The 230,686-nt window shown below is 43.0% G+C and carries 200 protein-coding genes and 1 tRNA gene (1 of these 201 running past the window's edge); 121 read left to right on the top strand and 80 right to left on the bottom strand.

Translation table 11 applies throughout. The annotated features are described in order from the left end of the window. Positions 1-49: 49 nt before the first annotated feature. The gene (locus tag FSB76_RS01235) at positions 50-1,540 is read right to left on the bottom strand and encodes an alpha/beta hydrolase (RefSeq protein WP_147051793.1); all 1,491 of its coding nucleotides are present in this window, start codon (positions 1,538-1,540) and stop codon (positions 50-52) included. Between the two features lie 147 nt (positions 1,541-1,687). Between FSB76_RS01235 and FSB76_RS01230 the strand changes: the two genes are divergently transcribed. Both FSB76_RS01230 and FSB76_RS01225 read left to right on the top strand, forming a co-directional pair. Then, positions 1,688-1,978, top strand: a complete 291-nt coding sequence (locus tag FSB76_RS01230) for a helix-turn-helix domain-containing protein (RefSeq protein ID WP_147051792.1) — start codon at positions 1,688-1,690, stop codon at positions 1,976-1,978. Positions 1,979-2,058: 80 nt separating this feature from the next. Beyond that, complete coding sequence (locus FSB76_RS01225) at positions 2,059-2,613, top strand: phage integrase SAM-like domain-containing protein (RefSeq protein ID WP_158642801.1); 555 nt, start codon at positions 2,059-2,061, stop codon at positions 2,611-2,613. A 947-nt stretch (positions 2,614-3,560) separates the two neighbouring features. Here FSB76_RS01225 and FSB76_RS31980 read toward each other — a convergent pair. Next, positions 3,561-3,737, bottom strand: coding sequence for a hypothetical protein (locus tag FSB76_RS31980; protein ID WP_158642800.1), 177 nt, complete (start codon positions 3,735-3,737; stop codon positions 3,561-3,563). Between the two features lie 93 nt (positions 3,738-3,830). Between FSB76_RS31980 and FSB76_RS01220 the strand changes: the two genes are divergently transcribed. Then, complete coding sequence (locus FSB76_RS01220; protein WP_147051790.1) at positions 3,831-4,940, top strand: S1/P1 nuclease; 1,110 nt, start codon at positions 3,831-3,833, stop codon at positions 4,938-4,940. Between the two features lie 126 nt (positions 4,941-5,066). Here the strand turns inward: FSB76_RS01220 and FSB76_RS01215 are convergent, their stop codons facing one another. From FSB76_RS01215 to FSB76_RS01195, 5 genes are all read right to left on the bottom strand, one after another. Next, entirely contained in the window at positions 5,067-6,071 is a 1,005-nt protein-coding gene (locus tag FSB76_RS01215; protein WP_147051789.1) for a DUF4407 domain-containing protein, read from the bottom strand. A 2-nt stretch (positions 6,072-6,073) separates the two neighbouring features. After that, positions 6,074-6,643 carry a hypothetical protein gene (locus FSB76_RS01210; protein WP_192910116.1) on the bottom strand — a complete coding sequence of 190 codons (570 nt, stop codon included), beginning with the start codon at positions 6,641-6,643 and terminating at the stop codon, positions 6,074-6,076. Between the two features lie 4 nt (positions 6,644-6,647). Further along, positions 6,648-7,028 (bottom strand): HNH endonuclease, encoded by a 381-nt coding sequence (locus tag FSB76_RS01205; RefSeq protein WP_225976383.1) that lies wholly within the window; start codon positions 7,026-7,028, stop codon positions 6,648-6,650. Positions 7,029-7,060: 32 nt separating this feature from the next. Beyond that, complete coding sequence (locus FSB76_RS01200) at positions 7,061-7,351, bottom strand: DUF3892 domain-containing protein (RefSeq protein WP_147051788.1); 291 nt, start codon at positions 7,349-7,351, stop codon at positions 7,061-7,063. A gap of 67 nt (positions 7,352-7,418) precedes the next feature. Further along, positions 7,419-8,309 (bottom strand): hypothetical protein, encoded by an 891-nt coding sequence (locus FSB76_RS01195; RefSeq protein WP_147051787.1) that lies wholly within the window; start codon positions 8,307-8,309, stop codon positions 7,419-7,421. Between the two features lie 316 nt (positions 8,310-8,625). Here FSB76_RS01195 and FSB76_RS31975 point away from each other — a divergent pair, with 316 nt between their 5' ends. From FSB76_RS31975 to FSB76_RS01165, 7 genes are all read left to right on the top strand, one after another. Further along, entirely contained in the window at positions 8,626-8,787 is a 162-nt protein-coding gene (locus tag FSB76_RS31975; protein WP_158642799.1) for a hypothetical protein, read from the top strand. A gap of 68 nt (positions 8,788-8,855) precedes the next feature. Further along, on the top strand, positions 8,856-10,502 hold the full coding sequence (locus tag FSB76_RS01190; protein WP_147051786.1) for a tetratricopeptide repeat-containing sensor histidine kinase: 1,647 nt from the start codon (positions 8,856-8,858) through the stop codon (positions 10,500-10,502). Position 10,503: 1 nt separating this feature from the next. Continuing rightward, a complete protein-coding gene (locus FSB76_RS01185; RefSeq protein WP_147051785.1) occupies positions 10,504-11,172 on the top strand; it encodes a response regulator in 669 nt (222 codons plus the stop codon). A 370-nt stretch (positions 11,173-11,542) separates the two neighbouring features. Continuing rightward, on the top strand, positions 11,543-11,770 hold the full coding sequence (locus FSB76_RS01180) for a hypothetical protein (protein WP_147051784.1): 228 nt from the start codon (positions 11,543-11,545) through the stop codon (positions 11,768-11,770). A 214-nt stretch (positions 11,771-11,984) separates the two neighbouring features. Further along, positions 11,985-13,646, top strand: coding sequence for an ATP-dependent nuclease (locus FSB76_RS01175; protein WP_147051783.1), 1,662 nt, complete (start codon positions 11,985-11,987; stop codon positions 13,644-13,646). A gap of 75 nt (positions 13,647-13,721) precedes the next feature. Further along, positions 13,722-14,363 carry a hypothetical protein gene (locus FSB76_RS01170; RefSeq protein WP_147051782.1) on the top strand — a complete coding sequence of 214 codons (642 nt, stop codon included), beginning with the start codon at positions 13,722-13,724 and terminating at the stop codon, positions 14,361-14,363. Positions 14,364-14,429: 66 nt separating this feature from the next. Next, positions 14,430-15,497: a DNA recombination protein RmuC gene (locus FSB76_RS01165; RefSeq protein ID WP_147051781.1), complete on the top strand. Its 1,068-nt coding sequence runs from the start codon at positions 14,430-14,432 to the stop codon at positions 15,495-15,497. A 22-nt stretch (positions 15,498-15,519) separates the two neighbouring features. On the opposite strand, the gene FSB76_RS01160 is transcribed toward FSB76_RS01165, so the two are convergent. Continuing rightward, a complete protein-coding gene (locus FSB76_RS01160; protein WP_147051780.1) occupies positions 15,520-18,051 on the bottom strand; it encodes a UvrD-helicase domain-containing protein in 2,532 nt (843 codons plus the stop codon). 796 nt (positions 18,052-18,847) lie between these two features. Between FSB76_RS01160 and FSB76_RS01155 the strand changes: the two genes are divergently transcribed. The 34 genes from FSB76_RS01155 (at position 18,848) to FSB76_RS00995 (ending at position 48,455) form a co-directional block, all read left to right on the top strand. Continuing rightward, positions 18,848-19,090 (top strand): hypothetical protein, encoded by a 243-nt coding sequence (locus FSB76_RS01155; RefSeq protein WP_147051779.1) that lies wholly within the window; start codon positions 18,848-18,850, stop codon positions 19,088-19,090. A 273-nt stretch (positions 19,091-19,363) separates the two neighbouring features. Then, complete coding sequence (locus FSB76_RS01150) at positions 19,364-20,308, top strand: toprim domain-containing protein (protein WP_147051778.1); 945 nt, start codon at positions 19,364-19,366, stop codon at positions 20,306-20,308. A 185-nt stretch (positions 20,309-20,493) separates the two neighbouring features. Next, complete coding sequence (locus FSB76_RS01145; protein WP_147051777.1) at positions 20,494-20,904, top strand: plasmid mobilization protein; 411 nt, start codon at positions 20,494-20,496, stop codon at positions 20,902-20,904. Between the two features lie 461 nt (positions 20,905-21,365). Beyond that, complete coding sequence (locus tag FSB76_RS01140) at positions 21,366-22,361, top strand: relaxase/mobilization nuclease domain-containing protein (RefSeq protein ID WP_147051776.1); 996 nt, start codon at positions 21,366-21,368, stop codon at positions 22,359-22,361. Between the two features lie 21 nt (positions 22,362-22,382). After that, on the top strand, positions 22,383-23,009 hold the full coding sequence (locus tag FSB76_RS01135; protein WP_147051775.1) for a ParA family protein: 627 nt from the start codon (positions 22,383-22,385) through the stop codon (positions 23,007-23,009). Next, the gene (locus FSB76_RS01130) at positions 22,997-23,344 is read left to right on the top strand and encodes a hypothetical protein (RefSeq protein ID WP_147051774.1); all 348 of its coding nucleotides are present in this window, start codon (positions 22,997-22,999) and stop codon (positions 23,342-23,344) included. Before FSB76_RS01135 ends, FSB76_RS01130 begins: the two co-directional genes overlap by 13 nt. Further along, a complete protein-coding gene (locus tag FSB76_RS01125; protein ID WP_147051773.1) occupies positions 23,341-23,625 on the top strand; it encodes a hypothetical protein in 285 nt (94 codons plus the stop codon). Before FSB76_RS01130 ends, FSB76_RS01125 begins: the two co-directional genes overlap by 4 nt. Before the next feature lie 3 nt (positions 23,626-23,628). Continuing rightward, positions 23,629-23,925 carry a DUF4134 family protein gene (locus FSB76_RS01120; protein WP_147051772.1) on the top strand — a complete coding sequence of 99 codons (297 nt, stop codon included), beginning with the start codon at positions 23,629-23,631 and terminating at the stop codon, positions 23,923-23,925. A gap of 168 nt (positions 23,926-24,093) precedes the next feature. Beyond that, positions 24,094-24,456 (top strand): DUF4134 domain-containing protein, encoded by a 363-nt coding sequence (locus FSB76_RS01115; RefSeq protein ID WP_449406757.1) that lies wholly within the window; start codon positions 24,094-24,096, stop codon positions 24,454-24,456. After that, positions 24,456-24,743 carry a plasmid transfer protein gene (locus tag FSB76_RS01110; protein ID WP_147051771.1) on the top strand — a complete coding sequence of 96 codons (288 nt, stop codon included), beginning with the start codon at positions 24,456-24,458 and terminating at the stop codon, positions 24,741-24,743. The genes FSB76_RS01115 and FSB76_RS01110 overlap by 1 nt, the downstream gene beginning before the upstream one ends. Continuing rightward, on the top strand, positions 24,721-27,144 hold the full coding sequence (locus FSB76_RS01105; protein ID WP_147051770.1) for a TraG family conjugative transposon ATPase: 2,424 nt from the start codon (positions 24,721-24,723) through the stop codon (positions 27,142-27,144). Before FSB76_RS01110 ends, FSB76_RS01105 begins: the two co-directional genes overlap by 23 nt. Beyond that, the gene (locus FSB76_RS01100; RefSeq protein WP_225976382.1) at positions 27,141-27,821 is read left to right on the top strand and encodes a hypothetical protein; all 681 of its coding nucleotides are present in this window, start codon (positions 27,141-27,143) and stop codon (positions 27,819-27,821) included. Before FSB76_RS01105 ends, FSB76_RS01100 begins: the two co-directional genes overlap by 4 nt. Next, complete coding sequence (locus tag FSB76_RS01095) at positions 27,818-28,342, top strand: MT-A70 family methyltransferase (RefSeq protein WP_158642797.1); 525 nt, start codon at positions 27,818-27,820, stop codon at positions 28,340-28,342. Before FSB76_RS01100 ends, FSB76_RS01095 begins: the two co-directional genes overlap by 4 nt. A 7-nt stretch (positions 28,343-28,349) precedes the next feature. Then, a complete protein-coding gene (locus FSB76_RS01090; protein ID WP_147051768.1) occupies positions 28,350-29,018 on the top strand; it encodes a hypothetical protein in 669 nt (222 codons plus the stop codon). Continuing rightward, entirely contained in the window at positions 29,015-29,689 is a 675-nt protein-coding gene (locus FSB76_RS01085) for a hypothetical protein (RefSeq protein ID WP_147051767.1), read from the top strand. Before FSB76_RS01090 ends, FSB76_RS01085 begins: the two co-directional genes overlap by 4 nt. Positions 29,690-29,747: 58 nt before the next feature. Then, entirely contained in the window at positions 29,748-30,530 is a 783-nt protein-coding gene (locus FSB76_RS01080) for a hypothetical protein (protein ID WP_147051766.1), read from the top strand. Then, positions 30,527-31,684, top strand: a complete 1,158-nt coding sequence (locus tag FSB76_RS01075; RefSeq protein ID WP_147051765.1) for a plasmid transfer protein — start codon at positions 30,527-30,529, stop codon at positions 31,682-31,684. Before FSB76_RS01080 ends, FSB76_RS01075 begins: the two co-directional genes overlap by 4 nt. Positions 31,685-31,762: 78 nt before the next feature. Further along, complete coding sequence (gene traK / locus FSB76_RS01070) at positions 31,763-32,377, top strand: conjugative transposon protein TraK (protein WP_147051764.1); 615 nt, start codon at positions 31,763-31,765, stop codon at positions 32,375-32,377. After that, entirely contained in the window at positions 32,355-32,768 is a 414-nt protein-coding gene (locus FSB76_RS01065; protein WP_147051763.1) for a hypothetical protein, read from the top strand. The genes traK and FSB76_RS01065 overlap by 23 nt, the downstream gene beginning before the upstream one ends. 6 nt (positions 32,769-32,774) lie before the next feature. Beyond that, positions 32,775-33,953, top strand: coding sequence for a conjugative transposon protein TraM (gene traM / locus FSB76_RS01060; protein ID WP_147051762.1), 1,179 nt, complete (start codon positions 32,775-32,777; stop codon positions 33,951-33,953). A 47-nt stretch (positions 33,954-34,000) separates the two neighbouring features. Further along, positions 34,001-34,798 (top strand): DUF4138 domain-containing protein, encoded by a 798-nt coding sequence (locus FSB76_RS01055; RefSeq protein ID WP_147051761.1) that lies wholly within the window; start codon positions 34,001-34,003, stop codon positions 34,796-34,798. 15 nt (positions 34,799-34,813) lie between these two features. Continuing rightward, on the top strand, positions 34,814-35,029 hold the full coding sequence (locus tag FSB76_RS01050; protein WP_147051760.1) for a hypothetical protein: 216 nt from the start codon (positions 34,814-34,816) through the stop codon (positions 35,027-35,029). Between the two features lies 1 nt (position 35,030). After that, a complete protein-coding gene (locus FSB76_RS32425) occupies positions 35,031-36,185 on the top strand; it encodes an N-6 DNA methylase (RefSeq protein ID WP_225976381.1) in 1,155 nt (384 codons plus the stop codon). Beyond that, positions 36,182-36,889, top strand: coding sequence for a hypothetical protein (locus FSB76_RS32420; RefSeq protein ID WP_225976380.1), 708 nt, complete (start codon positions 36,182-36,184; stop codon positions 36,887-36,889). Before FSB76_RS32425 ends, FSB76_RS32420 begins: the two co-directional genes overlap by 4 nt. Beyond that, a complete protein-coding gene (locus FSB76_RS01045; RefSeq protein ID WP_225976379.1) occupies positions 36,808-40,488 on the top strand; it encodes a helicase-related protein in 3,681 nt (1,226 codons plus the stop codon). The genes FSB76_RS32420 and FSB76_RS01045 overlap by 82 nt, the downstream gene beginning before the upstream one ends. Before the next feature lie 12 nt (positions 40,489-40,500). Beyond that, a complete protein-coding gene (locus FSB76_RS01040) occupies positions 40,501-41,172 on the top strand; it encodes a hypothetical protein (protein ID WP_147051759.1) in 672 nt (223 codons plus the stop codon). 68 nt (positions 41,173-41,240) lie between these two features. Further along, the gene (locus tag FSB76_RS01035) at positions 41,241-41,957 is read left to right on the top strand and encodes a YWFCY domain-containing protein (RefSeq protein WP_192910115.1); all 717 of its coding nucleotides are present in this window, start codon (positions 41,241-41,243) and stop codon (positions 41,955-41,957) included. A gap of 599 nt (positions 41,958-42,556) precedes the next feature. Then, positions 42,557-44,227 (top strand): group II intron reverse transcriptase/maturase, encoded by a 1,671-nt coding sequence (ltrA, locus tag FSB76_RS01025; RefSeq protein ID WP_147051758.1) that lies wholly within the window; start codon positions 42,557-42,559, stop codon positions 44,225-44,227. Between the two features lie 163 nt (positions 44,228-44,390). Continuing rightward, complete coding sequence (locus FSB76_RS01020; RefSeq protein WP_225976378.1) at positions 44,391-45,629, top strand: type IV secretory system conjugative DNA transfer family protein; 1,239 nt, start codon at positions 44,391-44,393, stop codon at positions 45,627-45,629. Then, entirely contained in the window at positions 45,619-46,035 is a 417-nt protein-coding gene (locus FSB76_RS01015; RefSeq protein WP_147051756.1) for a hypothetical protein, read from the top strand. Before FSB76_RS01020 ends, FSB76_RS01015 begins: the two co-directional genes overlap by 11 nt. A 69-nt stretch (positions 46,036-46,104) precedes the next feature. Further along, positions 46,105-46,938: a hypothetical protein gene (locus FSB76_RS01010; RefSeq protein WP_147051755.1), complete on the top strand. Its 834-nt coding sequence runs from the start codon at positions 46,105-46,107 to the stop codon at positions 46,936-46,938. After that, entirely contained in the window at positions 46,935-47,273 is a 339-nt protein-coding gene (locus tag FSB76_RS01005) for a M23 family metallopeptidase (protein WP_147051754.1), read from the top strand. The genes FSB76_RS01010 and FSB76_RS01005 overlap by 4 nt, the downstream gene beginning before the upstream one ends. A 141-nt stretch (positions 47,274-47,414) precedes the next feature. Then, on the top strand, positions 47,415-48,035 hold the full coding sequence (locus FSB76_RS01000; RefSeq protein WP_147051753.1) for an ankyrin repeat domain-containing protein: 621 nt from the start codon (positions 47,415-47,417) through the stop codon (positions 48,033-48,035). A 9-nt stretch (positions 48,036-48,044) separates the two neighbouring features. After that, positions 48,045-48,455 carry a bleomycin resistance protein gene (locus tag FSB76_RS00995; RefSeq protein ID WP_147060806.1) on the top strand — a complete coding sequence of 137 codons (411 nt, stop codon included), beginning with the start codon at positions 48,045-48,047 and terminating at the stop codon, positions 48,453-48,455. 1 nt (position 48,456) lies between these two features. On the opposite strand, the gene FSB76_RS32795 is transcribed toward FSB76_RS00995, so the two are convergent. The 6 genes from FSB76_RS32795 to FSB76_RS00965 all read right to left on the bottom strand — a co-directional run bounded on the left by FSB76_RS32795 (position 48,457) and on the right by FSB76_RS00965 (position 53,115). Next, complete coding sequence (locus FSB76_RS32795; protein ID WP_147051752.1) at positions 48,457-48,672, bottom strand: GDCCVxC domain-containing (seleno)protein; 216 nt, start codon at positions 48,670-48,672, stop codon at positions 48,457-48,459. 1 nt (position 48,673) lies between these two features. Then, positions 48,674-49,276 (bottom strand): mercuric transport protein MerTP, encoded by a 603-nt coding sequence (merTP, locus tag FSB76_RS00985; protein ID WP_147051751.1) that lies wholly within the window; start codon positions 49,274-49,276, stop codon positions 48,674-48,676. Beyond that, positions 49,273-49,659 (bottom strand): ArsR/SmtB family transcription factor, encoded by a 387-nt coding sequence (locus tag FSB76_RS00980; RefSeq protein ID WP_225976300.1) that lies wholly within the window; start codon positions 49,657-49,659, stop codon positions 49,273-49,275. Before FSB76_RS00980 ends, merTP begins: the two co-directional genes overlap by 4 nt. 202 nt (positions 49,660-49,861) lie before the next feature. Beyond that, complete coding sequence (locus FSB76_RS00975) at positions 49,862-50,875, bottom strand: site-specific integrase (RefSeq protein ID WP_147051750.1); 1,014 nt, start codon at positions 50,873-50,875, stop codon at positions 49,862-49,864. After that, positions 50,862-51,791: a tyrosine-type recombinase/integrase gene (locus FSB76_RS00970; protein ID WP_225976299.1), complete on the bottom strand. Its 930-nt coding sequence runs from the start codon at positions 51,789-51,791 to the stop codon at positions 50,862-50,864. Before FSB76_RS00970 ends, FSB76_RS00975 begins: the two co-directional genes overlap by 14 nt. A 46-nt stretch (positions 51,792-51,837) precedes the next feature. Then, positions 51,838-53,115 carry a site-specific integrase gene (locus tag FSB76_RS00965; RefSeq protein WP_147051748.1) on the bottom strand — a complete coding sequence of 426 codons (1,278 nt, stop codon included), beginning with the start codon at positions 53,113-53,115 and terminating at the stop codon, positions 51,838-51,840. Between the two features lie 267 nt (positions 53,116-53,382). On the opposite strand from FSB76_RS00965, the gene FSB76_RS00960 reads away from it, so the two are divergent. The 7 genes from FSB76_RS00960 (at position 53,383) to FSB76_RS00930 (ending at position 57,766) form a co-directional block, all read left to right on the top strand. Next, on the top strand, positions 53,383-54,558 hold the full coding sequence (locus FSB76_RS00960; RefSeq protein WP_147051747.1) for a zincin-like metallopeptidase domain-containing protein: 1,176 nt from the start codon (positions 53,383-53,385) through the stop codon (positions 54,556-54,558). After that, positions 54,559-55,335 (top strand): DUF4099 domain-containing protein, encoded by a 777-nt coding sequence (locus FSB76_RS00955; RefSeq protein ID WP_147051746.1) that lies wholly within the window; start codon positions 54,559-54,561, stop codon positions 55,333-55,335. It begins immediately after the preceding gene. Beyond that, positions 55,335-55,937, top strand: coding sequence for a hypothetical protein (locus FSB76_RS00950; RefSeq protein WP_147051745.1), 603 nt, complete (start codon positions 55,335-55,337; stop codon positions 55,935-55,937). Before FSB76_RS00955 ends, FSB76_RS00950 begins: the two co-directional genes overlap by 1 nt. Beyond that, positions 55,921-56,370, top strand: coding sequence for a PH domain-containing protein (locus FSB76_RS00945; protein WP_147051744.1), 450 nt, complete (start codon positions 55,921-55,923; stop codon positions 56,368-56,370). Before FSB76_RS00950 ends, FSB76_RS00945 begins: the two co-directional genes overlap by 17 nt. Before the next feature lie 59 nt (positions 56,371-56,429). After that, positions 56,430-56,732 (top strand): hypothetical protein, encoded by a 303-nt coding sequence (locus FSB76_RS00940; protein ID WP_147051743.1) that lies wholly within the window; start codon positions 56,430-56,432, stop codon positions 56,730-56,732. A 464-nt stretch (positions 56,733-57,196) separates the two neighbouring features. Beyond that, on the top strand, positions 57,197-57,460 hold the full coding sequence (locus FSB76_RS00935; protein WP_147051741.1) for a helix-turn-helix domain-containing protein: 264 nt from the start codon (positions 57,197-57,199) through the stop codon (positions 57,458-57,460). Further along, on the top strand, positions 57,461-57,766 hold the full coding sequence (locus tag FSB76_RS00930) for a hypothetical protein (RefSeq protein ID WP_147051740.1): 306 nt from the start codon (positions 57,461-57,463) through the stop codon (positions 57,764-57,766). It abuts the gene before it with no gap. A gap of 19 nt (positions 57,767-57,785) precedes the next feature. On the opposite strand, the gene FSB76_RS00925 is transcribed toward FSB76_RS00930, so the two are convergent. The 9 genes from FSB76_RS00925 to FSB76_RS00890 all read right to left on the bottom strand — a co-directional run bounded on the left by FSB76_RS00925 (position 57,786) and on the right by FSB76_RS00890 (position 64,107). Beyond that, on the bottom strand, positions 57,786-58,163 hold the full coding sequence (locus FSB76_RS00925; RefSeq protein ID WP_147051739.1) for a helix-turn-helix domain-containing protein: 378 nt from the start codon (positions 58,161-58,163) through the stop codon (positions 57,786-57,788). Between the two features lie 18 nt (positions 58,164-58,181). Continuing rightward, positions 58,182-58,475: a type II toxin-antitoxin system HigB family toxin gene (locus FSB76_RS00920; RefSeq protein ID WP_147051738.1), complete on the bottom strand. Its 294-nt coding sequence runs from the start codon at positions 58,473-58,475 to the stop codon at positions 58,182-58,184. 236 nt (positions 58,476-58,711) lie between these two features. After that, the gene (locus tag FSB76_RS00915) at positions 58,712-59,947 is read right to left on the bottom strand and encodes a site-specific integrase (RefSeq protein WP_147051737.1); all 1,236 of its coding nucleotides are present in this window, start codon (positions 59,945-59,947) and stop codon (positions 58,712-58,714) included. A 257-nt stretch (positions 59,948-60,204) separates the two neighbouring features. Beyond that, positions 60,205-60,291, bottom strand: a tRNA-Ser gene (locus FSB76_RS31955). A gap of 98 nt (positions 60,292-60,389) precedes the next feature. Continuing rightward, complete coding sequence (locus tag FSB76_RS00910) at positions 60,390-61,370, bottom strand: YihY/virulence factor BrkB family protein (protein WP_147051736.1); 981 nt, start codon at positions 61,368-61,370, stop codon at positions 60,390-60,392. 10 nt (positions 61,371-61,380) lie between these two features. Next, the gene (locus tag FSB76_RS00905; RefSeq protein WP_147051735.1) at positions 61,381-61,788 is read right to left on the bottom strand and encodes an acyl-CoA thioesterase; all 408 of its coding nucleotides are present in this window, start codon (positions 61,786-61,788) and stop codon (positions 61,381-61,383) included. Continuing rightward, a complete protein-coding gene (gene mltG / locus FSB76_RS00900) occupies positions 61,788-62,840 on the bottom strand; it encodes an endolytic transglycosylase MltG (protein WP_147051734.1) in 1,053 nt (350 codons plus the stop codon). The genes FSB76_RS00905 and mltG overlap by 1 nt, the downstream gene beginning before the upstream one ends. 186 nt (positions 62,841-63,026) lie before the next feature. Continuing rightward, positions 63,027-63,335: a rhodanese-like domain-containing protein gene (locus FSB76_RS00895; RefSeq protein ID WP_147051733.1), complete on the bottom strand. Its 309-nt coding sequence runs from the start codon at positions 63,333-63,335 to the stop codon at positions 63,027-63,029. Beyond that, on the bottom strand, positions 63,316-64,107 hold the full coding sequence (locus tag FSB76_RS00890; protein WP_147051731.1) for a PASTA domain-containing protein: 792 nt from the start codon (positions 64,105-64,107) through the stop codon (positions 63,316-63,318). Before FSB76_RS00890 ends, FSB76_RS00895 begins: the two co-directional genes overlap by 20 nt. A gap of 221 nt (positions 64,108-64,328) precedes the next feature. Here FSB76_RS00890 and FSB76_RS00885 point away from each other — a divergent pair, with 221 nt between their 5' ends. The 4 genes from FSB76_RS00885 to FSB76_RS00870 all read left to right on the top strand — a co-directional run bounded on the left by FSB76_RS00885 (position 64,329) and on the right by FSB76_RS00870 (position 67,638). Next, entirely contained in the window at positions 64,329-65,306 is a 978-nt protein-coding gene (locus FSB76_RS00885) for a D-alanine--D-alanine ligase (RefSeq protein ID WP_147051730.1), read from the top strand. A 161-nt stretch (positions 65,307-65,467) separates the two neighbouring features. Then, on the top strand, positions 65,468-65,767 hold the full coding sequence (locus tag FSB76_RS00880; protein WP_147051729.1) for a hypothetical protein: 300 nt from the start codon (positions 65,468-65,470) through the stop codon (positions 65,765-65,767). A 123-nt stretch (positions 65,768-65,890) separates the two neighbouring features. Beyond that, the gene (locus FSB76_RS00875) at positions 65,891-66,526 is read left to right on the top strand and encodes an ABC transporter ATP-binding protein (protein WP_147051728.1); all 636 of its coding nucleotides are present in this window, start codon (positions 65,891-65,893) and stop codon (positions 66,524-66,526) included. Continuing rightward, a complete protein-coding gene (locus FSB76_RS00870) occupies positions 66,526-67,638 on the top strand; it encodes a hypothetical protein (RefSeq protein ID WP_147051727.1) in 1,113 nt (370 codons plus the stop codon). The genes FSB76_RS00875 and FSB76_RS00870 overlap by 1 nt, the downstream gene beginning before the upstream one ends. Here FSB76_RS00870 and prmC read toward each other — a convergent pair. Further along, positions 67,625-68,560: a peptide chain release factor N(5)-glutamine methyltransferase gene (gene prmC / locus FSB76_RS00865; RefSeq protein ID WP_147051726.1), complete on the bottom strand. Its 936-nt coding sequence runs from the start codon at positions 68,558-68,560 to the stop codon at positions 67,625-67,627. The two genes, FSB76_RS00870 and prmC, sit on opposite strands and share 14 nt — an antisense overlap. A gap of 33 nt (positions 68,561-68,593) precedes the next feature. Between prmC and ribD the strand changes: the two genes are divergently transcribed. Both ribD and FSB76_RS00855 read left to right on the top strand, forming a co-directional pair. Continuing rightward, positions 68,594-69,640 (top strand): bifunctional diaminohydroxyphosphoribosylaminopyrimidine deaminase/5-amino-6-(5-phosphoribosylamino)uracil reductase RibD, encoded by a 1,047-nt coding sequence (gene ribD / locus FSB76_RS00860; protein ID WP_147051725.1) that lies wholly within the window; start codon positions 68,594-68,596, stop codon positions 69,638-69,640. Positions 69,641-69,788: 148 nt separating this feature from the next. Continuing rightward, the gene (locus FSB76_RS00855; protein WP_147051724.1) at positions 69,789-70,682 is read left to right on the top strand and encodes an EamA family transporter; all 894 of its coding nucleotides are present in this window, start codon (positions 69,789-69,791) and stop codon (positions 70,680-70,682) included. A gap of 13 nt (positions 70,683-70,695) precedes the next feature. Here FSB76_RS00855 and FSB76_RS00850 read toward each other — a convergent pair whose 3' ends face one another. Then, on the bottom strand, positions 70,696-71,250 hold the full coding sequence (locus tag FSB76_RS00850; RefSeq protein ID WP_147051723.1) for an energy transducer TonB: 555 nt from the start codon (positions 71,248-71,250) through the stop codon (positions 70,696-70,698). Between the two features lie 44 nt (positions 71,251-71,294). On the opposite strand from FSB76_RS00850, the gene FSB76_RS00845 reads away from it, so the two are divergent. From FSB76_RS00845 to bioB, 3 genes are all read left to right on the top strand, one after another. After that, positions 71,295-71,909 (top strand): IMPACT family protein, encoded by a 615-nt coding sequence (locus FSB76_RS00845; RefSeq protein WP_147051722.1) that lies wholly within the window; start codon positions 71,295-71,297, stop codon positions 71,907-71,909. A gap of 97 nt (positions 71,910-72,006) precedes the next feature. Continuing rightward, on the top strand, positions 72,007-73,362 hold the full coding sequence (mgtE, locus tag FSB76_RS00840) for a magnesium transporter (RefSeq protein WP_147051721.1): 1,356 nt from the start codon (positions 72,007-72,009) through the stop codon (positions 73,360-73,362). A gap of 57 nt (positions 73,363-73,419) precedes the next feature. Next, entirely contained in the window at positions 73,420-74,421 is a 1,002-nt protein-coding gene (bioB, locus tag FSB76_RS00835; RefSeq protein ID WP_147051720.1) for a biotin synthase BioB, read from the top strand. A gap of 242 nt (positions 74,422-74,663) precedes the next feature. Here bioB and FSB76_RS00830 read toward each other — a convergent pair whose 3' ends face one another. Continuing rightward, positions 74,664-75,155 carry a YajQ family cyclic di-GMP-binding protein gene (locus FSB76_RS00830; protein WP_147051719.1) on the bottom strand — a complete coding sequence of 164 codons (492 nt, stop codon included), beginning with the start codon at positions 75,153-75,155 and terminating at the stop codon, positions 74,664-74,666. A gap of 187 nt (positions 75,156-75,342) precedes the next feature. Here FSB76_RS00830 and ppk1 point away from each other — a divergent pair, with 187 nt between their 5' ends. From ppk1 to FSB76_RS00790, 8 genes are all read left to right on the top strand, one after another. Next, positions 75,343-77,394, top strand: a complete 2,052-nt coding sequence (gene ppk1, locus FSB76_RS00825; RefSeq protein ID WP_147051718.1) for a polyphosphate kinase 1 — start codon at positions 75,343-75,345, stop codon at positions 77,392-77,394. Continuing rightward, the gene (locus FSB76_RS00820) at positions 77,391-78,269 is read left to right on the top strand and encodes a Ppx/GppA phosphatase family protein (RefSeq protein ID WP_147051717.1); all 879 of its coding nucleotides are present in this window, start codon (positions 77,391-77,393) and stop codon (positions 78,267-78,269) included. The genes ppk1 and FSB76_RS00820 overlap by 4 nt, the downstream gene beginning before the upstream one ends. Before the next feature lie 169 nt (positions 78,270-78,438). Continuing rightward, positions 78,439-79,002: a UbiX family flavin prenyltransferase gene (locus FSB76_RS00815; RefSeq protein WP_147051716.1), complete on the top strand. Its 564-nt coding sequence runs from the start codon at positions 78,439-78,441 to the stop codon at positions 79,000-79,002. Between the two features lie 175 nt (positions 79,003-79,177). Continuing rightward, complete coding sequence (locus tag FSB76_RS00810) at positions 79,178-79,528, top strand: NINE protein (RefSeq protein WP_147051715.1); 351 nt, start codon at positions 79,178-79,180, stop codon at positions 79,526-79,528. Between the two features lie 129 nt (positions 79,529-79,657). Continuing rightward, positions 79,658-80,977, top strand: coding sequence for a tRNA (N(6)-L-threonylcarbamoyladenosine(37)-C(2))-methylthiotransferase MtaB (gene mtaB, locus FSB76_RS00805; protein WP_147051714.1), 1,320 nt, complete (start codon positions 79,658-79,660; stop codon positions 80,975-80,977). A 29-nt stretch (positions 80,978-81,006) separates the two neighbouring features. Beyond that, positions 81,007-82,173, top strand: a complete 1,167-nt coding sequence (locus tag FSB76_RS00800; RefSeq protein ID WP_147051713.1) for a prolipoprotein diacylglyceryl transferase — start codon at positions 81,007-81,009, stop codon at positions 82,171-82,173. After that, positions 82,166-82,651, top strand: a complete 486-nt coding sequence (locus FSB76_RS00795; RefSeq protein ID WP_147051712.1) for a GtrA family protein — start codon at positions 82,166-82,168, stop codon at positions 82,649-82,651. The genes FSB76_RS00800 and FSB76_RS00795 overlap by 8 nt, the downstream gene beginning before the upstream one ends. Beyond that, a complete protein-coding gene (locus FSB76_RS00790; protein WP_147051711.1) occupies positions 82,617-83,408 on the top strand; it encodes an inositol monophosphatase family protein in 792 nt (263 codons plus the stop codon). The genes FSB76_RS00795 and FSB76_RS00790 overlap by 35 nt, the downstream gene beginning before the upstream one ends. A gap of 217 nt (positions 83,409-83,625) precedes the next feature. Here FSB76_RS00790 and FSB76_RS00785 read toward each other — a convergent pair whose 3' ends face one another. Continuing rightward, positions 83,626-84,177 (bottom strand): NifU family protein, encoded by a 552-nt coding sequence (locus FSB76_RS00785; protein ID WP_147051710.1) that lies wholly within the window; start codon positions 84,175-84,177, stop codon positions 83,626-83,628. A gap of 189 nt (positions 84,178-84,366) precedes the next feature. Then, entirely contained in the window at positions 84,367-85,713 is a 1,347-nt protein-coding gene (gene purB, locus FSB76_RS00780; protein ID WP_147051709.1) for an adenylosuccinate lyase, read from the bottom strand. Positions 85,714-85,988: 275 nt separating this feature from the next. On the opposite strand from purB, the gene FSB76_RS00775 reads away from it, so the two are divergent. The 4 genes from FSB76_RS00775 to FSB76_RS00760 all read left to right on the top strand — a co-directional run bounded on the left by FSB76_RS00775 (position 85,989) and on the right by FSB76_RS00760 (position 92,646). Beyond that, complete coding sequence (locus FSB76_RS00775) at positions 85,989-86,600, top strand: TetR/AcrR family transcriptional regulator (RefSeq protein ID WP_147051708.1); 612 nt, start codon at positions 85,989-85,991, stop codon at positions 86,598-86,600. An 87-nt stretch (positions 86,601-86,687) separates the two neighbouring features. Next, positions 86,688-88,037 carry a TolC family protein gene (locus FSB76_RS00770; protein ID WP_147051707.1) on the top strand — a complete coding sequence of 450 codons (1,350 nt, stop codon included), beginning with the start codon at positions 86,688-86,690 and terminating at the stop codon, positions 88,035-88,037. Between the two features lie 32 nt (positions 88,038-88,069). After that, positions 88,070-89,185 (top strand): efflux RND transporter periplasmic adaptor subunit, encoded by a 1,116-nt coding sequence (locus FSB76_RS00765; RefSeq protein ID WP_147051706.1) that lies wholly within the window; start codon positions 88,070-88,072, stop codon positions 89,183-89,185. A gap of 26 nt (positions 89,186-89,211) precedes the next feature. Continuing rightward, positions 89,212-92,646 carry an efflux RND transporter permease subunit gene (locus FSB76_RS00760; protein WP_147051705.1) on the top strand — a complete coding sequence of 1,145 codons (3,435 nt, stop codon included), beginning with the start codon at positions 89,212-89,214 and terminating at the stop codon, positions 92,644-92,646. A 65-nt stretch (positions 92,647-92,711) separates the two neighbouring features. Here the strand turns inward: FSB76_RS00760 and FSB76_RS00755 are convergent, their stop codons facing one another. Both FSB76_RS00755 and mgtA read right to left on the bottom strand, forming a co-directional pair. Then, a complete protein-coding gene (locus tag FSB76_RS00755) occupies positions 92,712-93,713 on the bottom strand; it encodes a zinc-dependent alcohol dehydrogenase family protein (RefSeq protein WP_225976376.1) in 1,002 nt (333 codons plus the stop codon). 143 nt (positions 93,714-93,856) lie between these two features. Continuing rightward, positions 93,857-96,412, bottom strand: coding sequence for a magnesium-translocating P-type ATPase (gene mgtA / locus FSB76_RS00750; RefSeq protein WP_147051704.1), 2,556 nt, complete (start codon positions 96,410-96,412; stop codon positions 93,857-93,859). 399 nt (positions 96,413-96,811) lie between these two features. Between mgtA and queD the strand changes: the two genes are divergently transcribed. Further along, a complete protein-coding gene (queD, locus tag FSB76_RS00745) occupies positions 96,812-97,168 on the top strand; it encodes a 6-carboxytetrahydropterin synthase QueD (RefSeq protein ID WP_147051703.1) in 357 nt (118 codons plus the stop codon). A 105-nt stretch (positions 97,169-97,273) separates the two neighbouring features. Here queD and FSB76_RS00740 read toward each other — a convergent pair whose 3' ends face one another. The 3 genes from FSB76_RS00740 to FSB76_RS00730 all read right to left on the bottom strand — a co-directional run bounded on the left by FSB76_RS00740 (position 97,274) and on the right by FSB76_RS00730 (position 99,415). Beyond that, positions 97,274-98,704 carry an MBL fold metallo-hydrolase RNA specificity domain-containing protein gene (locus FSB76_RS00740; RefSeq protein ID WP_225976375.1) on the bottom strand — a complete coding sequence of 477 codons (1,431 nt, stop codon included), beginning with the start codon at positions 98,702-98,704 and terminating at the stop codon, positions 97,274-97,276. Positions 98,705-98,728: 24 nt separating this feature from the next. Further along, on the bottom strand, positions 98,729-98,914 hold the full coding sequence (locus FSB76_RS00735; RefSeq protein ID WP_147051702.1) for a hypothetical protein: 186 nt from the start codon (positions 98,912-98,914) through the stop codon (positions 98,729-98,731). A gap of 120 nt (positions 98,915-99,034) precedes the next feature. Further along, entirely contained in the window at positions 99,035-99,415 is a 381-nt protein-coding gene (locus FSB76_RS00730) for a hypothetical protein (protein WP_147051701.1), read from the bottom strand. Between the two features lie 188 nt (positions 99,416-99,603). Between FSB76_RS00730 and FSB76_RS00725 the strand changes: the two genes are divergently transcribed. From FSB76_RS00725 to FSB76_RS00705, 5 genes are all read left to right on the top strand, one after another. Beyond that, complete coding sequence (locus FSB76_RS00725; protein ID WP_147060797.1) at positions 99,604-100,596, top strand: SPFH domain-containing protein; 993 nt, start codon at positions 99,604-99,606, stop codon at positions 100,594-100,596. Positions 100,597-100,608: 12 nt separating this feature from the next. Beyond that, a complete protein-coding gene (locus FSB76_RS00720; RefSeq protein WP_147051700.1) occupies positions 100,609-101,064 on the top strand; it encodes a tetratricopeptide repeat protein in 456 nt (151 codons plus the stop codon). Then, positions 101,065-102,189, top strand: a complete 1,125-nt coding sequence (locus FSB76_RS00715; protein ID WP_147051699.1) for a hypothetical protein — start codon at positions 101,065-101,067, stop codon at positions 102,187-102,189. Positions 102,190-102,561: 372 nt separating this feature from the next. Further along, on the top strand, positions 102,562-103,062 hold the full coding sequence (locus FSB76_RS00710; protein ID WP_147051698.1) for a hypothetical protein: 501 nt from the start codon (positions 102,562-102,564) through the stop codon (positions 103,060-103,062). A 14-nt stretch (positions 103,063-103,076) separates the two neighbouring features. Then, positions 103,077-103,994, top strand: coding sequence for a zinc ribbon domain-containing protein (locus FSB76_RS00705; protein WP_147051697.1), 918 nt, complete (start codon positions 103,077-103,079; stop codon positions 103,992-103,994). Here FSB76_RS00705 and FSB76_RS00700 read toward each other — a convergent pair. Beyond that, positions 103,965-104,357, bottom strand: coding sequence for a VOC family protein (locus FSB76_RS00700; protein WP_147051696.1), 393 nt, complete (start codon positions 104,355-104,357; stop codon positions 103,965-103,967). The two genes, FSB76_RS00705 and FSB76_RS00700, sit on opposite strands and share 30 nt — an antisense overlap. 152 nt (positions 104,358-104,509) lie before the next feature. After that, the gene (locus tag FSB76_RS00695) at positions 104,510-105,100 is read right to left on the bottom strand and encodes a DUF4202 domain-containing protein (RefSeq protein WP_147051695.1); all 591 of its coding nucleotides are present in this window, start codon (positions 105,098-105,100) and stop codon (positions 104,510-104,512) included. A 161-nt stretch (positions 105,101-105,261) separates the two neighbouring features. Between FSB76_RS00695 and FSB76_RS00690 the strand changes: the two genes are divergently transcribed. Further along, the gene (locus tag FSB76_RS00690; RefSeq protein ID WP_147051694.1) at positions 105,262-106,107 is read left to right on the top strand and encodes an isocitrate lyase/PEP mutase family protein; all 846 of its coding nucleotides are present in this window, start codon (positions 105,262-105,264) and stop codon (positions 106,105-106,107) included. A gap of 85 nt (positions 106,108-106,192) precedes the next feature. On the opposite strand, the gene FSB76_RS00685 is transcribed toward FSB76_RS00690, so the two are convergent. Then, complete coding sequence (locus FSB76_RS00685) at positions 106,193-107,419, bottom strand: pyridoxal phosphate-dependent aminotransferase (RefSeq protein ID WP_147051693.1); 1,227 nt, start codon at positions 107,417-107,419, stop codon at positions 106,193-106,195. 160 nt (positions 107,420-107,579) lie between these two features. Beyond that, positions 107,580-107,978, bottom strand: coding sequence for a DUF1573 domain-containing protein (locus FSB76_RS00680; RefSeq protein WP_090650036.1), 399 nt, complete (start codon positions 107,976-107,978; stop codon positions 107,580-107,582). 136 nt (positions 107,979-108,114) lie between these two features. Between FSB76_RS00680 and FSB76_RS00675 the strand changes: the two genes are divergently transcribed. From FSB76_RS00675 to FSB76_RS00665, 3 genes are all read left to right on the top strand, one after another. Then, positions 108,115-110,547, top strand: coding sequence for an alpha-ketoacid dehydrogenase subunit alpha/beta (locus FSB76_RS00675; RefSeq protein ID WP_147051692.1), 2,433 nt, complete (start codon positions 108,115-108,117; stop codon positions 110,545-110,547). Between the two features lie 143 nt (positions 110,548-110,690). Beyond that, a complete protein-coding gene (locus FSB76_RS00670; RefSeq protein WP_147051691.1) occupies positions 110,691-111,272 on the top strand; it encodes a nitroreductase family protein in 582 nt (193 codons plus the stop codon). 220 nt (positions 111,273-111,492) lie between these two features. Continuing rightward, complete coding sequence (locus FSB76_RS00665) at positions 111,493-112,278, top strand: murein L,D-transpeptidase catalytic domain family protein (RefSeq protein WP_147051690.1); 786 nt, start codon at positions 111,493-111,495, stop codon at positions 112,276-112,278. A 55-nt stretch (positions 112,279-112,333) separates the two neighbouring features. On the opposite strand, the gene FSB76_RS00660 is transcribed toward FSB76_RS00665, so the two are convergent. Then, positions 112,334-113,875, bottom strand: a complete 1,542-nt coding sequence (locus FSB76_RS00660; protein ID WP_225976374.1) for a L,D-transpeptidase scaffold domain-containing protein — start codon at positions 113,873-113,875, stop codon at positions 112,334-112,336. A 174-nt stretch (positions 113,876-114,049) separates the two neighbouring features. Between FSB76_RS00660 and FSB76_RS00655 the strand changes: the two genes are divergently transcribed. Both FSB76_RS00655 and FSB76_RS00650 read left to right on the top strand, forming a co-directional pair. After that, a complete protein-coding gene (locus FSB76_RS00655) occupies positions 114,050-115,012 on the top strand; it encodes a glycosyl hydrolase (RefSeq protein WP_225976373.1) in 963 nt (320 codons plus the stop codon). Between the two features lie 2 nt (positions 115,013-115,014). Continuing rightward, positions 115,015-115,530 carry a DinB family protein gene (locus FSB76_RS00650; protein WP_147051688.1) on the top strand — a complete coding sequence of 172 codons (516 nt, stop codon included), beginning with the start codon at positions 115,015-115,017 and terminating at the stop codon, positions 115,528-115,530. Positions 115,531-115,554: 24 nt separating this feature from the next. Here FSB76_RS00650 and FSB76_RS00645 read toward each other — a convergent pair whose 3' ends face one another. The 9 genes from FSB76_RS00645 to pbpC form a co-directional block, all read right to left on the bottom strand. Continuing rightward, entirely contained in the window at positions 115,555-117,147 is a 1,593-nt protein-coding gene (locus FSB76_RS00645; protein WP_147051687.1) for a M1 family metallopeptidase, read from the bottom strand. A gap of 23 nt (positions 117,148-117,170) precedes the next feature. Further along, complete coding sequence (locus FSB76_RS00640; RefSeq protein WP_147051686.1) at positions 117,171-117,596, bottom strand: energy transducer TonB; 426 nt, start codon at positions 117,594-117,596, stop codon at positions 117,171-117,173. 13 nt (positions 117,597-117,609) lie between these two features. Beyond that, positions 117,610-118,584, bottom strand: a complete 975-nt coding sequence (locus FSB76_RS00635) for a polyprenyl synthetase family protein (RefSeq protein ID WP_147051685.1) — start codon at positions 118,582-118,584, stop codon at positions 117,610-117,612. A gap of 104 nt (positions 118,585-118,688) precedes the next feature. Continuing rightward, positions 118,689-120,827: a ribonuclease R gene (gene rnr / locus FSB76_RS00630; protein ID WP_147051684.1), complete on the bottom strand. Its 2,139-nt coding sequence runs from the start codon at positions 120,825-120,827 to the stop codon at positions 118,689-118,691. A gap of 159 nt (positions 120,828-120,986) precedes the next feature. Beyond that, the gene (locus tag FSB76_RS00625; protein WP_147051683.1) at positions 120,987-121,367 is read right to left on the bottom strand and encodes a type II toxin-antitoxin system VapC family toxin; all 381 of its coding nucleotides are present in this window, start codon (positions 121,365-121,367) and stop codon (positions 120,987-120,989) included. Continuing rightward, positions 121,349-121,588 carry a hypothetical protein gene (locus tag FSB76_RS00620; protein ID WP_147051682.1) on the bottom strand — a complete coding sequence of 80 codons (240 nt, stop codon included), beginning with the start codon at positions 121,586-121,588 and terminating at the stop codon, positions 121,349-121,351. Before FSB76_RS00620 ends, FSB76_RS00625 begins: the two co-directional genes overlap by 19 nt. A gap of 413 nt (positions 121,589-122,001) precedes the next feature. After that, positions 122,002-123,714: an ABC transporter ATP-binding protein gene (locus FSB76_RS00615; protein ID WP_147051681.1), complete on the bottom strand. Its 1,713-nt coding sequence runs from the start codon at positions 123,712-123,714 to the stop codon at positions 122,002-122,004. Beyond that, entirely contained in the window at positions 123,714-124,427 is a 714-nt protein-coding gene (locus tag FSB76_RS00610; RefSeq protein ID WP_147051680.1) for a 3'-5' exonuclease, read from the bottom strand. Before FSB76_RS00610 ends, FSB76_RS00615 begins: the two co-directional genes overlap by 1 nt. Before the next feature lie 225 nt (positions 124,428-124,652). After that, on the bottom strand, positions 124,653-127,043 hold the full coding sequence (gene pbpC / locus FSB76_RS00605; RefSeq protein ID WP_147051679.1) for a penicillin-binding protein 1C: 2,391 nt from the start codon (positions 127,041-127,043) through the stop codon (positions 124,653-124,655). 81 nt (positions 127,044-127,124) lie between these two features. On the opposite strand from pbpC, the gene FSB76_RS00600 reads away from it, so the two are divergent. Further along, entirely contained in the window at positions 127,125-127,850 is a 726-nt protein-coding gene (locus FSB76_RS00600) for a glycosyltransferase family 2 protein (RefSeq protein ID WP_147051678.1), read from the top strand. 31 nt (positions 127,851-127,881) lie between these two features. Here the strand turns inward: FSB76_RS00600 and FSB76_RS00595 are convergent, their stop codons facing one another. The 16 genes from FSB76_RS00595 to FSB76_RS00520 form a co-directional block, all read right to left on the bottom strand. Next, on the bottom strand, positions 127,882-128,622 hold the full coding sequence (locus FSB76_RS00595; protein ID WP_158642796.1) for a 4'-phosphopantetheinyl transferase family protein: 741 nt from the start codon (positions 128,620-128,622) through the stop codon (positions 127,882-127,884). Between the two features lie 6 nt (positions 128,623-128,628). Then, positions 128,629-132,657 carry a non-ribosomal peptide synthetase gene (locus FSB76_RS00590; protein ID WP_147051676.1) on the bottom strand — a complete coding sequence of 1,343 codons (4,029 nt, stop codon included), beginning with the start codon at positions 132,655-132,657 and terminating at the stop codon, positions 128,629-128,631. A gap of 1 nt (position 132,658) precedes the next feature. Then, positions 132,659-139,288 carry a polyketide synthase gene (locus tag FSB76_RS00585; protein ID WP_147051675.1) on the bottom strand — a complete coding sequence of 2,210 codons (6,630 nt, stop codon included), beginning with the start codon at positions 139,286-139,288 and terminating at the stop codon, positions 132,659-132,661. 240 nt (positions 139,289-139,528) lie between these two features. Further along, entirely contained in the window at positions 139,529-140,704 is a 1,176-nt protein-coding gene (locus tag FSB76_RS00580; RefSeq protein ID WP_147051674.1) for a glycosyltransferase family 2 protein, read from the bottom strand. Beyond that, positions 140,701-141,624, bottom strand: coding sequence for a glycosyltransferase family 2 protein (locus tag FSB76_RS00575; RefSeq protein ID WP_147051673.1), 924 nt, complete (start codon positions 141,622-141,624; stop codon positions 140,701-140,703). The genes FSB76_RS00580 and FSB76_RS00575 overlap by 4 nt, the downstream gene beginning before the upstream one ends. A gap of 88 nt (positions 141,625-141,712) precedes the next feature. Continuing rightward, positions 141,713-142,849: an acyltransferase family protein gene (locus tag FSB76_RS00570; protein WP_147051672.1), complete on the bottom strand. Its 1,137-nt coding sequence runs from the start codon at positions 142,847-142,849 to the stop codon at positions 141,713-141,715. 65 nt (positions 142,850-142,914) lie between these two features. Beyond that, positions 142,915-145,572 (bottom strand): non-ribosomal peptide synthetase, encoded by a 2,658-nt coding sequence (locus tag FSB76_RS00565; protein ID WP_147051671.1) that lies wholly within the window; start codon positions 145,570-145,572, stop codon positions 142,915-142,917. An 85-nt stretch (positions 145,573-145,657) separates the two neighbouring features. Beyond that, complete coding sequence (locus FSB76_RS00560; protein ID WP_147051670.1) at positions 145,658-146,857, bottom strand: glycosyltransferase; 1,200 nt, start codon at positions 146,855-146,857, stop codon at positions 145,658-145,660. Positions 146,858-146,908: 51 nt separating this feature from the next. Then, positions 146,909-148,132, bottom strand: coding sequence for a glycosyltransferase (locus FSB76_RS00555; RefSeq protein WP_147051669.1), 1,224 nt, complete (start codon positions 148,130-148,132; stop codon positions 146,909-146,911). A gap of 3 nt (positions 148,133-148,135) precedes the next feature. Further along, positions 148,136-149,485 (bottom strand): oligosaccharide flippase family protein, encoded by a 1,350-nt coding sequence (locus tag FSB76_RS00550; RefSeq protein WP_147051668.1) that lies wholly within the window; start codon positions 149,483-149,485, stop codon positions 148,136-148,138. Between the two features lie 11 nt (positions 149,486-149,496). Beyond that, positions 149,497-150,111: an acyltransferase gene (locus tag FSB76_RS00545; protein WP_147051667.1), complete on the bottom strand. Its 615-nt coding sequence runs from the start codon at positions 150,109-150,111 to the stop codon at positions 149,497-149,499. Positions 150,112-150,114: 3 nt separating this feature from the next. Further along, on the bottom strand, positions 150,115-151,626 hold the full coding sequence (locus FSB76_RS00540) for an O-antigen ligase family protein (protein ID WP_147051666.1): 1,512 nt from the start codon (positions 151,624-151,626) through the stop codon (positions 150,115-150,117). 214 nt (positions 151,627-151,840) lie between these two features. Further along, positions 151,841-154,000: an AAA family ATPase gene (locus FSB76_RS00535; RefSeq protein ID WP_147051665.1), complete on the bottom strand. Its 2,160-nt coding sequence runs from the start codon at positions 153,998-154,000 to the stop codon at positions 151,841-151,843. A gap of 3 nt (positions 154,001-154,003) precedes the next feature. After that, positions 154,004-154,684, bottom strand: a complete 681-nt coding sequence (locus FSB76_RS00530; RefSeq protein ID WP_147051664.1) for a TolC family protein — start codon at positions 154,682-154,684, stop codon at positions 154,004-154,006. Positions 154,685-154,688: 4 nt separating this feature from the next. After that, positions 154,689-155,774 (bottom strand): sugar transferase, encoded by a 1,086-nt coding sequence (locus FSB76_RS00525; RefSeq protein WP_147051663.1) that lies wholly within the window; start codon positions 155,772-155,774, stop codon positions 154,689-154,691. Next, entirely contained in the window at positions 155,755-156,141 is a 387-nt protein-coding gene (locus tag FSB76_RS00520; RefSeq protein WP_147051662.1) for a response regulator, read from the bottom strand. The genes FSB76_RS00525 and FSB76_RS00520 overlap by 20 nt, the downstream gene beginning before the upstream one ends. 487 nt (positions 156,142-156,628) lie before the next feature. On the opposite strand from FSB76_RS00520, the gene FSB76_RS32790 reads away from it, so the two are divergent. After that, positions 156,629-157,117: a response regulator transcription factor gene (locus FSB76_RS32790; protein WP_317131363.1), complete on the top strand. Its 489-nt coding sequence runs from the start codon at positions 156,629-156,631 to the stop codon at positions 157,115-157,117. Positions 157,118-157,213: 96 nt separating this feature from the next. Then, complete coding sequence (locus tag FSB76_RS00510; RefSeq protein WP_147051661.1) at positions 157,214-157,753, top strand: DUF4199 domain-containing protein; 540 nt, start codon at positions 157,214-157,216, stop codon at positions 157,751-157,753. A 79-nt stretch (positions 157,754-157,832) separates the two neighbouring features. Here FSB76_RS00510 and FSB76_RS00505 read toward each other — a convergent pair whose 3' ends face one another. The 6 genes from FSB76_RS00505 to FSB76_RS00480 form a co-directional block, all read right to left on the bottom strand. Next, positions 157,833-158,225: a VOC family protein gene (locus tag FSB76_RS00505; RefSeq protein ID WP_147051660.1), complete on the bottom strand. Its 393-nt coding sequence runs from the start codon at positions 158,223-158,225 to the stop codon at positions 157,833-157,835. 55 nt (positions 158,226-158,280) lie between these two features. Next, positions 158,281-158,502: a hypothetical protein gene (locus FSB76_RS00500; RefSeq protein WP_147051659.1), complete on the bottom strand. Its 222-nt coding sequence runs from the start codon at positions 158,500-158,502 to the stop codon at positions 158,281-158,283. 32 nt (positions 158,503-158,534) lie between these two features. Next, positions 158,535-158,924 carry a DoxX family protein gene (locus FSB76_RS00495; RefSeq protein WP_147051658.1) on the bottom strand — a complete coding sequence of 130 codons (390 nt, stop codon included), beginning with the start codon at positions 158,922-158,924 and terminating at the stop codon, positions 158,535-158,537. Positions 158,925-158,952: 28 nt separating this feature from the next. Next, positions 158,953-159,336, bottom strand: coding sequence for a DoxX family protein (locus FSB76_RS00490; RefSeq protein WP_147051657.1), 384 nt, complete (start codon positions 159,334-159,336; stop codon positions 158,953-158,955). Between the two features lie 11 nt (positions 159,337-159,347). Further along, a complete protein-coding gene (locus tag FSB76_RS00485; protein ID WP_147051656.1) occupies positions 159,348-159,779 on the bottom strand; it encodes a VOC family protein in 432 nt (143 codons plus the stop codon). A gap of 119 nt (positions 159,780-159,898) precedes the next feature. Next, complete coding sequence (locus FSB76_RS00480) at positions 159,899-160,639, bottom strand: NUDIX hydrolase (protein WP_147051655.1); 741 nt, start codon at positions 160,637-160,639, stop codon at positions 159,899-159,901. Positions 160,640-160,760: 121 nt separating this feature from the next. On the opposite strand from FSB76_RS00480, the gene FSB76_RS00475 reads away from it, so the two are divergent. Next, complete coding sequence (locus tag FSB76_RS00475; protein ID WP_147051654.1) at positions 160,761-162,392, top strand: carboxylesterase/lipase family protein; 1,632 nt, start codon at positions 160,761-160,763, stop codon at positions 162,390-162,392. A 60-nt stretch (positions 162,393-162,452) separates the two neighbouring features. On the opposite strand, the gene FSB76_RS00470 is transcribed toward FSB76_RS00475, so the two are convergent. Beyond that, positions 162,453-163,079 carry a LysE family translocator gene (locus FSB76_RS00470; RefSeq protein ID WP_147051653.1) on the bottom strand — a complete coding sequence of 209 codons (627 nt, stop codon included), beginning with the start codon at positions 163,077-163,079 and terminating at the stop codon, positions 162,453-162,455. A gap of 71 nt (positions 163,080-163,150) precedes the next feature. On the opposite strand from FSB76_RS00470, the gene FSB76_RS00465 reads away from it, so the two are divergent. Continuing rightward, a complete protein-coding gene (locus FSB76_RS00465; RefSeq protein ID WP_147051652.1) occupies positions 163,151-163,852 on the top strand; it encodes a uracil-DNA glycosylase family protein in 702 nt (233 codons plus the stop codon). Positions 163,853-163,854: 2 nt separating this feature from the next. Here FSB76_RS00465 and FSB76_RS00460 read toward each other — a convergent pair whose 3' ends face one another. Further along, positions 163,855-164,178 (bottom strand): hypothetical protein, encoded by a 324-nt coding sequence (locus FSB76_RS00460; protein ID WP_147051651.1) that lies wholly within the window; start codon positions 164,176-164,178, stop codon positions 163,855-163,857. A gap of 542 nt (positions 164,179-164,720) precedes the next feature. Between FSB76_RS00460 and FSB76_RS00455 the strand changes: the two genes are divergently transcribed. From FSB76_RS00455 to FSB76_RS00445, 3 genes are all read left to right on the top strand, one after another. After that, a complete protein-coding gene (locus tag FSB76_RS00455; protein ID WP_147051650.1) occupies positions 164,721-167,018 on the top strand; it encodes a family 20 glycosylhydrolase in 2,298 nt (765 codons plus the stop codon). 9 nt (positions 167,019-167,027) lie between these two features. After that, positions 167,028-169,145 carry an alpha-L-fucosidase gene (locus FSB76_RS00450; protein ID WP_147051649.1) on the top strand — a complete coding sequence of 706 codons (2,118 nt, stop codon included), beginning with the start codon at positions 167,028-167,030 and terminating at the stop codon, positions 169,143-169,145. 61 nt (positions 169,146-169,206) lie between these two features. Then, positions 169,207-171,489, top strand: coding sequence for a GH92 family glycosyl hydrolase (locus tag FSB76_RS00445; protein WP_147051648.1), 2,283 nt, complete (start codon positions 169,207-169,209; stop codon positions 171,487-171,489). Between the two features lie 458 nt (positions 171,490-171,947). On the opposite strand, the gene FSB76_RS00440 is transcribed toward FSB76_RS00445, so the two are convergent. Continuing rightward, on the bottom strand, positions 171,948-173,600 hold the full coding sequence (locus tag FSB76_RS00440) for a L,D-transpeptidase family protein (RefSeq protein ID WP_147051647.1): 1,653 nt from the start codon (positions 173,598-173,600) through the stop codon (positions 171,948-171,950). Between the two features lie 421 nt (positions 173,601-174,021). Here FSB76_RS00440 and FSB76_RS00435 point away from each other — a divergent pair, with 421 nt between their 5' ends. The 3 genes from FSB76_RS00435 to FSB76_RS00425 all read left to right on the top strand — a co-directional run bounded on the left by FSB76_RS00435 (position 174,022) and on the right by FSB76_RS00425 (position 176,839). Further along, positions 174,022-174,663 (top strand): peroxiredoxin family protein, encoded by a 642-nt coding sequence (locus FSB76_RS00435; protein WP_147051646.1) that lies wholly within the window; start codon positions 174,022-174,024, stop codon positions 174,661-174,663. 38 nt (positions 174,664-174,701) lie between these two features. After that, positions 174,702-175,319, top strand: a complete 618-nt coding sequence (locus FSB76_RS00430) for a beta-class carbonic anhydrase (protein WP_147051645.1) — start codon at positions 174,702-174,704, stop codon at positions 175,317-175,319. A gap of 65 nt (positions 175,320-175,384) precedes the next feature. Next, positions 175,385-176,839 (top strand): phytoene desaturase family protein, encoded by a 1,455-nt coding sequence (locus FSB76_RS00425; protein WP_147051644.1) that lies wholly within the window; start codon positions 175,385-175,387, stop codon positions 176,837-176,839. Positions 176,840-176,910: 71 nt separating this feature from the next. Here the strand turns inward: FSB76_RS00425 and FSB76_RS00420 are convergent, their stop codons facing one another. Further along, the gene (locus tag FSB76_RS00420) at positions 176,911-178,467 is read right to left on the bottom strand and encodes an alpha-N-arabinofuranosidase (protein ID WP_147051643.1); all 1,557 of its coding nucleotides are present in this window, start codon (positions 178,465-178,467) and stop codon (positions 176,911-176,913) included. A gap of 208 nt (positions 178,468-178,675) precedes the next feature. Next, entirely contained in the window at positions 178,676-179,263 is a 588-nt protein-coding gene (locus tag FSB76_RS00415) for a TlpA family protein disulfide reductase (RefSeq protein ID WP_147051642.1), read from the bottom strand. A gap of 258 nt (positions 179,264-179,521) precedes the next feature. Here FSB76_RS00415 and FSB76_RS00410 point away from each other — a divergent pair, with 258 nt between their 5' ends. The 13 genes from FSB76_RS00410 (at position 179,522) to eutC (ending at position 195,513) form a co-directional block, all read left to right on the top strand. Then, positions 179,522-180,070 carry a hypothetical protein gene (locus FSB76_RS00410; protein WP_147051641.1) on the top strand — a complete coding sequence of 183 codons (549 nt, stop codon included), beginning with the start codon at positions 179,522-179,524 and terminating at the stop codon, positions 180,068-180,070. 245 nt (positions 180,071-180,315) lie between these two features. After that, entirely contained in the window at positions 180,316-181,248 is a 933-nt protein-coding gene (locus FSB76_RS00405) for a hypothetical protein (RefSeq protein WP_147051640.1), read from the top strand. Positions 181,249-181,273: 25 nt separating this feature from the next. Next, positions 181,274-182,827, top strand: coding sequence for a phosphatase PAP2 family protein (locus FSB76_RS00400; RefSeq protein WP_147051639.1), 1,554 nt, complete (start codon positions 181,274-181,276; stop codon positions 182,825-182,827). Positions 182,828-182,857: 30 nt separating this feature from the next. Then, positions 182,858-183,673 carry a hypothetical protein gene (locus FSB76_RS00395; RefSeq protein WP_147051638.1) on the top strand — a complete coding sequence of 272 codons (816 nt, stop codon included), beginning with the start codon at positions 182,858-182,860 and terminating at the stop codon, positions 183,671-183,673. A gap of 97 nt (positions 183,674-183,770) precedes the next feature. After that, positions 183,771-184,877: a hypothetical protein gene (locus tag FSB76_RS00390; RefSeq protein ID WP_225976372.1), complete on the top strand. Its 1,107-nt coding sequence runs from the start codon at positions 183,771-183,773 to the stop codon at positions 184,875-184,877. Positions 184,878-185,081: 204 nt separating this feature from the next. After that, positions 185,082-185,546 (top strand): RidA family protein, encoded by a 465-nt coding sequence (locus tag FSB76_RS00385; protein ID WP_147051637.1) that lies wholly within the window; start codon positions 185,082-185,084, stop codon positions 185,544-185,546. 90 nt (positions 185,547-185,636) lie between these two features. Beyond that, entirely contained in the window at positions 185,637-186,749 is a 1,113-nt protein-coding gene (locus FSB76_RS00380) for a D-TA family PLP-dependent enzyme (protein WP_147051636.1), read from the top strand. 12 nt (positions 186,750-186,761) lie between these two features. Then, positions 186,762-187,832, top strand: a complete 1,071-nt coding sequence (locus FSB76_RS00375; RefSeq protein WP_147051635.1) for a dipeptidase — start codon at positions 186,762-186,764, stop codon at positions 187,830-187,832. 176 nt (positions 187,833-188,008) lie between these two features. Next, on the top strand, positions 188,009-190,606 hold the full coding sequence (locus tag FSB76_RS00370; protein ID WP_147051634.1) for an MGH1-like glycoside hydrolase domain-containing protein: 2,598 nt from the start codon (positions 188,009-188,011) through the stop codon (positions 190,604-190,606). Between the two features lie 160 nt (positions 190,607-190,766). Further along, entirely contained in the window at positions 190,767-191,699 is a 933-nt protein-coding gene (locus FSB76_RS00365; protein ID WP_147051633.1) for a sugar phosphate isomerase/epimerase family protein, read from the top strand. 157 nt (positions 191,700-191,856) lie between these two features. Next, the gene (gene eat, locus FSB76_RS00360; protein WP_147051632.1) at positions 191,857-193,206 is read left to right on the top strand and encodes an ethanolamine permease; all 1,350 of its coding nucleotides are present in this window, start codon (positions 191,857-191,859) and stop codon (positions 193,204-193,206) included. A 60-nt stretch (positions 193,207-193,266) separates the two neighbouring features. Further along, positions 193,267-194,643 (top strand): ethanolamine ammonia-lyase subunit EutB, encoded by a 1,377-nt coding sequence (locus tag FSB76_RS00355; protein ID WP_147051631.1) that lies wholly within the window; start codon positions 193,267-193,269, stop codon positions 194,641-194,643. A 114-nt stretch (positions 194,644-194,757) separates the two neighbouring features. Further along, positions 194,758-195,513 carry an ethanolamine ammonia-lyase subunit EutC gene (eutC, locus tag FSB76_RS00350; protein ID WP_147051630.1) on the top strand — a complete coding sequence of 252 codons (756 nt, stop codon included), beginning with the start codon at positions 194,758-194,760 and terminating at the stop codon, positions 195,511-195,513. Between the two features lie 59 nt (positions 195,514-195,572). Here eutC and FSB76_RS00345 read toward each other — a convergent pair whose 3' ends face one another. The 5 genes from FSB76_RS00345 to FSB76_RS00325 form a co-directional block, all read right to left on the bottom strand. Continuing rightward, the gene (locus FSB76_RS00345) at positions 195,573-196,097 is read right to left on the bottom strand and encodes a DUF4251 domain-containing protein (RefSeq protein ID WP_147051629.1); all 525 of its coding nucleotides are present in this window, start codon (positions 196,095-196,097) and stop codon (positions 195,573-195,575) included. Positions 196,098-196,223: 126 nt separating this feature from the next. After that, positions 196,224-198,107, bottom strand: coding sequence for a molecular chaperone HtpG (gene htpG / locus FSB76_RS00340; RefSeq protein WP_147051628.1), 1,884 nt, complete (start codon positions 198,105-198,107; stop codon positions 196,224-196,226). Between the two features lie 418 nt (positions 198,108-198,525). After that, positions 198,526-199,053, bottom strand: a complete 528-nt coding sequence (locus tag FSB76_RS00335; protein ID WP_147051627.1) for an NADPH-dependent FMN reductase — start codon at positions 199,051-199,053, stop codon at positions 198,526-198,528. Between the two features lie 586 nt (positions 199,054-199,639). Further along, a complete protein-coding gene (locus FSB76_RS00330) occupies positions 199,640-200,989 on the bottom strand; it encodes a sensor histidine kinase (protein WP_147051626.1) in 1,350 nt (449 codons plus the stop codon). Then, the gene (locus FSB76_RS00325) at positions 200,979-202,337 is read right to left on the bottom strand and encodes a sigma-54-dependent transcriptional regulator (RefSeq protein WP_147051625.1); all 1,359 of its coding nucleotides are present in this window, start codon (positions 202,335-202,337) and stop codon (positions 200,979-200,981) included. Before FSB76_RS00325 ends, FSB76_RS00330 begins: the two co-directional genes overlap by 11 nt. A 478-nt stretch (positions 202,338-202,815) precedes the next feature. Between FSB76_RS00325 and FSB76_RS00320 the strand changes: the two genes are divergently transcribed. From FSB76_RS00320 to FSB76_RS00260, 13 genes are all read left to right on the top strand, one after another. Beyond that, positions 202,816-204,069 (top strand): efflux RND transporter periplasmic adaptor subunit, encoded by a 1,254-nt coding sequence (locus tag FSB76_RS00320; protein ID WP_147051624.1) that lies wholly within the window; start codon positions 202,816-202,818, stop codon positions 204,067-204,069. A gap of 234 nt (positions 204,070-204,303) precedes the next feature. Next, positions 204,304-204,981 carry an ABC transporter ATP-binding protein gene (locus FSB76_RS00315; protein WP_090652755.1) on the top strand — a complete coding sequence of 226 codons (678 nt, stop codon included), beginning with the start codon at positions 204,304-204,306 and terminating at the stop codon, positions 204,979-204,981. 285 nt (positions 204,982-205,266) lie between these two features. Further along, positions 205,267-207,621 (top strand): ABC transporter permease, encoded by a 2,355-nt coding sequence (locus FSB76_RS00310; protein ID WP_147051623.1) that lies wholly within the window; start codon positions 205,267-205,269, stop codon positions 207,619-207,621. Between the two features lie 192 nt (positions 207,622-207,813). Continuing rightward, positions 207,814-210,186, top strand: coding sequence for an ABC transporter permease (locus FSB76_RS00305; protein ID WP_147051622.1), 2,373 nt, complete (start codon positions 207,814-207,816; stop codon positions 210,184-210,186). 215 nt (positions 210,187-210,401) lie between these two features. After that, positions 210,402-212,756: an ABC transporter permease gene (locus FSB76_RS00300; RefSeq protein WP_147051621.1), complete on the top strand. Its 2,355-nt coding sequence runs from the start codon at positions 210,402-210,404 to the stop codon at positions 212,754-212,756. Between the two features lie 309 nt (positions 212,757-213,065). Further along, positions 213,066-215,492 carry an ABC transporter permease gene (locus FSB76_RS00295; RefSeq protein WP_147051620.1) on the top strand — a complete coding sequence of 809 codons (2,427 nt, stop codon included), beginning with the start codon at positions 213,066-213,068 and terminating at the stop codon, positions 215,490-215,492. A 215-nt stretch (positions 215,493-215,707) separates the two neighbouring features. Then, positions 215,708-218,143 (top strand): ABC transporter permease, encoded by a 2,436-nt coding sequence (locus FSB76_RS00290; protein WP_147051619.1) that lies wholly within the window; start codon positions 215,708-215,710, stop codon positions 218,141-218,143. Positions 218,144-218,234: 91 nt separating this feature from the next. Then, a complete protein-coding gene (locus FSB76_RS00285) occupies positions 218,235-220,703 on the top strand; it encodes an ABC transporter permease (protein ID WP_147051618.1) in 2,469 nt (822 codons plus the stop codon). 102 nt (positions 220,704-220,805) lie between these two features. Next, a complete protein-coding gene (locus tag FSB76_RS00280) occupies positions 220,806-223,268 on the top strand; it encodes an ABC transporter permease (protein WP_147051617.1) in 2,463 nt (820 codons plus the stop codon). 185 nt (positions 223,269-223,453) lie between these two features. Continuing rightward, the gene (locus FSB76_RS00275; RefSeq protein WP_147051616.1) at positions 223,454-225,853 is read left to right on the top strand and encodes an ABC transporter permease; all 2,400 of its coding nucleotides are present in this window, start codon (positions 223,454-223,456) and stop codon (positions 225,851-225,853) included. 95 nt (positions 225,854-225,948) lie between these two features. Next, positions 225,949-226,464, top strand: coding sequence for a hypothetical protein (locus FSB76_RS00270; RefSeq protein ID WP_147051615.1), 516 nt, complete (start codon positions 225,949-225,951; stop codon positions 226,462-226,464). Further along, on the top strand, positions 226,461-227,285 hold the full coding sequence (locus FSB76_RS00265; RefSeq protein WP_147051614.1) for a tetratricopeptide repeat protein: 825 nt from the start codon (positions 226,461-226,463) through the stop codon (positions 227,283-227,285). The genes FSB76_RS00270 and FSB76_RS00265 overlap by 4 nt, the downstream gene beginning before the upstream one ends. A gap of 211 nt (positions 227,286-227,496) precedes the next feature. After that, positions 227,497-229,854 (top strand): ABC transporter permease, encoded by a 2,358-nt coding sequence (locus FSB76_RS00260; RefSeq protein ID WP_147051613.1) that lies wholly within the window; start codon positions 227,497-227,499, stop codon positions 229,852-229,854. A gap of 179 nt (positions 229,855-230,033) precedes the next feature. Here the strand turns inward: FSB76_RS00260 and FSB76_RS00255 are convergent, their stop codons facing one another. Beyond that, on the bottom strand, positions 230,034-230,686 hold the 3' portion of the coding sequence (locus FSB76_RS00255) for an AI-2E family transporter (RefSeq protein ID WP_147051612.1). 427 nt of this gene lie beyond the right edge of the window; the window shows 653 of its 1,080 coding nt (coding positions 428-1,080); its start codon lies off the right edge, out of view; the stop codon is at positions 230,034-230,036.

Raw genomic sequence — 230,686 nt, 5'->3', positions numbered from 1 at the left:
ATGCCGTTCATGCGTTCCACGGGGGGCGGCAAGGGCTGTCTTTTGCCGGTCAGTAACCCAGTTTTTTTAGGAAAGCATTCTGCAGACTGTCCACTTGACCGGAATAGCGGCGGTCCAGCCAGATAAAGTGGCTGGCACCGCCCAGCGCATGGAACTCCAGCGGGTTACCGGCTTCTTTCATGGCGGCTTCAAAGGCCAGGGCCGAAGGAAAAGGTACGTTGCCGTCATTGGTACCATGTAAAGCCAGTACCGGCGGCATCCCTTTGCGGACGAGGAAGGCCGGGGAGATCGCTTTGACCTCCTCTTTATTTTTCAGCGTGCGCCTGATCCAGGCCGTATTCTGATCGGTCAGGTCGTAAACCCCGGAAGTGACCAGCAGGATATTGGGTATCGGGCTGTAATGCAAGTCGTCGGTTGCCTCATTGATCGTACCCGCCAGGGCGCTGGTCAGTACCAGGTGCCCGCCGGCGGAATTACCGGCCGCGACGATACGGGAAGTATCGATCTGGTACTCATCGGCATGCTGCCTAAGCCAGCGGATCGCGGAGCGGGCATCTTTCACGGCTTCAAAGGGCAGGGTCCGCTGCCGTCCATAGATGCGGTATTCGACCGCGCAGGACACCCAGCCATTTTTGGCATCGATTTTACAGGCTTCGAAGAACCAATCGGGTTTGCCTTCCGACCAGCTGCCCCCATGAAAATAAACCATTACCGGGTGTTTTTTGCCGTCATCGGCGGGCAGGAACAGGTGCAGGTCGAGCGGGTAAGCCCCGGCCGTTTTATAGGTTTTGATGAGGTGGCCTTGCCGGCCGCTGTAATCAGTATTGAATGCCACCCTGACCTTACGCAAATAAGCGGTATCCCGGCAACTGACCATAAAATGGTGGTAAATCCCGCCTATATTCTTAATGCCTTTATTATCGATATGGTTCAGCAGGTAATCTTGCTGCCAGAACTCCAGGCATTGGCGGTTATTCACAAAACGCGGAATGATCTTAAAGATCGCCTGCAGTTCCTGGTTGTCCGTATTCCGGTAAACCGGCTTTTCCAGTTCACGGTTGACCTGGTAGGCGAAGAAAGCCCGGGCGTAATCCGTAAAATCGGAACTGGCGGTGAGTCCTGGTTTATTGAAGTCCGGCAGGTTATGTTTGAGCCGCTGCAAAATGAGCGGGCAGATCTTAAAGTCCGAGCCGGTGTAGACGGCGTTCAGGTCCGGATAATCGATCAGGAACTTATCCAGGTAATAATTCAGTTCGAGTTCCTGTTGTTTCAAAAAGGGTGCATCCAGCCGGTTCCGGTAACGGTCGAGTACACCAGTTAGTAAAGCGCGGGCCGAATCGATCTTGGCGGCGAATGCGGCTTCAGGTAAAGAATAATTTTGCTGGTATTGCGCGCGGAAGGGGCGGCTGAACGTCCGGCCGGTCGTTTGCAGTTCGGCTAGGTATTGTTTTTCAGCGAGGGTATCGCGACGAAAGGCGGCGGCCTTCAGGCTGATCAGGGTCAGCACAAGGAAAAAGATCGTTGAGTAGCGGCTGTTCATGGGATTCAAATTGAACTAAAGATACTAACAATCCGGATTTCGCCATCGCAGAGAGGCCCGGATCGCTGGTAAAATGCGGTTTTGACACCCGGATGATCGTTTCAAAAACCGGGTGGTAGAAATTTGTGGGTACCCAACCCATAGCCTATGACCGCAGATGAACTGCTGACCAAAAAAGACCTGGATAATTTCAAGAAAGAATTAATATATATGCTTTCGCCTTTATTAGGTGGAAAGTTGCCTTCCCAGCAAAAATGGCTGAAGAACAAGGATGTGCGGGCTTTGCTGGGCGTTTCCAGTAATACCATCGTGAGCCTGCGGGAGAGCGGGAAGTTGCCCTATCATAAAGTCAACAGCACCTATCTCTACAGGCAGGTGGATATTGACGAGATGATGAAGGGGTTGGAAAAAAAAAGCCCGAAAACGAAAAAAGGCTGAGGGCGCAGCAGCAGACCTTCGCGCTGCTGTTCATCCTGAAAAAGCCCAAAGGCAAGAAAGATCCGCGCTCGCATATTTACGTGCAGTTGCGGGGCAACGGGCAAAAGGAATTGTGGTCGACGCAGCGGAAATGTCTGCGGGAGCATTGGGATGTGCGGGCCAAAAGGGTTTGCGGCGGGCCTAAGGGCGAGGTCCGCGATATCAATGCTTGGCTGGAGGTGCTGCACAGCCCGGTATTCCAGTGCCGTCAGGAACTTTACGGCACGGGTAAGCCATTCACCGCTACCGATATCCGGCGGCTGATGCAGGGCGAAGAACTGTTCCCGGCCCGGACGCTGAGCGAGGTCTGGCATTACCACTATGACCAGGTCGCCCGTTTGCTGGGCAAGGATTATACCTACAGCACCATCCATAAATACAACACTTCCTGGAAAGCGCTCAAGCGTTTTATGAAGCTGCGTTCAGGCGAGGAGGATATCCGGCTGGATGCGTTGGACCTGCACTTCGTGCGGGAGTACGAGGTCTGGCTGAAGACCGACTATGGGGTGATTAATAATACGGCGGTGGGGACTAACAACACTACCAATGTTGCCAAACCAAATGACGATACTCAAATGTTGTTGTTCCAAATTTGAAGCAAATGCAACATCTTTTACAAAACGCCATTGAAAGTAGCCTATAAATAATAGGGTTATAGCTAATCCCCACAAAACCTTTGATGATGGTTGACGAGCATTAAACCATTTGGAAAGCCGCCACCGGCCTTTGACAAGATCTTGTAGTTCCCTTCGTGTTTCGCGGACTAAATAGAAATTGGGCTCCTTTAAAAGAAGAGAGTCAAGTACAGCAGCAAAAAGCTGGAGAACCAATTCAATACGGGATAGATTACTTTTAGAACCTTCGTGTTTTTGGGTTTTGATTGGGTTAAGTAGGTTAATGAGTTTGCCGACTTCCATCTGAGCCCTTTCTGATCGTGATGCCCCATAAAACGTTGAGATTTGAAGGTCAATCTTATTCCACAATGCTTTTGTCAAATCAGATTGAGGTTGTTCGTCGGGGACGATTGTTCTTTTATTAAACATGGTAAAAGAATTAAATAAAAGAAACAGTTTTTACTTCTTACAGACGCCACAGGTTAAACCATCTTTAGCACAATGCTTACAGTATTTGCAGTTCTTGCAGGCATTACAAGGCTTGTCGCCTTTACAGGTTGCGTAGGTTTTATTTGACAGGGTTACACTGCTTGCGCTAACTAATGATCCGCAGCGACAATTAAAATGAGAATGTATTTCTTCATGACTGGTTTGGTGGGTTGAGTAAATATAACTGATTTACAACAACATTCACTGCCAGTCATTTATTTTTCTTGATAACGATTCCATCTTCTTAGGGTCAGTGTGTTCACCAACATAGCAGGTATGCCAATAGCTTACTTCCGACACTTTGTTACGAACGACAGTCGTTATACTGATTTCTTCCTTGCAACGAGTTTGAGGGTCGCACACATGACGGCATTCGCTTTCCTTACAAAGTCTGTAATCAATTCCTGTTTATTTTCAGGTGGATAAAATGTCGCCAAGTATTACTCCTTATAAAAGCGAGTTAGGTCAACCGATAAGCCATTGCGTTTATGAAGCTCAATCAGGTGATTGAGATTATGGCTGGTGATTTTACTCTTTACTTTGGGATTAACAGCAATCCATGATACCAGGTCTTGTTTTAATAATTCATAAAGTCTTGTTACAGAATAAACATTCATCGCCGTATCCTCTGGAATGCAAAGTTGCTAATTAATTTAGTAAAAATCTCAAATTAAGATTTCAACTTCCAATGTGTTTCATACTTTTGCATTATGAGAAAACAGTTGGCAATTGTGGCCGTGATCGGTCTTTCATTAGGTTTAATTTCATGGGGGTTCAAAGGGCATAGAGCCGTTGCAACCATCGCCGAGAAACATTTAACATCCAATACTGCAAATGTTGTAAAAGCCTATCTAAAGGGGGAAACTATTACAAATGTGAGTACCTGGGCCGACGAAAACAGGGATAAAGCTACGTCGTCATGGCATTACCTTAATTTACCTTTAGGGTTAAATCATGACCAGTTTTTGGATGCGGTAAGTAAGCAAGGGAATGACAACGTTTATTCTGCGATACTTAAAGTTGAAGCTATGTTAAAAGATAACACATCAACGCCAGTTCAAAAGAATGAAGCTTTAAAATACCTTATTCACCTGGTCGGTGATGCTCATCAGCCTATGCATGTTAGCCGTAAAGAAGATAAAGGCGGCAATACCATTCAGCTTCAATTTGATGGAAAAGGAACCAATTTGCATGCCCTTTGGGATAGCCGGCTCATCGAACATGAGGGCTTAAGCGAGGCTGATATCGTGAAACAATACGATTGGGCCAATGATGCTCAAATTAAGAAGTGGCAGGCTGATAGTCCCATGGAATGGCTTTGGGAAAGTTACCAGATAAGTACTGAACTTTATGCAGATGTTAAGTCCGGTCAAACCATTGATGAAGCCTATTACAAGAAGTACATCAAAACGATTCACTTACGGATTGATCAGGCTGGTGTTCGGTTAGCCGGTGAGTTAAATAAACTGTTTAATGAAGTTACTGCGCCTAAGATAGATGTGACTGCAATGTTCGTAAACAAAGCCACAAAAGATATTGTGTCTGTGACACCTCTTAACGCTATTGGTAAAGCCGTGGGGAATGTTGTTAGTACCACAGGTAAAGTATTCAGTGTTAAGGATATTGGTAGTATGGTATTGGTTAACTTAGGTGCTGCGTATCCGAATCAATTGCTGACTGTAGTATTAAAAGGTGACGCTAAACAAATGGCTTCCCAAATTGAGGGTAAGACCATATCCGTTGAGGGAACTGTTATTGATTATAAAGGCAAGCCTGAGATTGTAATTACTGAAGCAAACAAAATTTCAATAAAAGAGTAGTCTTTAGCACTCACTAAGTTGATTAAGCCTGGTGGGTGCGACGTTAAATCATTAATGCTCAACAGTAGTTAAACTACGCAGGCGGCAGTCATAACATAACCGCTGCAATATATCCATCTGCCATATTCATTTTACTGGCCCTGGCACCTGCATCGCCAGCAATTTTAATTTGCGTTTTTGTAATTCCATGTGATGCTGGATAGTCGCGTCATAATCCGTTTCTCCATGAGTCATTTTGTTGATCATGATGAAAATCTCGATGCCCAGCAAAAGCAGGGCCCAGAACGCCCAAACAAATAAAGCCGGCCCGGAATCCCGCAGGATATGGTACATCAGTTGTAGTTCAAACAGAAACCCGCTGTTAGCTTTCGCCTCTTGTGTTACCTCGTCTCTTAGCTTTAATATGCGATTTTCCTGGTCTACCTTTATTGCCCGAATTTCTTTAATTTGTGCGTCAATTGGTGCGAGCATCGACATTTTCGGATTGGGTATGGAATTGATGGTTATTGCGGTTTTTCTGACAAGGTTTGTTTTAGTTGTTGTCGTTTTATTGGTATCAGTAGTAACCGTAGGCACGGCAATAACGTCATTTACCTTACCAACCATTTTAATAGTTGGGTTTTTGGTCAGTTCATCTACCAGTGCTTTGCGTTCCGCCTCCTTTTTATTGATGGTAAGATCCGTTTCAGCAGCCTGGGCTTTCAGTTCTCTTTCTCTCGCTGGCAATAGCGAATCTACTTGTGCATTTAGCTCAAACGATTCTTTGTGTTTGATATCCTCGCGAAAAATGATCTGGTCAATGATGATCGAACCGATGACTGCCATTATCAGGGCGATAAATGCCCGGACGCCATATTTCCATTTGCTTTGTGAATCAGAAAGAATAATTTGTCGTTCTACCTGCAAAATGATCAGTACAAATAATACCCCTCCAAGAATACTGTAGTACCATTCTGCCGCCAGGTATTTGCTGACAAAGGAATAGCCTATAAATGCCCATAGGATACAAATGATCATGAGCGCAGCAGTGTAACGCTTAACTGCACGGTGCGCAATTTCACTGCAACCTTGCAGCACTGCATATTTATAGCCTGTAAGAAAACACCCGAACTTGATCCACCGGTCTTTCATCGTTAAAATCTCCTTGATAAAATATGGTGATGGGAAATGGCTGCCAGTCCGTTTTTGAAACCCCGTGTATAACTGATCAGTATCCCTTTGCAATCGCCTTCCTCACGTGCCGTGTCACCCTCGATAGCTTTTACCTTGTCAATATGGCCCTGTGCGATCTTTTTTTTCATCTCCAACTCCTCGACCATATCTACCATTCCGCTCCGGGACCTGGTTGTAATATGAAATTCAGTTTCCTGGACAAAGTCTTCGTAGAATGTTCTTACTTTATTGAGTGTCCGGATCAGTTCGCTTTTAAGCGCCTCCAGGTTTTGGTTCAGGTTGCTGACATCAGGGTTTACCAAAGCATCGTCATAACCTTTTACTTCATGATTTTTATCCATAAAGGCATATAACACACCAATATGATGATCAACCGGCATTTGTGCCTGGACCTGTTCCTTCGGAGCACTCGTTTCGACAAAAACGCGTTCCTCTACCTCTGGCAGGGCTGGTGTGGGGTTCGGAAAATGCCCATTGAGGGGCGGGGTCTGTGCACCATTATTATCGGCGCGTTTAAAAAAACTAAACATAGGTTCAAATTATTAAGACCGGTACTTTGAATTTACTGTGGCCTCGTTGGTGACAGCTTTTGCATAACGTGATCATCAGGTAATCTGGATAATCCCAGGGGACTTTAAATCCTTTCATTGCCTTGACATATTGATACTGGCGGTGATGCACCTGTATCTCGTCTGTCCCTTTGCAAATTACGCAACACCCTTTATCGCGGCTGATGATCTCATTTCGCTTAGCCTTCCAGCGAGGGTCAAATAGCAAATTGCCATAGGAGCCGTGCGCTGGCGGATCAATAGGCTGCGCAACGGGATCGGCCCCGGCCGGTTCGTCGTCGCGCCGGTAGCGTCCAACCTGCTTTTGGTTCGCAATCCACGGGCTGCTGTAATGATTGATTTGCATACTAAGTGATAAGGTTTAGGATAGCATTCCGGTTAGCTGCATTCTTTAAAATTTAGCAGGTTATCAGATTTGACATCATCTGCTACAGTCTTTACATACTTTGTACCCTTATCGGTTGTCTTTGCGACAAGTTTTGCTTTGTTACCGGCTGAATCCTTTACATAGTCTTCGCCGCCATCTTTTACAAAATCGTACATTTCCACTCGGTTGGCGCTTCCGGTTTTTTGATCGGCTTCATTTAACCAGTTCATACTCTTGAAAGCGACATATGGATTTTCATGATTGCCGTTATCTTTTTTTATACAATTGATTATAACTGACATAATCTTCTTTATTATGCCTCAAAAATACTTCGCGTTAATGGGGGAATTTTACGGGAAACCGTAAACGCTAATTTTTGATGTGCAGCACGTATTTCTCAAAAATATGGGTAGTCATTGGTAGCACCCTTAAATTGGTATCCAAGGGATTTGGGCCGCTGTCGGTGTAAAATTGAACACTGCCTTTATAATTGCTGTACCAAACTTTCCCTACAGATTGATACGTAAGCGTTTTTTTCGGTTCGCTGATGCGTTTAAAATGATCGACCAGTTCCTGGTTGATTGGATAATGCGGCGCATCGGAGGACCGGTCCTTGCATTCGATGGGTTCATAGTGGTCATCGTCCCAGATCATACAGCCCTCTTTACCAGTATAGTGTTTTTCCATCTTTTTAGAAATCAGGTACCAGCTCATTCCTGCAATGATGACAGCTGCAATAATCCACAAAAATTTATAGCTCTTGCCTTTTGTCGGTTCCTCGCCGGGTTCTACAGGATTCTCACTCGGGTCTGGGTTTCCGGGAGGCTCGTCGGTCACTATTTCGGGTGGCGCAGGCTTGATGGGCGGATCAAAAGTGATTGTGGCTGGCAAACTCGGATGATAGGGGCGGGGTTTAAAGCCTATAAGCAAAGCCAATAAATCGATGTTTCTAATATTGGTCTTTATCGACCGGTCGTCAAACAGGTTTACTAATGGCCGGAACGGATCTGCTTTGCCGGTTGAGAAAGCCTTTCGGTAGCCAGCAGCATTATCCTTCTTGCCGACAAAAGACTCTAATATCTTTTCGTCACCTGTACTTAATTTAGAGCCTTGCTCGCAAATCATTATGACCAACGACTTGATTTTGGCCGGTGTTGGGACCAACAACGCCGAAAGCGACGGCTCGTTTTTCATTTGCCTGTCATACTCCGCCAGGACCAATTCTTTATACTCAGACTCAGACATTTTTAAATTTTTCAAGGATAAATCTAAAACATTTTTTGGAATTCCATTCGCATTTCCGGAATCGCGCCGGAAATAATGGAAATACCGGAACCGGTTGATAGTAAGTTCATTATGTCGCCGCATATTTGTTCCGGCAATCGATTCGAACTATTGCTGCGAGCAAAGGCGGCGGCGGCAGCCACCCGGCTTGGGAAGCGGTTAACTGCTTCCGCCGTCTATGCTCACACTTCCCAAAAATGTAAGAGGCGCCTCTTACGCGGTTTGCAGCTATGTCCCGGGACAGTCCCGGGGCGGGCCTGCAGGATTTATTAACCCTTTAAATTTTTTGAAAATGCTAAATATTTTTTTGGCGTTATGGCTGGCTTTTGCCTGCCCTGCGCAACATCATTCCGGCTGTAATAACGACAATACCATTACGGTAACCGCCAATAGCGAAACAGGCGGCGATAACGGGCACCCGCCTCCGCCACCTCCGCCGCCTCCCGGCAGCTAAACTTAAAATAAGGCAAGTGCAAGCTTGCCTTATTTTTTGTAATTAGTTGTATTTTAGCGGCAGGAACCTTGAAAAATTTATCACCAATATGGATTTTGACGCTGCTGATTTTTACGGCTTGCCATAGGTCAGCCCCCACCAAAGCTCCCGACCTGTGGGCAGATTACCGAAATGCCTATGGGCTTTTAAGTAAGAATAAAGATTCCGCCTTTTATTATTTTAACCGTTCGGCTACGAATTCAGCTAACAAGGAACAGGTTGCGATGGCTTACCAGAATATGGCGTTGATCCAGTCGGATGCCGGTGATCATTACGGCGCGCAGGAAAGCTTGACCCTGGCGTTAAAATCATTAGACGAACACGATCCCAAAAATCGCGGGCACCTGGCGGAGGATTACAACCAGATGGGGATGACCTTCGCCAATTTGGATGACAGTAAGCAGGCGCTTACTTATTACGCGCTGGCGCTACGGTATGCCGATAGTCCGCAGTTAAGGGCATATTTCCTGAATAATCAGGGTAATGCCTACAAAAAGCAGAAAGCATTTGGCAAAGCCTTATCAAGTTATGATGAGGTGCTCCGGATAGTTGACCCTAAAGGTACAGACTATGCGCGGACACTGACGAACGTGGCGACGACGAAGTGGTTACGGAACGCGAGCTACAATGCGGCGCCGGAGCTTTTGCGGTCCCTTGCGATCCGGCTACGCGAAAAAGATATTTGGGGTGAAAACTCAAGCTATACGCACCTTGCAGAGTTTTACATGGACCGCAAGCCGGATTCGGCATTATGGTACGCGCGAAAAATGTTTGCTGCGGCTAACAAATTAAATAGCCCGGACGACCAATTAGCTGCCTTGCGAAAACTCATCGTACTCATTCCTGACCAGTCAAAAATCTATTTTCAACAGTACCAGCGCCTGGAGGATAGCCTGCAATCTGCGCGCAGTGCGGAAAAAAGTCAATTCGCAGTGATCAGGTATAATGTCGAGAAGGCAAAAATCGAGAATTTGCAGTTGCAAGAGAAGAATACGGAAAGGAATTACCAGTTGCTGGTGGTGACACTTGTTGCACTGGCCGGCGCCTTTCTTGGGTTTTGGCTCTATAAACGGCGCAAAAGACGAATGCAGATGGAGGCTGACCGCAGGCTTCAGGAAAGTAAGCTGCGCCTGTCGCAAAAGGTCCATGATAAGGTCGCCAACGGGATTTACCAGATTATGAGCGGGATTGAACACCTCCCGGAAATCGATCGTACGGTTTTGCTCGACCAGTTGGAAAACATGTATAACATATCCCGGAACGTTGCGCACGATGAGGCTGAATCTGTAGTTGATTTCAAGGAAAGGATCAGCACGATGCTCAATGCTTTTAAAAATCCATCACTGCGGCTTGCAGTTGAAGGCAATGAAACAGAACTGTGGCAGGTGGTCAATTTAGAAGTAAGAGAACAATTGCTATTGGTTTTACAGGAACTGATGGTAAATATGAGCAAGCATAGTAAGGCGACGCAAGCGTATGTAGGTTTCAAGGCAAAAGATGACCGGCTTATTCTAGAATACCGCGACGATGGAATCGGACTGAACGGGAAGGAGACAACCGGAAAAGGAATGCAGAATACGGTTTCCCGTATTGAAGTATTGAACGGTGCGATTAATTTTGAAGGTGCGGAGGCAAATGGCCTCCGGATTCTAATTCAATTACCGATTTCTGATTGATATGCAGTTTAACCATATTCTTATTGTTGAAGACCAGGACATGGCCAACTTGTCGCTGAGGATAACGCTGGAGGGCCTGGAGTTGCCGCGCCCGATGCATATTTATCATACCAGCCACGCCATTTCGCTTTTGAAGAAAGCGGTTTCGGAAAAGCATCCGTTTGACTTGCTGATTACGGACCTGTATTTTGAGGAGGAAGGCACGGCAAAACAGCTGCCGGACGGTATGGAACTCATCCGGGAAGCAAAACTATTACAACCGGAACTCAAGGTGCTGGTGTTTTCTACGGAAAGTAAAATCGCGATGATCCGCCGCCTGTATGAGGAGTTGGGCGTAGACGGTTTTGTGCGCAAGGCGCGGGGGGATGCGGGGGAGCTGAAAAACGCGCTGGAACAGCTTTCCGAAAACCGCCGCTACTATCCCCGCGATTACCGTGCACTTGCCGCGAAGGGGAACCAGCATGACTTCACGGACCGGGATAAAGCAATTGTCCGCTTGCTTAACGAGGGGTATTCCCAACAGCAAATCGCAGACTGGCTGGAACTGAACGGGATGCCTCCTTTTGGATTAAGCAGTGTGGAGAAGCGTTTGAAACTGATGCGAACGGCGATGAATTTTAGTAAGAACCAGCAACTGATCGGCTTTTGTAAGGAATTGGGTATGATTTGACCATCGTTACGGTTTCCCGTAAAAGCGGCTGCCATGAGCCTTTTATTTTTGACATAAATCTTTAATCATAATTTATGAAGACGCTATTATTATTCGTGGTTTGGTCACTTTCCACTGTGCAGACCTCTTCGACTACCGTTTACATTTGCAGCGGCGCCAAAGGAAAGAAATATCATTTGCGGTCTGATTGCCGGGGATTGAGCCATTGTACGCACCAGGTCGTGAAAATGAAACTGGCTGATGCAGAGAAGGAGGGAAGAACGCTTTGCGGCTTTGAGAAGTAGTGCTTTTTATTTTCTCTTTACGGAAAACCGGAAAAAACAGGGTTTGTGAACTGTGATATTTGAGCTCACATTTTAAATTCAATTTTATGTCAGCAGCTTATGTAGAACACAGGCCTATTTCTTCAGACAAGAATGCGGCTACCGACCACCATGTAGTCATTGTTAACGGTGCGTCCGTTGGAGGTAAATTTGATACCCAACGCGAGGCAAAGGACTATGCGTGTAAAGAGGGTTACCATCCGGTACATGTTGCGCGGGAACGCCACCTGCAAAACAGGGATATTCCTGATCATTGGAGGAAAGATCCATGCTAATCTAAAGTGTTGTTCACGGAAGCCGGCGTATACTTATCCGTCGGCTTTTTTCTGTCAGGAAATTAAAAAAAAGCGATTAAGAGTAGATCAAATGACCTGTGGAGAGAGTAAACCAGCCAAAGCAGCTGAATCTGCGGATTTGAAACCACAAGTACCGCCTAAACCAAAGAATTGATAAAAAAGCTCGAAACATTCACGGGCATAACTTTATTACATGAAACTTCAAAAACTCATCATTAAAAATTTCAGGGGCTTAAAAGGCGAAAAAAATATAATCGATTTTTCGAAGTCCAATATTATTTTTTTGATCGGCCAGAACAACGCCGGCAAATCTTCGTTCCTGCGGGGGTATGAATTTTTTGTTAACTCTTCTCAAAAGGCCGCACTTTCCGACTTTTTCAATTACGATATAAATGAGCCAATTGTTATCGAAGGGGTATTTCTTAAGGAACAAGCCGATGAAACTGATGATGAACTGAAGGGAAAAGGCAAATCGGAAGAACCGGACTGGGTTAACAAATGGGTTGATGCCGATAACCTGGTGCGAATAAGGAAAGTATGGAAAATGCACGATGAGGCTTTTGAAAAGTACACTTTTTCGCCTCAAACCGACTCCTGGATAATGAATGGGTTTGGCGGCATGCAATCGCTCTTTACCAAATATTCACCTACCGCGATCAGCATCAGCGCCATGGAAAGCGAATCCTCGCTTGAAGATAAAGTTAATAAGTTGATCCAGGATGACGTTTTAAAAAAATTAAGGGAGGATTACCCTGATGATTTTAGTAAACTGGTGACCGGCGTTAAAGACTTGCAGAAAAAAGTACTGGGATCAGATATTGTTTCGAAGTACAACGACGAGATCAACGAGCAGTTCAAAAAAGTTTTTGCTGACCTGACTTTGAAAATCGACCCAAAAAACGATGAATATATCAAACTCGAAGATGCGTTCAAAAAGAACCATTCGGTAAATATCCGTAAAGATGGAATCGACCGTGATGAAGTGTTCACCCAGTATGGGCATGGCGTGATCAGGCAGGCTTTATATAATTTTATTTCGTTTTTGAAGAAAACAAGCTCAGGCACCCGTAAAAGTTATATCATTCTGTTTGAAGAGCCTGAACTTTTTCTTCACCCTGAAGCGGCGTTCCGATTGCGGAAAAGTCTGTATGATCTCGCCGAAAATAGTCCGTTCCAAATATTGATCGCCACACATTCGCCCTTAATGATCGATATTTCCAAACCACATACTTCACTGGTTCGTATAGTAAAGCACGCTGACGAGTCCACCGAAGCATACCAGGTTGACGATGATGTCTTTCGTGGCGATGAGGAGAAAAAAGACCGCATCCAGATGATCAACCGGTTCAATCCCCACATCTGCGAATCGTTCTATGCAAAAAACGTGATCATCGTGGAGGGCGATACTGAGGCGATCGTATTCAGAGACCTGATCGGCCGTTTTTATAACCAATACGAAGTGTATGTGCTGAATTCGGGCACGAAAAATAATATCCCGTTTTTCCAGGAGATCTTTACGGCTTTTCATATTCAGCATTGTGTCATCCATGATAGCGATTCCCGGACTATTCCTAACGGAAATGCCAACAGCGCCTGGTCGCTGAACGAATCTATCTGGAGAAATATTGAACTTTCGAATGCAAAAAAAAACGGGCTTGCAAGAAGATATGTTCACATCGGCAACTTTGAAGTTGCGCATGATGTGCAATTAACGGGTAAAGATAAACCGTTGAAAGCTTATGAGTACGTTGTTACTCTTGATCAGGATTCTGATGTTCCCTGTTTGAAAATATTAAAAGATTTGTTCGGGGACCAAGTAATCCTTCATGATAAGGACTTTGTAGACGGGCTGTAGCTTGAAAAAAGATAAATAAGGTTAAACCGGTACGTATCTGTACATTTAGATTCGATAAAACTTAAAATAAGTATCATGGATATGCTCGTCTATGTACTTGCCGGCCTTGTTGTCGGCACGCTGCTTGGCTGGTTTATTGCGAAAGCCAGCAAACCCAAATTATCCGCTGGTTCCAGCGAGGAATATATTGAACTGGATAAGGCTTTTGCCGCATACCGGGCGACCAGCGAGGCAAACCTGCAAAATGCTGAAAAAAGCATGAACGGGCTGGCAACCGAAAACAGCGAGCTTAGTCAGGCGTTGGAAACGATGCAATCCATGCTTGCTGAGACCAAAGAACAGCTGGGCATCCTGTCGGCTGGTTATCAGTCTTTGGAATCAACTTTAGTTACGGAGAAAGAAAATGCCGCAAGTCTGAGCCGGGATATTGCTACTAAAAACCTTGAGCTAAATACATCGCAACAAAGTTTGGCAACTATAGATGCCAATCATAAAGCTGCTTTAGAGAGCTTGCAAGCCGAAAGGGAACGAAATATCAAATTAACTGCGGAGTTAAATATAAATACGATTGAACTTAACAAAACGCATCAAAACCTGGCAACCGCGAGTGCTAATTACAAGGGCACATTGGAGTTGTTGCAATCTGAAAAGGATGCGCTTACGCAACTAAAAACAGAGCTAAAAAATGTACGAGATCATTTGAACGACAGGAACTAGGCGCTGGCCACAGCGAATGCGGACAACAAAGCCCTGAACGATAAGCTCGAAACCCAGAAAGTCGAAATGGAAGAACTAGGCAAAAAGTTCAATACCGAATTTGAAAACATTGCCAACAAGATACTGGAAACCAAAACGGAGAAATTTACCGAGCTCAACAAAACCAATCTCAAGGATATTTTGGATCCGCTGGGTGAGCACCTGAAAGACTTTAAAACTAAGGTGGAGGAGGTGTATGATAAGGAATCGAAAGAACGCTTCTCCCTGGGAGAAAAAGTTAAAGAGTTGTCTTTGTTGAACCAAATGATTAGTGAAGACGCTAAGAATCTAACAAAAGCGTTAAAAGGTGAGGCGAAAACACAAGGCAACTGGGGCGAAATGATCCTCGAGGGCATTTTGGAAAGGTCCGGCCTGGTAAAAGACCGGGAATACTTTATGGAGCACGAATTGCTTGACGAAGATGGCAAACCTTTACGGTCGGACTCGGAGGGCAAGAAAATGCGTCCTGACGCGGTAATCAAATACCCGGATAACCGCAGCGTGATTATCGATTCGAAAGTTTCGCTGAATGCATTTACCCGCCTGATCGCTTCCATCGATGTGGAAGAACAAAAAAAGGAACTGGCCGCTCATGTCGCCGCTATTAAAGGCCACATCGTTTCCCTTAGTGCCAAAGGGTACGACGATTACGATAAGGCGCTGGACTTTGTCATGCTGTTTGTTCCGAGCGAACCTGCTTATATCGCCGCATTACAGAGCGACCCTGATTTGTGGAACTTTGCCTATGATAAACGGATTCTTTTATTAAGCCCTACGAACCTGATCACTTCTTTAAAGCTCATCGTAGATCTGTGGAAAAGGGAGTATCAGAATCGCAATGCCATTGATATAGTCGAGAGGGGCGCTAAACTTTACGATAAATTTGTCGGGTTCGTTGAAAATCTAAGTGATGTCGGCGAACACCTGGACAGAGCGAAGGGTAAATACGATGACGCGTTCAAACAGCTTAGTACGGGCAAAGATAACCTGGTGTTGCAAACCAGCAAGTTAAAGGACTTAGGGCTGAAAAATAAAAAAACGTTACCACAGGATATGGTGAACGCGGCGGTTAACGGTGACCTTATCGCAAATTAATGTTGCGTTATTTCGCAGGCAATTAAATCACTGCATTTACAGCGATTTTACCTGTGCATTGCGGATAATGAACGCAACCGTAAAACTCACCATACGCTCCGGTTCGTTTTACAAGAATGCCATTGCATTCCGGACATCTTGTTTGGCTCATCAGGCCTGTATTTGAATTTAGCTGAATTAACTCTGTAACAAACTTGCTTGGGTTTAACATGTCATATAATAAATAATTCCGGTGCCTGGCCCGTGTTGTCGCTACATAGAAAAGACGCCGTTCTTCTGCGTTTTCAAATTTATCGCTCTCATGCAATACAGCGTTCAATATCGGGTCATCGGCGATCTCCGACGGAAAGCCAAAGACACCAGAATCAACATCAAGCAGGATGGAGAAATCGGCGGTTAATCCCTTTACGCTGTGCGCTGTGAAAAAAGCTATGTTGAGTTTCGGGAATTCGTCTTTTAACTGCTGTAATTTTGTTGGAATGTTATGCCTGTACCTGCCAATCAGGAAAACAACGGCTTCGCTTTGGATTGCTGAAATACCTTCCAGAATATGTCTGATACACTGGTGTTTAATAGTTTGTTTTTCGAGCAGCTGCCGCCCGCTTAATTCAAGTCCGTGAAAAAGAAAAGAAGGATTTGTGGCCTTGCTGGTTGTTGCAAGTGTCTTTTTAATTTGCCCCGGATTTTTTTGAATAAAGTTGCTGGTCGTTTTTAGAATTTCATCGTTGAAACGGTAGGAGGTAAGGATGGCAGACTGGCTGGTAAAACCTAAGTGTTCCGCGAACTCCGTAATGATGGAAATATCGCTGCCGGAAAACCGGAAGATAGATTGCCAGTCATCACCAACGGCATATAATTTACCCTCGGGGTGCCGTTTACGCAAACTTTTCAGAAGTTCATACCGCCCTAGCGACATGTCCTGAAACTCATCTACAAGTATGTATTTATAGGTCCTCGGATAATCCCCGGCAGCAATATGGCTGGTGGCCAGGTTAATCATATCATTAAAATCTACCGAATGCTCGTGGGTCAGCTTCCGTTCATATTCATCAAACAAAGGGGTAAAAACATCTATGAAAGTTTTAAGGCGTTTATCTTCTTTTGGAATTTGGATGTCCCCGGGTTGTTTGCCATTTGATTTCAGGAGTCCGAGGAAGGTGTGTATTAAATTTATAAAATCTCCGTAATCAGGAGACTGTTGGATCAATTCATAAAGTTCTTCATTTGTGCGCTTTTTTAGTTCTACACCGAGTCCTTCTAATCTCTTTTTTAAGTTTGTTAATAATGTATTTTCCTTATTTTCATAGGAGTAGGTTTTGATGAGTTTTGTCCTATATTTTTCATGGATCGCCTCCTTCCAAAGGATTCCCGAATGATACGTTTCCCTGCCAGTTTTAAATGGATGTTTTACGGCGAACCAGGAGGGGACATTTCCGTCCCGGTCAATGCCATAGTGCTCATGCCATATTTCGTATTCCGGAAAATAAAAGTCAGGACGATAGGCGGCGAAGTTTGCATTGCGGTCTTCCAGCTGTAAGGGGTAGTGCTTTTGATATTCGTATTTAATTTTAAAAAGACACAGGAAGTTGCCGATTTGTACTTCTTCTTTACTGTTCACTTGCTTTCCGTCTAAGGTGACGTTTTTATGGCTCTTTTCATACTTAAGGTATTCATCTTTGCTTTCGTAGCTGAACTCGTCGCGTTCAGGACGGTTGAAAAAGGCGATAAAATTCACCGCCTTTTTTTGAAAGTCCGGGTCGTTTTTAAATAAATAACTGAACCGCTCTTGCAAGAATGATTTGGCTTCGTCGTCTTTGCCGTCAAAGGCCAGCAGCACTTCTTTGGATGAGCAAAAGCGGGTTACAAAATAGCCGAAGCTGTTGAATGTTCTGATGTCGAGCTGATCTGCATCCGGAATATCCCTGCAAAATTTCATGCACCTGTCGTACATCTCATTCACTGCATTTTTGGTGAATGAAATGATTAACAGGTCCTGGGGCTTTGCCAGTTTCTTTTCAAGCAGGTAGGCCACTTTGGCGCTGATGGTCGTTGTTTTTCCCGTGCCCGCGCCGGCTATGACCAAATTGTTATCTTCATCCCGCACAATCGCTTCGACCTGGTCAGTAGACAGCGGGTAGGTTTCCAATGAGTCAAAAAGATAGGCGTACTTTTTTGATTCGCATTTGACAAAAAGATCGTTATAATCGGCTCTTTCTTTAGCGAGGTTCTTATAGCAAGTTAGAAATCTGGTAATAAGTTCGGTTTCCGTTGTGCTTAAACCGACTTCGTTGTAAAACCTCGGAATAGATTTAGCAAGCGCTGATTTTATTTGCAAAAATTGCTGCTCCCGGAAATTTGAAAAATAGTTTTCAAAATTTGTCAGCAGGTCGAAATCGCTGAGTGCACCTGCGATTTCCGGTAATAAGGTTTGCAGTTTATCTTTGGCTTTTTTGTTCCGGACCCATGTTTTCCAGAGGTGCCAGATGCCAAATATCGAGATACAAAGAAGAATGACGGTCAGTGGTTTAATGCCATGAAATTTATCTTTCTTCATTGTACGGGTTAAGGTTTTCCGGGTGAATTTAGAGTAAATATTGGAATTATTGAAATGGCTAAAATTAATGGGGAAATTGCAATCACAAATCCTGCGATCATCCGCAAGTAGGGTCTACCAGCCTTTTGGGCCAATTATAATGGTTGCCCTAATCATAAGCTAAGGTAGTGTCAGCTTTCAAATCCTTGAAGGTAGTGGCAGCTTTTATTTGTGCATCCGAAGATTCATCTTTCAGCGTACCCTGGAAAAGGCCGCTATAGGGCATGCCTTTCCCGGGTAGAATATCCCCTTCAACTGGATGATCCTTTTCGTTTGGGGAATAGAAAGCGAATTGTTAAATAAATTCAAAACCGCTGAGGTCGAGTAAATTACCTGGTTTAAGCATTCCTGTTCAATTAAACGTTAAAATTATCAAAAATGCTTGGATGAAATTTTATTATGGAATGCTTTTCAGGTTAAATCCCAAAAACTCCCTGGCTGTACAAAGTTCCTAAACCGCTACTTGATAATAGCCCGGAGGCCGTTGCTGCGCATGCACTAAACAGCGATTTCACAATAACAGGCAGGAATGTACCCGTTTCCTGCCATTCTTGCTATGCGGCAAAACCTTTTGCTTATACCCTCAAACTTATCTTATTTTCAGCCGGTAACCTCCTGCCAAAAATTATTCCCATTTCCTGGCATTTATTTGTCACACCGCCCTAAATGGTTGTGAAAACCCCTTTTCGATTCTCCCAACCTTTGTTCCGGGCAATCACTAAAACGCGAAAACCCGCAACGAATGGAATTGAACCAAATGACTTCCCTACACCGATTGACTGCCGCCGAAGGCGCTGAAAAAGCGTGCCCACCGCACTGCCAATTGCAGGATGCCATTTCCACATCACAGGCTTACCACACCAGCGGTCGCGCCATTACAGCCCGCTGCCACACCGAAGCCCTGCTGAAGCTTTCCATTCAAAAAATTTACAGGGTACAACCGGGAGCCATCGTGGCTGCCGGTAACCGGGTAACCTGGCTGCATATGGCAGCAAGGTAAATCCGCCAAGGCGGATCGGCTCTTTGACATTGGGGGACGAATTATTATCCTGCTAACAACAGGAAATTTGGCGAAGGTGAGATCGTATCAATAAACCGAACGCGCCTTGGCAGCCGAGAGGCCGGTTTGTAGAAACCGACATGAGTAGTCCCGAATTTATAAACCGGTAGAAATGAATTGTCCGGGTTCGATACCCGCTGCCGGTTCAGTGGCAACTCACTATCCATAATCAGATTATTTTAAATTATATAAACTCTTAAAAACAACGACGGTATGACTAATTTATTAACTGCAAAAGAGCTTAAGGAACAGGGCTCTATGGTTGATCTCCTGAGCCGGTTAGGTTACCAGCCGGTTCCGAAACGAGGTCGGGAAAAAATGTATTACAGTATGATACGGGATGATGATACTGAGCCATCCTTGAGCGTGAATGATGACCTTGGCGTATGGTTCGATCACGGAGCGGGCAAAGGAGGAAATATTATTGATTTCGGTCTGGCGTATTGGAAGCACTTAGGCTTTAACGAAGTGGTTAAAAAGATTCAGGAAGTTTGTGCCTTAGAGCCCGGTGAAAACAGGATGGTTTTCCCGAAAAAGATACCCAAAAGGCCTCAGCATATAGTCGAACAGATCAAGCCTTTGGGCACCCATCCGGCTATAACGGAATATTTAAAGAGCCGGGGGATTTTTGAGATCTCGAAAAAATACCTGTCCGAAGTGTATTACTTTGTAGAAGATGAAAATAATGTCCGCAAACGTTATTTCGCTGCCGGATGGCAAAATGAAAACAAATCATGGGAAGTCCGCAACCGTTATTTCAAAGGATGTATGGGGCATAAGGGGATAACCTTCATTCCCGGTCACCAGAAAAAGGCCGTCATATTCGAAGGTTTTCTCGATTTTTTAAGTTGGCGGGTAGAAAAGCCCGCAGACGACCATAGCGCAATTATTTTAAACTCCCTAACCTTGTTACAACAGGGGATTAACAGGGCAAAAGCGTTTTCTTCATTAGATATTTATTTTGATCGTGATAAGGCAGGAGCCCTGGCAACCAGAGTCTTTTTAAAAGCTTTGCCTTATGCCACTGATCGCTCAATAGTTTATGAAGGATTTAACGACTATAATGATAAGATCAAAGTGGCGCTGAAGATCGCCGCCGAAGAGAAGCGGAAAAGGAATGATTTCTTTTCCGGACTTCGGGTGCCTTTTGAAAGGTAGTTCCCGGCAAAATAGGCTCCAACTTTTCCTCCAGGTAGCTGAAAAGAACATTGATTAGCTCAAAACCGCCAAATACATAAGCCGGAATCTCGTTGTTTCCGCAACGGCAAGATGTCTTTTTGTTTCACAAAAAGTCTCTTGCCCTTCCAGGGAGGATTTAAAAAATTTCGCGACTCAATTTTTCTATGGCTGATCTTAAGAAGTTGAACGGACGACCGAAATTAGAGAAAGGTAGACGCAGCAACTTTATTAATGTCAGATTTACCGATGATGAATATAAGGAGATTGTCGAAATAGAGCAACAGTTAGGTATTTCGAAGACTGAATTAATCAGGATGCGGATTTTGTCCGACGTAAAACAAACTGTGGTCAATGCTAAAGAACTAATTATACATCTGGACGCTATAGGCGCTGAAATGGGCCGGATCGGCAACAACATTAATCAACTGGCCAGGCACGCCAATACACTTAAGTTAAAGGGAACCCTTAGCCCCCTGATCATTGAGAAATTCAACCGGTTGTTCGAAGATTATATCCAAATGCAGCAGTTACTTGAGGCCGCACTTCGCAAAATAATCCGGACAATGGGGTACTGACGCTGTGTTCGGTTTTAAGAGTACAGGGATTGAATAAAGCTATCTGTTGCAGCTCATCCGATCATACCGATGTACTGATGTTAAGATATACCGATAGCCTGATCGCCTATTATTGGGATATCCGGATCGTCAGGTAGCCTGTTCAAACGATAGTAAGATATTCCGATATTACTTTACAACGATTAAGGACCACCTGTCACCGGGATATCCATGTGGACTGATATACCGATAGTAGGATAATCCGTTACTAAGATATACAGATCATCAGGTACCCTGATCAAACGATGCACAGGTACACCGTTATTACTTTACAAAACTATAGGGATCACTCGTTAGCCCGTTACTACTTTACAGAGATCCGCGGTTATCACGATGTTTGAATACACCTTTACAAAGTTATACTGATAGGGTAAATTGATATACGGTTATGGCGTTACTTCTTTCCTCCAATCTGTCAATCTATGATTGCCCGCATCCTTGAAAAATCTTCCAGGACTTTTGCCGGCGTAAAATACAATACTAACAAGATCGACCGGAACAAGGGAGAGCTGATGCTTATTGCCAACTTTGGTGCCATACAGGCATTGAGTAACCCGCGGCCGCAGGACCTGGTTAATTATCTCCTCATGCTGTCCGCTCAAAATAAGGGGATCAAAAAAAACACACAGTTTCACGCGGTCATTTCAGCTCGCGGACGAAACTATAGCAAACAGGAATTAACAAAAGTAGCTTTGATGTGGCTGAAAGAAATGAAATATGGCGATCAGCCTTACCTGATCGTTTTTCATAAGGACACCGATAATCACCATGTCCACATAGTCAGTTCGAGGGTAGGTAAGGATGGTAAGCAGATCGACCGTGATTATGAACAGGTAAGGGCGGTCAGGAGCATAGACAAGGTGCTGGGCTATACATTCGCTATGCAATACCGTTTCAGTACCCGGGCACAGTTTTATATGATTCTGGAGAATCAGGGTTTCCTTGGCCGTGACTATATCAACGAAAAAAAACTGCGGCAAAAAATAAATTCCCATGTACCCGATAAGGCAAGGATGGCCAAACTCAAAGAATTATTCATCGCTCAAAAAACTTCACCGGAATTTGTGCAGCGGCTTAAAACACAATATCAAATCGACCTGGTAATTCATTCTGCAGAAGGAAAAAAGCCGTATGGGTATACGGTTATTGACAATGCTACCAAACAGGTCTTTAAGGGTAGTGAAATACTAAGCCTGAAATATCTACTGGATGATCGTATCAATTTTGAACCAGTAAATCAACAACCTGGTATCGATCTCCATGATTATCTGGGCGAAAATGCCATTACTTATCATTCTGAATATGTACCGGAGGGGGCGTATATCAGGCCTGTCATGATCTCCGACGATGTGGATGACCAGCAGGTACTGGGCATGAAACGGCGCAGGGAAAAGAAAGCGAGAACTAATACCCGCTAAGGGATAAACCCATGAAAACTTATGATCTGTTTATTTGGCAACCAGAAGGGTGGCGTAGGAAAAAGTACGCTCACCGTCCTATCAGGGAACTACCTGAGCTTGGCTAAAAACTGGCCCGTAACCATTATTGATATGGATTATCAGCAATCTATCTCTCAGAAATTTGAAAAAGCGAAAGTGCTGGAGAATGACGAGCCATATGATGTAATGGCGGCAACGCTGGAAACTTTTCCGGTACTGAGCAATATGCTCACTAAAAGTAAAAAGGATGCGATACTGATTGATTTGCCGGGTAAACTGGATGACGATGGGTTAATACCTGTTTTTAAATGTGCCGACATGGTGATCTGTCCATTTTCCTATGATGAATTTACATTTGAATCGACAGTTTTATTTGCCGTTGTGCTTAAAAAGGTCAACCCGAAAGTACAGGTAGTTTTTATCCCTAACCGGATCAAGGCGAATGTCAAGTTCGAGATCATGAGTGAGGTGAACGAACAACTGTCCAAATTTGGCAAGATCACAGCAGCGATCCCCGATCGTATTGACTTCCAAAGGATAACCACCTTTCAAACGCCCTTATCCCTTTACGGCGTAATCACACCTGTATTCGAAGAAATATTCGCCGACCGATTATGGAAAAAATGAAATCATTAGCCGACCAGCTACGTGAAAAAATGATCAAGCCGGGTGGCAGCTATCATAATATAGGAGATGAAGTCCAAAAAAAGGCCACGAAAAAGGCAGATAAAATCATCGAATCCACCATACTCAAAGCCTTGATCGCCTATGATAACAGTGATAATAAAAAAATGGTGCATGTTCGCTTCGATAAGCAAACCGCCGATATCATGAATAAATTTAAAATGGCGACCGGGGTAGACGTGACCAGATTCGTTGCCTTTGCTGTAAAACATTTCTTTGACACCTATCCCGAATTGAAAACCATTATTAAACATTATATTCAAAACACAGACTTATGACCTGGATAAAATTTACCCTATGGCTGCTTGGTATCTATACCAGCTATTATGCAGCCCTGATCATTTGGGATTACCTGCGCACCAAAGGCGGAGATAACGGAAATGATAAACATGAACTCACTTTTGTGGAAGATATTGAACCCGTTAAGTCATACGCAGATGAATCTATCCCGAACGGAAAGGAATCATCAGTAGTTTTTTCAGGTGGTGTCAGCCTCAAACAGATGTTCAACCTCGCCCGTGAAGAATCGGTCGAGTACACCAAAGCCGTTAGTTTTTAGCATATGAAATTTTTCCTGACCGCCTGGTGCAGCCTGCTCACGATGATAGCCGTAGCGCAGCCTGGTATAATGGATGGTTCTTTGGCACAAGCTAAACAAGACCTTTCTTTATCGTTTTTTTCAGCCTTTGATTTTGCGCTAACGCTCGCCCTTTTATTTGGCCTCATTGGTGCATTTAAAATATACCAGAACTGGCAAATGGGTAAGGATCGGATAGATTCAGCCGTTGCCGCCTGGTTTTTCGCTGCTTTTTTTATGATCCTTTCGGGTCCTTTCTTACGGGCATTGTTCGGAATCTGAATGCCTGTTGTTTTAATGATGCTTTTTCCCAGGAAGCAATAAAAGATTTCCGTCTACATTAACTTCAATAAACCTGCTGTAGGTTTAACTGTGCAGTTGAATACTGCCATTCCCATTGGGTGAATTTTTAGGAGCGCTGTTCGTGATCTGAACGCTCTTTTACCATACATGACCATCTCCCAGGTGGCCTTAAAAGATCTCCGCCTTTATTTTTTCTCCCTTTTAATGTTTACAAAAACAAAAAAGTTATGGGCCTTAGCAGTATTGCTGGCCCTGTCTATTCCTGTGTTTGCGCAAAGCGGCGTTAACGGCCTGAACACAGCAACCTCTACCTTAAAAACCTATGTAGCCCCGGTAACAAACATCACCCTGGTGATCGGTGGTATTGTCGGTATTGTTGGTGCCATTCGTGTCTACTCGAAGTGGAATTCAGGGGACCAAGATATCAACAAAGAGCTTATGGGATGGGGCGGCTCGTGTGTCTTTCTCGTGGTTTCCGCATTGGTGATCAAAGCTTTTTTCGGCTTATAATGGCCAGGAAGTATCCTGTTTATAAGGGGCTGCAACGGCCCCTTATATTCAAAGGTTTCAAAGGCAAGTTCATTTACTGGGGCATTGCCTCACTTTTGGCAGGACTTGTATTTGGGGCTTTAACCATGTCCCTGGTCAATATGTGGCTTGGCGCCATGATTCTCATTGGCTTTATCGTTGGCGGTTTATTATTTACTGCCGGCAAGCAAAAAGGCGGTCTTCATTCCAAAAGCCGCGCTTCAAACATTTACATCCTTAATCGTTATGGGCGTAAAAACCTTGTTTAACATTCCCTATGCGGGAGTGGATAAAGATGGTGAATACGATTTGCTCATAGGCTTAAATGGCGAATGTTCAGTGGTTATCCAATTGGCAAACCCGGTCATCCGCTATTCCGCTTATCCCGCGGGATATGAAGAGTTTCACCATCTGCTCATCAATGTCGTTAAAATATTAGGCGATGGTTATCTCCTGCAAAAGCAGGATATCATCAGCCGTTCAGCTTATAAAGGACCGCACGCTACCGAATACCTGCAAAAACAGTACAACGCCCATTTCGACGGGCGGGAGTGCCTGAAGGTCGCCACCTATTTAACCATAACGCGCCAGGTCAAAAAAGGTGCGTTTTACGTTTATGATGCCCGTGTCCTGCGGGACTTCAGGCAGGCTATAGGCAAAGTGCTGGACGTGCTGCCATCTGCAAATGCCCTCAATGAAGGCCGGCTGAACCAGCTGGTTTTACAACTGCTCAGCATGGACTTTGGTGGGGTTAACATCACGCTGGATAATCTTGCTCCCTCGGAAACCGAGATCATGATGGGCGAAAGGTCGGTGCGCAGTATCAGCCTGGTCAATATCGACAACATCGATCTGCCGCCCGAGGTTTCCACGCACATCGAACTGAATGACAAGGAAAGCATGCGCGGGTTTCCGGTGGACTTCCTGTCGTTCCTGTTTAAAGTTCCCGGTGTCGATGTGATTGTTTACAACCAGGTCATCGAAATACCTAACCAGGTAGTAACCCTCCGGAAGCTGGAGCAAAAAAGGAAAAGACATGCGGGTATTCCTGATCCTGCCAATCAATTATGTGTAGAAGATATCGACCTCCTGCTAAACGATGTCGCCCGCGAAAACCAACTGCTGGTCAATTGCCATTTTAATATCCTGGTGGCAGCACAAGCCTACGCCATCCAAAAGGCGGTCAATTTTGTGGAGAGCTCTCTCTTCCAGCTAGGGATTATCCCCAGCAAAAACGCTTACAACCAACTGGAGCTTTTTCGCACTGTACTGCCGGGAAACGGCGTAGAGCTAAAAGAGTACGATTGGTTTCTTACCACCTGTGATGCGGCTGTTTGCTTCTTCTTTAAGGAATCACTGCCCAAAGATGAACCTTCCGATTTCCTGATCAGGTTTACTGACCGGCAGGGTATTCCCGTCGCGATCGACCCCTCTGACCTCCCCATGCGGACAGGACGGATAAATTCAAGAAACCGCTTCATATTAGGCCCCTCGGGTTCTGGTAAGAGCTTTCTGACTTGCTCACTGATAGAAAATTACATGCTTTACAATATGGATATGGTGATTGTGGACACAGGCCATTCCTATTCAGGGCTATGTAATTATTATCAGGGCAAATACATCACCTACACAGATAAAAAGCCCATTACGATGAATCCCTTTCAGATCACTGAAGCGGAGTACAATATTGAAAAAAAGGACTTTCTGTGTACCCTGATTGCTGTTGCCTGGAAAGGTGCGGAAGGAACATTCAGCCCGGTAGAACGTGACGTTATTGCCAATGTGATCTCCGCTTATTATGGTAAATTCTTTGCCACCGGCGGGAAATTAAACTTCAATACTTTTTATGAGTTCGCGTTGGAAAAGATACCTGAAATAAAAGGGAAAGAAAAAATTCCTTTCGACTTTGATGAGTTCCGATATGTATTAAAAAAGTTCTACAAAGGAGGGGAGTTTGCAGCTATTCTAAACAATGAAACGGATAGATCCCTGTTCACCGAACGCTTTATTGTCTTCGAAATTGACAGTATTAAGGAGCACAAGATCCTCTTTCCCCTTGTAACGCTCATCATCATGGATGTGTTCATCCAAAAGATGCGTTACCGTTCCGACAGGCGCAAGACCTTAATAATTGAAGAGGCATGGAAAGCCATCGCAAGCCCGCTTATGGCTGGTTATATTTTGTACCTCTACAAGACTGTTCGCAAGTTTTGGGGGGAGGCAATAGTTGTAACGCAGGAATTGGGCGACATCATTGGGAATGCTGTAGTTAAAGACAGCATTATCAATAATTCAGATACCATTTTTCTGCTTGACCAGACCAAGTTTAAAGATAATTATGATCAAATCGCCTCCCTGCTTTCGATTAATGAAACCGAAAGGCGCAAGATTTTTACCATCAATCAGCTTGACAATACTGAGAATCGTGGCCGGTTTAAAGAGGTCTATATCCGTCGCGGCGCAGTCGGGGAAGTATATGGAGTAGAAGTATCGCTTCACCAATATTTGACTTACACCACAGAAAAACCGGAAAAGTCGGCGGTAGAAAGCTACACCAATCGCTTCGGTTCTTACCCGGATGGCCTTGATGCCTTCGTCAATGATTTTAAAGACAGCGGTAAATCCTTACCTGCTTTCATTTCACAGGTTAATCAAAATCAACAATCATGAAGAATTACTTTTTCAAATGGTCATTATTAGCGATAGTTTTTTTAGCATCTCATTACTGTTTGTACGCACAGACATTGACCGTAGATCCTGCCGTTTCAGCGGCAATCGCCGTAAATGCAGGTGTTATTAACAGCCAATTGAACACAACCAATGACAAGTTAAATCTTATCCAAAAGGGACAACTGGCGGTCAGCGGGCAACTGGTTATTGTCAACAGCCTGCAAAACAAGATCTACCAGGGTTTGAGCCAGGTGGCATCAGTGATCAATAACCTGTCAACCATAAAAGAAATAGCAGCATGTGGCTCAGATATTATCAGTGATGTGGAATCATCGGTAAAGCTCGCCAAGTCCGATCCCGTATTGTTGCTATTCGCAGAACAGGGAGCCAGGGACTTTGAAACAAGGGCCACTATACTGGCGGCGGATGTCAGCGCTTTTGTATTAAAAGGCGGAAAAGAAAATCTCATGGATTCCGGTGAAAGGGGAAAACTGCTCAATCATATTGCTGATGAGATGCGCATCCTGCGGGGTATCGCCTACGGTATGAGCCGGGCTATGTATTGGGCGAAGATCAACGGCGTTTTTCGCTCGCTTAATCCATGGGCAGAATGGCAAAACCAGGATGTCAGGATTGCCAACGATGTTTTAACGAATGCCAAATACCTGAAGGAATGAAACACGAAGTCATTATGATCTGCCCGCCCTGGAAACAGTACCGCATTTACAGAAGATCACATAAGATCCTGACTGGTACTATATCTCCCAAAATGGTGAAAGCCATGGTGGCCTTCCAGTTCCTGGGGGATTGCCTCGAGTATCTGACCTCACCGGACCACATCGTTTTTATCTGGGTTACTGAAAAGTTCGCGGATGATTGCAGGGATTACATGAAGCACCTGGGCTATCAATATCATCAGTACCTGGCATGGCAGAGGCCAAAGTGGAAAAGGGGCACTTCAAAGGAGGTACTTGAATACCTTATGGTCTATTATAAAGGCGCTTTATTTTCATCGGCAATGACTTTTCCTGATCCCCTAAAGTCACCGTTTACAGGCAGGGTTAAAAACCGGAAATACAAACCGGCGGATGCTTATGCTTTAATAGAAAGTATATTCCCAAACAGATCAAAACTCCAGGTTTTTGGTTCCACACGCCGCCCCGGTTGGAATGTGTTCCTCCACAAGTGCAAAAAATAAAACGCTTATGAAAGTTATACTATTGGCCATGGTTATCTTGATAACTTATGGCACCAAAGTCTTTGCGCAACAAAAAATACTGGACATTCCCGCCCTTCACCAACTGGTTGACGAATCCGAATCGGAAAATAAGCTGCAAGTCAAGGCAAAGAACCAGCAAGCGCTGGCGACAGCAAATGAGCAGGCGAACCTGACCTTGCTGGGTAAAACAAAAGCCATGTACCGGACTTTGCAGCAACGATATAATACCGTCGGCACTGCTATAAATATCGCAGATATTGGTATTTACGCCACCCCAATGGTCAGCCGGATCATCAGCAACCAGGCCCAAATCGTACAATTGGTACAAAAGAATCCGGCCTTAATTGCTATCGGGTACCAATCTGCTTTGCAGTTTACCTCACAAGCCAGGAGCCTAGTGGCTTACGTTACAGGCCTTTCTTTATCGCTTGGTGATCTCAATCAAATGAAAGCGTCCGACCGGAAGATGCTTTTTGATTACGTGATCTCTGAACTAAGCAATATTCAGGACCTTTCCGGCAACATGCTTAATATGATGCAATACTCCAGCCTGGCCTCATTATTACGGGCAGCAAATCCTTTTCAGAATTTTATTGACGCGGATAAATCTATCGGGCAGGATATTATTCAGAACGCTAAATACCTGAAACAATGAAAAAAAGAATCTATGGGTTCCTTTTACCTTTCGCCCTTTACCTTTCGCCTCCCTTAATGGCGCAGGAATATGTCATCGACTACCGGCATCTGATCGCGGTTTCGCAAAATGCAGCCGTGAGGAGCGGTGCGGAGGTTACTCATGAGCAGTACCTCAGTAAGATCAATAATAATATCAATGACCTAAATACCAATGTTGGCTCGGTGGTGCTTGCCCAGACCATGATCTACGAAGGGCTTTCCGATGTCGACTCTGCCTTAAAAGATGGTCTTGCGGTCAAAAACATAGCCGTTATCATTGCGGATATGACCGGGTATATCAACCAGGCCCTGGCGATGGCGAAAGGCGAACCTTACCTTTTGGCCTTTGCCGGCAATATTGCCGCTGAAATGCGAACAAGATCATTGACGTTGGTTAGTGACGTTTCCGGTTATATTCTTAAAGAAGGAAATAATGTACTGGCTGATTATAATTCCCGTGACCAGTTGCTGCGTAAAGTAATTACCCAATTGCAAATATTGGACGGCTTAGCTTATGGTGCCTGGAAATCCATGTACTGGGCGAAGCAGCGTGGTCTTATCGCATCAGCAATCCCATTTGCAGGCTGGGTTAGCCAGGACAAAACCTATGTCAGTCAGATCATTCAAAATGCTAAATACTTACACCAATGACCAGCATCCCGACGTAGTCGGATGATCGCTTGAATGCCGTTTAAAAACAATTTAAATCATGAAAAAAATTTTAATTCCTATAACATTTATGCTGCTCGCATTCATTAGCAGCTGTTTCGGCCAGTCGGAGGTGAATGACCAAAGCGTTCGCTACCAGGAACAACGGATGGTTTACCTGCAATGGGACCAGAACAAGTTTACGCCGAAAGCAGGTTTTCTCAGCCTGAACCCTTATTACTGGATGACCTGGGGCTTATTTCATCCCAACTATCATAAAAAAGATCTCCGGCCATTGAGTGCCACCGGTCCGCAAACTCTGCGGCTTGCACTCGTTGGTGCGCTGAATAGTACTGATAACAAATACAAATTGCAGTCGGATACCGTGCGTAACACGGCGCTTTCTGAAATAGCAAATCAGTCCGGTTTAATTTCAGATGCTGATCCTTTGTGGCAATTGTACTATAGCAATGAGCTCAAACCCGTGCTGAATAATTCAATGGCATCCATATTAGCCGGGCTCTCGCCGCAGGTAACTGCTAAATTGGTTTCCGAAGGTTTATATGACTGGTATAAAAATGAGCTGGATATGCTCAAAGAAAGAATTCAGGCAGCACATTCCACCACAATGGATAGAGGTGCACGCATCTTGGCCTATCACCGTTACCTGATGGAATACCGCAGGCTTGCAGGCGTATGGGCCATCCGGACCTCATCGGCCCAAGCCACTTTAAATATGACTGCACAACAGCAGAAGCTGAAAACCAACCAGGTGACGGTCAGCGAATGGACACCACAGACAGATATCCAGATCGCCAAACAGGTTTTACAACATATGCAATGAAGAAGAAAATAATTTTAATACTATTCCTGTGCTTTTGCATGACGGCGGTATTCGCTCAAACGGCAAGCACGCCTGATAATGGCAAGACTTTACAGTTTTTACAGGGTGACGGTGTTTATGAGGAAGGTGTCATGGTGTTCTTAAAAGGGCTCAAAGAGTCTGTATGGGCTCATTTTGCCATATTCATCGCTGATGCGAAAGCGCTTTCTGCTATTTTTATGATCATCTTTTTCGCAATTAAATCCTATGAAATGATGGCAGGGGATAAGCAGTTAGAGATCATGCCCTTATTAAGACCTTTTGGTTTAGCCATGGTCATCTTATGGTGGGGGCCGTTCACCAGGATCATCGCTTTTCCGACAGATATTGTTGCCGGTCAGACAGAACAAATGTTTAGCAGCGAGCAAACCATTGTCAACAATCTGCGGCTTAGCCGCTCAAGCCTGATGTTGGCGGTAGCTAATTCCCTGTATACCTACCAGGCACAAACGGAAGTTGCGGAGAAGGAAAGCGACACGTGGTATGGACAGGCCTGGGATTCCGTGACGAGTACCGTTAAAGAGGGAATAAGCAGTGTAGTTTCGCCATTACTGGAATTAAAAAATAGGCTCACTGTGGGGATGCAGCTCTTATTTACACAGTTATTGGAACTATTAGGGATATGGATCTTGCGTTTAGCGGTGTACATCATCTTTATGATCCAGATCATTTACTCCTCCATTCTGATCATGCTCGGCCCATTTGCTGTAGCTGCCAGTATCCTGCCGGCTTTTCGCGATAGTTTCAGCACCTGGATCGCCCGCTTTATTTCGGTGAACCTGTATAGCGGTATTGCTTACCTGATCATGTACATCTGCGGGCTGATGCAGGAATATGCGCTGAAATCGGAGATCAGCAAATACACGGAACTGGTGGGCGCAGATGGAACGAACACCAACCTTCAAAAAATGGCCTGGTTTGCCGGCAACGGGATTCTTTCATTTGGTACCGTAATTATCGTATTCCTGATCGGCGCGATCTGTATGTTCACCGTGCCCAGCATCTCCACCTGGATCATCTCTACTTCCGGCATCAGCTCGGCCACTTCTACCTTTGCCCGCAGTGCGGGTACAGTAACCAGCATGGCGAGGAAAGCTGCCGGCAGCTTCTTTTAATGCCTTCTTTTCGTTCTCCTTTGATGTCAGGGCTGACCCGCTAATGCGGGCCGGCCTTTTTTATTTAACACCATTTTTATGATCATAAAAAATATCGAAGCCAAGGTAAGGCTGGCGACTTTCATCGCGGCCGGCAGCCTGCTGACCTCCCTGATCATTGTCGCCATGAATAGCTTGTATGCCTTTAAACTGGTATCTAATGCGAAAAAAAGTATTTATATACTGGATAACAATATCCCCATACTGGCGCGGCAGACGGATGTACAGATGAACCGGCCTGCCGAATACCGGGCCGATGTGGACTTGTTTCATTCGCTCTTCTTTTCCCTTACCCCTGATGATAACTACATGGAGTACCAGATGAAGAAAGCCATGTACCTCGTGGACGAATCCGGGATGCAGCAATACAATAATTTGAAGGAGAACGGTTTTTTTAACTCGATCCTTTCCTCCAGTTCAGTATTGACACTGCAAACGGATTCCATTGCTGTAGACATGGCCCGGCGCTATTTTCGCTATTACGGAAAACTGAAAATTGACCGGCGGAGCTCCACGGTTGTGCGCTCGCTCATCACCGAAGGTAACCTAAAGGATATTCCCCGAAGCGACAATAATCCCCATGGTGTGCTCATTACAAATTGGAAAACCCTGGAAAATAAAGACCTTCAAGATGTGGAAAAAAATACATTCTAACAGGGATCCCAGGGATACGCTGTACAGCGAAATATGCAAGGAATTTGGCCCTTATTTTACCATGGTTAGCAATGTAGGGAAACGCCTGGCAGCGTCTTATCCAAAGTTTCTGTTTGGGGCCATGATCTTCCTGATGGCGCTATCGCTCGTGCTCTCATTTACTATTTTTCGTCATCCGGATAAAGCAAAAATAAATGCCCTCAAAAAAGTCAACCCGGTAGAGGAGGGCTTTGACCAGATCATGCAGGCGACCGGTAATGTCCGGGAAACGCTGCGCCTCAAAAAAATGGTGGAAAGTATCTCTGCCAAAAAGCAATTAACAGGTGCCGACAGCGCCTTACTGGACAGCGCCCTTGACCGCCTATCCAAAATTCACCAATCCCTCCAATAAAATGTTATGAAAATCGATTTTAAACAGCCCAAGTATGTGCTGCCGGTCATCTTATTGCCCTTTCTGTGCCTGTTCTTTTATGCCTGGCAGAGCGGCTTTTCCAAACCAAGGGCAGCGGCCAAAGAAACCGTCGGGCTGAACGGAGCAGTCGGCGCGGTATCAGCTGATGTGCGTAAGAAACAACTGGCGGATAAGCTTGATGCCTACAGGAACACCTACAAGGAAGCTGATGGTTTGACCGCCGTAAACGTGATCCCCAAAGAAAATTCCAGTAACCCAACCTATAATAATGACTATTCAGACAGTCAGAGAAAAAAACTGGATTCCATTCAGCAAGCCATGAAGCTAAGGTTCGGTTCGGCTAATAATTCCAATTCCGGCCAGCCAACTGAAACAGATATGGCTCACGACCGGAAAGTTGCCAAAGCCGTAGAAGAAATAAGCCGCCACCAGGCAAACCAGGCTCATGAAAGGGAAAGCACCCCAAAGGAAAAAGATCCCATGGATGTTTTCAGGCAGCAAATGGCCATCATGGACAGTATAAACAAGCAGAATGACCCAGCCTACAAAGACGAGTTGAAAAAGAAAGAGGCTGCCGATAAAGCTGCAAAGCTTAAGGAAAACCAACTCAAGCTGACCGTTGAAAAGGCTGACGCGGTGTCCGGTGACTTTAATACGGTTATGCCGGAAAAACAACCTGCGTTTATCAGTGCCGTAATTGATGAAAATATAACTGGGTATGCAGGTTCACGTTTGCGGATCAAACTACTGGAAGATATCAAAGCGGGCAACAACCTGATCAAAAAAGGTACATTCCTATATGCCCTGATCAATGGATTTTCAGAGCAGCGGGTTACGCTTTCTATTACATCAATTCTATATGATGGTAAGATACTCCCGGTTAAACTGGACGTTTACGATATGGATGGGTTACCCGGCCTTTATGTGCCCTCATCCGCATTCCGTGACTTTACCAAAGACCTGGGTAGTAACTCGGTGCAGGGTGTCACGGTAGATGGAGGCTCGGGAAACACCCAGTTTGTCATGAGTTCGCTCAGTAAAATGTTCCAGTCCACGTCGTCGGCTATTGCCGACCTGATCCGCAAGAACAAAGCAAAGCTTAAATACAACTCTTACCTCTATATCATCGACCCGGACGCCTTGCAAAACGCGCAGAAAAGCTAAAGCCTCCTGAATACGGGTGACAAGTAATAACCCTCACGAAAAACAATATGAAAAAGCTATTATTATTCATCGCATGGCTGCTTTTTGCCCCAATCCTTTATGCGCAGGATCAACTGCCGGTAATTTACCTGCCCGAAAACCTGACCATTCATTTTATTTCGCCGGAACCGATCCAATACGTGGATATTTCCACCAAAGACCTGACAGGCGATCTGCCGCTCAAAAACGTGTTGCGTTTAAAGCTGCGGGATACACTTAAATCTTTTGCCGGTTCGGTCATCACTATAGCCGGTGAAAAATTCATTGCACAGTACCACTTACTGCCCGGTTATCCCGGTGTCCCGACCGAAATAGAAATAACACCGGCAGCTATGCGGCCCCTGGATATTTCCGGTATCGGGCTTTCACAAAATCAGTTAAGGAGCTTGGCGCTCAGCCTGGTTGCCCAAAGCCCGGACAAACGCGTGGACAGGGTAAAAGCCTTCGGTATTAAGGGACAATTGAACCATGTCTACACCGTAGGCGATTATATTTTCCTGGATATTTCATATCATAATAAAACCAATTTAAAATATGATATCGCTGATTTCCGGTTTAAGGTAGATGACAAAAAGGTAACCAAGGCAGCCAATAACCAATCCGTGGAGATCAAGCCGGAGTTTGTGCTGTTCAATCAGCCGGCCTTTTCCAAAAACTACCGGAATGTATTCGTCTTTAAGAAAATGTCCTTCCCCGGAAATAAAGTGCTCCGTGCAGAACTCAGCGAAAAGCAACTTTCCGGCCGTATCGTGACGCTGAGCATATCCTACCAGGATATTCTTGATGCGGACATGCTCCCCAACTAACCCTATTACTTTCTTATGACTGATTCTGTAGCCTACGATTATGTAAAGCTTGTATTGGAAGAAGAATTTCTGGCGACCTATCTGCGCTTCTCCAACCAGGGGATACTCCATTACGAACTGACCAATATCCTCGAAGTATGTGCGCCTCTGATCAGGGGGCTGGACGAGGACGACCGCTTTTTGAAATATGAAGTGATCGGAACAATAGCAGATTATTTACAGGAGGTTTAGTATGGCATTTAATCCGGTCAGGAAGATGGTAGATAACATCGCGGCCATCCGGATCGCGCTGGACTTCACTGGCCAGCAGCTTTCTGAAACAGAACTGGAAACTTTAAGAAGTTACGCAGGGTTCGGAGGCCTCAAAGCTGTATTATTTCCGCCCGGCGAATTGTCCGAATGGGCCAGGTTAGGTGCCTCAAAAAACGATCTGAAACTTTATCCCGAGGTCATGGAATTGTATGACCTGCTCCAGGAAAAATTAACAGACAAGGAATATAAGGCTGCCATTGATGCCTTAAAAAGCAGTTCCTCAACGGCCTATTATACGCCGGATTATATCCCGGAGGTCATTTATGCCGCGATGGCGGAATGTAATATTTTACCGAAACGTATCTATGAGCCGAGCGCCGGGGCCGGGGTTTTTATCGGAGAAGCGATAAAAGCTTTCGACGATATGGAGCGAATAACAGCCGTTGAGAAAGATATCCTGACAGGTAAGGTGCTGAAGGCGATTTGTTCTACCTATGGTGTTCCGGTAGATGTACAGATCAAAAAGCTGGAAGAAACTACAGCAGCTGAAAAGGCGCAGTCAGATATCGTCATCAGCAATATCCCGTTTGGCAAGATCGCGGTACACGACCCCGCCTATAATAAAAGCGGTATCTCTGCTAAAATACATACCTATTTCTTTGCCAAGGGGCTGGATAAGATCAAAGACGGCGGTATTCTAGCTTATATCGTTACCGATGCTTTCCTGAATAATCCTTCCAATGCCGCCGCGAGGAAATACCTGTTTACATCTGCCGACCTGTTAACCGTTGCCGTACTACCAGCCAATTTAATGAAGGAAAATGCCAATGTGGAAGTAGGCATGCACCTGATCCTGGTGCAAAAGAATGATACCAAAGAAACGCTTACAAAAGCGGAAAGCCAGCTGATCGATACCGTGGAGCGTGAAAATACCTTTGGTAAATACTACCTGAATGCCTGGTTAGCCGATAAAAATGAACTGGTATATGCCGATGAGATCATTGAGGGCACCAATGCAAGGGGCAAAGCCTCACGGCTGGCCTGGCAGAACGGGAAGATGCAGGATATTCTGCCCTTACTCAAAAAACAGCTGATCGCCGGCTTTAATCATTTTGACCGGGCCAAATGGGAATGATCTCTTTTGACAAAAAGCAGGGCCAGCTTAGCCAGTTCACTTTTTTGCCGGTTCCCGAGCAGGGAAAAAACGAAGATAAGCCCAAATTGAGTTTCGGCCAGTTAGGATTGTTCGACGCGCCTGCAAAAGTTGATGGTGACAATAAAGCGCCGGCATATCTGGACGACCTTGACCGGCAATTTATTGACGCGGGCACAGCGCGGCTGATCAGTACCGTCCGTACAACAGCAAAGCCATTGCATGACAGCATCGTATTACTTACTGCCCGTGCCAAAACCAATAACCGCTATAACTATAAACTATACAGTAACCTTTCGGAAATCTCCTTTCCCGGGAAGTGGCTTTCCGGTGTAAACCTCGGGCATGAACTGGATGCGCTTTCAGCGAAACTGAAACATTACGGTTATGATTACCGGTATGAAGGTGACACTTCATTAGAGCCCGCTTTTAAATTATTACCAGATAAGCCCAAGGCTTTTACCGATCTGAAGCCATTTTATACCAAGGATACGCTGGTCATTTTTAACGGCAAGCTTGGCCTGATCGGAGAGCCCCGCAATTTTGAGGCGAAATTTGAGCCCCTGATCCGCAACCGGAGCTGGCATTTTACGAGGACTACCTCGTGCTGCGGGATATTTACCTGGAGCTTTCCGGGCTTGAGAATGAGCACAGCATCCAGTTCCCTGAACTGCGCAAATCCCTGAATTTTTATTACGAGGCTTTTGTAGGCAAATATGGGGAACTCAATAAAAATGTCAACCGTAACCGCATTTTTAACGATGTTGCTTTAGGCTTTAAGATCATATCCTCCCTTGAAATTAAAGACCAGGATAAATTTGTCCGTTCAGATATATTTTACGGGCCGCTTTTTCAGCAAAAAGAGCTGCTAAAAACGGATGACCCTGCCGAAGCGCTGGCACGGTGCCTGAATGATACCGGGCGGGTTGACCTATCGTTTATTTCGCAGATTACCGGCTTAACCGACGGGGAAGTGATCCTTCAGCTGGATAAGCAAATCATCTTAAACCCGCAAACACTTAAATGGGAAACAACCGACAACTATTTGTCAGGTAATGTGGTGGAAAAGTTAAAGACCGCCGAGAAACTCGCGGAAACTGAACCCGAAAACCTGCAATTTGTACGAAGCCTTGCCGCTATCCGGCGGGTGCAGCCAGAAAAGATCCCCTTTGAACTGCTGGACTTTAACCTTGGGGAACGGTGGGTGCCGGTTGAATATTACCAGCGTTTTGCCACAGACCTGTTTAAGCTGGATACCAGGGTTGACTTTTATAACTCCATAGATACCTATAAGGTAAGCTATGCTAAAAAAGGCAATACCATTACCGATGAAGAGTTTTCGGTAACACCAAAGGAAAGTAATAAGATCACCGGCCGCACTTTACTGGAATATGCGCTGCTGAATACCAACCCGTATTTTACTTACCCGGTAGAGCATAATGACAAAGTCGTCCGGGTACCTGATACCGAAGCCATCCAGAATGCACACCGGAAAATCGATAATATCCGGTCACGATACCTGCTTTGGCTGCTGGAGCTGCCGAATGAGGATAAACAGCATTTGGAAAAGCTGTATAACGACACCTACAATTGTTATGCCCTGCGGGAATTTGACGGCAGCCACCTGACTTTTCCAGGCCTTGATCTGAAAGCGCTGGGCATTCCGGGTACCTATTCCTCTCAAAGCAACGCGGCCTGGCGGATCATCCAAAATAATGGCGGATTAATTGACCATGAGGTTGGTTTAGGCAAATCTCTGACCATGATCCTGGCTGCTATGGAAATGAAGCGGCTGGGTATTGTTCATAAGCCAATGATTTTGGCTTTAAAGGCTAATGTTCAGCAGATCACTGATACCTTCCGGCTGGCCTATCCCAAAGCAAAAATTCTGGCACCCGGCGAAAATGATTTTGAACCGGCCAAACGGAAAAGAATTTTTCACGAGATCAAAAACAACAACTGGGACTGCATTATCCTGACACATGACCAGTTCGGTAAAATTCCGCAGTCACCGGAAATTCAACGGCAGATCCTTGAAATTGAACTGGATAACACAGAACAGGATTTATTGAGCTTCCGGGATGCAGGTGAGGAGATCACCCGCGAGATGCTGAAAGGGCTGGAGATCCGTAAGGAAAATCTCGAAGCTAAGCTAAAAGGTATCATGGATGCTATTGAACAGAGAAAGGACAAAGGCATTAATTTCAGTGAGCTGAATGTAGATCATTTGTTCATTGATGAATCCCATAAGTTCAAGAACCTGACGTTCACCACCAGGCATACCAAAGTTGCAGGTCTGGGAAACATGGCCGGCAGTCAGAAAGCGCTCAATATGCTCTTCGCGATTCGCACCCTGCAGGAGAAGAATGACTCAGACCTTTGTGCCACATTTCTTTCAGGAACACCGATTTCCAATAGCCTGACGGAAATGTACCTGATTTTTAAATACCTCCGGCCACGGGAACTGGAAAGACAACGTATCTCCAACTTTGATGCCTGGGCGGCGGTGTATGCACGAAAAACGGTTGATTTCGAATTTACGGTCACCAATGAGATTCGGGCAAAAGAACGATTCCGTCATTTTATCAAAGTACCGGAACTGGCGCTTTTTTATAACCAGATCACCGATTACAAAACGGCCAAACATATCAATCTCGATAAGCCGGAAATCGATGAAGTCCTGGTCAATATTAAACCGACACCGGATCAGCAGGATTTTATCAAACGGCTCATGCAATTCGCCAAAACAGGGGATGCCACCCTGATCGGCAGGCGACCGCTGACCAAAGATGAGGATAAAGGTCGGATGCTGATCGCTACTAACTACGCCAAGAAAATGGCGGTAGATATGCGGCTGGTCAATCCCGAAAAATATGGCGACCATCCTGGTAATAAGGTCAATGTCTGTGCCCGGACAGTAGCGGAGATCTACCACGAAAGTACCCCGCATAAGGGCACGCAGATCATTTTCAGCGACATTGGTACGCCTAAAACCAGTGAATTCAATGTGTATGATGCCTTACGGGATAAGCTGGTGACTGATTTCAACATTCCGGCAAACCAGATCACCTATATTCATAACTGGGCAACAGATAAACAGCGTAAAGAGCTGTTTAAAAAAATGAATGCCGGGGAGATCCGGATCCTGATCGGCAGTACCGAGAAAGCGGGCACCGGTTTAAATGTTCAGGAACGGATCGTTGCCATGCACCACCTGGATATACCGTGGAAACCCTCGGAACTGGAGCAACGTGATGGCCGTGGAGCCAGACAAGGTAACTGGCTCGCCAAAAAGTTCTATGGCAATAAAGTGCGGAACTTTATATATGCCGTAGAGCAATCACTGGATAACTATAAGTTCAACCTGCTCAAAAACAAGCAGATCTTCATTAGTCAGATGAAGAATAACGAGCTGGCAGTGCGTACCCTGGACGAAGGTGCAATGGATGAGCAAAGCGGCATGAGCTTCTCGGAATACATCGCCATATTATCAGGAGACACCTCTTTACTGGAAAAGACCCGTATCGAAAAGAAGGTAGCTGAACTCGAGGGCTATAAAGCTGCTCACTTCAAAGAAGTTGCCCGGAGCAGGTACTTGCTGGAAGACCTCGAAAAGAAAAGCAGGGATACCCAGGTTACACTCGATATGGTGCGTACTGATGAAATCGCTTACAAACAAGTGTTGAAATATGATGCTGATGGAGCCAAGCTTAATCTGTTACGACTGGATGATACGTTTGAGCCTGATACAGTTATTATCGGTCAGAAACTGATAGACCTATACAAAAACTGGTATCCCGGGGATTTTAACCAGCCTGATTTGCATTTGGGTGAATTATATGGCTTTGACCTGTACATCAGGCGGAAGTTGCAAACGGTGGAGACAGAATTTAGCAGCAGGATCGACCATGTTACCTCCCTTTATGCAGAAAGCCGTACCACCAGCATTAAATATATGCAGAATGGAGGGGCTCCGAATATCGACAATCCCAAACTTGCGGCCCGGTATTTTTTAGACGCGATCAATAGGGTAGTTGGTATGGCGGAAAGCTATGAGAAAGAACTTTCCGGTATCAATAAACAAATTCCGGAAATCCGGGAACTCACACAGCGGCCATTTGAACAGGAATATGAGCTTGCTTCATTGAAGCGCGAACTGGACAGGCTGGAACTGGAGATCAGCCAAAAAATCGCGGAAAGTGAAAAGCAGGCCCAGGCGGAGCAATTGTTACCTAAAGAAGAAACATCTATTGAAGTAGAGACGCCGGTGTTCATACAACGCTGATAATTCAACAACATGATAAAGACAGATGATTATAACGGCCCCTTCCCGGTGGTTGAACTGGAAGGGGTTCCATTTTATGTGAACGGGTATCTGATGGCGCTCGTAGAAGTTGCGAATCCCGACAACCAAATCACGATGTATGACCTCATGTGCCTGGATGACCATGTAGAGCTCTGGTATGATCCCGTTACTAAAAATGCTTTTGAAGGGCTCCCGGTTGGAATACTGCCCGATAGGGTGAAATTATTTTGGCTTTACCCCATTGATGCACTCGATCCCTTAGGTAAAAATGCCTGGATGGATGAATTTCGCCCTGGTTGGCGGAAGCATTACCCTGTTGACTTACCTGTTGTTCAAATTGCAGGAAAAGGTTTCTTTATTGACGAAAAGCGCAACGCCTTTCGGGATACAGAAAACTATTGGAACCAAATCAAGTTTGCGGATGTATTTAAGCATAACGGGAAAACCGGTGTTTATATCGATACCAATGTGCTCCAGGTACCATTTCCGCATGAATTGAATCCCTATGCCCCGCCGGCTGTGCTCCCTGAGCATATCATTTTCGCAGAAGTTCCTGACGGGCGCCATACAGCGTTTTTATTAGAAACATATAACAGTGCTCACCATACCCGGGACCCCGCGCCTCAAAAAGGGCCGGACGGCACACAGGGAATGAGCCGCTAAGTCAATTCATTTGACTATAAGCCACCCGCAAAACCCGGTGTCTTTTTAATTTTTAATCCGTTTTCAGCATGGAGGAAACGCGTGAACAGCAAAAACTTCACGGTTTTTTGCAATGTGCCATTTACATATCCGTAGGCCTGGAAGCCGCCATTTTTATTTATCACGATGCCTCTTTTTGGGGCATTTTTTTTAGCCCGCTGGATAAGATCAGTCACTTGATTATTTACTCGAAACTGGTCTATAGTAAACTGGCCACATTTGGCCTGATCTGCCTGGTCAGCATCGGTACGCTGGCAAAAAAGGAAACAGACCTCGACCCAAAAAAACACATAGCCTACCCCCTTACACTCGGGCTGTTTTTGTTCTTCGGCAGCCTGGCCTTTCAGGGCCGTGACTCCCCGATAGCGTTCGCCTATACCACCTGGTACGCTTTGTTGTACATGATTTGTTCGTTTTTCGGGGCGCTCCTGGTGAGCGTGTCGATGGACAACATCTCCAAGATGATCAGCTCCGGTTTAGGCAAGGATATCTGGAATACCGAAGCCGAAAGCTTTATGCAGCCGGTGAAAAGGGTAGAAACCCCGTATTCGGTGAACATTCCCATGCTTTTTTACTATAAGGGCAGGGTACGGAAGGGCTGGGTCAATATCTGCAACGTTTTCCGGGGTACAATGGTGATCGGTACCCCTGGCTCCGGGAAGAGCTTTTCAATTGTAAACCCGTTTATCAGGCAATTGATTGCCAAGGAGTTTGCGGTTTGCCTGTACGATTTCAAGTTCGTGTGAAACGAAGCTGTGTAAGTAATGGTTCAACGAAGATTGAACCTATTGTTTCGTCAATAGTAGCCTAAGGGCACATGCATTATGAGTAATCGTTTTGTGTGAAGCTGCTCTGACAAAGTAACCCTCTCACCGCAAGTGAGGAAGCAGAAGCCGTGAGGTGAAAGCAACGATGGCAAGCATTATGCTGTCGGGGAGCAAGGCTGAAGGTATGGTCAACGAAAGTGAACTATCGTTCAAACATCGTTAAGTCGAACAAGCCAAATTATGCTGATAGGCTTGAACCAAAAGGTGAAGCAGTTGGATAACCTCCTGAATTTTGGGGTTACACGAACAACAGAACTGCCGGTGTAGAGATAGGACCTAACCCTTCGATGTTACTTACACGGAACGTTGTAAGCCCGTATCGCTCCTGCTGGCGCAGGAAAGCAAGCCGTAAGGTGAGCCGACAGCGGTGCGGGTAGAGGATTGCAGAGAAAGCGAAGGCCGCTTTGTAATGAAGTGGATAGGAGTTTAAACGTCACTCCACACGAAAGTGGGCAGACTTCTGCATATGGTAATTCTTTTACAAGAAACTTTTAGAACTTTTTAAAGGAGGAAAGCAAATGAACGTTAGTAAAAACACAGCGTGTGCGCCTTCTGACAAAGAGGTCAGCAATTGGAACAACATTGATTGGGACAAATGCAAGAATGGAGTTAGAAAGCTACAAGCACGTATTGTAAAAGCTCAGAAAGAAGGTAAACACGGTAAGGTTAAATCCTTGCAGTGGGTACTTACGCACTCTTATCACGCCAAAGCTTTGGCAGTTAAGAGAGTAACCTCTAACCGAGGTAAGAACACGGCTGGTGTAGACCAAGTTATTTGGGTGACACCAGCAGAAAAATTAAATGCGATTTATGATTTAAAGAAACGTGGCTATAAGCCACAGCCGTTGAAACGGGTCAACATTAAAAAGAGCAACGGGAAACTACGCCCATTAGGGATTCCAACGTTGAAAGACAGAGCAATGCAGGCTTTATATCTGATGGGGCTGGAACCTATAGCTGAAACAACTGCCGACAAACACTCCTATGGTTTTAGGAGAGAAAGAAGCACTATTGACGCTATATCCCAAAGCCATCAACTTCTTGGACGCGGTCGGTTCTCACCAACATGGGTGTTTGAAGGCGATATAAAAGGATGCTTTGACAACATCAGCCACGCATGGCTATTGGAAAACATTCCAATGGATAAAACCATGCTTAAACTGTGGCTGAAATGTGGTTTTGTCTTCAACGGTGAATTATTCCCAACGGAAGATGGTACTCCGCAAGGGGGAATAATTTCTCCGACTCTTTCTAATATGACCCTGGACGGTATGGAACGCATGCTCCGTGCCAAATTCCCTGACAAAACAGTGAACGGAAAGCGCTATTATTCAGCCGTTAGGTTGGTGAGATACGCTGACGACTTCATCGTTACGGGAAAGACACAAGATGTACTGGAAAATGAAGTTAAGCCCGCTGTGATGGCGTTTTTGAACGAGAGAGGACTTATCCTTTCGGAAGAGAAAACTAAAGTCACGCACATTGATGAAGGTTTCGACTTTCTTGGCTACAACATTCGCAGGTACCGCAATGGCTCTGTACTGACCAAGCCGTCAAAAGACAGCGTTAAGAAATTCTTGCTGAAGACCAAGGAAATAATCAGTTCCAATAAATCTGCCAAGCAGGATACCTTAATAAGATTGTTAAACCCGGTCATTGCTGGTTGGGGCAACAACTTCAAGCACGGTGTTTCCTCGGATATATTTCAGAATTGCGACCATTTGATTTTTCAGAAACTCTGGAGATGGTGCAGAAGACGTCATTCCAATAAGGGCAAGAGATGGGTAAAGGACAAATACTTCCAATCTATCGGAAACAGAAACTGGTGCTTTACATGGACGAAAAAGGGAACTGAAGCGAAGAATTACCTTACGCTACAACTCTTATCCGACATTGGCATATCCAGAAATGTGAAGATACAGGCGGAAGCAAATCCATTTGACCCTACATGGCAACCGTACTTCGACAAGCGCGAAACGTACAAGATGCTGCAAACCCTTAAAGGAAAGAAGTCGCTTCTCAATCTATGGGAGAAGCAAAAGCGCAAATGTCCAGTATGCGGCAACAAAATTGACAGGGAACTACCTTGGGGTACTTGCAAAAGTATCGTCAACCATAAGGTCGTTCACCAACTTGTCCATGATAGCTGCCGCAGAAGTGTTTACCTTAAAAAGAGGGCTTCATTATGAGGCTGCCTATTATTTAGGTGGTTATTACTTGAGCCGTATGAGTAGGAAACTCTCACGTACGGTTCTTTGAGGAGAAGGCGGGAGCAATCCCGCTGACTTACTCGACCCGGATCTCGGGCATATCGCTTATTACCATTACCTATTAGCAAAACAACACGCGAAATTGAAAGACTATGCTTTCCATGTCATCAATCTGAACGACATGGCGAAAAGCCGGCGTATCAATCCCTGGCGGGCCGATTATATTAAATCCCTGGCTGACGCCGCCGAAACCGCTGAGGCATTGGTGGAAGCACTAAAAAAGGGTGACCGGTCTGGAGGCAGTGACCAGTTCTTTACGCAGTCCGCAATTAACTTTTTGACCTCCTGTATTTATTTTATGAGTAAATACAAAGGCGGAATATACTCAAGCTTCCCGCACGTTTTGGCGCTGCTCAATCGCTCTTACGAGGAAATATTCAATGCCTTAACGGCTGAGCCTGAATTGCGCTCATTGTTATCACCATTCATGACAGCATTCGACGCCAAGGCATTTAACCAGTTGGAAGGGCAGATCGGTACGCTCAAGATCTTTATCAGCCGTTTGGCGACCAAAGAAACGTTTTGGGTCTTTTCGGGCAATGACTTTGATCTGAAAATATCTGACAGGGCAAACCCGGGCATGCTGGTATTGGCCAATGACCCGAATACTCAAAATATCAATTCGGCCTGCTATTCGATCATCATCAACAGGCTCACCAAGCTTATTAACACCAAGGGGAACCTGCCCTCTGCATTAATCGTAGATGAGGTACCTACCTTATTCGTTCACCGCGTGGAAAATTTAATTGCAACTGCCCGGTCAAATAAGGTAGCTGTACTGATGGGATTGCAGGAATTGCCGCAATTCAATCAACAGTACGGCAAGGACACAGCCGCAACAATTACCTCAGTCGTTGGTACCGTGCTGTCAGGCTCCGTCCGGAACAAGGAAACACTCGAATGGCTGGAGCGGCTCTTTGGCAAATCCAAGCAAATTGGTGAGGGGCTGTCCATTGACCGTAATAAAACTTCTACTTCCCTGAATGAAAAACTGGAAGTATTGATCCCCGCGGGAAAAATCGCCTCGCTCAATTCGGGGGAGTTAGTCGGGATGGTCGCTGCCGACGCGCAGGAAAAGTTTACAGGAAAATTTGAAACGTCAGCGGTCAATTGCCGGGTTAACCTCGATATGGAAGAGATCAGGCGGGAAGAAAAGGGTTATAAACCTTTACCCACCTTTTATGATTTCGGTGGCCAGATGGATGAGAAGCTTCGCCAGAATTTTAACCACATCAGCCGGGAAATCCAGGAAATGGTAATGGCATTCAAGCCACCTGCATTACCGGTACCGGCTAAAATAAGTCTTAAAAATGATAGATGAACAAAATTTAAAAGGAACAGTGGTCATGCTGCATCCCGAAATGTGGGAAGCACATGCTGACACAGAGGGTGTAATAGGAGAGATCGTCAAAGCTGATCCAGCCCGTGATGACTTCTATGTTAAATACGGTGATGGAGCCGAACCACGCCTTCACAGCTCGGATGCCCTTATGGTACTGAAGGAACCGGACGAGATCTATGAATACCTGCAGAACCATTCGGCCGATATCTCCCCCTTTGATTTTAAAGATCTGAAAACGATTGCCCTTTTAACGGATCGGGGTACCCTCAAACAAATGCGAACTGCGATGGAACTGGTGGAGAAGAATGAAAGTATTCGCGACGCCAGTGTGATGTCGCTTGACAAAATTATCCGCCTTCAGCAAAACAAAGGGCTGGATAGATAGGCACAGCGAAGGAGGCTTTAGCAGCATTCAGCAGAATGAATATTTCAACGAAAATTTAGTGCAACAATTATGAAACAGCATAATGCCATTGGCTCAATGGTCATGGTTAGCCCCGTACTCTGGTCATCTGATTACATGGGCAGGATCGGTACAATTGAAAAAAGGGACCTTATAGCGGACAAAATTGGGGTAAGATTTGAAGATAAAGAAATGGATTGGTTTAGCGCTAAGAACTTGTTTGTGCTGAGACCGGCTGGGGAACTCATTGAATTGGCAGAAACTAAAAGATCGGTGTTATGGCCGCCAATCCCCGAAAACCTAAGAACCCTGGCCCGGTTACAAGCATCCGGATCCGATAAAAAATTAAAGCAGGCGTTTGAAATGGTGCAGGACGACCCCGAACTCCATCGTTGGGCCACAATTCGCCTGAATGAGGTACTCAACCTCGCCGCCCGGGGAAAAAGCCACCAGATAGAATTTCAAACATTAAATACTATGGAAAAGGAAAATTTAAACGGAACCCTTGTTCTGGTCTTGCCGGATCTGGAAAATGATCCAGCGACGAAACTGGGACAGATCGGGGTAGTGACCTACGCCAGGTCATCATCTGAGAACTATGTACGTTTCCCGGAAGGAAACGAAGCCATTTACCCCGCTGGACAGGTGCTGAAACTCAAAGACAAACAGCAGGTTTTAGACGATCTGACGAAAAATGGCTCGTCGATGCCCCTTGATGATTTTAAGGCTATGTATAAGATCATGTTACTGCAGGACAGGGGGACATCCCAGGCCTCATTTTCAGCGCTCGCAATCGCGAAAGATAATCCCGGTGTGCGGGACAGTGTGCTGGAATCCATTAACCCGGCACAAAAGCAGGAACTGACCCAATCCCGCGGCCGATGAAAATATTGATCAGCATTTGCCTGGTCTGCCTGCCCCTCAATCATCTTACAATAAATTCTGATTTCGGTTACCGGCTCCACCCGCTTACCGGCAAATACGGCCTGCACGCAGGTGTTGATTTTAAAGCCCGGCATGACACCGTGTATGCAATCCTTAACGGCCTGGTTAAATCAATGGGCTACGATGATAGACTCGGCATTAACATCCATCTGAAGCATGGCGATGTAGAATCCATTTATGGCCACCTAAGCCAGGTTTTAGTAGGCCCACAGGACACTGTAACGGCTGGTGAACCTATTGGCATTACCGGTTATGTAAAGCCTCACGTTATGTAATGAAATGGGGTTTAAATCACTTTTCAAAGCGTACTCGTGTGATTTCGCTTTACATAAATTTTTAGTATTTCAACCATTCGCATTTATTGCTACTCAATTCAATAAGTAATATTTTTTAGCTTTGAGATAAACAATGCGACGATGTTGGCAAGCCAGTTATTCAAGTTAGTTACCCAAGGAGATCTTCAGCAGCTAAGGGCTGTACTTGAGGCTGATCCAAGTATTGCCAATACCGGCGTTCCATGTAGCGACGCTCAGCCGGAGATGAAAGGGCATCCCCTTCATCGGATATGCGACGTAGTATTTGCCGGCGCAATCACTGATGAAAAAGCAATTGAGATCGCAAAAGTGTTGTTGGAGTTTGGGGCAGATATTAATGGTTACAAATCGTCCGGCGACCAAAACACACCACTCATAGCGGCCGCCAGTCTTCACGCTGAAAAGCTGGGAATATTCTATATTGAACAGGGAGCTGATATCGTTTATGCAGACCAAGATGGAGCTACCGCGCTGCATTGGGCTGCTTTCTGCGGCCGTGATCAGTTGGTCGCTGCTTTAATCGCTAAAGGCGCAAACATCAACCAACAGGATACCACTTTCAATTCTACACCAATAGGCTGGGCAGTGCATACTTTAACTTCCGGCGATAGCGGTAACCAGCATAATCAAATAGCCTGTATTCACTTGCTTTTGAATGCCGGGGCAGATAAGGCAGTTTTGGATGCGGACACGCTCGCATACATCAAGACATTAACGGCTTAATAAACCATGATAGACTTCAAACAAAGCATTCCGGCTTTACCTGTCGTAAACATTGCCAAGGCAGTAGCATTTTATGAAAGTAAAATGGGTTTTAAAGCGCGTTATCAGGAGGACGGCTTTGCCATCTTAGTTCGGAATAGCGTTGATATCCACCTTTGGGCAGCTTGTGACCAATCCTGGCGCTACAAGTTCTGGCTCGTTTTCCGGCCAATCAGTTGTGGTGCGGAAAGTTTCTTAGCGGGAACCGCCAGTTGTCGAATACAGGTGACCGGGATAGATGAGCTTTATAAGGAAATGAAAGCAACAGGCGTGATCTATAATGCCGAAACGGTAGTCGAAGACCAATCATGGGGGCACCGGGATTTCCCTACGCTTGACCTGCATGGCAACCTGATCACTTTTTACGAGATCGTCAAATAGCTTATCCGCAGCAGGAACTCCCTTGCTGTATCGGCGGACATTTCACCGTACCGTAACTGCAAAAAACACAGCAATCACCAGCCAGCGGCTTTAGGGTCGTTTTGCAGGCCTCACATTCATAAAAGTACTGGCAGGCATTGGTAGGCATTTCTTCCTCTTTCTGAAAGCCACAGTTAGGACAGGTAATTACTGAATTAAGTTGGATGGTCGCAGCCATGTTAGTTTTGTTTAATAAGGGTTGGCTGATAGCCTATTTCTTTGATCTTATGATCGATGCTGTCCGCATTGGTTTTATCAGGATCGTATTGAACGATGGTTTGTGCCTTTTCAAATGAGGTGTTGGAGGAAGTTACACCGTTAAGGCTCATCAGCGAGCCGTCAATATGTTTGGTGCAATCCGCACAGCCCATGCCTTTTATATTCAGCCTGATCGACTTAAAGTTGCTTTGCAAAGCAACAGCAGTTGTTTTTGGAGGAGCCTTGTAGAATAGCGCAGAATAATAAGGAAAGGCGGTCAGTACAGCTGCAAACACAGTCACGATCAGCAGGAACTTTTTGGATTGCCAAATGGAACGGCTTGTAGGTGTACAGCAATCTTTTTCTTTTTTCGGCGTAACTACCAATTGCTGGTACCAGGCAAATGCAAATACCAGTACCGTGATACCGATCAGGTAAGGCCGGTAAGGCGCTATCCAATTGAAATAAGTAGCGGCGCCGCTTAATCCGCCAAAGATGGCCAGCAAGGGTGCGATACAGCAAAGGGAGGCGGCTATTGCGGCAATTATTCCACCAATCCAGCCTTTTTGAGTTGCTTCTTTCATGCTTTTGCTTCGCTTAATGGTTCCTGTATGATCTGGAAGAATGGTTGCAACAACGTAATTTGAACAGGGTTAACCGAATAAAAAACAGTTTGCCCGGATTTGCGCGAACAGATCACGCCGCCATCCTTTAGTTTACGCAGGTGCTGCGATACGGCCGGAATCGTCATGGTAAGGATATCACTTAAATCGCAGGGACACAGTTCCTGCTCCTGTGCCAAAAGGAATAATATCTTTAAACGGACTTCATTACCTGCTAAGGCCACGACCTGTGCAAGATCAGTAAAAGCCTGCTGATGTGTTTTCACGGTCTCCCGGCAGTTTTTGATCTGCCCGCTGTCCGCAAATATTCGTGTGCAACTATCCATGGCAGCAAATATAAGCATTTAAGCAATTGCTTAAATAACAATTTCCTGTTCTCTCATCAAAATAGGAATTTTGCAGTTGTTGGAACTCCTGTGCCTGCTATTATCGTTACGCATAATCGTGCTTTCCAAAAGGGTGTTCACATTATTAAGGAATGAAGGGATGCTGTACTAAAGCACCCCTTCATTAATACCCTCATCACTTACACTTTCTACAACATCGTTAGAACTTTTTAAGCCAGGTTAACAGATTGTCGTCCTGTGTCCATCGGGGTTTTTCATTCGGACTGACATTAACATATACTTTTTCGATGGCTTCGCGTTTTTGTTTGGAATCGGCCCTGGCATAGATTTCAGTGGTTTGGATAGAGACGTGCCCAAGAATATCACGAATGTAGACCAGATTGACTCCAGCCTGAAGCAAATGCATTGCCTTTGAATGCCTTAGAGAGTGGCAACTAATCTGTTCCGGTATCAGACTTTGATTCTGTTTCCTTGCAATTGCAGCATATTTATTAAGGATGTGGTTAAGGCCTGCGCGGGTAAGTTTATCTTTTCGACTGTTAAAAAAGAGTGGATACATATTGGCCGAGTAATCATTTAACATATGCTCTTTCATATAGTGAACGAGATGTTCTGTCTGCGCATCCAGCATCGGTATTATCCTTGCCTTATTGCCTTTGCCAATAACTTTGATTGTTGGGGGTTTGTTAAACCTGATCATCGATGGCGTCAAATCGATGATCTCCTGTACACGTGAACCAGTATCATACATCAAGGAAAGGAGTGTTAAGTCACGTCTTCCTCTGATCGTAGTGATATCCGGTTGTTGCAAAAGGAGTTTTATTCCGTCAATCGTTAAGTAGTTCATTGTCTCCTTTGGGGCATTTTTGAACTTAATAGAAAGTATTTTTTGGCTTTCATGCATATGCTCTAAACTTTCAAGCTGCAAATACTTATAAAAGGAATGAATAGCTGCTAAACGTGAGTTTCGTGTTGCTCCGCTGCATTTTCTTTCTTTTTGAATCCAGTCCAGAAATTGCAAGATGGTTTCCTTAGTGATTTTATCGAGTGTAAGTTTTTCGATTTTTATATGCAACTTTTCTTGAGTGAACTTTAACAATAAAACGAATGTGTCTCTATAGGCAGCAATAGTATTGCCGCTGGCACCTTTTTCACATGGCAAATACCGCGATATGAAATCGGAAATGTATTTTGAAAAGTCAGTCGGTTTCATAGTTCTTATATTTAGGAAATACATCCTGACAGATCAGATTCACATCTTTGATTAGATCAGGGTAAATGTGCTTGGTTAATCGTACATATTGATTGGTTGACTCAAGGGACTGGTGCCCCAGGTATGTCGAAAGTATAGGCAATGAAACATACAAATCGATCCCGGATTCGGCCATATTAGCGAGTGAGGTAACTGCAAAAGTATGTCTGAGGTCATGAACACGAGGACCCTGGTACATTCCAATATAGGGTATTCCTGCCTGCCTAAGGCACCTTCTAAACCAAACACCTACTGTTGCAGGAGAAGGCTGACTGCCATCAAGTTTCACAAAGAAATACTCAAAAGACCTCCTGCGCGGCATTTTGTTTCGATAACTTATATAGTGTCTGCAAGCTTCCGCTAATGTTTCAGATATGGGAACTATCCTTTCTTTGCCATTTTTGCTATCCCGGACGCGTAAGTAATTTTCAAGAAGGTTAACGTCTTCATTTTTTAAAGCCAATGCTTCGCCTATCCGTATTCCGGTGCTGTACAATGTCCTGATTAATAGCGGCAGGCAGATCAAAGCGCAACTCGTGCAGGAATTTGCAATCCTTAATTTGTCAGATGCTTCAAATAATGCGTTAACTTCAAAAGGTGAATAGATGTGCGGAATAAATGTTGTTTTTGGAGGCGGCGGTAGTTTGGGTATATAAGATTGGATGCCAAAACCACACAAAAAAGTCGAAAAATGATTAAGACAAATTGCTCTCTGATAATGGTTTCTTGAAGACTCATTGAGGGTCTTTTTTATCCAGAGATCTGCAAATTCCTTTGATATGCCTTGTGTAATTTGACCGCTTTCGGTAGCAAGAACATCAATTGATAATAATAATTTGGCATCTTTTACAAACTTAAAGCCAAGTTTTCTTTTCATGGTGATGAACTGTTGTATATGGTCGCTATATACACTATTATAATCCTTAGTCATAAAAAGCACCTCCTTTCTGCTCGTAGAAGTCGATAGCTACAGGTGGGACATCGAGCACACACTGCTTCATGGATTTGAAATCTATTCGTAGATAATATCGGGTAGATTCAGTGCTTGCATGGCCGAGCACTTCCGAGATTACAGGAAGAACAGTGCTTTCTTCGAGCATTCTGGATACAAGGCTATGACGCAGTGCATGAGATCCGGATTTCCTTCCTTTTGTATCAATTCCAGATTTGACGAATGCCGCTATAACCGTGTCAGAAACTAAACCACCGTCGCATTTTCGTCCATATGGTGGTTTTTCTTTCAAAAAAACGTAAGGTTCCTCTGAGTTACGCCGGCCATACTTTAAATAATCAATAATAGCGTTACCGACATCCGGTAATAAAGGGACAACCAATTCCTGTCCAGTTTTATATTGATTTATTTCGATAGTCGATTTCGTCCATTGCAGGTGTTCAAACTTTAAATTGGCTATATCGGAAGCTCTGAAACCCAACCTGACAGCCATAAGGATCATGGCATAGTTTCTTTTGCCTATCGCACTCGACCTTTCTATCGACGAGAGTAATTGTACAATTTCCTTTTCCGAATAGGTTGACGGCAGTTGTGGCTGACTGGCAGATTTATAACTGGGTATGCTAACAGAATAGTCAATTCCTAAAAGCTTTTGTTCAAAGGCATACTTAAAAAAAGCCCTTAGCGATGAAACTGCGCCACCCCTGCGACGACCTTTAATACTTCGCGGGTCACTTAAAAAAAGAAGGATAGTGGCAAACTCAATGTCTGCGATGGTTGCAATATTGGCTTTGTTGCAAAACTTTAAGAACATTGAAAGGTAGTTCTTATGGGTTTCAAAAGTATCCCCTGACCATCTACATTCCGTTCGCTTGTATTCCAGAAATGAGACGAATAGATCGCCGATTGGACCGTTAAGTATAATCTTAGGTTTGCCTGGTTTGAAGGCGTTCAGTTTAATACTAATACCGCCTTTTTCGGCAAATTCTGTTAACGTCTTAACGCAATTATAGACGCGTTTTTCGCTCTCTGAAAGCTCGAATTTATTTCGGCCTCTCAAATCGTCAGCAAGGAATTGTTTTTCTACTTCTTGATTATAGGTCCTGATTCCGTTTAAGCCCATAAATGATCGGACTCGTCTCCAATACCTTGTGTATTCATCAATCGTCCTTTCGCTAAGGTCAAATTGAGATTCCAGGTAACGTGTCGCATTGGACATTAATTCATTAAAGTCCCTGATGTGTTCCATATTACAACTATTTAAATGTGAATAATTGCAATAAAACTCAGGAATTATTATGTAAAGGAATCAGGGAATGAGTATCTATAAATCAGGTTGTTATAAGAATACTATACATATTAATACACTTTGCATAACCGGTGTTATGTGAAGTTTTACATAATACCGGTGCGACTGGCCGTGTAACCGGCGAGCATCTGCACTTCAGTATCTGCTACAGGCACAAATACATCAATCCAATTAAATTTTTATATGAACTGCTAATTAAACAAGAAAATGAGCAAAAATTTCAAAGCACTTCCCATTCAGCTTTCAGACAAGCTGATAGCGGAAATTAAAGAGGGTAATTCCTTATTTCAAAAACCGGTAAAAGAAAACGGGATGCCCGCTTTCGTAAAACCCATTAACCCGACCACGGGAAAAGGCTATAGCGCGATGAATGCACTGGCCCTTGGGATGCAGCGGCGTGACGACCCACGCTGGATGTCGGCAGACGCCGCCCGTTATGCCGGAAACTGGGTAAAAGAGGGTGAAAAGGGTACGCTGATTGAGTTTCCAAAAACAAGCGATATACAGGCCATTCGAACCGCCGAAGGTAAAACCATAAAAGACGACAAGGGGGTTACCCAAACCAAAACGGTTGAATTTGAAAAGCCGCAACAGGGAAAAGCTTTCCTGTTCAATGCGGAACAAATGAAGGATGTCACGCCTTTACAAGAGTTTTTGGCGAAACAGGAAGAAGGTCAAACTTTATCGCCGGTTGAACGCGCGGAAAAACTGATCGAAGATAGCAAGGCAGTCATCATTCATGGTGGTCAGGAAGCATATTATGATAAAAAACGTGATGCTATCTTTTTACCCGAAAAGGAAACATTTGAGAATGAGACCAAATACTACCAGGCCGCCATTCATCAGCTCGCGCATTGGTCAGGTCATGAAAGCCGGCTGAACCGCCCAATGGAAGGGAAATTCGGCTCGCAGGATTATGCTCGGGAAGAAATGCGGGCAGCAATTGCCGGTATCCTGATCGGTGGCGAACTGAAGATCGGCCATAACTTCGGCCAGAAGGACGCCTATATGAGCAGTTTTGCCAGGATATTAAAGGATGAGCCTTTTGAGATAGCGAAAGCTTCGCGCGACGCGCAAAAGATCGCCAACCTCTTATTGGGTGTTGATCAAAAGCGTGAACAAAAACAAAGTACGGATATTGGTTTCAAGAAAGGCGATGAGATCGCTTACCTCGATACTACTTATAAAGTACTGGAAACCCATAAAAATAAAAGCATCAAAGTAGAAGACGCAGACGGCACCCGCAAGGTGCTGAAACCAGACTATGGCCTGTATAAATCCCTTCTTGAGGCGAAAGCAAACCCAAGAGAACCAGAAATGGAACAGAATGAGGGGCAAGGTCAATCGCAGGAACAAGAACATAATTATCAAATGCAAAGATAAATGAACCTGGTTAATTATCATGATGGTGATCTCCCGATCAAGGATCTGGAGACCATCGGGCTGGCGGCAGGGGGTCAGCTCCTGTTAAATGTAGACGATTTAAAGGCCTTGCTTTCAGGTCGCCGTACCGGTTTAATGGAATTGCACGATCTTGAAGCAGAGAATATCAAGATCAAATCCCTCAATGCTAAGATCTCCCTTATGCCTAATAAAATGGGTAAACTTGATCTGCTCATTCATCCCATTTACCACAGAGCGATCACACCCGATTTCCTGGATGAAAACGAAGCGCAACAACTGCAGAAAGGGGAAGTAGCAAGCATTCTCAAAATCACAACCGATAAAAAGGGTAATAAAAAGGAGATGTTGATCGAATATGATGCCGAAACAAGAGAATATATCGTTTCTGACACCGAAAAGATCCTCGTACCGGATATGGTTAATAATGAGTTTTTGACGCCTGCTCAAAAAGAGAATTACCGCAAAGGCAAGGAAGTAGAAATTGCCGACGGTACCAGGTTTAATTATTCAGGTGTTGACCATCACGGCATCCGCTCTAATAAACTGGCGTTGGTGGCATCTGTCCTGATCGATGGCGGCTTATCCTATATGGTTTACAAAGGATTGAATGCTTTATTTAACAAAAAACACGACCCGAAAGTGGCTGAGAAATTGAGTCCGGGTTATTACAGTTCCATTAAGGACGTCGAAGACCAGCGACCTTCCAATCCAAACGAAGTTTCCCGTTCTTATACCCGAAGCGGGAGATCACGTTGATGAATGTGCTGTTAACAGAGCTTGGTGTTTCTCCAGAAATCCAGGCCTTTTTTTGTGCCACCGGCGACCTCTTATTTGATTATGACGGTCAGCAGGAACATTATGGATCAGGTTTTCACAAAATCCCGACAACCCCCAATCTGTGGGTAGCCGGAAATGAAACAGCGAATGAGGTCATTGTGTCCTACTCGGCAATGGAAGCCATGGCCTTTATCGCTATCAACCGTGCACGTTATGCTAACCTGCAACAATTGGCGTTTGTCGCCATCGGCAACCGATTACAGCAAGGGCAGGCAGACTGGCTCAGGCAAACATTTCCTAAGCGAAAATTTACATTGCTATTCGGCAAAGATGAGTTAGGCCACCTGACTGATATTAAAGTGGCTGCCGGTATCCGGAATATGGCGATTCAAATTCATCATACCGGCCAAAGCCGGCAGGTGCTCATAGATCATAAAGGCAAGCTCGTTGTTTTTAAATACGGGGAAGTCAGCCTGAATCGTTATAAACAGGCCTTCCAAATTCGTGACCGTATCCGTACCCGTAAGCCAATCCAATCATTAACATTTTTAGATCAATTGAAATATGACGCAGAACGATGATATTGTATTAAAGCCAGCGGTAGTGTTTACCTTTTTTAAAGTCCTGCCCCTGATTTTACTGGCCCTCACTTTTCTTTTACTGGCCTGGTGGCTGTCGCCATACTTTATTTTATTCAGCTTTGCAGTATGCGGGGCCGCATGGTACCGTATACTGTATATTCGCAGTTTTCAATATTTATTTACAGCAGAGTATATCCGCATAACTCGTGGGATTTTCTTTAAACGGATCGATCAGGCGGAGATGTTCAGGGTGAAAGATTTCATTATTACCCAATCTTTCGCATTGCAGCTATTCAAGTTGATGAACCTGACACTGATAAGCACGGATAACTCCAATCAGGTCATTTATCTACAGGGTATTCCGGAATCTGATATCGTTGATACGATTCGCAATAGGGTAGAGGAGACCCGCCGCCTAATATTTACGAATTAAATTAGGAAAATGCTTGTATGCTGCTAATTAAATTAGTAATTTTATACTTGGAAATCAATATGAAAGCTATAGTCCGGAACGTCTTACTCGCCTTTTTAATTTCTACGTTTGCTTTTTTTGGAGCAATGGGCGGGAAGCAAACTAAACCATCTGCAGCGATTGTAAGGGAAACCAAACAAAATAAAGAATTCATCACCGAACGACAAAAGGAGACATATACCTGTTTATCGGTAGCTTTTTTGGCTTGGGCATTATGTTTCTGGCGATGTTCGGTGATCAACCGCAGGCTAAATGAAGAAAGGGAATACCAGCGCAGGTTTAATGATTATATGCGCAATTCTTCGTTTAATCGCCATTATTGAAAAGCATGAATGTTTCCAAAACTTATTTTTCTTTTGCGTATTCAAAAAAGCGGGCGATCTGCCCGCAATTTGTGATAAGGTTTAGGTTGAAAGTCCCGGCAGCGCGTGTTTAGGGACTTTCTTTTTTTACCTATTTAAAGTCCCCAATATCCGTGTCATTAAATAATAGTAATTCTTAGGGTGTCCCATTCTTAACCCAAAATAAGCTGTAGTACTTTTCTAATTCGAAACGCCTGAAGGTTGCCGCATACACTAATCCTCAAAACAGTGCTATAATTCCCTTGTATGTCACCTGTTATCATGAGAATCAGATTACTGGCTTGAACATTCATTCTTGCCAAAAGTATTGTGGATTGGCCGATAGAAACCAATAGGATAGTTCCGCCCGGAGCGTCCTGTTGGTTATTATACGCGAACCTCTATAAGACAAGTTCGCATCGAACTTCTTTTTATTACACCCTTCTATGAGTGTCGAACTCATCACCAAAGAGGATCTGGAAACATTTCGCAGGCTCTTACTTAACGATATCAAACTTTTACTTTCCGCAAAACCCGATGATAATAAGACCTGGCTCCGCTGCAGCGATGTCCGGCGAATGCTCAAAATCTCCACCGGTACGGTACAGAACCTAAGGGTCAGCGGCAAGCTTAAATCACAAAAAGTGGGAGGTATCCACTTTTACAAATTAACTGATGTAGAAAATATGATCAGTGGCAAAAACAAATAAATGATGTCAGAACTTTCCACCTTTTCAAAACTGCATTCAAAAATTGCAGATGACCCCGATGTAAGCGTTTGGCATATGAGCATATACAATTGTTTGCTCAATCTATGGTTGGAATCCGGTTTTCAAAAGCAGATTAAAATAACCAGAAAGTCATTAATGGCTAAAGCACATATCAGGAGTACAAGTACCTACCATAAGTGCATGAATCAGCTTACAGACTTAGGATACATTTCGTACAAGCCCACTTACGATTGTTACACCGGAAGTAAAATAGAGATCCTGACAGAGGATATCTTTAAATCTTAGTTATTATACGACAGGTACATTAATGACTGAGATCATATTCCTTTATTAAGGCAGAAACGGGCAATCGCAATAGCTCACTGAATTTCCTGATCATAGTGAGCGACAAAGGCTGCTTGTAGTTTAACACTTTACTTACCGTTCCTTTATCTCCATAAACCGCGGCCAAATCCGCTGCCCGGTAACCAAAATCCTCCATGCGGATCTTAATCATTTCAACCGGGTCAACCTCCGGTAAATCCCAATGTTTATTTTCATACGTTTCAATCAGATGCACCAGCAGGAGTTTTTCCTGGTGATCTTCTTCTCCTGCTGTTGCACGCTTGATTGTTTCATACCTGGCAACAGCATCAATATACTGTTGTTCGGTTTCTAGTAAAAACCAATGCTTTTTGGTCATATTTTAAAAATTTAACCCCTAAAAGGTACTCGCATCAATATTGTCATATTCGGAGTGGGTGCCGATAAACCGGATTTCAACGATTTTATCTGCATAATCCAGTTCGATAATTAAACGGTATTTATTACCGGTAATTTTGAAACGGGCCCGTTTTGCGGGTATTAGTTTTGCTTTTGGAAAATCGGCTAAAATATCAGCGCCTTTTTCCCATTTAGCGTGCTCTACTACCTTTTTCCAGGTAGTAATACTGTTAGCAGCATCTGCGTGTTTTTTGGCAAAATCCTGTAACTTCTTTTGATAGATGATGATCATCGTTTTTTAGTTTTTTGTTACCATCGGCGATCTCCTTACATTTTTACATTTTACAATTCTGCATTACTACATTCAGTCGCAACCCGGACCTTCCCGGAATGATATAGTCAAAGATAAATAAAAGTTGGTTATTTGCCAACCTTGGTTTGTCTTTTTTAATATTTGCGACTTGCTGGTGCGGAAACCTTGGGATTAGATGCCATTTTCAGACCCATCGACCTGCCGTTTATTTATCCCTATACCTCCAATCGGTTTTTCTTGTTTAGACTTTTTGCCAGCTGCAGCATGTCTTTACTGATTTTATAATCCTGCGTTTTTGCATAATGCTGAGTTTGCTTTATGGATGCGTGGCCTAACATTTTTGACACAGACTCTATTGGTACACCATTGTTAAGTGTAACTGTCGTGGCGAAGGTGTGTCGGGCAATATGAAAAGTGAGCTCCATGTTTATCCCGCACAGATCAGCGATCTCTTTTAAATAGGCATTCATTTTTTGATTTGTCAATACCGGTAATGCTAATCCCGAGTCAGCGCATTTAGGGTGTTTGCTGTAACTGGAAATAATTTGCCTGGCCTGGGCCAGTAACGGCAGATTTGACGGAGAATTCGTCTTTTGCCGCTTGACAAATATCCAATCCTTATTGTCCAGGCCTTTTCTTATATCTGATCTCTTCAGATTCCTTACATCTGCGTAAGCCAGGCCCGTGTAACAACTAAACACGAAGACATCCCTGACAATATCCAATCTTTCCGAAATAAATTTCCTTTCTATTATTCTTATAAGTTCCGATTCAGTTAATGCCGCCTTTTCCACTGGTTTTTTAGTCAACTTGAAATTGGCAAACGGATCTCCGGGCAGCCACCTGTTTTTTACACAGATCAAAACCACTTTTTTAAAGTTGGCCAGGTATTTCATGGTCGTATTGTGGTTGCATTTCCGAACGGTTTTTAACCAAAATGCATACTGTGAAATAAATTCATGGTCCAGCTCTTTGATCGGTTTATCATCTGCTTTATACATCCATTTGATGAAGGAGCGGGTATGTTCCAGGGACACATGATAACGTTCAACAGTACCGGCAGCGAAATCTATGCCCTCCAACGCCTTCATTTGATCGTTGTGCTGCTGGAATACCTCCATGATCATTTTTGGTTTTTCGATGTTTCCGGTTAATATATCTTTTATTGCCATCGCGGTAACCGTTCGTTCAGAGTCATTCAGGCACCGTTTTACCTGGAATACCTGGCGTTCGAAGGAATCAAGGTACTGGTTTAATTCTCTTGTCGATTCTTTTGTTCCCAGGGCCCGGCCAGCATGAACATTCCATTTCGATTTTTCACACCTACGCTTGGTAGATAGCTCGACCGCCTTGCCGTCGACGGTGATTTTCAGGTAGACAAATCGGTTGTCTTCTTCTTTGTTTTTGGGCTGCTTTAAAAAGAACATTAACCCAAATGATTTTTCTAACATAAAACATAAATAAAAGTTAAACAAAATTACGTTTTAGCCACTTTTTAACAAGATGCGCGTGTCTCGAACATGCTGTATTTCAAATGGTTATAAGCCATTCGTAGCGTCTTTTTGTTTTTTAGTGCGATTTTGAAAAGACGCTACGAATGACGCATTAGAGTTTTGCGTTTATTTGCGAGTTTTGGTAGGTATGTAAAAGAAAAAACCCCTTAATTTCGCAATTAAAGGGCTTTTTTGACTTTTGTTAATGTAATCAGCGGAGAGCTAGGGATTCGAACCCCAGGAACCTTTCACAGTTCAACAGTTTTCAAGACTGCCGCAATCGACCACTCTGCCAGCTCTCCGGGGACAAAAGTACAAATCCCGGGCGGATTGACAAGTATCGAAATGATTTTTTTTCAATTTCTTAACATATCGCTTTAAGTTTTTGATAGACAGGTAATTAATTTTTAAAATGGTCGGCTTTTTTCTGCCTGAAGCTGTTAAAACGAGGTTTTACCACCCTTAAACTGCGTTTTGAAAGCTCAACCGACGCGTTTAATTCAAACCCGATGAGCAAAATAAGCGAGTTTATATACATCCAAAGCATCACCACAATCAGTGTCCCGATTGATCCGTAAACCTTGTTATACGACGAAAAATTGTTGATGTAATAGGAAAATCCAAGAGAGGTAAGCACCGCCAGCGCAGTGGCCAGTACCGAGCCAGGGGTTATAAAATTCCATCGCTTTTTGTGGGCGGGGCCGTAGCGGTACAGCCAGGCTATGCTTACAAAAATAATGATGATGATCATGATCCATCGGAACAGCATAACAGGGTAGATCCAGAAATGACTTTCTTTATTAACATGCAATTGAATCCAATGGATAACGGCCTGCCCGGCAATCATAATGGCTATCGAAATAAAAAGCGCCATGCTGATGGCTATGGTAATGCCGGTAGCAACCAGCCGCCGTTTGAGCCAGGTTCGCCTGTCAATAATTAACGATGATTTGTTGAAGGCTTTCATCAGGTTGATTACGCCGTTGGTAGCAAAATACATGGTTGATAAAAAACCAAATGATAACAACTTGCCGTTTTGATTCTTGATGATATCGATAAGCGTCTCCCTGAAGGCTAAATAAGCATTTGTGGGCATTACTGAAGCCAAAATGGTTAATAACGTACCCTGGAAGTTTTTTATGTGGATATAGGGGATAAGCGTAAATAAAAAGATTGTTGCAGGGAATATAGCCAACATAAAACTATAGGCCAGCGCATATGCCCGGTTAGTTAATGAAGTTTTGGTGATCTCTTTGATGAAGAAATCAATAACAGTATATAAAGGCAGCGGGCGAAAACCCGGTATAATGATATATTTTGTCCACTCGATAATGTACTGATAAAAACTAAAGCGCAGCAAAAAGTGGTGAAGCCATCTCATCTAACCAAATTTACTCAAAAAAAGGCAATAATTTATCTATAAAATCCTGCGGTGGCAGGCAGGGGCGGTTTGTTTTCATGTTGATGAAAACCAGTAAAGTTTCGCCGGTATTAATCAGCTCACCTTTTTCATTACTTAGGTCGTACCGGAAATGGATACGGATGCCGGGCATTTTATCCATAATTACTTTCACGCTTATTTCTTCATCGTACAAAGCCGGTTTCAGGTACTTGCATTTAAGCTCCAGCACAGGCATCATAATGCCCGACTGCTCCATGCCGCTATAAGTTAAGCCAAGGCTGCGCAGCATTTCTACACGGCCAACTTCATAAAATTCGGCGTAGTTGCCGTAGTACATATAGCCCATCTGGTCGGTTTCGCCGTACCGCACCCGTATTTTGGTGGTATGTTCAAGCATTACCTTTTAATGTTGCGTTCGTTAAGCGCTTTCTGAAAAGCATGGGCATTTACTAAATGGTCGGCAACGTTGTCTGCAAACGCATGATAGCCCGAAAAATCGGCTTTGGCGCACATGTATATGTAATCGTTGTTTTGATGATCGAGCACAGCGTTTACTGCATTTACGGATGGCATCATGATAGGACCGGGAGGCAAACCTGTATGCAGGTAAGTGTTATAAGGCGAATTGTATGACAGGTACCTGTTCAATACCCGCTTGATCGTGAAATCATTTAAAGCAAAAATTACGGTAGGGTCGGCTTCCAGTTTCATGCCTTTTTTAAGGCGGTTAAGGTATAAGCCTGCAATGGCCGGCATTTCATCGTCATGCAACGCTTCGGCATCAACTACCGAGGCTAAAACAGATACTTCCTGTTGCGACAGGTTAAGGGCAGCAGCCTTCCGTTTACGCTCTGGTGTCCAGAATTTTTGGTAGTTGGCATACATCTTTTTAAAGAATTTATCGGGCGATGTATTCCAGTACATTTGGTAGGAGTTGGGCATAAACATGGTATACACATTATCTGTAGTAAAACCATATTTGGCCACGTAGCTTGATGAATCCAGCAAGTTGATGATTGATACCGAATCGGGCTCGATTTTTTTGGAAACAAAACCGGCAAATTGCTCCTTCTGCCTTAAACCATGAAACTCCAGTTGTACAGGCTCCTGTGTGCCGGATGCCAGCATATTAATGAGCTTACGGTTGCTCATGCCTTCGTGCAGGTGGTACCTTCCCGGTTTAACCCGGTGTGTATAGTTCATGTTTACAGCCGCCCAGTTAAAAGTAACGGTATCTTTAACCATACCTTCATTCTGTACGGTTTTAATTACGTCGGCATAGGTTGCGCCGGTATGTATATATAAGTACTCCTGTTTGGCGGTTACATTGGGGCCAAAATATTTATAGTAATAGTTTACACCAACGCCTGCCAATATGATAATAATCACAATTACAAATGCGATAATAAATTTTTTAAATGGTCCTGATTTTGACTTTTTCTCAGTCATGATAAATTAGCTATAAATGGTAATTGTTTAGTTTTTATCACACTAATTTCACTAATGTTGCCTGATTAAATGAATTAGAAAACTAAGGTGATAATTTATTTGATTTTTATGAGGTAGATTATAACCCGTCAGATCTGTATTTTTTCCATTAATTCAATTCGTGCAATTCGCTTTAATTAGTTCTAATTAGTGTCTGATTTTTTGAATGGCAATCAATCCGCCAGTTAAGTTTTTAACGTTGTGATAACCGTTTTGCAGTAATAGTGTTTGAGCGGTTTCGCTGCGTAGGCCAACCTTGCAGATAACGATTAATTCATCGGTTTTGTTGTAATCCAGGTTATTTATCTTGCCTGCAAGAGCACCCAGCGGAATATTAACCCCGCCGATGTTATAGGTGTGATATTCAATAGCCTCACGTACATCTATCAAGTGAAGTTGTTCGCCCTGGTTTATCCGGGCAAGTAATTCGGTTGCATTAATTTGTTGGGGCTGCATTTGTTTTTGCACCTTGTGAAACAGTAATGTTCATGCGTGTACCTATGCTGGTTTTACTCAACGAGTCGGTTCTCATGGGGTATTGTGCGGTTACAACCACATTGGTCGAGTCGGTTATGGAACCCTGGTAAGTTATTGTGCCCATTGTTAATCCTGCGCCTTTAATAGCAAAACGTGCCGCATCCAAATCAAGGTTAATCAGTTCGGGAATGGCTACCTCGCTTGCTCCTGCGCCATCGCCCAAAACCAGGTCTACTTTCGATCCTTTAGGTAGTTTGTAGCCCGTTTTAATAACTACGCCACCAAAGCGTACTTCGAGTATACGATCGCGGGCAATATCCGACCGGTAAGTGGTATCGCCAATTTTTAAGCCATAGTTGGATAGGGTAGCCGTTGCTTCGCGGTAACTGGCCTGTTCCAGGTCGGGCAAAGCCACCGGCGGTGCCTGTAATGTAACCATGGTTAAATAAATAACTCGGCCTTCTTTTACATTGGTTCCGGCATCTGGGTCTTGTTCTACAATGGTTCCCGGCTCAACATCCTCAACATAAACCGAATCTATTTTATAGCCAAAGCCCTGCTCTTTTAATAACGCCATAGCGCGATCAATTTTCTCGCCTTTAAGCTTTGGTACAGGTATCCCGGAGCCATGGTTAGTGTAATATCCCAGGCTATAAAAAGCAATTAAAACAACTACAACTACTGTAACAATTGCACCTAAAAGGTTATAACGGAATGATTTTGTTTTTAAATAAAGACCAAATTTGCTCATTGGTATGCGTAGGGATAATTACAGTCAAATAAGTATCAAACATAGTGATAATTTCGGAATTCGGATTTGGGAATTCGGATTTAAGGAATTTGAAATTGATAATTTATATTTCAGTTTGGCAAATTCAAGAGTATTATTCTTACTTTGGAAATCGAAAATCAACACACTTGATTGTTGAAAAATAATAAATCCGAAATCGAACATTCGACATCCGAAATCAAATGAAAAACATAGCCCTTTTGGCCGGTGGCTTTACCGGTGAGTATGAAGTATCTGTAAACAGCGCCAAAAATATTGCCGCCAGCCTTGATGCCTCAAAATATAAAGTTTATACCATTTATGTAAACCGCGACAGGTGGATTCATGAAGCAGGCCACGGTGTGGTTGATGTTGATAAAAACGATTTCAGTATTACCCTGGATGGCGAAAAAATAAAATTTGATTTTGCTTTTATTACCATACACGGCACTCCCGGCGAAGATGGTAAGATTCAAGGCTACCTGGATATGCTGGGCATACCCTACAATACCTGCGATGCTACTACATCGGCTATCACCATGAACAAGGCTTACACTAAAACCATAGTGAATGGCATACATGGCCTGCATACGGCCCATTCCATGCGCCTGTTTGAAAAGGACATGCACGATGTGGCGATAATTGCTGCCACGCTTAAGTTTCCGTTGTTCATCAAACCCAATAATGGGGGTAGCAGCGTAGGCATGAGCAAGGTTTATAATGTTGCCGGCTTGCCCGATGCTTTAAAAAAGGCCTTCCATGAAGATGAGCAGATACTGGTAGAGGAATTTATTAAAGGCCGTGAGTTTAGTATAGGCATAGCCCGGTTGAATGGTAAAATCACCGTGCTGCCCGCAACAGAGATTTTGACCACTAAGGACTTTTTTGATTACGAAGCCAAATACACATCGGGCGTAACCAAAGAGATAACACCGGCAGATTTGCCGCCCGCGCAGGTTGATCTGATAGCCGATATTGTAACCGAAGTTTATATCCGCCTTAATTGCAAAGGCATGGTAAGGGTCGATTTTATTTTGCTGGAAGGAACTAACGACTTTTATTTTATTGAGATAAATACCACACCCGGTCAGTCGGCAGCCAGCCTTATCCCACAACAGGTAAGGGCAGCAGGCATGGATCTGGGCGAATTTTACGGAACGCTGATAGATGCAGTTCTTTAACTATTAAAAAACTAAGCGTTCTTTTATTTCAATTATTTTATAGCGCCTTACACAATTATGAATAGACTTTTCTTATTAGCAGTTACTATGATTTTTTTATCAGTTGCAGTAGTTTCCCGGTCTCCAATGAACAGAAAGCTCATGAGCTTGTTGAAAAATACATGAAACATAACTTAAATGATCCTGATTCGTATGAATCAGTAGATTATACTCAATTGGATTCGCTATTTATAAATCCCGGAGTTAAAAAGATGGCTGATGAGTTACTTGAAATCTCTAACGATCATGACCAATACAATAAAATAATTAGAGCTGAAAAACATAAGTTTTCAGGTTTTAGTCTTATTCACACTTTTAGGGTAAAAAACGGAACTGGCGGTATCGAAACTTACACATGGCAATTCAATTTCAATAGTACATTGGAGAATATTTATAATATTGAAAAATCGGGCTACCATTAATTTGTAGTTTAAGTGATTAGGGGATATTTTGCTGATTAATGATGATCAAAAAAAAAGACGCATCACATGCGTCTTTTTTTTTGAGTATGTAACAAAGCCAACCTTTTTACCATCAAACCAACAATGCTGCAATTCATAAAATTCAAGAAACTATACGGCGGTTTCCCCGCCCTTAAAATAGATGGATTTACCATCAATTCCGGCGTTTATTGGATAAAGGGAGTTAACGGATCCGGTAAAAGCACACTCCTGAAATCCATCGCCGGCATTTTATCTTTTGATGGTGATATTTTGTTGGATAACGCCGTCAGCATAAAAAAGCAACCGGTAGCTTACCGCAAACTGGTAAACTTTGCGGAAGCGGAACCTGTTTTCCCCGAATTTTTGACTGGCAAGGAAATGATTGCCCTTTTTGCCCAGGCAAAAAATGCCCCGGCAGGGCAGGAGCAGCATTATATAGATACCATGCAAATGCAAAGCTACGTTGGCCAGCCCGTGGGGACTTACTCCAGCGGGATGCTCAAAAAATTGTCGCTGGTGTTGGCGTTTCTGGGCAATCCTAAACTGATTTTATTAGATGAGCCGCTTATTACCATTGATACCGCATCCTTAAAAATTTTAAACAGCTGGATTGCCGAGCGGCATCTTCAACAAGGTACCAGCTTTCTGCTTTCATCGCACCAAACGCTTGAACTTGATGAGTTGCCCAAAGCGGGCGAGTTGCTGGTTGAAGAGCAAACCTTAAAGTCAATAGCATAATGAAGCAGCCGTTAAGCAATGTGTTGGTAAAGATATTTGCTTTTGGTTTTTACCAGGTGCACGCGCCCATATTGTTTTTTGCATTTTTTATTTTGGTTGGTTGTGTGCCCGGCAATATGCTCATCAGCTATCATGAATCGCTAATGTTAGCCATGTGCAGCAGCCCTGTTATGCTCCTGGTGGTTGTTGGCGGTTGGCTGTTATACGTTTTTAAAAGCTGGCATTACGTTTCTGTACAATTACTTGCACCCGAAAAGCAGTTTTTGTTTTACAGCAGCAACGCGCTAAGCCGCAACCATCAATTAAAAAGCTGGGCCTGTACACAAGCAATCATTTTAAGTCCGGTTATTATTTACGCTATAATAGCTGTTTGCGTAGGTATGGTGCATCATTACTACCTGCTGCCCGCCGCAATGATCTTGTTTTTAGTGGTCATGATTTGGTGCAGCGCACTAATATATACACGGATATTAAACCGGCTGGTTGACGGTAGCAGCCAATCATTTCTGCTAAAGCTGAGCAGCAAATGGCGCAAGCCATACTTTAGCCTGTACATCTATTATGTTTTTGATAAGCTGAAAGTGCAGTACTTTGTTACCAAAGCATTGTCGTGGTTAATTATAACCGGTGTTTTTTATTTATTTGCCGATGTGAAGAATGATTTGCGGCTGGCGGGGATAGCCATCCTGGCCGTTATAACAGCGCATGTGGTATTAATATTTGAGGCGCACAGGTTTGAAGAAACCCGCTTAAGTTTTTCGCGCAACCTGCCTTATAGCAGGTTCAGGCTGTTCCTGAATTTTGCAGGTGTTTATTTTTTTATGCTGATACCCGAAAGCGTTTGGCTGTTTAACCGTTTTATCCCTTTAATGGCTGTGGAATTATTACTGGCCGGTTTAAGTATAGCCATGCTTTTTCATTGCATGCTTTACTGGTTTGGCTTAAATATGGATAAATATATTCAATGGATACTGGCCTTGTTTATTGTGTTGTTTTGGGTAATTATGTTTCACCTGCTTTGGGTATTGATACCGCTTAACCTTGCGGTGGCTTACCTGTTCTTTTATTTTAATTACTACAATTACCAGGGCATGGTGGTTAAGGATGAGTAGCATTCCATCTGCAACCAATCATCCTGTCGCGACCGCTCATGTCTTGTCGTAGCTCAATATCGGTAAAATGTTTGTCGCGTAATAATTCAACAGTTTCGTTGCCCAAACTTTCATTAATCTCAAAAAATAAATAGCCGCCCACGGTTAAATTACCCGAAGCAAAATCGGCAATAGCCCTGTAAAACAACAGCGGATCGTCCTGAGGTACAAATAATGCGGTATGCGGCTCAAAATCGGTTACGTTGGTGTGCATTTGTTTTTTATCGTCCAGCGTTACGTAAGGCGGGTTACTGACAATGATTTGGTGAGTAGTGAGTGGTGAGTAGTGAGTTGCGAGTTGTGAGTTGTGAGCGGTTGCTACGTCTAAAATATCGGCCCGGATAAATTGCACACTAACATCATTTAAATCCGCATTTTCTTTGGCGATCTGTAATGCTCCTTCGGATATATCAATTGCCGACACCTGAGCCCGGGGTAAATTCTTTTTCAGACTGATAGCAATACAGCCGCTCCCGGTACCAATATCCAATATCATACCTGTAAACTGCCCGCCGCTAACCGGCAACTCAGCACCGGCCACTGGCCACAGACCACCGGCCACAGATAATATCCACTCTACCAGTTCTTCGGTTTCGGGGCGGGGAATAAGCACATTGGGATTTACTTTAAATGGCAGCCCATAAAACTCGGTAACACCTAAAATATATTGAATGGGCTTGCCGGTTATTAGTTCCGCAACAATACTTGTTAGTTTTTGGGCTTGTTCGTCGTTTAGCTCCCGTTCCGGAAATGCTTTAATAGATGCTTTTGACAGGTTGGTTACCTGGCTGATGGTTAATAAAGTAAGCGACTCTACCTCGTTAGCCTCATATACTTTGTTCAGCTGTTTGTAATCTTCAAAAACATCCTTTATGGTAATCATGCAACAAAGTAACATAAAAGCTACTTTTGCAGCATGGTTCAACATGAAATTTTTATGCAGCGCTGCCTTGAACTTGCCCGGCTTGGCGCCGGGCAGGTAAGCCCGAACCCGATGGTAGGCGCGGTAGTTGTTCATGAAGGCAAAATAATAGGCGAGGGTTATCACCAAAAATATGGCCAGGCCCATGCCGAAGTGAATGCTATTGCGCAGGTAACAGCCGCGTTTGATAACGCTGCCGAACTGTTAAAGCAATCAACCATATATGTTTCATTAGAACCCTGCGCGCATTACGGTAAAACACCGCCTTGTGCCGATTTGATTATTGAACATCAAATTCCCCTGGTGGTTGTTGGCACCCGCGACCCTTTTGCCCAGGTTGACGGTAAGGGAATTGAAAAACTAAAAACAGCCGGTATTGAGGTGATAACCGGCGTACTGGAAAAAGAATGCCAGTGGCTTAACCGCCGGTTTTTTACCAAAGTACAAAAGCACCGGCCATACATTATATTAAAATGGGCGCAAACCAATGATGGCTTTTTTGCGCCTGCTGATGGTAGCCAGCTTTGGATAACGGGCACCCAGGCGCGCAAATTGGTACATAAATGGCGCAGCGAGGAGGATGCTATTCTGGTAGGGAAAAATACCGTTGCCATTGATAACCCGCAACTAAACGTACGGTATTGGGAGGGAAGATCGCCCAAAAGGGCGGTGATAGACAGGAGGCTGGAACTTAGTAAAGAGGCTAATGTATTTGATCAATCTGTTGAAACACTGATTTTTAATGAAATAGAATTTAACGCCGACGGAAAAAACAAGTATATTGCATTGGAGGATTTTGACCGCTATGTGCCGCAATACATTTTGTACCAATTATATTTGCAGGATATTCAATCGGTAATCATTGAAGGGGGCGCGCATACCCTGCAGGTGTTTATTGATGCTGGCCTTTGGGATGAGGCCCGCATTTTTACCGGCAAAACTGTTTTGTCAAAAGGGATAAAATCACCACAAATAACAGGTATACTTGCCGCCGAATCATTTATTGAAGACGATCGTTTACAAACGTTATACAACCAATAAGAATTAAAAATAAGAGTCAAGAATCAAGACAGGAAAAACATGAGACAGCTAAAAATCAGGTTGTAATTTTCAACCGATCACTTCGCCTGAAGCAAAAAAGTCTTAATTCTTGACTCTTGATTCTTGACTCTGCTACGCACCGCCAATTATGCTATTTGTTTTTTTAAGTATCTGTTGTAGTGTTATTGTGTCGGTTATGCTTAAGCTGGCCAGGCGGTATCATATTGATGTTTACCAGGCTGTCACCTGGAATTATTCAATGGCTATCCTGCTTACCTGGTTTTTTTACAGGCCATCGCTTACCAACTTAAGCCAGTCGCCGGTTTATAATTATATCGCGCTTGGGGTTTTATTTCCGGCCTTGTTTATCGTTATGGCAACCTCGGTGCGTAAGGCCGGCATTGTACGTACGGATGTAGCACAACGTTTCTCCCTGTTTATCCCCATTATAGCCGCATTTTTGCTTTTTGGCGAAGCATCAACCCCTGTAAAAATAATTGGAATCATACTGGCGTTTATAGCCATTTTATGTTCTATCCCATGGCAAAAATCACGCGGGAGGGTTAATAGCAGCAAAGAAGCAGAAAAAGGTTCATGGGTTTACCTGCTTATCGTTTTCCTGGGTTTTGGCGTTATCGATGTATTGTTAAAGCAAATTACCAAGGTTAATAATGTGCCTTTTACAACTGCCATTTTTGTCATTTTTATACTGGCGTTTGCGTTATCGTTTATCGGGCTTATTTACCAGGTAGCCACAAAAAAAATGCGCTTCTCCTGGCCGCATATCCTCATTGGTTGGGTATTGGGTTTGTTTAATTTTGGTAATATCCTTTTTTATCTGAAAGCGCACAAAGCGTTGGCAAATAATCCATCATCGGTATTTTCATCAATGAATATCGGCGTTATTGTTGTAGGCGCACTTATCGGGATGATTATATTTAAAGAGAAATTAAGCACCCTCAACAAAATAGGGCTGCTGGTTGCGGTGCTGGCTATTGTTGTTATCTACTTTCCGCAAACGTTAGGCTTTTTACACTTGTAAGTTACCGGAGGGTTTATTCCACAATTTTACCTTCAATGCTTATCATATTTTTCGCCAGCCTGTTGTACTGAACGCCCACTTCCATTGAGGTACGAACATTTTTTCCGTCAATAGTGGATGGTATCCACCCACTCGACATTTTTATCGATCTTATGGCTTCATCTTCCATTTGATAGCCAAGCTTTGTCGTCGCGTGGATGTTGGTCACCGTACTGTCGGGCTCAATAATAAATGCAACCCTCACACAACCTTCTTTTTTATGCTCGACCATAACTGCAGGAGGACGTGTAATGCTCTTTATATAATCATCAAACACTGCAAATCCGCCGGGACAGTTTTTTTCAATACTGCCTTTTAATATGGTGTCTTTGGCTGCCGGCGTGGCCTGCGCGAAAGCTTTGCCGAAAAAGAAAATTGAAAAGAGAAAAATATATAAGGTTTTCATATGATAAAAATAATCAAATGTGACAGACATGGATATTTTTAGGACAATATTAGCTGGTTTAAAATAAAGTAAGCTTTGGTTAGTTAATGCCTCTATGCAAACTTGAGGCTGAACAATAAACATGGTAGGTAAAAACGGTACCTTTGCGCCTTTACAAAATTTTTCAAATGCTTTTTGACGATACCTATCAAACCATCGAAAAACCAACCGAAAGTATATTCCGTGATAGGGGCAGCAAGTTCCTGGGGTTTGCTTATCCTATCAGCTCCGATAATGATATTAAAGATATCGTAGCCAAATTAAAAGCGGAACACCCTAAAGCTAATCACCATTGCTGGGCCATGCGCCTGGGTACCGATAGGTCTGTTTACCGGGTGAACGACGACGGAGAACCATCGGGCACCGCCGGCCGGCCAATATTAAATATCCTACTGTCAAAAGATGTTACCAATATACTGGTGGTTGTAGTGCGTTATTTTGGCGGTACACTGCTTGGGGTACCGGGGTTAATTAACGCCTACAAGGTAGCTACAGAAGAAGCCCTGAAGCTGGCCGTCATCATCCAAAAAACAGTGAATGATATTTACACCATTAAGTTTGATTACCTGCAGATGAATGATGTGATGCGTATTATCAAAGACGAAAATCTGCTGGTGCTTGAACAGCAGTTTGATAACGATTGCAGCATCCAGTTGTCTATCCGCAAAATGCAGGTAGAGCAGGTTTTGGGTAAATTAGGAAAGGTAGCCGGGCTAAAGGTGAAGTATGATTATAGTTTGTAGGTCATCCACCGGCGGTCAACCTGTTGGTTAGGTTTAATGCCGATTTAACCTCATTTTAATGTCGTAATTGCGGCGTAAATGCTTATTTTCGTCGCATATGCAATCTTTTGACTTAGATAAAACCGATCTGCTCCGCATTAAAACGGCTCTTGAGGCCGATGATGCTGAATTAGAGAAAGTTCTGAAGGAATATCACGCCTCGGAGATTGCTTTATTGTTTGAACAGCTTGAGCAGGAGGATAAGGAAAGGATCATCAATATCCTGCCGACTGACGTTGCATCGGAAGTTTTATCCGAAATGGATGAGGAGCACAGCCCCGGTGAGCTGCTCCTTAACCTTCATCCTGAAAAAAGAACCGAGATAGTTGAAGAACTGGATTATGACGATGCAACCGACATCATATCCCAGCTTGATGAAGATGAGCAGCAGGAGATATTAGAAGATATTGACGCCGATGATGCCAGCAGCATCCGTGCGCTTTTGAACTATGCCGAAGATACTGCCGGCGGTTTGATGAACTCCGAACTCATCAAAGTAAATATCCGGCTGGATAAAAAAGAGGCACTGGACGAGATCATTCGCCAATCGGAAGAGATGGAGGAGTTTTATACCATTTACGTGGTTGACGATGCCGATACTTTACAGGGCATCCTATCTATAAAAGATGTTATAAAAGCCCATGCGGATGCCAAAGTGAGCGACCTGGTAAAACGCGACCCGGTATATGTAAGGGCCGAGCTTGACCAGGAAGAGGTTGCCCGCCTGATATCGCAATACAATTTAACAACCATCCCGGTTGTGGATGACCATATGAAATTGCTTGGCCGGGTTACTGTTGATGATATCATCGACGTAATGGAGCAGGAAAATACCGAAGATATATTAAAGATTTCGGGTGTATCTGAAGACGAAGAGTTGAGCGGTAACTGGAAAGATGCCGTAAAAAGTCGTTTGCCATGGCTGGTTATTAACCTGGCCACTGCTTACCTGGCTGCGTCAGTGATCAGGCATTTTGACGATACCGTTTCCCAGGTGAAAGGCATTGCCGCTTATATGACCATTATAGCTGGTATGGGCGGTAATGCGGCCACGCAGGCCCTTGCGGTAACCGTAAGGCGTATATCGTTAAGTAACCTTACCGATAGCCAGGCCTATAATACGGTTTTAAAAGAATTTTTAGTAGGTATGCTTAACGGTGCAGCCAACGGATTGGTTGTTTTTTGCATTGCGCTGTTTTATGATGCCAACCCTATGCTTGGCCTGGTTTTGTTTTTGGCCATGACAGGTAACCTCATTATTGCCGGTATTACCGGTGCATCTATACCACTGGTATTAAAAAGGGTGGGGATTGATCCGGCGGTAGCGTCATCTATCATTATTACAACTTTTACCGATTGCGCCGGATTTTTATTGCCCTTATACCTGGCTACCAAGCTTTTGTTGAAGCATTGAGTGTAGCTGGTGTTTTACGCGATATTATTATAAATTTGAACCATCAAAATTTGAGATATGACTGAAGTAAGATACGACTGGACAAAAGAAGAAATAGCTGAAATATACCATACCCCATTACTCGACCTGGTTTACCGCGCGGCAACCGTGCACCGCGAAAATAAAGATTACGCCGAAGTACAGATCAGTTCGCTGATTTCAATTAAAACCGGTGGCTGCTCTGAGGATTGCGCTTACTGCCCGCAGGCTGCCCGTTATAATACTGGTGTAGATGTACATGCCATGATGCCTAAAGATGAGGTTATAGCTGCTGCCGAAAAAGCAAAAGCCGGTGGCGCATCACGTTTATGTATGGGTGCTGCCTGGCGCGAAGTACGCGATAACCGCGATTTTGATAAAGTGATTGATATGGTAAAGGCTGTTAATAGCCTTGATATGGAGGTATGCTGCACACTGGGCATGCTTACCGAGAGTCAGGCGCAACGATTGGCAGATGCAGGCCTGTATGCTTATAACCATAATTTGGATACTTCTGAAGAAGATTATAAACGTATTATCACCACCCGCACTTATGACGACAGGTTAAATACCCTTAAAAACGTACGCAAAGCAAAAATTACAGTTTGCAGTGGCGGTATAGTTGGTTTGGGCGAAACTGTTGAAGACAGGATCTCGATGCTGAAAACATTGTCAAACCTTCCCAAACACCCGGAATCGGTACCTATCAATGCTTTGGTGCCCATAGCCGGTACACCACTGGCCGATCAGCCCCGCGTACCTATCTGGGATATGGTAAGGATGATTGCTACTGCCCGTATTATTATGCCACGTTCAATTGTCCGTCTATCTGCCGGCCGTACCGAAATGAGTACTGTTGAGCAAGCCTTTTGTTTTATGGCAGGTGCCAGCTCTATTTTTGCAGGCGAAAAGCTTTTGACCACACCAAACCCGTCATTTGATACAGATATGGCTATGTTTGAACTGCTTGGCCTTACACCACGCAAAGCCTTCAAAAACGGCCGCCCAAATGAAGTTAAAGAAATGGAAACAGCAGGGTAGCTGCCTGGTTGTTTTAATTCATTTTTTGTAGAGACGCATCACATGCGTCTTTTTTTGTTTACCGCCATCAATTGCCGATAGAGCAGGGGAAAGCAAGAGCGAACTGGCGAAAGAGAAACGCTCTCTTGAGGGTAGCGAAAAATCTTTTACGTCCTGTATCTCAACAGGCTTGTCGGGATGCAGGACGTAAAAGATTTCTCCTCGTACCTCGTCGAAATGACAAGTTTTGGTAATCAGGTGAATTAATCCCTCATATTAATAAACTGTAACGGCTGGCCAAAATTTTCACTGCGGCAAAGGCTTATCACCGCTTGCAGGTCGTCAATTTTTTTGCCTTGTACACGTACCTGGTCGTCCATAATAGAGGCTTGCACCTTAAGGCCGCTGTCTTTTATCTTTTTAACCAGCTTTTTGGATGTTTCTTTGTCGATACCTTCTTTAACCTTTATCTCCTTGCGGATCATGTTGCCCGATGCGTATTGCTCTTTACCAAAATCAAGCGCGCTCGAATCCAGGTGTTGTTTCACCATGCGGCCGATGATGGAATCCTGGATAGCTTTAAGGCGCATCTCGTTTTCGGTTACGATGGTTATTTCATTTGTTTTTTTATCAAGGTCGATAGTGCTTTTTGAATCGTTAAAATCGTAACGGTTAAGTATTTCTTTTTTAGCTGTATTAATGGCGTTATCAAGCGTTTGACCATCTATTTTGCTTACTATATCAAATGTTGGCATAAGTAAATGAGTTTATAATGTTTACAAAACTAATGTATTGTAAACATTTACACAGCGCCGTTATCAATTTGTTTACATAGCACACTAAATAATAATCATTAAAAACAGGTTTTATGTAGATGAGTTAATATTAAATTAACAAATAAATAAGCAGTTTTGTACACGTGGCCTAAGGGGCACAAATTTTATGGATAAACAACCACCATTAATTAACAGGGAAATAAGCTGGTTATATTTTAACGACAGAGTTTTGCAGGAAGCTGCCGATCCAACTGTGCCTTTAATTGAGCGCGTGCGCTTTTTGGCTATATTTTCATCAAACCTTGATGAGTTTTACAGGGTGAGGGTGGCTACCATGACACGGCTTGCCGCTTTAAACGAAAAATCGAAAGAAATATTAGGTTATAATCCTAAAAAGCTCCTTAATCAAATCAAGAATATTGTTGTAAAGCAGGAACGTAAGTTTAACAACCTGTATGAAAATATTATTGTAAAGCAGCTTGCTGAAGAAAAGATCTTTATTCTGAATGATAAACAGCTTAACGTAAGCAGGGGCGCGTTCGTTAAAAATTATTTCAGGGAAAAGCTGCTGGCCACACTGGTGCCCATTATGCTTGATGACAGCCTGCCGCTACCCGAATTACGCGACCGGGCTATTTACTTTTTTGTAAAGCTTACCAAAAATAAAAAAACACGCTTCGCGCTGATTGAGTTTCCGGATACCTTATCAAGATTTGTTGTGCTACCCGAAACCAACAACCTGAAATTTATTATACTGCTGGATGACATTATCAGGTACAGCCTGGAAGATATATTTTTCATTTTTGAGCATGATAGCATCGAAGCATTTTCCCTGCAGCTCACCCGCGATGCCGAACTCGACCTGGATAAAGAAGTGAGCGGCAAATTTATAGATGCACTATCAAAAAGCCTTCAAAAGCGCAAAAAGGGTACCCCAATGCGCCTGCTTTATGATACCGAGATGCCCATGGATATGTTAAAATACCTGGTAACCAAAATGGGGCTGCACGGCGAAAGCCTGATCCCCGGCAACAGGTATCATAACTTCAAGAATTTTATTTCATTCCCTAACGTGGGTAGTCCCGATCTTGAGTTTGTTAAGTACCCGGCTTTACCGGTAGAAGATCTTTCGTTTGGAAAAAGCCTGCTGGGCCTAATTGCAAAAAAAGACTATATGGTAAGCACACCATATCAATCATATGATTACATCATCCACTTTTTGCGTGAAGCTGCTATCGATCCAAAGGTTAAAGAGATCAGTATCGCGGTTTACCGCCTTGCCGAAAATTCAAGAATTGTTCATGCCCTGGTAAATGCAGCCAAAAATGGTAAAAAGGTGAACTGTTTGGTTGAATTGCGGGCAAGGTTTGATGAACAGAACAATATATTTTGGAGCAACAGGCTGGAGGAAGAGGGCGTGAATGTGTTGTACGGTATAGCCGGCTACAAAGTACACTCGAAGATATGCCTGGTTAGCCGCCTGGAAAAACAAAAGATTGTGCACTATGCCTGTTTATCAACCGGCAACTTTAACGAAAAAACCGCCAGGATATATGCCGATCATTCTTTGTTTACCGCAAACAAAAAAATAACCGACGATTTGGATATAGTGTTTAAAGCGCTCAAAAGGAATACCCTGCCCAAGGGACTAAAAACATTGATTGTATCGCCAATTGATTCCAGGCCGGCTATTTATAAGCTGATAGATAACGAAATAAAAAACGCGAAGGCAGGTAAAAAGGCCTACATGATCCTGAAAATGAACAGTCTTGCCGATGAGGGGCTTATCGGTAAACTTTACCAGGCAAGTAACGCCGGAGTTAAAATTAAAATGATCATTAGGGGTATGTGTTGCCTTGTACCGGGAGTGAAAGGTTTTAGCGAAAATATTGAAGTGATAAGTATTGTGGATAAGTACCTGGAACATGCCCGCGTGCACATTTACTGTAATGGAGGGGATGAGTTGATTTATCTTACTTCGGCCGATTTTATGAGCCGTAATATTGATACCCGGGTTGAAGTTGGTTTTCCGATTTTAGACGAGCGTTTAAAAAAGGAAGTTAAAGACATCATTAATATACAACTACACGATAATACCAAGGCGCGCGAAATTAACAGTGCCAACAGCAATAAATACCACAAAACCAACGCGGCCGAATCGCACAGGGCGCAAATAGAAATATACAATTATCTGAAAACTAAAAACAAACAAAGTTGAGATACGCAGCTATAGATATTGGTTCAAACGCAGTAAGACTGCTGATTGCCGATATTATTGAAAATCACGGTTCCTTTTCGTTCAAAAAAAACACATTGATCCGGGTGCCGCTGCGCCTGGGCGATGATGCTTTCATTCAACATAGCATCTCAGATAAAAAAGCTGCCGATCTGGTAAAATCAATGAGCGCTTTCCGCAACCTGATGGATGTTTATAAGGTAACCCATTACCTGGCTTATGCCACATCGGCCATGCGCGAAGCTACAAACGGCGAAGATGTTGTTAAACTGATTAAGGAACAAGCCAATATCGACCTTGAAATTATTCATGGCTCAAAAGAAGCAAAGGTGATTTACGCCAGCCACGCCGAGCAAACCATTGATAAAAGTAAAAGTTATTTATACATTGATGTTGGCGGCGGCAGTACCGAACTTTCGTTGTTTTCGGCAGGGGAGTTAATGGCCTCCAAGTCGTTCAATATTGGTACTATCCGCATTCTGGATAACCAGGATACCGAAGAAACCTGGGATGAAATGAAGGAGTTTATCCGCGAACACACTCGGGGCTATAAACAGTTGTTGGGTATAGGTACGGGGGGCAATATAAACAAGTTGCACCGTTTGGCCGAAGAAGGCGACGAGGCGCCTATGGCTTTTACCAAGTTAAAATCATTATATACTTACCTTAATTCTTTCTCGCTTAAAGATCGCATTAACGTGCTTGGCTTAAACCAGGATAGGGCAGATGTTATAATCCCGGCCTGTGAAATTTATTTGACGGTTATGAAAAATGCAGGTATAAAACAAATATATGTGCCCCGCGTGGGTATGGTTGATGGTATTATCCAGACGTTGATAGATATAAATTTGTCTTAACAAAAAAATAACGTAAAAATATTTTTACAAATTTGCTTTATAATATAAAAACTGTTAGTACATTTGTTGTGCCCTCTCAAGGGCATGTTTTTCATAGGTAGATGTAGGGTCGGGTACTTGTATTCGACCCTTTTTTGTGCCCGTATTTTTGGAATGTTGGAGAGAAGTAATGAAGAAGAAGATTGTAGTTGCCATCACAGGCGCCAGCGGCGCTATTTATGCCCACCTGTTGTTGAAAAAGCTAAACCAGCTAAAAGATCAAATTGCCGAAGTTGCCGTTGTGATGTCGGACAATGCAAAAGATGTATGGCGTTTTGAGTTAGGGAACGACGATTACAGTAAACAAAGCTTTAAATTTTACGCTAAAAACGATTTCATGGCGCCATTTGCCTCCGGGTCGGCAAAGTTTGATACCATGGTAATTGTGCCGTGTTCTATGGGCACGCTGGGCCGGATAGCTGGCGGGATATCAGACGATTTAATAAGCCGCGCCGCCGATGTGGTATTGAAAGAACGCCGCAAACTCATCCTTGTTGCCCGCGATACGCCCTTAAACCTTATCCACATCCGTAATATGGCTACCGTTACCGAGGCGGGGGGCATTATTTGCCCGGCCATTCCATCATACTATAGCAAACCGCAAACTATTGAGGAACTGGCCATGACGGTAGTTAACCGGGTTATTGACCTGATGGGATTACAGAACGAAAGTTACGAGTGGACGGGGATATAATTATTGCTTAAGGTTTATAGGTTGTTGTTTAACAACATCAATGTTAATAATTAAATATTGATGTTGATACCCATGGCGAGTGCATGTTAAACCTGAATTATGTTGGATGTTTTGCATAGATTAGGAAAATGTTTACCTTGGTTAAGCCAAAATTAAACACCGGTTCATCCGAACAATGAAATCTAAGTCGACTGCATACATTTTATGTTTTTTTTTAGGTGTATTTGGTGTGCATAAATTTTATCTCAATAAAGCGGGCATCGGCATACTTTATTTTTTTACCCTTGGCCTTGTCGGCATCGGGTGGATTATCGATCTGTTTACCCTGGGGAACCAGGTTGATGCCTTTAACGCATTGGTTAAACAGAGCCGGGGTGCAAAGAATGTTGTAAATACGCCCGACTATCGTAGTGCTGCAACGCAACGCAGCCTATCCGAACAATTACACGAACTTCATATGCTTAAAGAAAAAGGCATACTAAGCGAAGAAGAATACGCCAGGCAAAAGAGCAAAGTATTGTCATAAGTCGCCTTTAATCGCATTTTTATTAGCGCATTTTATCGGAAGAATTAGACATAGATAATTAACCCCAAAGTAAAATCACGAATTCAGTAACTCAGTAATTCACTAATTGCTTATCTTTGCTGCCTTGCAATGAATAAGAAAGTAGCTTTTTATACGCTTGGCTGTAAGCTTAATTACTCTGAAACCTCATCAATAGGCCGGATGTTTACCCAGGCCGGTTACGATACGGTTGAGTTTTCAAACACGCCCGACGTTTTTGTGATCAATACCTGCTCGGTAACCGAAAATGCAGACAAGAAGTGTAAAAAGATAGTTAAAGAAGCACTCAAGATTTCCCCAAATGCTTACGTAACCATTGTAGGCTGCTATGCCCAACTAAAACCACAGGAAATTGCCGAAATTCCCGGCGTTGACATGGTACTTGGCGCTGCCGAAAAATTCCAGATCATTGATCATATTACCGACCTGACCAAAAAGCCCAAAGCAGTTGTTTACAATCAACCTGTGAGCGAGGCCAACCAGTTTGTACCGGCATATTCTTTTGGCGACCGTACCCGTACGTTTCTAAAAGTTCAGGATGGCTGCGATTATTCCTGTACCTTTTGCACTATCCCACTGGCACGGGGCGCCAGCCGGAGCGACACCATTGCCAACGTAATTGAACAGGCCAGGCAGATAAGTGCTTCGGGTGTAAAAGAAATAGTACTCACTGGTGTTAATCTGGGCGATTTCGGAATCCGCAACGGGCAACGGGAGGATAAGTTTTTTGACCTGGTTAAAGCCCTCGATGAGGTGGAAGGGATAGACCGGATTCGCATTTCCTCTATCGAACCAAACCTGCTTACCGACGAAATCATTGCTTTTGTGGCTACTTCAAAACGGTTTGTTCCCCATTTTCACATTCCGCTTCAGTCTGGTTCCGCCAAAATACTCGGCCTGATGCGCCGTCGCTATAAACGCGATTTGTATGTAAACCGCGTTGCCAAAATAAAAGAACTGATGCCCGATTGCTGCATTGGCGTTGATGTTATTGTAGGTTTCCCCGGCGAAACACGTGAAGATTTTATTGATACCTATAATTTTTTAAACGATCTGAACGTTTCATACCTGCACGTATTTACTTACTCCGAAAGGGAAAATACCCTGGCTGCCGAAATGAAAGGCGCAGTACCTGGTTCAACCCGGGCGGATAGAAGTAAAATGCTGCATATATTGTCCGACAAAAAACGCCGGGCTTTTTACGAAACCCAGTTAGGCAAAACCGATGAGGTTTTATTTGAAGGTGATATTAAAGACGGCTTTATGCACGGCTTTACCCGCAACTATGTAAAGGTAAAAGCCAAATACGATCCTATATTGGTAAACGAATTGAAAAAGGTTTGCTTAACAAATATTTCACCGGATGGTGATGTCGAAATAACAGAAGGCGAAGAAATATTAGTTCATTAAAACGCTATCTTCGCTTCAAAATAAAACCTATGTTTCCAACCATAACATCGCTTCTGCAATATCTTTTCGGTTTTAATTTCCCGTTGCCTATACAAACATTTGGTTTTTTTGTGGCTATAGCTTTTATGGCAGCATACTGGGCCTTTGTTCAGGAATTTAAGCGTAAAGAGAAACTGGGGATTCTTCATTCATCAAAAAGAACGGTACTGGTTGGGCAACCTGCTTCGGCAGCCGAATTGGCCGGTAATGCTGTATTTGGTTTTATTTTAGGTTATAAATTAATCGATTCGGCATTAAATTACCATGCACTTTTAGATGATACACAGGGTTTCCTGTTGTCCTTAAGAGGTAATTGGATAGGTGGCATTATAGGTGCGGCAGCTTTTGCTTACTGGGCTTATTACGAAAGCGAAAAGCAAAAATTAGCCAAACCCGAAAACAGGGAAGTAACCGTACACCCGTACGAAATGATGGGCAGCATTTTGTTGTGGGCTGCCATATTTGGCTTTGCAGGCGCCAAGTTATTTAATGCCCTTGAAAACTGGGGCGATTTTATGAAAGACCCGGTTGGTATGCTAATAGGTTTTAGCGGCCTTACTTTTTATGGTGGCCTTATTTGCGGTGGAGCGGCCGTGTTATATATTGCCAATAAAAATGGCGTTAAGCCTTTAGATATGCTGGATATTGGTGGGCCGGGTATGATGCTGGCTTATGCATTAGGCCGTGTTGGCTGCCAAATGTCGGGCGATGGCGATTGGGGGGTAGTAAACCTGGTGCCGAAACCTGGATGGTTGAGCTGGGCGCCTGACTGGGTATGGTCTTTTAAATTCCCTCACAATGTTAATGACGAGGGCGTTCCCCTGGTAAACTGCATAGGGAAATTTTGTCATGAACTGCAATACCCAGTATACCCAACGTCGTTATATGAATGCATCATTTGCCTGCTACTATTTGCGTTCCTGTGGAGTATCCGCAAACGGATAAAAAATTCAGGTGTGCTGTTTGGTATTTATATGATATTAGCCGGTGTTGAACGGTTTTTTATCGAACTGATACGTGTAAACACCAAATACCACGTGGCTGGTGTTAGCTTTACCCAAGCCGAAATGATCTCGCTGATTATGGTTATCGGTGGTGCTGTGTTAATTGTAAATGGTTTAAAAAATAAAAAAACAGCTACGTTACAGCATGGCTAATAAAAAACAGGCTCATAAGCTGTTAAATAACCAGGTATTCAGGTTTGTGCTTTCGGCTGGTGCCGGTTTTGTTGTCGATATCTCTGCTTTTTACCTTTTTTATCATAACCTGTTAGCAAGGCATACTTACCTTATCGGTTCGTACACTTTCCGTAATTCCACTTTATCATTAGCCATCTCGTTTTTGCTTGGTGTAATTGTCAATTTTGCTATTACCCGCGCGCTTGTTTTTACCGAGTCAAAATCATCGGCCTATAAACAGTTTTTTCGGTTTATAGCTGTTGCCTGTGTTGGTTTTTTCGCCAACCTTGGGCTAATAAAAATATTGATCCAGGTTTTTGGCATCTATCCTCCGGTAGCACGTATAGGTGCGGCTTTGAGCTTGTTTTTTGCAAGCTTTTTTATTCACAAGGTATTTTCATTCAGCTTATCATTACGTAAACATGCCACTCCAAAACATAACGCAACAAGTAATTGAAATAGCCAGGCAGGCAGGCGAATTTATCAGGCAGGAACGCAAAGCATTCGACCCCGATAAAATTGAATACAAAGGCCTTAATGATATGGTGTCATACGTTGACCAAACCGCTGAACGGATTATTGTTGAAGGCTTAAAAAAAGTGCTGCCCGAATCTGGTTTCATCACCGAAGAAAAAACTACTACCATAGTGGGCGACCGATATAACTGGATTATAGACCCGCTGGATGGCACCACTAATTTTATTCATGGCGTGCCTGCTTATTCGGTAAGTATTGCACTAAAAGAATATGATGAACTGGTAGTGGGCGTTGTGTATGAGATAAATCAGGACGAATGTTTCTATGCATGGAAAGGTGCTCCGGCTTATCTGAATGGTAGCGAAATCCATGTAAGCAAAAATACCACGGTAGGTACAAGTCTTATTGCTACAGGTTTCCCTTATTATGATTTTACCAAACAGGCCCAATATATCCAACTATTTACCGAACTGATGAAAAGCAGCCACGGCCTGCGCCGCATTGGCTCGGCAGCTGTCGACCTAGTTTACACCGCCTGCGGCCGTTTTGATGCCTTTTACGAATACAACCTGAACGCCTGGGATGTAGCCGCCGGAATTGTAATTGTAAAACAGGCAGGTGGCGATATCGTAAACTTTAAAGGTGGCAGCGAAGTGCTGGAAACAAGAGAATTACTTGCTACAAACAGTAAGATAACAGGGGAGATGCTGACGGCGATACAGAAGTATTTTAAGTAATACACACGAATATCACGAATTGAATTTCATACACACGAATTGCCGAATTTCACGAATTTTAAGAAGCACAGATTTTACAAATCAGATCAAATTGCCACAAATGCAATGGCACCAATTTATTCGAACACTGATTTGTGTAATTCGAATAAATTGGTGCCATTCGTGTCTCTAATTCAATTCGCGTAATTCGAATAAATCAGTGAGATTCGTGTGTAAATTATAGCGCTTCAGATACCACTTCGGTAACTTCAGGAACCATGCGTTTAAGCAGGTTTTCGATGCCGGCTTTAAGTGTTATAGTCGATGATGGGCAACCGCTGCATGATCCGCGAAGCTCGACAGTTACCACTCCTTCATTAAATGAACGGTAGGATATAGCGCCGCCATCCTGCTCAACAGCCGGGCGAACATAGTCATGCAGTATCTGCTGAATTTTAACCTCCGTTTCAGATCCTTCAAAGTTTGTTTCCTCAGACTGCTCTTCTAACTGGATCTTCAGTTCCGATTCAACCGCGCCTTTTACAAACTCTTTCATGATGGGTTCAACATCAGCCCAATCGCTTTCATCGGTTTTGGTGATGGTAACGAAGTTGCTGGCGAAGAAAACACCATTTACAAACGAAAATTTATATAACTCCTTAGCGAAAGGTGATTTATCGGCGCTTTCTTTAGTAGCGAAATCGGCACTGCCATTAATCAGCAACTTGTTCACAATGAACTTCATTGTTGCCGGGTTTGGCGTTGATTCGGTATATACGTTGATATTCATCGAAATTCTATTTAGATTAATTAAACAAATTTAATCACCTTTTTGATTTAAATACAATACTAAAATTGTTATGACTTCTATATGATTGAATAGTTATTTGAGAATTTGAAGATTTGAGAATTTGAAAATTAGTTTATCCTGCATTATAGTCTCTTCATTTTCAAATCTTCAAATTCTCAAATCTTCAAATTAAACTCCCGTGTAATTCAATGGTGTAATCTTCTTTAACTCAGACTTAACTTCTTCACTTACATTTAATCTATCAACAAACTCTGCAATAGTTTGAGCGTTTATCTGCTGATTGGTGCGGGTAAGATCTTTTAAGGCTTCATATGGGTTAGGGTAGCTTTCGCGCCTTAATATGGTTTGGATAGCCTCGGCCACTACCGGCCAGTTTGCTTCCAGGTCGGCGGTGATTGCATCCTGGTTAAGTAATAGTTTGTTTAAGCCTTTGATAGTTGACTTAATGGCAATTAAAGTATGAGCAACCGGAACGCCTATATTGCGTAATACGGTCGAGTCGGTTAAATCTCGTTGTAATCTCGATATCGGTAATTTAGCGGCAAGGTGCTCAAATAAAGCATTTGCTATACCCAGGTTACCCTCCGAGTTCTCAAAATCAATGGGATTAACTTTATGTGGCATGGCCGATGATCCTACTTCGCCTGCTTTTATTTTTTGCTTAAAGTAATTCATGGATATGTAGGTCCACATATCGCGGTCAAGGTCAATCAGGATATTATTGATGCGTTTTAGTGCATCGCATTGGGCTGCAAAGTTATCGTAATGCTCAATCTGGGTAGTAAACTGCGAGCGGCTCAGCCCTAAAATACTATTCACAAAATGATTTCCGAAAGCTTTCCAATCCTTAGCCGGGTAAGCAATATGGTGCGCGTTGAAGTTGCCCGTGGCACCACCAAATTTGGCTGAGTATTTTACCGATTTCAAAATCTCCAGTTGGCCTTCAAGCCGCTCTACAAAAACCTCAATCTCTTTGCCAAGTCTTGTAGGCGAGGCTGGTTGCCCGTGTGTATGCGCCAATAATGGGATATCTTTCCAGTCGGCAGCATAACTTTTTAACGTATCAATTAACTGGCTGATAGCGGGATAATAGGTATTGTTTATAGCAAGTTTAAAGGTATAGGGAATGGCGGTATTGTTGATGTCCTGCGACGTCAGCCCAAAGTGAATAAACTCCTTAAAAGCATCTAAACCACCTATCTTATCAAACTCATTTTTGATGAAATACTCAACTGCTTTTACATCATGGTTGGTAATTTTCTCAATCTCTTTGATGCTTTGAGCATCCGCTTCAGTAAAGTTTTTATAAATATCGCGTAACTTTTCTACCAGATTAACATCAAAACCTTGTAATTGAGGCAAAGGATATTCAACCAATGCGATAAAATATTCAATCTCAACAAATACACGGTATTTGATCAGGGCGTATTCAGAAAAGTAATCAGCAAGTTCGGCGGTGGTGTTTCGGTAACGGCCATCAATTGGCGAAATTGCAGAAAGCGGAGAAAAGTTCATTGAAATATAATTTTTTGCAAAGATAAGCATTTAGACGCGCAGATGATGTTAGATGTGCAGATGATGTTAGATGTGCAGATGTGCAGATTTCAGATCTGTAAATTTTTGAAACGGTGTCCTATTTTAAAATTCTCGATAGTCATATTATATATGGCAATCATCTGCACATCTGGAATTTGAAATCTGCACATCTGCAATGTTTGTCTTAAAAAAGTCATTTCGTTTGGAAACTTTGAAATCAAAAAATGTTTCCTTAGTTTTGACCCGGAAAGTCAATGAGTCAAATAGAAAGAATAATTGAAGGTGGCGAAGAACTGTTTTTAAAAGCAGGTATCAAGAGCGTCACCATGGACGACATAGCCAGGCACCTGGGCATGTCTAAAAAAACGATATACCAATTTTTTAAGGATAAAAACGAGCTGGTAACAGCATTGGTAACCAAAAAGCTGAAGGAAGATGAAGAGCAAATGATTGAGTTCATCAATAAATCTGCTAATGTGATTGAGGAGATGATCAACATGACCAAATGTTCTGAAGATATGTTTTCACGGATCAACCCGATAGTAATTCATGATATGCAAAAATATCATCCTGATGCGTGGAAGGTTTTTCAGCAATTTAAATCGGAAGTTTTGATTAGCACATTAGAGGAGTTGCTGACCAAAGGAATTAAACAGGGTTATATAAGGCCCGAGATTGACCCCAAAATAGTGGCCCGTATGCGGGTAAATACGGTAGAGCTTGGCTTTAACACCACCATATTCCCGGTAGCCGAATTTAATACCTGGAAAGTACAGGTGCAGTTTTTAGACCATTTTAACTATGGCATTTGTACGCTTAAGGGTTACAAGCTTTTAAACCAGTACAGGAATATTAAAGAAGATTAATTTAACACTGCTGACATAAGGCTGTCATAATCGGCCCGGATATTTGAGGCATAATAGATGAAAAATCACCAAACAACTATATATACAATGAAATATTTACTTTTTACGGCCACATTTTTGGGTGCCATAGCCTTTAAAAGCTATGCCCAGGAAACGCCACCTAATAACCAGACATTTAATTTTAGCGTTCAGGAGTGCATTAATTACGCTTATGAACATCAGAACGCCGTAGTTAATGCAGGTCTTGATGTTAAAAGCGCCGAATATAAAATTAAAGAAACAACTGGCACCGGCTTGCCGCAGATAAGTGGCAGCGCATCGTTTACTGATTACCTTAAGGTGCCAACAAGTTTATTGCCCGGTGAGTTTTTTGGAGCCCCGGGTACCTTTATACCGGTAAAATTTGGTGTAAAGTACAATTCAAACTTAGGCTTGAGTTTAACCCAAAAAATATTCGACGGGAGTTATTTTGTTGGCTTGAAGGCTTCAAAAACCTACAAAGAGTTGTCTGAGCGTAGTTATACACGCACCAAAATTGCTGCCAACATAGCTGTAACAAAAGCCTATTACCAGGTTTTGGTGAGCGACGAGCAAATAAAATTATACGACGCCAATATTGCCCAGTTAAAGCAGCAGGTTGACCAAACTGTTGCCCAAAACAAACAAGGGGTTGTTGAACTCATTGATGTTGACCGTATAACCGTTCAATACAACAACCTGGTAACAAACCGCGAAAATGTAGTGCGCTCACTTGCGTTAAATTATCAAATGCTGAAATTCCAGATGGGCATGCCAATAGAGTTTAACTTAACACTGAAAGATAAATTGGTTGATGTTAAGTTAGATAATAATGTAGCAGAATTGGGTACCGATACCGCCTTTTATCATAAGCGCATTGAATATGCTTTACAGGAAACTGATAAAAAAGTAAATGAGTTATTGCTCCAAAACAAAAAGGCAGCATATTTACCTACATTGAATTTCAACGGCAATTATGCTGCATCATACCAGGATAATAGCTTTGGGAATTTATATAAAAATTCATTTCCATCAAGTTATATAGGCCTCTCATTAAACGTACCTATTTTTAGCAGTGGCCAACGCAGTAACCAGGTAAAAGAAGCCAAAATTTCGTTAATGCAATCGCAAAACAACCTGGTTGATTTGAAAAATTCGCTGAACCTGAATGCCAGGGTGGCCTCAGTTGCCTACATCAATGGTTTACAATCATTAAACAATCAAAAAGCTAATCAGGCTTTGGCGCAGGAAGTTTTAAGGGTATCAAAAATAAAATATCAGCAAGGGGTAGGTTCCAGCATCGAGGTTACACAAGCACAAACCGCGCTTGAAGATGCCGACAACAAATACATACAAGGATTATATGATGCATTGGTTAGCAAAGTTGACCTTGACCAGGCTTACGGACGTATTCAATAAAAAACAAACTAAACTCACTATATAAAATCGACATGAAAAAAATATTATACATACCGGCAGCTTTGGTTCTTTTGGTAGCTGCCTGCACGAGCAAACCAAAAGATAAGAAAGCAGAACTTGCTGACTTGCTAAAACAACAGTCGGAAATTAACGGCAAAGTAACTAAACTCCAGTCTGAAGTAGGTTCGGCCGATTCTGGCAAAACTACAGATGTGAGCACTGTTGCCATAAAAACAAGCACTTTTACCAATTATGTACAAATACAAGGTAAAATAGATGCACAGGATAACGTAACGGCTTATTCTCAGTCTCCGGGAAATATTACTGCAATTTTTGTTAAGGTGGGCCAGCATGTGTCCAAAGGTCAGGTATTAGCTCAACTTGATAACAGTGCGCTCAGACAAACGATAGCGCAATCGGAAGCCCAGGTTAGTCTTAATCAAACATTGTATGATCGTCAGAAAAACCTTTGGGATCAAAAAATTGGTACCGAAGTACAATTCTTACAAGCGCAAACAAGTTTACAAGCAAGTAAAAAAGCTTTATCTGCTTTGCGTGAGCAGGCAGCAATGTACCGTATAACCTCGCCTATAAATGGAACCGTTGACCAAATGGACTTAAAGCTGGGTCAGGTTATCCAGCCCGGGCAACCAGGCACGGGAATCCGCATCGTTAATGCCGATGTTTTAAAGGTTAAAGCTGATGTGCCTGAGTCTTATTCCGGAAGTGTGAACACGGGAAATGATGTGAAAATTCTTGTACCTGATGCTAACGATTCATTGGTAACTAAGGTAACTTTTGCAGCCAAGGTAATCGACCCAACATCGCGCAGTTTTGGTGTCGAAATTAAACTACCTGTTCGCAAAACCTTACGTCCTAACATGACCGCCATCATACAAATTGCCAATTACACTAAAGCAAACACCATTGCTATACCTGTAAAAGCCATACAAAAATCGGAAGAAGGCGATTATGTGTTGTTAAATGCCAATGGCATTGCTAAGAGGGTTAACGTAAAATCGGGCGGTACTTATGGCGGCCAAACAGAAATATTATCAGGTTTAAAAGCAGGTGATCAGTTGATTACCGATGGTGCAACGGATATTGAAGACGGCGATAAGATCAAAGTTTTAAATGCTGCTAATTAATTTATTAAAAATTTGATCTGTCAATTATGAAAGATTCAACTAAAGAATTTGGCCCCTCCAGTTGGGCTATCGATAATAAGACCGCCATATATGTGCTGATATTTTTGATCACGGTATTGGGGCTTATCAGTTACAATAATTTGCCAAAGGAAAACTTTCCGGATATCGCGCAGTCAAAAGTGTTTGTTACCACAACTTTTGCCGGCCAGTCGCCTCAAAATATAGAGAACCTGGTAACCAGGCAGATTGAGAAGCAATTAAAATCATTAAAAGGGTTAAAAAAGGTTACTTCCAACTCGGTTCAAAACGTATCTATTATAACTGCCGAATTTCAGGCAAATGTTTTAATCAAAGACGCCAAGATCGATGTGAAGGATGCCGTTGATAAAGCCAAGCAGGACTTGCCACAAGGCGATGTGAATTTGAAAGAATCGGTAATATCTGATATAAACGTTGCCGATCTTCCTATTTTATATATTAATATCTCTGGTGATTATGATTTGAAAAAATTGAAGGAATATGCTGATGTTTTAAAGGATGAGATAGAAAGCTATAAGGAAATATCGAAGGTTGATGAAATTGGTGCCTTAACGCCCGAAATTCAGGTTAACGTTGATATGAATAAAATGGCGGCTGCACAGGTTAGTTTTGGCGATATAACGCAAGCTATAGGGAAAGAAAATATTCTGTCTTCTGTCGGTACTATCAAAACGGACGGTATTCGTCGTAGTATAGATATAAAGCAAGATTTTAAAAATGCCGACCAGGTAGCTGCTATGGCTATCAGGAACCCTAAGGGGCAGGCTGTTTACCTGAGGGATATAGCAGAAATAAAAGACTCATTTTTAGAGCAAGAAACTTATGCGCGCTTAAAAACGCCCGACAACCCGAAATTTAAAAATGTAATTACTTTAAATGTAAGTAAAAGAGCAGGTGAAAACCTGATACAGGCATCTGATAAAATTAATGACCTGATAAAGTTAAAGCAGAAAACTGTTTTCCCTAAAGGCCTGGCAATTACGGTAACTGGAGATCAATCGGATAAAACGCGTACTACTCTTAATGATCTGATTAATACCATTGTAATTGGCTTTATGCTTGTTACAATTATCCTGATGTTTTTTATGGGTACAACCAATGCCATATTTGTGGCGTTATCGGTACCGCTATCATGTTTCATCGCATTTTTAATAATGCCGGCAATAGGGTTTACCTTGAACATGATCGTTTTGTTTTCGTTCCTGCTGGCGCTGGGAATTGTGGTTGATGATGCTATCGTGGTAATTGAAAATACACACCGCATTTTTAACAACGGCAAGGTGCCTATTAAACAAGCCGCTAAAATGGCTGCAGGTGAAGTGTTTTTACCTGTGTTTTCAGGAACTATGACCACACTGGCTCCCTTTATTCCATTAGCATTCTGGAATAGTTTAATAGGCCATTTTATGTTCTTTTTACCAATAACGCTTATTATAACCTTATTAGCTTCATTGGTGGTAGCTTATATCATGAACCCTGTTTTTGCGGTTGATTTCATGAAACCTCATGTTGAAGGTGAGCATGATAACCCTAAATTTGATAAAAAAACAAGGCGTGCAGTACTTGTGATGGGCGTGCTGGCAATTTTAAGCTATGCGATGTTTTTTGCCGGCAATTGGACTATGGGCATGGGTAACTTAATAACATTATGCATTATTTTATATTTGCTCAACCACTTTGTACTACTAAGGGTGATTGATAAGTTCCAAAACAATGTATGGCCAAGATTTCAGAAATGGTATGCCAAATGGTTGGAGCGGGCAGTTAAAAGACCTGTTATAGTATTGTTAGGAACTTTTGGGCTATTCGTGTTTGCCATATTTTTGATGGTCGTGAGAGGTAAAACACCTGAATTTTTCCCTTCCGGCGACCCGAATTTTGCTTACGTATACATTGCTATGCCGATTGGTACCGACCAGGCTACTACAAACGAGGTTACCAAAAAGCTGGAGCAGCGTGTTGCACAGATAGTTGAACCGGACAAAGATATCGTATCGTCGGTAATATCAAATGTTACTAAAGGTGTAACTGATCCTACAGATGAAGATCAGTTAGACTACGAAAACAAAAGTAAAATTACCGTTGCATTTGTTGAATTTGGTAAAAGAAATGGTAAGGATACAAAAGCTGTTTTAAAACGGATACGTGATGCAGTTCAGGGCGTTCCGGGAGCAAGAATTTCTGTAACCCAGGAAAATAGTGGCCCACCCGTACAAAAAGATATTAGTATCGAGCTTATCGGCGATAACCTTGATTCGTTGGTGAAAACCGGTAACCGGTTAAAAAATTACATCGCTAAACAAAACATTGCCGGAATTGATAACCTGGTTGCGGATGTGCAAAGCGACAAACCTGAGATTGTGTTTGATATTGACAGGGAAAGAGCTAATAGAGAAGGTATAACTACAAAAGACGTTAACGATAACCTTGGAACGGCAATTTTCGGTGCTAAGGCTGGAGATTTCAGAAACACGAAAGAAGATGATTACCAGATTAAAGTAAGAGCACTTGAAAGCCAGCGCAGTAATATTGATGAGTTGAAAAACTTAAAGATTACCTATCGGGATCTGGCCACCGGTGGTTCAATAAGACAAGTGCCTATATCTGCGTTTACCGATGTAAGATATACCAATACTTATAGTAATATTAAGCGTAAACAGCAAAGGCGCGTGTTGACATTAGGGTCAAACGTTATCAAACCTTATAATGCTAACGAAGTAAATGCAAGTATACTAAGGGCAATTGGGAACTTTAAGCATAGCGATGATATTATCATACGCCAGGGTGGTGGCCAGGAAGATCAGTTGGAGGCCGTTACATTCCTTGGTGGGGCTTTAGCTACATCATTTGGTTTGATCCTGATTATCCTAATGATCCAGTTTAACTCAATAGGTAAAACGTTGATCATCATCAGCGAAATCTTCTTCAGTATCATTGGGGTATTGTTGGGCGTAAGTATCTTTGGGATGACTATGGCCATCGTTATGACTGGTGTGGGTATTATAGCCCTTGCCGGTGTGGTTGTCCGAAACGGTATCCTGCTCGTAGAGTTTACCGATATGTTGATTGAACAGGGCGCAAGCGTTCACGATGCCGTAGTTGAAGCGGGCCATACCCGTATGACGCCTGTATTGTTAACAGCAACAGCCGCCATATTAGGTTTGATACCATTGGCTGTAGGTTTCAATATCGACTTTGTGGAGATGTTCACCCATTTTAAACCACATATTCACTTTGGTGGCGATAACGTAGCCTTCTGGGGGCCTTTAGCATGGACAATGATCTTCGGTTTAGGTTTTGCAACCATCATCACCCTGATCCTGGTACCATGTATGTACCTTATCCGGTACAACCTTAAAGCGAGGCTTTTTGGTAAAAAAGAAGAAAAACATGTGCCGGTTTTCGAAGCAGAGGAAGTTTAACTTTTTAAAGTATAAATAAGATGGCCGCCCTGGAATTTAATAGGGCGGCTTTTTTTTGCCTCGTTTTACTCCATAACAAGTACCGCAGCCCCGGTTATTTTGCCCGATCGCAGCAGGTTAAGGGCTTCGTTGGCCTGGTGGAGCTTAAAGTGTGTTGTTTGAGTTTCGACCGGAGATTTTTGCAGTTGCTTTAAAAAGGCTAGCCCATCTTCACGGGTAAGGTTGGCCACCGACTGTAAGGAACGCTCTCCCCAAAGCAGATTATAAGAAAATGAAGGAATATTGCTCATGTGTATACCACCGCAAATTACCTGGCCTGTTTTGTCGGTATCTTTCAGTGCTTTGGGAACCAATTCGCCTGCAGGTGCGAAAATAATGGCTGCGTCCAGTTTTTCGGGCGGGGTTGCATCATTATTACCTGCCCAGGATGCTCCCATTTTTAAAGCAAATGACTGGCTTTCGGCATCACCCGCGCGCGTGAAAGCGAATATTTGTTTTCCCTGGACTTTCGCAACCTGGGTTATGATATGGGCCGCAGCTCCAAAGCCGTAAATCCCGATGTTATGTGCATTTGCCCCAATCATACGGTAAGAGCGAAAGCCAATTAACCCGGCACAAAGCAGGGGAGAGGCACCCGCCTCCTGGTACTCTTTTGGCATCAGGAAACAAAAGCGGGCGTCGGCTACCATATATTCTGCATAGCCACCGTTTATAGTATAGCCTGTAAACAAAGCCCGGTCACATACATTCTCGCGGCCCGACAGACAAAATTTGCACTCCCCGCAGGTGTAGCCTAACCAGGGTATGCCAACAATGTCATCTGTTTTAAAACCTGTTACTTTTTTTCCTGACATTTTTACCCTGCCAATTACTTGGTGGCCCGGAATGAGCGGTAATTTAGGCTCATTCAACTCGCCATCAATGATATGCAGGTCGGTGCGGCAAATTCCACAGGCAATTACCTTAATTTGTAACTGAACATCAGTAGGTATTGGGACATTTACCTGTTTATAAACTAAAGGCTGGCCGGCAGCCTCCAGTATCATAGCGTTCATTTTGCCCTTCATTTTTTGTAGTGTTTTATAACAAGTTAAATAACATCGATTTAGTATGAATGTTGAAAGGTAATCTCTTATTAACTCACTGGTGTGCCCAGGTAATCGGGGAGCTCCGTTTGAGCCAATACACAACGACTCGATAAAATAACAGATCAAAAACTGTTCTTTTTTGCCAGTACCCGGAGCCATCTTCGGTAAAACCATTGCTTGATTACTTCGGCAGAGATAATATAACTTAAAACGATCAGTAACATCCAGCCATAAAAACTTATTGGTAACCGGGTGAAATTGAACCAGGTCATTAAAGGTGTAACTGGTATCATTAGCACAACCAATAGAACTACTATTGTTGCAGTTAGTAAATATTTGCCTGGCAAGCTCCTGAAAAATGACAGGCGGGTACGTACAACCAATACGATCAAAATAGCCGAAATAACCGATTCCGTAAACCAGCCCGTTTGAAATACCTGTTGATTGGCATGAAAAACAAAAAGTAAAACACCAAAAGTAAGGTAATCAAAAACAGAACTTAACAGGCCAAAGGCAACCATGAAACGCCGTATAAAACGCATATCCCAGCGTTGCGGGGTTTGCACCTGCGAATCATCTACCTTATCCGTCGCGATGGCCATCTCCGGGAAATCTGTTAACAGGTTTGTTAACAATACCTGCTTAGGTAGTAAAGGCAAAAAAGGCAAAAATAATGAAGCACCTGCCATACTGAACATATTGCCAAAATTGGCGCTGGTTGCCATGAAAATATATTTCATTGTATTGGCAAACGTCTTGCGCCCTTCTACAATGCCATCAATAAGCACCTGCAGGGTCCTGTCGAGTAATACAATAGCGGCTGCTTCTTTCGCCACGTCAACAGCAGTGTTAACAGAAATTCCTACATCGGCCGCGTGCAGAGCCGGTGCATCATTAATCCCATCGCCCATAAACCCAACTACGTTGCCTGCCTTTTTTAGCAGGTTTATAATCCGTTCTTTTTGATTAGGCTCTACTTCTGCAAAAATATCCGTGAGTGGAGCCACATGAAACAGCGCAGTATTGCTCATTTTTTGAATTTCAGAACCTGTTAATATTTTAGGATTGATAAGGCCAATTTGCAACGCAAGACTTTTGGCAATCAGTGCATTATCGCCGGTAATAACCTTAAGCTTTACCCCTAATTGAAATAGTTGGGCGATGGTGTCGGTTATGCCGGGTTTAAGCGGATCGAACAAGGTAATGAAACCCAGGAAGATCATATCCTTCTCGTCATCCCTGGTTACTAAATCGTTGTTTGACATAGGTTTATATGCCAAACCTAATGTGCGGTAGCCTGCTTCGCTAAATTGTTGATATTGTTGAAGAATGGATGCCTTGTTTTCTGCCGAAATATTTACCAATCCATCATTACTTTCCATTTGCGAGCATATGGCCAGAACGACATTTAATGCTCCTTTGGTAATAGCTGTACTTTGCGCATCCTGCATTACCTGTATCGTTAATCTTTTGCGAATGAAATCGTATGGGATTTCGGCTTGCAGCGTTGGTGCATTATCGGGCTGCTGGTATGCCTTGCAGATTGCTTCATCGATGGGGTTATGAAAACCTTGTTGTAACGAGGCATTTAGCCAGGCGTATTGCAAAACCTTTTTACTGTGTTTGCCTGCGCAATCAAGGGTGTCTTTTAAGGTTACTTTACCGGCAGTAATGGTGCCTGTTTTATCAGAGCAGAGTATGTTCATGCTTCCAAAATCCTCGATCGCTGAAAGCCTTTTAACAATCACATTTTTTTTTGCCATTTTTCTTGCACCCGCGGCCAGGTTAACACTGATAATAGCCGGCAACAGTTGTGGCGTTAAGCCAACAGCCAGGGCCAATGAAAACATAAATGAATCAAGTACAGGCTTATGCAGCCATACATTCAATCCAAAAATAACAATAACGAGTAGCAATGTAAACTCCATCAGCAGGTAGCCGAACTTGCGGATTCCCCGCTCAAAATCGGTTTCAGCAGCTTTGGTTTGCAGCCCGGCTGCCAGCTTTCCGAATTCAGTTTGCCTGCCGGTTTTAATCACCAGGGCCGTTGCCTTCCCGCTGATAACGTGTGCACCCATAAATAGTGTATTATATCTTTTGGCAAGCGGTGTTTGGTTGGGCAAAACGCCACATTTTTTTTCAACAGGGAAAGTTTCGCCTGTAAAGGCAGCCTCGTCAACAAACAGTTCTTTCGACGAGAGCACCAGGCTGTCGCCAGGAATAATATCACCTGCCGATAGTAATATTATTTCGCCGGGCACAACGTCTTCAAGCGAAATTTCGCAGGTTTTTCCGTCTCTTAACACATCGCACTTGAGTTGTACCAGTTTTAATAACTGACTAACGGCGTTGGCTGCGCCTTTTTCCTGCCAGAAACCCAGTAAGCTGCTGATTAAAACGATTGCCAGGATGATTAAGGTATCTGCAGCGTCGCCCAGCCCGGCTGATAACAAAGCCGCGGCTATAAGCAGTATAGTAATCGGACTCTTGAACTGTGAAATAAATAAAAGCAATGTTGAAGCAGTCGCATTATTCTTTATGGTATTAGGGCCATATTGTTTACGCTTGGTTGCCACCTGTATGCCGGTTAAGCCAACCAAGCTGCTGTTTAATTTGCTTAATGCAAACGCGCTATCCCACTGCCAAAATTCAATATTGCTACCAGCTGTTTTTTTCACTTTTAAATGTTTAATTAAAGTAAACGTTAGCAACTGAAATGTCGGCTGGTAAACTGGATGCTACAGCAGGTGGTAATTTAGAATTATTGGCTTTGGTTGATGAAGCATTGTTGTTAACCGGCGTTATTTTCATAAATTCAGTTTGCAATTTTTAAAGGCAAAGTTTGTAAATGACAAGCGTAGAAAATATGATACGAGTCACAAAACCGGTTGTTTGTTATCAGTAAAACCTTGTTACCATAGCTTAGTATTGCTGCTATTGGCTAATCCTTAAAGGCATAATACAATGATGGGCTATTGAGTTGTTTTGAATGCTACAGCAAAATAATAATGATGGGAGTCAGGCAGGAGAATGATGTCAGGCATTTTTCCTGTCTATACAAAATACCATTTTTGAAGATGATTATTTATAAGCAATTTACCTTTGATGCAGCACATTTTTCACCCAATGTTCCTGAAGGCCATAAGTGTAAAAAACTCCATGGCCATACTTATCAAGTGACTATTTTTTTAGAAGCTGCAGTTCTGGAATCAGATGGCTGGGTGATGGATTTTACTGAACTGAAAGCTATTGTGAAACCGTTAGTAGCCCAACTTGACCATAGTTTGCTGAATGATATCGAAGGCCTGGAAAATCCTACCACCGAAAATTTGGCCATTTGGCTTTGGCAAAAGATTTACCCTCAGCTTCAAATTTTAAAACGTATAGAATTAAAAGAAACGCCGACTTCCGGTGTGATATATGAAGGCAAATAGGACAGCGACCCATATCAATTAATTGGGGTTAATAATCATGAGCTCAAAGTAGCTAAGGTTGTCTTTTTAAGTCATGGGGTATAATACACACCATGATGATGTGTATTATACCGTAAATAAAAGTTCTTTTTCGTATTGCTTCATGATTTTTACCTGTAGTTGCAACTCATCTTTAATTTTTACCCTAAGTACCTCCTGGGCGCAGGGCTCGCCATGTACAAGGTAAACCAGTGGTTGTGATTTTTTAAATTGCTTTAGCCATGCTATCAGTTCCAATTGATCGGCATGTGCAGATAATCCTTCTATTTCTTTAACCTGTGCATTAACGGGGTAGTACTTTCCATGTATCTTTAATTCGTAGGCCTTATTAAGCAGTGCCCTGCCACGGGTTCCCTCGGCCTGAAATCCGATAAGCAGGATGGTATTGCGCGCATCCCCTAAATAATGCTTAAGATATTCCAACACCCTGCCGCCTGTAAGCATGCCGCTGGCAGCCATTACAATTTTACTTCCTCTCCGGCGGATAATTTTCTCAGTGTTTTTATAATCCTGGTTAATGGTAACGCCACTGAACATCGCAGCACATTCCTTGTCGTCAATGTTAAACCATTCGGGGTAATGTTGCAAAACTTTACCTGCCGAAGCTGCCATGGGGCTGTCCAGGTATTCCGGAATTGCCGACGGGATCTGTTTTTGCTTTTTTAAGCGATATATGAGGTGCATTACTTCCTGGGCCCGGCCCACGGCAAAACAAGGTATCAATATGTTGCCTTTGTTAAATATGGTATCATTTATAATCATGGCCATTTCAAGTGCAACGTCTGTTTTTGCATGCAGCCGGTCGCCGTAGGTTGATTCCATGACCACAAAATCGGCATCGTTTAAAGGTTCTGGCGCCGGCAATAGTTCCGACTCATTGCGGCCGATATCTCCCGAGAAAATTATGGTTTTCTGATAGCAGCTTATTTTAACAGAACAGGCACCCGGGATATGACCGCTCGGATAAAATTTAAAGCTTATATGTTCATTTAATCGTATTGCTACATGAATTGCACAAACTTTAAAATAGGGCAGCGCAGCTTCAACATCAGCCACGGTATATAGCGGCTGTGCCGGCTGATGTTTAGAATAGCCATGTTTGTTTGCTTTTTCGGCATCTTCTTCCTGTAATTTGGCGCAGTCGCGCAATATCAGCTCTGTCAGGTCCCTGGTTGGTTGGCTCATGTATATTTTTTTACGGTAGCCATTTTTTACAAGCAAAGGAATATAACCACAATGATCCAGGTGTGCATGGGTAAGTATCAATGCACCTATGTCGGCGGGGTTAACCGGGGGCTGTTCCCAATTTTTTTCCCGTAAGGCTTTAACGCCCTGGAATAGGCCACAATCTACAAGAATATTTAAGTCCGGGGTAATCAGGAGGTGCTTTGAACCCGTTACAGTTCCTGCCGCACCAAGGGATTGCAGGTAGACCGGCGATTTTTTAACATCTGACGCGGTACTGGTTTGCATGACTTTATTTGATATATCTTCCATGATCTTTTTGGGTGTGTTATTCAACTACATTTTAAGCATTTCCAGCAATTTGTAAATCAAAATGGCAGGCCATACCAATGCCTTTACTACGCCCAACATTCCGCCCCAAAATGTAACCGCATGATTTATGAAATAAACCAGGGCACCAATAAATCCCATTCCATAAATGGGCGCTCCCTGGTTATTCGCTTTTTTTAGCTGATCTTTCATATCATATTCCCTTTTATAAATGATAAATCCCGGCAAAACCTTGCGCATCGGATTTGAACATATTTTACGAAACGGCAGTCCAAATAATAGCTTATCAATTTGCCGGCTTATTTATCGGGGTTACATCCACTCGGTTGCGAAACGGTTGAATTCATTCCTAAGGTCCATGAACATCTTGTCTTCAGTAAAATAATCCTCCGCAAGCTGGTTATATGCCATAACGGTTGCTTCATCAACGTATGTTGAGGTTGTCTTTAGCTCGCGCTCCAGCGAAGTCATATTACTATGGATCCGATGCTTTAAATTATCCAGGTAATCGCGGTGGATAATTAATTGGTTTTGAAAATATTCTACTTTTTCCGAAACCTCTTTTCCTGTGTTGTCGCCAGCAATTTCCTCCAATCGTTCCTGTAAAAAGCCAAGCTCAAGCTCATAAAAGCCAAGTCCTCTTAACCAGGCGTTATGTGCAAAATTCAAATGTTTTATGCTGATATTTTTCATACACCAAGATTAGGAACCAATGTTTGGATAAAAAATGACATCAGGCACTTTGATGTGTGATATTGAGCGTTAATTAATTGCCGCGTTTACAAACTATCTGGTCTTTGACGTATGTGCATTTATTATGCTTACTTTTTAAATAAATAATTTATATTAGCCTTGAACATTAAACATTGTCACAATTTTTTATGCCTGAATTAGTTGAAGTTCTTGAGTTTTTAGATAATTCAGGAAGTGTAATGGTAAAACGGATTCCGGATAACGGACCGACAGAAATCAAATGGGGCGCGCAACTAACGGTACGCGAAACACAGGAAGCAATATTTTTCAGAGATGGCCAGGTAGTAGACGTTTTTGCGGCGGGACGTTACATGCTGGAAACGCGTAATTTTCCGGTAATCACAAAATGGGTTACAAGTTTTGCTTATGGCCCTAATTCACCGTTCCGCGCCGAGGTTTATTTTACCAATAAAAAACTATTTACCAATCTGAAGTGGGGCACGCAGGAGCCAATATTGTTTGCTGACCGCGACCTGAAAATGGTACGCTTACGTGCGTTTGGTAATTACACCATCCAAATATCAGACTCCCGGGTGTTTGTAAACCAAATAGTAGGTACAATGGGCATGTACCAGGATGCTGATATTGCCGATTACTTAAAAAATATTATTGTATCTAAACTAACCGCAATACTTGGAAAACAAGCGCAATCGGTGATGGATTTGCCCTCGGCTTATGATACCATTAACGAAAATGTAAAAGCAGCGTTACAGCCCGACTTTCAGGATCTCGGTTTATCACTGCACAATTTTTACGTGGGTTCAATTTCTGTGCCTGAAGAAGTTCAGGAGATGATTGATCAACGAGCGGGCATGTCGGCCCTGGGTAATATGGACGAATTTATGAAATACAAAATGGCCATGTCAATCCAGGATGCTGCAAATAACGTCAACGGAATTGCAGGACAAACCGTAGGCGGTGGGGTAGGGTTGGGCATGGGTTTTATGATGCCGCAGATGGTTCAGCAGGCTATGGCGCCTGCTATACAGCCAAATACTTCGATGCCTGAACAGAAATCACCTATCGAAAAACTTAAGGATATTAAAAGTCTTCTGGATTTGGGAATTATCACCCAGGCTGAGTTTGATCAGAAGAAAGCACAATTGTTAAGTCTTATATAACCTTATCCACTTATGACGAATAGTCAGCCTTATGAATTGTTTGCTGCAGCCAGCCAACTGGTTCAGCAACAATTACTATTTGACGCCATGAGGCAGTTCATGGCTATTACCAGGCTTTATCCAGATCATGAACTGGCGGATGATGCCTTGTATAATGCCGGGCTTTGCCATTTTCATATGAATTCCTTTAAGTCCGCCATTCTTATCTTTCGCGAGCTCATTCAGGACTATCCTGATGCCACAATTTATCAGGATGATAATACCAGGGAATTCGGCCGTACGGCCGCTAAAGCTCATTATTCTATCATCAACTGTTATCTGGGGTTGAATAAAGTTGAGGAAGCAAAAGCGGAATTGGCCATACTCAGTGATTTTGATGATGCATATGTCTTCTCTGCAATGAACGAAACTATCAGCTACAAAAAACTGGGACTGATAGCCATACAAACATTTGAACAGCTTAAATAAATGGAACCGGCTACCACACAACCCGTCAGCGGCGGCAATGCTTGCAGCAATTGCGGAGCAAACCTCGAATACGATTTTACAACAAATACCAATAAATGCCCCTATTGTGGAAGCGCTTTTAAGACGAATAAATCAACTGAGCATTCAACAACCGGGCCGGCACCTGATGCAGGCTGCATTCGTTTCAGGAATGACCTTTCAAAATTCAGGGATGCGGTAATTAAGTTTCTCAGCACCGGTGATAAAACGCCCGTCAACCTGTTATTCGAAGCGGAATTCCTCCCCGTTGAGCAGATATATGTTCCATTTTATCAGTTTAGTGGTACCTATACCGGTTATTACAACACAATTGATAATAACGGAAAAATACTTACTCAGAATACTCCGCTTAACGGCGATTTTTCAGTTTCGGTTTACGGCGGTGAAAGTAAGGCTGAGGGAGAACACCTGGCGGGTTTTGCCAGCCGTGCCGACAAAAAGCTAATCATTCCGGTTAGTGCTACCCTAACAGAGGGTATTAAATTATCTGATAGCCAACCGGAACAAAAAGCCTGGGGCAATTTGGGCGAGTTAAAAGCGGCCAGCCAGGTTTATAGTGAACTTAATCATGCGGACCCAACCCATAAACATCAGCACTATTTAAAATATGAGGCTAAATCGGCCAGTAAGTTTTATTACCCCGGCTGGCGGGCAGTATATTATTATCGGGGAAATGATTACGCTATTTACATGGACGATGTGACAGGGGAACTAAACGGCAAGAGGCCGGATGACGCCAACTTCGAACCTCCTCAACGGTCGAAGGTTTATAAAAAATACCTGCTAATCGGCTTAGGGCTTTGGTTTGGTGTTCTGGTTTTGCGCGCTGCATTGACAGCATTCGCCGGAGATTATTTTGACTTTAAGAATCATTCATTAAATAACATCATTTTTAGTGAGCCTGTAGGGCTTTATTGGTTGTTACGCGGCGCGTTTTTTCTGGGCTTGTTTCCGTTATTGATGACAAAAGTACTGTATAAAAAGACTGTTGCAGACTATTATGCCGCGCTTGCACGTGTACGGAGCAGTAATCTCGACCTTTTAGCATCGGGGAGGAAATCCATCCAATTTCGCCAAATACGTTAAAGTTCATGGATTCCCGGAAACTAAGTAAATATAGTAATTGTGGTGCCGAACTGGAAGCCGGGACTTCTACTTCTATAAAATGTGCTGAAACCGCAATGAATGAGGAATCGCATGCTTCCGCGCCATTAAGCGAGGATGAAGAAGCCTTACGGCCTATTGAAACTTCACGGGTATATCGAGCAGTCAGACAGGAAAAAAACATTAATTCTGGGGCAATCATCATATGTGTGCTTGTTTTGATAGGGCTGATAGCCACAATCCATAATTACGCCATTGAATATTGAATCCGAAATCGGCCAAAAGATAGCTTTTGTCGAACTCGCAAAAGAGCTATAAATAACTATTCAGAATTTAACATAAAATAAAAAGAATATGCAGTTAGGTACATGTAAAGGATGCGGCGCCGAATTGGATGAATATGGTGACCAGTGTGGGTATTGCGGAACCCCTTATTACAGTGAGAAAGCAGAAAAGTTTAAAATAACTATTAAAGAGGCCGAGGACCTGCTAACAGAAACCGATAAGCAATTAGATGAATTGAATAAAAAAAATCCATCTATAATTCTCCGTGAAGAAGGTGAAACAAGTGAAATGTATGCAGCACGGGTTGAAAAAGGTAGAAGGTATGGACGTATAAGAACATCACTTTCTCCAATTTTTTTCTTTTTACCTATAGTATGGTTTTTATGGGATGTTGTTGGCGCCACGGTATGCCGCATATTTTCCATTGATGTAGCGGGTAATAATAAAAAATATTTTAGCCCAATATTTGACCGCAACTGGCTTATACGCTTCGGGATAATTGTTGCTTTTTATACTATACTGTATATAGTAGACGAAAAGATATTAAGAAAAGCACAAGTTGGCAAATAGTAATTATATGCTAAATGGATAAATGTAAAAACTGTGGCGCGGAATTGGAAAATGAAACGGGCAGTGCTATAAAATGTGCTTACTGTGGCAGCGTATTTGAAACCGCGACAAATGAGGCCCCGCCAGCTGCCACGCCATTAAATGAGGATGAAGAATCCTTCCAACCTGTTGAAACTTCACGTGTGAATCAAGCAGTTCAACAGGAAAAAAACGTTAATTCTGGAGCGGTCATTATCATATGCGTCCTTGTGTTAATAGGGCTGATAGCCACAATCCATAATTACGCGGTTCAAAATAACACTAATAATACAGCCGATTCGGCTGCCATTGACAGCGCTGCCTTGGTCAATAAGTTGAAGAAAGACAGCGCGGGAGCAGTTAGTAATGAAGGAAAACAAGGTGCTTCGGCGAAATTTGCACCCACGGAATTGTCTCCAATTGTAGTGGATGCCGCAACGTTCAGAAAACTTTATCGCAATGCGCGCAAAAAGCATGATCAGTTTTCGGGCAATACATTTATCTATGATCAAAGCTCTCCACGTTATGTGAATATCAATGGCATATTCGCCTATATTAGTAAGGAGGATAGCAGTTACACACTCAGGTTTACCACTCAATACACCTCAAAGGATTGGTTATTCATAAAAAATATGACCTTTAATGCTGGTGGCGAAAATTTTGATTACGCACCTGATTTTAAAAGAGATAGCGGCGATGGAGCGATATGGGAATGGAGCGATGAAGAAGTCCCGGAGCCGAACCTTTCCATGCTGGTAAGAATAGCTATTTCAAAAAAAGCAAAGGTTAGATACGATGGCGATAAATACTATGATGTTGTAACTGTAACCCGCACACAACAGGCAGCGCTAAAAAGGCAGCTTCAAATTTATAAAGGGCTACTTTTAGGCTACGATAGGCCTTCCAAAAAATAAAACATAGCCATCGGCGTCTGTCACTTCAAACCCGCGCAACCCGTCGCCATTGTTGTGTATGGGTTTTCGGAACGTTATATCGGCCCGGCTGAATTCTTCAAATAAGGCATCAGGATCTTCGGTAGAAATATATGCGTCCCAGGCGGCCCATTCGTGCCGGGTAGGGTTAGGCATGGGTTTTATGTCGGGTGTAATGGCCTTTAGCATTAAGGAAACGGGTCCGCGGCCAACCATAGCAAAAAACGGATCACCCTCTGGCCCCATGTATCGCACTTCAAAGCCCAGTTTAGTTACATAGAAATCAACCGAATCAGTTACATCGGAAACAATAAAAAAAGGCGAAATGAAGTAAAGCTTTGACATCGTTTTACGTTGTTAAGTTGGAGAAAAAGCAGCCTTGTTTTTATTTCCAATATCGGTAATTCAAAAAACAGATACAAAACAAAATAGTCACCTTTATTTTATAAGGCGTCATCATTGGGAGTGTTTATAAACCTGCCGGTCCATAAAATTAATTACAACCTGCTTAAGGCCTCATTAATCAACGCTAATCCGTTTTCTGAATACGGCAATTTTAGTGCGAACTGATGCCCGTGACTGTCCATTTTTAATAATGATTTCCGAAGAATATTTATGATTTTCTCAGGATCATCCATGTATTTTTTTCTGAATTCTTCGTATTGTAATTGCAGGAATACCAGGCAAAGTGCATTCTCCATGGTTTGTACATCAGCGTCAACCTTAATTCGTTTTTTTAGGATTATTTGTTCAACCCGATCTGATGTCTCATTACCATAACCAGCATCTTTCATTAAACGGCTTGCAATGGTGGCATGGTGCAGGGCCAGGTCTTTGCGCCATTTCAGGTATGGCTCACGTCCTTCAGGATAATCTTCACGCGGAATTTCCCACCTGCCAATGTGCTGACTTCGGGATGCCAATAGCAACTCTTCACCAGCATCAGGATCTAATTTTGAAACCCATTCATATAATTTAATGGCAAAAAAGTATTCCTGCGGCTCAGTTACACCCTCCCAGGTAAAGCCACGGGGATCTTGCTTGTTATAAGCGTCAAATAGCTCAAAAGCCTTGTTTAGTTTACTCATTGGTTGAAAATAAGTTAAATATTTAAAATGCTGTCAATTTTTTTAAAAAGGAATAAATTGCAGCTCTTGCTCATCCAAGCTTAAACTGCCATGTTTAAATAGTAATGCCCCAAATCATAAATATCCAATAGATTTGCTGTTATCCAATAACCAATAATCGTATGAAATCTACAGCAAATTTATTTGAAGCCAGGGCCAATGAGTTTAAAATGCTGCATCAAAGGGCAGGTATTTTTGTAGCCCCTAATCCCTGGGACGTGGGATCGGCAATGATTTTGGAAACATTGGGATTTAAGGCGCTTGCTACAACAAGTGCCGGAGTTGCCTTTTCATTGGCTAAGCCAGACGGGCATGCTTCAGTTACCCGGGAAGAAACCCTGCAGAATGCAAAAGGCATTATTTCCGCTACCAGTTTACCCGTATCTGCCGACCTGGAAAATGGTTACGGCGACGACCCGATGGTTTGTGCTGAAACGATTAACCTTGCTGCAAATATCGGTTTAGCAGGAGGTTCTATTGAAGATGCCACCGGCAATCCGGCCGATCCCATTTACCCGTTTGCATTGGCTGTTGAACGGGTGAAGGCCGCCGTAAAGGCTGCCAGAAATCAGTCGCATCCATTCACGCTAACCGCAAGGGCCGAAAATTTGATATACGGCCGGCCCGACTTAAAGGATACTATCGCACGGCTTGTGGCTTTTGCCGATGCCGGCGCCGATGTGTTATTTGCGCCCGGCCTTAAAACGCGCCAGGAAATTGAGGCTGTAGTTAAGGCGGTAGCACCACTTCCGGTTAATGTAGTTATGGGCCTGTCGGGCAGTAGCTTTTCGTTAAATATGCTCGAAGATATTGGAGTGAAACGGGTGAGCATCGGGTCATCGCTCATTAGGGCAGCTTATGGGGCGGTTTTCCGGGCGGCAGAAGAGATACTTCAACACGGTACTTTTAGCTATGCCGACCATGCAACACCATATGGCAATTTGAATAAATTATTCGGGGAGCGTTAAAAAACAATCTTGTTAAGCAACAAAACCCGGCGGTAAGCCAGGTTTTGTTGTAAAGTATTATAAAATAAATGCGAACTGAAAATCGCTAATTTTTAGCGGCAAGCTGCTCCGTAGCTTCTACCTTTCCGGGATAAACCTTCAATGCCTCCTCCAAACAAATCATGGCGCTTTTTAAGTCGTCATTATTGAGTACATAGGCCATGCGTACTTCATTTGTGCCGGCACCCGGTGTACTGTAGAAACCTGTTGCGGGTGCCATCATTACAGTTTGATTGTTGTAACTGAAGGTTTCCAGCATCCATTGGCAAAACTTATCGGCATTGTCAATAGGCAGCTGGGCCACTACATAAAATGCGCCGCCAGGATTAGGACAGTAAACGCCATCAATATTATTTAAGGCGGTTACCAGGGTATTTCTCCTGCTGGTATACTCTTTATTTACGGCCTCAAAATATTCATCGGGCGTATCAACGGCGGCCTCGCCGGCAATTTGTTCAACCATGCCTGCACTCAAACGGGCCTGGGCAAATTTTAATGCTGCCGTACGTAATGCTGCATTTTTAGTAATCAGGCAGCCTAAACGGGCGCCGCATGCGCTGTAACGCTTGCTTACGGTATCCATAACCACCACGTTATCATCCAACCCATCTAAATGCATAGGCGAAATAAATTTACGGCCATCGTAGCAAAACTCGCGGTAGGCCTCGTCCGAAAACAGGTAAAGGTCATACTTTAAGCACAATTCCTTTAATGCCTCCAGTTCTTCCTGCGAGTATAGGTATCCCGTTGGATTGTTAGGATTGCAAATGATAATAGCTTTGGTTTTATCAGTAATGAGCTTTTCAAATTCGCTGATAGGGGGCAGGGCAAATCCGTTATCAATGTAAGATAGGATAGGTTTTACCACAATATCGCTCTGGCTTGCAAATCCATTGTAATTGGCATAAAAAGGCTCCGGGATGATTACCTCGTCGCCCGAATCTAAACAGGCCATCATGGCAATGGTAATGGCTTCCGAACCGCCGGTGGTTACAATGATATTATCCGGGGTAATATTGTAACCCAGTTTATTGTAGTATTCTGTAAGCTTTTTGCGATAGCTTAAAGTACCCTCGGATGGGGTATAAGCCCAAACTTTAAAATCAATGTTTTTAATGGCATTTAACATGCCTTCAGGCGTTTCAATATCTGGCTGCCCAATATTTAAATGGTACACTTTTTTGCCTTCCAGCTTAGCCTGATCAGCATAAGGTGTTAATTTACGAATAGGAGATGCGGGCATTCGCTGCCCTTTCTGAGATATTTTTGGCATGTGCAAAATTACTAAAAAAAAATCCGCCCCCGAAAGCAGATAAAGGCCGGATTCGTTTTAATTATTGTCAGTTGAATTTCAAAATGCAAAAAAAAACACCGCATAGCGGTGTTCAATATTTTTTTAAGTCCTCCCTTTCGGGGAGGCTTTGGGGGGCTGTTTATTTGCTTGAAGCTGGTTTGGCAATAACCTCGCCTATAATATTCAAGTACTTTTCGGGCGTAACCGCATTTGATTTAACTACAATGGTTTTGTTAAACGGGGCAGCTACTGCAGCATTGTAAGTGATTTTAATTAAACCTTTATCACCGCTTTTTACAGGCGTTTTGGTATAATCGGCAATGGTACAGCCGCAGGTTGGCCTTACTTCCGTAAGTATAAGTGGCTCTTTACCAATGTTTGTAAATTCAAAAACAGTAGTAACAGGTGTTCCCTGGGGTACTTTACCAAAGTCGTGCTTTTCTTCGTTGAATTTAAACTCGGCTTTTTGGTTATCTTGTGCCGATGCAGTGAAGGCAAAACCTAAAACAACTGCGCAGATCATTAATATCTTTTTCATATGCTATATTTGATTATTACAAATATAAAAGGTTTAACGTAATAACAAAACTATTAGCAATACTTCATGTTTTAAGTGTTACTATACCAAATACAGAATAGAATTTTATAATTTTACCGTCTAAACGAAATTTTATATGCCTGGAACTGCAATTCGTGCCACCAGTAAATTTGATACCGCAGAGCTTAGTTTTGATGATTTTAAAAAGATCGTTATTGAAGATTATCGTATTGGTTATGAGAGCAGACAAGCCAGTATTATAGGCCGTAAAGAGGTATTAACGGGCAAGGCCAAGTTTGGTATTTTTGGCGATGGCAAAGAAGTTGCACAGCTGGCCATGGCCAAAGCATTCCGCGCCGGCGATTGGCGTGCAGGCTATTACCGCGACCAAACTTTTATGTTTGCCACGGGCATGAGCAACCTCAGGGAATTTTTTGCCCAGCTTTATGCCCACCCTGATGTAGAAAAAGATCCGGCCTCGGCTGGCCGTCAAATGAACTGCCACTACGCTACCCGTTTTGTTAATGCCGATGGCAGTTGGATAAACCAGGCCGAAACGATGAATTGCTCATCGGATATATCAACCACCGGTGGCCATATGCCGCGATTGCTGGGGCTGGCTTATGCTTCAAAACTATACCGCCAAAATAAGGAACTGGAATATCTCAAACAATTTTCGGTTAATGGTAACGAGGTTGCCTTTGGCACTATAGGCAATGGCGCCACATCCGAAGGTGTTTTTTTTGAATGCTTTAACGCCGCCGGCGTGTTGCAGGTACCCATGGCAATTTCTATTTGGGATGATGCTTATGCAATATCGGTTCCAGCTAAACTACAGACTACTAAAGAAGATATTTCTGAAATATTAAAAGGTTTTCAGCGCGAGAATGGTTCAAACGGCTTCGAGATTTTTAAGGTAAAAGGCTGGGATTATATAGCCCTTTGTGAAACCTATGCCCGTGCCATTACTTTATGCCGTGAGGAGCATGTTCCGGTGCTTATCCACGTTACCGAGATGACCCAGCCACAAGGCCACTCAACCTCGGGTTCACATGAACGATATAAATCAAAAGACCGCCTGGCTTGGGAAGATGAGCACGATTGCTTGCTGAAAATGCGCCAATGGATGATTGCTTCGGCCATTTCAACCGAACAAGAACTGGATGAATTAGAAGCAGAGGCGAAAAAATATGTACGCGACTGCCAACGCGAAGCAGCAGGAGAGTTAGTAACCTTGATTAATGCCGAATTGGAAGATGCTGCCAAAATGATTGAGCAATACGCCGAAGGTGTTTCGGTAAAAGAACAATTGACAGAGATAGTGGCCGAATTGCGCAAAAGCTATGATGCAGGCCGTAAGGAAATTGTTTCGGCCGTGAGAAAAACTTTGAGGGCTACGGCAAAAGAAGCCTCGGCGGAAAGGCAATTGCTGGTAAATTGGTTAAATGCCGAAAAAGTAAAAGCCAATGGGCGGTATAACACAAAGCTGTTTTCTGATACGCCACAATCGCCTCTTTATGTGCCTGTTGTGCCTGCTGTCTATAGCGATAACGCGCGCTCTATAGATGGACGCGAAGTTTTGAATGCCTGCTTTGATGCCAATTTTGCCAGGGATAAAACCATTGTGGCATTTGGCGAAGACGTAGGCGCCATAGGAGATGTAAACCAGGGATTTGCAGGCCTGCAAAGTAAGTACGGCGATTTACGAATAACCGATACCGGTATCCGTGAAACCTCTATCATTGGCCAGGGTATGGGCTTGGCCATGCGCGGATTAAAACCAATTGCCGAGATTCAATACCTTGATTACCTGATATACGCGATCACTGTTATCTGCGACGATATTGGCAGCCTTAGTTATCGTACTTTCGGCGGGCAAAAAGCGCCGCTGATTATACGCACCCGCGGACACCGCCTGGAAGGTATCTGGCATTCGGGCTCGCCCCTGGGGATGATATTGGGATCGATGCGCGGGTTTCATATTTGCGTGCCCCGGAATATGACACAGGCGGCAGGGATGTACAACACGCTGTTGCGCGGCGATGAACCTGCATTGGTTATCGAAAGCCTAAACGGCTATCGCCTGAAAGAAAAACTTCCTGAAAATGTTGGCGAGTTTACCGTGCCGCTTGGCAAAGCCGAAATTATGAGGGAAGGTACCGATGTTACCGTAGTATCGTATGGCTCAACCTTGCGCATTGTTTTAGAAGCCGCCCAGGAGCTGGAAAAAATGGGTATCAATATTGAGGTTATCGACCCACAAACTTTATATCCGTTTGACAAGGAGAACCTTTGCGGTACATCATTAAAAAAAACAAATAAACTACTGGTTGTTGATGAGGACGTACCTGGCGCCGCATCAGCTTATATTGTTCAGCGGATAATTGAAGCCCAGAAGGGTTATTACTCGTTAGATAGCCAGCCGCGCACATTGACTGCGAAAGAGCACCGGCCGCCATATGGTTCAGACGGCGACTACTTTAGCAAACCATCCCTTGATGATATTGTTGAAGCTGTTTACGCCATTGTAAGTGAGGCAAACCCGGCTAAATTTCCGCCGATATATTAAGCAGAGTCAAGAATTAAGAGTCAGGAACCAAGAGAATGCAAAGGTGATTTATCTGTTTTTGACTCTTTTTGATTTTCTCTTGCTTAAATGTTTTAAATTTTTTGTCTTAATTCCTGATTCTTAACTCTTGATTCTCCACCACCATGGATTCTAATTCTTTTGCCACTATTGCCAGTATTATAAAAACGCGCCGCTCGGTTAAACCGGTTGTGATGAACGGGAACAAAGCTCCAAATGGGCATGTTGCCGCACTGCTTGAACTTGCTGATTGGGCGCCAACACACGGCTTTACCGAACCGTGGCGCTTCATTGTATATGAAGACCCAACTATGTTTTGCCAGATACATGCTGACGTTTACAAGCAAGGGGTAAGCGCCGAAGAATTTAATGAAACGGTGTACACCAATTTGCAACACCAGGGCGATAAAGCGTCCCACGTTATTATCGCTGTTATGGAGAGGGGTAGCCTGCTAAAAATTCCCGCTTTTGAGGAGGTGGCCGCCGTTTCCAGCGCTATTCAAAATATCCTGCTCGGCGCTACAGCCTTAAGTATGGCATCATTTTGGAGCACGGGAGGCGCCATATTAAAACCGGCTTTTAAAGACTTTTTGCAGTTGCGGGATGAGGATCAGGTAATGGGCGTACTGTATTTGGGTTACGCTGATCAAAACCCTGAAGGAAAAAGAACCATTCCACTCGAAAATAAAGTTAAATGGGTTAAATAAATTCCCCAACCTTTCTATTATCCGCCACGTATAACATGGTATTGTTGTTTCTTTTATTGAAATAAAATTTCATTATAACTAAATAAATGTTGAAAATGATTTTTTAATTAGATAGAAATTTATACATTTGTAATTGTCTGGTTCCTAATGCCGGTCAACTTATTAATTCTAAGCCTTTGTTAATTTAACTTATTGATTCAAAATTAAACTCAACACAAGTATGAGGAAATGTTTTTGGGGCTTAATATTGGCGGTTCTTTTATTTTCTGCAACAGTTATTAGCTGGAGATCGCCGGGTGCTAACAAATCAAACGGAGGAGTAAATTCTGGTCTTGCTGCAAAGGAATTATTCAACCAGTACGTAAACAGCCTGTATGTGGCAGCGGGGTTACAAGGATCGGGGTTAGCTTTTGATGTATTCGAAAAAGCCTTTACAGGTTATACCAATCTGAAATTATCGCATAAAATTCCCGAAAATAGCGCGGTGCTAACTATAGTCGATTTTAGTAAATCGAGTCGCGAGAAACGCATGTGGATTGTTAATTTATTCAGTAAGCAATTGTTGTTAAACACCTGGGTAGCTCATGGATCAGGAAGTGGGATGGAAATGGCCGAGCATTTTTCTGATCGTAACGACTCGCACCAAAGCAGCCTGGGCTTTTATCTTACCGATAATGTTTATATGGGCAAACATGGCCGCTCGTTGCATTTGGATGGTTTAGATTCTGGTTTCAATGCCAGCGCCCGTTTTCGCGATATTGTAGTTCATGCGGCAAAGTACGTTGGGCAAAGTGCTATTGACCAGCAAGGGCGTTTAGGCCGCAGTTTTGGCTGCCCGGCGGTAGCACCAAATGTTGTTGATTTTGTAATCAATACTATCCAGGGTAAATCGGTGCTGTTTATAAACGGTAACGACGAAACTTACACATCAAAATACCTGGATGAAACGGCACCTTTAAACCAGGTAGCAGCCGATTCTACATCTTTTGATATAGCAAAGCTATAAATATAGCCTATCCAATTATAAATCTGATTGCCCGGCCCAACCAGCCGGGCATTTTTTATTTGCTCAGGAATTTTTTCAGGTGATCATATAACACGATATCCAGGCCGTATACATCCTGCCGGTATTGCAATGTGCCGCCTTCATCAGCCCAACAGGTAACATAAGTAATATATATGGGTGTTTTTTTGGGCAAGGCTATGCTGGTGGGGTCGGGATTATCAGCAGCCATGTCTGCTACAATGGTATCAAAATCTTCGCCTTCGCCAAAAAGATTTTTGGCAAGTGCCTGTGGGTCTCCAAGGCGTACACAACCATGGCTTACGGCCCGCATGGCTTTTCCGAATGCGAATTTTGCAGGAGTATCATGCAGGTAAACGCTGCTTTTGTTTTTAAACAGGAATTTGATTTTGCCTAAAGAATTGTCCTCACCAGGGCGTTGTTTAAAATCATAGTCAAGGTTATCTTTAGTAACAGAAGTCCAATCAATATCTTCGGGATCATCAATCAGTTTTCCATCTTTATATACATCAATGTTCTTGTTAGATAGGTAATACCTGTCTTTGGCAGCTTCTATAATAATTTCCTTTGTAGCTATGCTGCGTGGTATATTCCATACCGGGTTTACGTCTACGCTGTGAATGAGGCTGTTTAACTGAGGCGTTTCGCGCGGGAATGGTTTATCAATTGCACAGGTATCATCATATTTACCCAAACTGTTTTGTCCGTCCATGTTTCGGCCTTGCCCAACACAAACCTTCATATTTAGTATCGATTTTCCATTTTCAAAAACATCAAGCCTGTAATCAGGGATGTTTACATATACATATTTGGGCTCATATGGTTTATTTCGCCAACGTAAACGTTCCATATTAACCAACAGATACCGTTGGGTTTCTTCCTTTGATAAACCGTCAAACGTATCGCCGTGCAGGTACGCTTTTTGAAGCGCAAGGTACTGAGGGTCTTTAGGTTGTATGCTATCCAGGTACGCCTTAGTATCTGCAGCCATCAATGTGGCTTTCATTGATACGCTGTCGGGGTGTTTGGTAGCAGTAAAATATCTTGAATAGATTTTTTTGGGGTTAACCACGCCAAATTGTACGGCATTGGCGTATTTTGTAAGGGTGCTGGTTGTCAGCAGTTCCAGTTTAGCAAGCTCATGATAAGCTTCGTCGGTATTACTAATACTGGTTTTGTCATGAAATTTGGCAATCATAGCCTTTAGTTCTCCGGGATGAAATAATTCAGGATCAATGCCGTGTTCATCAGCTTTACTGTAAAAATCAGGTATCGCATCCAGGTCGCCGTTGGCCAGGTGGTTCATTACAAATACGGGCAGGTAATTATTGGCCTTATAATAAGCCTCAATGGCAGGCTCGTTGGATAACTTTAATTTTTCATCCCCCAATTCTTTTTTGAATACAGCGATATATGCGTCGTCGTCAAGATCTTTAAAAACCTTGTTTTGTGTTGCTTTAAAAAGATTAGTGGCTATTTTATTATGCTTTTCTTTACAGCTTTGTATGGTTAACAATAAAGCAAAAAAGGAAATAAGTATAATGGAAAGTGTTTGTTTGTTTGTCGTGACGGGAGGCATACGGATAAATTCTGTTAAATATAGCTCATTAATAGCAATTGCCATACCACAACCGCTGCAAGTTTTTAATTAAATTTGAAATCAGACAATTTATCAGCAATATTTGACTAATAGCTCCAACGGCCACTAATGAAAAGACAGTTATTAATTATAGCGACATATTTACTGCCATTAATGGCAAACGCACAGGATTTTAAGCCGGTAAACAAAAATGCCTCGCCCGAGGCCGTTAAGTTACTATCCTTTTTATATCAAATAAAAGGAAAACATATCCTGTCCGGTCAGCAAAATTATAATAGCGATTTGAATATGTTTTCTGATAGTGCTTACGCCATTACCGGAAAATATCCTGCACTGTGGGGATCGGATTTTATGATGTGGGGCGATAAGGACCTTGGGCAGAAGCTTGTATACGAGGCGCAAAAAAAATGGCACGATGGTTACCTGGTTACTATTATGTGGCACCAGGGCCGGCCAACTGATGATGCGCCGTATGATTGGAAAACAAGTATCCAGGGTAAGCTTACCGATGCCGAATGGACAGAATTGACTACACCAAATACGCCTTTAAATAAAAGATGGCTGGCAGATATAGATAAAAAGGCGGTTTACCTAAAACAGCTACGAGACTCACATGTACCGGTTTTGTGGCGACCCTACCACGAGATGAACGGCGTATGGTTTTGGTGGGGCGACAAAAAGGGTAAAAACGGTATCCAAAAGCTTTGGAAAATGATGTACGACAGGTATACCAATTATCATAAATTGAATAACCTGATATGGGTATGGGGGGCAAACGGTTTGCGCGATATCCCTAAAGATGAAGCATACGATTATAAATTATATTACCCCGGTGCCGATTATGTTGATATCCTGGGATCGGACGTTTATCACTTTGATTACGAACAAAAGGATTACAATGAGTTGCTAAGCCTGGCCAACGGAAAAATTATAGTACTTGGTGAAACCGGCGAACTGCCCAAAGCGGAAGTATTGGCAGCCCAGCCCCAATGGGCGTGGTTTATGGTGTGGACAAGCTGGCTGTGGACGGATAATACCCACGATAGGGTAAAGGAAATTTACAACCTGCCACAAACCCTTAACCACGATGAAGTAAAAACCATGTTGCAAAAATAATAATGGACAAAGTTAAACTACCAGAAGTTTGGTTACGCGGCCCTTTAAATGATGTCCCCGTGTTGCTTCAGCCCGTAGCTCATGCTTTATTGCAGGCCAGGGAAGAGCTGAATGAACTGATGGCCTATTTCCCGGACCTATTGTTGTGGAATAAAGTTGCGGGCATGGCATCGCCGGGTTTTCATTTACAGCATTTAACAGGCGTGCTCGACAGGCTTTTTACCTATGCAAGGGGTGTTGGACTATCCGACGATCAATTGGCCTATTTAGCCGCCGAGGGTAAGCCCGCCGAAACCATTAGTGCAGTCACATTAGTTGAGCAATTTAATTTGCAGGTTGATAAGGCTGTAAAGCAATTGGCCAATACCAATCAATCCACTCTCGCCGATGTACGAGGAGTAGGGCGTGCGCAAGTTCCATCAACTGTTACCGGCCTGTATGTGCACGCTGCGGAGCATACTATGCGCCATTTAGGCCAATTATTGGTTACTGTTAAGGTTTTGAAACTGGGGGTGTAAACCTTAATGTCTTAAATCTTCATTTTACTCGATGATCAGCTTTTTCAAATAATAAGTATCCGGATCAATAACCGGAATAGTTTTGCTGGCTATTGTTAGTCCCTTTTTGTCCAGGGTGTATCGCCTGGTCAGTCCATCGGCACTAATGTCGATAGGCAAAGGCATGTCAATATTTTGAAGCTGGATGAGGTACTTATCGCCGCGTTTTGCAGTTACATGAACTTCGAGCTTATTAACAGAATAAATATAGAGATCGAACAAAGGTTTCAAATCAATACCAGCTGCTTTGCTAAAATATTCCTGCACATCCGCAGTGGCAACCATGTTGCTGTAGGTGTATTTGGGATTTGTAACAAAGCTTTTAATAGTGGGGAAGAAGATGGTATCGCCCATAATATATCGTAAAGTATGCATGAAAAAAGCACCTTTGCCATAAATGTCGCCGTTATAAGCCGCCTCTTCGTCGATATCTTTTCCTATCACCAAAGGGATTTTGTTGCCAAATGAAAGTGCAGCTTGCTGGAAGTGTTTAATATAAGCTTGTTCGCCTTCCAAATCCCGTATGGGCATAGCATCGCCAAAGGTGCAAATACCTTCGTGGATCCAGTAATCGGCCCAATCTTTTGCGGTTACTTTGTTGCCCCACCATTCGTGGCCAAATTCATGATGCATCAGCCAGTCAAAATCTTTGCCGCCGAGTTTACTGTACCTGAACTTGTTGCCATAAGCATTCATGGTTTGATGCTCCATACCCAGGTGCGGTGTTTCGGCTATGCCTATTTTCTCTTTAGCCCACGGATATTCGCCAAAGTACTTTTCCTGTATCCGAATGGTTTGCTCGAAAATATCCAGGTGACGGTTGGCCTTGGTGGCATCCTCCTTTAATACATAAAACTGGATGGGTACGGTAGTTCCATTAACCGTTTTATATGGCCTGCTTACAACGGTATAATCGCCAACATTAAATAGAATGCTGTAATTGTTGATGCTATAGTTGGTTTTCCAATGATAAGTAGCCTTATCGCCGCTTTTAGTCACTTTTTGCAGCAAGCCCGGGCCGGCAACTACCAGGTCTTTAGGTACGGTTATCAGCATATCAACACCGTCATTTGGCTCATCCGAAGGATGATCCTTGCACGGAAAATAAAGTTTACCCCCGGTGCCCTCGGCTGTAACGGCAACCCAGGCATGCCCGGTAGAGTCTTTTGTCCACGTAAATCCATCATCCCAGGGCGGTCGACGGGCAACATGGGGCTTGCCACCATATATCACTTTAATGCTGGCTTTGCCGGCAGGTAATTCCTTGGCAGTATTGATGGTGATGAGGTTGTTTTGGTAAGAGAAGGTTTCCTTTTTACCATTTACCAATATGTTGCTGATCTTTAAGGAATCCAACAGATCAAAAAACAACACCTTAGTGGGTTGCGCCATAATCACATCAATGGTGGTATAACCATCTATCGTTTTTTGAACCGGATCGACATTTAAGGCGATGGTGTAATGGCGCACATCCATAATGGCTTGCTCGGGTTTGAGCTTGCCGCCCGAGGTTAGGGTTTGGGCATTAGCGAAGTACGCGATAGAGAATAGGAGATAGATTGTATAACGCAATTTCATTACGACAGAATTTATTTATCTCATTAATTTTTTAGCTCTTTAACATCGGGAGGGCCGCCAGTAGGCGCCCCAAATTTAACAGGAACGGAGAATTTGGTTCTTACTTTATTCCCATTATTAATACCAGGTTTCCATTTTGGGCTGTTGCCCACTATTTTGATTGCAATGGAATCTGCCTCAGGATTAAAACTCAAGGTAATAATTGGATTGGTTGGACTACCATCTTTTTCAATTACAAAAGTTACAACTACCATTCCTGTGGAGGTATCTTTTCTGTTTGATTTTTTTAGACTTGAGTTGACATAAGCTTTAAAGGCATCAGTACCACCAGGGAATTCCGGAAGTTTATCAACCTCGTTGTATACTTGAGAAGTGTCCTGATTTGTTTTTTGAGCATTTGCAGAAAATCCCATCAGAATAATAGCTACCAAAAATAAAACCTTTTTCATACCCTAAATATAATCAATACTCCCTCACCAGCAAATTATCTGCAAACTGCCTTAAATATTGCCTGCGATCTTCTGAAAGGTCGATCTGATCTAAGGCGTTAAAGGCCGCATCGGCGTAGGTTTGCATGGCATCTTCGGCATAATTCCTGATGTCAAGTCTGTCGTAAACACCTGTCACCGCTGCAACTTTTTCTGTGGCGTTAAATTGTTCCACGCTTAGCCAGTGGTCAAGCATATTGGCGTCGTCACCGTTAGCCAGCTCAAGCGCTTTTATAAGTAAGTAGGTTTTTTTATTGGATAGTATATCACCGCCAACCTGTTTGCCAAATTTTTCCGGGTCGCCGTAAACATCCAGTATATCATCCTGTAACTGGAAAGCGATACCCAGGTTTACGCCGAAGCTATACAATAATTGTGCATCTGTTGACGTAGCGCCTCCAATAATTGCGCCTATTTTTAGCGTTCCCCCTAACAGTACGGCGGTTTTAAGCCGTATCATGTCAAGATACTCGTCGATGAGTACATTGTTGCGCTGCTCAAAACTCATGTCTATTTGTTGGCCTTCGCATACGCCTGTGGCAGTTTCGTTAAAAACATCCATTACCCGGCGCAAAATTGCATCGTCAACCTTCATCATGAATTTGTTGGCCTCTACCATCATGGCATCGCCGGATAGTATGGCCACGTTGGCGTTCCATTTTTCGTGTACTGTAATTTTACCACGGCGCAAGGGAGCTTTATCCATAATGTCATCGTGCATCAGCGTAAAGTTATGGAATACTTCAATGGCCAGGGCGGGCTCTATCGCTTTTTCCACATCGCCGCCAAACAGGTCGCAGGCCATTAGTAACAGGGCAGGGCGCAGGCGTTTACCGCCAAGCGAAAGTATATAGCTTATAGGTTCGTAAAGATCGGTAGGATATGCCGGAAAAGTAAGTTCGTCTACAGCCTTGCTTACCATGGCATGTAGTTCTGTAAGTTGTTTCATGTTTGTAGTTAACAGTTGATTAAGTTGATTGAGTTGGATTAAGTTGATTGAGTTACCAAACCCCAATCAACTTAATCCAACTCAATCAACCAATCAACTCAATATCAATCCTGCACTAACGAAAAATCAATTTGCTTTTTGGTCAAATCAACATTTTTAACCCTGATTTTCACCTCATCACCCAGTTGGTAAATCTTCTTTTTGCGCTGACCGATGATGCAATAGTTTTTCTCGTCCAAAGTATAAAAATCATCGGATATATCGCGCAGGCGAATCATGCCCTCACATTTATTTTCGATGATTTCCACGTACATACCCCATTCTGTAACTCCCGATATAATGCCTGTAAAAGTGTTACCAACCTGGTCGCGCAGGTATTCTGCCTGTTTGTATTTAACAGACGAGCGTTCGGCGTCGGCTGCTTTCTTTTCCATTTGCGAACTATGAGTACATAACTTTTCGTAATGTTCTGCATTTACCGATTGTCCTCCGTTTAAATAATGAAACAGCAGGCGGTGCACCATTACATCCGGGTACCGGCGGATAGGAGAGGTGAAGTGCGTGTAATGATCAAATGCCAGGCCGTAGTGGCTGCTGGTTTTTGTAGTATATATCGCCTTAGCCATCGATCTGATGGCCAGCTGGGTAAGTACATTTTGTTCTTTTTTACCTTCCACATCTTCCATCAGGAAGTTTAACGATTTAGCCGTTTCCTTATCCGATTTAGTATTTATTTTATACCCAAACCGGGCCGCAAACTGTGCAAAATTGGCCAGGGCATCGGGTTTAGGGGAATCATGCGCACGGTAAACAAATGTGTATTTGTGCTTGCCTTTACCCATTTTGCTTACATGTTCGGCCACCTTACGGTTGGCCAACAACATAAAATCTTCAATCAGTTTATGGGCGTCCTTGCGCTCTTTTACATAAACGCCGGTGGGTTTGCCGGTTTCATCAAGCTTAAATTTAACTTCAGTTGTTTCAAAGCTGATGGCACCATTTTTAAACTTCCGGTCGCGTAGCTTATAGGCCAGTGCGTTCAGTTTAAGAATCTCGTCTTTAAAATCACCCTCCTGGCTTTCTATTACTTCCTGAACTTCTTCATAAGTAAAGCGCCTGTCAGAGTAGATAATGGTTTTGCCGTACCATTCGGTTTGGATAAATGCATTCTCGTCCAGTTCAAAAACTGCCGAAAAACATAGCTTTTCTTCTTTAGGGCGCAACGAGCACAAGCCATTTGAAAGGCGCTCGGGCAGCATCGGGATAACCCTATCAACCAGGTAAACAGAGGTAGCACGATCAAATGCTTCTTTATCGAGGGCAGAATCCGGGACAATATAATGCGATACGTCGGCAATATGCACGCCAACTTCGTAATTGCCATTCTCGAGTATTTTAAATGATAAAGCGTCGTCAAAATCCTTGGCATCAAATGGGTCGATAGTAAATGTGGTAATATCCCTGAAATCTCTTCGGCGGGCAATTTCCTCCTTAGTGATCACATCCGATATTTCCTCCGACTCATGTTCAACCTCGGCCGGAAAGGATAACGGAAAACCATATTCGGCAAGGATGGCGTTCATCTCGGTGTCATTCTCGCCCTGCGCACCTAAAATGTGTTTTATACGACCGATGGGGTTTTTAGCCTCCGTTGGCCAGTCGGTAATTTCGGCGACCGCTTTTATGCCGTTTTTAGCGCCGTTGAGCTCACTCATCGGGATAAAAATATCATGCATCATTTTACGGTCATCGGGGATGAAAAATGCAAAACGCTCAGATAGTTTTACAATTCCTGTAAACTCCATTTTGGCGCGCTGCAGTATTTCAATGATCTCGCCTTCTTTACGTTTGCCTTTACTGATAGCATATACGTAAACTTTAACACGGTCGCCATGTAAAGCATTGCGAAGTTTGCGTGGGGCAACAAAAATGTCGCTTTCCAACTCATCATCGGTAACTATAAATGCCGATCCGTCGTTTGTCAGATCGACACGGCCTTCTATAAATGTTTTTAACTCAAGGAGTTGGAATTTTCCGGGCGAAACCTCTTTTAGTACAGATTTAAAAGCCTCGTCTTTTAAAATATCAAATATAATTTCGCGCGATTCGGGGTCGCGGACATTCAATTTTGCAGAAACCTGTTTATAATTAAGTGGCGTATTGCCGTTTTGTTCAAATACATCAAGCACCATTTGGGTAAGTACCTGAACGATAGAAGAATTATTTTTCTTTTTTTTAGACATACAAAAGTATTTGCGCTAAGATACGGAATTTTGATGTTTAGGGGAGAAGTTGAAAAGACAGGGTTTTAGAATGACTTTGATGTAGGCGAGATTTTACTTGTGATATTTTGACATATCGCTATAGTTCCGAAGAAACCAAAGTTTTAAATCAGCGACACCCTACACTTGATAAGGATCAATGCAATTTAACTGCGCAATTTTTTTAAAATCACTCAGGTTTCTTGTGAGCAACGTAAGGTTATTTGTGACAGCAGTTGCAGCAATTATGGCATCTGGTAATTTTAATCGATATGTTTTTCTGATCTCTATCGATTTAAGTATGATAGGCTCTGTAAGACCAAACACAGTGGAGGTATCTATAAAATCGTTTAAAAAATTCAGGTAATCCTCGGTTGCATTTTTCCAAACTAACAATTCTATTCTGGATATAACCGATAAAAATATATCGATGCCATCTATCAGGCGAAGAGACTCTTTTGGTAACTTATTCCCAAGATAATCAATTATAGTGTTAGTGTCCGCTAAATATCGTTGTTCCATTCGTTACGGACATCTTTAAGATGATTTTGAAGGTCTGTATACTGTTCATCAGTCAGGTTTAATTTTCCTCTGAAGTCAGACGATTTTTTCTTTTTGCGGGTTTCATCAATATTTAACTCATCAACAGCATACAACAATACTTCTATCTTGCGGCCAATATAACTTTCAGGTATATGGATTGATAAGTCTTGGTTTTCCGGAGTTAATATTGTACGTATCATGTAATTAACTTAATAAACTATTTACGAATTGTATTAAAAAAACAACTCGTAACAAATTTAAACAATTGTCCAAACATTTAATCTACATGGCAGGATAAATGCACCTAAATATTTATAGGCGACGATCTGCCATTAATAATGGTTAACAAAATAAACTTATGCTGTCAAGAAGATACAAGCATCAAACAATATTCTTTATCTATTGCCTGATCCTGGTTGGAAGATCTAAGTTCATTTGACATCTGTTTGCCCTAACAAAAGCACAAGATATTGATGGATTAAATTGCGTAAAGCGTCAATTTAATGTTAACCATGTAAAATTATAACAATCTTATTGTCAGATATTTATGGTTTATATACCTGAAATGTGTTAAGTTATGTTAACCCAACTTAGATGCTTTTACCCTGTGTTATCACCCCTGCGGTATTGATGCAATCAAATTCCTGGTGTACTCATCCTTTGGCCGGTAATAAATATCATCGGGGTATCCAGTTTCGATGATCTCGCCTTTGTTCATCACCATCATCCTGTCGGATATATGTTTAATAACGGCAAGATCATGCGAGATGAAGATATAAGTGAGCTTAAATTCCTGCTGTAATTCCCGGATCAGGTTAAGCACCTGTGCCTGCACAGATACGTCGAGCGCCGACACCGATTCGTCGCAGATAATAAACTTAGGCTGCAGGGCGAGCGCCCGCGCTATCACTATGCGCTGCCGCTGGCCTCCTGAAAACTCGTGGGGGTAACGGTTAAAATGTTCGGGTAACAGATTTACACGTTCCAGTAATTCCAATACGTGTTTTTTGCGTTTGGTATTATTGGCATAAAACTGGTGCACCTGCAAAGGCTCCATGATGGATTGGCCGACGGTTAATTTAGGGTTTAAAGACGAGTAAGGGTCCTGGAAAATGATTTGGATATTGCGGCGAATCTCGCGAAGTTCATTTTTTTTTAAGCTTCGCAGATCGGTATTTTCAAAACTGATATTACCGGCTGTCGGCTCAATCAGTCTTAAAATGGTACGGCCTAAAGTTGTTTTTCCGCAACCCGATTCACCAACCAGGCCAAGCGTTTCGCCTGGGTAAACTTTAAAACTTACATTGTTTACCGCTTTAACCACTTTTTTTGACATACCCAACAAGCCGGTATTAACCGGGAACCAGGTTGAGAGCTGATCTATTGTTAATAAAGGCTCTTGCTTATAAAGCTCTGCCTTTCTTGTTTCTATTTCACTTTCAGGATAATGGTACAATGTCCTGATGTTTTCTATAGTTACCGCCGATTTATTTTGGATATTATCCGCATCAAAAAAATCGGCAACTATAGGCAGCTTTTTCAAATGCTGATTTGGCGATGGCCTGCATGCTAATAAGCCTTTAGTGTATGGATGGCTGGGATGATCGAATAGGTCAGTAGTATTAGCCTCCTCAACAATTTGGCCTTTATACATCACCATTACCCTGTCGGCAATTTCTTTAATAACCCCCAGATCATGCGAAATGAAAATGAGGCTCATTTGGCGCGCTTTTTTAAGGCACAACAGCAGTTCAATAATAGTTTTCTGTACCGTTACATCAAGCGCGGTGGTTGGTTCATCGGCTATTAATATCTCCGGATTACAGGATAGGGCCATAGCTATCATTACCCTTTGTTTTTGCCCTCCCGAAATTTGATGCGGGTAACTATCAAAAATTGCTTCAGGACGGGGCAGTTGCACTTCGTTAAAAAGCTCGATAGTTTTCTTTTTGGCCGCAGCCTTGTTTAAACCCGAATGCAACCGGATAGCCTCAGTTAACTGGAAACCACAGGTAAGCACAGGATTGAGCGAAGTCATAGGCTCCTGAAAAATCATGGCCATACGGTTGCCCCTGATGTGACGCATATCGCCTTCTGATAATTTGCACAAACTTACGTCGTTTAACAGCACTTCGCCATTGATAACGGTTTTGTCTGTATCTAAAAGTCGCATCAGGGCAAGCGATGTAACTGATTTACCCGAACCCGATTCGCCCACTATTCCGATAGTTTGGCCTTTTTGTAGATCGAACGAGATGTTTTTTACTGCTTTAAACAGGCCGTCTCCGGTTTTAAAACTTACCTCCAGGTTTTTTACTTTGAGCATTATTGGCCAACTATTGTTATCATCTCATCTTTTATTAAGTCCTCGCCACGATAGCGCCTTATCAGCTGCGCGGTGGCAACTACATCTTTTTGGCAATAAGTGCAAATCCGCTCAAGCTGGTTTTCGTTCCAGTAAACATGGCTTACCATGCTGCCGTCAATATCATCTTTTGGAGTAGGGATATCAAAAATGGCCGTGAGCAGGTTTAATGACGTGTAGTTTTTATAGTCGCCAAATTTCCATAATTCCATAGTATCCAAATGGATAATTTCCCATGGCTTTTTACCTGCCAGTTGCAGCTGGGGTGGAAAAGGAAGTCCGTTTACTAATAAACGCCGGCATATATAAGGGTAATCAAACTCTTTACCGTTATGCGCTACCAGCACCAGGTTAGCCGGCTGGCCAAATAACATTGCCGAAAAATTAAGAAGGATTTCTGTTTCATTATGCCCTGCAAATGATTTTATCCTTAAGCCGGTATTTTCTTTTCCCCTTGTAAAAACGCCTGCCGATATGCATATTATCTTACCAAATTCGGCCCAGATACCTGCGCGCTGGTAATATTCTTCGGGTGTTTCATCTTTACGCTGATATTGCGTTTTTACCTCCCAAAGCTTTTTAAAATGCTCGGGCACTTCGTCATGTGTGCCATATTGTGGAACCGTTTCAATATCAATTACCAATAAATTGTGCAGGTCATACTGCTCAAGCATGATGTGTTAATTTTATGGAGCAATATAATGAATGTTTTAGTTTGATAGGTTTTACGTGGTACGTTTTAGGTTATACGTTTGTAATTTTATTAATGCGTAACAAACCGCCGGATAGCGGGGATAATACTTTAAAAATTATTTCGCAGAAATAATTTTCACCACTCACCACTCACCACTCACCACTCACCACTCACCACTCACCACTCACCACTCACCACTCACCACTCACTTACTCAAAATCTCAAAACCAATATTAATGGTATTGCCATTGCCATCAACCAGGGTAAGGATATGCTTGCCCGGGGGCGGGTTTAAAGCCATCTGGTGGAAATCTTTGGTAGTACCCATATACTGATCATCCAGGTGCCAGAATATTTTCATGCCAGGTAAGCGGTGCGCCGCATTACAAATCATTCGTCCGCGCGTGCCATCGGCCTCAAGGGGGATGTATATTTTTGCGCCGTCTTTGGGGTAAATCACCTCCATGGTATTCCCGTTCTCAGCCTGGGCGCAATCTGCCCTAAATGGCGGAAGTACATGGTATTGATAATTGCGTGATTTATAATAATATTCCATGGATGGCGGCAGCACAAACCATTTTTTGTTAAGCATTTGGTCTGGTGGCTGGCAATTGCCATTTACCTGGTATTGACCATCGGCAGATAAATGAATAAGCTGATGATAAGGGCAAACAGGTGCCCTTAAGCCGGTTTTAGGAACCATTACCTGGTCAATATCCTGGCAATATTGACCAGCACGGTAGCCGCTTTGCCTGCACACGTCAATTTTTACCATTTCGCCGGTTGGCATTGCAAACCAGTCTTTTGATGCGGGCAGCAATCTAAAAATCTCGAAGAGGGCAGGGGCAGCGGCGTTAATACCGGTTAAACCGGGCCGGCCTTCGCCATCAGTATTACCAACCCAAACACCAACAACATACCTTGGTGTAACACCGATGGCCCAGCCATCCCTGAAGCCAAAGCTCGTTCCTGTTTTCCAGGCCACGCGCTGGCTCGAACTGAATTGTTGCCACAACATTTCTTCGCCCGGTCTCATTACTTCTTCCATGGCCTGGAAAGTGCTATAGATAGAAGCGGCATCAAGCAGTCCTGATTTTTCCAGATCCGGTTTCTTAATATCCTGTTTGCCATAAACAGGGTTATGAAAATCCTCGGGGTCGTAACTCCCGTTGTATTTATCGTAATGGTTAAGCACCCTTGCCATATCCGCATACGCGCCTGTAAGTTCCCAAAGCGTGTTTTCGCCACCGCCCAGTATCAACGATAATCCATAATGGTTTGCCGGCTTGGTTAGGGTGGTGATACCAATTTTATGCAAGAAATCATAAAATTTCTCGAATTTATACTGTTGCAGTAGTTTTACAGCGGGCACGTTAAGCGACCTTGCCAGCGCCTTTGACGCAGGCACAGCGCCATCATACCCCATATCGAAGTTCTCCGGGTGATAACCTGCTATCAAGGTTGGTATATCCGGCAGTAAGCTGTTAGGCAATATCAGCCCGTTATGCATTGCTGAAGCATATAACAGTGGTTTTAGCGTACTTCCGGGACTACGGGGAGCATCAATCACATCTACATCACTTTCCATTTGCGGGTCTTCATGGTGGGTAATATTACCGGCATAAGCCAGTGTTTCGCCGGTTTCAACATCCAGCACAATAGCAGCGATATTGTTAATATCGTTGGCCTTTAAAACCTGGTGATGTTGCTCCAATATATCGTTAACCTGTTGCTGTAAGCCCGAACGAATACTTGTACGAATACGGGTATCGCCCATTGGCTTGGCATCGTAATCATTTTTAAAGCGCTGTAGTAAATGCGGAGCAAGAGAAGGTAATGGCATCGGCTTTTCCGGAACAGGTTCCAGTTTTGCCAGTTCGGCTGTTATACTGTCTATAACCCCTTGCTTGTATAGCCTGGTAAGCAGCCTGTTCCGTTTATTGAGCAATGTTTGCCTGTTTTTGCCAGGATGTACCAAAGACGGCGCATTGGGCAATACCGCCATAGCGGCCATTTCGCCCCAGGAAAGTTTATCAGGACTGCGGCCAAAATAGCGCCAGGAGGCGGCATCCAGGCCAATAACGTTGGTGCCAAATGGCGCGTTGCTGGTGTAAAGGGCCAGTATTTCTTTTTTACTATAAGTAAGCTCGAGCCTAAGCGCCATAAAAATTTCCAGTAACTTGCTCCAAATGTTGCGTTTGTGTTTGGTTGCCAGCCTAATTACCTGCATTGTTAGCGTGCTGCCGCCACTTGTTACTTTTTTTGAGCTTATGTTTTGTTTAATGGCACGTCCAAAAGCAAGGGCATCAAATCCAGGATGACGGTCAAAGCGTTTGTCTTCGAAAGCTATGATGCATTGTTTGAATTTTTGGGGCACGCTGTCATTGTAGGGAAAGCGCCATTGGCCATCTTTGGCAATGGATGCGCCCAACAATTGGCCCTGATTATCGTCAATTACGTATGATGTAGGGTTCTTAAATAGTGGCTTTGGCAAACAAAACCAAAACAACACGGTTAAAACGAACAGGAATACAAGCAGAAATATTACTTTTGGTCTTTTTAAGTAAGTTTTTATTCGTTTTAATACAGCTTGCATTAAGTAATATTTTCAATAAAGATATAACTAAGCTTTATATCGCTACTATATCCGGAAGCGGATTTTTTGATAAACAATATAATGGGCATTCAAAAACTTTCAATTATTATCCCGGCTTATAACGAAGGCAATACCATACATTTAATTTTGGATAAAATTAAAGCGGTTAACCTAACCAATGAAATTAAAAAAGAGATTATTATTGTAAATGATTGTTCAAAGGACGATACCGAAGTTGCCATTAATTCATACCAGCAATCCAACCCGGATGTTGATATTCAGTACTTTAAGCACGAGGTAAATAAAGGTAAAGGGGCGGCCCTGCATACCGGCATCTCAAAAGCAACGGGCGAATATCTTATAATACAAGATGCTGATTTAGAGTATGATCCGGCTGAATATAACGATTTGTTAAAACCGGTAGTAAACGGTTTTGCCGATGTGGTGTATGGCTCCAGGTTTATGGGTAGCAATCCACACCGTATATTGTTTTTTTGGCATACTATAGGCAATAGGTGGTTAACCTTTGCATCAAATATGTTTAGTAACCTTAACCTGACGGATATGGAAACCTGCTATAAACTGTTTGATACCAAATTGATACAAGCCATTTCTCTTACCGAAAAACGCTTTGGATTTGAACCTGAAGTTACCATCAAAATATCCAGAATACCCAGGATCAGGATTTATGAAGTGGGGATTTCTTACTATGGTCGCACTTATGAGGAAGGGAAGAAAATAGGGTGGAAGGATGGCGTGAGGGCTATATACTGCATATTAAAATACGGGTTATTTAAGGGTAAATAGTTCAAACAAAAACTACAAAAAACCACACAAATCATACATTTTTTGACAATTTTATTTCAAAAAAGCATAACTTTTTAATAATTTTTTCGCACACGATGCTTCCCTGGTTTTCAGCATCGGTTTTGAAGCTTTTTACCAGCCAGTTTTTGTCGGTTTTTAAAATGTTGGTGTTGGTGATATGCATGCCGTCGAGGCTTGGGATGTGTTTGAGGTTTTCATCCAGTCCCTGGGCGGTGGCTTTGGTAAGGGCTTCTTTTCTCGTCCACAACAAAAAGAAATTTTTCGGGTTGCCATTTATAAAACTGATTTCGGCGGGGCTGAAATAGTCTTCCAGTATCGATTCGAATTTAAACGAGGCATCTATGGTTTCGGTATCCACACCAACATCAGTTTTTGATATTGCTATCAATACCCAATTTGCCGAGTGGGATACATTATACCGCAAAGCTGCTCCCACGATAAATGGCTTTTTATTTGGGCCGCTGCCGAAGATGATACCCTTTGCCGGTTGGTTGATGTACCGGCTTACAATCTCCCTCAAAGCCGCCCTGCTGATAATAAACCGAATCCGGTCTTTTTCCTGAACGTAACGGTTTGCCCGTACAATTTCATCGGGCTGCAGGAGATTTAAAAAGTGTGCAGTTTGATCTTTATACAAAGGAATATAAATGCGCCAAACATCAACCGTGTTTTCGGGTTCAAAATTACATTCAGTTTCCGGTTGCCAATAAATAGTTTCGGCTAATTGAATGTTCACCTCTACCTGTGCCATTGTCATTTATTTTTTTGCGGCCTCATCAAGGCATTTTTGCAGGCTATTGGCAAATACCTTGTCGTTAGGCGCTTTAAAAATAGTATTATGCTCACCAGGTATTTTATGTACACTTACCCCTTTTAACGCATATTGTTGCCATCCAAGATATTCAAAATCATCCATGTAAAACGTATGTTTTTCGGCACGGAAAAGTTCTATCTTGATATCATAAGGTTTAAGCTGATATCTCCTTTCGGCAAGAAGGTTCATTTCATCTATTTTGTTGGAGTAACCAAAAAAGCCTTCCTGCTCTTCATCTTTAGTGATTTTCCATACTGTTTTGGTAAGGCGGCGTTTCAGCCCGGTAGTATGGTGCGCCAGGGTTTGGGCCACGCCATCTTTAAATGATAAATTATAGGCCAGCTTCCGCATAAAAAATTTCCCCCGTTTGATGTACTGGGTTGGGAGTGGATCGTAGAAGGGCGATCTGTATGCAAAAGTATCAAACATAGCCAGCATTTTTACCTGTTTGCCCATTGCTTCAAACTGCCTGGCCATTTCAAAGGCGATGATGCCACCAAAAGAATAACCTGCCAGCGCATACGGCCCGGTTGGGTTTTGAGCCATGATAGAGGCGTTATAATGTGCAGCTATGTCAACAATATTGTCCAGCGGTTCGTCTATACCATTAAGGCCTTTTGCCTGCAGGCCGTAAACCGGCTGGTCGGCATCCATATTCAGGGCAAGAGCGTTAAACAACAGCACATTTAAGCCGGCGCCGTGTACAATGTAAATTGGCATTTTGGTACCTGTTGGTTTTATAGGCACCAACGAATCCCAAACAATAGATTTGCCATCCATTTCCAGCATTAAAGCCAGTTTTTCGATTGTCGAGTTTTCAAGCAGGGCAGCAAGCGGCAGGCGTTTACCGGTCAGTTTTTCAATCCGGGTCATTACCTGTACGGCTATAAGCGAATGGCCGCCAAGCTCAAAAAAATTATCGTAAATGCCAATGTTCCTGATTTCTAAAAATTCCGACCAGATATCGGCAACTAATTTTTCTACATCGGTACGTGGCGAAATAAACAGGTTTATGCTTTCGGCCGGTTTGGTATGCTCATTGGCCAGCGCTTTTTTATCTATCTTGCCATTCGGCGTTAACGGCATAGCCTGCACAATGATAAAATCATCAGGAACCATATATTCAGGAAGCTGGCCTTTGAGCTCATTGCGCCATCCTTTTATTTGTGTACTGTCGCCCTCGCCCTGGTAGCCGTCTTTTAACACGATATAAGCAGCAAGCTTGTCAATACCGTTTTTATCCGGCCGGGCTATAACTATGGCTTCTTTAACATTGTATTGAGTAATCAGCTGGTGTTCTATCTCGCCGGCCTCGATGCGGTACCCGCGGATCTTGATTTGCGAGTCGATCCGGCCAAGGCATTCAATTTCTCCGTCGGCCATAAACCGGCCCATGTCGCCTGTGCGGTACATTTTGCTACCAGGGTTGGCAGCAAAAGGATCGCTTACAAACTTTTCGACAGTAAGTTCGGGTTGATTCAGGTAACCTTTGGCTACGCCATCGCCGCCGATGTAAATCTCGCCGGCGGTGCCCGGCGGCAAGGGGTTCAGGAATTTATCTAAAATGTAGATGGATGTGTTATCAATCGGCCGGCCTACGGTAATCAATTCATCACCTGCTTTTATTTGCTTAATGGTCGACCATATGGTGGTTTCTGTAGGTCCGTAAACATTCCATAGGCCCGCGGCGGCATTTAATATCCTGTCGGCTAATTCTTTGGGCAGCGCTTCCCCGCCGCACAGTACCTTTATGGGAGTAGTGTTATCCCACCCGGCCTCCAGCATAATGCGCCAGGTGTAAGGTGTGGCCTGCATTATGGTTATACCCTCGCTCCTGATGATGTCAAGCAATACCCGCCCGTCTTTAGCCGAATTGCTATCGGCAATAATTACCTGGGCGCCGGCAATAAGTGGCAAAAACAATTCCAGTCCCGATATATCAAAGCTAACGGTGGTTACAGCAAGTAATTTATCGGCAGCTGTTATTCCCGGCTCTTTTTGCATGCTGTATAAAAAGTTTACCAGGCTGCTGTGCGCTATTTGTACACCCTTGGGGTTTCCGGTGGAGCCGGATGTATACAGGATATAGGCAATATCATCACCATTCACTTCAATACCAGAGTCGGTTGCCGGGTATTGGCTAAGGCTTTTCCATTCAGTTTCCAAAATCAACTCCCTGGCGTTGGATTGATAATAACCCTTATATTGTTCAGACACTATCAGCACAACCGCTTCCGAATCGGCCAGCATGTAATTAATACGCCCTAAAGGGAATTGCGGGTCAAGCGGGATATAGGTTGCCCCGGTTTTCATAATGCCCAACATTACCGCCACCATTTGGGCCGAGCGATCAACAGCAAAGGCAACTTTATCTCCTTTTTTAACGCCCTGTGCAAGCAGCAAGGCAGCAAAACAATTTGCCTTTTGGTTTAAGTCCTGGTAGCTTACTTCGGTTTGGCCAAATTTTACGGCTACGCTGTTATTAAATGTGGCTGCCTGCGCGGCAATTACCTGGTGTAAGGGTCTGTTTTTATCATAAGGCGCGTAGGTTTGGTTCCAGGTGTTTAGCTGGCCAATAAGTGCAGCGTTATTTTTTAAGGTGATGTTACCAATCAACACATCAGGATTTGCTACCAGTTGCCTGAGCAGAAATTCAAACTCATCCATCATATTGCGGATGGTTGATGATTGAAACAATTGGCTGTTGTATGACCACTCCAGTACCAGCGATTCGTCGCGGCCCGAGATATTTACAAATATTTCGAAACTTTCATACTCACGTGGATTGCTGTGCAGGTAGTGTGTTAGTCCGTGAAACGCCACATCATCATCCATACCCATGTCAATGTTAAACATTACAGGCACCAATGGTATGCGGGAGGCATCACGCTGAATATTTAACTTTTTGAGCAGGCTGCCAAAGGTATACAACTGGTGGTCGTAAGCATCCAGTATGACTGTGTTCCTGGCTTTTAAATAACTTTTAAATGATTGCCCGCCATCGGGATGGCTTCGTAACGCAAGCAGGTTTACACAATGCCCTACCAGCCTGAAATTGCCCGTTGCGGATTGCCCCGCAGCAGGTAAACCCAGGATAACCTCGTCATGACCGGTTATTTGTTGTAAAAACACCTCGAAGGCGGCCAGCAGGGTAGTTACAAAACTGGTGCCGTTTGCTTTGCCCAGTTTTTTTAGTTGCAATGCCAGCAACATATCTAAATTAAAATCATCCCTATGGCTTTTATACGTACGTATAGCCGGGCGCGGCAAATCGGTGGGCAGGTTTAAGTAATGACTACTTCCTTTAAACTGGTTAAGCCAGTATTGCTCGGTTTCGTGAAATTCCCGGGTTTGTTCAAATGCCCGTTGTTCGGCAGCATAATCAGAAAAAAGCGGGGCAGGAGGCAGTTGAATTTGTTCGCCCCTGGCATAGGCCGAATAAAATTTACTTAAATCCTGCATCAAAATACCTACCGACCAGCCATCACAAATAATATGGTGGGCAAGGAGTGTTAACAAATGCTCATTTGGGGCTAATTTGATCAGGCTTGCTTTAAAAAGCGGGCCGGTAACCAAATTAAAGGGTGTTACAGCAAACTGTTTGTTTAAATTGCTGATAAAACGCTGCTGTTCGGCAGATGACTGGCCGCATAAGTCCTGGTAATCAACATTTAACGTAGTGCTTTGGTAAATACAGATATGTTTTCCATCGGCGCTAAAAGATGACCGCAAGGCCTGGTGCCGGTTAGCAACATCCTGTAACGCGCCAAGCATGGCGTTGTGATTTAATGAGCCGGTCAAGGTAAGCGAAAACGATTCGTTGTAGGCGCAATTAGCAGCATCGCCGCCCATGAGGCACGACGTCCAGATCTCCAGCTGCGATTCTGTAACAGGAGCAACCGACTCTAATTCCGGCCCTGCAAAGGGATCAAATTCTACGGGGATTGTATCGTATGAAAAAGATGTATCCAATTTAATTGCTGCTTAACTTAACTTGTAAAAATTTTCCGGGATTGTTGCTATCACTGATAAACCAGCCAGGGTTGCCGTCTTTATCGCGCCCAAGCTTTGCGCCGGGAACAGGGGGCACCGATGGCAAATTTACCGGCGTATTAACTGCCGTTTTCGGTTTTTCTGATGGCATAAAACCCGATTCAATCATCTCGGCAACACTTTCTTTAAAAGCGGTAATAATCTGGTCTATTTCTTCGTCGGTATGGGCCGCGGTAACAAAACACGGAAACAAATCCCATATATGGATGCCTTTAAAGCGCATCAATGTAAACAGCAATTCGCCATACGCCAATTCATACTTAAATTTAATTTTCCAAAGGGATCCAAAAGAAGGCGAATACAAAGGTATACCTTCGGCCTCGCAAATGGCGTTTAAAGCATCAGAGAGGCGTTTGGTGCGGTCATTCAATTCCTGCTGCAGGGCGGGGCCCTTTTCCTTCATATAAAGCAGTGTAGCCTTACCGGCAGCCAAAGCCAAAGGATGCCGCACAAAAGTGCCGGCAAAATAAGTTACGCCGGCTTCGGGCTGCGAATCATCACCGTACTGCCAGGTACCGCCATCCAGTGCATCCATGTATTTGCTGATGCCTGCAATGGCGCCAATAGGCATGCCACCGCCAATTACTTTACCATAGGTGCCCAAATCGGCCCTGATGCCAAACATAGCCTGTGCGCCGCCCGGATGCATCCTAAAGCCCGAAATTACTTCGTCGAATATCAAAACGGTTTCAGAACGGCTGGTAATCTCTCTAACTTTTTGCAGGAATTCAACGGGCTGAAATTCTGGCCGCCGGCTTTGTACCGGTTCAACCAGTACGGCGGCAAATTCGTGCGCCCTTTCGGCTATAATTTTAAGCGATTCTTCGGTGCCATAATCCAGTATCAACATATTCTGTACCACCTCGGGCATAATACCGGGCGCCGCAGGTACGGTTTTTAACTTCTTTGTGCCGCGCACAATCACCTCGTCATTAATGCCATGGTACGATCCGCTAAAGGCTACTATGATTGACCGGCCGGTTACCGTACGCGCAATACGCATAGCACCTAAAACTGCTTCGGAGCCCGTATTACAAAGCGCAGCGCGGTCAAAGTTGGTAAACTCGCAAATCAGTTTGCAAACATCGCCCGCCAGTTCATGCTGGGGGCCAATTTCGTAGCCTTTTTCAACCTGGTCTAATACCGCTTTTTTAAGTACATCGGCCTGGTAACCCAAAAGGTTCGATCCAAAACCGTTAAGCGCATCAACATAGTCGTTACCGTCAATATCCCATACATGGCTCCCTTTTGATCTGTTAACCACCAAAGGATAAACAACCTCCTTGGTTAATGGCCTGAAACCACTTACCACCCTCGGATCGGCCATATAGGGGCGATCTTTTTGGGTTTGCGCCTTGCTGCTTTTTGTTTTGGCGTTGTATTTTATAGTCAGATCATCTAAAAATGCCGATTGCTTTTCGGTAAGCTCCAGGGTTTGTTTTTCTATCCGGGCCGTTGCGCCAAACGGCTTTTTTATCTCAATCTGTTCCTCAGCGGTAAGTTCCGGTTCCCGGTGATCTGGCTTAGCAGGAGTTATAGCCGGCGTTGCCGAATTATAAGCAGGTGCAGGTGGCGCTACCAGTGCGCTGCCGCCCTGTATTAGCGCTAACTGGTTACTTAATAACTGGAGTTGTTGTGATATTAAATTGATTATCAGGTCGTTGTTATTAGCTGGCGCACCATTGCCTGAAAATGCAGGCATTGCAAATACAGGCTGCTGTGTGGCCGCCGCATGGGTGGGGGCAACGGGTTGTGGTTGTAACAAATCGGCAGCAAGGTTTGCATCAAGATACGATGCCAATAGTACCAGGCTGTTATACTCCTCAAACAATTTACGGAATGTAACAGGTACATTAAATTGTTTTTTTAGGTTGGTAGCTATCTGCGTAAGCGATAACGAATCAAAGCCTATCTCGATGAAGCTTAAGCCGGTGCCTGCTTCGTCAATTTCGATGCCCGATGCGTCTTCAAATATCGCCCTTAGTTTATCAATCAATATATCTTTCCTCGTTTGCATAATCTGGGGTGTAATAGGTTCTGGCTGGTGTGCAGCAGCTTCGGCTATGGTTTCAACTTTGTTTAGCGTAACGGCTGGTTCAAGCCAGTAACGTTTATGATCAAAAGCATAAGTTGGCAGGTCTGTTTTGTTGCGCTGCTGATGGTTATAAATATTTTCCCAATACGGTTCAATACCGTTAAGCCATAGTTGCCCTACTGCCTTTAATACGGATTTATACTCGGTATTGGTTTCGTTTTGTTCAAACCCGGCTACAACGGGCACTGCCTTATTAACAATGTGCTGCCGGGCAAGTGTAGCTAAAATGGTGCCCGGGCCTGTTTCTAAGTAAAGGCGTACTTCATCTTCCTGTAAAGTATCCAATGCCTGGGCAAAGCGTACTGTTTTCCGGAGATGCTGCGACCAGTAAGCAGGGTCGGTAGCTTCGGCGGCGCTCATCCACTTGCCGGTTACGGTAGATACGATGGGTTTTATGGGCTGGTTTAATTTTATTGATTTTACAACCTCTTCAAATGGCGCCACGATATCATCCATCATGGCCGAATGAAAAGCATGGCTGGTAAGTAATAACCTGGCCGGGATACCCTGTTCTGCCAATTGCCCGGCAAAGGAATTGATGGTGTTGGCGGGGCCTGCCACAACGCAAAGTTTACGGGTGTTTATGGCTGCTATTGATAATTTAGATGGCAATATACCTGCCAGTTTTTCGGCTTCCATACGTACTGAGAGCATGCTGCCGGGCTGAACGCTGTTTACCAGGCGCGCCCTTTCCGAAATCAATTTTACGGCATCGGCAAGGCTAAAAACTCCAGCCAGGTGCGCGGCCACAAATTCGCCTACACTATGGCCTATTAGCACACCGGGTTGTATGCCAAAGCTCATCCAGAGTTTGGCTGTTGCATATTCTAAAATAAATATGGCCGGCTGCGCATAAAGTGTTTGCTTTATTTTTTCGGCAAGCTGGTTATCAGCAACCTTAGGGTAAAGTATGTCAAACAGGTTTTCATGTATGGTACCTTTCAACAGGGCCATGCATTCATCAACGGCTGTTGCAAAAACAGGTTCGGTTTGGTACAAATTGAACCCCATATTTGCATACTGCGATCCCTGGCCGGGGAACATAAATACAAGCTCGGTAACACCGGTTTTTAAATTTTTTGATGCCGACAGATCTGTTTCCGAGGCTTTTAACCTGGCTGCCAACTCATCGTTACTGGCGGCAACTATAAACCTGCGTTGGTTAAACCCGGCGCGGGTAGTTTGCAAGGTGTAAGCAATATCGTCAAGGCTCAACGCCTTGTTTTCATTTACAAAGCTGCCTAATTTTGCCGCATAACCGTTAAGGCTGCTTTCGGTTTTGGCCGACCAGGTAACAAGTTTAAATGGCTTGCCTGCATCTGGTTGAATGGGGGTATCCTCAAATTCTTCAACAATAACATGTACGTTAGTACCGCCTACACCAAATGAGCTTACACCTGCCCGGCGGACGGTATCAGTTTCCCAATCCTTCAACTTGTTGTTGATATAAAAGGGGCTATCGGCAATATTGATATTGGGGTTGATGTTGCTATAGAATAACGATGGCGGGATTTGTTTGTGGCGCATAGCCAAAACTGTTTTTATTAAGCCCGCTACGCCCGAGGCAGCTGTAAGGTGCCCCATATTACTTTTTATAGAGCCTATTGCGCAAAATTGTTTTTTATCCTGCGTACCAAAAGCCAGGTTAAGACCTTCTATCTCAATCGGATCGCCCAGCGGTGTAGCTGTGCCATGGGCTTCTACATAGCTAATGCCCGATGCTTCAATCCCGGCATCATCAATCGCCATAGCTATCGCCCCGGCCTGTCCATGGGCGCTTGGGCCGCTAAAACTGCTTTTAGCCGCACCGTCGTTGTTAATACCTATGCCTTTAATTACAGCGTAAATGGTATCGCCATCGCTTTTGGCATCGGTTAATGATTTTAATAACACTACCCCGGCGCCATCGCTAAATACCGTACCGGTAGCCTGGGCATCAAAAGTACGGGTATGTCCATCTTTACTCATGATAGAACCTTCCTCATAAAAATGCCCGCTGTTGATAGGCGAGGTAACAGAAGCTGCACCCGCGATAACCACGTTGCATTGCCCGTTGCGAATGCTGGTTACAGCCTGCGCAATGGCCAATAAGGAGGTGGAGCAGGCAGCATAAACCGCGACAGCAGGCCCTTCTAAATTCAGCTGGAATGCGGTGCGGGTTGCTATATAGTCTTTCTCGTTAAGTAACCTAACCTGGAAATGGCCTGTACGTGCAACTATTTCTGGGTTGGTTAACACGTTGTTATTGTAATAGGTATTGTAGCCGCAGCCGGCAAAAACACCTACAGCGCCTGCATATTTTTGCGGCAGGTAGCCGGTTTTTTCCAACACTTCCCAGGCTATTTCTAAAAATATGCGGTGCTGCGGATCCATCAGTTCCGCATTTCGCGGGTTGAATCCGAAGAAACCGGCATCAAATTCATCTGCCTTATCAATAATGCCCCGTGCTTTTACATAGGCAGCGTCGTTTTTAACACTTACCGGGATTGATTTATCTATTTCATCGGCTGAGAAAAAGGTGATGGCTTCTTTACCGCCGGAAAGCAGCTGCCAAAATTCGTCAATAGTATTTGCGCCCGGAAACCTGCCGGCCATGCCGATGATGGCTACATCATGATTGGCAGTCCCGGTATTTTTTTTAATTAAAGATGGGAGTGGGGCCGACTTATTGCCGCCGCTTAAAAAGCTAACGAGGCCGCTAATTGTTGGGTACTGGTAAAGCCTGGTTATTGGCACATCTAAGTTTAACTCCTGCTTTAAAGCAGCTACAGTTTTAAGGGCCAGCAGGGAGTTGCCTCCCAACAGGAAAAAATCATCGTCGATCCCTATTTTGTTTAACTGCAATAAACTTATCCATATACCGGTAATATTTTTTTCTGCCTGGGTTGATGGGGCCTTATACAATACAGCAAGTTCGGGCCGTTCCAAACCGGGGTTGGGCAGCGCTTTTCTGTCAATCTTGCCGCTGGTGGTTTTAGGAAGCTCATCTATCCATACATAGGCCGATGGCAGCATAAAATCGGGCAGCTGTTGCTCAAGTGCTTCTCTTATGGCTGCTGTATCCTGCTTGCCTGTTTGCGAAACCAGGTAAGCTATAAGGCGCTTTTGACCGGCTGCATCTTCGCGGGCAATAACAACCGATTGTTGGATATTGCCGAGCTGATTGAGCAACACCTCAATCTCGCCCAACTCTACCCGGTTGCCACGGATTTTTACCTGGGTATCTTTACGGCCAAAGTATTCAATATTGCCATCGGGTAAGTAGCGGGCCAAATCGCCGGTGCGGTAAATGCGGGTAATTTTATTTTCGACCGTTATTTCGGTAAATTTTTCGGCCGTTAGCCCTGGTTTGTTCAGGTATCCATTTGCAAGGCTCAGGCCTGCAACGCAAAGCTCGCCGGTTTCGCCTTTTGCTAAAGGTGTAAGGGCTTCATCTAAAATCAGGATCTGGGTTTGGCTTATCGGCACGCCAATACTTGGTAATGCCGGCCATAGGGCAGGGTCGCCATGTAATTTTAACTCCGTAACCACATGGGTTTCGGTAGGGCCGTACTGGTTGTATAAAACTGCGCCGGGCAATCCCTTAAAAAAAGCCGTAATTTGTGGCGTAATTTTTAATTGCTCGCCCGCTGTCATTACCTCCCGTATGCAGGCGGGGATATGGTTGTTGGCAATGGCAGCTTCGGTTAAGTATTGCAGCACCACAAAGGGCAGGAAAATCCGGTTGATGCTGTTATCTTCAATACAACGCAAAAGCTTTACCGGGTCGATACGTAATTCATCATCAATAAGCACCAGTGTGCCACCCGTTGTAAGTGTAGCAAATATTTCCTGGAAGGATACATCAAACGTAAGCGGGGCAAATTGTAGCGTGTTGGTCCCTATTGTTGCAATGGAATGCTCCCGCTGCCATAAAAGCAGGTTGACTAATGCCGCATGGCCCATTAAAACGCCTTTTGGCGTACCTGTTGAGCCCGAGGTGTATAATACGTAGGCATCGCCGCCAGGTTGGTTTACTGATGGAGCTGCCGGATAGGTTTTATCTGATAAAAGAAGATTTATGGGCAGCGATTCAAATAATGACAGCTGTTTTTCGGTTACTAAACAAGTATCAACACCAGAATCGAGAATTATTTGCTGCAGCCGGTCTTTAGGGTAATCCGGGTCGAGCGGTAGGTAAGCTTTGCCGGCTTTAAGTATGGCCAATACACTTATAATAGTTTCAACACACCGCACTGTACTAACCCCAACAACTGCCGAATTGCGCGATTGTGATAACAAAGCAGCGGCCAGGTTATTGGCTTGCTGGTTTAGCTGGCTGTAAGTAAGTTGCCTGTTACCAAAAGTAACAGCCAGTGCATCAGGCTTTTGTTGAAGCTGTTGCTCAAATAAATAGTGTACAAACACAGTACTGCCTAAACTTTCTTCAACTTCTTTTCCGGGGTTTATGTTCATTAAAATTGATGAGGTTAGCTTGGTTAACTTGCCTGATCGTTATCATAATCGGGGTGTTTAAAATAATGGTGCAGGTTACTTTAAAAGCTTTGAATATAGTGATTTTTTGTATTTCAAATAATGCAAAAGCTGGTTTTGTACCAATAAAATTGATTACAAATACCGCTTACTTTATACGTAAACCGTGTTAGCTAAGTTAAAGAAATTTTTAAATTATTAGTTAAAATCCTATATTCTTTGCTATTGCTTGCGTTGTGCTTTTTCCCAAACGGCACTTTGTGTGGTGGTAAAATACCTGATGATACCGGCTAAAACAGCATAGTTCATTACGCAAAAATAATAGGGGATAAACAATATTTTTACCCGTAGTTGTTTCTTCTCCATGATGTAGCCCAAAAATGCCAGCAGGTAAAATAATACCTGTGCAAACAACAGCAACTGCCACCCTGCCGCGCCAGGTTCTGAAGCCAGGGCAATATTCAGCACAAACGATAGAATGAGCAGGAAGGGCGTAATTGTCCATCGTAACACCCGGTGGCTGATGTACTGGAACGACAGGATTGGGTAGGGGAAAGGATTAAACAAACTTTTTAGCCGCAATATTGATTGAATGCCGCCAGCAGCGATCCTGATTTTTCGTTTTAACTCTTCTGATACATTTTCAGATGCGGTTTCGGTAGCGTACGCTTCGGGCTCGTAAACAATGCGGTAGCCTTTTTCGGCAATCAGCATAGATATCATAAAATCGTCCAATACCGTATCAGGCTGTACGGGTAAGTAAAGTGAACGCCGTACACTGAACAGTTCGCCTGCTGCGCCGACAACCGAATATAATTCAGAATCCCACTTTTTAAGTGCAGATTCATACTTCCAGTAAAAACCCTCGCCGGCAGCGCTTGCATCGGCATTCTCGTCAAAATGCACGCGTTTTTCGCCAGCCACCGCACCAACAGTAGGGTCGGCGTAATGCCTGCAAATCTTTATCAGGGCGTCTTTGTTTAAAAAGGTATTCGCATCGGTAAAAACAACGGCATCGGTATCCACAAACTCCATAGCACGATGAACGGCTGCTATTTTACCGGCGCGCTGCGGCTGATGCAAAAGCTGGATCTGGGGATATCCGGCAATTATCTCCGGAGTGCTGTCAGACGATCCATCGGTTATAAAAACAATTTTTAATTTTCCTGCCGGGTAATTGAGCAATAGGCTATTGGCTATTTTTTCTTTTATAAAAAACTCCTCGTTATAGGCGGCCACAACCAGTGTACAGGTTGGGAGGATGCTTAAATCTTCGGCTATCGGTTTTTTAGGCCCCCTAACCATTCTTTTAAGTTTTATGATAAAGTACAGCAGGATGCCGTAGCCCGCAAACGTATAAAAAACAATAAAAAGGCTTAACAGTAAAATTATTTTCATGCTATTGTATTTATCGGGTAACCTAAGTTAGTACTGTTTTTTGAGTGGGTGAAGTTCCACCAGATTGCTTTAAAAAGCATGGGTATAAAATCGTAGTTTTTATTATTAATATAGGCTATAAGGTTGCGCGGTACCACCAATAACAGAAAATAAATAAAAAAGACTGTTTTTTTGTAGCCGGGCGCGTTACGACGTGTAAACAGGATACGGTTACGGTTCATAAAATACTCCTTAAGCTTACTTTTTTTACCAACCGATATCGATTCTTTGTGATATATCAATGCATCCGTATTTACCCAGGCTTCGTAGCCGGCTCTTTTAATCATCTCGCACCAGTCTACCTCTTCGTAATACAGGAAAAAGTTTTCGGCCATAAGCCCGGCCTTGTCAATGGCGTCTTTTTTAATCATCATGGCTGCGCCGTGGCAATAGGCTGTTGGCCCTGTGATGTGGTTAAACTGCCCCTGGTCTTTTTGCTTTAAACCAATGCAACTATTACGGCAGGTGTAATAATCCATTTGCGTATAACCGGCATATTGAATTAAACTTTTGTCGCTATAATATTTTATCATGGGCGAGATGATGCCGACGTCGTCATGGGTGTCCAAAACGGTAACCAGTTCGTTTAACAAGTTGGGCGTAAATTCGGTATCGTTGTTTACCAGGAAAATGTAATCGCCCGTGGCATGTTTGATGCCCAGGTTATTCCCCCCGGCAAAGCCCAGGTTAGCTTCAGACCGGATGGATTTGATATTGGGATATTTTACCAGCCAGCCGGGAACAGGGTTTATTTTGCTTGCGTTATCCACCACAATTATCTCCAGGCTGGCATAAGTGTTTGTTTTTTCGATAGAAGCGAACAGTTCCTCAGTAACTGCCGCCTGGTTAAAATTGATGGTTACAACCGAAACTTTTTTCATTTATGCTAATACTGGGATTACGGTGGTTGTACGGATTAATTTTAATGAAAGTTGAGTGTCGCAGGCAATAAATAATTGTACCATATAATTATTGGGTGATTTTTTGAAACCTTTTCTTAATACTTAAAAATGGCTTTTCATAACCATAATACGAGGCCGAGGCAACGGCAACGGTTAAGGCTATTGTTGAGCCGTAAATAATTATATTTTCGGTTACCAGGTTTCCCTGCGTCAGGTACCTTTGTACCAGGTATAAAACCAAAAACAGCACAAATTTGTGTAAAAGGTACATTCCATAGGATATATTACCTACGTAGTGGAGTATTTTATAATCGAATGAAAAAATAGCGTTTTCGGTTTCGCACAGGTTAACGATAAGTAACGATGCAAACAAAGCGATTAAAACATCGCCATGAGCAACGTCATAAAGGAGGTATATGACCAGGTATATCAAAAAAATATTCATGATAACCATTTGGTACCTTTTCCTGAAAATTTTATTGAACAGTTTCTGGATTTTCAAATCGAACTGGGGATGTTTTTTGTTGTGGTACAAAACGGCTATCACAGCGCCAATCATCATATTATCAAACCGGGAATAATACATCAGCTGGTGCAATGGCAAATATACAGGATGGTTGGTAACCAAATGGTCAACCACTAATTGTAAGGCCCAAATGCAAATGATGAAGATGCATAAAGCATAAAGGATGTGCTCCGTTTTTTTTATCCTGAAAAAGTGAGGATGGAAAATATAAAACTGCTCCTCTGTACCGATAGACCAAATAGGATCGTAAATAGCTGGCAGCATTTGTAAACAAAAGGCCAGGTTTGGCAAAAACAAAACCGATAGCAACAGTGCATTAGTTGAACCGCCAAAAAAGGAAAAGCCTATTGCTACAACCAGGAAGTACAAGGGCCAGATTCTTAAAAGCCGGCGTATGTAAAAGCCTTTAAAATTGATGGTCGTAAAATTCCGCCGTTCTTCCAGCAGGAGGTAGGTAATCAAAAAGCCGCTTAATGCAAAAAAAATACTTACACCTGCTTTCCCGAAGTTTAAAAGATCGACACCCGGGATCCGCCTTACATGAAAAAGGATCTTATGCAGCTCGATATGTGATACAACAACCATCAACGCAGCCAGGGCTCTCACTCCGTTTAAATTTGGAAAGAAAACCCTTGTTTTGTTTTTTACAGGAACTTCTGATGATGGCGTATCTGACATTTATACATCTTTATCGCAATTTAACTTTTAATAAGCTACAGTTAAATCGCAGGCGCAACTACAATTTAATTTTTTGATGCCTTATCAAGACATTCCTGCAATACTACTGCGAATTCTTTATCGTTTGGTGGTGCAAAAATTGAGTTATGTTCGCCCGGTATCTCATGTACGTTTACGCCTTTCATTGCAAAGGGCGTCCATCCCAGGAATTTAAAATCGGCCATGTAAAAAGTGCGTTTTTTGGCGCGGAATAGCTCGATGGCAATATTTACAGGTTTTAAAACGTAATTGCGTAAAGCTTTTTCACTTGCTTCGTCTATTTCATTGTCATACGCAAAAAAGCCCTCTTTCTTTTCGTCTTTGCCTGGGAAAAGTTTCCAGCTGAACTTAATGAGTTTTCGTTTTAGGATAAGGCTTTTATATTCAATAGTACGTTTTGGATCTTCGGCAAGCAATACGAAGGTATGCCCAATCTGTTTTAATGTGAGCAATGCCTTGTTAACTATCTTTTTCAATTTAGGATCGTTAACCGTTGAAATATCTGCGTAGGTATCAAACATAGCCAGCATTTTAACGTCTCTGCCGGCAGCTATCATCTGGTTGGCCATTTCATAAGCTATAATACCACCAAGCGAGTATCCCGCAAGGGCATACGGGCCGTCGGGATTTTGCGCAACAATTTCGGCTATGTAATTGGCTGCAATTTCTTCCATTACATCCAGTGGCTCATCAATGCCGTTCAAACCTTTGGCCTGCAGGCCATAAACCGGCTGATCGGCATCCATATTCATGGCCAGTGCGTTAAATAACAACACATTTAGCCCTGCACCATGTACAATATATAAAGGCATTTTGCTGCCGCCCGGTTTAATGTGCACCAACGATTCCCAGGTTATTGATGCGGGATCGATATCCAGCCGCGCTGCAAGTTTTTCGATGGTTGCATGTTCAAACAGGGTAGCAAGCGGCAGGCGTTTGCTGGTTTCCTTTTCAATCCGCGCCATAATCTTCACTGCAACCAACGAACGGCCTCCCAGCTCAAAAAAGTTATCGGCAATGCTGATGCTTTTTATTTCCATCATTTCCTGCCATATTTCGGCAACCAGTTTTTCATTTGCAGTGCGTGGGGCTATAAACTCGCCAGTACGTTGTATGTTGCTATAGTCGGGTTTGGGCAGCGCTTTACGATCAATTTTGCCATTGGGCGTAATCGGGATTACATCCATCAAAACAAAATCATCGGGCACCATATATTCTGGTAACACAGCAAGCAGGCCTTGCTGCCAAGCTTCAAACTGCGCCTTTAAATCCGGTTCGGCTATAGGCTCATTAACAATAATATACGCAACAAGCCGTGGGTTGCCTGGGATGTCTTCGCGGGCAATAACTACCGCCTGTTTAACATTGTTTTGTTTGAGCAGGTTTTGTTCAATTTCTTCCAGTTCAATGCGGTAACCACGCACCTTAACCTGGTGATCTATCCGGCCGAGGCAAATAATTTCGCCATCCTCACGTATTTTACCAAGATCGCCGGTGCGGTACATTTTGCTGCCTTCAACGTTCGAAAATATATCGTCAACAAAACGCTCGGCTGTAAGCTCGGGCCGGTTTAAATAGCCTTTGGCTACGCCATCTCCGCCTATGTAAATCTCGCCTATAGTGCCATCAGTATAATTGTTTAGCTTTTCGTCAAGAATATAAACCTGTGTATTATCGATAGGTTTACCGATGGTAATATCCGTATCGTTCAGGATCAGCTTAACTGTCGACCATACGGTGGTTTCGGTAGGCCCGTACATATTCCACAGTTCCAGGCTGCGGGCATTCAGTTTGTTAATTAAATCTTTTGGTAAAGCCTCGCCTCCACAAAGTATTTTAAGCGGTAGTTTTTGTTCCCATCCGGCCTCGAGCATTACACGCCAGGTATAGGGCGTAGCCTGCATTACGCTAATTTGCTGTGCTACACAAAGATCAAGTAGCGCCCTGCCGTCTTTTGCGGTTATGGCATCGGTAACAATTAATTTTGCGCCAACCAGTAAAGGTAAAAACAGTTCAAGGCCGGCAATATCAAAAGAAATGGTAGTTACAGCAAGCAGGTTATCGGCAGGGGTAAGGCCGGGCTGTTTTGCCATGCTTAGTAAAAAGTTAACTAGGTTATGGTGTTTTATCTGTACGCCTTTTGGTTTCCCTGTGGAGCCCGAAGTAAATAAAACATAGGCTAAATCGTTACCGCCAACTACTGTTTCCGGATCATCGGCCGAATAATCGTCAAATTTATTTAAGGCATCCTCAATCAAAACTTCCTGCGCTACCGATATAAAATGCCCTTTGAATTTTTCGGATGTTAATAAAACCTTGGCGGCCGAATCTTCCATCATAAACTCAACCCTATCTTTTGGATACTCGGGATCAAGCGGAACATAAGCAGCGCCCGTTTTAAGAATAGCCAGCAACGATATCACCATTTCGGGCGAGCGATCAAGCGCCAGGCCTATGATGTCGCCTGTTTTGATATTATAGGTGAGCAGATGCCTCGCCAATTTATTGGCAGCTTCGTTCACATTTTTAAAACTTAACGAGCGATCCTCAAACACAATCGCCGTTTTATCGGGAGTGGTGGCTGCCTGCCCGGCAATAAGGTGATGCAGCGCTTTACTTTTAGGATATTCTGCCGCGGTATTGTTTAACAAATTTAAAATATCTGTTTTCTCGTGAGCTTCCATATCGGGGTATCTTCTAATTCTTATTCAAAAATAATACGGGTATTTACCCATTTAACTATTAAAACTGCACACTTCCACTTGTGGTTTATACAGCTGTATGGTCATGTGTGGTATGTATAAATTTCTTATTGGCGCCCTTCAACTTGAATAACAACAACAGCATAGTGAAAAATATCAACGGTAGTTTAAGCGCTGCTTTCAGCAATTGGCCATTAAAATATTGCCCTGGTATAGCAACAGCAATGCCAATATAACAGCATAATGTTGCACATAACCATAATTGCCATGACGGCCCTATACCCGGCGCTAAAAATGAAAGGAATAATGAGATGATCAGCATAAAAGGCATCAACCCAAGCATCAGTACCCTTGGCAGTATTGACATTTGATATATTTCATTAAAATAATCAAAGTTTCCCCTTAAAAATAACTCGCCGAAACCGCTCATACCATATTTGCGCAATAGGTTAAACTGGGCCGACAACCATCTTTTGCGTTGTTTTTTAAATACTTCGGGATTGCTTACCTTCTCATCATATACATAAGCTTTTTCGGCATAAGCAACGCCAATTTTCTGGCGGGTTAGTATCAGGCCCATTTCCTTATCAAAACCGCCAACAGCGTCAATCTGCCCCATGGTTACCTTAAACAGGTTATACTCCAAAGCCATCCCCGAACCGATAATGGCAGCCGAAAGGTTAAAAACCCGTTGCGATTTCCTGAAAATATGGTTGTTAATCTCTTCGCTTATACCATCAAGTACTGCCACATTGGTATTGCTGTTTTTGGCTATCCTGTGGCCTTGTACCACCTTTTCGCCCGCCTGCAGGTAGTTGTTAATCTGGTACAAAAAATCAGGAGCCGCAACGTTATCAATATCATAAACAATAGCAGCATCAAAGCCGGGTACCGTGTTTTCAATGGCTTTATTTAGCGCTTTTGACTTGGTGCTGTTTTCAAAAAAAACTTCAACAACCTGCAATGGCATTTGCCTTAGCTTTACCAAGGTTTCGGGTTTAAGAGAATCGGCTATAACACATACATGGAATTTGTCGGCCGGATAATCAAGCGTCAAGGCATTTGCCGCAGAATTTAATAAAATTTCGTCTTCTTTATAAGCGCAGATGTAGATAACAAATTTGCTGAGCGAACCAGCAACCAGGGGGTATTTAATGGGAATTAATTTCCCCAAAACAGAGAATGTAAAGAGGTACAGGCAGTATATCCCGAGGTATACGAAAGCTGCCCACATGATTACCGAAGCAACAAACTTGATGATCTCCATTGTTTATAGGTTTTTGATAACTTTTACTGTATTTTTATAACTAAAGTTGCACTATAGCTCATTTAGTCCACTGTGCTTCTTATCTAAATTTAATGCCAAAAGATTCTCTATTTCAATAACCCTGTGTTCCCATGTATTTTCGGCAGCCACGGCAAGCCTTTTTTGCTGTAGTTCCGGAGTGTCATTTAAGGCCTCATCTATAGCAATAGTAAACTCTCTGGCTGTTTTACAGAAGGCTACTGTGCCCTTGGTAAATTCTTCTAAATCGCTATTAAAGTTAGATGATATAGTTGGCTTACCTGAACCGAGATACTCAAAAAGTTTTAACGGAAATATGGAACTGCTTACATCATCTTTCTTAAAGGGGATAATAGCTACATCAAAGCCCTTTAACACCGCCGGCAACTGTTCATAAGGTACAGCACCCGTTAAAAAAACATTGGGCAGATAAAGGGCGGGCATATCTTTATAATCTTCATCTACCGGCCCCACAAAAACAAAGTTTTTATCGGGGTTTTGTTCAAATAACTCTTTAATCAATGCATAATCAATACGGCGTTCAATGTTTCCGAAGTAACCTATTATGGGTTTATTGATGCCCGATAAAACTGAAGCCACAGGCAGTTTAGCATCAAGCGCTTTTTGGCTATGATTGATATTTGCAGCGTTGGGAATAAAATGCGAATTGCCATTTAGTTTGAGTTTTTTATTCCTCAACTCTTTACTGGTGCATATAACAAGATCAACACTTTTAACAACAATATCCTCAGATATTAAACCGTGCCTGGTTTGGTAAGCCTCAACCAATGGGTCTACACAGTGGTACACCGTTAATGCAGGCTTTATTAAATTATGAAAGTTGGGGTAGGTGTAGTTGTATGAGTTGATATAAATGTAATCGTGGATGTTATACTGTTTTATTACCTTCCTTAACCGCGACGCCACAATCAGCTCATTCAGCCGTACTGCTAACCGGTAAATTTTTCCTTCGGGCAACATATTGATAGATGGCACCGGAGGCGAAATTACAATTTTAAGGTTAGTTAAGTCTGTTTGGATGATGCTGTTGGCAGATGAAAAGAAATGATTTTTTCTGATTTTGAAAGCCGGCGTGTTTTTAAACTTAAAATAGTCTTTCCAGGTGAAGGGCCTGTCAACATAGTACACATTATTATTCTTTGCCAGGTGCCTGGCCATGGTGTAGTTTGTCGACTCCAAACGGCCATCAAACTGCATTTGCGAAAATATAATGATATTACGGTTCTTTAGTTGCATATATTAAAACTGCCCGGTTTCTTTTTTTCTTACTTTATTATAAAGCATTGTAATAAGCTCCGTTAACTCAATATAACCCAGGTAAAAAATGTCTTTTACCGAGAAATTGAGGTGTTTTTTTAAAGACCAATAGCCAAATATGGCCCCCGAAAAAAACGTAAATATAGAGGCGATGGCAACGCCATATAAGTTATGAAAAATAAATATACCTGCAAAATCACCAATAACATTTACCGTAAGCATAATAAATACTTTAACCATGTTTAGCTGCGGTTTACCAATGATGTCCAGGGTTATGCCAAAAAAACGATCAATAGGCAATAACATTACAAAGCACATAAATATCCGGAAAATATTACCTGCATCTGAATGCTGATAGGTTTTGCCGAATAATAAGCCTATCACCAGGTCGGCCAGTAAAAAAGCGCCAATAGCTACCGGAATGAGGGCTATGGTAAGCATACCGGCATATTTTTTCATGATGTATGATACGTACTTTTTATCGTCACGATGAACAGCCGCCGACATTGTGGGGAGCGCTGTAGCAATAAACGCCCTTAGGGGAATTTCGAAAATTTCCATGAGCCTTTGGGGGATGTAATAAACCCCCAGCAGTGAAGATGGAAACATCATTTTGATGATAAAAGTATCTGAACTGCGCAAAAGGTACGAACTGATAGAGGTGCCCACGCTAAATTTGCCAAAATGTGCCAGTTCCTTTATTGATGACCAGCTTTTGCTGCCAATGGTTTTTATTCTCGACCATCCCAACGAAGTAGTAACAATACTGCTGATGAGGTTATTTAAAAAGTAACAATAAATAACGTTTTGAAAGGTTGCCCGGTGTAAAATAATAAGTAACAGGATAAATACAAAAAAGCCTCCCTGGTTAATAAGCTGCACCAGGAATAATTTATCAAAACGCTCTTCGGCTTGTAGTATCCAACCTGCAATAGCGGTTGGAAGGGTCGACAGAAAAATGATACTAAACCATTTTAATATCATCATCATATTTTGGCTGGCGCCGAAGCAAAACAAGTACACAATCAAATTGCCGATTGCAAAACCCAATATAATCATTAAGCCAACGCACCATGCAGAGCCGGCTACGTTTGCCGATCTTTCGGGCGAAGTTCCGGCATAGTATTTTATAAGTGCCGTTTGCAGGAAACCGGTCCTGAAAGTATCGGCCAGGGTAAACAAAACCAGGAAAAAAATATAATCGCCAAAATCGCCCGGCGTAACCAGGTAGCGCGCCATTAATGCTAATATGGCCATGCCTAATACCGGCATAATAGCGTTACTTGCTAATGAAATAGTGTGCTTATTAATGAGCTTTTGTATAAATGGCATGGTTTGCTTTGTTACGCCTTTTCCCAGCTATTTGTTGTGAAATTGTACTTTTTAATTACCCTGGCCGGGTTGCCAACGGCAACTGAATAATCGGGGATGTTTTTTGTTACAACGCTGCCTGCGCCAATAACAGCATGCTTGCCAATTGTTACACCTGCCGTAACTACGCAGTTGGCGCCAATCCATACATTGTCATTAATGATGATTTGTTTAGTTACTACTTTTTGTACCCTGGGGGGCAGGGTTACGTCCTCATATCCGTGATTGAGTCCCGATATAACTATATTTTGTGCCAGCATTACATAATTACCCAGGGTTACCGGCCCAATTAACACATTGCCAATACCTATGCCACAATTATTGCCTATAATAACATCGCCAACACCGTTATTGATAGTGGCAAAATCTTCAATAATACTTTTACTGCCTAATGTGAATTTGTTAAACGGGTAAATATCCAGCCGCGCATAATACCGTACAACTGCACCTTTACCCCGCGGATAATAAAACGGGGTAATAAACCAACGCACCCAGCGCCTGGGCCTCGATTCGCCGGGAGGTATCAGCATCCAGTGAACTAACTTTTTTAATGCCGGGTTTGATTTTATGTTTGCTGCTATTGACATGGCCTAATTCATTTCTGTTAATGTTGTTTTATCGCCGTCCATCAATGTTTGTTGTTCTTCAAGATCCAATCTGCGGCAGGCTACAATAATGGCTATGGATAAATAAAAAATAATGTTAGATGGGTATTGCACAATGGCCTGTTGCGGAAAGTTGCCAATATTGAAAGCAAATATTACCAATATCATGGCCATACAGTAGTTTTTGAGCCGCGGGTTTTTGATAAGAAAAAAGAAATTAATGCCGTTTTTCAGAACTACAAAAAATAGGGTACAAAACAATATTAGCCCTATCCAGCCCATTTCTACCGCTACGCGCACGTAGCCACTATCGGGCGGAAATTTAGCCAGCATAGAGTTGGGAGCAAAACGCCTGCCCCAAACGCCTACCGAACCAAGGCCTCCGCCTATGGGGTGCGATAATATAAACGGTTTTATTTTTTTTTGATTTTCGGCCCGTACGTTATAAGAGGGATCGTCTGAAGGGCTGAACGCTGTTTGAAACCTTTTGATTGAGGGATTTGATGTGGGCATTACTATTAAAACAGCCAGCATGAAACCTGCAATTAGGGTTCCGATAAGCACCTTTCGGTTAAAATTAAGTACAGCTAAGATAACCAACGAGGCGGGCAGCAATACATAAGCCGCCCTGGTTCCTGAATAAAGCATAACAGTAAGAAAAAACATGGCTATGCATCCCAAAATTATCTTTTTGCGAATAGTAATGTTTGTCATCATGAGCGCTATGCAAAGCAAAGAACCAATAACCATATTGTATGAAAAGGTAACGGGATCTGAAAAAATACCAAATTTGCGCATGTGCCCATTGATAAATAATAAACCCACCCGGAGAGGATCAGAGTACAGCCACTTTTTTTCGAAAGGCAAAAAACCGAAATTTTCCTGTTGAAAAGCCGAAATTGCGGCAATGACATCAAGCAGCAGCCAAAGTTTCAATAAGTATTTTATAAAGCCAACCGTACGGATGTGATAAACAAATACAAAGTACATCAGCATAATAAAGCCAACTGTACGTACCGTATAAACCCAGGCCAGTACCGACGATGCAGCGGGATTAGCTACCTCCACCATGTTATAGGCCAGCCAAATGATAATTAATACACTGATGGGATTTTTAAAATAACTCCAGTTGTTTTCGCTTTTTTGCTTAATAAAAAAGCCTAAAATCAACAAATAGGTTATGGCATCAAGCAGTGTGCCTATTGGTACCTGTTCTGGTAAAAATTCCGAGACATAATTGATAAAAAACGAAACTACTATCAGTACGGTTATGCCAAATTTGGGGTAGGCTACAATACCGGCTAAAGCAGGTAAGCCTATTATAATTACTATAATACCACCTGCGCCAATTATACCAAGTTTATAAACTACAACACTGATAAATAAAGCCACAAGCGCTAAAAAAACGAGCACTAAAGGGTTTGAAAGCTTTTGGAGAAGTATTTTTTTTCCAAAAGTTTCGTTCACTTTAGTGTAGTCGGTTATCTCACGCTGCATTGGCGATAGCTAAAGGGGTTACAAAAACAAAATTTTAATTACCCATACAAAAACACCGATGAAAGCTATTGTAATGGCAGCCTTACGAGATCTGTTTTGCAGTGGGGTTAAATCTTTAAATGGATCTGGTTTTGCTTCAATAGGGTCTATCCTCATAATACTAATGCTAAATACCCTGGTTAAAATAAATAGACATGTTAAGTGCCGGTGCGGCCTATTTTCGCTTTTTGCTAACAGTTGTTTTATTTAATACCCAACCTCCAAATTTGCTTCCGAGCGTTTTTAAAAATACAACAAATTGCTTTTGGGCATTTGTTAATTCTTTATTGGCCTCAAAAACGGCTACAGTTTTATCGGCGAAAAGCAACCACTCTTTTGATTTATTCAAGGCTGTTAAAGGGGCGGTATCAATAATAACAATATCGTATTTTGATTTTAAATCGTCGAAACGGTTTTTTATGAACGCCTCATCCGCAATTTCCAATAAGGTTATGTCATTGCCATGGTTTCCCAACGTAGTGGCGGTACTACTATTTACATCTACGTTGTACAGCGGGGTATTTTTAAAATAATCCTCTAAAAACAAGTTAGGGCGTACAGCATTTGTTAAATCAGGCCGTTCGAAGTTACCATCAATCAGTAAAACTTTTTTATTGATCATGGCATAGGAGTAGGCCAGGCTTGTGGCAAAAAGTGTTTTGCCTTCATGCGGGCTGATGCTTGTAACCGCAATTATTTTTTCTCCACGCAATTCCTGGTCAATTTCAAACCTGACAGATCGTAGCAGGTCTTTATATTGCTGCATTTTATCCCGGTTTTCAATATCCCAAAGTTTTCTGATATCAAGATCGGTACCCGGAATCCGGTTCAGGTAGCCCAATAAAGGCAGCTGGGTTTTGTTAACAAGCTCGGCAGGTTCTTTTATCGTATTATCAAGGTAAAACAAAACGAATAGCACAAACACGCAAACAAAAAACATTACCACAACGCTAATTACTATCAGCAGCATTTTTTTGGATGGTTCCGGCGCTTCAGGTTCGGCTTTTTCCACCTGGATAAGCTCGATGCTAAAGTTTGATTTAAGGTTGGTTGAGTTGTATTTATTTAAAACATCAAGGTATTCCTGGCTGGCTATATTTATATCAAAATCAAAGGTTTTTACTTTGGCATCAAACGGCACCAGGCGCGCAAATTTGGCGTTAAGGTCTGATAATGCTGCGTTTATGGATTGTACGCTGTATTTAGCCAGGTCGCGTGTCACTTCAAGTGTTAGTTTTTGCTTAACCAGGTCGTCTTTGTGCGTAAGCGGGTTGGTAATATATTGATCTGATGATAAGTTGATTTGTGACGATAATGATTTTTGAATTGAATCAAGGGCTGGTTTATACTTAGGATCGTAATTGCTGCGGATATACTTATTTTGGATGAGGTGAAGCTCATCCTGCGTTGCCGTAATAGTTTGGTTAATTTTGCTCGATACCGACTCAAAATATTGCCTGTCGGCCGGCGCAAATTTACTGTCAAGCGTTTTTAATGTTCCATCGTATGCGGCTATTTCTTTTTCGGCCTCCTGCTTTTTGTCGCTGTAACTTAGTATCTGGCCAAAAATAGCCCGCGACTGCTCCTCAAGGTTTAAAATGCCGTTATCTATCTTGTATTTCTGCAGCTGTGCTGTTTTATCGCGCAACGCGTTTCTTTTTTGAACCAACAGGTCGGATAAAAATGTAACCGCGTTTGATTCGTTTTTCTTTACGGTTTGACTATAGTAGTTAATAAATTGCGTACACAATATATTAACCACATCTGCAGATAATTGTGGGTTGGCCGAATCATAGCTAACCGATATAAAATCGCTTTCGTCGTCCCGGTAAATTACAAGGTCTTTACGCAACGATGCATCATCATATCGCATGGAATGCAGCAGATCGTTCAAAGTTTTCTCCTGCTTGTTATAAAGCAAAAGCGGCTCAAGATGATTAAACTTATATTGAAAAAGCTTTAATGCGGCATCCCGTTGGTATTCGGCCATATCAGCCAGCATTTTACTTGGTTTGCTATACGGATAGGCGGGGTATTGGAGGTCATGTATAATTAGCGAATAGGAAACCTGGCTAACTATCTTTTTTAGCTTCATGATAGCCATGAGGTTGCTAAACTCGCTGAATGCCTGCTGTGCCTGCTGGCTATTGTTAGCGTCTTTATCCAGCAGGTGACGCGATGCATCAACTATACCGGTAGCAATTTGAGCATGCGAAACATAGGTATCCGGCAGTCTTTTAACCGCAAAAAAAGTAGCTACACCTGTTATAATGGGTATAAAAATGAGTACTAATTTGTATTTTTTTAATAACTTAAAAAAAAATCCTAACTCCATCTTTTACTTTATATCTTCCAGTTTAATTCCTAATAGTTCTTCCAGGTTTGTTTTAGCTGTCCAGGTTGCCAGCTCGGCCTGTAGCATAAACGAATTTTGGTTGTAATAACTGTTCAATTGTTCGTTATAAATCTGAAAAGTGGTTTCTCCTTTTTGAAATGCATATTTAAGCTGTTTAACAGCTGCACCTGCATCGCTTACTGCGCCGGAACGAAGCCTTAGCTCGGCCATTGCCTGTAAATAAGCATAATAAAACTTTCTGACCTGGGCTTCCAGGGTAAGCATATATTCTGCCTGTTGGTATTGTGCTATTTTATAGGTTTCGTTAGCAGCGCTGGTTACCGATGGGTTTTTAAGTAATTGCCCGATGCTTAAAGTAATAGCCAGCTGGTAGCCTTTAAAAATAGTAGGTTGTGCCTGGTTAACCAAATTTTGCGGACTATAAATGTACGATGCCGTAAGCCCGTCGAGCCACGCAAATTTGGTTGCATTGTAGTTGCTGTGGGCTGCCCTAACCTGGCTTTGCCTTATTTTAACCTCCGGATAATTCTTTTTAGCTGTAGCTATAAGCTTATCCAGGTATGCCGTATTTACGGTGTTTATAAAAGTTTCCTGGGCGCATACCTGCCTGGAAAACAGCGTGATGGTTAACAAAAAGCAAGCAACTACTATATTTCTGTTCATTAATTTATACTTTTTCTTTTTGAAAGAGAGCCGGTACGGTACCTACAATAATCCGTAAATCTAACCAAATAGAATACTTTTGAGCATAAAAGTTATCCAATTTCTTTCTTTCTCTTTCAGACATATCTTCTTTGCCACGTTTGCTTATCTGCCATAATCCGGTAAGCCCAGCAGGGCCCAGGAACCTCATCGACCATTCGTTAGATGTCAGCATCTCGGCCTCGTAAACAGGCAAAGGACGGTTACCTACTACAGACATATCGCCCCTGAGGATGTTGAAAAGCTGCGGAAGCTCGTCAAGACTGGAGTTGCGTAAAAAATTGCCAAGCCTGGTTATACGCGGATCGTTTTTGATTTTTACAAATGCTGCTTTGCTGGCGCCGCCTTCCGTAGCGTATTGGTTGTTCTCGGTAGATAGTTTGGCCAATAGCTGGTCGGCATCGGTGCGCATCGATCTGAACTTGTAAAAATCAAACACCTTATATCCCGTGCCAACCCTTTTACTTTTATAAAATATTGGTCCTTTTGAATCTAATTTAATGGCAATGGCTACAAGCAGGTAAATTGGCGACAGGAAAAAAAGCATTGAGCATGATATAACCAGGTCAATAATGCGTTTTCCGAAAGGCATCTTGTAAGTTGTATCAACTTCTTTTGATAACTCAAGCAACTTTGGCTTTATCAGCTTAAATGTTACCAGGAAGTTTAGCCTCTCGCGCAAATCATCAATAGAAAAAGGAACGCTGTAATAATCATGTACCCTTAATTGAAGGGCTTTTTGTTTAAGGCTTTTATCATTTTGGGTTGATAGCAAAACGATGATAGAACCGTTAAGCAAAAAGCTTCTTTTTATTGATTCAACCAGCGCAAAACATTTGCCTTCTTTATCAATCTCTATCAGGATGATATCCGGAACCGTTAAAATAGATTGCTCGCCAAGGTAAACATCAAGCTGAGTGATGGTATCATTACAAATGATGTTAAAATTGCTAAGGCCCTTTAATATAAGGTCTTTTAATTCCAACCCCGCATAGGCAATCCTGATGTGCGAACCGGAATTTTCGTTCCAATCAGACGTTTGATGATTCATAAACTTGTAGAAGTTGGTTAATTGCTGATTTTAGTTCGGTTGGTTTGAAAGGTTTATGCATATAGCCATCAATTTTGAAAGGCATATTGCTTACCTGCTCATCCAGGTCATGTGCTGCCGACAATAACAATACCGGGATATCGCGGTAAAAACCACTTATCTTAACGTTTTTGGCAAATGATTGCCCGTCAAAATAGGGCATCTGAAGATCTGAAAGAATCAGGTCGGGAAAATGTCCTTCTTCAAGCCATCCAAATGCATCGATCCCGTTGTTTTTAACAACGCAATCATAATCTTTAGAAAGGATGAAACTGAGTAATTTTAGTATGCTTAAATCGTCATCGACAATCAGTAACGTTTTCTTCATATGGTTAATTTCGGGAATCTGGTAAAGCGGTTAAAACATATAAACTAATAATGATTTAGGGCAACGGCCGGGCTTTAATTGTATTAAAATTCCTATATTTTTAATGGTTTTCAAAGTAATCTGGTGTACGTTAAAATGATGACAAGAGTTTTGTTTTTAGTATAATTTCCTAAAAATCTTTACGCAGGTAATCAATTTGTCGGCATTAAGTCAATTACTGTACCGAAAATACATATAAAAATTTTACCTCACATACCAATAATGCTTTTATTTGCTAACAAGGCTTTTAGCTATTAATTAAGGTGTTAATAAAGCTTTCGTTTAGGTTATTATAGCTGAATTCGATCTACAGTTGAGGAATATATTCCCATTTTGGGTAGCGGCTTTTAAAAGAGGGTAAAAAAATACATAACATGTTAATATTTTTTTACCTGCTTGCTATTTGATATTGCATCGATATTGAACTGCATATTTTATATTTTTGATAGTGAATAACATTGAAAAGCATTTGAACCGGTTTGCAAAAAATAAACATATTATTATCTATGGGGGCTCGCTTGCCGTGCTGCTGTTTTTAATGCGCTGGCTTGAATATCGTTTTATAATAATAGATCATGCTCTTGAGATTTATATTGGAGCTATAGCCATTATTTTTACGTCGCTCGGTATCTGGCTGGCCTTAAAGCTAAGTTCGCCAAAGGTAAAAACCATACAAGTTGAAAAGGAGGTTTATGTGTATCCGGACGATAATTTTGTTTTAAACGAAACAGCATTAGCCGAACTTAACTTAAGCAAACGTGAAGTGGAGGTATTGCAATTAATGGCCAGCGGTTTAAGTAACCAGGAAATTGCTGCAAGGTTGTTTGTATCGTTAAATACCGTTAAAACCCACTCGTCAAATTTATTCTGGAAACTTGAGGTTGAACGCCGAACCCAGGCTGTTGACAAAGCTAAAAAGCTGGGAATTATTGCCTGAAAAGCTGGTACTTTAGGGTGATTCGCCTAAAATCACCCTAAAGTATGACTGCCATACGAGCCCAACTTTTCAAATTTGTACCAAAAATTAAAAACGATGAAAAAAAATGTAATCACTTTTGGGCTAATTGCAGGCGCCATAGTTTCCGCCCTGATGGGGGTAACCGTAGCCATGTGTTACGCCGATGGGAAAACCCACGGCAATATGTACTTAGGATACGCTACTATGCTCATCGCATTCTCGATGATATTTGTAGCCGTTAAAAACTACCGGGATAAATATAACGGTGGCGAAATTACTTTTGGGAAGGGTTTTATGATAGGACTTTATATTTCGCTCATCGCATCTACCTTATACGTGGTTACCTGGCTAATCATCTACTATAAATTTATGCCCGATTTTATGGAAAAGTACGCAACCCATACGCTCACCGAAGCTAAGGCCAGCGGTGCAAGCGCAAAGGAACTAAGCGAACAGGCGGCTAAAATGAATACCTATAAACAAATGTATAAGAACCCAGTTTTTGTGGTGCTGTTTACTTATGTGGAGATTTTACCCGTAGGGTTAATTATAGCGCTTATTACTGCGCTGGTATTAAAAAAACGGCCTACTGATAATATATTAGCAACTAACTAACAAGCGTTGTATAGTTAGTGCATACATGGTATTTAAATAAACAAAGCCCTTAAGCAAATCACTTAAGGGCTTTGTTTATTTAGCTTTTAGCCGCTTCAATAACCGATAGGATGTTACCCGCCGGATCATTAAACCAGGCTATAATAGGGCCACCGGCGGTAAATATGCCTTTTTGATTGGTTTTAAAGTTTTCCTCGTTGTAAACAATAAATTTAACACCATGTGCTGTTAATTCATCTACAGCTTTTTCAACGTCTGGTACCGGGAAATTAAGTATTGTAAAGGTGGCTGGCTGATGATTGGGCTTTGGGTATATCACAATTGGGTTGCCGCCCAAAATTTCCAGGTGTAAAATGCCTGGCATAGAGGTGTCTTCCTTTACTTCAAGGCCCAATGTTTTACCATAAAACTCCTTTGCTTTGGCAATGTCGTTCACCGAAAAACCACTGAATGCTTTGCTTTCCTTTAACATAATGTCCTCCTTTTATTATAACAATTAACAATAACGGATTTTGTTTCAACTTAAACTAATCTGCCAATAACTCCGCGTAGTAGCCAAAGCGTTTTAAAAACAATATCATGGTGTTAGGGCATACCGTTCCGGTGTTGCATTGTACCCGCAATATGTTATCGCAATCTTCCAGGTCGAAATTCGCGCTGTAGCCTGCAAACGTTTTATGGATTTCGGCTAACAGCGCTTTGGCATATTTGCGTTTGTTTACATTGGTTTTAAAAACTTCTACCGTCATAACAGCTTGATTTTTTAATCCGCGCGTACTGTTTATTTTGCTGTAAACAAAGGCGCGTACTTTTCGCGTTGTGTATAAGCCAGGAACAATACACCAGCCAGCAATGGTATAACCATAGTAAGACCCGATGGCGACAAAAACGCGTTCACTAAAACAATATTTACCATTACAGGGAATAAAACTACCAAGGCCAGCGCTACATACCTGCCAAATAATAAAAGCAGCGCGCAAACCAGCTCGGTTATTTTTATAAGCAGCATTAAATAACCCGAGGCCGCTAAGCCATCATTAAAAACTTTCATATTGCCTGTTACGGCTGGCATCGGGAATGCGTGGAAGTAAACCATGGCAAAATACATTACAGCTGCAAACAAAAACATCAGGGCTACAAGGGTACGTACAATAATTACTGCAATTTTCATAAAAAGTTGGTTTTGTGGTGATTTGGTTTTATTCAGTTGATTTTAATTGATTGTATTTTTTCCAAAAATAGTAGGTGGTAAACAAGAACGCAAGCATAACGATGGGTGGAATAAGTTCACCGGTCGAATCGCCCACAAAGGCTCTTGATGCAATAGCACCAAAAAAAGTGAACGAAAAGCCGGCAAAAGCCCATTCTTTAACTGCCTTGTATTTGTTTTGTAATATAGCTATTACTCCAAGTAATTTGGCCGTACCCATTATCACCATAAAATAAATAGGATAGCCCAGGTGTTTCAATACATCAATGCCTGCTTGTTGCCTGGTAACCCCGCCAAAGCCATCCCCGGCCATAGCCATGGCCAGTAACGCTGTTAATATCCAATAGGTGATTTTAATTGTTTTAGCGCTCATAACAATAAAAATTATTGTGGGCGGTTAGGTGAGTAGCTTACCATCCATGATATGCCAAATTTATCGGTAAACCATCCAAACAGGTCGCCCCACTCAGCCATGGCAAGCGGCACCATAACCTGGCCGCCTGCAGATAATGCGGCAAATATGGTTTCGGCTTCTTCCTTACTATCAGTATTGATAGAGACGTGATAGTTGTTACCTTGTTTATAGCCCATGCCCATTTCACCAATGCTGTCGGTAGCCATCAGGATGTTTTTACCTATAGGCAAGGCAATGTGCATGAGTTTGTCTTTGTCAGCTTCGGCTACGTTCTCAGAGCCTCCTGGCGAATCTTTAAAACGTATCACGGCCAAAAACTCGCCGCCAAATACCGATTTGTAAAAATTAAAAGCTTCTTCGGTTGTACCGGGTAAATTCAAATAAGGATTAATTGTTGCCATTTTAGTCGAGGTTTTAAATTGATAAATTTTCTTAATGGTTTATATGTAAATCTACGCTGATTTAACCTAAACCAAAAGGGCAAAATCCGACATTTAAAGGGTATAATTAAGACAATAGCTTACTTGTCGGATATAAACCGGTACACATAAGGGGCTTTGTGTGCGCCGCCTGTAAATTTTTTGGCTATCCGCTCCAATATTCCCAGGCTTAGCATTTTACGCTGAAATGCCGCACGGATAAGTTTCTTGTTCAGTACCGTTTCGTACAGGCTTTGCAAATCGCCCATGGTAAAGTCTTCGGTCAGCAGGTTAAAGCCGATTAGTTTCTGATCAAGGTTTACGCGCAGAGTTTCCAAAGCTTTTTTAATGATCAACTGGTGATCCTGCATTAGCACAGGTAAATCATCAAGGCCGTACCAGCAGCAACTATCTGAAATGCTGTCGGGCGTAGGGATGGCTTTTGTAAAATCGACCAGCGCGTAATAGCCTATAGATACAAATCGCTTCAACAGCCAATGGTCGGCCGGTGGCGTGGTCCCTCTTACCGACATGATTTTTTTCAGCGGCTCAGGGTCGTGCCTGCTTCTGTCGCCAAAAACATAAAATTGATCAAGGTAAATGTTTTTTAAACCGGTACGATCAAATAACACCCTGCGGGCTGCTTCATTAACATCTTCATAATTATGAATAAAACCACCGGGCAAGGCATATAGGCCGGTGTTTTTGTATGCAAGCAGTAAAACTTTAAGCTGTTTATCATGAAAACCAAAAATCACCGCATCAATTGCCAGGCCGGGTAAATAACCTTCGCCTTTTGCATCTGCTTCCTGGTTTTTAAACTGGTTGTTGTTTGCCGGCATATAAATATTAGCAATTAACAAAAAAATTTGTTAGCTGCGTAAAATTAATTATTATTGTAACATAATGATACAATAATAATCTATAAGTTGTATTAATTCCCAATAACCAATTATAAACCACATGAGGAAACCATTTTTAGCAGTATTGCTGCTGGTGCAGTTAGCTACCATGAAGGTAATTGCACAAACAAACCAGGTGACTATCGAGAACGGTACGCTTGAAGGGGTAAAAGAGGCCGGTTCGCCCGTTACTATTTTTAAGGGCATCCCATTTGCGCAGCCACCCGTGGGCGATTTGCGCTGGAAAGAGCCGCAACCCGCAAAAAACTGGACGGGCGTTTTAAAAGCTGATCATTTTGGGAGCAACCCCATGCAGCGGCCGGTTTTTGGCGATATGAATTTCCGGTCATCGGGGATGAGCGAGGATTGTCTTTATCTTAACGTTTGGACACCTGCTAAAACCATGAAAGAAAAGCTGCCGGTATTAGTTTATTTTTATGGAGGCGGCTTGGTTGCAGGTGATGGGTCCGAATCGCGCTATGACGGCGAAAGCATGGCCAAACGGGGGATTGTGGCATTAACAGTGAATTACCGTTTGGGCATATTCGGGTTCTTTTCACATCCCGAGCTAACTGCCGAATCGCCAAACCATTCATCAGGTAATTATGGTTACCTCGATCAGCATGCCGCGTTGGAATGGGTGAAAAAGAATATAGCCAAATTTGGCGGCGACCCCGACCATGTTACGATTGCAGGCGAATCGGCCGGGTCAATATCCGTGTCAATACAAATGGCGTCCCCGCTATCAAAAAACTTAATTAACGCTGCGATAGGAGAGAGCGGTGCCGGCATTAAGCCCACTTTAAATTCTATCCCATTGGCTGATGCCGAAAAGAACGGGGCAAAATTTGCCGAAAACATGAAAGCCGGATCGATAGCTGCTTTAAGGGCGCTATCAGCGGCCGATTTGTTAAGTGCAGCCTACAGCGCAAATGCAACCCCCAATACGCCAACCATTGATGGATATTTGCTGCCGAAATCGCTGCCCGAAATTTTTGAAGCGGGCGAACAGGCAAAAATCCCAATGCTGGTAGGATGGAACTCGGCCGAAGTGCCTTACCAGTTTGTAATGCGTGCTGATGCGCCAACGCTGGATAATTACAAAAAAGCATTAAATACTTTATATGGCGATAAAGCCGGCGAAGTAATGAAACTTTACCCCGCAACTACAGACGAAGAAGTTATAAAATCGGCAACAGCCTTGTCAAGCGATCGTTTTATCGTGTACAGCACCTGGAAATGGGCCGATCTGCAAATAAAAACAGGTGGCAAATCTGTTTATCGTTACTGCTTTTCGCGTATCCGCCCGGCGATGACGGCACAAATGGGCAACGCCGCCCCAGGGCTTGCCGGTGGTGTGGTGAAAAATAACGGTGGCATGGCTATGCCTAAAATGCCTGCGGCAGTTGGTGCATCGCATGCATCCGAAATTGAGTATGCCATGGGTAACCTGGCCGGAAATAAAGTTTACGCCTGGACACCTGATGACTTTAAAGTATCGGAAACTATGGAGAGCTATTTTGCTAATTTTATTAAAAATTACAATCCAAACGGCGCCGGCTTACCAAAATGGGATGCCAACACAGCGGGTAAAAGCCCCGTTAAGTTTATGGTCATCGACGTAAAAAGCGAACAAAAAACAGAAAACGACAGGGCAAGGTATTTGTTTCTGGATAATGAATATATGAAGTAAGATTTTTAAGGTGATTTGAATTGTCCTGGCTGCTGTAAAGTAGCCGGGACTTTTTTTGTTTTACCTTTTGGTAAATGCTATTTTAATTCCCATCAGCACAAAAACAACTGCCGAAAATTTATTAAGCCAAATACTAAATAAAGGCTGCTTTTTTAGCCTGCCTGATAATGAGCCGGCAAAAAATGTGAGTACAGCAAACCATGCTAAACCCATTAGCGCATAAGTTATACCAAGTAAAACAAAGGGCAAGGCATTGTGAATTTGCGCCGGATGGATGAATTGCGGAAAAAATGCCAGGAAAAATAGGGCAACTTTTGGGTTAAGGGTGTTTGTTAACACAGCAGATAAATAAGTTTTACGCATAGGCTCTAACACTATAGCCACATCCCGTTTTAAAATTTCCTCTTTTGAAAAAAACTTACTGATGCCAAGGTAAACCAGGTAGGCAGCGCCGATGTATTTTACAAAGCTGAAAGCCATTGCCGACTGTGATAATATTAACGACAAACCAAAAGCAGCCAGCGTAGTATGTACAAGCACTCCCGTAGTGATACCCAGCGTTGCATAAACGCCGGCCTTTTTGCCCTGGGCGATTGATTTGTTAAGCACGAAAATGGTATCGATACCCGGTGAGATGATGAAAAGGAAAGATGTGACCAGGAATGTACTGAAATTTATAATGCCCATAGGTACAAAACTAATAACATTATAACAAAATTGCTTTGCGGTAAGCTTTGTGCTTTTGTTAATTTTACCAAATGGACACTTTCGCCGACAGGATCATCACCTTTAACCAACAACTGGAATATACCGGAAAACTGCCGCCCGGGGTAAGCATCATGAACCCCTTTAGAGACAACGATTTTGCATTGGATGTATCTACCCGGTTTTACGGTAAGTATTACAGCGATAATCATCCCCGCCATTTGGTATTAGGGATAAATCCGGGGCGTTTTGGCTCGGGTATGACGGGGGTATCCTTTACTGACCCTAAACGAATGATTAGTAAATGCCAGATACCCTATATCGGCCCTATAACTCATGAACCATCATCAGAATATGTTTATGATATGATTGAAGCATTTGGCGGGATTGAACGGTTTTATCAGCAATTTTATATTCATTCCGTTTGTCCGCTGGGCTTTACCATAACCGGCCCAAAAGGTAAAGAGATAAACTATAATTACTACGATACCCCGGAGTTAACAAAAGCAGTGTACCCTTTCATCGTAGAAAATATTAAAAAACAAATTGCTATAGGTTTTGAAACCGATGTTTGTTTTTGCTTTGGTACAGGTAAAAATGAAGCCTTTTTACGCAAGCTTAATGACGAGCACCGGTTTTTTAAACAGGTTGTGGCGTTGGAGCATCCCCGTTTTATTATGCAATACAAATCAAAAACAAAGCAGGATTATATTGCGAAATACCTGAAGGCTTTTAATGCGGTTGTTATTCCTTAAAGCTATTTGGTGCTGATATCGCGTTTATGATCGTCAAACTCCCGGCCTGTGGCATGATAATTCCTTATCAATCCGGCCAGTTGTTTCAACTCAAAATCGGTAAGCTCGGTACCACCGGAGTAATGATACCCTGGCTCAGTATCATCCAAAAAAATAGCGCCCAGATATCCCTTGTCAAAAGTTTTGGAACTATCTATGTCTTTGTATAGTTTATAGGTTCCACTGTTGTTTTCGTTAATCTTATTGGTATTTGCCGGGTCGATAGCAATAATAATATGGCTCCCGTCTGCTTTATTAATACCGAATGTTACGCCGCTGGTTATCATAAGTAAGCAAACAGGCAGGTTGGATAAATGTTTTGAGTACACACTAATTGTACGAATTGAATCGAATGTCACGAATTTGCATAGTCCGCTAAATTTTAAACTCGTTATTTGGGACAATTAATTCGTCGACTTGAAAACCAATGTTTGTGCTAATTCGCTTTAATTACTGCAATTCGTGTTTATGTTTTTTTCAACTTCTTTAACAAAATTAAAAAGTTTAATATGTTTATAAAATTATTGAAATCGGTCGCTAAGAGATATTAAAAGCAATGTTTATCATAACTTTGTTTAGGTGGGCGAAACAATGCTGTTAAGTTAATCACTTGCAACCCCGTAGGGGTATAACATTTGTAGAAAAAAAGAAAAATAACGCTCCGTGCCGCAGGTACGGAACCTATGTAGCGTACCACGGCACGCAAAAATGTTAAATTAAAGTGCTACAAATGTTCTGCTCCCCTGTCGATTCTTTAACTGATAGCATTGTAACGGATAATTGGGGACTAATAATTTCAGAAAAATATTACTCAAAATTTAAACTATCAATGATAGCTTTTTTAAGAAAAAATGCCGGCATCAGGCTGGCGATCCCACTTTTGTTTTCATGGTTTAGCGCAAACGCTCAGGACGCAGCCAAATTTCCCCTGATACCTTATCCCACAAAATTAATACCGGGTAAAGGATTATTTGCGATAACACCGCGAACCACTGTGAGCGGGGAGGCATTTAAGAGCGAGGCTAAAGAACTCGCTGCTCTTTTAGCAAAAGGACTTGGACAAAAGTTAACACCAGCTAAAAGTCAATCCGCGGCGGCTATAAGCATTATAAAAAGCGCCGATATAACAGCATCAGAAAGCTACCGGCTTACCATCAAGCCAAATCATGTCGAAATTTTAGCTAACTCCGGTGCCGGTGTCTTTCACGCAATCGAAACTATCAGGCAACTATTGCCGGCGTCGATAGAAAAAGGCATCGCAAGCAAAAAGTTAGTTTTGCCGGTGCTAACCATCGAAGATGAGCCAGCTTATGAGTGGCGCGGTATGCACCTGGATGTTTCGCGACATTTCTTTTCTATAAGCTACCTGAAAAAGTTTATCGACAGGATGGCACTTTACAAAATGAACAAGCTGCACCTGCACCTGACCGACGACCAGGGCTGGCGGATTGAAATAAAAAAATATCCCAAATTGACTGAAGAGGGTGCTTGGCGTACATTCAACAACCAGGATTCGATGTGCATGAAACGTTCAAAGGATAATCCCGATTTTGTGATTGATAAAGAACATATCATCCAGCGCGATGGTAAAACACTTTATGGCGGTTTTTACACCCAGCAGGAAATGAAAGGTATAGTAGCCTACGCGGCGGCAAGGCATATTGATATTATACCAGAGATTGATATGCCCGGCCACATGATGGCTGCCATAAACTCTTATCCATTTTTAACCTGCAATGGCGAGAATAAATGGGGAGCCCTGTTTACCAAGCCTATTTGTCCTTGTAACGAAACTACTTTTGAGTTTGCGCAAAATGTATTTACCGAGATTATGGATATTTTCCCATCCAAATATATCCACATAGGCGGCGATGAAGTTGACCGTACCGATTGGGGTAAATCTGACGCCTGCAAGGCTTTGATGGAGAAAGAAGGAATAAAAGACCTGGCAGCCCTGCAAAGCTATTTTATTAACCGGATGGAGAAATTCTTTAACTCCAAAGGCCGGAAACTCATAGGATGGGACGAAATTATTGAAGGCGGCATTAGCCCAACAGCCATAGTGATGTATTGGCGCGGATGGGTACCCAAAGCCCCGGTTGAGGCCGTTAAAAACGGCAATACCGTGATTATGACACCAGGCGAGCCGTTATATTTTGACAATCAGCCCGACCAGTATGCTGTTGATCGGGTATATCATTTTAATCCAATCCCCAAAGTGCTAAACGCACAGGAGGCCAAATCAATTATTGGTGCCCAGGCCAACATTTGGACAGAGCAGATTCCATCCGAGCGCCGGGCCGATTATATGGCCATGCCCCGGATGACTGCCCTTGCCGAAATGCTTTGGACAAATCAGCCCGATAAATACCAATCGTACCTGCAACGCCTGGTCCGTCAATATAGCAGGATGGATGCCATGGGGATAAATTATCGCCTGCCGGATTTGCCGGGCCTGCTAAACGAATATGTATTTACCGATGAGGGCAAATTAAGTATTGCATCGCCTTTGTCAACTTTAACCATCCGTTACACTACCGATGGATCCTTGCCCGGTGTAGGGTCAGCAGTATTGCCGACGCCATTGGTTATCAAAAAATCTCAACTAATAAGGGTTGCCGCATTTACTCCAAATGGCACCCGTGGCGATGTTTACAACCTGAATTATACCCAGCAACAAATGCTTGGCCCGGTAAAAATAGCGCCGCCAAAACCCGGCCTGGCTTGTACTTATTACAAAGCTTACTTTAAAGCAACAACTTTTATGAAGGATGCTAAAGTTGATAGTACTTTTACTACGGATAAAATTGAAGTACCTGCAACTGTAAAAGCGCCATCATTTGGTATTACCTATAAAGGTTATATTGATGTACCCGCCGATGGCATTTACAGCTTTTATTTAACCTGCGATGATGGCGGAGTGTTAAAAATAGGCCCCAATATGGTTGTCAATAACGATGGAAACCATTCGGCCCAGGAACGCAGCGGGCAGGTGGCCTTAAAAATGGGGGCACACCCTTTTCAGCTTGATTTTATTGAGGGCGGCGGCGGCTTTAAGCTGGGCCTAAAGTATAGTGTTAATGGCTCGGTACCGCAGGATGTGCCGGCTGGTTGGTTTAAAAATTAAAATGTATTCATGAAAAAGGTTACAGGTATCATATTACTGTTGTTGGCCATCGGCCTAAAAGCATTTAGCCAGGCGGCACCGAAGCCGTACGGTCCGCTACCAACAAAAGGTCAGCTAAACTGGCAGGAAATGGGTATGTATTGCATTATCCATTATGGTGTTGATGTTTATACCGATAAGGAGTGGGGTTATGGGGATGAAGACCCAAAGCTCATTAATCCATCGCAGTTTAGTGCCATGCAAATTGTAGGGGCTGCCAAAGCCGGCGGCTTTAAAGGCGTTGTAGTGGTTGCCAAGCACCACGATGGCTTTTGCCTTTGGCCAACTAAAACCACCGAGCATAACATATCCAAAAGCCCGTATAAAAATGGCAAAGGCGATATTTTGAAAGAGTACCGCGAGGCCTGCGATAAATTAGGAATGCAGTTAGGGGTATATTGCTCGCCCTGGGACAGGAATAACCCTAATTATGGAACGGATGAATATATCAAAATATACCGCGAGCAATTGCGCGAGTTATATACCAACTACGGCCCGCTGTTTATATCATGGCACGATGGTGCCAACGGTGGCGATGGCTACTATGGCGGCAAGAGAGAGGTAAGGCATATCGACAGGTCTACCTATTATGGTTGGGATACCACCTGGGCAATTACCCGTAAATTGCAACCGAACGCCGTTATTTTCGGTGATGTTGGGCCGGATGTACGCTGGGTGGGTAACGAAGAAGGCCATGCCGGCGAAACCTGCTGGGCCACTTATACACCACATGCCCCTGTAGAGGGCAAAAAACCAGGCAATGGCTTCGTAAAAGATTATGAAGGAACAGAAGGCACCCGCAATGGCGATTTCTGGATGCCCGCAGAATGCGATGTATCTTTACGGCCAGGTTGGTTTTACCACAAAACACAGGATGATGGGGTAAAATCGCCCTATACTTTGCTTGATCTGTATTACAAAAGTGTAGGTCGCGGCGCCGCGCTTGACCTGGGCTTATCGCCCGACCCACGCGGAATTGTAAATGAGATAGATGTTAAATCGCTTACCCAATTTGGCAACCTGTTAAAACAAACCTTTGCAGTTAACCTGGCAAAAGGCGCTACCGTTACCGCGAGTAATATCCGTGGTGGCAATAAATTAAGCTTTGGTCCGCAGCTTTTGTTAGATAATGATAGGTATAGTTATTGGGCTACCGATGATAAAGTAACCATGCCCAGTTTAACTATCGATCTGCACACGCCAAAAACATTCAACGTTATCCGCGTACGCGAAAATATTAAGTTAGGCCAGCGGATAGAAGCTTTTGAGGTGGATGCTTTTGAGAACGGCAAATGGCAACAAATTGGCGCCGCTACCAGTATAGGCGGTAACAGGCTAATCCGCTTAACTCAAAATATTACGGCAAGTAAATTAAGGTTAAGAATAACCAAATCGCCGGTTGCCATTGCGCTTAGCGATTTTGGACTGTTTAAAGAGCCCGTGCATTTAACTGCTCCTAAAATTACCCGGAACAAAAAAGGCGAGGTAAGCATAACAACCGAAGCGCCGGTGAGTGCCATAAGGTATACTTTGAACGGACAGGAACCAACGTTTACTTCGCCGGTTTACAAGGAACCGGTTTTATTGGCCAACGGAGGGATTGTTAAAGCACGTAGCTTTGAAGGCAAGGGGCAGAAAAGCGATGTTGCTTTTGCCTCATTTGGCTATGCCAAAGCAGATTGGAAAATCATTGATGCGACTGCAGCAAATGATGGTGGCAACCGGGGCGAAAATGCAGTTGATGAGCATACCGGTACGTTATACAGCACATTAAGCAAGAGTGATACAAAATTTCCGCAGCAAATAACTATTGATATGGGGGTGTCGCACCAAATTAAAGCATTTGGATATTTACCAAGGCAGGATAAGCAGGCCGATGGTATTGTTGACCGGTATGCATTTTATACAAGCCTGGATGGCAAAGAATGGGTGAAAGTGGCTTCGGGGGAATTCTCTAATATTAAATCGAACCCGATTGAGCAGCCGGTTGTTTTAAGCAACCCCGTAAGCGCCAGGTATTTTAAATTTGAGGCTGAACATGTTATAACAGGCAATGGCATTACCGTTGCAGAATTAAGCGTTTATTAATTATCTATTATATGGCCGGGCGTATGTTTGAGCAAACCGGAATACATTCTACACATTACAAATGAAAAAAACGACCTTCTTAGCCGGGATGCTGGCAGTTTTAACAGTGACCGCATTTGGCCAGGCACCAAAAGCTAAAAAAACGACAGGTATTGCACCTGTGTCTTTTACCAAATACGTCGATCCTTATATCGGTACCGGTTTTCACGGGCATGTGTTTGTTGGGGCAAACGTTCCTTTTGGCGCAGTGCAATTAGGGCCAACTAACCTGTCTGAAGGGTGGGATTGGTGCTCGGGCTACCATATTTCCGATTCAACTATTATTGGTTTTCAGCATACCCACTTAAGCGGTACCGGTATCGGCGATTTGGGCGATATTTCTTTTATGCCAACCACCGGGGCTATCAAAACCTACAAAGGCAGTTTGAAAGATATGCAAGATGGATATGTTTCACTTTTTAGCCACAAGGACGAAGTTGTGAAGCCCGGCTACTATAAGGTTAAGTTAAAACGCTACGATATCGGCGTCGAGCTTACAGCCACTACCAGGGTGGGGATGCACAAATACACGTTCCCAACATCAAAAGATGCGCATATTGTGATTGACTTACAGGAAGGCATCGGTTGGGACAGATCGTACGAAACCTACATTAAGCAGGAAGATAAGTATACCATCAGCGGGTATCGTTTTTCGAAAGGATGGGCGGCTGATCAGCGTATTTACTTTACCGCCGTTTTCTCAAAACCGATAGAAAAATTCGCGGTTTACGATAGTACAGCAAAAGCCATCGGTACCAAGTTAAAAGGAGCAAAAATTAAGGGTGTTATCAGTTTTGCTACCTCAAAGGGCGAGGTTGTATACGCTAAAGTTGGTATTTCGCCGGTAAGCTCGGCCAATGCCATGCTGAACATTAAAGCCGAAATACCTGGCTGGGATTTTGCAAAAGTTGTTAGCCAGGCAGACCAGGCCTGGAATGCGCAATTAGGCAAAATCAATATTAAAGCTGATTCATTGTCGATATTGAAAAAGTTTTACACCGCTTTCTACCACTCTATGGTAGCGCCATCTATATTTAATGATGTAAACGGCGAATATTGGGGTACCGATAAAAAGGTGCATAAAAATGTTGGATTTAATAATGTAACTACATTTTCCTTATGGGATACTTACAGGTCTAATAACCCACTGTCAACCATCATCCACCCGGAGCATACCAATGATATGATAAACTCGATGCTGGCTATTTACCAGCAGCAGGGCACTTTGCCAACCTGGCATTTAATGGCCAACGAGACTAATTGTATGGTTGGTTACAGCGCGGTACCTGTTGTTGCCGATGCATTGCTGAAAGGCTACAAAGGTTTTGATGCTAACCTGGCTTATGAGGCTATGAAAACCACCGCCATGCAGGACGCGCGCGGCGTTAAATTTGTTAAAAAACTGGGTTTTATTCCTGCAGATAGTACGGCCGAATCTGTTTCGATGGGTTTGGAATATGCCATTGACGATTGGTGTCTTGCACAGGTTGCCAAAAAACTGGGTAAAACTGCCGATTATGAATACTTTAGCAAGCGCGGTAAATACTACAAAAACTACTACGACCCTAAAGCCGGGTTTATGCGTGGCCGTTTAGCCGATAATTCATGGCGCACGCCATACAGCCCATTCATCTCGATTCATGAAACCGGCGACTTTACCGAAGGCAATGGCTGGGAATATACTTTCCTGGTACCTCAGGATGTGGAAGGATTAATTAATTTGCTGGGCGGCAAAGACAAATTTAATATCAAGCTCGATTCGTTATTTATTGCCGAGGGAGATATGGGTAAATTTAAATCGCCTGATGTTTCGGGGTTAATTGGGCAGTATGCGCATGGCAACGAGCCAGGGCACCCAATGGCCTACTACTATGATTACTCGGGCCAGCCATGGAAAACTGCCGCTAAAGTGCGTTATATCCTTGATGACTTTTACACCACTAAAACCGACGGTATTATCGGTAATGAAGATGTTGGCCAGATGTCGGCCTGGTACGTATTATCGGCCCTTGGCTTTTACCCCGTTAACCCGGCAAATGGCCTGTACGTTTTTGGCAGCCCGGTAATCACCGAGGCAACGCTGAAACTACAGGGAAATAAAACATTTCACGTTGTGGTAAAAAATAACGGGCCTAAAAACATGTATATCAACGCCATGAAACTGAACGGTGTAAACTATACCAAAACCTATTTTTCGCACAAAACCCTGATGGCTGGCGGCGAACTGGAAATAACCATGGGCGATAAGCCCGGTACAGTTTGGGGAGTTGGGGATGCCAATAAAGCGGTATCGGTGTTGAAGTAGAAGTAGTTATTATCATATAATCGCGTCATTGCTTCGTGTCTTATAATGACGTGCTTGTAAATTACTGACTGTCAGCATTAAATATCCGTCATTGCGAATAACTACCAGGATAATCCTGGAAAAAACAGTAACGACATTGCTGCAAATGGGGCTGTTGTAGAGACGCATAATTGCGTCTCCCGCAGGATATTCAGGATTTGCAAGGCCGATTTGCAAGATCAATTTGCATGTGTGATTTGCACGCGGGAGACGCAATTATGCGTCTCTACGTTGAAAATTTAAAAAAAAACATTATTGATAATCAATAACTTACATTTATGTCATTATGAGGTACGAAGCAATGACGGGAGTTTAGTACATTGATTTCACTGTCTTTCTTTACAGGTCGTAACGATTTTTTCGGTTTTTACCTGATGGATACTAATGACGTTTTTTTGTTTTGTAAATTAAAATTCTCTCTAATACTTTCCATTTCCCGATAATATCATCGACGCCAGTTGTTCATCCCTGTCATAAATATCCTGGCGAAAATTCAGCTTGTTATCCCTGTCGGTAAAAGCGGTGAAGTAGGCGATAAACACGGGCACTTTCTGCTTTAGCGTTATAGTTTGTTCTTTGCCCAAATGCATTGCCTTGTTAATCTTAGCGGCGGTCCAGGTGGTATCATACTTCAACAGAAAAGCGGCAAGCCTGGCTGGTTCACCAACCCGGATGCAGCCGTGACTAAACGCCCTTGAAGATTCGCCAAATAATGATCGGGATGGCGTATCATGCAAATAAATATTATAACTATTCGGGAACAAAAATTTTACAAGTCCTAAGGAGTTCTCGGGGCCTGGCTTTTGTTTAATTACAGGCAAACCATTCTCGCGGCCGGTAATTATCATATTGTGCTTGCCGATATAATTGACGTTTTTTCGCATTTCGGGTAAAACCTCGTTTCGCACAATGCTTTCAGGCACGTTCCAGTACGGGCTAAATACCACGTATTGCATTTGGCCATAAAATATAACTGTTTGATGCACCTTTTGGCCTACAACCACATTACAGGTCCATAGCAAGCTGTCGGCGTGATAAACGTGCAGCTTAAACTCGGGGATATTTACTGCCAGGTAGTCGCTGTTTAAACTCACCGGGAGCCAGCGGCATCGTTCCATGTTCACAATAATTTGCCTGATGCGTTTTTTTAACGGCACATTCATCTCGGCGAGAGTCCCCGGCCCCGGCAAACCATCGGCAGTTAAGCCGTGCCTTAATTGAAACCGGTTTATGGCTTGTTGCAAAGCATCATCAAAAACATTGCTCAGCGTGTCGCCTTTAAAATCTCCCAACTTATAAAGCCGCGTTCTTATCTGCGGAATAATCGCCGACGAGTCTCCCGGTTTTATACCTTTGGCCGACGGAATAGTGCCCCATTTTTCTTTGGCATCTAAAGCCCGGTACGTGGCAAGATAGGCTTTCAGCAAATCATACTGCCTGTAAACAGGTTCCGACAAGGTGCTGCCGGCTTTGCCGGTTTGTTTTAATAAAGTATCCAGATAATCGTTGTAGGATATTTTTTTACGGGGCAAAAACCAGTTAACAGCTTTGCTGGTAGAATCGCTCATGCCCTGGAAGGCCAGCTTTGAGAATACAAAATATTGTGCAGTAAGCATTAACTCTGTTGCAATGTTGGATTTCGATGTTTTATCGGTAGGCGAAAATATTAACGAATCCAACGCCTTGGGGTAGGGGACGGCTTTGTAAATACCCTCATTTTGCAAATTACCAAGCCTGTCGGCTAAATTTCCGGCCTGTTCAATCAGCTTTCCGTTATTATACCAGGCATAAGCAAATTTGCGCTTGTTGTAAAACTGGTTAATATCCTTAGTATAAGGCGCAAACGCAGGATGAGTTTTTAGGAAAGTGACAAGCAGCGTGCTATCAAAGGTAGCTTCGGTTTGATCGCTGAAACTGCCGGGGATTGTTTTGTTCCATTCCTTAACGGCCTTTTTCTTCAGTGAGTCAGCAGTAGTCTGTTGGCGGTTTCTACCCCCGTGATTGCAGCCTAATGGTATGTATATGAGTGGGATAAGTGCTACGGAAATGTATTTGCAAACGCCTTTTAACATGTATGTTTTTATTGGTAAGTTAAATAACTAAAAGAAGAATAAAAATATTTATAAAAATGTATACTAATTACATAGACTTTATAGTATATTTGTTTCGTTAATTCAAAGGCATGTTAAGCAACACCACAAAATACAAATCAAATAACTTTTTAAATCTCCACGATTTAAGAGGGATTATGTGTATGTGTTGCTGCTGTTGAGTTTCTCTCTCTTAAAACCGCGCATCACCCCAAAAGTTTACTGACCTTGTTATTTAATATATTTTATGAACGCTTACCCGACAAATTATTTAAAGAGACTATTTTTTAATAGTGCGTTGCATTACAGGCAAATCATTTACGGCTTATGCCGTTGTTGAAGGTGAAATTTAATCCATCTGCTCAAATGAACTAATTTAAATACCATCAATAACACTACAAAAATGTCAACTGCCACTAATAAATACCCGTTTTTCGATCTTTCAGAAATTGTTCCTGATCATGATATTGCTTTTAAACCATACTGCGCTTTGCAACCCGTAAAAGCAGGTAATTATATTCCCGATTTAAAGTTTTCCAATGATTATACCCGTTGGCAATCGTTTTTTAATGGTGCGCAAACCCATGGGCCAATTGCTTTAAGGCAGCTGTTAAAAAAGCCCTTAGTGATTGCATTTTACTCCCATCACTGGAAAGAGCAGGGCTTTGAATTGCTAAAACAGTTAAACAACATCCAACAGGAAATAAGGGCAAATGGAGGAAGTTTATTAATTATCAGCGATGAACGGACCGACGAGTTGGCGAAACAAGCCTGGGAAAATAGTTTTACCCTTAATTTTTATCATGACGAGGAGAAAAATATAGCCCAAACATTCAGGGTTTACTCTGATAACGACCCGGTTTGGAATCGCTTTTCTGGTATTGATGTTAATGTGCCTTTACTGGCCACCTATATTGTTGATGCCAATAAACAAGTGATTTACAATCATATTGATCTTGACTTTTTAGGAACTTTCAATGGTGAAGCTATCATTACATCGGTTTACGAATCATCGTTGATAGCTAACAGCAGGAAATCAGCCTAATAATTAAAAACGAAGTTTATTCACAAAAATATTAAACTATGTCAAACGTAATTGATGAGCTTCAGCAAGTAAAAAGCAAAGTACACAGGCAGGTACTAAAAGCTAACGATGAATATGTAAAACATTTTGGCGATAAGGGCAACCTTACTATACCGCCGGCACGCCAGTTTGCCATTTTAACCTGTATGGATGCCCGCCTTGATCCTGCTAAATACGCAGGCCTTGCCGAAGGCGATGCACATGTAATCCGTAACGCAGGTGGCCGGGCAAGCGACGATGCTATCCGTTCATTGGTGATATCGCATAAACTATTGGGCACAAAAGAATGGTTTGTGATACACCATACCGATTGCGGTATGGGCCTGTTTACCGACGATATAATTCGTGGTTTGCTCTCCAAAAGTTTGAATACCGCTACTATCGACGAAAATGGCTGGCGCAATACTGATGAAAATGGCGGATCTGACGAAGCTAACCATATCGCATTTCTCACATTCAAAAATCTTGAAGCAAGCGTTATTGAAGATGTGGAACGGATAAGGCATCATCCGTTAGTAGCAGGGAACATTCCTATTTATGGTTACATATATGATGTACGATCGGGTAAATTGATTGAGGTGCCACAGGCCACACACGCAGGCGAGGTTTTAAACTAAACAATGTCGGCTTAAAATAGTTAATTTGGGTATCTTAGGGGTATCAACACCTCTTTGCACCATACATGAAGCTTGAAAAGCGCGATTACGATGCCATAATAGTAGGATCGGGGCCAAACGGATTGGCGGCTGCAATTTTATTACAGCAAAACGGACTTTCTGTTTTATTGCTCGAAGGTAAAAAAGAAATAGGAGGAGGGTTGCGCACTGCCGAACTAACTCTCCCCGGTTTTAAGCACGATATCTGTTCGGCCATTCATCCACTGGCCGTTGCATCGCCCTTTTTTGAAACATTACCACTTAGCCAACATGGCCTCGAATACCTATTCCCGGAAACAGCAGCCGCCCATCCTTTTGATGATGGAACGGCTGCTGTTTTGTTCAAATCAGTAACGGAAACCGCCAGGTTACTTGGCAAGGATGAGCAGGCATATCTTGATTTAATGCAGCCTGTAGTAAAAAACTGGCCGCTAATTGCCGCCGATGTTTTAGGCCCGCTTCATTATCCGAAACATCCCTTGCTGATGGCACAATTCGGCCTGCCCGCCATAACGCCTTCTACCTGGTTAGCTAAAAAATTTAAAACTAAAGAGGCAAAAGGCTTATTAGCAGGGATGGCAGCGCATTCCATTCAGCCATTAAGCAATGTAGCCACATCTGCTATTGCGCTGGTACTAATGGCGCAGGGGCATTTAAAGGGATGGCCGGTGCCAAAAGGCGGCTCGGAGCAAATAGCGAAGGCATTGGCATCGTATTTTGCATCCATTGGTGGTAAAATTAAAACAGGGTTTTATGTAGAGTCATTAAATCAATTGCCATCATCACATGCTGTTCTATTCGACATTACGCCAAAACAGCTATTAAAAATTGCCGGGCATAAATTTTCTCCCCTATACAAATGGCAATTGGAGCGTTATCGATACGGCGCCGGGGTATTTAAGGTAGATTGGGCTTTGGATACGCCAATACCGTTTAAGACCGAGGCTGTTAAACGGGCGGGAACTGTTCATATCGGTAACACCTTTGCCGAAATTGCACTGGGCGAAGAACTGATTTGGAAAGGCCGGCATTCGGATAAGCCCTACGTGCTTTTGGCCCAGCAAAGTATCTTCGATGCATCGCGGGCACCGGCTGGTAAACACACTGCATGGGCTTATTGCCATGTACCGAATGGTTCAAATGAAGATATGACCGATATTATAGAACGACAGGTTGAGCGTTTTGCGCCTGGTTTTAGGGATACTATTTTGGCTAAGCATACTTTTAACACAGCCCAGCTGGAGGAATATAATCCCAACTACATTGGTGGCGACATTAACGGTGGTGTGATAGACATCGGCCAGTTATTTACGCGGCCGGTGTTAAGGGCCTCGCCTTATAAAACCTCGGCCAAAGGGCTGTACATCTGCTCATCATCTACGCCTCCGGGTGGCGGGGTACACGGGATGTGCGGGTATCACGCGGCTAAGAGGGCGTTGAAAGATATCTGGGGGATAAGCCCCACCCAAACCCTCCCCTGAAGGGGAGGGCTTAAGAAGGGTTTACTGCTATTAACAAAAGGTTTTTTTAAAGTCTCCCCTTCAGGGGAGATTTAGAGGGGCTGTAACTCCAGCGTCACTACCGATTTTGCGGGTAGCGTAACCACCAGTTTATCGCCATCCTTTTTAGCGCCTGTAAAGCTTACCAGGTGCAGCTTGTTTGGGTTTGCAAAAGTGTTAATGTCGGTAATATTGGCCGATGTTAATACCTGGCCTTTAACGGTGCTCCATTTTACGTCTTTTAATTCGGTAGTAATTGTTATGGCGTTATGCATATCAAGGTTAACCAATGATATATGCACTTTTCCTGTGCTGTCTTGCGATGCTGATGCATTTACAGCCTGTATTTTTTTGCCGTCAACCTCGTAGTTTGGTGCATCCAGTTTAATAGGGAGGTATTTGGCATCCTGGTGCACTTTGTACATATCAAAAATATGATAGGTAGGGGTAAGCACTATTTTTTCCTTATCTGTTAAAATAAGTGATTGCAATACGTTAACGGTTTGCGCCAAAGCTGCCATGCGTACACGATCACTGTGGTTATTGAAAATATTAAGTGTTGTTCCCGCAATTAATGCATCGCGCAGACTGTTTTGCTGGAATAAAAAGCCAGGGTTGGTACCTGGTTCTACATCTGTCCAAACACCCCACTCGTCAACCACTAATGCTACTTTTTTTCCCGGGTCATATTTATCCATAATGGCCGAGTGTTTGGTAACCAGCTCTTCCATTTTAAGGCAGTTAACCATGGTGTTAAAGTATTCTTTCTCGCTAAATTCGGTGGCCGATCCTTTTTTACCCCAGTTGCCGGTAGGTATTGTATAATAGTGCAATGACAAACCCGACATTAACCAGTTGGGGATGTTTTTCATACAAACTTCCGTCCAATTATAATCGTCAGAATTTGGTCCGCTGGCAATTTTTTTAAGTTTAGCGCCAGGGTAGTCTTTAGCAAATGCGGCGTAGCGTTTAAACAAATCGGCATAATACTCAGGTGTCATATTACCGCCGCAACCCCAGCTTTCGTTGCCTACACCCCAAATAGTAACGTTATATGGGGCAGGGTGCCCGTTTTTAATACGTTCTTTAACCACGGTGCTGGTACTGTTTGAGTTAAGGTACTCAATCCATTTCGACATTTCTTCAACCGTGCCGCTACCAACGTTGCCAGCTACATAAGGCTCGCATTTAAGCAGCGAGCATAGTTCCAAAAACTCGTGCGTACCAAAGCTGTTATCTTCGGTTGTACCGCCCCAGTTGGTGTTTACCATGCGGGGGCGCAATGCTGTAGGGCCAATGCCATCGCGCCAGTGATATTCATCGGCAAAACATCCGCCAGGCCAGCGCAGGTTAGGTATTTTTATCTTTTTTAGGGCCTCTACCACATCCAGCCTTATTCTGTCCTGTTTTTTAACAGGCAGGGTTTTATCAACCCAAAAACCACCGTAAATGCCGTGGCCCAAATGCTCGGCAAATTGGCCGTAAATGTGCTTGCTGATGGTTGTTTTTGAATCGGTACTGATACTGAGCGTTCCGGTTTGGCTGTAGCCGGATACCGAAATTAAACACAAGGCGGCAGCGCCAAGTGATGAGAGCAAATTTCTTTTCATGGAATAACAGGTTTATGTCGTAAAGAAAAGAAAAAATAATTAATAAGTGTTTTTTTAACAATAAAAAGATTTGAGATGTTAGATATGAGATGAAACTTTAAAATAGGTATTTAGCTTCATTAGTAGGACATTTTCATTTTGCATGGTAAAGTACCGAGCATATTTTTTAACATGTCCTGTCTCAAATCTCATATCTAACATCTCAAATCTATTTCGCTTCCTTCTCCAAAAACTCGTTAAATTTATCGCTGTCGTAATCGGCTGCGCCGGTGTGTTTGTATTTTAGCTTGCCGTCTTTACCAAATATTAGTGTTGTTGGTATGGTACCATCCAGTAAAGCATCCGGAAACGTATTAACCGATGTATACAACGGCAGGTTGTAATGATTGTTCTTGAGGTAAGCAGCCGACTTCAACAAGTCGTTATCGGTATCAACCATTAAAAAAACAATATTGGCGTTATTTTTAAACTTCGAGAAAAGTTTATTTATTGATGGTATTTCAGCAAGGCAGGGTGGGCACCAGGTTGCCCAGTAATTAACAAATACTACCTTGTCTTTCAATCCTGATATGGATATGATATTTCCGGATGCATCCCGGTAGCTATAGTTCGGAAGGCTTACAGTTTCTTTATGGTTACGGGCATAATCATCAGGGTCTGGCTTAAAAGCTCCAACCGCCATCAGCCCACGTATGAGTTCAACTTTGGCGCTGGGGTTTAACCAGGTAATTACAACTAATATCATGAGCACTACAAATATGATATTCGATGCCGAAAAGTGTTTTTTGTTTATCATTTCATAAATTTAATCCTTATGAGGTGTAGTAAGGTAATAATTGAGAAGATTTTCCTGTCAATCCTGAATTTAAAATCTCACGGATTTACAACTCACGAGGGCGATTTGTGGTAATATGTAATTATTACAAACTACGCTATCTATTTATCAATGTGTGTTTAAAACCTTGCCGCTTACAATTTTTAAATTTATTTGTTTTAATAATATTGTAACAATATATTTACCGGTAATTATTACCCTAATAGTTAATCTGGAAAAGTGAAAAGGTTTATTGCAATACTATTACTTAATGTGCATCTGTTCAATTTGGGCGGATACCAGTTTGTATTTCAGTATTTCATACACCAATCTGAGGTACAAATAGTAAAAGAAATCTACGAAAATAAGATTGACGCTACCAAACTTGTTGAAATCAAAATTCCCGTTCACCTTCCTGGTATAAAAAAATGGGATCATTATGTTAGGGATAATGGCCAGTTGCAATTAAAGGGTGTTTATTATAATTATTTAAGATACAAAATGTCGCCCGATACCATGTCGTTCATTTGTATCGCCAATAGTGTAAAAACCCGCCTCGTATCTGCCAATCTGGTAATTGCCAAAGAGATTAATGACGTACCGCTAAGCAAAAAAGGCCACGATTCGCTTAAAAAGTCGGGTACCGGAAATGACTATAGTTTCCAGGTGATAGACTATCAGTTTATTGCCTTTTCAACACAGCTTAAAGCCGTTGCAAGCCCTATAGCCTACCATGTTAACGATCCTTACATCGAATCTCCCGGCAAACCGCCGAATTTTACCTGCTAATTATAGCTTATAAATTATAATGTTGAATTGTTCTTTATCAATATGATAATAGCAGTTTGATTTATCGTTATTACCATATTCTTTTAGTCTGTATAGGGCTTTAAACCAATATCTTGATAACACCCATATTATAAGCTCCCGATTTTATGCTGAATTAATATTTAACGCATTGTGTTGTGCTTTAAATCATTTTCTATCAGTTAGTTTATTATTAAATTTTTATTGAATTTCCTTACTTAAATCGAATGAAACATTCATTGCTGTATTTTTACAGATGCTGTATTGTTTTGGCTGTTTGCCTTACTTTAACTAAACATGTACAAGCCCAAACTGATGCCGACGCGCTGATGATTCCCAAGAACTACGTTTGCGCCGCAGGTGTTTACACACACAGCCAGTGGGATCATTATTGGGAAGGTACTTTTAAACGCGATGCGCCCAACCTGGGTACCGTAAGCTCGAACGCTTATATGCTGGGCTTTGTTTATGGCCTTTCAAACAAAATCAACGTATCTGTTGCGCTGCCTTATATCAGCACCAATGCATCAGCGGGCACTTTACGCGGCGAACATAATTTACAGGATGTAAGTGCATATGTAAAATGGCTGGCTGTTAAACATGAGATAGGTAAAGGATCTTTGAGTTTACATGCTATCCTTTCAGGCTCCATACCTGCAAGTAATTACGAGGCTGATTTTTTACCATTATCCATCGGCTTGCACAGTAAAAATGTTGCTTTACGCGGTTTACTCAATTACCAGGTTAGCCAGTTTTTTGTGGCCGGTGCCTACCAGTATGTACGCAGGAGCAATATCACTATTGACAGAAACTCGTATTATACTACCGAAATGCATTACACCAACGAGGTGCAAATGCCCGATGTATCTAATTACTTAATCAGTGCCGGTTTCCGGAGCCTTCAATTTAATGCCGAGGCTACTTTTACACAGGTTGATACCCATGGTGGCTTTGATATCAGGAAAAATGATAATCCTTTCCCAAGTAATAAAATGAATTCGCAGCTTGCGGGCCTTATCCTTAAATACACATTTACCAAGATACCCGGGTTAGAACTTACAGCAGGCGGTAACTATGTATTGAAAGGCAGAAACGTGGGCCAGTCGCGCAGTTTCTACGGTGGTATTTACTATATTTTTAATACCAGGAAAGAGAAATAATTTTTAATAATTAAAATAGAATCTGATGAAAAAATCATTACTTTATATAATACCATCAATGTTTATAGGCGTGGCTATATTCAGCGCATCCTGTAAAAAAGACATTGTAGACCGCACTCAACAATACCCTGCACTTGCACCGGCTAATATTGATCTTAACGCCGATACCTGGAAACCCGTGCTGGTTAAAGATTTTAGTACACTTACCGTAGCTGCGCCCGATGCAGTTACATCACCTGCATACCTTGCAGATATTAACGAAATTAAAGCAGCGCAACGTAATTTAACGGATGACCAAAAAGCTGCTATCAAATACTGGAGCGCAGGTGCTGTTTTAAGGTGGAACGAGATTATGCGCCAATTGGTTGCCAAACATAATGTTGCGCCATATCAAAATGCCGATGGCACTTATCCTGCGCCAAACTCGGCCAACCCCTTTAATTATCCGGAGTTTCCGTTCTCAAACCCGCCATATGCTGCACGCGCTTATGCTTACGTGAGCGCAGCGCAGTATGATGCATTGTTGGCTGCATGGCACTTTAAAAATACTTATAAACGTACGGCTCCATACAAAAACGATGCTGCGGTTCAGGCTTTGGTACCGGTTTCAGAGCTGCCATCGTACCCAAGTGAAGATGCCGTAGTTGCCGGTACAACAGTTGAGCTGATGAAATTATTATTCCCTACCGAATTGGCTTACATCAACCAAAAAGCGCAGGAAGAAAAGGAATACCGTATAATGGCAGGTGCTAATACCCGTGGCGAGATCACGGCAGGCGAATCATTAGGTAAACAGGTTGCAGCTTTATTTGCAGCACGCGCCCGCGGCGATAGGGCAGGTAAAGCTATTGGCGATGCTACCGTATGGGCAAAGCTACAGACCACAGCATTTGAATCAGGAAAATTTTGGGTGAGTTTAGAAACACCTAAAAGGCCACCAATGTTGCCTTTATTTTCAAAAGTACTTCCATTTTTGTTTGATACGTTAACTGTTGTTTCATTACGTCCGGCGCCACCTTATTTATCTACTTCTGCCGAGTATAAGAAAGAGGTTGATGAAGTATTATCAATGAGCAAAGATCATAGCCGCGCCCATGAAGAGCAGGTTGCTTTTTGGGCTGATGGTATTGGTACGTATACACCGGCCGGCCACTGGAATGCTATTGCCGCCGATGAGTTTGTGAAACAAAATTATAGCGAAGTGCGTTGGGCCCGTAATTTTGCGCTGTTAAACATGGCCGAAATGGATGCTGCCATTGTGTGCTGGGATACCAAATATTTTTACTTCAACCAGCGCCCTTCACAGGTTGATCCGCTGATTAAAACACTTACAGGTGTGCCAAATTTCCCGGCTTATACATCGGGGCACTCTAACTTTAGTGGTGCAGCTGCCACCGTGTTAACTTATTTATTACCCGATAGGGGAACTAAGTTTACAGATCTGGCGCAGGCCGCTGCCATGTCAAGATTGTACGGCGGTATCCACTTCCGCAGCGATTGTGAAGTTGGTTTGGTAACCGGCAAAGCGGTGGGTCAATACGCGGTTAACAGGGGTAAGGCAGACGGAGCAGGATTATAACGAGCAGAGGGGACTTTAAAATACAAAAAGATGTCGCGTTTAATTTCAGATAAAAATATATACTACACGCTAAGGTTTGCATCGGCAATGTGTTTTATAGGTCATGGTGCTTTTGGCATCATAACCAAACAAATATGGTGTAACTATTTTGCTGTAGTTGGTATTGGGCACGATATGTCGTATACCCTTATGCCCTATGTAGGTATGATGGATATTTTGTTTGGTTTATCGCTGCTAATATATCCAATGAGAGCAGTAGCCGGCTGGCTGGTAGTGTGGGGGATAATAACAGCGTCCATGCGCCCCTTGTCAGGCGAGCCATTTGCTGAGTTTATTGAAAGGGCAGGCAATTTTGGCGCTCCATTTGTACTGCTGCTAATGCAGGGTGGTTTTAAAATACCTCTTAAAAAATGGTTTAGCCGGATGGACGATAATGTAAACCTGGATGCTGCTACTTTAAAAAATGTTTTAAACTACTTAAAGCTATTTGCATTCCTGCTGTTGTTGGGCCATGGTTGGTTAAACTTTATTCAAAAGCAGGGTTTAATTAATCAGTACCGCGCTTTGGGATTTAACGATCCGGGCAAAACCGCGCTGATAGTTGGCATTTTTGAAGTTTTAGCAGCGCTTTCTGTACTTATTCGCCCTTTTGCAAATATCCTGCTGGTGTTTATCATCTGGAAAATAACAAGCGAACTCTTTTACCCTAAATACGAAATATTTGAATGGGTTGAGCGCGGTGGCAGCTATGGGATATTGTTATCCCTGTGGTTTGCTGTTAAGCGGTCGCCTACTGGTTTTTTATCATGGCCTTTTAAAAAATCGACCGGTTTACAAACTAATTAATTAACCTAATACCCTGTAAAAAGCAGGTTTTAGCTGGGTTTTATCACCCGGCCTTGATATTCAATTATCTAACCAATAATAAAAACAAAAAAAAACTATGAAACTAATTTTAAAATTGAGCTGTGTAGCAGCTGTATTTGCACTTTTTACCACCACAAAAGTAAACGCCCAGGGTTGTGTGGCCATCAGGAGTACTGGTGGTTTGTGCGCGATGGATGAACATCCGGATAGTGCCAGCGCTGCCGAGGGAAGCTGGTTGCTGAATAGCAATAGCCGTTATTTCAGATCATACAAACATTTTGTGGGTACGGCCGAACAAAAACAACGTATAGCTTTAGGTACCAATGTTATTAACCATGCTTACACCAATGACATAACACTTACCCGTATTTTTAACAACCGCTGGTCGTTTGCGGTGGATGTACCAATTGTTGATAACAGCCGTTCGTCGTTATATGAGCATGGCGGTAAAGAGCGTTTACAAACACATTCATTTGGCCTTGGCGATGTTAGGTTAACCGCGTATGCATGGTTATTAAACCCCGCTAAAGCCCGTAAGGGAAATATCCAGGTAGGTTTGGGCTTAAAACTGGCTACCGGTGCATACAACTACCAGGACTATTTTTACCACCAGGGTACAACCGATGCTAAAGTACTTGGCCCGGTTGATCAATCAATTCAGCTGGGTGATGGCGGCACAGGCATCACAACCGAAATTAATGCTTATTATAATTTTACCCACAAATTTGGTGTGTATGGCGGCTTTTATTACCTGATGAGCCCACGCGAGCAAAATGGAGTGTCAACAGCCCGCGGTGGTACTGCAAGTGCCAAAGCCATTGCAAACGGCAGCGATATTATGAGCGTGCCAGACCAGGTTATGCTTAGGGCTGGTGCAAGCTACGGTACAGGTAAATTTGATTTTTCGGCAGGCGCACGTTATGAGTGCTTACCTGTTCATGACCTTGTAGGTGGCAGTAACGGTTTCAGAAGGCCGGGTAATATCCTTTCGGCCGAGCCTGGGGTTACATTCCGTTTAAAAACACTTTCTATTTATGCGTTTGTGCCTGTTGCACTACGTCGCGAACGTACACAAAGCGTTCCTGATAAAATCTCAACCGATCTTACCGGAACATATACACAAGGCGATGCGGCATTTGCCGATTACGCTGTTAATATTGGAATTACGTACAGGTTTAAATAAAGTTGATTCAATGGTTTAAGTAAAAGCCGGGCTTGAGACCCCCGGCTTTTTTGTTTTTATGGCAAATAATTTGCGTTATGTTGCTTCTTTTATATCGTTTCTGACCCACCTGTTGCCATATCGTAAGTTTTTAAAATATTTAAATATGTTTTCGCAACTTTATCAATAGTATTTTTAGATTTGAAAATACTATAGTTTTACAATATGAGCACTCCCGAAGAAAATTTTGCAGCATTGGGCTTAAACCTGCCGCCTGCACCAAAGCCGCTTGGCGTTTATAAACCATGTTTAGTTGATGGAAAATACCTTTACTTATCTGGCCACGGAACGGTACAGGATGATGGAACCCTGATTATAGGCCGTATTGGCGATACCATAAATATGGAAGATGGCAAACTTGCTGCCCGCCAGGTTGGTTTGGCTATGCTTGCCACTATTAAAGCAAACATAGGCAGCTTTGATAACGTAAAAAGAGTTATCAAAGTACTGGGTATGGTTAACTGCACCCCCGATTTTGAAAAGCATCCCTTCATCATAAACGGCGCCAGCGAACTTTTTGCCAAAATCTGGGGCGAGGAAAATGGAATTGGTGTACGCAGCGCGGTAGGCATGGGATCGTTGCCCGATAACATCCCTGTTGAAATTGAGGCTTTGTTTGAATTGGTTTAATGAATAGAATCAAGAATTAAGAGTCAAGAATCAAGACAGAAAAAATCCCGGGAATCTGAAACTCTCTTTAATCCCGGTTCAGACAAAAATATGGATCAACACTGGTTTATAATTAATAATGTAGATAAGCTGGATACCCCGGCTTTGGTTGTTTATCCCGATAGGGTACAGTCCAACATCAATATGCTTAAAACCATGATTGATGATGTGGCACGATTACGCCCTCATATTAAAACTTACAAAAACAAACAGGTTACGCAGCTATTGCTTGAAGCCGGGATTAATAAATTCAAGTGCGCCACCATTGCCGAAGCAGAGCTGCTGGGCATGTGTAAAGCGCCCGATGTTTTGCTGGCTTACCAGCCTGTTGGCCCCAAGCTGGATAGGTTTATCAAATTAACCCACGCTTATCCGCAAACCCGCTTCTCGTGTTTAGTTGATAACGATTTAGCAGCCAAAGAAATTTCGGATGCCGCTGTAGTTAGTAAAATTACCATTGATGTTTACCTTGATCTGAATGTTGGCATGAACCGTACAGGCATTGCACCCGGTTTTGATGCGCTACAGTTATATATGGATTGCGCCGTATTGCCAGGGATTACGCCGGTTGGCTTGCATGCTTACGACGGCCACATTCACGATGTTGACGTGACAAAGCGAAAACAGCGCTGCGATGCCGGTTTTGCACCTGTATTAAAGCTGCAACAGGATTTGAAAGCGAAAGATTATCCCGAACCGGTTATTATTGCCGGCGGCTCGCCAACGTTTACCATTCATTCAAAAAGACCTGTTGTAGAATGCAGCCCGGGTACTTTTGTTTATTGGGACAGGGGTTATGAATTGGGGATACCGGAGCAGCCCTTTTTGCCGGCAGTATTGGTAGTTACACGGGTTGTATCGTTGCCCGATGCTACTAAACTTTGCCTGGATGTTGGGCACAAATCTATTTCGGCTGAAAATGAACTGAACAAACGGATTTACTTTTTAAATGCACCCCAACTGGTACCCCTTGGCCAAAGCGAGGAACATTTGGTTGTTGATGCGGGTAAAGGGCATAGCTATGAGATAGGCGACGTGCTTTATGGCATCCCGCATCATGTATGCCCAACGGTGGCTTTGTATGAACGCGTTTATACCATCGAAAATAATAAACTTACCGGCGAATGGCTTAACCTGGCCCGCGACCGTAAAATCACTATCTGATCATAAAAAAATATGTTTGTAATTGATGCCCATTTAGATCTGAGCATGAACGCCCTGGAGTGGAACCGCGACTTAACCCGCCCCCTGGCCGAATTAAACCAGCGTGAAGTTGGGCTTACCGACAAACCTGACCGCGCCAAAGCCGTTGTTACTTTGCCCGAATTGCGTAAGGGTAATATTGGTTTGGTGGTAGCCACACAAATTGGCCGTTACGTGGCTCCCGGTAACCCGTTGCCGGGCTGGCACTCGCCCGAACAGGCCTGGGCGCAAACACAGGGACAGGTAGCCTGGTACAAAGCCATGGAAGATGCCGGCCAGATGGTGCAGGTAAATAATCTGGAGTCATTAGAGAAACATCTTACTTATTGGAACGATGGTCAATCCACAGAAACTAAGGCTGTAGGATACATCCTGAGTTTGGAAGGCGCAGACTCAATTGTTACGGTACAACATCTGGAACGCGCCCATAAATACGGCCTGAGGGCTGTAGGCCCGGCCCACTACGGCCCCGGCAGGTATGCCCAGGGTACCGATGCAACCGGCTATATGGGGCCAAAAGGGCATGAGTTGCTTAAAGAAATGGAACGCCTGAATATTATCCTGGATGCAACGCACCTGTGCGATGATAGTTTTTGGGAGGCCCTTGATCATTTCAACGGCCACGTTTGGGCCAGCCACAACAACTGCCGCGCACTGGTAAACCACAACCGACAGTACAGCGACGAGATGATTAAGGCGTTGGTTGATCGCGGGGCGGTAATTGGTGCTGCATTGGATGCCTGGATGATGGTGCCGGGATGGGTGAGGGGCGTATCAACCCCCAAAGGGATGAACTGCAATATGGAGGTGATGGTAGACCACATCGATCATATTTGCCAGGTAGCCGGTAACGCGCTGCATGTAGGTATGGGTACCGATCTTGACGGCGCTTTTGGCCGGGAGCAATGCCCATATGACCTGGAGACCATTGCCGATTTGCAAAAAGTGCCCGATTTATTAAAAAAACGAGGTTATACCGATGTTGACATTGAAAACATGATGCACGGTAACTGGCTAAGATTTTTGAGGAAGGCCTGGGGGTAAAGTTTGAATAACCATGTTGTTAAATGTTTTCGTTAGATTCTGGAGTAACAATTCCTGGGAATATTTTGTTCAAATCTTGATTCTTGACTCTTAATTCTTGATTCTTCTTTTTCACCCTCGTGTAAAACATCTCCTGTAATTCTGTTAATTATTTCAAATAAGCCTACTTTGCATTCATGAATGCAGAACAAGCAAGATTAAAAGATGCAACCTGGAAAAAGTGGGGCCCCTATGTGAGTGACCGCCAATGGGGTACTGTTAGGGAAGATTACAGCGCGAATGGCGATGCCTGGAACTATATAACCCATGATATGGCCCGCAGCAAAGCCTATCGCTGGGGCGAGGAAGGCATAGCCGGCATTTGCGACCGCCAGCAAAATCTTTGTTTTGCGATATCCCTCTGGAATAAAAAAGACCCCATCATCAAGGAGCGTTACTTCGGCCTCAGTAACCCCGAGGGAAACCACGGCGAGGATGTTAAGGAATTATACTATTACCTGGATAGCACGCCAACGCACTCGTACATGAAAACGTTGTACAAGTACCCGCAAAATGAATTTCCGTACGCCTGGCTGGTTAACGAAAACAAGCGCCGTACCCGCAATGATCCCGAGTTTGAGCTGATAGATACCGGTATTTTTGATAACGACGAATATTTTGATGTTTTTACAGAATATGCCAAGAATGACCAAAATGATATCCTTATAAAAATTACCATCCATAATCGGGGCGATAAGGATGCCGCATTGAATGTGATGCCTACACTGTGGTTTCGTAATACCTGGGGCTGGGGATATGATGATTACAAGCCGCAAATCTCGGCCCATGGTAACGGCGTAACCGGCATATTTCATGAAGATCTCGGGCAGCTTTGGCTGCATTCGGAGGATAATCCTGCGGTATTGTTTTGCGATAATGAAACCAACATGCAGCGGCTATATAATTTTGATAGCGGCCACAACTACCATAAAGACGGTATTAATGATTATGTAGTTCACGGGGCCGATACTATCAACCCAAAGAAAACCGGTACAAAGGCAGCAATTAATTATGATATAAACGTTGCCGCCAGGCAAAGCGTTACCATCAGGCTCAGGCTTTCGCCGGATGCCAATTGCGGTTTTGAGGACTTTGACAATATATTTAATGTACGTATAACCGAGGCCGACCAGTTTTACGCAGATATTTACAGTAATAAAGACGATGCCGACAAGTGCCTTATTCAACGCCAGGCTTTTGCCGGGATGCTGTGGAATAAGCAATTTTATTATTCCGATATTCGTCAATGGCTCAACGGCGATCCTTCGCAGCCCGAGCCACCCGCCAGCCGTGAAAATGCACGCAACAGCAAATGGAAACATTTAAATACCAAGGATGTAATATCGATGCCCGATAAATGGGAATATCCCTGGTTTGCCGCCTGGGACCTGGCTTTCCATTGCCTTCCATTAGCGACAATTGATATGGCATTCGCAAAAAATCAACTCATACTACTTACCCGCGATTGGTATATGCATCCCAACGGGCAACTGCCGGCCTATGAATGGGATTTTAGCGATGTAAACCCGCCGGTGCATGCCATGGCCGTCTGGAATATTTATAAAACGGATAAGGCTGCAAATAACGGAAAGGGCGATACCTACTTTTTGGAAAGGATTTTCCATAAACTCATGCTCAATTTTACCTGGTGGGTAAACCGTAAGGACGAGGCCGGTAACAATATCTTTGAAGGCGGCTTTCTTGGCATGGATAATATCGGTGTTTTCGACAGAAATACCCGCCTGCCATCCGGACAACACCTGGAACAAGCCGATGGTACCAGTTGGATGGCCATGTACTCGCTTAACCTGTTACGCATAGCAACCGAGCTTGCCGAAACGGATAAGGCATACCAGGATATAGCTTCGAAATTTTTTGAGCACTTTATTTATATCGTGGGGGCCATGTCAAACCTTGGCGAGAATAACGAAGGACTTTGGGACGACGAAGATGGCTTTTTTTACGACCAGATCCGTTTCCCGGATGATGGCTCGGTAAAAATGCGGGTAAGAAGCATCGTAGGCTTGATTCCGCTATTCGCAACGGAGGTATTAGATGAGGCCGATATAGCCGATAGCCCGATATTTAAAGAGCGGATGAAATGGTTTGCCGAAAAACGCCCGGATTTGGCATCCTTAGTCTCGCGCTGGAACGAGACAAGTAACAATGGCAAACATCTTATCAGTTTGCTGCGTGGGTACAGGATGAAATCGTTGCTGAAATACATGCTGGACGAAAAGGAGTTTTTAAGTGATTACGGTATCCGCTCCTTATCTAAATATCACCTGGACAATCCATATAAGGTATCAGTTAACGGAGTTGATTTTGGTATTCGGTACACCCCCGGCGAAAGTGATAGCGGACTTTTTGGCGGCAACAGCAACTGGCGGGGGCCTATCTGGATGCCAATAAACTACCTGATCATCGATAGCTTGCATCGTTTTCACCATTTTTATGGCGACGATTTTAAAGTAGAATGCCCCACCGGCTCCGGCAACTTTATGAACCTTGGCGAAGTGGCGGGCGAACTTTACAACCGCGTATCTAAATTGTTTACGCGCGATGATAAAGGTAACCGTCCGTTATTCGGCGCAAATCACAAAATGCAAACCGATCCGAATTTTAAGGACTATATACTTTTTTACGAATATTTTGACGGCGATACAGGCAGGGGCGCAGGAGCATCTCACCAAACCGGGTGGACCGGGCTGATTGCTAATTGTTTGCACAAGTAGCCCCTCTTAATCCTCCCTGGGAGAAAGACTTAAAAAAGTCTCTCTAATTCGAGTGAGATCTTTGGAGAAAAACTTAATGTGTAAAAAAGACACAATAAACTTTAATTTGCTGATAATTATTATTTAGATTTACTGTACCACTTAAAACTAAATTATCAGCATGAATTACAACAGGAGAAAATTTATCCAAAGCACCGGGACTTTGGTGCTTGGCGGCATGGCCTTATCTGGCAGGGCTGCATCCTTATTGAGCAATATGGCTGCTCCGCATGCCATTGGTTTACAGCTATTCACTTTTTTTGGAGTTATTGACGAGGATGTAAAAGGCACGCTGACAAAAATAGCAGCCCTTGGCTTCAAAGACATGGAATCGGCCTTCAGCAAAAAAGGCGGCTACTATGGTATGACACCCAAAGAGTTTAAAGCCATGGTAAATGACCTGGGCATGAACTGGACATCGCACCACGTGTTGGGCGCACCATTTAAACTCCCTCCCGGAACAAAGTTGCCAAACGGCGCCGATGGCAAACCGATGGTTATACCGCCAATGAAAAACCTGCGCGATAATATGCGGGAGCTGGTTGATGATGCAGCCGCAGGCGGTATTAAATACCTGGTTTGCGCCAATTCGCCAACTGCAACGCTCGAAGAAATCAAATCGACCATTGAAGTATTGAACAAAACGGGTGAGGCCGCCAAAAAGGTAGGTATCCAATTTGCCTATCATAATCATGATATGGAATTTCATGCCGTTGACGGCAAAGTTCCTTATGATCTTTTGCTGAGCGAAACCGATCCACAGAATGTAAAAATGGAGCTCGACTTGGCATGGGCCGTTAAAGGCGGTAAAGACCCTGTCGAAATGTTTAAACAACATCCCGGCCGTTTCCCGCTTTGGCATGTGAAAGATTTGGATGCCGAGCGTAAAACCATTTTACCTGTAGGCAGCGGCACTATCGACTTTAAGCCAATCTTCGCAGCCGCTAAATCAGCCGGCATGAAGCATTTCTTTGTTGAACACGACGGGCCAAAAGATCCGCTGGCAAGCATTACCAGCAGCATAGGTTATTTAAAAAATACGTTGAAGGTTTAAGCCCCCTCTAAATCTCCCCCGGTAGGGGAGACTTTTGGTTTGCAATGCCTTCTTAAAGTCCTCCCTTCCGGGGAGGATTTAGGTGGGGCACTTTACGACTGTCTTTATTTTGATATTCGGCCCGCAATAAGTATCTTAAGGCGGCAAATCAAAACGTATGGCAACACCCCCGGCAGAGCAATTAAAGAGAGTTTTAAAACCAGTCCATTTATGGGCGATAGCTGTAGGGCTGGTGATCTCTGGTGAATACTTTGGCTGGAATTTTGGATGGGATGTTGCCGGTACAATCGGGATGCTTATAGCCACAGTGGTTATAACTGTGATGTATATTACGTTCATTTTCAGTTACACAGAACTCACCACGGCAATTCCGCATGCAGGCGGGGCCTTTGCCTACGGCTACCGGGCCATGGGGCCATTTGGCGGCCTGATAGCCGGTTATGCCACGCTTATTGATTTTCTTTTTGCATCGCCGGCAATCGCTATTTCCTTAGGGAGTTACCTTCACTTTTTATACCCCGAAATCCCGGTTATGCATTCGGCTTTGGTATTTAATGCGGCATTCCTGTTGCTTAATGGTTTCGGTGTAAAAGAATCTGCTGCATTTTCGGTATTCATAACCATTTTGGCGGTTGCCGAATTGGTTTTGTATTTAGGTATAGTTTCGCCTCATTTTAAAATGAGTAACTACATGAGTAATCCAATGCCTTTTGGCTGGGGAGGTGTATTTGCCGCCCTTCCGTTTGCCATATGGTTTTACCTTGCTATTGAAGGCGTAGCGATGGTTGCCGAAGAAGTTAAAGACCCGCGAAAAGATATACCTAAAGGTTACATTAGCGCCCTGGCTACATTGGTAGCATTGGCATTAGGCGTAATGATTGTTACCGGCGGGATAACCGATTGGCGCAAACTAAGCACTTTAGATTACCCCTTGCCCGAAGCAATAGGGATTGTACTGGGCAAGGCAAGCGGCTTAACCAAAATATTTGCCAGCATCGGCTTGTTTGGGCTGATAGCATCGCTTCATGGCACTATTCTGGCATCGTCAAGGCAGGTGTTTGCCATGGCCAGGAGTGGTTATTTACCAAAGGGATTAGATATCGTAAACCACCGGTTTAAAACGCCGCATTGGGCGTTGGTTGTAGCCGGAGCCGTTAGTTTTATCGCCATTTATATTGGTACCCATACAAAAAATGGCACCTCACAAATTTTGGTGCTGTCGGTTTTGGGTGCAGTTGTCATGTACATTATGTGCATGGTGAGCTTGTTCATCCTAAGGAAAAAGGAGCCAAGGCTTCCACGACCATTTAAGGCACCTGTGTACCCCTGGTTTCCGGGTATAGCGCTGCTTATAACAATAGTAAGTTTATTTGCCATTATGTGGTTTAACTTTACGGTGAGCATTATATTTTTTGCAGGCCTGCTCCTGATCAGTATTATATTTATCCTTATGGGCAAACACAAAGTAGCCCTTACAGACGAAATGATGGCAACGCCTGATCTGTAAATGAACAAAGATACCCGTAAGCACCAATGAACTAATGAACCAGTGAACTAATGAACAAAAATGCCATACCGCCACACCATACGACATAAGGTTTACAAGTTTCAGGATTTGAAAACTTTGTTGGGCAAGGCATCGCCCTACCGCTCGGGCGATGAGTTGGCCGGCGTATGCGCCGGTAGCTATGAGGAACGGGTTGCCGCGCAAATAACCCTGGCCGATGTGCCGCTCAAAACATTTTTAAATGAGGTTGTTGTGCCTTATGAAGAGGATGAAGTAACCCGTTTAATTATTGATAGTCATGATGTTAAATCATTCAGCCAAATAAGCCATTTAACTGTTGGCGAATTACGCGATTGGTTGTTAAGTGATGAAACAGGCACCCAAACCCTAACGGATATTGCCGATGGACTGACGCCCGAAATGGTTGCAGCAGTATCTAAACTAATGCGCAACCAGGATTTAATTGCGATAGCAAAAAAATGCAGGGTGGTAACCAGGTTTCGTAATACAATTGGGTTAAGCGGGCATTTTAGCACCCGTTTACAGCCAAACCATCCAACAGACGATCCGAGAGGGGTGGCCGCGAGCATTATCGATGGACTCTTACATGGCAGTGGCGACGCCACCATCGGTATAAATCCCGCTACTGATAGCCCCGCCGCGGTAAGTAGTTTATTAAGGCTTATGGACAATGTTAGGCAGCAGTTTAATATCCCCACGCAAACCTGTGTATTAAGCCATATTACTACCACTTTACAACTGATTAACGAAGGTGCACCAGTGGATCTTTGCTTTCAATCAATTGCAGGTACCGAAAAAGCCAATACAAGTTTCGGTATCAGCCTCAATTTAATTGAAGAAGCCTACCAGGCAACGCTATCACTTAACCGCGGCACGGTGGGCAATAATGTCATGTACTTTGAAACCGGACAGGGGAGTGCACTATCTGCCAATGCCAACTTTGGCGTTGATCAGCAGACCTGCGAGGTAAGGGCATATGCAGTAGCCCGTAAATTTAAACCGCTGTTAGTGAATACAGTAGTTGGTTTCATCGGGCCTGAATATTTATATGATGGCAAGCAGATCATCCGGGCGGCATTGGAAGACCATTTTTGCGGTAAGCTGCTTGGTTTGCCCATGGGCTGCGATGTTTGCTATACCAACCACGCCGAGGCTGACCAGGATGATATGGATAACCTGTTAACCCTGCTGGGCGTGGCGGGTTGTAACTTTGTAATGGGTATTCCGGGTGCTGATGATATTATGCTTAACTACCAATCCACCTCATTCCATGATGCCCTATACCTGCGCAAAGTACTTGGCTTAAAACCAGCGCCCGAATTTGAACAATGGTTAATAAAACAAGGAATTATCGACACCAAAGGTAATATGATACCAATCGACTCCGGGCACGGGTTGTTAGGAGCGATGGTTTAGGAGGAGTTGGTGGGAGCAGGTGAAAGGGAAAAGGCGAAAGGTAAGAAAGGCAGGTGTAAAGAATATGGGGTAAAGGACAGTTTAAAAAACAGGCTTTTACTTTGATATAGAGACATGAAAAGAAATATCCCCCACGAAATAGAACCCTTAAAGGCATTGCAGGAGTTTACTACTGCCCGCATAGCTATTGGCCGTGTGGGTACAAGTATCCCGCTGAAACAATCTCTTGATTTTAAACTGGCCCATGCCCACGCGCGCGACGCGGTTTATTCGGAATTGAATATCAATTACTTAACCGATGTATTTAAACAGTTTAGTTTGCCAGTACTGCAGCTGCACAGCCGGGTAACCCATCGCCGGCAGTATCTGCAACGCCCGGATTTTGGCCGTAAACTGAATGAAGCTTCGTTAAGCCAACTGGAAGATTATTTTATTCAAACCGATATCGCCATCATTATAGCCGACGGACTTTCGGCGACGGCCGTAAATGAAAACACATTTGGCCTGCTAAAAGAACTTATCCCGTTGTTACTGGCTGCTGGTTTTAAGTTTGCGCCAATAAGCCTGGTTGAGCAAGGCCGGGTAGCTATAGGCGATGATATTGGCTATAACCTTAAAGCGCAACTATCTCTTGTGCTTATTGGCGAAAGGCCTGGATTGAGCTCGGCAGATAGCGTAGGAGCGTACCTCACTTACGCCCCTAAACCCGGGTTAACAGACGAATCCCGAAATTGCGTTTCAAACATCCGCCCCAAGGGCCTTACCTATAAAAAAGCGGCCAAAAAGATATTTTACCTTATCAGCGAGGCATTTAAACGAAAACTATCCGGTGTAGAATTGAAGGATAATGCCGGATTGATTGAGTCGTAAGTTGCATGTCTGAAGTCGTAAGCCCACAGACGAACTTGCGACTTAGTACTCAAGACTTATCACTTTTTTACCGGCCTTTGCTGGATAGTACCGTTAAACGATATGGCATCGCGGTTGGTGCTGATTACCTGGAGAGACGCATAACCATCCGAACTAACAGTTAGATACAGCGATTGTACATCGCGCGAATCGCCTATGTTTTTGTTGGTGGGCTTGATGGTGATGTTCCAGCCGTCTTTTTTGCCGGCCTTTAATGCATAAGTGAAGTGGGTATTGGTGAATTTAATACCGCCCTCAGTTGAGCCATATGAAGGTGCTACATAAGCGCGGCCAAAATAGGGAAGGTAGGCAATAATCGTATCTTTTGTTATCGTTAAATCGTAATCGGACGACGTTAAGGCCCTGCCGGCGCCTCTTGAAGGATTCACATAATTGGCATCAAAAACAAAGTTTTGACTTTCGATAAGTTGTTTTACTTCAGCAACACGGGCTGCTTTTTTTTCCTGGCGGGTCTGTGCGCCTGCCATATTTATGCCGATAAAAATAAAGGCAGCAACTACAGATATTCTATTCAATAATTTCATAATAAATGATTTAAAGTTTAGACAAGGATGCCGGTTTATGGTTTATTCCATAACAAATTTAACATATATTTAAATAAAAAAGCCACCCGTTTTTGCAGGTGGCTTTTGTTATATCAGCAATAATCGTTAAATCAAATTAACGCTGCGATTTACAAATTCGGTAAGTTCGGCACCGGTTAATAAACCTTGCGAAAGCAGGGCCAGGTCAAATGCCTGTTTTGATAACTGCGCTTGTACTTCTTCGTTCTCTTCCTGTAAAATGCGGGTTATCAATTTGTGGTTGCCATTAACAATTACTTTGTAATTATCGGGCATATTGCCATAAAAGCCCATGCCGCCACCCATGGCCGCCATGTCTTTCATACGGCGCATAAACTCATCCATGGTTACGGTTACCGGTAACTCATCCGGATTAAGGCTCTCTAATTGAACACTGTATGCCGGTTTGTTAATTGCTTTGTTGAAGATATCTTTAACCTTGGTTGATTGCTCATCCGTTAAAACCGATTCAGGCGCTTCGTCTTTTTTAATAAGCTTATCGGCCACATCAGCATCAACGCGTTTCAACGAAGTTTTCTCCAGTTTTTGCTCCAGCTGGCTAATGAAGTGGTTGTCAATAGGCGAGTTCATCACCAATACATCATAACCTTTTTTGTTGGCCGATTGGATAAACGAATCTTGTTTGGCCGGATCGTTGGTGTAAATGTAAACCAGCTGACCGTCTTTATCGGTTTGGATGGCTTCAACTTTTTCTTTGTATTCCGGTAAGGTAAAGTTTTCTTTTTTGGTGTTACTTACCAAAACAAAATCTTTGGCTTTATCATAAAACTTATCTTCGCTTACCATACCGTATTTTACAAACAGGCCAATGTCGGTCCATTTTTCTTCGTAAGCTTTACGGTCGGCTTTAAACAGTTCTGACAATTTATCAGCTACTTTTTTGGTGATGTAGCTGTTTATTTTTTTTACATTGCTATCGGCCTGTAAAAAACTGCGCGAAACGTTCAAAGGAATATCCGGCGAATCAATTACACCATGTAACAGCATCAAAAACTCAGGCACTATATCCTTCACTTCGTCGGTAATAAATACCTGGCGGCTAAATAACTTGATCTTGTTTTTCGAGATCTCAAAATCGTTTTTCAGCTTAGGGAAATACAACACACCGGTAAGGTTGAAAGGATAATCAACATTCAGGTGGATCCAGAATAACGGGTCTTCGCTGAAAGGGTAAAGCTGTTTGTAAAAGTCAAGATAATCCTGGTCTTTTAATTCAGATGGCGCTTTTGTCCAGATAGGGTTAGTATCGTTAATGATATTATCTTCCTGAACATCAATGTATTTAGGTTTTCCTTCTTCGTCAACACCATCCTCAACAGATTCGGTTTTGGTGCCAAATTTAATAGGCACAGGTAAAAATTTACAGTATTTGTCAAGGATTTCCTGCAATTTGTATTTGCTCAAAAACTCTTCCGATTCGCTGTTGATGTACAAGGTAATCTCGGTACCGCGCTCGGCCAAAACGCCTTCGCCAATTTCAAATTCGGTGCTGCCATCACAAACCCAGTAAGCTGGTTCGGCGCCTTCCTGGTAGCTAAGTGTTTGTATTTCAACTTTGTCGGCCACCATGAAAGCGGAGTAAAAGCCTAAACCAAAGCGGCCGATGATCTCGTTGGCATCCTTAGCTTCCTTGAATTTTTCCATGAACTCAGTAGCGCCCGAAAATGCTATCTGGTTGATGTATTTTTTTATTTCTTCGGCGGTCATACCCAAACCATTGTCGGATATGGTGATGGTTTTCTTAACCTCGTCAAATGCAACTTCAACGCGCAGATCGCCAAGTTCGCCGCTATATTGGCCTAAAGAAGCCAGGCGTTTTATTTTTTGGGTAGCATCTACAGCGTTAGATACCAGCTCGCGCAAAAATATCTCATTATCAGAGTAAAGAAATTTCTTAATTATCGGAAAAATGTTTTCGGTGTGGATTGAAATGCTGCCTTTTTCTTGCATAATATTGATATATAAATGGATTAATATTAATTTCTACCTGCAACCATCAATGCATGTTCCAAAGCAGGCGAAGTTGTCAAATTGGCAGACTAATAATTTTGACCTCGTTTTCAAATGGTATATTTTATGAGACTTTTTAGCTATTTTTTGACATTTTTCGGGTACTTTTTTAAACTTTTTTGCAATTTTTTATCGCTTTTTCCAAACATGGTTTTTGTCGGCTAAAAACAGTTGTAAAAATTAATATTTTATTATTTTTACGACACCTGAGGTAACCTTAACATGAATAAAATATTTCCCGCAAGTCCCGTTCTATTCCTTTTTGTATTGTCGATAATTGGTTGCAAAAACAAAGTGAAAGACAAAACTAATTTTGCCAAAACGGTTAAGGCGCATTTTGTTACTCAAGAAAAAAACATCACTGCTGAATAACAGATAAGAAAGCGTTCAAAACATTTTTTAACAATTCAATAGTTGCGACATCAGTAACGTTGCCCTCCCCATCCATCTTCGACCTTATAAAAGATATATTCAGCTTTGCGCCATCGGCAACCTGCGCGTTTAGTGCGCCAAGGATCAATAGCATGGCGGCATGTGCAGCCTCGCCACCTAAGGATGCGGTGATTAGAGCCACCGGTTTATCTGAAAACGAAGCGCTTGATACCATCCAGTCCAGCATGTTTTTTAGCTGGCCGGGTACGCCGAAAGCGTATTCGGGTGTGCAGATGATAACACCATCCACCTGTTTTAATAGCTCCCTTAATTCAAAAACCGGTTCGGGCGGGTAATCATCATCATTGCCAGGGTCAAAAGGAGGGATGAGGGCCAGATCGCTGTAAATACTGTAATCAACATCAGCAGATACCAGGGCACCTAAGTATTTCAGGATATTGTGGTTTGTTGAACCAGCCCTGAGGCTGCCGGGAATGGCCAGGATATGTTTCATGGTAAAAAGTTATTTGTTCGAGCCTAACCAAACTTACGAAGTTTTTAAAACTTCGTAAGTTTCCATCGTAATCAGGTTCAATTCTTTTTATGTTCTGGGAGGGCCGAACAAACAATAAAAATAAAATTCAAGCTAAAATGGTTTAGCAAATGACTTCGGGCTTTAAATGGTAATAAATACCTATATTGATCTACAATCCCTGACTGCTAAACCGATAACCGACGACATGCCGGGAAGATGCCTGTGAGGACACAGGCATCGGGAAAAAGCATTTGTTTCCTGTCATGCTGAGTGGTAAAATTTCGCGAAATTCTGAAGGGAGAATGACAATCAAAAATAAACGACTGTCATCCTGAGGAACGAAGGATCTATTCGCGAACTTTTTTGGCGGTTATGCATGGCGTAGAATAGATCCTTCGCTATCGCTCAGGATGACAGAAAATGAAACATGTCATGGGTAGGCACGAAGCATCTACCCGCGAACTTTCCCAGCGGTTATGCATTGGCGACGAATGGATTCTTCGTACCAGGATGACAATCTCTATCCTGCTAATCAAAAAGTTCCCCCTTCAGGGGGTTAGGGGGCTTACGGCACAAACTGCAGTATAAACGATGATCCTTTGCCCTCGGTTGATAATACCTGGATGTTGCCTTTGTGCAGCAGCATAATTTGTTTACATAGGCTTAAACCAATACCGCTGCCGGTTTTTTTGGTGCTAAAGAAGGGGATAAAAATTTTATCCAGCAGTTCGTGCGGCATACCCATACCGTTATCGGTTATTTTAACCAGGGTTTTATTGTTGTTTTGGGCCTCGGCAGATAGGGTGATGCGGGGCTCATCGCGGTCTTTAACGGCTTCAATGGCATTCACCAGCAGGTTAATCATTACCTGCTCTATCAGGTTTATATCGGCCTCAATAGCCAGGGCAGGGTCGCGCAGGATAATTTCCAGTTCGATGTTCTTTTTAGATAGCGTTGGCTTCATCAGGCTGTTCAGGTTCTCGAAGAGGTTGCGCACCAGTATCCTGTCGCGTTCCAGCTTGGTTATCTTGTTCAGGCTGCGGTAACTTTCGGTAAACTTCAGCAAGCCATCGCTACGGCGTTTAATGGTATCTATGCCCAGCTCCAGGTCTTCCAGTTCCGAGGCTTCCATGGTGTCGGTAATTTCGGGGCTTTGCAGGCGATTTTTCAAAGTATCGGCCAATGACGAAATGGGCGCAACCGAGTTCATGATCTCGTGCGTCATCACGTTCAGCAATTTCGACCATGCTTTCGATTCCGTTTCATCCAGCGCCTCGCTCACGTTTTGAAATGCCAGCAGCTTGTACAGCTTATCATCGCTGCGCATCATGCTTGATGTTATTAAAATTTTTACCATCTGCTGGTTGCGGGTAATGCTGATGATATTGCTTTCGCCGGGTTTTAGTTTAACCAGTTCATCATAAAGCGCAGGCTCTCTTTTTTCAAGCGACTGGATGGTTTTAAGATAAGGGATGCTGAGCAGTTTTTTAAAGGCTTCATTAATCCAGCTGATGTTGCCGGTATCTTCCTCATACGATAGGATGCCAGTATCTACCAGTTCCAGTATCTTTTGCAGGTAGTGGTATTGGGTTTCGCGTTCGCGGCTTATTAATTTAAATGTGGTGTTAATATCATTGAAGCCTTTACGCAGCGGTTTTAATTCGTTTGGTGCTTTGCGTACATCAAAATGGCGCGAGAAATCGCGGTAGTGAATGGATTCAACAAACTGGTTTACCTCGTCCTGCGCCTTTTTCTGAAAACGTATCATCTCTATCACGGCGTAAATTACCAGGGGGATAAATATCACCAGGTATAGCGGCTGGCCTTTAACCGTTACATAAGCGGCGGCAGTGAGCGCCAGGAATAATAAAAAAACACGCAGCAACAGCCGCCATTCGTAACGGTTAAATATCATATTTGCTTAATCTGCGGTACAGGGCAGTACGGGTTAATCCCAATTCTTTGGCAGCACGGGTTATGTTGCCGTTATGTTTTTCAATAACTTTTAAAATAGCGTTTTTCTCCAGTGTGCTTAACTGAATGTTGTCATCATTGATGTTATTATCTGTCGGCGTTTCCAGTATAGAAAAAATGAGGTCATCGGGCCTTAGCGTACTGTCATCGGCCATAATAACCGCACGCTCAATAGTATATTGCAGTTCGCGTACATTACCCGGATAGTTATATGATTTTAATTTTGTTAAAGCCGGCCCGTCAAAATCCATGGCAGGTTTCAGGTATTTGCTGGCATACAATTTGGCAAAATGCCTGGCCAAAATCACAATATCCTCGCTGCGGCGGCGCAACGGCGGCATATTAATCTCAACGGTGTTTATCCGGTAAATTAAATCCTTCCTGAAACGGTTTTCATTCGCCAGTTCGCTCATCGGCACGTTGGTGGCGCATATCAGCCTGATGTCAACATCCACTGCCTTGTTGGTTCCTAAACGGGTAACCTGGCGGTTTTGCAATATGGTGAGCAATTTGGCCTGCTGCTGTAAGCTGATGTTGCCAATCTCGTCTAAAAACAGGGTGCCGCCCTGGGCATCTTCAAAACGGCCGGCGCGGTCTTCCCGTGCATCGGTAAACGCGCCCTTTTTGTGGCCAAATAATTCGCTTTCAAATAAGGTATCGGTAAGCGCGCCTACATCAACCTTAACAAAAGGCTTATCGGCACGTAACGATCGTTCATGAATAGCTTTGGCCATCAAATCTTTACCTGTACCATTTTCGCCTAAAAGCAAAATATTGGCATCGGTAGGGGCTATTTTATTTACTTTATAAAAAATATCCTGCATCACTTCCGATTCGCCCAATATCGATGTATCCCCCGCAGTATTTTTCGCAGGTGCTTTGGTGGCTTTGGCACCACCTTCCTTTTTATCCAATAGCTCTTTTATGGTGCCTATCAGCTTTTCGTTATGCCATGGTTTTACCACAAAGTCGTCGGCGCCTTCTTTTAATGAGCGCACGGCCAGGTCAATATCGCCATAGGCGGTTATCATAATTACGCAAACGTTGGGCTTCCAGTCTTTTACTTTGCGTAGCCAGTACAAACCCTCGTTGCCGGTATTAATGGCACTGTTAAAATTCATATCAAGCAAAACCAGGTCAACCTCGTTGCGTTGCAGTAACCAGTTCAGGTTTTCGGGGTTCTTCTCGGTTATCACCTCGCCGGCCTGGGTTTTTAGCAGCAGCTTTACGGCAGTTAGTACATCCGGGTCGTCATCAACAATAAGAATAGTAGCTTTTTTTAGTATCATGTTTTTAGGTTCATAGTTGATCGGTCATGGCTCATGGCTCTATTTTGTTGATTGTTATATGACAGACACCTGTTAAACTGTAAATGTTACAGCACCGGCGGTTGCTAACCTTAGCCATGAACCATTAACTATGATCCATGAACCACCTGCAACAAACCTCCTGCCATGAACCATCAATAATGAACCATGAAGCAAACAAAACTTTCTGCAAATTAATAATTGAATGCATAAGTTTCACTCCCTTAGTATAAATACAAATATTGATATAGTTAGGGGCGATAAAATTAGTAATTTTAGTATTGGTAAATATATGGGTTACGGGGTGTACTCGCGCTATTTTAGTGTATCAATACCGAACACCTGATGTAACAGAAGCGTACGCCCTAAATACGTAATATGTATTTAATGTATTGAAAAACAGTGTTTTAATTTGTGGCATGTGTTTTTGTAACCATTATTCAAAATATCATAAACTACAGTGGACAGAAAAATTGAGAAAAAGACCTGGAACAGCAAACGAATATTAACTATTGCTGGCATTGCAGGCATAATTTTATTAATAGGGGGCAGTATTTATTTTACATCGGGCAAAAGCAAATTAGATGTTGATACCGAGCGCATAACTATCAGTACTATAACTAAAGGCCCGTTCCAGGAGTTTATACCTGTTAACGGTACCGTGATGCCATTAACCACCATTTTTCTTGACGCAACAGAAGGCGGCGAGGTTGAAGAGCGCTATGTTGATGATGGCGCCATGCTGAAAAAGGGCGATCCGATATTAAAACTAAGCAACGTTGACGAGGAACTTAACCTTGCTACACAGGAGTCGGCAGTATTTGCAGAGCAAACCCAGATGCAAATTTCACATAATAACGCCAACCAGGCTACCATTAACAAATTAAACACCATGGCCGATGTTGAAAATGCATTTAAAGAAGCCAAAAGGATATATGAACTGGATAAAAGGCTTTACGATCAAAAAGCGATAGGATTGCAAGAGTATCAATCGGCAAAAAATAGCTACGATTACCAGGTAAACCGCCGTAAACTGGCTATCCAGATTTTGAAGCAGGATACGTCGCTGGTTAAGCAGCAAGATCAGCAGTCGCAGGAACACTACGCTCAAATGAAGGCTGCACTGGCGCTTATGCGTAAAAAAGTATCCAGCCTTACCTTACGGGCGCCTATTGACGGCCAATTGACTAACCTTGATGCCGAAGTTGGCCAAAGCAAAACCAAGGGTGTACGTTTAGGCCAGATTGACGTACAATCGGGCTTTAAAGTACGGGTTGATATTGATGAGCATTATTTATCACGCGTGTTTCCGGGACTAAAAGGCGATTTTCAGTTTGCCGAAAAAACATATAACATGGTTATAAAAAAGGTTTTTACAACGGTAACGGCCGGCAGGTTCCAGGTTGATATGCAATTTGTGGGCGAAGTGCCTAAAGGGATTCGTAAAGGGCAAACGCTGCAGGTTAGATTGGCGCTTAGCGACGAAACCACAGCAGTGCTGGTGCCTAAAGGCGGCTTTTTCCAGCAAACCGGTGGCAACTGGATATTTAAAGTGGCCGAAGATGGTAAGCGTGCTTATAAGGTTAACATTCAGCTTGGCCGCCAAAGCCCCGACTATTTTGTGGTAACCGATGGCTTAAATCCTGGCGATAAGGTAATTACATCCAGCTATGAAACGTATGGCGATATACAGGAATTGGTGCTGAAAAAATAAGCAGCGGGCCCCACCCAAACCCTCCCCGGAAGGGAGGGCTTTAAAATGGGAGCGGATAAAAAAGTCTCCCCAACCGGGGGAGATTTAGAGGGCGCTGGGCTTTTTTACTGTGTTACTGCAACGAAACGCTGATGCTAAACGTCATATAAACAGATAATTAATTTAATAAATAATAATATAAACCAAATCAAACAAACATCGTCTGCCGAAAGGCAGATTATTCAGGAGGGGCAAATGATAAAAATTACTAATCTCGAAAAATTTTACCGCACAGAAGAGGTAGAGACCATAGCCTTAAACAAGCTATCAATTGAAATTGCAACGGGCGAGTTTGTGGCCATTATGGGCCCGTCTGGTTGTGGTAAATCAACATTGTTAAATATCCTGGGTATGTTAGACGACCCGGATGAAGGCAGCTACGTTTTTAACGATATTGAAGTAGCCCATTTTACCGAGCGTAAACGCGCCGACCTGCGCAAGCACAACATCGGTTTTGTTTTCCAGAGCTTTAACCTTATTGACGAGTTAACTGTGTTTGAAAACGTTGAATTACCGTTGATTTACACCGGCGTACCATCGGCCGAGCGTGTTAAAAGGGTAGAAGAGGTGCTGGATAAAATGCAGATTATGCACCGCCGCAACCACTATCCGCAGCAGTTATCGGGCGGTCAGCAACAACGTGTGGCCATTGCCCGCGCGGTTGTAAACAAGCCAAAACTGATCCTTGCGGATGAGCCTACCGGTAATCTGGATAGTACCAATGGTAACGATGTAATGGAACTGTTAACCGACCTGAACGAGCAGGGTACAACCATTATCATGGTTACACACTCTGAGCACGATGCCCGCTACAGCCACCGCATCATCAGGTTGCTTGACGGCCAGGCCGTTGTAGAAAACATAATGGTATAAAACCAAAAGTGTCGTCTGCCCCAATAAAAAGATAGTTTATATAAGTTAATGTTGTTAAAGCCGGCCCTCCGCGATGGAGGGGCCTGGCTTTCTTTCGTTCATTGGTTCACTGGTTCATTAGTTCATTGGTGGATGGGCGGAGAATTTGCAAAGCGAATTTGCGCCCGGCAAGGCCAATAAACAGGTGAACTAATAACCCAATGAACCACCAGCCAAGACCATTGGATTTACTGCGCCACACAGTACCAATGAACTAATGAACCACTGAACCAATGAACTAACAAAATGATAAAGAATTATTTAAAGATCGCGTGGAGAAACCTGATCAGGAATAAGGGGTTCTCCTTAACCAATATCCTGGGATTGACTATCGGTATGACTTGTTCTATCTTCATTTTTTTATGGGTGAAGGATGAGGTTTCGTTTGATAAGTTTCATACCAGCCATGACGATATTTATAAGTTAATGGCCAACCGGGATTTTAAGAACAGCATATTTACCGACGAGAATATGGCTTTCCCGCTGGCCAAAGCGCTGGAAACCGGCAACCCGCAAATAAAATACGCGGTAATGACATCGCACCAGGAAACGCACATGGCGCAGTATGGTAATGTAAAACTAAATAAAACAGGTTACCAGGTAAGCGATCAGTTCTTTAAAATGTTTTCGTGGAAATTTATCAGGGGAGATGCTAAAACGCCTATTAATGATCCCCGGTCGATAGTTATTACCCAATCGGCCGCCAAGGCATTTTTTGGAAACGACGACCCCATCAATAAAGTAATTAAGATAGACAACCAGCTTAACTTTAAAGTGAGCGCCGTAATTGCCGACCCTCCGGGCAATTCTACCTTTCAGTTTGATTTTATAGCCCCGTTTGAATATTCATCTGCCGATAGCAAAGCCCGCATGCATGAGTGGACAAATTCATCAAATTTTGTTTTTATACAAGCTACGCCTGGCGCTAATCCGCAAGCTTTAGATAAGTATGTTAATGATGTTAAGCATAAAAACGATACGCACGATGCCATAAGTACCTATTACACCTTCGCGATGAACAGGTGGCACCTGTATGGCGAATTTAAAGATGGTAAAAACATAGGCGGCATGATTGAATATGTAAAAATGTTTACCGTAATAGCAATCATCATCCTCCTGATAGCCTGTGTAAATTTCATGAACCTATCAACCGCGCGGTCTGAGAAACGCGCCAAGGAGGTAGGCATCCGCAAAACATTAGGATCTGATAAAAAGCAATTAATTATCCAGTTCTTTTTTGAATCAATTATTCTTACCTGTATAGCCTTTGTATTTGCCATTGCTTGCGTATACCTGCTGATGCCATTGTTTAATACATTGGTGAGCAAAAACCTTCACCTCGCTATTTTCGACAGGTTCTTTTTAACGGGTATGGTTACCATTATCCTGTTTACGGGTATTGTAGCGGGTAGCTACCCTGCGTTATACCTATCGTCATTTAACCCTGTTAAGGTATTGAAAGGCACTTTTGCGGCCGGTAAAAGTGCGGTATTACCAAGGCGCATCCTGGTAATAGGGCAGTTTGTAATGTCGATATTGCTCATTTCGGCTACCATTATCGTTTACCAGCAAATTCAGCATATTAAAGGCCGCGGCATAGGGTATAACCCCAATAACCTGGTGATGATACCTTCATCGCAGGCGGTTGATAAAAACTACGTGGCTATTAAGCAGGAACTATTTAACACCAACCTTATCAGCGCCGTTACCCGTACATCGGCACCTATAACAGAGGTTTGGTGGAAATCCGGTTCGCCGGATTATGATGGCAAACCTGCCGGCGCTATCATTTTTTCGGGCTTAAGTACCGATGTTGATTTTACCAAAACTATGGGTACCAAGGTACTTATGGGGCGCGATTTTAACGCAACGCCCGGCGATTCGGCCGTGATGCTGTTAAATAAGGCCGCTGTTGATGCCATGAACCTTAAAAGTCCTATCGGCATGGTAATGCGTTACGGTCCGCGTAAATATACCGTGGCCGGTGTTATCGAAAATATTGTAATGGAATCGCCTTATAAGCCTGTAGAGCCATTGATGGTTTACTATAGCCCCAACGGATCAAACAGGGTAACGGTGCGGTTAAAAGATGGCGTAAAGCCGCAGGCGGGCATACAGGCCTTGCAAACCATTTTTAAAAAATATAACCCCGAAAATATTTTTGAATACCAGTTTGTTGACCAGGAATTTGGCAAAAAATTTATCACCGAAGAACTAATCAGTCGTATTACCAACATATTTGCCGGCCTGGCAATTTTTATTTGCTGTATAGGGCTGGCCGGTTTAGCATCGTTCACTATCGAAAAGCGTTTCCGCGAAATTGGTGTGCGCAAGGTGTTAGGCGCATCGGTGCAACAACTGCTGATGCTTATCTCGACCGAGTTTTTAAAGCTTGTACTGGTAGCCTTTGTGATTGCTGTGCCACTATCGTGGTGGCTCATGAGCGATTGGCTTCAAAAATACACCTATCATATCAACATCAGCATTTGGTTGTTTGCCGCCGTTGGTATTATTATACTGGCGCTTACCCTGGTGGTAGTAAGCCTTAACACCCTTAAAGCAGCGCTGGCAAACCCGGTGAAAAGCCTGAGGAGCGAATGATTTTGGTTCATTAGTTCACTGGTTCATTGGTTTATTGGTGGAAAGCGGCGAGTTTGCATAATTGATTTGGTTAATGCCATGTTGCCAGCTTGTTAACCATACAAGCCCAATGAACTAATAAACCAGTGGACTAATGAACCACCATATAAGACCAATGAACTAATGAACCACTGAACCAATGAACTAACGAAGATGATCAGGAACTACATTAAAACCGCCATTCGTAGCCTTACGAAAAATAAGGCTTATAGCTTTTTAAATATTTTTGGCTTATCAATTGGTATAGCCTGTGCGGCACTGATATTTTTATGGGTTGAAGATGAAGTGAATTTTGACAACGTATACACCAAAAAAGATAACCTGTACATCGTTCGCGAGAATCAAAAATACGATACCTATGTATTTACAGAAAGTTCGACACCTGGTTTAATGGGGCCGGCTATGAAGGCCGAGATTCCGGGTGTAGCCAATACCTGCCGCACAAGCGAGGGTACCACCTCTTTATTGTTTTCAAAAGGCGACAAATCTGTTTTTGCCGATGGTAAATATGTGGAGCCATCGTTTTTCAGCATGTTCAGCACTTCGTTTGTACAGGGAAATCCGGCTTCGGCCTTTAACGATCTGCATTCGATCGTAATAACAGAGAAGGCTGCCATTAAATTTTTTGGAAACACTAAAACCGCGCTTGGCCAGTACATCAAAGTTGATAATAAACAGGATTATGTAGTAACCGGTGTGGTAAAAAATTTACCGGCAAATGCTTCCATCCAATTTGAGTGGCTAATGCCGTTTAAAATATATTTTGATCAAAGTCCCTGGCTTACCAATTGGGGCAACCAATCGTTATCAACTTATGTGGAGTTGAAACCGGGAGCCAGCGCCAGCCAGGTTGATAAAATATTATACAACTACATTATAAAACGATCGCCCAGGTCTTTAGGACACGCGTTCCTGTTTGGCATGAACCAGTGGCACCTTTACGACGACTTTAAAGATGGCAGGCAAACCGGCGGCGGCCAGATAGAGTACGTGCATTTGTTTACCGTTATAGCCTGGATAATACTCTTCATCGCCTGTATCAACTTCATGAACCTGGCTACTGCCCGCAGCGAAAAACGTGCACGCGAAGTAGGCGTTAGGAAAGTATTGGGCGCAGGCAAAAATTCGCTTGCGTTACAGTTTATCGCCGAAGCTGTTTTTATGTCGTTAATAGCGGCTGTGGTAGCTGTGGTTATAGTTTACGCGGCATTGCCGGCATTTAATACGCTGGTGCAAAAGCAACTGGTAACCGGTTTTAGTAAGCCGGTACATATTGCCGGATTGCTGCTTATAACGCTTATCTGCGGTTTGGTTGCGGGCAGCTATCCATCCTTGTACTTATCATCATTTAGCCCGGTATCGGTTTTAAAAGGCGTTAAGATAAAAGATAGCGGCGCGGCGCTGATTCGTAAAGGGCTTGTGGTGATGCAATTTACCGCATCCATAGTGCTCATCATCAGTACCGTTATTATTTACCAGCAAATACAACATATTAAAAGCAGGCAATTGGGGTTTAATAAAAACAACCTTATTGAAATTGGCCTGCAAGGCGACTTAAGTAAAAACTTTGACGCCGTAAAACAGGATTTGTTAAGCTCGGGTAATGTTGACAATGTTGCCCTTAGCGATCACGCTATTATTTACGGCGGCAACAACACTTCCGGGCTCACCTGGGATGGAAAGCCGCCCGGCTCGCAGGTGCTGATATCGCAACGCTACGTTACCCCTGGTTTTTTTGAAACGGCGGGCATGAACCTGGTAGAAGGCCGCAACCTCACTGTTGCCGATACCGGGCGCCCTTTACGCATGGTAATTACTAATTCGCTTGCCAAATTAATGGGTAAGGGCAGCGCCATAGGCAAAAGGGTACATGGCGAGGGCGATACTACCTCGGCCACAGTGGTGGGTGTGGTTAATGATTATGTATACGGCAATATGTATGGCAAGCCAGACCCGGTTATGTTTTTTAGCACCGACCCCAAAAATACAACGGTAATGTACGCGCGGATTGCCCAGCATAAACCAATTGAAACATCCCTGAATATTATTCGCGATGTGCTGAAGAAAAATAACCCGGCTTATCCCTTTGATTACCGTTTTGTAGACGATCAGTTTAACCAGATGTTTTTAAACGAGATGCTGATCAGTAAACTATCAAGGGTATTTGCTACGTTGGCCATCATCATTTCCTGCCTGGGCCTGTTCGGCCTGGCTGCCTATACTGCCGAGCGGCGCACAAAAGAAATAGGCATCCGAAAGGTTTTGGGTGCAAGTGTATTAAGTGTTGCAAGCCTGCTATCTCTTGATTTTCTGAAGCTGGTGGCGTTATCCTGTTGTGTAGCTTTCCCGGCTGCTTATTGGGTTATGCAAAACTGGCTTAAAGGTTACCAGTACCACATCGGCATAAGCCTGTGGGTATTTGCAGCGGCAGGTGTAGCGGCAGTTATTATTGCTGTGGTAACAGTAAGTTTTCAATCTATCAAAGCAGCGATTGCAAACCCGGTTGATAGCCTGAAGAATGAGTGATATGGTGAGTGAGTGGAACTAAGCGTCAAGTTAGGGTTTAGAATTTAGGGTACCCATCATCTACAATAGCCGAGGTGATCAGGGTCTATCTGCCCATAAAAGAGACCCTGATCACCTCGGTGAAGAATCTGCGAACAGAATATTTATTGTTTTTTGATGCAACGTTGCGAGTAATAATGTCGTCTTTATTATAGAATTCAACTTATCCGCATCATATGTTTAAAAATTTTATAAAAATAGCCTGGCGCAATTTGCTGCGTAACAAATCATTTTCATTAATCAACATATCGGGCCTGGCTATAGGTATGGCCAGCGCGGCGCTTATCATGTTCTGGATCCAGAATGAGCTGAGTTACGATCAGTTTCATCAAAACCGCGATAGGTTGTACCAGGCCTATAACCGTGCTGTATTTGATGGCAAACTGTGGTGCTGGGGAACCACACCCAAGATTATGTCGAAAACTTTAAAGCAGGATTATTCTGCTGTTGAACAAAGCTGCCGCACAACATCGGCCAATTTCTTGTTTACCCTTGGCGATAAACACCTGAACCTTAATGGTGATTTTACCGATCCTGATTTTTTGACCATGTTCAGCTTTCCGCTGGTAGCGGGCAATCCCAAAACAGCGCTTAATACCATTAACTCCATAGTTATTACGCAAAAACTGGCAAAAAAACTATTTGGCGAACAAGACGCCATGGGGAAAGTAGTACGTATTGACAGCGTTGATCATTTTACGGTAACAGGGGTAATGAAAGATTTGCCCAACAACACACGTTTTGATTTTGAATACCTGATGCCCTGGAGCTACCTGAAAAAAACAGGGGGCGATGATGAGTACTGGGGCAATAATTCGGTACAAACCTGGGTGCTTACCAAACCCAATGTAACCGAAGCGCAGCTGAATAAGCAAGTGCTCAATATCACCAAATCGCACTCCGACCAAAAAGACCAGGAAGTGTTTATGCATCCCGCCGCCAAGTGGCATTTATATTCCAAATTTGAAAACGGTAAAATAACCGGCGGTAAAATTGAATCGGTAAGGTTGTTTGCTGTTATAGCAGCATTTATTTTATTAATAGCCTGTATCAATTTCATGAACTTAAGCACAGCCCGGAGCGAAAAACGCGCCCGCGAAGTTGGTATCATGAAAGCGATAGGCGCAAAAAAAGGCTCGATTATAACACAATTTTTAGGCGAAAGTATCCTGATAGCATTTATTGCAGGTATAATAGCCATTGTTATTGTGCAAATCAGCATGTCGGGCTTTAACCAGTTAACCGATAAGCAGTTGTTTGTGCCCTACGCAAGCGTTTATTTCTGGCTGACGGGCTTAGGTTTTGTTTTGTTTACCGGCGTAATAGCGGGTAGTTACCCGGCTTTCTTCCTGTCGTCATTTAAGCCTGTTAGCGTGTTGAAAGGAACATTTAAAAAGGTGGACGCCGTAATTAGTCCCCGCAAAATATTGGTGGTGGTTCAGTTCACTTTCGCCATTGTGCTTATCATCTGTACCATCCTCATCCGCGACCAGATGCAATACGCGCAAAACCGGGACCTTGGCTACAAAAAGGACAACCTGGTGTACACCATGATGTCGGGCAGTATCGATAAAAACTTTAAAATGATCCGTAACGAGCTGGTAAGCAGCGGGGCGGCAGTATCGGTTACCAAAACCAATTCGCCGGTTACCCAACGCTGGAGTGACAGCTGGGGTTTCGACTGGAAGGGGAAAGATCAAAGCCAGAAGATAGATTTTATCATGTACAATACCGATGGCGACTTTGTAAAAACAATGGGTTTAAAAATAGCCGCCGGCAGGGATATCGATGTAAATACTTATCCTACAGATTCGACCGCTATTTTGCTTAACGAGGCCGCAGTAAAGGTGACCGGGTTTAAAGACCCGATAGGGCAGATCATCAAAAGGGATAACCACAATTTGGTGGTGGTGGGCGTTATTAAAGATTTTATCATCGAATCGCCATATCAGCCTGTTAAAGCCATGATTATCCAGGGGCCAAAATCATGGTTCAACGTGGTTCATTATAAGCTTAACCCCAATAATACTACCGCCGAAAACCTGAAACGCGCGGAAGCTGTGTTTAAAAAATATAACCCCGAGTACCCGTTTGAATATCATTTTGTTGACGATGAATACGCTAAAAAGTTTAACGACGAGCAAAAAGTGGGCACTTTGGCCAGCCTGTTTGCCGGGCTAACCATATTTATATCATGCCTCGGCTTATTTGGCCTTGCCGCTTACATGGCACAAAACCGGCAAAAAGAAATTAGTGTACGTAAGGTACTTGGCGCATCTGTATCAAACCTTACCGGTATGTTATCAAAAGAGTTTTTAATGCTTGTGCTTATCTCCTTCGTTATAGCGTCGCCAATTGCCTGGTGGGGCATGCACAAATGGCTGGAAACCTATACTTACCGCATCACTATCCAGGTTTGGGTATTTGTAATGGCAGGCCTGGTAACCGTAATAGTTGCACTGGCAACCGTCAGTTTCCAATCTATCAAAGCCGCATTAGCCAACCCTATTAACAGCTTGCGGAACGAATAAAGTCGTTCATTAGTTCACTGGTTCATTAGTTCATTGGTCTTTTCTTTTCGTTCATTGGACACTGGTTCATTAGTCCTGTCTGATGCGTGCAGGTGATTTCAGGAAGCCAGGCTTAAAACGTTCCGTCCGCTATGCCCGCGTTCCAATGAACCAATGAACCAATGAACCAATGAACCCTGTATCATAATCGTACACCTACTGTTACGCCTGCGTACAGTTGTAATTTGAATTTTAAATTAACTATTTGATTTTCAGTTGATTTTATAATTGGTATGTGTTTTAAACTGCATTACTGGTAATTACATCACAATGCTTAAAAATTATATTAAAACCGCATGGCGTAGTTTAAAACGCAATAAAATATTTTCGTTTATAAATGTGTTTGGCCTATCGGTTGGCCTGGCCTGCTGTATGCTGATTACCGCTTACGTATATAGTGAATTAAGCTACGACAGGTATCCGCAGGATGCCGGGCAGATTTATCGCGTAGGTATTAAAACTATCGAAAACGCAGGAATAAGCGACTACCCCAGCGTAGATGTGGCCGTGGCCAAAGGCATTAAAGATCAATACCCACAGGTTAGCGATGTAACCAGGCTTACCGGCCGCAAGCCATCGTATATTGAGTATAACGGCAAAAAGTTTAAAGAAGAACACCTGTTTATGGTAGACGCTAACTTTCTGCAACTGTTTTCAATCCCCATAATTGACGGCGAAAGTAAAACCTGCCTCAAAGATCCCAATAGTATAGTAATCACCGCAGCATTTGCAAAAAAATACTTTGGTAATGGCGCGGCTGTAGGCCAATCATTACTGGTAGACGGCGAGCCCTATAAGGTTACCGGGGTTATTGAAAAAGTACCTGACAATTCCCACTTTCATGGCGACGCGTTTTTTAGCATGAATAATTATGTACGAACCGCGCAGCAAACCTGGAGCAACATTGGTTATTTCACCTACATACAATTAAACAAGAGCGCCGACGCAAAAAAGCTGGAGTCGGCGTTTCCGAATGACCTGGTCAAAAAGTTTGTAGTGCCCGAAATTGCCCACGACATGAATGTAAGCCTGGCCGAGGCAAGCAAATCTGTGAATACCTTCCTGTTTTATTTACAGCCCTTAACTGATATTCACCTGCACTCGGCAACAAAATACGAGATAGAAGCTAATGGCGATATTCATTACGTTTACATATTTGGTGTTTTGGCTATATTTATTTTGATGCTGGCCTGCATTAACTTTACCAATTTATCAACCGCCAGTTCGGCAAAACGGAGCAAAGAAGTTGGCATCCGTAAAGTATTGGGTTCAGAAAAAAGCGGGCTTATTTCGCAGTTCCTTACCGAATCGGTACTGCTTACATTAGGGGCCATGGTGCTGGCCATCGTAATGGTGTACCTGCTGCTGCCGGTTTTTAATGATCTGTCGCGCAAGCATATTAATATTAGTTTTTTTGTGAGTTTCCAGGCCATAATTACCGAAGTGTTGCTTGTTTTTGTAGTTGGGGTTATAGCCGGCATTTATCCTGCATTTGTATTGTCGGGTTTCCAGATCATTGCCGTATTAAAGGGCGGTTCGGGCACTACCAGGCAGGCAAGCAAAAATTACCTGCGCAGCGGCCTTATCGTTTTCCAGTTTGCAGTATCTACCGCGCTCATTATAGCCACCTTTGTAGTTTACCAACAATTGCACTATATGCAAAACAAAAAACTGGGTTACGATAAAGACCAGGTACTGGTAATAAATGAAACTTATTCGTTACGCAATAACATTGACGCATTTAAGCAGGAGTTGCTGCGTAATCCGCAGGTTATGAATGCCACCATATCCAGCAGCGTTCCCGGTTCAGGGGGCGGTATTGATGGCACGCAGATAGATGCCAAGGAATTTAATGACAAGGGCGGCCATGCCGAAATTCATACAGATATTTTTCATGTGGATGAACACTATATACCCACTTTAGGGATACAGATAGTAAAAGGTCGTAATTTTTATCCGTCGTACCCCGGCGATTCAATGGCGGTAGTTGTTAACGAGGCCCTGGTGCGCGACCTGGGTTGGGGTAAAAGCGATCCGATAGGTAAAACCATTGTCCGCTCGGCAAGGGCTCAATATACTGTTGTAGGGGTAGTTAAAGATTTTCATTATGTATCTGCAAAGCAAAAGATAGCGCCCTTGATGTTGTTGCCCGGCCATAGCATAAGTTCAATTATGGTTAAGGTAAAAACAAAAGATATTAAAAAACTTATTGCCGATATGCGCACGCAATGGGATAGCTTTAAAACTGATTTGCCTTTCAGCTATTCGTTCCTCGACGAAAAGTTTGCATCACTTTACGCATCCGAACAACAAACCGGCAAAATATTTACCGTGTTTGCGCTTGTTGCCCTGATCATAGCCAGCCTTGGTTTGTTTGGCCTGGCAGCATTCATGATCAGGCTAAGGGTTAAAGAAATAGGCATCCGTAAGGTTTTGGGCGCATCAACAGGGAGTATTACCACATTATTATCAAAAGAGTTTTTGAAACTTATTGTAATAGCGTCGCTCATATCATTCCCCATAACCTGGTACGCCATGAGCAAATGGCTGCAGGATTTTGCCTACCGCATAAGCATCCAGTGGTGGGTGTTTTTATTAGCAGGCTGTATTGCATTACTGGTGGCTGCAATAACCATCAGCTTTCAATCGGTAAAAGCCGCATTGGCCAACCCGGTGAAAAGTTTGAGGAACGAGTAGGTGAGTTGTGAGTTGTGAGTTGTGAGTTGTGAGTTGTGAGTTGTGAGTTGTGAGTTGTGAGTTGTGAGTTGTGAGTTGTGAGTTGTGAGAAATTGCCTGTCAATTTAAGAATTATAGTTTAACGTTGGGATTTAGAGTTTAGGATTTGGATTTTAGAATTTAGGATTTGGTTTTTAGAACTTAGAGTTTGGGATTTAGAATTTAACCACACAGTTATGATAAAGAATTATTTACGCAGTGCATTACGGAACATTACCAGGCACAAATTTATATCGTTCATCAATATATTTGGATTAACCGTTGGGTTAACCTGTTGCCTGCTGATTGTGGTTTATGTGATAAACGAGACGAGCTATGATAAGTTTAATGCCAATGCCGATGATATTTATCGTGTTACCCGCAGTTTTAATACTGCCGATGGTATTGATAACTTATACCTGGGGGCTGTTGCGCCACCGGTAGGCCCGTTGCTTAAAAATGAATTCCCTGATATTAAAAAGTTTACGCGGATACTGCCAAACGGCAGTGCAGTTATCCGTTATAAGGATAAGCTGTTTAACGAAGATGGATCGTATTTTGCCGACGAAAATTTCTTTGACTTTTTTAGCATAAAAACTATCCATGGCGATCCTAAAAGTGCCCTGGCCGAGCCCTTCAGCGTGATGCTGACTCCCGAAATGGCACGCAAATATTTCGGAAACGAGGATCCGATGAATAAGGAGTTCCGGTTTAATAACCAGTATAATTTTAAGGTTACAGGCATTTTTGAACCTTTTCCCGCAAATGCTCAATTGCACCCTCAACTGCTTTTATCTTTTGCAACATTAAATGACAATACGGTTTATGGCAAAAAAGGCCTGGAAACCAATTGGGGCAATAACGCGTTTTTCACTTATCTGTTATTTCCAAAGGGTTATAATGTTAATACCGTAGCCGCGCAATTTCCTGCTTTTTTAGATAAGTACGTGCATTTTACTGGTCAGCCGGCAAATTACCGCGAATCAAAATTTAGTAAATTACATTTTCAAAAACTATTGGACATTCACCTTAATTCACACCTGGATGATGAATTGGAGCAAAACGGCGACATCAAAAGAGTTTATATATTTTCGGCTATCGCGTTGTTTATCCTGCTGATAGCCTGTATTAATTACATGAACTTATCAACCGCGCGGTCCACCCTTAGGGCTAAGGAGATAGGCATCCGCAAGGTAATAGGAGCGCAGCAAAAAGAAATCATTACCCAGTTTTTAAGCGAATCTGTATTGATAACCGCTTTTTCGCTCGTGTTAGCTTTGGTTATAACCTGGCTTGTTATGCCCCTGGTTAATCAATTTTCGGGACTGCAGTTGAATTTTAACAACTTATTGCAGCCACAAATTGTATTGTCAATTGTGGCCATGCCTTTTGTAATTGGTATTATCAGCGGTATTTATCCTGCAATATTTATGTCGTCGTTTAAACCAATAAAGGTATTAAAGGGAATTTTAAAGGTTGGTTCGGGCAATATCTCGTTCCGGAAGGTATTGGTGGTATTGCAGTTTTCCATCTCTATTATTTTAATAGTGGCCACTACTATTGTTTTTCAGCAGTTGCGCTATATGCAGCAAAAATCACTTGGTTTTAATAAAGATCATTTGATAACCATGGGCAATCCCTTTAACGCCACCCAGTTTGATGTGTTTAAAAACGAAATATTGAAGAACGGGAATATTAAAGATGCCGGCCGTTCGTCAAGGATCCCATCCGGCCGTTTGTTGGACGACCAAGGCATCCAGGTAATGCAGGGGGGAGTGCTGCAACCTGTTAAAGCAGCTGTAAAATACATCAATACCGATTGCAGTTTTATACCCACCTACGGGATGAAAATGGCTGCAGGCCGTAATTTTTCAAAAGATTTTGCAACAGACACTAATAACTATGTTATAAACGTGGCTGCATCTAAAGTGTTAGGGTGGAAAACCCCGGAAAGCGCCATTGGTAAAGAGATAAGCTATGGCGGCGTTAAAGGAAAGGTGATAGGTGTAGTTAACGATTTCCATTTCGAGTCGTTACACCAGAATATCATTCCGTTGTTGATGACGATGCCTTCGCTTTCAAATAACAACAACAATTATGGCAGGCTATCGATAAAAATTGATGGCAGCCATGTTCAGCAGGCCATTAATACGCTGGAGCAAACATGGAAAAAATACCAGCCTGAAAGCCCTTTTCAATATACCTTCCTTGATGAAAAATTCCAGAAACTGTATGACAGCGAGCAACAGCAAGGCAGCTTGTTTACTATATTTTCTTTCATTGCCATATTTATAGCTTGCCTGGGCTTGTTCGGGCTATCGGCATTTACTATTAGTCAAAGGGTTAAGGAGATAGGCGTGCGCAAAGTATTAGGCGCCAGCATCCCGCAAATAGTAACCGAATTATCTAAAGACTTTTTAAAACTGGTGCTTATAGCGTCGGTAATCGCATTGCCCATAGCATGGTATTCTATGAGCAAATGGCTGCTTGATTTTGCCTTCCGCATCAGCATCCAATGGTGGGTGCTTGTAATGGCAGGTGTTATCGCGGTAGTTATCGCTTTTTTAACTATCAGCTTTCAATCCATCAAAGCAGCATCGGCAAACCCGGTGAAAAGTCTTCGTAGTGAGTAGTGAGTGGGCAGTTGTGAGTTTACAGTTGGCAGCGAAAACACACTAAGAAGTCATAAAGCGATAGGTGCCAATGAACTAATGAACCAACAAGATGATTAAAAACTATTTAAAAATAGCACTCCGTAACTTTTGGCGGCACAAGTTTTTTACGTTTATCAATGTAATCGGCTTGTCTATTGGGATTAGTTCGGCATTGGTTATTTACTTGATAGTTCATTTTGATTTTACTTTTGATCAATCGGTTCGTGATAGCGAGCGGATATACAGGGTAGTTTCCAATTATACCTATGCCGGCGAACCGGCCTATAACCGCGGTGTTTGTGGTCCTTTGCCCGAGGCCGTGCGTACGCAGGTTAGCGGTATTGACGTAGCAGCCCCGTTCTTTGCTTTGTATCAGCCAAATGTATTTGTCCCGGGTAACTCCGGGGTGCCTGTTAAATTTAAACTGCAGGATAACGTGGTATTGGCCGATGAGCGCTACTTTGAGCTTTTTAACTATACCTGGCGTGCCGGCAAAGCTAAAACCGCTTTCAACGGCCCCAACCAGGTAGTGCTGACTACCGATCAGGCCGAAAAATATTTCCCAAAACTGTCATATAACCAAATGATGGGCAGGGTTATAACCTATGATACTGTAAACACTGTGGTTACCGGTATCATAGAGCCGGTAAAAGGCAATACCGATTTTAAATCGCAGGCTTTTATATCTTACTCTACAGCAACTAACAACAAAGCTTTACAAGACGAATTAAGGCCTAAACATTGGGGTGGTACCACACCTGCATCACAACTTTTTATTAAATTATCCCCCCAGGCTACAGTTGCTCAAATAACCGGGCAACTGAATGAAATCCTGAAAAAGCATAACCCGCCAGCGCCATCCAATAAAGGCAACACCCGCAGTTTTGCTTTACAGCCACTAAGCGATGTGCATTTTAATGAGCTATACGGTACTTTTTATGGCGGGCGTACCGCAAACAAAACAACATTGTATGGCTTGCTGGCAATAGCTACGTTTTTACTGCTGTTGGGTTGCATCAACTTTGTTAACTTAACAACCGCACAGGCAGCTCAAAGGGCAAAAGAGATAGGTATCCGCAAAACAATGGGCAGCAGTCGCCTGCAACTCATTATCCAGTTTTTAAGTGAGACATTTTTTATCACCCTTATCGCGGTTGTTATCTCGGTTTTAATTGCGCCCGTGATCCTTAACCTGTTTAAAGATTTTATTCCGGAGGGGATCACGTTAGATCTTTTAAATCAGCCCAATCTTATTGTATTTCTCCTGGCGCTCACATTTATAGTGAGTTTGTTATCGGGATTTTATCCGGCAGTTTTACTATCGGGTTATAAACCGGTGTTGGTACTTAAAAACCAGGCATCGTCAAACAGTAGTAAAACACGGAATGCCTGGTTGCGTAAATCGCTCACGGTAACGCAATTTGTAATAGCCCAATTTTTTATTATGGCTACCGTATTGGTTAGCAAGCAAATATATTATGCCTTGCATAAAGACCTGGGGCTTAAAAAGGATGCTATTTTGGTCATCAATTCGCCATGGAAAAACCGCACAGAAAGCCGAAACCAGGTTTTTTTAAATAAGATTATCGCGCTGCCCCAGGTGCAATTGGTAAGCCTGGGTAAAGATGCGCCATCCTCAGATAATGGTAACTCAACCGAAGCTACTTTCCGCGATGGTAAGAAAGAGATAAAGATGGAACTTAATGAAAAGTATGGCGACGAGAATTACATCAAAGTATACCACATAAAACTACTGGCGGGGCGCAATTTACTACCGGGCGATACCTCAAAAGCATTTTTGATAAATGAAACCTACGCACATGCCATTGGCTTTAAAAACCCAGCCGACGCGGTTGGTAAATACATCGACAATTTTAACGGAGATGTTAAAATGCAGATCATAGGCGTAGTGGCCGATTTTCATGCCGAATCATTACATGCGCCTATTAAACCAATAGCGATTTTAACCGAGCTTAACCACTACAATAACGGCACTTTCCACATCGCGCTAAAGCCACAATCGGCAGGCGGCGATGACTGGAAAAAGGCCATTGTTGCCATGGAAACATCATGGAAGGAAATTTACCCCGAAGATGATTTTGAATACCACTTTTTTGATGAAAATATAGCCAGGTTTTACGATGCCGAGCAACATACCTCAACTTTGTTAACTTGGGCTACTGGTTTATCAGTATTTATAAGTTGCCTTGGTTTATTAGGCCTGGCCATTTATAACACCAACCAGCGTACTAAAGAGATAGGGGTACGTAAAGTTCTTGGCGCCACCGTATCGCAGATAGTTGCGCTGTTATCAACCGAGTTAATATTACTTATTTTGCTGGCATTTGCGCTGGTTACGCCATTAGCCTGGTACGCCATGAACAAATGGATGCAAAGCTTTGCCGACCGTACCAGCATCAGCTGGTGGATTTTTGTACTAAGTGGCGGAGGGATGTTGTTAACCGCCCTGATAACATCAAGCTTCCAAACCATAAAAGCCGCGATGGCAAATCCGACCAGGAGCCTTAGAAGTGAGTAGGCAGCTGGCAGTGGGCAGTTAGCAGTAGGCAGTAAGCAAGCCCGGTGATTATACAAGCGACACCAATGAACTAATGAACAAGTGAACTAATGAACCAATAAAATGATAAAAAATTACTTCAAGATCGCGTTCCGTAATTTCGGACGGCACAAGTTGTTTACAATGATCAACATTGTAGGTTTGTCTATCGGCATTAGTGCCGCTTTGGTAATTTACGTTATTGTAAATTATGATTTTACGTTTGATAAAAACCATAGGGATAGCGATAAGATTTACCGCGTGGTTACCGAGTATTCGTTTTCGGGCAATGTGGGCTATAATGGTGGCGTTACCGGCCCATTGGCGGGCGCCGTAAAAGCCGAAGTAACGGGCGTAAAAGATGTGGTGCCGTTTTTTACCAATGGCGGCATGAATGTATTTATTGCCAATAATACCAATGTACCCACAAGGTTTAAAGATCATGATAATATTGTACTGGCCGATGGCAGGTATTTTACGCTGCTCGATTACAATTGGCTTGCGGGCTCGGCCAAAACGGCGCTGAACGAACCTTACCAGGTGGTGCTTACGTCAGATCAGGCTAAGATATATTTTCCTAAACTATCCTATAGCCAGATGCTGGGCAAAACGGTAACCTATGATACTATCAAGACTACCGTTACCGGTATTATACAAACGCCTCAGGAAAACACCGATTTTAATTTTCACGATTTTATATCGTATAGTACAGGCCTGGCCAATCCTGCCCTTAAAGATAATCTTCAGTTAACAGAATGGGGGAGTACCACGTCGGCATCGGTGTTGTTCGTTAAACTTGCAGATAATGCATCGGCAGCTAATGTTGAAAAGCAACTGAATGTGTTGTTGAAAAAACATAATCCGCCTAAAAAGGAAGACGCCGGCAACACCCAGGTTTTTCATTTGCAGCCGTTAAGCGATCTGCACTTTAACAAGGAATACAACAATTTTGATGGCGGGCACACAGCCAGTAAAACAACCTTGTACGGCTTACTGGTAATAGCCGCATTTTTGTTGCTGTTAGGTTGCATCAACTTTGTAAACCTTACAACGGCCCAGGCTTCGCAACGCGCCAAAGAAATAGGCATCCGTAAAACCATGGGAAGTACACGCCGCCAATTGATAACCCAATTTTTAAGCGAAACCTTCCTGGTAACCATTTTTGCGGTAATTATAGCGTTGGTGGCAGCGCCATCCATCCTTAAACTGTTTGCCGATTTTACCCCCAAAGGTATCACGGTTGATTACCTGCATCATGGCAATATCCTGCTGTTTATGCTTGCATTAATTGTTATTGTAAGCATATTATCCGGCTTTTACCCTGCGCTGGTGCTATCGGGCTATAAGCCGGTTGATGTGTTTAAAAACCAGGCGCACTCCGGCACAAATAAAACACGTAACGCGTTTCTGCGTAAATCACTAACTACCGTACAGTTTATTATAGCACAGTTTTTTATTATGGCTACGCTATTGGTAAGCAAACAAATTTATTACGCCCTGCACAAAGATCTGGGTTTTAAAAAGGATGCTATTATTAATATAACCATCCCATATAAAAACATGAACCCGGGGACAAAACAGGTGTTTAAAAACAAACTTGCTGCTATGCCCCAAATTGAGTTAATGAGTATTGGCGGTGCCCCTCCGTCGTCCGGCAATACCAACAGCACCGAGATGACCTATAAGGATGGTAAAAAAGAGATTAAGACCGATGTGCAGCAAAAATATGGCGATGAAAATTATATAAAAGTATATAAAATAAAACTCCTTGCTGGTCGTAACATCCACCAGAGTGATTCGGGAAAAGCTTTTATCATTAATAAAACCTATGCCAAAATATTAGGCTTTAAGAACCCGGCCGATGCTGTTGGTAAAATTCTTGACTTTGATAATCATAAAAATGAGATTGTGGGAGTAACAGCAGATTTTTATCAAAAGTCGCTGCATTCGGCCATTCAGCCATTGGTCATTTTAATACCTACTAATAAATGGGGTACCCGCACTTTTCATATAGCCCTAAAACCGCAAACCACCAATGGCGGTGAATGGAAAAAGGCGATAAACGATATGGGAAAAACCTGGAAGGAACTATACCCCGATGATGATTTTGATTACAGTTTTTACGATAAAAACATCGAAAAATTTTATGAATCGGAGCAGCATACATCTACTTTGCTTACCTGGGCAACGGGCCTATCTATATTTATCAGTTGTTTAGGTTTATTAGGCCTGGCTATGTACACCACCAATTTACGCACAAAAGAAATTGGTGTGCGTAAGGTGCTTGGCGCATCGGTTGCGCAGATTGTTACCCTGCTATCAACCGAGTTAATATTGCTTATTTTACTTGCCTTTGTACTGGTTACACCATTAGCCTGGTACGCCATGAACAAATGGATGGAGAGCTTTGCCGACCGCACCAGCATTAGTTGGTGGATATTTGTAGCAAGCGGTGCAGGCATGCTACTGGCTGCACTGTTTACACTAAGTTTCCAAACGGTGAAAGCCGCGGTTGCTAATCCTGTGAATAGTTTGCGTAGCGAATAGTTGGTTCATTGGTTGAATCGTTCATTAGTTCACTTGTTCATTAGTTCATTGGTCTTTTCTGGTGAGGATTACCAAGAGCGAAGTATTCAGCCAAAAGCGATTTGTCCACTATGCCCGCGTTCCAATGAACCAATGAACCAATGAACCAATGAACTAATGAACCAGCGAACCAATCAACTAAAACGATGATTAGAAACTACTTCAAAATAGCCTGGCGTAATTTGTGGAAGCACAAATTTTATACACTTATTAATGTATTCGGCCTATCCATGGGGATAGCCTGCAGTATTATATTGTTTCAGTTTATTAGCTATCATCTAAGTTTTGATGCCTATCATCACAACAAAAAGTCGTTATATAAAATAGTTGAACAGCTGCACCTTGAGGATGGTACCACGCTATATGAAAAAGGAGCGCCAATGGTGTTGGCCCGCGCTGTTAAAACAGCATTGCCGCAGATAAAAGACGCGGCCATTTTGGTTCAAAAGCGTTCTTTCACCATATCGGTTCCGCAAAGTGATAGGGCGGGGAAGAAGCTGTTTTATGAAAAAGAAACTGTTGGTCTTACCGATAAGCACTGGTTTAACATGCTTGATTATACCTGGCTCGCCGGTAGTGCCGAAACTGCCTTTAATGACCCGGATAATGCAGTTATCACTCAAAAATTGGCGCTAAAATATTTCGGTACCGACGATGCTGTCGGCCGGGTTATCCGCCTGGATAGCAAACATAATTTTAAGGTGACCGGGGTACTGGCCGATAATGTGGATAACACCGATTTTAAGTGCGATATGTTTTTATCGCTAACTGCCCTTAAAACACTTTATCCGGATGTTCAAAAAGATTTCCAGGAAAGCTGGTATTGGGAAGATTCGCGGAATGTTATATTTCTGCAATTGCCGCCAAATCTATCTCCCCGGAAGGTAGAGGCTACCATAACTAAACTGATGGATAAGGAAGCGGCAAAATCGTTCAAATACTTTTTGCAGCCCATAAACGAGGTGCATTTTGATGGCCGGTATAGTGGTGTAATACAAAAATCGTTGTTAACCACGCTGGCCATTGTGGGTTTATTGCTTATTGTTATAGCCTGCGTAAACTTTGTAAATATGGCAACCGCCCAGAGCTTTAAACGTGCCAAAGAAATTGGTACCCGTAAAGTTTTAGGCAGTACCCCCGCAGCCATATTTATCCAGTTTATTACAGAAACGGCATTAATAGTTTTGGCCGCCGGGCTGATAGCCGTATTATCAGTTTGGATGTTTTTGCCGGTTTTAAATTCCTGGCTGCAAACAACGCTTACATTTAATTTTACGCAGGATAAAACGCTGTTTGTTTTTGTTGCCCTATCCATGCTGATAATTACCATGGCCGCAGGGTTTTATCCTGCTTTGGTATTAAGCAGGTTTAAGCCCGTAAATGCTTTGAAAAACCAGGTTGGCGGGCATTCCCAAGCTGCCGGTTTTAGCCGTAAAAGCCTCATCGTTATTCAAAATGTAATTGCACAGGTGCTTATCATCGGTACCATCATTATCACCATGCAGGTGCGCTATCTGAAGACCGCCGACCTTGGTTTTAATAAAACAGGCGTAGTGATGCTTCCTTTGCCCGATTTTGACAAAAGTAAAACAGATTTCTTCCGTAACCAGCTACTGGTCAACCCTGCTATAAGCGCCGTTTCTTTTTGTTACCGGGCACCATCCTCAACAGCCGATAAAGGCGGATCGATAAAGTACGAGGGGAGGGACTGGGAAAAGTTTGTGGGCCGCACTTTGATGGGCGATGCAGGCTATGCCAAAACATTCGGCTTGCGGATTATAGCAGGCAGAAATATTGCCGAGGCAGATTCGGCCAAAGAGTACCTGGTGAATGAACAACTGGTTAAACAATTGGGCATCAAAGACCCTCAGAAGATAATTGGCCACCAATTTACTGCCGGAGACCTTACTGATAAACCAGGTACCATTGTTGGGGTTGTGAAAGATTTTCACGCCAAATCGCTTTACAAGGCAATAGAACCGTCGTATATCAGCACTTTCCGCACCCAGTATCAGTACGCGGGGGTAAGGATCGAGCTGAAAAACCGCTCTGCTGCTTTAGCACAGGTTCAAAAAGTATTTCAATCGGTATTCCCGGAAAATGTATTTGAATACCGTTTCCTGGACGAACAGATTAACGATTTTTATCAGAAGGAAGACTTGCTAAACAAACTCATTACCTCCAGCGCGGTTATCGCTATTTTTATCAGCTGTCTTGGTCTTTTAGGGTTAATATCGCTGCTTACCATGCAGCGCACCAAAGAAATAGGCATCCGTAAAGTGCTTGGCGCATCAGTAACCAATATCACCGCTTTACTCTCTGCCGATTTTATTAAACTGGTTGTTATTGCCATTGTAGTAGCATTGCCCATAGCCTGGCTAACCATGAGTAAATACCTCCAGGATTTTGCTTACCGGATAGATATTCAATGGTGGATATTTGTATTAGCGGCTGCCTTATCCGTTCTGATAGCTTTTGCAACAGTATGTTATCAATCGCTTAAAGCGGCTATGGCCAACCCGGTTAATAGTTTGCGAAACGAATAGTAGGATATGCATTCCGGGATTTGTTATTTCACTTAAAATAACTTATCGCGCCCTGCGTTTGATAGCGCTGTTTATTTAGATGTTAACCTAAACCAATGAGATATATTATAAGTTCCTTAATTCTCAGCCTTTTCACCTGCGCCATTTTTGCGCAGGATAAACTGCCGGACGCCGCTAATTTACCAAACCAGGTTGGCGATATTATATTTAATCCACAAACAGACCGGTACGATTTTAAGCTTTGCGATAAGGACAATATTTACCAATACTACGGTTTAAATACATCTTATCAAGGAGAGGCAAAAGCATTAAAGAAAGAACTGTTTGGCAAAATGGTTTATCAGCACCAATTTAAACTGGTTACCGGCTCCGTTACCGTTCGGTTTATTGTGAATTGTAAGGGGCAAACCGGCTGGTACCGAATTTACCAGTTAGATGCCAGTTATCGCAAAGTGGCCTTTCCGCCGGTTTTTGTTACCATGGTGTTAGATGCCGTGAAAAGCTTAAAAGGCTGGATCCCCGGTAAACTTCCAAACGGCTCCGTTTGCGATACCTATTATTATTTGCACTTCAAGGTGGTTAATGGTCATGTTAAAGATATAGCCATATGAAAAAGTACTTGTTGATCTTAATTTGGTTAAGTGAGGGAATGCTTAAAGCACAAACCAATTGCAATATTTATACAGATAAGCCACACCAGGTGGCATGCCAGTACTATACAGACGCTATTCAATACCCACAGGGGTCTAAAAATTCACAGCAACTGTTTATCTATTCGTTACAGGCCTGCGCCACTTTTGGGCCAACTTTATGCGAAATGTCGGTACCTTATTTAAAACGGGGCGATTTTTACACCTGGAAAATATTAATGGATAAAGCGGTGCAAGCTGATCCGGGCGAATACCTGGGCGTTAGGGGCTGGTGCTACTTTAAATTTCTGAAGGATTATAAAAATTGCTATGCCGATTTGTACCGTTTATATAAACTAACCAAAGGTGTGCCGGGTTATACAGGCGATGGTGATTATGACCTGCGCATGGTGATGGCAATGGCCCAGCGCGAAATGGGCAACAATAAACTGGCAATGCATTATTTCAACGAATGTATTGATGACCATGAAAGAAAAAAAGTTTTAGGGCTTTACGATTATTTACACAGGGGCGTAACGCTATTGAACATGAAAAAATATACCTCTGCACTGGCCGATCTGAAGCTGGAAGTTAACAAGTACCCAAAACTTGCAGATACTTATTATTATATCGGGCTTACCTACTTAGTAATGCACAACAAAATCAACGCCGTCAAATCGCTCAAATACGCCCGTGAGCTGTACATTGGAACCGGCTACCACCGTGCCGACCCTTACAAGGAAGAACCAGACCAGGTTTACCTATTGGATATAACCGGGGCATTGGCCAAAGCTAAAAGGTAGCCGTGGCCCGATAGTTCACTAAAAATGTAAGCACAAATCTGTATAGCTTTTTCCGGCGGTTATTTGTGAAAATTTAATGGATAAAAACGCACACTCCCTGTAACGTTTCCGTACGGTTAAAATAACTGCCTGTATTGCAAATCACTGATTATTAAAATATTATATATTTGGCACGTGCTTTTTGGGTGTGGTAGTAATATTGAACATCACCATGATAAAAAATTACTTTAAAATAGCTTGGCGTAACCTCATCAACAAAAAAGGGTTTTCGTTTATCAATATCACCGGACTTGCTGTAGGTATGGCCGGCGCCATACTCATTTGGGCATGGGTGCAAAACGAGTATAGTTTTGAGGATTTTCAGAAAAATAAAAATACCCTTTATAAAGTTTGGAACCGTGGAACCGATGGTACTAATGTATACACTTTTGATGTTACCTCATCGCCTGTGGGCAAAACATTAAAACAGGAGTTTCCCGAGGTTAAAAACTACGCCCGGCAATATTGGAGTATCGACCGTCTTTTTAATTTTGGAGATAACTCTGTAAAAGCCAAAGGGAACGATGTGGACAAGGGCTTTTTAACCATGTTCAGCTTCCCGTTTCTGCAAGGCAACCCCGGGCATGCTTTGGATGGTGTTACCGATATTGTGATAACCAAACACCTGGCCAAGAAGATTTTTGGCGATGCCGATCCGATGAATAAACTGATTAAGCTGGAGAATAAAACAAGCTACAAAGTAACCGGTGTTTTAAACGATTTACCAAACAATACAACCTTCGATTTTGAATACCTAGTTTCGTTGGCCGCAAACGAAAATACTTACACTAATGGATCGTGGGGCGATAACAGTTACAATACATATGTACAGTTACAGCCTAATGTTGATATCAACAAGTTTGCTGATAAAATAAAAAACGTTGTAAAGGCGCATGACCCGAAGGCATCGCTCGAGGTTTTTTTACATCCCATGACCAAATGGCGTTTGTATTCCACTTTCGAAAACGGAAAAATTGTTGGAGGGCGCATCGAGATAGTTCACCTGCTGCTTGGCATTGCAGGTATATTATTGCTTATTGCCTGCATCAATTTTATGAACCTAAGCACAGCCCGAAGCCAGAAACGGGCAAGGGAAGTGGGGGTTCGTAAAGTAATTGGCGCGCGCAGGTTAAGCCTTATAGCCCAGTTTTTAAGCGAATCCATATTGATAACTTTTATGGCCGGGCTGGTATCTTTGTTGTTGGTGCAGCTGTGTTTACCCGCTTTTAACCAACTAACCGGCAAAGTATTGGTTATTAATTATGCCGATCCCGCATTTTTATTGGCTTTCTTTGGGTTCATCATCGTAACAGGTTTACTTGCAGGTAGCTATCCTGCATTTTTCCTTTCGGGTTTTAGGCCGGTTAAAGTTTTGAAGGGTACTTTTAAGGATACGCAGAAACTCATTAGTCCGCGTAAGGTGCTGGTAGTACTGCAGTTTACGGTAGCTATTGTATTAGTTGTTGCTACCATCGTGGTTTACAGGCAAATTAAGTTTGCCCAAAACCGCGATATAGGTTACAAACAAAATAACCTGATAGAAGTACCTATGGAAGGCGACATCAGTAAAAACTACGATCTGATTAAAAACGACCTGATCAATAGCGGCGCTGTTACTGCTATGAGTAAAACAGGGTATACTGTAACTATAGAAGGCAGCCGCACTGATGGTTTTAAATGGGAGGGCAATGATGCCAGCCAGGACAAAATGGGATTTTCGAGGCTGGGCACCGCAGGTGATTTTGTGAAAACAATGGGGCTTAAACTGGTAGCTGGCAGGGATGTTGATTTTAATGCTTTCCCTGGCGATAGCGCATCTGTTATGCTAAATGAAACTGCGGTTAAAGCGATGCATTTAAAAAATCCGGTAGGCAAATTTATTACCAGGGCCAATGAAAAATTGCAGATCATTGGCGTGTTTAAGGATTTTATTATCAGATCGCCCTATGCTAATGTAGACCCAATGATTGTTTTTGCATCTAAATATTGGGCATACAATACAGTTATTCGTTTGAACGAAAAAAACAACATGGCCAAAAACCTTGAGCTGGCAGAAAAGATCTTCAAAAAATATAACCCTGCCTATCCGTTTACCTATGAATTTGTTGACCACGAATTTGGCAAGAAATTTAACGATCAGCAGCAAACCGGCTCCCTGTCTTTTGTATTTGCCGGGCTTACCATTTTCATATCATGCCTTGGCTTATTCGGGCTGGCAGCCTATATGGCCGAAAACCGAGCCAAGGAGATAGGCATCCGCAAAGTGTTAGGCGCAAGTGTAGCCAGCATTACCCAAATGCTAACAAGAGAATTTGTTGCTTTGGTATTGGTAGCCATAATTATAGCTACGCCATTTGCCTACTATGCCATGAATAAATGGCTGCAGGATTTTAGTTACCGTATAAATATTGGCTGGTTAACATTTGTAATGGCTGGTTTAGTTGCTATTGTTATAGCGGTGTTAACGGTAAGCTTTCAATCGGTTAAAGCTGCAATAGCCAACCCGGTTAAAAGTATCCAGGCAGAGTAAGTCTTAAGTGGGAAGTCGTTAATTTTAAGTCTTTGTTCGAAAAAGAAAATGAAGCTTAACAATTTAAACCACAGGCTCAGAACTTAATACTTTAATAAAAATCTTCCAAACCTGAGAAATTTGGATTTAGTTGATTAGTAATATGCGTTCCGGGATGAGATCCGGGACGCATTTTGTTTTTAAGGCTGGCTTCTTTCGGGCACGATAACAATATCAATATCTGTTATTTTTTTTACATACAACTCATCAACCAAAATCATCACTATAGCCAATAACGGCACCGCCAGTATAATACCTAAAACGCCCGATAATGTACCCATTAATACCTGCGCCAATATGGTTAAAGCGGGAGGGATGTTAATCATCTTGTTTTGAATAATGGGTGTTACAATGTTGCTTACAATAGTTTGTATAACTATGTACATTAATGCTACTATGATAGCGGTATTTGTGCTTATGGTTAAAGCCAGCAAAACACCGGGTATCATAGCAGCTAATGATCCAAAATTGGGGATTAGTTTCAGCAGGCCGGTAAGCAGCGCAAGCACCAGGGCCACCGGGATGCTCATAATGCCTAACCCTATAGATAGCAAAATAAATACCAGCACCATGGATAGCATCATTCCTTTCAGCCATCCCTTGAGCGCGAAACTAATCCTGTCAATCACCTGGTGCGCGAGTGGTTTCCGGGTCTCGGGCACTAATTTTATCATGCCATCTTTATACAGGTTTGGATTACTGGTGAAAAATATGGCCAGGAAAAGGATGATATAAATATTACCAAGCACACCAAAGCTGGTGCTAAAGAATGATTTAGCAGTTGTCATCAAAG

Source organism: Mucilaginibacter ginsenosidivorax (assembly GCF_007971525.1).
In the GTDB taxonomy this organism is placed as follows: Bacteria; Bacteroidota; Bacteroidia; order Sphingobacteriales; family Sphingobacteriaceae; genus Mucilaginibacter; species Mucilaginibacter ginsenosidivorax.
Note: the sequence above shows the minus strand (reverse complement) of the source record. Positions and strands in the feature narration are given on the sequence as shown.

Bases quoted from the DNA above. Each gene is read 5' to 3' on its own strand.
- FSB76_RS01055 (WP_147051761.1), top strand. From the start codon at position 34,001: ATGAAAAAGCTATTATTATTCATCGCATGGCTGCTTTTTGCCCCAATC.
- FSB76_RS00940 (WP_147051743.1), top strand. From the start codon at position 56,430: ATGAAAGCTATAGTCCGGAACGTCTTACTCGCCTTTTTAATTTCTACG.
- FSB76_RS00595 (WP_158642796.1), bottom strand. From the start codon at position 128,622: ATGGCACAGGTAGAGGTGAACATTCAATTAGCCGAAACTATTTATTGG.
- FSB76_RS01010 (WP_147051755.1), top strand. From the start codon at position 46,105: ATGAAACAGCATAATGCCATTGGCTCAATGGTCATGGTTAGCCCCGTA.
- FSB76_RS00635 (WP_147051685.1), bottom strand. From the start codon at position 118,584: ATGAAACAACTTACAGAACTACATGCCATGGTAAGCAAGGCTGTAGAC.
- FSB76_RS00815 (WP_147051716.1), top strand. From the start codon at position 78,439: ATGAAGAAGAAGATTGTAGTTGCCATCACAGGCGCCAGCGGCGCTATT.
- FSB76_RS00435 (WP_147051646.1), top strand. From the start codon at position 174,022: ATGTCAACTGCCACTAATAAATACCCGTTTTTCGATCTTTCAGAAATT.
- FSB76_RS00365 (WP_147051633.1), top strand. From the start codon at position 190,767: ATGAATTACAACAGGAGAAAATTTATCCAAAGCACCGGGACTTTGGTG.
- FSB76_RS00965 (WP_147051748.1), bottom strand. From the start codon at position 53,115: ATGGAACACATCAGGGACTTTAATGAATTAATGTCCAATGCGACACGT.
- FSB76_RS00545 (WP_147051667.1), bottom strand. From the start codon at position 150,111: ATGTCAATAGCAGCAAACATAAAATCAAACCCGGCATTAAAAAAGTTA.
- FSB76_RS00660 (WP_225976374.1), bottom strand. From the start codon at position 113,875: ATGCCTCCCGTCACGACAAACAAACAAACACTTTCCATTATACTTATT.
- FSB76_RS01130 (WP_147051774.1), top strand. From the start codon at position 22,997: ATGGAAAAAATGAAATCATTAGCCGACCAGCTACGTGAAAAAATGATC.
- FSB76_RS00645 (WP_147051687.1), bottom strand. From the start codon at position 117,147: ATGAAATTGCGTTATACAATCTATCTCCTATTCTCTATCGCGTACTTC.
- FSB76_RS00670 (WP_147051691.1), top strand. From the start codon at position 110,691: ATGGATTCTAATTCTTTTGCCACTATTGCCAGTATTATAAAAACGCGC.
- FSB76_RS01165 (WP_147051781.1), top strand. From the start codon at position 14,430: ATGGAAGAACTAGGCAAAAAGTTCAATACCGAATTTGAAAACATTGCC.
- FSB76_RS01155 (WP_147051779.1), top strand. From the start codon at position 18,848: ATGACTTCCCTACACCGATTGACTGCCGCCGAAGGCGCTGAAAAAGCG.
- FSB76_RS00300 (WP_147051621.1), top strand. From the start codon at position 210,402: ATGTTTAAAAATTTTATAAAAATAGCCTGGCGCAATTTGCTGCGTAAC.
- FSB76_RS01015 (WP_147051756.1), top strand. From the start codon at position 45,619: ATGATAGATGAACAAAATTTAAAAGGAACAGTGGTCATGCTGCATCCC.
- FSB76_RS00375 (WP_147051635.1), top strand. From the start codon at position 186,762: ATGTTTGTAATTGATGCCCATTTAGATCTGAGCATGAACGCCCTGGAG.
- FSB76_RS00285 (WP_147051618.1), top strand. From the start codon at position 218,235: ATGATTAAAAACTATTTAAAAATAGCACTCCGTAACTTTTGGCGGCAC.
- FSB76_RS00785 (WP_147051710.1), bottom strand. From the start codon at position 84,177: ATGAATATCAACGTATATACCGAATCAACGCCAAACCCGGCAACAATG.
- FSB76_RS32425 (WP_225976381.1), top strand. From the start codon at position 35,031: ATGGCATTTAATCCGGTCAGGAAGATGGTAGATAACATCGCGGCCATC.
- FSB76_RS00875 (WP_147051728.1), top strand. From the start codon at position 65,891: ATGCTGCAATTCATAAAATTCAAGAAACTATACGGCGGTTTCCCCGCC.
- FSB76_RS01210 (WP_192910116.1), bottom strand. From the start codon at position 6,643: ATGTTTAGTTTTTTTAAACGCGCCGATAATAATGGTGCACAGACCCCG.
- FSB76_RS00925 (WP_147051739.1), bottom strand. From the start codon at position 58,163: ATGACCAAAAAGCATTGGTTTTTACTAGAAACCGAACAACAGTATATT.
- FSB76_RS00655 (WP_225976373.1), top strand. From the start codon at position 114,050: ATGGCAAACGCACAGGATTTTAAGCCGGTAAACAAAAATGCCTCGCCC.
- FSB76_RS00275 (WP_147051616.1), top strand. From the start codon at position 223,454: ATGATTAGAAACTACTTCAAAATAGCCTGGCGTAATTTGTGGAAGCAC.
- FSB76_RS00755 (WP_225976376.1), bottom strand. From the start codon at position 93,713: ATGAAGGGCAAAATGAACGCTATGATACTGGAGGCTGCCGGCCAGCCT.
- FSB76_RS00550 (WP_147051668.1), bottom strand. From the start codon at position 149,485: ATGCCATTTATACAAAAGCTCATTAATAAGCACACTATTTCATTAGCA.
- FSB76_RS00425 (WP_147051644.1), top strand. From the start codon at position 175,385: ATGAAGCTTGAAAAGCGCGATTACGATGCCATAATAGTAGGATCGGGG.
- FSB76_RS00465 (WP_147051652.1), top strand. From the start codon at position 163,151: ATGGACACTTTCGCCGACAGGATCATCACCTTTAACCAACAACTGGAA.
- FSB76_RS00455 (WP_147051650.1), top strand. From the start codon at position 164,721: ATGATAGCTTTTTTAAGAAAAAATGCCGGCATCAGGCTGGCGATCCCA.
- FSB76_RS00500 (WP_147051659.1), bottom strand. From the start codon at position 158,502: ATGACGGTAGAAGTTTTTAAAACCAATGTAAACAAACGCAAATATGCC.
- FSB76_RS00870 (WP_147051727.1), top strand. From the start codon at position 66,526: ATGAAGCAGCCGTTAAGCAATGTGTTGGTAAAGATATTTGCTTTTGGT.
- FSB76_RS00420 (WP_147051643.1), bottom strand. From the start codon at position 178,467: ATGAAAAGAAATTTGCTCTCATCACTTGGCGCTGCCGCCTTGTGTTTA.
- htpG (WP_147051628.1), bottom strand. From the start codon at position 198,107: ATGCAAGAAAAAGGCAGCATTTCAATCCACACCGAAAACATTTTTCCG.
- FSB76_RS01105 (WP_147051770.1), top strand. From the start codon at position 24,721: ATGGGCGTAAAAACCTTGTTTAACATTCCCTATGCGGGAGTGGATAAA.
- FSB76_RS01035 (WP_192910115.1), top strand. From the start codon at position 41,241: ATGGAGGAAACGCGTGAACAGCAAAAACTTCACGGTTTTTTGCAATGT.
- FSB76_RS01175 (WP_147051783.1), top strand. From the start codon at position 11,985: ATGAAACTTCAAAAACTCATCATTAAAAATTTCAGGGGCTTAAAAGGC.
- FSB76_RS00510 (WP_147051661.1), top strand. From the start codon at position 157,214: ATGAAAAAAAATGTAATCACTTTTGGGCTAATTGCAGGCGCCATAGTT.
- FSB76_RS00705 (WP_147051697.1), top strand. From the start codon at position 103,077: ATGGATAAATGTAAAAACTGTGGCGCGGAATTGGAAAATGAAACGGGC.
- FSB76_RS00400 (WP_147051639.1), top strand. From the start codon at position 181,274: ATGAAAAAATCATTACTTTATATAATACCATCAATGTTTATAGGCGTG.
- FSB76_RS01100 (WP_225976382.1), top strand. From the start codon at position 27,141: ATGAAGAATTACTTTTTCAAATGGTCATTATTAGCGATAGTTTTTTTA.
- FSB76_RS00310 (WP_147051623.1), top strand. From the start codon at position 205,267: ATGATAAAGAATTATTTAAAGATCGCGTGGAGAAACCTGATCAGGAAT.
- FSB76_RS01160 (WP_147051780.1), bottom strand. From the start codon at position 18,051: ATGAAGAAAGATAAATTTCATGGCATTAAACCACTGACCGTCATTCTT.
- FSB76_RS01135 (WP_147051775.1), top strand. From the start codon at position 22,383: ATGATCTGTTTATTTGGCAACCAGAAGGGTGGCGTAGGAAAAAGTACG.
- FSB76_RS00610 (WP_147051680.1), bottom strand. From the start codon at position 124,427: ATGCTTGAGCAGTATGACCTGCACAATTTATTGGTAATTGATATTGAA.
- FSB76_RS00955 (WP_147051746.1), top strand. From the start codon at position 54,559: ATGAACCTGGTTAATTATCATGATGGTGATCTCCCGATCAAGGATCTG.
- FSB76_RS01170 (WP_147051782.1), top strand. From the start codon at position 13,722: ATGGATATGCTCGTCTATGTACTTGCCGGCCTTGTTGTCGGCACGCTG.
- FSB76_RS00800 (WP_147051713.1), top strand. From the start codon at position 81,007: ATGTTTCCAACCATAACATCGCTTCTGCAATATCTTTTCGGTTTTAAT.
- FSB76_RS00335 (WP_147051627.1), bottom strand. From the start codon at position 199,053: ATGAAACATATCCTGGCCATTCCCGGCAGCCTCAGGGCTGGTTCAACA.
- FSB76_RS00355 (WP_147051631.1), top strand. From the start codon at position 193,267: ATGCCATACCGCCACACCATACGACATAAGGTTTACAAGTTTCAGGAT.
- FSB76_RS00690 (WP_147051694.1), top strand. From the start codon at position 105,262: ATGAAATCTACAGCAAATTTATTTGAAGCCAGGGCCAATGAGTTTAAA.
- FSB76_RS00260 (WP_147051613.1), top strand. From the start codon at position 227,497: ATGATAAAAAATTACTTTAAAATAGCTTGGCGTAACCTCATCAACAAA.
- FSB76_RS00525 (WP_147051663.1), bottom strand. From the start codon at position 155,774: ATGAATCATCAAACGTCTGATTGGAACGAAAATTCCGGTTCGCACATC.
- FSB76_RS00325 (WP_147051625.1), bottom strand. From the start codon at position 202,337: ATGATACTAAAAAAAGCTACTATTCTTATTGTTGATGACGACCCGGAT.
- ppk1 (WP_147051718.1), top strand. From the start codon at position 75,343: ATGGATAAACAACCACCATTAATTAACAGGGAAATAAGCTGGTTATAT.
- FSB76_RS01230 (WP_147051792.1), top strand. From the start codon at position 1,688: ATGACCGCAGATGAACTGCTGACCAAAAAAGACCTGGATAATTTCAAG.
- FSB76_RS00405 (WP_147051640.1), top strand. From the start codon at position 180,316: ATGAAACATTCATTGCTGTATTTTTACAGATGCTGTATTGTTTTGGCT.
- FSB76_RS00700 (WP_147051696.1), bottom strand. From the start codon at position 104,357: ATGTCAAAGCTTTACTTCATTTCGCCTTTTTTTATTGTTTCCGATGTA.
- FSB76_RS01120 (WP_147051772.1), top strand. From the start codon at position 23,629: ATGAAATTTTTCCTGACCGCCTGGTGCAGCCTGCTCACGATGATAGCC.
- FSB76_RS00890 (WP_147051731.1), bottom strand. From the start codon at position 64,107: ATGAGCAAATTTGGTCTTTATTTAAAAACAAAATCATTCCGTTATAAC.
- FSB76_RS00535 (WP_147051665.1), bottom strand. From the start codon at position 154,000: ATGGAGTTAGGATTTTTTTTTAAGTTATTAAAAAAATACAAATTAGTA.
- ribD (WP_147051725.1), top strand. From the start codon at position 68,594: ATGGTTCAACATGAAATTTTTATGCAGCGCTGCCTTGAACTTGCCCGG.
- prmC (WP_147051726.1), bottom strand. From the start codon at position 68,560: ATGATTACCATAAAGGATGTTTTTGAAGATTACAAACAGCTGAACAAA.
- FSB76_RS00935 (WP_147051741.1), top strand. From the start codon at position 57,197: ATGAGTGTCGAACTCATCACCAAAGAGGATCTGGAAACATTTCGCAGG.
- FSB76_RS00600 (WP_147051678.1), top strand. From the start codon at position 127,125: ATGGGCATTCAAAAACTTTCAATTATTATCCCGGCTTATAACGAAGGC.
- FSB76_RS00915 (WP_147051737.1), bottom strand. From the start codon at position 59,947: ATGTTAGAAAAATCATTTGGGTTAATGTTCTTTTTAAAGCAGCCCAAA.
- FSB76_RS00685 (WP_147051693.1), bottom strand. From the start codon at position 107,419: ATGCCAAAAATATCTCAGAAAGGGCAGCGAATGCCCGCATCTCCTATT.
- FSB76_RS00370 (WP_147051634.1), top strand. From the start codon at position 188,009: ATGAATGCAGAACAAGCAAGATTAAAAGATGCAACCTGGAAAAAGTGG.
- FSB76_RS01235 (WP_147051793.1), bottom strand. From the start codon at position 1,540: ATGAACAGCCGCTACTCAACGATCTTTTTCCTTGTGCTGACCCTGATC.
- FSB76_RS01065 (WP_147051763.1), top strand. From the start codon at position 32,355: ATGTGGAAAAAAATACATTCTAACAGGGATCCCAGGGATACGCTGTAC.
- FSB76_RS00445 (WP_147051648.1), top strand. From the start codon at position 169,207: ATGAAAAAAACGACCTTCTTAGCCGGGATGCTGGCAGTTTTAACAGTG.
- FSB76_RS00650 (WP_147051688.1), top strand. From the start codon at position 115,015: ATGGACAAAGTTAAACTACCAGAAGTTTGGTTACGCGGCCCTTTAAAT.
- FSB76_RS01125 (WP_147051773.1), top strand. From the start codon at position 23,341: ATGACCTGGATAAAATTTACCCTATGGCTGCTTGGTATCTATACCAGC.
- FSB76_RS00305 (WP_147051622.1), top strand. From the start codon at position 207,814: ATGATCAGGAACTACATTAAAACCGCCATTCGTAGCCTTACGAAAAAT.
- FSB76_RS00580 (WP_147051674.1), bottom strand. From the start codon at position 140,704: ATGAAAATAATTTTACTGTTAAGCCTTTTTATTGTTTTTTATACGTTT.
- FSB76_RS00280 (WP_147051617.1), top strand. From the start codon at position 220,806: ATGATAAAAAATTACTTCAAGATCGCGTTCCGTAATTTCGGACGGCAC.
- bioB (WP_147051720.1), top strand. From the start codon at position 73,420: ATGACTGAAGTAAGATACGACTGGACAAAAGAAGAAATAGCTGAAATA.
- FSB76_RS01080 (WP_147051766.1), top strand. From the start codon at position 29,748: ATGAAAAAAATTTTAATTCCTATAACATTTATGCTGCTCGCATTCATT.
- FSB76_RS00795 (WP_147051712.1), top strand. From the start codon at position 82,166: ATGGCTAATAAAAAACAGGCTCATAAGCTGTTAAATAACCAGGTATTC.
- FSB76_RS01145 (WP_147051777.1), top strand. From the start codon at position 20,494: ATGGCTGATCTTAAGAAGTTGAACGGACGACCGAAATTAGAGAAAGGT.
- FSB76_RS00930 (WP_147051740.1), top strand. From the start codon at position 57,461: ATGATGTCAGAACTTTCCACCTTTTCAAAACTGCATTCAAAAATTGCA.
- FSB76_RS00950 (WP_147051745.1), top strand. From the start codon at position 55,335: ATGAATGTGCTGTTAACAGAGCTTGGTGTTTCTCCAGAAATCCAGGCC.
- FSB76_RS00330 (WP_147051626.1), bottom strand. From the start codon at position 200,989: ATGATATTTAACCGTTACGAATGGCGGCTGTTGCTGCGTGTTTTTTTA.
- FSB76_RS00695 (WP_147051695.1), bottom strand. From the start codon at position 105,100: ATGAGTAAACTAAACAAGGCTTTTGAGCTATTTGACGCTTATAACAAG.
- FSB76_RS00680 (WP_090650036.1), bottom strand. From the start codon at position 107,978: ATGAAAAAGATATTAATGATCTGCGCAGTTGTTTTAGGTTTTGCCTTC.
- FSB76_RS01150 (WP_147051778.1), top strand. From the start codon at position 19,364: ATGACTAATTTATTAACTGCAAAAGAGCTTAAGGAACAGGGCTCTATG.
- FSB76_RS00765 (WP_147051706.1), top strand. From the start codon at position 88,070: ATGAAAAAAATATTATACATACCGGCAGCTTTGGTTCTTTTGGTAGCT.
- FSB76_RS01095 (WP_158642797.1), top strand. From the start codon at position 27,818: ATGAAACACGAAGTCATTATGATCTGCCCGCCCTGGAAACAGTACCGC.
- FSB76_RS00885 (WP_147051730.1), top strand. From the start codon at position 64,329: ATGAAAAACATAGCCCTTTTGGCCGGTGGCTTTACCGGTGAGTATGAA.
- FSB76_RS00495 (WP_147051658.1), bottom strand. From the start codon at position 158,924: ATGAAAATTGCAGTAATTATTGTACGTACCCTTGTAGCCCTGATGTTT.
- mtaB (WP_147051714.1), top strand. From the start codon at position 79,658: ATGAATAAGAAAGTAGCTTTTTATACGCTTGGCTGTAAGCTTAATTAC.
- queD (WP_147051703.1), top strand. From the start codon at position 96,812: ATGATTATTTATAAGCAATTTACCTTTGATGCAGCACATTTTTCACCC.
- FSB76_RS00810 (WP_147051715.1), top strand. From the start codon at position 79,178: ATGAAATCTAAGTCGACTGCATACATTTTATGTTTTTTTTTAGGTGTA.
- FSB76_RS00850 (WP_147051723.1), bottom strand. From the start codon at position 71,250: ATGTTTATTGTTCAGCCTCAAGTTTGCATAGAGGCATTAACTAACCAA.
- FSB76_RS00530 (WP_147051664.1), bottom strand. From the start codon at position 154,684: ATGAACAGAAATATAGTAGTTGCTTGCTTTTTGTTAACCATCACGCTG.
- FSB76_RS00480 (WP_147051655.1), bottom strand. From the start codon at position 160,639: ATGCCGGCAAACAACAACCAGTTTAAAAACCAGGAAGCAGATGCAAAA.
- FSB76_RS00520 (WP_147051662.1), bottom strand. From the start codon at position 156,141: ATGAAGAAAACGTTACTGATTGTCGATGACGATTTAAGCATACTAAAA.
- FSB76_RS00980 (WP_225976300.1), bottom strand. From the start codon at position 49,659: ATGCTTATATTTGCTGCCATGGATAGTTGCACACGAATATTTGCGGAC.
- mltG (WP_147051734.1), bottom strand. From the start codon at position 62,840: ATGACTGAGAAAAAGTCAAAATCAGGACCATTTAAAAAATTTATTATC.
- FSB76_RS00440 (WP_147051647.1), bottom strand. From the start codon at position 173,600: ATGTTAAAAGGCGTTTGCAAATACATTTCCGTAGCACTTATCCCACTC.
- FSB76_RS01220 (WP_147051790.1), top strand. From the start codon at position 3,831: ATGAGAAAACAGTTGGCAATTGTGGCCGTGATCGGTCTTTCATTAGGT.
- FSB76_RS00265 (WP_147051614.1), top strand. From the start codon at position 226,461: ATGAAAAAGTACTTGTTGATCTTAATTTGGTTAAGTGAGGGAATGCTT.
- FSB76_RS00920 (WP_147051738.1), bottom strand. From the start codon at position 58,475: ATGATCATCATCTATCAAAAGAAGTTACAGGATTTTGCCAAAAAACAC.
- FSB76_RS00790 (WP_147051711.1), top strand. From the start codon at position 82,617: ATGCCACTCCAAAACATAACGCAACAAGTAATTGAAATAGCCAGGCAG.
- FSB76_RS00910 (WP_147051736.1), bottom strand. From the start codon at position 61,370: ATGAGATGGCTTCACCACTTTTTGCTGCGCTTTAGTTTTTATCAGTAC.
- mgtE (WP_147051721.1), top strand. From the start codon at position 72,007: ATGCAATCTTTTGACTTAGATAAAACCGATCTGCTCCGCATTAAAACG.
- FSB76_RS01115 (WP_449406757.1), top strand. From the start codon at position 24,094: ATGACCATCTCCCAGGTGGCCTTAAAAGATCTCCGCCTTTATTTTTTC.
- FSB76_RS00895 (WP_147051733.1), bottom strand. From the start codon at position 63,335: ATGCAGCCCCAACAAATTAATGCAACCGAATTACTTGCCCGGATAAAC.
- FSB76_RS00505 (WP_147051660.1), bottom strand. From the start codon at position 158,225: ATGTTAAAGGAAAGCAAAGCATTCAGTGGTTTTTCGGTGAACGACATT.
- FSB76_RS00490 (WP_147051657.1), bottom strand. From the start codon at position 159,336: ATGAGCGCTAAAACAATTAAAATCACCTATTGGATATTAACAGCGTTA.
- FSB76_RS00710 (WP_147051698.1), top strand. From the start codon at position 102,562: ATGCAGTTAGGTACATGTAAAGGATGCGGCGCCGAATTGGATGAATAT.
- FSB76_RS00775 (WP_147051708.1), top strand. From the start codon at position 85,989: ATGAGTCAAATAGAAAGAATAATTGAAGGTGGCGAAGAACTGTTTTTA.
- FSB76_RS00380 (WP_147051636.1), top strand. From the start codon at position 185,637: ATGGATCAACACTGGTTTATAATTAATAATGTAGATAAGCTGGATACC.
- FSB76_RS01005 (WP_147051754.1), top strand. From the start codon at position 46,935: ATGAAAATATTGATCAGCATTTGCCTGGTCTGCCTGCCCCTCAATCAT.
- FSB76_RS01050 (WP_147051760.1), top strand. From the start codon at position 34,814: ATGACTGATTCTGTAGCCTACGATTATGTAAAGCTTGTATTGGAAGAA.
- FSB76_RS32420 (WP_225976380.1), top strand. From the start codon at position 36,182: ATGATCTCTTTTGACAAAAAGCAGGGCCAGCTTAGCCAGTTCACTTTT.
- FSB76_RS00540 (WP_147051666.1), bottom strand. From the start codon at position 151,626: ATGCAGCGTGAGATAACCGACTACACTAAAGTGAACGAAACTTTTGGA.
- FSB76_RS00395 (WP_147051638.1), top strand. From the start codon at position 182,858: ATGTCGCGTTTAATTTCAGATAAAAATATATACTACACGCTAAGGTTT.
- FSB76_RS00290 (WP_147051619.1), top strand. From the start codon at position 215,708: ATGATAAAGAATTATTTACGCAGTGCATTACGGAACATTACCAGGCAC.
- FSB76_RS01180 (WP_147051784.1), top strand. From the start codon at position 11,543: ATGTCAGCAGCTTATGTAGAACACAGGCCTATTTCTTCAGACAAGAAT.
- FSB76_RS00845 (WP_147051722.1), top strand. From the start codon at position 71,295: ATGCTTTTTGACGATACCTATCAAACCATCGAAAAACCAACCGAAAGT.
- FSB76_RS00970 (WP_225976299.1), bottom strand. From the start codon at position 51,791: ATGAAAAGAAAACTTGGCTTTAAGTTTGTAAAAGATGCCAAATTATTA.
- FSB76_RS00880 (WP_147051729.1), top strand. From the start codon at position 65,468: ATGAAACATAACTTAAATGATCCTGATTCGTATGAATCAGTAGATTAT.
- FSB76_RS00585 (WP_147051675.1), bottom strand. From the start codon at position 139,288: ATGAACATAAACCCCGGAAAAGAAGTTGAAGAAAGTTTAGGCAGTACT.
- FSB76_RS00855 (WP_147051724.1), top strand. From the start codon at position 69,789: ATGCTATTTGTTTTTTTAAGTATCTGTTGTAGTGTTATTGTGTCGGTT.
- FSB76_RS00905 (WP_147051735.1), bottom strand. From the start codon at position 61,788: ATGCTTGAACATACCACCAAAATACGGGTGCGGTACGGCGAAACCGAC.
- FSB76_RS00730 (WP_147051701.1), bottom strand. From the start codon at position 99,415: ATGAAAAATATCAGCATAAAACATTTGAATTTTGCACATAACGCCTGG.
- FSB76_RS01075 (WP_147051765.1), top strand. From the start codon at position 30,527: ATGAAGAAGAAAATAATTTTAATACTATTCCTGTGCTTTTGCATGACG.
- FSB76_RS00725 (WP_147060797.1), top strand. From the start codon at position 99,604: ATGCCTGAATTAGTTGAAGTTCTTGAGTTTTTAGATAATTCAGGAAGT.
- FSB76_RS00960 (WP_147051747.1), top strand. From the start codon at position 53,383: ATGAGCAAAAATTTCAAAGCACTTCCCATTCAGCTTTCAGACAAGCTG.
- merTP (WP_147051751.1), bottom strand. From the start codon at position 49,276: ATGAAAGAAGCAACTCAAAAAGGCTGGATTGGTGGAATAATTGCCGCA.
- FSB76_RS00975 (WP_147051750.1), bottom strand. From the start codon at position 50,875: ATGAAACCGACTGACTTTTCAAAATACATTTCCGATTTCATATCGCGG.
- FSB76_RS00830 (WP_147051719.1), bottom strand. From the start codon at position 75,155: ATGCCAACATTTGATATAGTAAGCAAAATAGATGGTCAAACGCTTGAT.
- FSB76_RS01110 (WP_147051771.1), top strand. From the start codon at position 24,456: ATGGCCAGGAAGTATCCTGTTTATAAGGGGCTGCAACGGCCCCTTATA.
- FSB76_RS00620 (WP_147051682.1), bottom strand. From the start codon at position 121,588: ATGATACGTACAATATTAACTCCGGAAAACCAAGACTTATCAATCCAT.
- FSB76_RS00385 (WP_147051637.1), top strand. From the start codon at position 185,082: ATGAGCACTCCCGAAGAAAATTTTGCAGCATTGGGCTTAAACCTGCCG.
- FSB76_RS00345 (WP_147051629.1), bottom strand. From the start codon at position 196,097: ATGAAATTATTGAATAGAATATCTGTAGTTGCTGCCTTTATTTTTATC.
- traM (WP_147051762.1), top strand. From the start codon at position 32,775: ATGAAAATCGATTTTAAACAGCCCAAGTATGTGCTGCCGGTCATCTTA.
- FSB76_RS01090 (WP_147051768.1), top strand. From the start codon at position 28,350: ATGAAAGTTATACTATTGGCCATGGTTATCTTGATAACTTATGGCACC.
- FSB76_RS00665 (WP_147051690.1), top strand. From the start codon at position 111,493: ATGAGGAAATGTTTTTGGGGCTTAATATTGGCGGTTCTTTTATTTTCT.
- FSB76_RS00675 (WP_147051692.1), top strand. From the start codon at position 108,115: ATGCCTGGAACTGCAATTCGTGCCACCAGTAAATTTGATACCGCAGAG.
- FSB76_RS01200 (WP_147051788.1), bottom strand. From the start codon at position 7,351: ATGTCAGTTATAATCAATTGTATAAAAAAAGATAACGGCAATCATGAA.
- FSB76_RS00565 (WP_147051671.1), bottom strand. From the start codon at position 145,572: ATGGAAGCTCACGAGAAAACAGATATTTTAAATTTGTTAAACAATACC.
- FSB76_RS01215 (WP_147051789.1), bottom strand. From the start codon at position 6,071: ATGAAAGACCGGTGGATCAAGTTCGGGTGTTTTCTTACAGGCTATAAA.
- FSB76_RS00475 (WP_147051654.1), top strand. From the start codon at position 160,761: ATGAGGAAACCATTTTTAGCAGTATTGCTGCTGGTGCAGTTAGCTACC.
- FSB76_RS00450 (WP_147051649.1), top strand. From the start codon at position 167,028: ATGAAAAAGGTTACAGGTATCATATTACTGTTGTTGGCCATCGGCCTA.
- FSB76_RS00570 (WP_147051672.1), bottom strand. From the start codon at position 142,849: ATGTCAGATACGCCATCATCAGAAGTTCCTGTAAAAAACAAAACAAGG.
- FSB76_RS00575 (WP_147051673.1), bottom strand. From the start codon at position 141,624: ATGAAAAAAGTTTCGGTTGTAACCATCAATTTTAACCAGGCGGCAGTT.
- FSB76_RS01185 (WP_147051785.1), top strand. From the start codon at position 10,504: ATGCAGTTTAACCATATTCTTATTGTTGAAGACCAGGACATGGCCAAC.
- FSB76_RS00715 (WP_147051699.1), top strand. From the start codon at position 101,065: ATGGAACCGGCTACCACACAACCCGTCAGCGGCGGCAATGCTTGCAGC.
- FSB76_RS00430 (WP_147051645.1), top strand. From the start codon at position 174,702: ATGTCAAACGTAATTGATGAGCTTCAGCAAGTAAAAAGCAAAGTACAC.
- FSB76_RS00470 (WP_147051653.1), bottom strand. From the start codon at position 163,079: ATGGGCATTATAAATTTCAGTACATTCCTGGTCACATCTTTCCTTTTC.
- FSB76_RS00295 (WP_147051620.1), top strand. From the start codon at position 213,066: ATGCTTAAAAATTATATTAAAACCGCATGGCGTAGTTTAAAACGCAAT.
- FSB76_RS00615 (WP_147051681.1), bottom strand. From the start codon at position 123,714: ATGCTCAAAGTAAAAAACCTGGAGGTAAGTTTTAAAACCGGAGACGGC.
- FSB76_RS00390 (WP_225976372.1), top strand. From the start codon at position 183,771: ATGAAACTAATTTTAAAATTGAGCTGTGTAGCAGCTGTATTTGCACTT.
- FSB76_RS00415 (WP_147051642.1), bottom strand. From the start codon at position 179,263: ATGATAAACAAAAAACACTTTTCGGCATCGAATATCATATTTGTAGTG.
- FSB76_RS31980 (WP_158642800.1), bottom strand. From the start codon at position 3,737: ATGAATGTTTATTCTGTAACAAGACTTTATGAATTATTAAAACAAGAC.
- ltrA (WP_147051758.1), top strand. From the start codon at position 42,557: ATGAACGTTAGTAAAAACACAGCGTGTGCGCCTTCTGACAAAGAGGTC.
- FSB76_RS32795 (WP_147051752.1), bottom strand. From the start codon at position 48,672: ATGGCTGCGACCATCCAACTTAATTCAGTAATTACCTGTCCTAACTGT.
- eutC (WP_147051630.1), top strand. From the start codon at position 194,758: ATGAAAAGAAATATCCCCCACGAAATAGAACCCTTAAAGGCATTGCAG.
- FSB76_RS00770 (WP_147051707.1), top strand. From the start codon at position 86,688: ATGAAATATTTACTTTTTACGGCCACATTTTTGGGTGCCATAGCCTTT.
- FSB76_RS00560 (WP_147051670.1), bottom strand. From the start codon at position 146,857: ATGGAGATCATCAAGTTTGTTGCTTCGGTAATCATGTGGGCAGCTTTC.
- FSB76_RS00735 (WP_147051702.1), bottom strand. From the start codon at position 98,914: ATGAAAGATCAGCTAAAAAAAGCGAATAACCAGGGAGCGCCCATTTAT.
- FSB76_RS01000 (WP_147051753.1), top strand. From the start codon at position 47,415: ATGTTGGCAAGCCAGTTATTCAAGTTAGTTACCCAAGGAGATCTTCAG.
- eat (WP_147051632.1), top strand. From the start codon at position 191,857: ATGGCAACACCCCCGGCAGAGCAATTAAAGAGAGTTTTAAAACCAGTC.
- FSB76_RS01085 (WP_147051767.1), top strand. From the start codon at position 29,015: ATGAAAAAAAGAATCTATGGGTTCCTTTTACCTTTCGCCCTTTACCTT.
- FSB76_RS00740 (WP_225976375.1), bottom strand. From the start codon at position 98,704: ATGGAAGATATATCAAATAAAGTCATGCAAACCAGTACCGCGTCAGAT.
- FSB76_RS00485 (WP_147051656.1), bottom strand. From the start codon at position 159,779: ATGGCAACAATTAATCCTTATTTGAATTTACCCGGTACAACCGAAGAA.
- pbpC (WP_147051679.1), bottom strand. From the start codon at position 127,043: ATGCAAGCTGTATTAAAACGAATAAAAACTTACTTAAAAAGACCAAAA.
- FSB76_RS00760 (WP_147051705.1), top strand. From the start codon at position 89,212: ATGAAAGATTCAACTAAAGAATTTGGCCCCTCCAGTTGGGCTATCGAT.
- traK (WP_147051764.1), top strand. From the start codon at position 31,763: ATGATCATAAAAAATATCGAAGCCAAGGTAAGGCTGGCGACTTTCATC.
- FSB76_RS00270 (WP_147051615.1), top strand. From the start codon at position 225,949: ATGAGATATATTATAAGTTCCTTAATTCTCAGCCTTTTCACCTGCGCC.
- purB (WP_147051709.1), bottom strand. From the start codon at position 85,713: ATGAACTTTTCTCCGCTTTCTGCAATTTCGCCAATTGATGGCCGTTAC.
- FSB76_RS00315 (WP_090652755.1), top strand. From the start codon at position 204,304: ATGATAAAAATTACTAATCTCGAAAAATTTTACCGCACAGAAGAGGTA.
- FSB76_RS01205 (WP_225976383.1), bottom strand. From the start codon at position 7,028: ATGCAAATCAATCATTACAGCAGCCCGTGGATTGCGAACCAAAAGCAG.
- FSB76_RS00460 (WP_147051651.1), bottom strand. From the start codon at position 164,178: ATGATAACCAGCGGCGTAACATTCGGTATTAATAAAGCAGACGGGAGC.
- FSB76_RS01040 (WP_147051759.1), top strand. From the start codon at position 40,501: ATGATAAAGACAGATGATTATAACGGCCCCTTCCCGGTGGTTGAACTG.
- FSB76_RS00555 (WP_147051669.1), bottom strand. From the start codon at position 148,132: ATGCAACTAAAGAACCGTAATATCATTATATTTTCGCAAATGCAGTTT.
- FSB76_RS31975 (WP_158642799.1), top strand. From the start codon at position 8,626: ATGCTAAATATTTTTTTGGCGTTATGGCTGGCTTTTGCCTGCCCTGCG.
- FSB76_RS00640 (WP_147051686.1), bottom strand. From the start codon at position 117,596: ATGAAAAAGGTTTTATTTTTGGTAGCTATTATTCTGATGGGATTTTCT.
- FSB76_RS00945 (WP_147051744.1), top strand. From the start codon at position 55,921: ATGACGCAGAACGATGATATTGTATTAAAGCCAGCGGTAGTGTTTACC.
- rnr (WP_147051684.1), bottom strand. From the start codon at position 120,827: ATGTCTAAAAAAAAGAAAAATAATTCTTCTATCGTTCAGGTACTTACC.
- FSB76_RS00625 (WP_147051683.1), bottom strand. From the start codon at position 121,367: ATGGAACAACGATATTTAGCGGACACTAACACTATAATTGATTATCTT.
- FSB76_RS01140 (WP_147051776.1), top strand. From the start codon at position 21,366: ATGATTGCCCGCATCCTTGAAAAATCTTCCAGGACTTTTGCCGGCGTA.
- FSB76_RS00720 (WP_147051700.1), top strand. From the start codon at position 100,609: ATGACGAATAGTCAGCCTTATGAATTGTTTGCTGCAGCCAGCCAACTG.